Below are 230,686 nucleotides of genomic sequence, written 5' to 3' on the forward strand. Positions count from 1 at the left end.
TACATAAAGTGATAAGATTAAAGATATTTTAATATATAATTAATTTTAAATATGATAAAAGCCTACTTTAAATAGGCTTTATTATTTGGAATTATAAATAGATTAGCGTTCGATCAGGCGACCGCCCCCCTCACGTCTGTAATGCCCTTGTCTATTATTGTATCCGTGTCGGCGTTCCTCTCGGCCTTGCTCTCGGCGCATATTGTCTAGGAATTCTTGTTCCCCTACATTTAACTTTTCAGAGTGCGTGAGAAGCTTAACCCAATTCCTATTCCATGCCCATTTCGCTACTTTTGCGGCCTCGCGAATAGCGTCAAAGCGAGTTTCGCCATCACCACCATCACCTTTTCTTTCGCCACCAACAACCAGCATAATCTCTTTATTTGATAGTTCTTTCATTATTCCCTCTGTGTATTTATTGTTTACTATTTAGTGGGTTGGTGAATGTACATTGCACTTGGTTTAAGTGCAATTAGTTGCACTTGTTTTTTTGTCAGTAAATCTTTTTTTTTGATTTTTTTCTTTATACATCCTGACTTTTTAAGAAAAAACCTTGACTCCCGCTCGGTAGTGTAAATTTTAAGGAAGCGGTTAGGTGGCTAGCTGCAAATCAATTAGAAGGAGCGCAGTATAGGGCACTTAGATCTGTGATTTAGCTATCACGTCAGTACTCATAGTGAATTGTATGTTTCTATGCGATATAAGAGGGCCACAAGGAGTTGTCGAATTAAAATTAGGCTTAACCATATCTAATCGAATTGTCCTTACAACCTTGCGTCGTTATTAGGCCCAAGCAAGTCATTTATTTAGTCGGAATGAAGACTTGACTGGAAAAATCAAAAAAAACAGCAGTGGATGGTGAGTATGCAAACTTTAGAAAGTAATATGTTATATAAGTGCTCCTGAAATTATTATGCTTGCCAATTGAGGTGAGAGTAGTAACTGGCGTTGTTGATCTAATCAGCTTGAAGATCAACGACACCATATGTAGCTAGCCGTTAGCTTCTAACAGGCATACCTAGTCCTATGACTTTGTGAATCGCTTTGACATTCGCCATGATTTCGCCCACTTGAGCGTTGTAACATCTCAAGCTTAATTCACCGCTTGTTAGTCCTTTATATCGGGACATAGCAGTCCCAGATATTGAACGATAGTGATAACCAGACTCTGTTTTCCACTCCGATATTGTTCCATCTCTCAGAGCCATTACCGCTTTGTTTCTGGGATGACCGTCTTCCCAAAGAGCTGCATTCTTTCGAGGCGGTATTAACGGAGTACAGCCTTTATTTTTCAGAGTCTCGTAGCAATTTTTTGTGTCATATGCTCCATCGGCGGATATGGCAGCGACCTTTCTACGTAGTGGGTTGAGTAACGTCGGTAACACTTTACTATCGCCTACATTTACAAGACTGACTTCCGCCCTCATCGTTTCGTGAGTATCCATATCTACAGCTAAGTGCAGTTTACGCCATGTCCTACGTTTTTCTGCACCATGCTTTTTCACTTTCCACTCACCCTCACCAAAGACTTTGAGGCCATTAGAATCAGTGGCTATATGGCGAATAGCCCCTCTCGATTTATTGCGATATTTGACCTGAACTGTAACTGTCTTCGAGCGTTTACTGATACAGGTGTAGTCAGGGGACGTTAGTGGAACATTTAATAGCTCAAAGATAGAGTCGATTAAGCCTTGAAGAGCGCGTAAAGGAAGAGAGAAGATGCACTTAATCATCAAGGCGGTTTCAATCGATGTATCAGAGTACTGAAAGCCTCTCCCACGCTTACCATGATGGGTTTCGCATCGCCATGCATCTACGGCTGAATCATCTATCCAGAATGTAACCGAACCACGTTTACAAAGAGCCTTATTGTACTCCGCGCAGTTAGTTATCTTCTTGTTTGATTTACCCATATCACCACCATTCCAATCGTTTCAAATGATCAGATCGCAGGACTTGGAAAAGGTTCAACTAATTTAGGCAACAACGCCGATTAGAGGGAGCGTAAAGTTAACCTAACTTTTTAGATGCTGAGCTCTATGAAGCGCAGTTGAACAAACAACTGGGCAGATTCATGCCGTGGGTAGCTCTCGCTAAGAGTTATTAGATATCCGTCATCTTATTATTTGCTCTAGTGTCTGCTGTTCTCAATACAACTCCACCATTGCTATTGGTTGTCTACGTTTTCAAATATTCGCCCCCTCAACTCTTTAGAGGCATTGCTCATGAGTTCTGTGGACAAAAGAGTTGATACCCTGAGAGATGCCCTTGATAGAAGTTTATGGATTTGATTAAGGTCTTGTCCGATAAATATAAAATCTGAGTGTTAAAGGAGCGTTCGTATTTTGACATCTTTAGAGGGGTGTTCAATCAACCACTCCATTTAATTACTCGGTATTAGGTTTGCAGGCTCTGCTATTTTCTACCTGAAATTTAAGGCTAAGCCGGTTTAATCACTGGTTGGTTTTAGGTAGTGAATAGCGGTCGCTTGCACCTTATCGAGCTCGTCTTGAAGTTCAAAAAGCTCTGGCTCGATATCTTCAATCGAAGTACCTGAGCGCAGCTCTTTCTCTATTGTGGCACAGACCGATTTAAGCCTTGGTACGCCACTGTATGAGCTGCTGCCATGCATTTTGTGGATGATGTGTATCAGCTGATCCACAGGGTAAGCCGTGTCTTCGATCGCTTTCTCCGCCGCGTCATACACCTCAGGTATAAAGTCGACCAGCATCTGCAGCATATCGCGTGCGAGGTCTTCTTTGTTGGCGGCTTGCTTCATCGCAGCTTGCCAATCAATGATGATGTTCTTGTGCACGCTCACGTTACTCTCAGACACTTGGCTGTTGTCGACCTCGGCTGAGACTGCAGGGTGATCTGGATTTATCTTTTCGATGTGCTCAACCTCAGAGGTTGGGCTCCAATGAATCAATACTTGCTGTAACACATGCTCTTCAATTGGTTTGGTCAGGTAGTCATCCATGCCAGCTTCTAGCAGCCTATCGCGCTCGCCTGTCATGGCGTGTGCGGTAACAGCAATCACAGGTGTGTTGGCGTTGTTGGCGAGCTTTTTGATGTTCTGACAAGCGGTGACGCCATCCATCTTTGGCATCTGAATATCCATGAAGATGATGTCGAACTGAGTCTCAGTGGCTTTGTCGATAGCCTGTTGACCACTGGTACAGCTAATAACGGTTTCAACGCGTTCTTTAAGTAGTGCGGTGATAAGCTTCAGGTTGGCTGGGTTGTCGTCTACAGCCATTACAGTTAGTGGCAGCTTCTCTTCCGAGTGGGTTTCAATTGCTGGAGCAATCAAGGTTGGCGCTTGGCTCGACACCAGAGTTTGCAGCAGCTTCTTACGTGAAAGAGGTTTGGTGATGCATTGAACATCAACTTCTTTCATCAATTGTTCGCCAAGTGCGAGCTCGGTACTCGGTGTACCAATGATCACGTTCTGAGCAATTTTCTTCGCGCCAATAGCCCAACCGCTGACTGTATCAAACTGATAGTCTTGGTTGGCTGCGAGGTTCAGCAGTACGTAGTCGTACGAAGTCGACTCGTCAGGCATCACCGAACGATAGGTAACGACTAAGCCTTCTTGGGTCAGGATTTGTTGAGTAATCGAAGCCGCTTGCATGTTTGGCTCGATAAGCAGTAGTTGCTTGTCTTGCAGACATTGAGTCTCAATTAGCTCTGTCATCGGCATATCAGTGGTTGATAGCCTTAGCGTAAACCAGAAAGTGGAACCTTGGTGTAGGCGACTGGTTAGGCTGATCTCACCGCCCATTTGGCTCACAAGTTTTTGGGTGATAACCAGGCCTAGGCCTGTACCACCATAGCGACGAGAGATACTTGCATCAGCTTGGCTGAAGGCTTGGAATAGTTGGGCTTGCTGACGTTCAGAGATACCAATACCCGTATCACGAACCATGAACTGCAGTTCGATGTTGTCTTCGCTTTGTGAACGTAACTCAACGCTAATATCGATGTTACCACGCTCGGTAAACTTGATTGAGTTACCCACTAGGTTAGTCAGGATTTGTTGGATACGCAGTGGGTCACCTACAACGCCTGCAGGCACTTTAGGGTCGATCTTAAGGGTAAGCTCTAGGCCTTTCTCATGAGCGTTGGTTGCTTGAAGGTTCACTACCTCTTCTAGGCTTGCTTGGAACTCAAATGGAATGTTTTCTAGGGCTAGTTTGCCGGCTTCAAGTTTCGAGAAGTCCAAGATATCGTTGATGATACTGAGTAGGTTATTCGCTGAACGTTCAATGGTCTGTAGGTAATCCGTCTGACTGTTCGACAGGTGAGTTTTAAGCATCTGGCGAGTAAAGCCAATCACACCGTTGAGTGGTGTTCTTAGCTCGTGAGACATGTTGGCCAAGAACTCAGACTTAACACGTGCTGCTTCTTGTGCACGTTTTTTCGCGATGTCTAACTCAACGTTTTGAATCTCTAGCTGTTCAAGAGTTTCACGTAGATCCGAAGTAGCTTGGTCGATACTGTGCTGCATTTCGACGTGATATTCTGATAGCGATACTGCCATCGCATTGATACCGTTTTTCAGCGAGTCCAACTCACCGTGCATTTTGCCTTCGATACGAACGTCTAAGTGACCACGACGAATTCGGTCCACCATATTCTTCATGTGCGTGATCGGTTGAGTTACATCGTGCATCAAGCGGAAAGCGAAAACACCAGAAAGACCCAGTCCAAGAATCAACACTAAGAAAGCAGAGAAGACTTCTTGGTATTGCTGCAAACGAAGTGAAGAAAGGTCCAACTCAATCGCAATATAACCAATAGCTTGGTTGGCTTGAGACTGACCGTTAGTCGAGTTGATGTACTGGCCTTCTGCAATAATCGGGGTTCGGAGAATCAGTGTGTTATCGAGTAGGTCAGAAGAGCTTAAATGAGGAATCGGTTTATCTTTTGGATAAGTCAGGCTTTCGAAATCAGGGTGAAAGTTTGAGGTTACAAACAATTCATGACGATCATCGAACACCGCGATACTGCGGACCAGCTTAGAGTTCTTTCGATGTGCATAGCTGATTAGCTGACGAACAGACTCTCGACTTTCGAGTTGCATGCCAGATTCACTCGCAATTGCCAGTGGTTCAATGATGCTAGTACCTGTGTTAACCACCTGACCTTCAAGGTCTTGATAGCGGTTAAATGAGAAAAATGCACTCAATAGCAGCCCAATAATCAGGGTTGGAGCTAGAGTTAAGGTAATTACACGGGCTCTTAAGCCATATCTGGTCATGTTCTTTAATTACATCGAGGTCTGGATATGGGAAAATAACGCACACAATGGCGGTTAAGTGAACGGTAAGCTTAATCAAAGCCGTGACGTTCGACAATGATTCCAAGACAGAATAGTGAGTCCTGGATACCAATTACTTATTAAAAGATACATTAGGCACAAGCAATGGCACGTTTTTTCCAACCAAAAAAGAAAACTCAACTCGAGACCAAGCATCAATCGGTTTTGGTTGAACGAATGGATCACAATGGCGCTGGCATCGCTTATCAGAAAAACAAACCGGTTTTCATTGATGGCGCATTGCCCGGTGAACAGGTGGTTATTCAGCTTACTGAGAGTAAAAGTAAGTTTGCACGCGCGAAACTCATCAAATTGCTGAAGCCAAGCCAACAACGTCTAAAGCCTTTTTGTAAACACTTTAATCAGTGTGGCGGTTGTCATCTCCAACACCTTGGTTATCAGTCTCAGGTAGACCACAAGACACAATCTCTTACGCACTTGATGAATCAATATAAGACGGATGAGACAGAGATGGCTCAACCGATTGTAGGTGATGAAACGGGTTATCGTCGTCGTGCGCGTATCAGCTTGTTTGTTGATAAGAAAACGCACAAGCTTCAGTTCGGTTTTCGTAAGAAGCAGAGCAAGCAGATAGAAAACATCACCGATTGTGCCGTGCTTGATCCTCGCCTAAATGTATTGCTGCCAAAGGTGAAAAATTTACTCAACACTTTCAGCAACCTTACGTCTTTAGGACATGTTGAATTAGTATTGGGTGATATTTGTCCGGTAATGGTGCTACGCCACCTCAAGCCTTTGATTGAAAAAGATGAGCAAGCATTGATTGCGTTGGCGAAAGAAGAAGGTGTGATACTGTACTCAATGCCAGAGACAGACAAGTTGGTCCGCCTGATTGGTGATGCGCCTAGCTACAGCGAAACGGGCGTTACCTTACCTTTTGAGCCAAACCACTTCATTCAAGTGAACCAGAAGGTCAACCAGCAGATGGTGGCTCAAGCGATTGAATGGTTAGAACCTAAAGCGGATGAGCGAGTACTGGACCTGTTTTGTGGCTTAGGTAACTTCAGTCTACCTATCGCTCAACAGTCGGCGTTTGTGGTTGGGGTTGAAGGTGTCGATGAGATGGTTCAGCAAGCCACATCTAATGCCAAATTGAACCAGTTGAGTAACACCGAATTTTACCAAGCGAACCTTGAAGAAGACCTATCTGTACAAGCTTGGGCGAAAGAGAAATTTGATAAAATCTTACTGGACCCAGCTCGTGCTGGAGCGAGTGGTGTTGTTGATCAAATTTCAGCATTAGGAGCGAAGCGTGTGGTTTATGTTTCGTGTAATCCTGCTACTCTAGCTAGAGATTCAGAGAGCTTAGAAAGGCAAGGCTACCAATTAGCCAAACTTGGTATGTTGGATATGTTCCCACACACCAGCCATCTAGAATCGATGGCTCTCTTTATCAAGGCTTAAAGGCCCTTAAATAAGGCTTAAAAATGAATGACAAAGGCGCAGGGATATTTGCGCTGATATCAATATGGTCGAACTAACTTGGAACCAGTTAGTCATATTGAATTGGGTATAAAACAGAATAACTAGGAAGGCACGATGGTTGCGGTACGAAGCGCACATTTAAACCCAAGCGAACAGTTTGAGCTAGAAAGTTGGATTGCGTCATTAAAACAAGACGCAAAAACCTCGAATAAACTGAACAAAGTTTACCGTCACTGTGAAGAGCTATTAAAAGATCACGAGCAAGCATCACTCTTGCTATGGCGTGGACGTGAGATGATTGAAATCTTGGTTACGCTGTCGATGGATCGTGCAACATTAGTCGCCGCACAACTCTTCCCAGTGGTATCAAGTGGCGTGTTTGAGCGCGAAGCCTTCGAAGAAAGCTACGGCAAAGAAATTGTTAAGCTGATTGACGGCGTTGAAGAAATGGCGGCCTTGGGCCAGCTAAACGTAACCCTTGAAGGAAGTGCTGCCTCGGGTCAGGTTGATAACGTTCGACGCATGCTATTGGCCATGGTTGATGATTTCCGCTGCGTAGTTATCAAACTTGCAGAGCGAATCTGTAACCTCATCGAGGTGAAAAAGGCCCCTGATGCTGTGCGCCGAGCGGCAGCAAAAGAGTGTACTAACATCTACGCACCACTGGCCAACCGTTTAGGTATTGGTCAACTTAAGTGGGAAATCGAAGATTACGCCTTCCGCTATCAGCAGCCAGACACTTATAAGCAAATTGCCAAACAGCTTTCTGAGCGCCGTATCGTTCGTGAACAATACATCACAGACTTCGTTGATGACTTAACTGCAGAAATGCAGCGTTCAAACATCAACGCTGAAGTGAGCGGTCGACCAAAACATATCTACAGTATCTGGCGCAAAATGCAGAAGAAAGGCTTGGCCTTTGATGAGCTTTTTGACGTGCGAGCGGTACGTATCATCGCTGACCAGCTACAAGACTGCTACGCTGGTCTTGGGGTTGTGCACACCAAATACAAACACCTACCGAGCGAATTTGATGACTATGTGGCGAACCCTAAGCCAAATGGTTACCAGTCGATTCATACCGTAGTCCTTGGTCCTGAAGGCAAGACTATTGAGATTCAGATCCGTACTAAGCAGATGCACGAAGACTCTGAGCTTGGTGTGGCGGCGCACTGGAAGTACAAAGAGGGCTCTTCTGGTGGTCGTAGTGGCTACGATGAAAAAATCACTTGGTTGCGTAAACTTATCGACTGGCAAGAAGAGATGTCGGACTCCGGTGAGATGCTGGATGAAGTACGTAGTCAAGTCTTCGATGACCGTGTATACGCATTTACCCCACGTGGTGACGTGGTCGACTTACCGATGGGCGCAACCCCGTTGGACTTCGCTTACCACATCCACTCAATGGTCGGACACCGCTGTATCGGTGCTAAAGTAGCGGGACGTATCGTACCGTTCACTCATAAACTATCGATGGGCGATCAAGTTGAGATCATTACGCAGAAAGAGCCGAACCCGTCTCGTGATTGGCTAAACCCAACTACAGGTTTTGTTCACTCTGGTCGTGCTCGAGCTAAGATTAACGCTTGGTTCCGCGCACAAAGCCGTGAGAAAAACCTAGAAGCGGGTCGTGACATCCTGGAAGTAGAGCTAGCGAAAGTAGGCGCAACGCTAAAAGATGCTGATCAATATGCACTAAGACGCTTTAACGTGAATACGCCAGACGAACTCTACGCAGGTATTGGTAGTGGCGACTTGCGTATTAACCAAGTGGTTAATCACATCAATGCGTTAGTGAATAAGCCAACGGCGGAAGAAGAAGACAAGAAAGCGCTAGAGAAACTGCTTGAGTCGGAAAGTAAGCCAGCACAGCAGAGTCGTCCTAAGAAAGACGCGGTGGTAGTAGAAGGCGTTGATAACCTTATGACGCATCTTGCACGCTGTTGTCAGCCGATTCCTGGTGATTTGATTAAAGGCTATATCACTCAAGGACGCGGTATCTCGGTTCACCGTGCCGACTGTGAGCAGTTGAGTGAACTAAGCCTGCACGCACCAGAGCGTATCATTGATACCGTTTGGGGTAATGGCTTTGTCGGTTCTTACATCCTTACGCTGCGTGTTGAAGCTCTAGAGCGTAATGGCTTGTTAAAAGACATCACCTCACTGTTCTCTAACGAGAAGATCAGCGTGACGACAATGAAGAGCCGTATCGATTACAAGCGTCAGCTATCGGTAATGGATTTTGATTTAGAAGTGACTAATATTGAGATTCTGAGTCGAGTGACGAGCCGAGTCGAGCAGATCAAAGATGTAATGAGCGTCAAGAGACTGGGATGATACTTGGTATCATTCTCGTCATTCCCTTCAGTGAGTGACGAAGGTGATATGGGATCTCGCCAAGCGGTTTGATACCCCAACTCGCTCACTCTTCACTCTTGAGGATGACGAATAAAGATAAAGGTGAGTGGTTTTGGCTGCTCACCTTTTTTAGTTTTAGAAGACGTTATAAATTTAAAAATCAAAGACAGTAATAGGAAGACAATGATGAATCACCCGATTGAACAACTTGAACAGATCATGACTAAGCTGCGCGATCCTAAAGATGGCTGTCCTTGGGATTTAAAACAAAATTTTGAAACAATTGTTCCGCATACTATCGAAGAAACCTATGAGGTCGTGGATGCGATCCACAACAAAGACTGGTCGAATCTGCAAGAAGAGCTTGGCGATTTACTGTTTCAGGTGATTTTTTACAGCCAGTTGGCGAAAGAGCTGGGGCTGTTTGAGTTTTCAGATGTGGTTGATGGCATCAATGAGAAGCTAACCCGCCGTCACCCTCATGTGTTCTCGGATGCCGAGTTTGCTAGCGACGAAGAAATCAATGCGAACTGGGAAGCGGAAAAAGCCAAAGAAAAGGCACAAGTAGGCAAAACTCAAGAAAGTATTCTAGACTCAATACCAAACTCTCTACCTGCGCTTTCACGTGCTACAAAGATTCAAAAGCAGGTAGCGAAATATGGCTTCGATTGGGACTCAATTGGCCCAGTTGCAAACAAGGTAATAGAGGAAGTGGATGAGGTGCTGGAAGAGGCGCTTCAAGTGACACCAAACGAGGATTTGGTTGAAGAAGAGTTGGGTGATTTGCTGTTTGCAACGGTGAATTTGGTGCGACATTTAGGTAAAAACCCTGAGTCGGCGCTCCATAAGGCCAACTTGAAGTTTTCACGTCGCTTTAAAGGGGTGGAAGAAAAAGTGCGTCAACAAGATAAAAGTTTGACCGATTTTTCACTACAACAGCTTGATTCCATGTGGGATGAGGTAAAAGTAGCGGAGAAAAGATAACCAAAGCTTTTATCATGAATTGATTTGAAGCAAAAAATAAAAAATAGCGGTGTGATAGATTTCACGTTGTGGCGATAAGGGGCTTCTGGTATATTTTCATCCCGTCCAGAAGTAGTCCATTTCCCTCATTCAACCAATTTCAGGTTAAACATGACGACAAATTACATTTTTGTTACTGGCGGGGTTGTATCCTCTCTAGGTAAAGGTATTGCTGCAGCATCTCTTGCGGCTATTTTAGAAGCTCGTGGTCTTAAAGTGACTATGATGAAGCTTGACCCTTACATCAACGTTGATCCAGGCACTATGAGCCCGACTCAGCATGGTGAAGTGTTCGTTACGGAAGATGGCGCTGAAACAGACCTTGACCTTGGTCACTATGAGCGATTCATTCGCACCAAGATGACTAAGCGTAACAACTTCACTGCAGGTCGTGTTTACTCAGACGTACTAGCAAAAGAGCGTCGCGGTGATTACCTAGGTGCAACTATTCAGGTTATCCCACACATCACCAATTCTATCAAAGAGCGTGTTATTTCTGGTGCTGAAGGCCACGATATCGCGATCGTTGAAGTTGGTGGTACGGTTGGTGATATCGAATCTCTACCATTCATGGAAGCGATTCGTCAGCTAGCAGTAGAATTAGGCCGTGAACGCGCAATGTTCATGCACCTAACGCTAGTACCTTACCTAGCAGCTGCGGGCGAAGTGAAAACTAAGCCGACTCAGCACTCTGTAAAAGAGCTACTGTCTATTGGTATTCAGCCTGACATCCTAGTTTGTCGTTCTGACCGCAACATTCCTTCGAATGAGCGTAAGAAAATTGCTCTGTTCTGTAATGTGCAAGAAAATGCAGTTATTTCTATGCGCGATGTTGACTCTATCTACAAGATCCCTCAGCTTATTAAAGCTCAAGGTACTGATGATCTTGTATGTAAGCGTTTCGGCATTACAGCTCCAGAAGCAGATCTGTCTGAATGGGAACAAGTAATTTACGAAGAAGCTAACCCAACGGGTGAAGTGACGATTGGTATGGTTGGTAAGTACATTGAACTGCCAGACGCATACAAATCAGTAAATGAAGCGCTAAAACACGCAGGCTTGAAAAACCGCCTAAGCGTTAATATTAAATACGTAGATTCACAAGACGTTGAGTCTCGTGGCGTAGAAATTCTAGAAGGCCTAGATGCAATTCTAGTACCAGGTGGCTTCGGTGACCGTGGTGTTGAAGGTAAGATTCTTGCTGCTCAATACGCACGTGAAAACAAAGTACCATACTTAGGTATCTGTCTCGGCATGCAAGTAGCACTTATCGAGTACGCTCGTAATGTTGCGAAAATGGAAGGCGCACACTCTTCTGAGTTCTGTTCTGAAACTAAATACCCAGTTGTTGGCCTAATCACTGAGTGGGTAGACGGCGAAGGTAAAGTTGAAGAGCGTACAGAGACATCTGATCTAGGCGGCACAATGCGTCTAGGTTCACAGCTTTGTCACCTAGCGAAAGGTACGAAAGCTTACGAATTATACGGTAGCGCGACGATCCATGAACGTCATCGTCACCGTTACGAAGTGAACAACAATCTTCGTCCACAAATTGAGAAAGCGGGCCTAAAAGTATCGGGTCTATCTGCGGACAAGAAACTGGTTGAAGTTATTGAGAACCCGAACCACCCATGGTTCGTTGCAGCTCAATTCCACCCTGAGTTCACTTCAACACCTCGCGATGGTCACCCATTATTTGCAGGTTTCGTTAAAGCGGCTGGTGAGTTCCAGCGCGGCGAGTTAGAGAAGTAAAAGGAATACAGGTAGCCGCGTAAGTTGTGCTGCTACCTTTAAATTTGACATTTATATATTCAACGAGAAGGAAACATTCAATGTCTAAGATCGTTAAAGTTCTAGGTCGTGAAATCATCGATTCACGTGGTAACCCAACTGTAGAAGCTGAAGTACACCTAGAAGGCGGTTTCGTAGGTATGGCTGCTGCTCCATCTGGCGCATCTACTGGTTCTCGCGAAGCTCTTGAGCTACGTGACGGCGACAAATCACGTTTCCTAGGTAAAGGTGTTCTTAAAGCAATTGAAGCTGTAAACGGCCCAATCGCTGAAGCTCTAGTTGGTAAAGACGCTAAAGCTCAAGCTGACGTTGACCAAATCATGATCGACCTTGACGGTACTGAGAACAAATCTCAGTTCGGCGCAAACGCTATCCTAGCTGTTTCTCTAGCGAACGCTAAAGCTGCTGCTGCAGCTAAAGGCATGCCTCTATACGAGCACATCGCTGAGCTAAACGGTACTGCTGGTCAGTTCTCTATGCCTCTACCAATGATGAACATCATCAACGGTGGTGAGCACGCTGATAACAACGTTGACATCCAAGAGTTCATGATCCAACCAGTTGGTGCTAAGACTCTTAAAGAAGGTCTACGCATCGGTGCTGAAGTATTCCACAACTTAGCTAAAGTTCTTAAGTCTAAAGGCTACAGCACTGCAGTTGGTGACGAAGGTGGTTTCGCTCCTAACCTTAAGTCTAACGCTGAAGCGCTAGAAGTTATCGCAGAAGCTGTTGCAGCTGCTGGTTACGAACTAGGTAAAGACGTTACTCTAGCTATGGACTGTGCTGCATCTGAGTTCTTCGACAAAGAAGCTGGCATCTACAACATGAAAGGCGAAGGTAAGACTTTCTCTTCTGAAGAGTTCAACCACTACCTAGCTGAGCTAGCTAACCAATTCCCAATCGTTTCTATCGAAGACGGTCTAGACGAGTCTGATTGGGCTGGCTTCAAGCACCAAACTGAACTACTAGGTGACAAGCTTCAACTAGTAGGTGACGATCTATTCGTTACTAACACTAAGATTCTTGCTGAAGGTATCGAGAAAGGCGTAGCTAACTCTATCCTTATCAAGTTCAACCAAATCGGTTCTCTAACTGAGACTCTAGCTGCAATCAAGATGGCTAAAGACGCAGGTTACACAGCTGTAATCTCTCACCGTTCTGGCGAAACTGAAGACGCAACTATCGCTGACCTAGCGGTAGGTACTGCTGCAGGTCAAATCAAGACTGGTTCTATGAGCCGTTCTGACCGTGTTGCTAAGTACAACCAACTAATCCGTATCGAAGAAGCTCTAGGTTCTAAAGCTCCTTACAACGGTCTTAAAGAAGTTAAAGGTCAATAATCTCTCTGGTTTTTAAACCAAAGGAATTGTTAATCTAAGCTTTGAATGCCTCGCTAATGCGGGGCATTTTTTGTCTGTAGAAAGTGGTGGGGAGAAGGTCCAAGTTCTAAAGCTCCCCCTTTTTATAACGAACGCGGTCTTTAAAACGTTAAAGTTCAATAATTCCAAGCGAATTGTTAACTTAAAGCTTTTGAAACGCTCTACTTCGGTAGGGTGTTTTTTATGTTTGTAGAAAAATGGTAGAAATAAGCTCTAGGCTTTAAAGCCCCTCCTTTGATACCTAAAGTTAGTCATTCCCTAGACTGACGAATAAAGAAGTAGGCAATCTCTTATTTTGCATTTTCCTCAACAGATTCCCAACTCAGTCGTTCCTCCTTCTTCGGAATGACGGGGCATGTGACTTAGGAAAGATGTTTTGTCTTTGGCTCTTTCGTTGCCGTGGATTGCATCACTTAGCTCCCTTTCTTGAGTATGACGAGAGCATATAGCATTGGGAAGGTAAACATCTTTTGTCTTCTGTTTTTCGTACTATCCGTCATTCTCGAGACCGACGGAGGAGGGCGTCGGGAATCTCATCACTGGTTCCCAACGACAATAATTCCCCGACTTATTGATTCCCTGACACCACATATCTCGCACCAATAAGCTCATTATGGTATATATGTGCCTTATTCTAGTTCCTTCTTTTTCAACCGGCGAAAGGTGTTATGCGAATTTTTGCTTTAGTACTGCTCATAGTGTTTGGCTGGCTACAACACACATTGTGGCTCGGTAAAAATGGTATCTCTGATTACTACGGTGTGAACAATGAAATCCAAGTTCAGCAGCAAGTAAACGAAAAATTAAAAGTTCGAAACGCTGAGATGTTTGCGGAAATCGACGATCTACGCCAAGGTTTAGACGCGATAGAAGAACGTGCACGTCATGAGCTTGGCATGGTTAAAGAAGGCGAAACGTTTTATCGCATCATTGGTGAGGAATCCCATTAATGTTGACTCAACCTCAAAGCGTGATTGCCGTTGTCCCTGCGGCGGGCGTTGGTAGCCGAATGAAGGCCGACCGTCCGAAGCAATATCTTACGATCAATGGTAAAACGATTTTAGAGCATACCGTTGAGAAGCTCCTAGCTCACCCGCAAGTCTCTCAAATTGTAGTCGCAATCAGTGATGATGACCCATACTACCCAGAGCTACCCCTTACTCAGAATCTACAAGTGATTCGAGTCGTTGGTGGAAGTGAAAGAGCGGATTCCGTTCTTTCTGCTTTAGATTACATCGAAAAGCAACAGCTCGGTGGTTGGGTGATGGTGCATGACGCAGCAAGACCTTGTGTTCAGCTAAGTGATATCGACAAGTTAATCTCGACAGCAATGAGCCATGATGTTGGGGCTATATTGGCAGCCCCAGTTCGAGACACGATGAAGCGAGGCGCTCAAGGGCAAATTGATCATACTGTCGAGCGAGCTGATTTGTGGCACGCCCTCACACCACAAATGTTCAGAGCTGAACCTCTGTGGAATGTATTGAGCGAAGCGCTGCAACAAGGAGTTTCGATTACCGATGAAGCCTCTGCTTTTGAATGGAAAGGCTTCTCGCCCGCTTTAGTCGCCGGGCGTTCAGATAATTTTAAGATTACTCAGCCTGAAGATTTAGCGCTCGCTGAGTTCTATTTAAGTCAGAATAAGGAATAATGATGATTCGTATTGGCCATGGCTTTGATGTACATAAGTTTGGTGGTAAAGGCCCGGTAATTATCGGTGGTGTGAGCATCCCCTATGAACAAGGTCTTATCGCACACTCAGATGGCGATGTTGCTCTTCATGCCTTGTGTGACGCGCTGTTAGGAGCGATCGCCGCAGGTGATATAGGTCGTCATTTCCCTGATACTGACGATGAGTGGAAAGGCGCGGATAGCCGTGAGCTATTGAAAGACGTGTACCGTCGAGTCAAAGAGCAAGGCTATGTGATTGGCAATGCCGATATTACTATCATGGCGCAAGCGCCTAAAATGGCGCCTCATATAGACTCTATGTGCCAAGCCATTGCACAAGATTTAGAAACCAGCATCAGCAATGTGAACGTAAAAGCAACGACAACAGAGCGTTTAGGCTTTACGGGTCGCAAAGAGGGCATCGCATGTGAAGCGGTGGTCCTAATTACCAAAAGTGCATAAGCACCAACACGAAAAGAACAGCATGTCAGATATTTTATCTTCATTGGCTTATCTAAACGGTAAACCAACTGCGAAAGCAAAACTAAAAGCGAAAGCTGAACACTTTGTCGTTATCGAAGATTTGGGTTTTGAGTTTACGGGTGAAGGCGAACACTTAATGGTGCGCATTCGTAAAACAGGTGAAAACACGAGTTTCGTAGCCAATGAGTTGGCTAAAGCCTGTGGCGTTAAGTCGAAAGACGTAAGTTGGGCTGGCTTGAAAGACCGTCACGCAGTGACCGAGCAGTGGTTGAGCGTACACCTACCTAAAGGTGAGCCTGACTTTTCAGCGTTCTTAGCACAGTACCCAAGCATCGAAATTATTGCGACAGCGCGACACAACAAAAAGTTGCGTCCGGGTGATTTAATTGGCAACCAATTCGAGTTGACCTTGTCTGAAGTAACAGATTGCGATGATGTCGTAAAACGTTTAGAAAAAGTCGCTCAAGTGGGTGTACCAAACTACTTTGGTGCTCAGCGTTTTGGTAACGAAGGTAATAACTTGTCTGAAGCTCGTCGTTGGGGTCGTGATAATGTTCGTACTCGTAATCAGAACAAACGTAGCTTATACCTCTCGGCTGCTCGTTCATGGATTTACAACCTAATCCTTTCTGACCGTATTGAACAAGATGTGTTTGCATCGGTATTGGTTGGCGATATCGTCGTTAAAGATGGCGCTCAACTAACGGTGACTGCTGACAACCTTGAAGCTGTAAGCCAAGATGTTGCGAATGGTACTGCATTGGTGACGGTTGCTTTGGCCGGTGACAACACTTTGCCAACTACTGATGAGCCTCAAGTTTTAGAACAGAAACACCTTGATGCTGAACCGGATCTGATGGCTCTGATTCGTGGTAACCGTATGCGCCATGACCGCCGTGAAGCGTCTCTGAAACCTACTGATCTAACGTGGGAAGTGAGTGAAGATAATGTCACTCTGAAGTTCTCTCTTGATGCTGGCTGCTTTGCAACAGCTATCGTTCGTGAATTAGTCGAAGAAGTACACGTAGAGAGAAGCTACGAGCAGTAATGACTCTGCCTGGCACTAAGTGACTTAGTATCGTAATTTAAGCCACTTAGCACTTGAATATGAAGAAAGGATACAGAATGAAGATTTTACTCAGCAACGATGATGGTGTGCATGCTCAAGGTATTCATGAGCTAGCAGATGAACTACGTGATCTTGCTGAAGTTATCATTGTAGCCCCTGACCGTAATCGTTCAGGCGCTTCAAATTCATTAACTTTAGAACAGCCTTTACGTGTTCAAGATATTGCTGAAAATACCTATTCGGTACAGGGAACACCGACCGATTGTGTGCATTTCGCATTAAATGAACTGCTAAAGGATGATATGCCTGACCTAGTATTAACGGGCATTAACCATGGTGCAAACCTTGGTGATGACGTGTTGTACTCAGGTACAGTCGCAGCAGCAATGGAAGGACACTTTCTAGGTGTTCAATCGGTGGCATTTTCTCTGGTTGGTAAAAAACATTTTAAGACAGCGGCAGTGATTGCTCGTCGTATTGTCGAACAACATTTAGCAAAACCAATCCCAACCAACCGCCTGTTAAACGTCAATGTGCCGGATCTCCCTTTAGAAGATCTATCAGGGACTCAGGTTACTCGCCTTGGCGCACGTCATCATGCTGAAGATATGATCAAGCAAAAAGACCCTCGTGGTCATGATATTTATTGGCTTGGTCCTCCAGGCAAAGAGCAAGATGCGGGCGAAGGTACCGATTTCTATGCGATTGAGCATGGCTTTGTGTCGGTAACGCCTCTGCAGGTAGATCTGACAGCACATGAGTCTTTAGGCGCTATGACAACATGGTTAGGAGAGAAGTAAGTGAGTAATCCACAAGCAGAGCGCTTAATTACTTTTCTGATTGAAAGTGGCATCCGAGACCAAAAAGTATTGGATGCGATTTACCAACTGCCAAGAGAGAGTTTTTTGTCTCAGGCTATGTATCATCAGGCTTATGACAATAATGCACTGCCTATCGGGCAAGGGCAGACCATCTCGCAACCGTATATTGTTGCTAAAATGACAGAATTACTCGAGCTGCAACAAGATAGCCGAGTTTTGGAAATTGGAACTGGTTCTGGCTACCAAACTGCTGTTTTAGCTCAACTTGTTGATCATGTTTATTCGGTTGAAAGGATAAAGTCGCTACAATGGGACGCTAAGCGTCGGTTAAAGCAGCTCGATTTTTATAATATTTCAACCAAACATGGTGATGGCTGGCAAGGTTGGTCCTCTAAAGGGCCTTTTGATGCGATCATCGTAACCGCTGCTGCAGAGTATATTCCTCAAGCACTTTTGCAACAGCTGATAGATGGCGGTCGTCTATTAATTCCGGTTGGTGATGACGAACAACAGTTATTGAAGATCGTGCGTCATGGTGATGAGTTTTTATCGAGTGTCATCGAGATGGTGCGATTTGTACCTCTGGTTCCTGGTGAGCTAGCTTAATAAAAGACTTATGGTGTAGGTGGATAGAGAGTCGATGCGTTCGAAGTTGTTAAAAGGAAGCTCCTTACTGCTTAGCTGTGCACTTGTTGGGTGTACAGCGAGTATGCCTGCGCCAGTTTCAAGCCTAAGTAAAAACTACTCATCGATTGATCGCGGTAGCTATCGTGGCAGTTACTACGAAGTGAAAAAAGGGGATACGCTTTATTTCATCGCGTATGTCACCAATAAAGATGTACAAGACCTGATAAGCTATAACAAACTTGCGGCCCCTTATACCATCCACCCGGGGCAGAAGCTTAAGTTGTGGCGTCCTAGCTATAACGCGCCAGCCTATGGTAAATCAACGGTTGTAGCCGCAGCAGTCGCTGCTCCTGTTGCCGCATCCACAGCATCATTGACGGCAAGTAAACCTAAAGCCACTCCGAAAAAGAGCAAAAACTCTAAACCTGCGCCAGCTCAAACTACAGCCAAAGTGGCGAAAAAAGATCCACCAAAGAAGGTTGAACAATCTAAATCAAAGGAGTATGTTGGGTCTAAAGGTAAACAGAATGTTGCACCGTCCACTAAACCAACAAGTGATAAAGTATCCAAGTGGTTATGGCCAACAAAGGGGAGGGTAATTAAGAATTTCTCTGTAGGCGAACAAGGAAATAAAGGCATAGACATAGCAGGACAGCGAGGTCAGCCAATAGTATCTACTGCAGGAGGAACGGTTGTTTATTCGGGTAATGCATTACGAGGCTACGGCAATCTAGTGATTGTGAAGCATAATGATAATTACTTAAGTGCATACGCGCATAACGACCGACTATTAGTATCTGAAGGGCAAAGTGTGAAACCAGGGCAGAAGATTGCAACAATGGGAAGCTCTGGAGCCAGCAGTGTTAGGCTGCACTTTGAGATTCGTTACCAAGGTAAATCCGTCAATCCAAAACGATATTTACCTTAAATACAGTACCCACTAATCACGTATTGTATTGAGTGACATAGTCATTTAGCGACATATGAAGTTGTAATGTCATGCTAATTTCGCCAGGGGGAGGCGTTATGAGTATAAGCAATGCAGAAATCAAAGAAGAGTTCGATCTTGACCAAGTAACCACGGAACCGGAAACACTTGAACAAGAGAAGCGAACTGCTACCAAGAAAGCCGAAGTTAAAGAAGAAACAGAAGTTACTTCCAAGAGTTTAGATGCGACGCAACTGTATCTAGGCGAAATCGGTTTCTCACCACTACTAACCGCAGAAGAAGAGGTGCTCTACGCACGTCGAGCTCTACGCGGTGATGAAGCAGCACGCAAACGCATGATCGAAAGTAACCTGCGTTTGGTAGTTAAAATTTCTCGCCGTTATAGCAACCGTGGTCTAGCACTTCTTGATTTAATCGAAGAAGGTAACTTAGGTTTGATTCGCGCCGTAGAGAAGTTTGACCCAGAGCGTGGCTTCCGTTTTTCTACTTACGCAACATGGTGGATTCGTCAGACCATCGAGCGTGCTTTGATGAATCAGACTCGCACTATCCGTTTGCCAATTCATGTTGTTAAAGAGCTGAACATCTATCTGCGTACTGCAAGAGAACTATCACAGAAACTTGACCATGAACCAACAGCGGAAGAGATTGCTTCTAAGCTTGATAAACCTGTTGGTGACGTAAGTAAGATGCTTCGTCTAAACGAAAGAGTGAGCTCGGTAGATACGCCAATTGGTGGTGATGGTGAGAAAGCACTACTGGACATTATTCCAGATGTGAACAACTCAGATCCTGAGGTTTCGACTCAAGATAGTGATATCAAAAACTCACTGATCTTCTGGCTTGATGAGCTGAATCCTAAGCAGAAAGAGGTGCTTGCACGTCGGTTTGGCCTACTAGGCTATGAACCGTCAACGCTAGAAGAAGTTGGTCGTGAAATCAGCCTAACTCGTGAACGCGTTCGTCAAATCCAAGTTGAAGGTCTTCGTCGTCTACGTGAGATCCTTATCAAGCAAGGTTTGAACATGGAAAACCTGTTCAACGTTGAAAACGACTAAACGATACCCATTAACCTCGATAAAAAAACGCTGACTTAATGTCAGCGTTTTTTTATCGAGGTTAAAGATACTTGCCTTTGATTAGAGCAGTTTCTTCAAGCGGTACAACTCTTCCAGTGCTTGGCGTGGCGTCAGATCGTCAGGATCCACGTTCGCTAATGCTTGCTCTACTTCGCTTGGTTCCGGGATAAGGCTCAGTTGGTTCCCAATATCAACGCCGCTCGGCTTCGATGTAGGAGACTCAATGCTCAACGCTTCAAGTTGTGTCAGTTTCGCACGAGCGTTCTTGATCACTGCTTTTGGTACACCAGCCAATCCTGCAACCGCTAGGCCGTAAGACTTACTTGCTGCACCTTCTTGAACTGCGTGCATGAAGGCGATGCTGTCACCGTGCTCTACTGCGTCTAAGTGAACGTTGGCCAGTGTTGGAATCTGGTTTGGTAGTTCGGTTAGCTCAAAGTAGTGTGTCGCAAACAGTGTCATCGCATTGATTTGATTCGCTAGCCATTCTGCACTTGCCCAAGCTAGAGATAGACCATCGTAAGTACTGGTACCACGACCGATTTCATCCATCAGCACCAAGCTGTTTGGTGTTGCGTTGTGCAGGATGTTGGCAGTCTCAGTCATCTCAACCATGAAGGTTGAGCGACCAGACGCTAGATCGTCCGATGCGCCAATTCGAGTAAAGATGCGGTCGATAGAGCCAATAGTTGCACTTTCTGCTGGAACATAACAACCGATATGTGCCATTAGCGCGATAAGTGCTGTCTGGCGCATGTAAGTCGATTTACCACCCATGTTTGGACCTGTAATGATCAGCATTTTACGCTTGTCGTTAAGGTCAATTGGGTTAGCAATGAATGGTTCATCCATGACTTGCTCAACCACAGGGTGGCGGCCTGCTTGGATTTGGACGCCAGCAGATTCAGTCATGCTCGGACGACAATAATCGAGTGTGTCTGCACGCTCGGCTAAGTTCTGTAAGACATCAAGCTGGGATACAGAAGAGGCGATGTTTTGTAGTCGCTCTAAATGTGGCAGTAGCAAATCAAACAGCTCTTCCCATAACTGCTTCTCGATAGCCAGAGCTTTCGACTTAGAGTTTAGAACTTTGTCTTCGTGCTCTTTTAGCTCAGGAATAATGTAGCGCTCAGCGTTCTTTAGTGTTTGACGGCGTACATAGTGTGGCGGCACAAGGTGGCTTTGCCCGCGGCTTACCTGAATAAAGAAACCGTGTACGTTGTTGTAGCCAACCTTAAGTGTGTCGATACCATGGCGCTCACGCTCTTCTTTCTCCAATTGATCAAGGAATTCAGTTGCACCAGCAGCTAGGTTACGCCATTCGTCTAGTTCGGCATTGTAGCCTTCAGCGATCACACCACCGTCGCGGATAACCACGGGTGGGTTTTCTTTGATGGCTCGCTCTAATAGGTCTGATACTTCATCCAAAGGAGAAGCATATTGAGCAAGTTGAGTTAGGTATGGGTGCTTAAGTTGGGTTAGCGTTTCTGCAAGTTCTGGTAGATACTCCATCGCTTGACGAAGTCGCGCCATATCACGTGGGCGAGCCGAGCGAAGTGCCAGTCGAGCTAAGATACGCTCAATATCACCAATCTGTTTTAGTGTTGGCTGCAGCTCAGTGAATAGCGCCAAATCTTTCATCTCACCAATCGCGTCTAGGCGTTGGTTAAGAGCCGAGATATTGCGCATTGGTTGATGTAACCAACGCTTGAGCATACGGCTACCCATTGCGGTTGCTGTGTGATCCAGAACTTCAGCAAGAGTGTTGTCGGTGCCACCGCCAAGGTTTTGCGTGATCTCCAGGTTGCGGCGAGTCGCAGCATCAAGGATCACCGAGTGATCTTGCTTGTCCATTGTCAGTGAACGAATATGCGGTAGCGCAGTTCGTTGGGTATCTTTCACATATTGAATAAGGCAGCCGGCTGCACACAAGCCAAGTTTCGCGCCTTCAACGCCAAAACCAACAAGGTCACGAGTGCCAAACTGTTGGTTCAACTGCTGCTTAGCGGTATCTAATTCAAATTCCCATACTGGACGACGACGATTGCCTGTGCGGCTTGCCATTAATTCAACGGGTTCGAAATCTTCAGGGAACAACAACTCACGCGGAGAGGTTCTCTGCAGCTCTGCTGCCATTGCTTCTTCGGTTTCTGGTTCACACAGTTGGAATCGGCCAGAGGTAATGTCTAACGTCGCGTAACCAAACTTGCCGTTGTGATGGTAAATAGCGGCGATTAAGTTGTCGACGCGTTCAGAAAGCAGTGCTTCATCGGTTACGGTACCCGGTGTCACGATACGTACTACCGCTCGCTCGACAGGACCTTTTGAAAGTGCTGGATTACCAATCTGTTCACAAATTGCTACGGATTCACCGAGTTGCACTAACTTTGCTAGGTACCCCTCAACGGCATGGTATGGGACGCCGGCCATTGGGATTGGTTCGCCATTTGAAGAGCCGCGTTTAGTCAGTGAAATATCGAGGAGTTGAGACGCTTTTTTTGCGTCATCGTAGAAAAGCTCGTAGAAATCGCCCATGCGGTAGAACAGCAGAATTTCTGGGTTTTCTGACTTCAGTTTTAGGTACTGCTGCATCATGGGAGTATGTTTTTGATCGGCTTTCACAGTTAACTTCTTTCGTTTATTTCTATTGCGGCTTAGGATACGTGAAAGCGTTTCGTGCGAAAAGCGGCTGAAGCGAAAAGATGCGTATCCAAATGTTCTAATGGTAAATAAAGGGAAGCTGATAATGCAGATGACTCAAGATCTTAGTGAAAAACTCGGACTGTTGCTTGCAGAGCACAATCAGGTGTTGGTCACCGCCGAGTCTTGTACTGGTGGCGGTGTAGCAAGTGCGGTAACGGATATCGCGGGCAGCTCTGCTTGGTTTGATCGCGCTTTTGTCACGTATAGCAATGAAGCAAAGCAAGAGATGATTGGCGTACAGTTAGAAACCGTAGTGGAATTTGGTGCGGTCAGCGAACCTGTCGTCATAGAAATGGCTAAAGGTGCGCTAGAGCATTCGAACGGAACCATCGCGGTGTCAATTAGTGGTATTGCAGGCCCTGGTGGCGGTACTGACGAGAAGCCCGTTGGTACGGTATGCTTTGCTTGGAAAGCGCTAAGTGGTTGGAATAAAGTGGAAACGTATGTATTTGATGGTGACAGATCACAAGTACGCCAACAAGCCACCCACCATGCCCTGCAAGTTATTTATGATTACCTATCAATGGAAGACAAGTAACATTTGTACAAATTATTTTCATACAGGTATGGACACTGTATGAATCAACAGTATAATAAAGCCAATTAGTCACCCCTATGTGGGTTAGAAATAGATTCTAAATCGCTTGTTTCACGACAACCGATTACCTGGAGATAGTAATGGACGAGAATAAACAAAAAGCGTTAGCCGCAGCCCTTGGTCAGATTGAAAAACAATTTGGTAAAGGCTCTATCATGCGTCTTGGTGACAACCGTACAATGGATGTAGAAACAATTTCTACTGGTTCTCTATCTCTAGATATCGCACTAGGTGCTGGTGGTCTGCCGATGGGTCGTATCGTTGAAATTTATGGTCCAGAATCTTCAGGTAAAACAACGCTAACACTTGAGCTGATTGCTGCAGCACAAAAAGTAGGTAAAACCTGTGCTTTCGTTGATGCTGAGCACGCACTAGACCCTATCTACGCTCAAAAGCTTGGTGTTGATATCGATGCACTTCTTGTTTCTCAACCAGATACTGGTGAACAAGCTCTAGAAATCTGTGATGCTCTAGCGCGTTCTGGTGCTATCGACGTATTGGTTGTCGACTCAGTAGCGGCACTAACACCAAAAGCTGAAATCGAAGGCGAAATGGGCGACAGCCACATGGGTCTTCAAGCTCGTATGCTTTCTCAAGCGATGCGTAAGCTGACTGGTAACCTTAAGCAGTCTAACTGTATGTGTATCTTCATTAACCAAATCCGTATGAAGATTGGTGTAATGTTTGGTAACCCAGAAACCACAACGGGTGGTAATGCACTTAAGTTCTACGCGTCTGTTCGTCTTGATATTCGCCGTACTGGTTCTATCAAAGAAGGTGACGAGATCGTTGGTAACGAAACGCGTATTAAGGTTGTTAAGAACAAGATTGCAGCACCGTTTAAGCAAGCTGAAACTCAAATCCTATACGGCCAAGGCTTTAACCGTGAAGGTGAGCTGATTGATCTAGGTGTTAAGAACAAGCTAGTTGATAAAGCAGGAGCTTGGTACAGCTACAAAGGCGATAAGATCGGTCAAGGTAAATCGAACTCTTGTAAGTTCCTACGTGAAAACCCAGAGATCGCTCTAGAGCTAGATACTAAACTTCGTGAACTACTACTGACTCCTGCTGTTCTTGACGAGAAAGAAGCAGAAAAAGAAGAAGAGAACGAAGAGTTTTAATCCAAATCGTTACTCTTAGCTAAGAACTTGAAGCCTCGCATTGCATGCGGGGCTTTCTTATTGGCTGAAACATTCTCCGCACTTCCTCCGTTTCTCATTGCGACGTTCGCTATTTACAAGCTCCCTTAAAACTAAGCCACTGATGTCTTGAACGACAAAATCATTTATTGCTGTGGGTTACCTTTGCAGTAAAAGGACTCCAGTAACGGAGTAATAATGGATGGATAAATATTGAGGCTGTCTAGCTTCTGTTTGAAGATACTTTGACTCTTTCGATTGTTGGTAAAAACAAAAGCATACATTGAAATGATGTTGTCTCGGAAAGCTGAATTAGTGATGCGAATGTAGATACTTTTTACATTGCACTGCGATAGCTCGAGGTGATTGATGTATGAGGTCATTTTGGAGTCAGTGATTGTATTTGATTGGTCATGAACATAAAGTGTGCCACTACCAAAGGGATAGGACTGGTAGTTGTCTTTATCTAAAAATGGCGCTTGCTCTTTGTTGTAATGAATGGAGTAGTAGGCGACCAATATGATGCCAAGCCACAGGGCACATAAATTTAACGTAAATTGACGAGGAAACTTGGTTTTCGTTTTCTGAGTACTGACTGGTTGCTGTAAATCTGGGCTTATTTTTTCTTCATTAATGCCAGTGCCAGCATCCGCCAATTCAAGTTGCACTTCCGCCTCAACTAAAGGCTTAATTTCTTCAACCTTCAGAGCTTGTTGCCTTGGTGAAATCACCAATAAATAACCTTGCTTACTGATTGTTTTGAGTTCTAACTCATTAGTATCTAAATTTCTGAATACTTTACGAATATAACTAATGGTGTTGGTTAGGGACTGATCGGTAACCAACACACCTTGCCAACACTCTTCAAATAACTCTTCTCGCGAAACGCATCTATCTTGGTGCTTTAACAAGTACAACAGAACTTTGAACGGCAGAGGGCGCATGCTGACCGTGATATCCGCGGGATGGTGAGTCAGTGTCCTTATCTCAATATCAATAGTGATGGAATCGGTGATATTACGCATTTGATTCATGGGCTTAGTAATTTAAATGAAGTTCATTTTGGCGGGCGGTACTTTAAGCATAGGAGGGCTGTCTGTAACTGTAAAATCTCATTGGTTATATAAAGATTACATTTAGCTATGTTGTTATGTTTTTGTTTGGCAATGGTTTGTGGTGGGAACGAGGGCTGGTTGCTAACGTAATGCCGCCTCGAGCTTGGGTGATAGCTTGACTTCTAATCGTTGTTTTAAAGGTAATTTGGATGCCAGAAATTAAACAGAAAAACTCTCAATCGGTGAATCAGCTGTTACAAGAGTATAAGGACGTCACTTCCATAGAGTCCTTTCAACTGGATGTTGTTCAGTCTCTTACTAAGATTTTTATCGATAAAGAGAAGAGCCTTGAACGCTGCGACAAGGTGACCTTACTCAAGGTTGCTCAGGAGCATATTGATCAAGAAATTGATTTCTCTCTTTCTGTTGGTTTCGACGATGCGGTTCCTATCCTCAATCAAATACGAAAAGTAATCGAAGCTGCCTAAGCGTTGAATTTGCGCCGAGGGTTAATAAACGTTTTTACTGACTCCACCGGTGTAAATTACGGATGACATATAGAGAAGAGATGTTCGATTTGAATGTCTTTAGATAATAGCAACACAGTCAGCTAGAACAGCTATTTTAAGAATTACATTGAAAGGAATAAACATGAACACAGTGACATTTGTGGGCGATAAAATCGCACTAGCAGGTAACTTCCCACAAAAAGGTGAAGTACTTACTACACCAGCAATGACATCGGTATCGTTAGCACCACTGACGATTTCAGAAAAAAAAGCTGATTTTAAACTGATCTACTTGTTCCCAAGCGTTGATACACCAGTATGTTCAAGCAGCACTAAGGTAATCTCTGAACTAGCAGAGCTAAAATCAGAGTCAGTGGATGTATACACGGTTTCAACCGATCTACCATTTGCGCTTGCTCGTTACCAAGAGAGCGAGGGTGTGGAAGGCGTGGAGCAGCTATCAGTATTCAAAAGTCCAGAGCTGTTAAAAGCATTCGGTACACAGTTTGAAGAGCATGCACTATCTGGCTTGTCAGCTCGTGCAGTTATCCTACTAGATGCGAACAATGTAGTTTTACACAGCGAACTGGTTTCGGAAGTAACTGAAGAGCCAAACTACAACGCTATTGTTGAAGCTCTGAAAGCTTAATCATAGCGAGAGGCCTTGGTGAATTTTGGGCACCAAGGCTTCACCGTTAATTAGGCGAAACTGTATGGATTACAATATTTTGCTGAACCTAAGCAGGTTTCAGTCTACGCTTATAATTCCAATGCTTGCTGAGGATAATAGGCAAGTAAGTAGAGAATTAAATCAGATACAAGGTGTCACGCATTGATAAAACCTAAGCCTGCAATTTTTGTCATGATTTCAGCGTTAGGTGCATTGATTCTGGCAATTGTCTTACTCATTCAACCTATCTCTTTAAGAGGGAGCCAGTGGGCATGTAACCTCAAACACTTGGGCTTTGTTACGCCATCGTATGCGCGGTACTCTGAGTTGAATGAATTTATGCTGTACTCGTTTAGTTCTGACGAAGATTTTTTTGTTAGCGATAGGATTCAAACTCTGAATCAGCACGGGGTAGTTGAAACGGCAGAGGTTGTGTTTGTCGGGAAATATACATTGCAAGATAACCATTTAGAAATGGTGTTTAATGAAGTGAACTTCAGGCATAAACATCCGAATGACATGATCAATCGTAATCAGGCACTGTATAAGGGTTTTACGATTCAATACGATATTGAATTGGATGGTGATTTTCTTTACCTGTTCTCAGCTAATAACAGCGAAGAGTTCAATCATATCTGTACTAAGCGCTAGTCTTCCCAAATCATCCACTCCTAGCGCAAGTGCTTGCTTGTCAATGTTTACTAAAGCTTCTCCCATCAACATTCACCCTACCGTTTTTCTTCATATCTACTTGTCACAACCTAGTTGAATATTCTTCAGTTTCGCTAATTCCAACTAAAATCCTACCCAAGGGCGTCTTTTCTACAAGAAAACTAGTCGAAGCCTTAACCATGATCTACAATACGGCAAAATTTTAACTCGACTATTTTCAGGAAGAGCTGCATGTACATGAGCACTGATGAGGTTCGCAACGCGTTCCTTAAGTTCTTTGAGAGCAAAGGACACCAAATCGTAGACAGTTCATCGTTAGTTCCACATAACGATCCAACCCTGCTATTCACTAACGCAGGTATGAACCAATTCAAAGATTGTTTCTTAGGCGCCGAAAAGCGTGCCTACACTCGAGCGACTACGGCTCAACGTTGTGTACGTGCTGGCGGTAAACACAATGACCTTGAAAACGTAGGTTTCACGGCTCGTCACCACACATTCTTTGAAATGCTTGGTAACTTCAGCTTTGGTGATTACTTTAAAGAAGACGCGATTGCGTTTGCTTGGGAATTCCTAACAGAAACTCTACAACTGCCAAAAGATCGTCTATTGGTAACGGTATATGAGACAGATGACGAAGCATTCGATATCTGGAACAAGAAAGTAGGTGTACCTGCTGACCGTATCGTTCGCATCGGCGACAAAGAAGGCGGTAAACAGTTCGAGTCTGACAACTTCTGGACAATGGGTGACACAGGTCCTTGTGGTCCATGTACTGAGATTTTCTACGATCACGGTGAGCACATTTGGGGCGGCCGTCCAGGTACTCCTGAAGAAGATGGTGACCGTTTCATCGAGATCTGGAACAACGTATTCATGCAGTTCAACCGTCACGCAGACGGCACAATGGAACCGCTACCTAAGCCTGCTGTTGATACAGGTATGGGTATTGAGCGTATCTCTGCAATCATGCAAGGCGTTCACTCAAACTACGAAATCGATGTATTCCAAAAGCTAATCAAAGCAACGGCTGAAACGATCGGTTACGAAGACCTATCAAACCAGTCGCTACGCGTTATCGCTGACCACATCCGTTCTTGTTCATTCCTGATCGCTGATGGCGTTATGCCTTCAAATGAAGGTCGTGGTTACGTTCTACGTCGTATTATCCGTCGTGCAGTCCGTCACGGTAACAAGCTAGGTGCACAAGGCGTATTCTTCCACAAACTTGTGGGTGTACTAGCTGAAGTAATGGGTTCTGCAGCAGACGAGCTGAAGAAGCAACAAGAGCTTGTTGAAAAAGTACTTCGTATCGAAGAAGAGAACTTTGGTCGCACACTAGAGCGCGGCATGGTTATCCTGAACGAAGCACTAGACGCACTTGAAGGCAAAGAGCTAGACGGTGAAACAGTATTCAAACTTTACGATACCTACGGCTTCCCAGCTGATTTAACTAACGACGTAGCTCGTGAGCGTGACTTCACTATTGATGAAGAAGGCTTCGAGAAGGCGATGGAAGTTCAGCGTCAGCGTGCACGTGAAGCTGGCCAATTCGGCACTGACTATAACGCGACTATCAAAGTGGAAACTAACACTGAGTTCTGTGGCTACACAGGTACAGAAGGTGCTGGTGAGATCTCTGCACTGTTCGTTGAAGGTGAAGAGGTTGCTTCTCTGTCTGCGGGCGATAAAGCAATCATCATCCTTGAAGAGACGCCATTCTACGCTGAATCAGGCGGTCAATGTGGTGATACAGGTACGCTAAAAACTGCGTCTGGTCTTTTCAAAGTTGAAGACACTCAAAAACTAGGTAACGCATTTGCACACCACGGTGAGCTAGTGGAAGGTGTGTTCGCGAAAGGGGATAAAGTAGAAGCTACAGTAGACGCTGAGCGTCGTGCTGCTATCTCACTTAACCACTCTGCAACTCACTTACTTCACGCTGCACTGCGCGAAGTTCTTGGTGAGCACGTGGCTCAAAAAGGTTCTTTGGTTAAGCCTGACAACCTACGTTTTGACTTCTCTAACCTTGAAGCGGTAACACCTGAACAACTTAAAGAAGTAGAGCGTTTGGTTAACGCGCAAGTTCGTAAGAACCATACAATTGAAACAAACATCATGGACATCGAGTCAGCGAAAGAAAAAGGTGCGATGGCACTGTTTGGCGAGAAGTACGATGATGAAGTGCGCGTTCTGTCTATGGGCGATTTCTCTACCGAGCTTTGTGGTGGTATCCACGCAAGCAACACTGGTGACATTGGCCTGTTCAAGATCACTTCTGAAGGTGGTATCGCAGCGGGTATTCGCCGTATCGAAGCGGTAACGGGTGAAGCTGCACTAGATGCAGTAGAAGCTCAAGCTAACGCTTACGAAGAGAAACTAGCTGAGTCAGCTAAGAAAGCGAAATCTCTAGAGAAAGAAATCCAACTACTTAAAGAAAAGATGGCTGCAGCTGAAAGTGCAAATATCATGGGCAAAGTAGAAGAGATCTCTGGTACCAAGGTATTGGTTGCTGCTATTGAAGGTGCAGACAACAAGAACCTACGTACTATGGTTGATAACGCTAAAAACCAAGTGGGTAGCGGCATCATCCTGATCGCTAACGTGGCAGAAGGTAAAGTTGGCTTGATTGCTGGTGTAACTAAAGATCTTATCGGCAAAGTAAAAGCGGGCGACCTAGTTAAGATGGTTGCAGAGCAAGTTGGCGGTAAAGGTGGCGGTCGCCCAGATATGGCTCAAGCGGGCGGTACTGACGTTGAAGCACTACCTGAAGCGCTTAAATCTGTACGTACTTGGCTAGAAGAGCGTCTTTAAGTTTAAGTAATTGATACAAAGATGCCCAATCAGTTGATTGGGCATCTTTTATTTTGCCTATTGGAAGAGTATCTAAACCAGGTTTGATTGAGATTAGCCAAGAAGTCTAATGTCAACGTTAGACTTCTTGGTTAATTTTTTATTGCTTCGCCATGACGCGGAGCATGTGTTTTTTTGTCATATATAGACATTGGTCTTGGGAAGGTGAGGACGGGTGAAAATGCCTCTTATCGTGCAGAAGTTTGGCGGAACGTCAGTGGGTTCAATAGAACGAATCCAACATGTAGCAGAGAAAATCATTGAAGCGAGAAATGAAGGCAATCAAATCGTGGTTGTGGTTTCTGCTATGTCAGGTGAAACAAATCGGTTAGTTAACTTAGCCACCCAAATCGATAGTGTACCAAATGCTAGAGAATTGGATGTGTTGCTAACGGCCGGAGAGCAAGTTTCCATGGCACTGTTGGCGATGACGCTGCACAAGTTAGGTTATGAAGCGACATCGATGACAGGCTACCAAGCTAGAATTCACACCGATTCGAATCATAACAATGCGACGATTGAGCGTATTGATACTGCTCCTATTCAAGCTCTTTTGGACGATGGCCTAATAGTGATTGTGGCAGGCTTTCAAGGCATCAATGCCAAAGGTGATATCACAACACTAGGTCGTGGTGGCTCTGATACTACAGCGGTTGCCTTAGCAGGAGCTCTGCAAGCCAAAGAATGCCAGATCTATACTGATGTTGATGGTGTTTATTCGTGTGACCCTCGAGTTGTTAAACACTCAAAGAAACTCGATACCTTAGATTTTCCATCGATGGAAGAAATGGCCCGACGTGGTGCTAAGGTGTTGCACCTTCCTTGCGTTCAGTATGCTTGGCAACACAATGTACCATTGCGCGTGCTTTCAAGCTTTGAACAAGGCGAGGGTACACTGATTGCAGGTGACCAGTGTTTGAATGATATTTCAGGCCTGGCTATACAAAGAGATATGGTGCGTATTGAGTGTTTGAATGAGGACCTAGATTCTTTCTTATCGCATTGCCAACTGTTAGGAATTGAAGTCTGTAGTGTGATCGAGGAAACAGATCGGGCAGCACTCATTATCAAACAAGACATAAGTGCCAAATTAAAACTAGTTTTTGATGAGAAAATCCGTAATAGTGAACGGGTTAGTTTGTTAACTGTGGTAGGAAGCCGAACACAAGAAATTGTGGTCAGTTCACATGGATTGTTGTCTGAAGGCGAAATTGATGTACAGCATCACTTATTGCAGCAGCAGTCTTTAACCTTGGTGGTATCACCAACGCAAGTCGATATGGCTGCTAACATATTACACAATGCATACATTGTAGCGCGTGAAGCACAGGGTTATCAAAAAAAGAAGTGCATTTTGGTTAAATAAACTCAATCGATAGTTTACGAAAATATAACTTTTGTTGGATAATGCTCTCGTAGCTAGATAAATTCAGAGATTACTCAAGGAGCAAAGAATGCTAATTTTGACTCGCCGCGTTGGCGAAACACTGATGATTGGTGATGAAGTAACAGTTACTGTACTAGGCGTTAAAGGTAACCAAGTACGTATTGGTGTTAACGCACCTAAAGAAGTATCTGTTCACCGTGAAGAGATCTACATGCGCATTCAAGCTGAAAAAGGTAATGGTAACGTTGCATCTGGCAACTACTAATACTTTGCGTAGAGAAGAGGCTAGCATTACTGCTAGCCTTTTTTGCACTTGGAGTATGAGAAATCGATGTTGGGGTATTGATTCACCGGATAGTGCGTTTGTTTTGATTCCATTGAGTGAATACACCAGTAAGCAGAGTGTTGTCTTAGCTCTTATCTGAAGAAGCTCGTAGCGATATTTATCTGCCACACTTCAAGATTTATTGTGTTCCCCTATAGCGCAAATACGCATCCCGTAGTATTGTTCATCCAGCGGTAGCACTTGCTGCTGGAGAAATTAGATAATTGTTTTTAGCGGTTTATTATTGCCAATCTTTCGCCTTAATTTTTAAGGGAAAAAGCGCGCTTTTGATGTTGTAAGTTCAAATTGCAAGCGCTTTGATTAAATAGCAAACGGTTGAGTGTTTTTGTCCAATTTTTTTCAATAAAGTGTTTGACATATTTTCGGTAAAACGTAATATGTGCCTCCGCAAGACGGTGAGGTGGCCGAGAGGCCGAAGGCGCTCCCCTGCTAAGGGAGTATGTGGTTTGTAGCTGCATCGAGGGTTCGAATCCCTCCCTCACCGCCATTTCTTGCGAGTCTAAACTTAGCAACTTAGACAATGTAAATGTGCGTCCTTAGCTCAGCTGGATAGAGTACCTGGCTACGAACCAGGCGGTCGGAGGTTCGAATCCTCCAGGACGCGCCATTCTCTCTTCTCTTATTTGTAAGTGATGTGAGAATTATGAATTAGGTGAGGTGGCCGAGTGGCCGAAGGCGCTCCCCTGCTAAGGGAGTATGTGGTTTGTAGCTGCATCGAGGGTTCGAATCCCTCCCTCACCGCCATTCGTTACAGGCCGATGGCCTTTTTTTTTCTTCATAGCAAGAAGAATGTGATATATTTCACAACTTCATTCTGAATGAATGAACACCGTGCGTCCTTAGCTCAGCTGGATAGAGTACCTGGCTACGAACCAGGCGGTCGGAGGTTCGAATCCTCCAGGACGCGCCACTATTTAAGGGTCTGTTGATCCTCGTATTGACTCAGTTGATACTAAAACCCGTGCGCTCTTAGCTCAGCTGGATAGAGTACCTGGCTACGAACCAGGCGGTCGGAGGTTCGAATCCTCCAGAGCGCGCCACTATTTTGGGTTTAGTTCTGATAAGAATGTGAATCTCGATATTGATAAATCGTTCGCCGAGAATTAATATCAAAACCGTGCGTCCTTAGCTCAGCTGGATAGAGTACCTGGCTACGAACCAGGCGGTCGGAGGTTCGAATCCTCCAGGACGCGCCACTATTAAGGGTCTGCTGATCCTCGTATTGACTCAGTTGATACTAAAACCCGTGCGCTCTTAGCTCAGCTGGATAGAGTACCTGGCTACGAACCAGGCGGTCGGAGGTTCGAATCCTCCAGAGCGCGCCACTATTTAGGGTTTCCGTTGTGAACTCCTGATATTGCGAATACCAATATCGAAAACTGCGCGTCCTTAGCTCAGCTGGATAGAGTACCTGGCTACGAACCAGGCGGTCGGAGGTTCGAATCCTCCAGGACGCGCCACTCTCTAGGGTTTCCTTGTGAACTCCTGATATTGGAAATACTAATATCGAAAACCGTGCGTCCTTAGCTCAGCTGGATAGAGTACCTGGCTACGAACCAGGCGGTCGGAGGTTCGAATCCTCCAGGACGCGCCACTCTTTAGGGTTTCTTGTGAACTCCTGATATTGGGAATACTGATATCGAAAACTGTGCGCTCTTAGCTCAGCTGGATAGAGTACCTGGCTACGAACCAGGCGGTCGGAGGTTCGAATCCTCCAGAGCGCGCCACATTATTAAAAAAAGCCTCGTTTTTACGAGGCTTTTTTTATGTTCGCTGCATAAATGTTGATTAAATGTTAGAATTGATTAGCATCTAACTTGTTGTATTTTAAGTGGTTATCGAATACTTCCTTGTTATTCCACTTTTCTCATATCATTTCTTAAAAAAGCTCTATTTAAGTCACTGTTTAATTCTCTAAAAATTACATATTTGACAGATTTATGTGATCTGACAGGCGAATAATTAACCTAATGTGTGCGTTATCCGTAACAGAACCTTAAACAAAATTGACAAAGTTTTACCAATCGAGATAATCCAAGGGTCGGGATCACTATTCGCTGAAATCCTGTACATATGTCAGGATGACGAAGAAAGGAAGCAACATGACTAATATTGGAAGCCTGCTAGGAGATGCGGCGACTCTGATGATAACGGGGATGTCCGTTGTCTTTATTTTCCTAACTATTCTAGTTTACCTCGTTCGGTTGATGTCAAAACTGGTACCAGAAGAAGTACCAGAGCCGATCGCAGCACCTAAAAAAATTCAAAAATCACAATCAAACCCTTCAGCTGTTAGTCCACAGGTAGTGGCAGCAATTTCGGCCGCGGTTCATCAATATCGTACGTCGACTGCTAAGTAGCATTTAAAGGATTAAAAAGGAGTTTATGAGCATGTCTAAACCACTAGCTATCACAGACGTGGTACTTCGTGACGCCCATCAGTCACTATTTGCTACTCGTATGCGTATCGAAGATATGCTGCCAATAGCGGCAGAACTGGATAAAGTCGGTTACTGGTCACTTGAGACTTGGGGCGGCGCGACGTTTGATTCGTGTATTCGTTTTCTTGGAGAGGATCCATGGGAGCGTCTCCGTGAACTAAAGAAAGCGATGCCAAACACACCAATGCAGATGCTTCTGCGTGGTCAAAACCTGTTGGGTTACCGTCACTACGCGGATGACGTAGTCGAAAAATTTGTTGAACGTGCCCATAAGAACGGCATGGACGTATTCCGTATTTTTGATGCGATGAATGATGTTCGTAACTTTGAGAAAGCGGTGAAAGCAACGATTGATGTTGGTGGTCACGCTCAAGGTACTTTGTCTTACACAACCAGCCCAGTCCACAACTCAGATACTTGGGTTGATTTGGCTAAGCGTCTGGAAGACCTAGGTTGTCATTCACTATGTATCAAAGATATGTCAGGTTTATTAAAGCCTTACGAAGCTGAAGAGCTAATTACGCGTATTAAAGCGTCGTGTGATGTTCCTCTAGCACTGCATAGCCACGCGACAACGGGCCTTTCTACAGCAACAGCAGTTAAAGCTGTTGAAGCGGGGGTCGATATTCTAGATACCGCTATCTCTTCAATGAGTTGTACCTACGGTCACACACCAACAGAAACGGTTGTGGCGATGCTAGAAGGCACAGATCGTGATACTAACCTTAAGCTGGATCAGATTGAGCCAATCGCTTCTTACTTCCGTGATATTCGTAAAAAGTACGCGAAATGGGAAGGCCAACTAAAAGGTGTTGATTCTCGTATCTTGATTGCTCAAGTTCCTGGCGGCATGTTGACTAATATGGAAGGCCAGTTAAAAGAGCAAGGTGCTGCAGATCGTATGGATGAGGTGCTTGAAGAGATCCCACGCGTACGTAAAGAGCTTGGCTACATTCCTTTGGTAACGCCAACTTCTCAAATTGTTGGTACTCAAGCGGTTATTAACGTACTAACCGGTGAGCGCTACAAGAGCATCACTAAAGAAACAGCGGGTCTATTGAAAGGCGAATACGGTCAAGCACCTGCTGAAGTGGATGCAGAACTGCAAGCTAAAGTATTGGATGGTGCGGAAGCGATCACTTGTCGCCCTGCAGATCTGCTGAAGTCTGAAATGGATGAGCTAACGACTGATTTGCTAGAAAAAGCAAAAGCAGAGGGTATCTCTCTAGCGGAGGATGCGGAAGATGATGTACTGACTTACGCACTGTTCCCACAAGTGGGTTTTAAGTTCCTTAAGAACCGTCGTAATCCTGAAGCATTTGAACCAGCGCCAACGGCAGAAGCTGCGGCTCCTGTGGTAGCTGCGACCCCCGCTCCTGTATCTGGTGGCATTGAGAGCTACAGCGTGAAGGTGGATGGTCAAGTTTATGATGTAGAAGTTGGTCCACAAGGTGAACTTACGTCGGTAGCGCCATCAGCAAAACCAGCTCAAGCGGTAAAAGCTGCGCCGGTAGCGGCCTCTGACGCTGAAGCGGTTCCAGCTCCACTTGCGGGTAACATCTTTAAAGTGAACGTTAAGGCTGGCGCTGAAGTGGCTGAAGGCGATGTTCTGCTTATTCTAGAAGCGATGAAGATGGAAACGGAAGTTCGTGCTGCTCGTGGTGGTATCGTTCAAGAACTGAATGTTAAAGAAGGCGATGCAGTTACTGTAGGCGCTCCACTACTAAGCCTAGCATAAGGGAGTACCATGGAAGGATTGATGACCTTATGGTCTGAAACAGGGATTGCTAACTTCGAGTTCGGCCAGATCTGTATGATGCTGGTCGGTTGCTTACTGTTGTTTTTGGCAATCCGCAAAGGATTTGAACCTTTACTGCTGCTACCTATTGGTTTTGGTGCTGTATTGGCCAATATCCCAAATGCTGGATTTACTGATCCGGGCGGTTTGTTGTACTTCGTCTACTACATCGGTATCGAAACGGGGATTTTCCCACTGCTGATCTTTATGGGCGTGGGTGCGATGACGGATTTTGGTGCGTTGATCGCTAACCCTAAAACCTTGTGGTTAGGTGCAGCTGCTCAGTTCGGTATTTTCGCAACACTGTTTGGTGCGATCTTGCTGAACTACATTCCAGGCATGGAATTTACAATGGCAGATGCTTCTTCAATCGCAATCATCGGTGGTGCAGATGGCCCAACGGCTATCTTCTTAGCGAGTAAGCTCTCTCCTGACCTGTTAGGTGCGATTGCCGTAGCGGCATACAGCTACATGGCTTTAGTTCCTATTATTCAGCCGCCAATCATGAAGGCGTTAACGTCTCCAGAAGAGCGTAAAATTAAGATGGCTCAGCTTCGTCACGTAAGCAAAGGTGAGAAGATCCTTTTCCCACTTGCAGTGTTACTGATGACGATCTTGTTCCTACCTTCAGCGACACCACTGGTTGGTATGTTCTGTTTAGGTAACTTAATGCGTGAAGCGGGAGTGGTTGATCGTCTATCTAAGACGGCACAAAACGAACTGATCAACGTTGTGACTATCTTCCTTGGTTTGGGCGTAGGTTCTAAGCTTCAAGCAGATACCTTCTTAAACTTAGAAACGTTAGGTATTCTCGGCTTAGGTGCGGTGGCGTTCAGTATCGGTACTGCGGGTGGTGTGTTGATGGCGAAGCTATTAAACCGTTTCTCGAAAGAGGATATCAACCCACTGATTGGTGCTGCTGGTGTATCAGCGGTTCCAATGGCGGCTCGTGTTGTGAATAAGGTTGGTCTTGAGGCTAACCCTCAGAACTTCTTGCTGATGCACGCAATGGGGCCGAACGTAGCAGGTGTACTAGGTAGTGCGGTTGCGGCAGGTATTCTATTAGCGCTAGTCGGTTAATGGATAGCTAGGTCATGTATCGTTACGTTAATTGGTCGTCAATTTACGAATGAGCTGTTAACTTAGCCTTATTAAATGGTTTATAGTCGAAGGGATGCTTGTGCATCCCTTTCTTTTATTCGTTAGGTTTTAACTAATTAGGGACGTGTTTAAATGGAAAATAGACAGATAGCGATTACCGAGTTTGGTGGGGTGAAAAACCTTGTACTTCAAACCAGTGTAATACCAGGGCCTAAAGCGGGCGAAGTAGTGGTTAAGGTCTCTTTTTCCGGCGTCAATCCGATAGATGTTAAAACTCGTGCAGGGCTCGGTTGGGCGGCTGCACAAAACAAAGATAACCTACCTTGGGTACCAGGCTACGATATCGCGGGGCAAGTGGTTACGTTAGGTGAACAGGCTGAGCGTTTTACTGTTGGTGATAATGTGGCGGGCTTTATCGGTTTCCCATTGCAAGGCGGTGGCTATAGCCAATATGTGTGTGTACCTGAAACTGCGCTGAGCATCATTCCTAACTCTGTAACGTTAGAAGCGGCAGCTGCTCTCCCTCTAGCTAGCCAAACGGCGGCACAAGCGCTCAATAAAGCGGAAGTGAAAGAGGGTGATCGTGTACTTATCTTAGCGGGTGCGGGCGGCGTTGGACACATTGCCGTTCAAATTGCCGTGGCAGCGAAAGCTGAGGTTTACACCACTTGTAGCGAAGCAAATCTTGATTACCTAGCAACGCTAGGGGCCCATGCTATCAACTATAAATTTGCTCCAGCATCTGAGCGTGTATCGGATGTTGACGTGCTGATTGATTTGGTGGGTGGCGATACGGCGCTTGATGCGTTGAAGTGCCTGAAGGATGGCGCAAGAGTGGTTACCGTTCCGACCCTATCAGCAGAGTTAATCAGTGAGAAGGCAAAACTTTTAGGTTTCACAGCATCAGGTATGTTAGTGGAACCTAACCCAGAGCAAATGGATACCATGCTTTATATGGTGAGTGTTGGATTGCTAAAAATAGAAATTCAAGGTATTTATCCGCTGGAAGAAGCACAGTCGGCTCATCTGCAGGTAGAAACCGGACACACCAGAGGCAAGGTACTGCTTAAGATGCAAGAAGGTTAATATGCAGTGCTAGACTTCTTTAATTCTCTTTTCGAAAACATAGCGCTGTGGTTCTCTGATTCAGCGCTATGGGTCTTATTTATCAGTGGCTTCTTGAGTGCCACCTTGTTGCCCGGCGGCTCTGAAGCGAGCCTTGTCGCAGCATTGAGCTTAGATCAATTCTCAACATCTTCGATCATTCTGGTAGCGACACTTGGTAACACCTTAGGTGGCCTCACCAACTATTGGATTGGTTTGTGGTTGCCTAATCGAACTCAATCAGAAAAGCATGGTCATAAGGCTATGGCTTGGCTAAGCCGTTATGGTTACTGGACTTTACTATTTAGTTGGTTGCCCGTTATCGGCGACCCTTTGTGTCTAGCTGCTGGTTGGCTGAGAATGAAATTTATCCCTAGCGTTATCTTGATTGCGATTGGCAAAGCTGCTCGCTATAGCTTACTTGCTGCTATCTATTTCGGTTTTTTCTAAGGAGAACCAATGAAAAAGGTTTTACTTGGTACATTTTCTCTTATCGCCATTGCTGGCTGTTCTAACAATGTACCTAGCTCAACATCCTTCTTTTCCTCATTACCAGAAGGTGTCACTCTTTTAGAAGAGATTAAGCCTTCTAAAGATAAAGTGGTGATTCCTTATACTAAGTATCAATTGGATAATGGCTTAACTGTTATTCTTTCTCCCGATGATTCTGATCCATTGGTGCATGTGGATGTGACTTACCATGTCGGTTCTGCACGTGAAGAGATAGGTAAGTCAGGCTTTGCGCATTTCTTCGAGCATATGATGTTCCAAGGCTCTGAGAACGTTGGTGACCAGCAGCACTTCAAGATCATTACCGAGGCCGGTGGTTCTTTAAACGGCACCACTAACCGTGACCGTACTAATTACTTTGAGACGGTTCCCTCAAACCAGCTTGAGAAAATGTTGTGGTTAGAGTCAGACCGAATGGGTTTCTTGTTGGATGCGGTTTCTCAGGAGAAATTCGAAGTACAGAGAGGCACGGTTAAAAACGAACGTGCTCAAAGCTATGAAAACCGTCCTTATGGCTTGATGTGGGAACGTATGGGTGAAGCGCTTTACCCTGAAGGACACCCATATTCATGGCAACCAATTGGCTATGTCGAAGATCTTGACCGCGTCGATGTGAATGACCTCAAGGCATTCTTCCTGCGTTGGTACGGCCCAAATAATGCGGTTCTGACAATCGGTGGTGATATCGATGTTGACGATACGCTTGAGTGGGTTAATAAATACTTTGGTCCGATCCCGAAAGGTCCAGAGGTTGATCCTGCTGAGAAACAACCTGCGGTACTAACAGAAGATAAGTACATCACTCTAGAAGATAACATTCGTCAGCCAATGGTATTGGTTGGTTGGCCAACGACTTATCGCGGCGAAGAGACCCAAGCGTCACTGAATGCGCTGTCCAACGTTTTAGGTTCCGGTACTAACAGTTACCTTTACCAAAACTTAGTGAAGACACAAAAAGCAGTGAGTGCAGGCTCATTCCACGATTGTGCTGAGTTGGCATGTACTATGTACGTATATGCGATGGGTAACTCTGGTAAAAAAGGTGACTTAACGGCTCTCAACAAGGAGTTAATGGATACCTTAGATAAGTTCTCGAAAGAGGGGGTTCAACAAGAACGCCTAGACCAGATTACAGGAATGGCCGAAGCGGATGCGGTTTTTGCACTGCAAAGTGTTAAAGGTAAAGTGTCGCAATTGGCATCTAACCAAACTTTCTATGGTCAGCCAGAACGTATTGAGTCCCAGCTGGATCAAATCCGTGCCGTCACGCCTGAAAGCGTTAGCAAGGCCTACCAAGATTTCATCGAAGGTAAGCATAAGGTGACTTTGAGTGTGGTTCCGAAAAAACAGCTTGATTTAGCCGTTCGAGAAGCAACATTTACCGCGCCACCACGTACTTTGCCTGAATACAGTAAAGTAACGGAAGACCAACTGAACTTCAGAAGAGCAACGGACACCTTTGATCGAAGTGTGATGCCTGAGGTGACCTTTGGTGTCGAAGCGACAATGCCAGAGCTGTATCGCATGCACTTTGCAAACGGTACTGATTTGATTGGTACTGAAACCAGCGAAACGCCGACGGTACAAATGCAAATCCAACTATCTGCAGGTGAGCGTTATGTTCGTAAAGGACAAGAGGGCCTAGCAAACCTAACAGCCGCTATGATGGAAGAAGGCTCTACTAAACGAACGGTTGAAGAGCTACAGGCGACCCTAGATAAGTTGGGTAGCAGCGTAAGTATCAGCGCTGGTAGTTACACCACAGATATTTCAATTTCTACGCTAGAGAAAAACCTGACTCAAACCTTAGCGATCGTGCAAGAGGTTTTGCTTGAGCCTAAGTTCGATGAGCAAGACTTTGAACGTGTTAAGAAACAGATGCTAGAAGGAGTGGTGTATCAGCATCAACAACCAAGCTGGATGGCATCTCAAGCAACCCGTGAAGTGCTGTTTGGTGATAGTATTTTTGCTCGTGCGAGTGATGGAACTAAAGAGTCTCTAGAATCGTTAACTCTGGACGATGTAAAACAGTTTTACAGTCAACACTATACTCCGGAGGGAGCTAATATTGTTATTGTGGGGGACATCTCGAAGAAAGAGGTTGGAAAGCAGCTACAATTCTTTGAGGAGTGGCAAGGCGAGGCAGCACCGCTGACACGCCCACAAATTCTTAAAGACCTAACTGAGCAGCGTTTGTATTTAGTTGATAAGCCGGGCGCGCCACAAAGTATCGTTCGCTTAGTTCGTAAAGGTCTGCCTTTTGATGCTACGGGTGAGTTGTATAAGAGCCAATTGGCTAACTTTAACCTAGCGGGGAACTTTAACAGCCGCATCAACCAGAACCTACGCGAAGACAAAGCATATACTTATGGTGCGAGTGGTTACTTTGCCAGTACTCGTGAAACGGGAGCAGTAGTATTTAGCGCACAGGTAAGAGCCAACGCGACAGTGCCATCGATTCAAGAGTTTATTAATGAACTGAATGAGTTTAGCCAAAGTGGATTAACTGACGAAGAGATGAAATTTATGCGCCTTGCCGTCGGTCAACAAGATGCACTCAAATACGAAACGCCAAGTCAGAAAGCTGGGCTGTTAAGTAATATTGTTGCTTTGAGCCTTGATGAAGATTACCTACAACAGCGTAATCAAATAGTTGAGACGGTCTCAAAAGAGACATTGAATGAACTATCGAAGAAATGGTTCGACCCGAATGATTATCAAATAATTGTGGTTGGTGATGCGGCTTCGCTTCGCCCGCAATTAGAAAAGTTAGATATTCCAATAGAAGAGCTTGAAATCATTCGTTAGAGTACACATTAAAGGGAGGAGGGAAGAGGCTCTACTTTTCTCCTCCAACCTAATTTATGATAGTTCTAATCAGAACGATATAAGATAAGTGAACTGAATTTTGACTGATTTTGCTGCGCGACTAAAGCAAGTTGCAACCAACCCTAAGACCTTCTCTCAATTTGGTCGTGGTGTTGAAAGGGAAACATTGCGCTACACGGAAGATGGGCACCTTGCTACTGGGCCGCACCCTAAGGCTTTAGGATCTGCGTTGATGAACGAGTGGGTAACGACTGATTTCTCTGAGTCGCTACTGGAATTTATTACACCTGTTTCAAACGACGTTCCTACTCTTTTGAATCAGTTGTCTGATATTCATCATTTCACACAAACCAAGTTAGACGGTGAAAAACTGTGGCCGCTCTCTATGCCTTGTTATGTTGGTAGCGAAGACTACATTCAGCTTGCGCAATACGGCACGTCTAACAACGGTAAAATGAAAACGTTATATCGTGAGGGCCTAAAACGCCGTTACGGTAGCTTGATGCAGATTATCTCTGGCGTTCACTTTAACTTTTCTTTCCCTGAAAGCTTCTGGGATAGCTTGTTTGGTGAACAAACAGAACAAGAGCGTAGTGACGCAAAATCAGATGCTTACTTCGGTTTGATTCGTAACTACTACCGCTTTGGTTGGTTAATCCCATATTTATTCGGTGCTTCACCAGCATTGTGTTCATCTTTCATCAAAGGAAGAGAAACGAATTTACCTTTTGAAAAGGTTGGTGGGACACTGTATCTACCAAAAGCAACGGCTCTTCGTCTGAGTGATCTTGGTTACACTAACAGCGCGCAAAGCGTATTGAAGATTGGCTTTAATAGCTTAGAGCAGTACCTTGAGGGCTTGAATCAAGCGATTCGCACTCCATCAGAAGAGTTTGCTGAAATTGGCGTTAAGGTTGAGGGCGAATACCGTCAGCTTAATAGCAACGTATTGCAAATTGAGAATGAGCTTTACGCACCTATCCGCCCTAAGCGTGTGGCGAAGAGTGGTGAGAAACCATCTGAAGCGCTGGCTCGTGGCGGTGTTGAGTACATCGAGGTTCGCTCTCTAGACGTAAACCCATTCAGCTCAATCGGTATCACAGAGCAACAAGTTCGCTTCTTAGATCTATTCCTAACCTGGAGTGTGCTAACTGACTCTGCTGAGATGGATAACTGTGAGCTTGAATGCTGGCGCGACAACTGGAACAAGGTGATCCTAGAAGGTCGTCAAGTGGGTCTAGAACTGCAAATTGGCTGTCACGGTGAGCGCTTATCTCTGCAAGATTGGGCGAAGCGCGTGTTCAAAGATCTACGCTCAATTGCTAAGATGATGGATGCTGAACAAGGCGGTCGAGCTTACCAAGAAACCTGCGATACGCTTGAAGTTTGGATTGATAACCCAGAGCTAACCATTTCTGGCCAATTGCTAGAAGAGACTAAAAAGTTAGGTGGCTTAGGTAAAGTTGGCTGTGCACTAGGTAAAACATACGCACAACAACACAAAGCACACCAATACAAAGTGTATTCAGCTGAGCTGATGGAAGCAGAGGTTCAACGCTCTGTGATTGCTCAGCAGCAAAGTGAAGAAGCGAGCACACAAGATTTTGACAGCTTCTTAGCGGATTATTTTTCGTATTTAAAAGCATAGCGAGACGTTGGTGGAAAGGAAGCAAGCCTTATTAGGTAATACTACTCGTGTGAGTAGCAATTGGTTACCTGTAGTCACTGTCGGTGTTGTCTCTAGCCTTTTGGTTGGGTGTGCAACACCACCGCCGAAACAGCAAGACAACCTATGTAGCATCTTCAGAGAGCATCCATCGTGGTACGAAGACGCCCTAGATATGCAAGAAGAGTGGGGTACTCCCATCAACGTAGCGATGGCTTTTGTAAAACAAGAAAGTAGCTTCCGTCATGATGCGCGCCCACCGAAAGATTACATTCTTGGTTTCATTCCTTGGGGCCGCGTAAGTAGCGCTTATGGCTATGCTCAAGCTCAGGACCCAGCTTGGGAAGACTTCCAAAAAACGACCAACAATGGCGGTTCAAGGACCAACTTTGATGATGCGCTGATGTTTATAGGCTGGTACACCAGTGAAACGCGTCGTCAACTCGGTATCTCGCTTTGGGACCCATATAACCAGTACTTGGCTTACCATGAAGGCCGCGGTGGTTATAAGCGCAAATCCTATAACAGCAAACCATCTTTAATTAAGGTGGCTCGTAAAGTCGAACAGCAAGCAAAAGATTATGGCTGGCAACTGAAACAGTGCCGCAAAGAATTAGAAGACAATCGAAGTTGGTTTTTCTAAAGCCAACCGTCACGGAGAATAGCAATGCCTTTATTAGATAGTTTTACTGTAGATCACACTCGTATGAACGCACCAGCAGTTCGTGTTGCAAAAACAATGCAAACTCCAAAAGGGGATACCATTACGGTATTTGACCTGCGTTTTACTGCACCAAACAAAGATATCCTATCTGAGAAAGGTATCCACACTTTAGAGCACTTATACGCTGGTTTCATGCGTGCTCAACTGAACGGTTCAGATGTAGAGATCATCGATATTTCACCTATGGGTTGTCGTACAGGTTTCTACATGAGCCTGATTGGTACACCTTCAGAGCAGCAAGTGGCTGATGCTTGGTTAGCGGCAATGCAAGCCGTGCTGAAAGTTGAGAGCCAGAACAAGATCCCTGAGCTGAATGAGTACCAGTGTGGTACGGCAGCAATGCACTCTTTAGACGAAGCGAAAGAGATCGCGAATACCATCATCGCTGCTGGTATCTCAGTAAACAAGAATGACGAGCTAGCACTGCCAGAGTCGATGCTTAAAGAGCTTAAAGTCGATTAGTCATTTGAGTTAGCTCTCGATGGGTAAGATATCAAAAGGCCCGGTTCATTGAACCGGGCCTTTCTCTTTTCTCACTTAGCAGGCCAATAGCGATTACTATCTGAACCTATTATCCATTTACGATCTGTGGAAATACACGTACTAGCTTGATACGGTTCTCTTCAAGCTCCACGATCTCCATTGGATGACTGGCAACTTGAACACTTAGGTGGCTCTCTGGTATGTCTTCAAGATGTTCTAGTATCAGACCATTCAATGTTCTTGGTCCATCTGTTGGGAGTGCCCACTGCAACCCTTTGTTGATATCACGAATGTTTGCACTGCCCTCAATGAGGAAGCTGCCGTCGCTCTGCGGTGTGATTTCATCAGACAAACTTGGCGTAATTGAAGTGGTAAACTCACCGACAATTTCTTCTAGAATATCTTCTAATGTCACCAAGCCATTGATATCACCGTACTCATCAACGATTAGACCGATGCGCTGTTTGTTGCGTTGGAATTTTAGTAGCTGAATATTGAGTGGGGTTGCTTCAGGAATGAAGTAGATTTCGTCTGCGGCACGCAGCAGAGTCTCTTTGTTGAATTCGTTTTTTTCAAGCATCAAACGATACGCTTCGCGCAGCCTTAGCATGCCAACTACTTCATCAATTTGGTCACGATAAAGAACAACTCGGCCATGAGGGGAGTGGGTCAGCTGGCGAACGATGGATTTCCAATCATCATTAATGTCAATACCGGTAATCTCGTTACGAGGCACCATGATATCATTCACGGTAACGTGCTCTAAATCTAGAATAGACACCAACATATCTTGGTGACGTTGAGGTATTAGATTGCCCGCTTCATTTACAACGGTTCTTAGCTCTTCAGAGCTCAAATGATCGGTCGCGTCGTGACTGGCTTTGACACCCAGAATACGAATGAAGCCATTGGTAATGAAGTTCACTAATATTACCAGTGGTGACAGTACCTTCATCAGAATCATTAGCAAGATGCTGCTAGCGTAGGAGACACGTTCAGGAAACAGAGAGGCGATGGTTTTTGGTGTGACCTCGGCGAATACGAGGATCACGAGAGTTAGGGTACCGGTTGCAACAGCCACACCTATGTCCCCGTAAATACGCATACCAATAATGGTTGCGATCGCAGAAGCGAGAATGTTGACAAGGTTGTTACCGATGAGAATGAGGCCTATCAACCTGTCGGGGCGGTTCAGAAGTTTTTCTACGCGCTTTGCACCTTTATGACCCGTGTTGGCCAAGTGCTTTAAACGGTAGCGGTTCAAAGACATCATGCCCGTTTCTGAACCAGAGAAATAACCAGAAATTACAATGAGACACGCGAGTAGCGCAAATAAGATACCCGTTGATATGTCGTCCAAAACTATTCTTTTCCTATTTGTGTATCTTAATTAACTTATGACCGAACATGGTCTAGATGTCAATTGAATCTATCTGACTCAATATTTTAAAGGCAAGGTATACGTAACCTTGCCTCTAATTTAGGTGTTATCTCAGGATGATTTCCTGAACGAAGCGACTACCGAAGTAGGCTAATGTGAGCATGCTGGCACCGGCAAGGGCGAACCAAGTCACCTTCTGACCACGCCAACCTTTTTGATAATGACCCCACAGAAGAATGGAGTAGATAACCCAAGCAATAAAAGATAATACGGCTTTGTGTGCTTTGCCTTGAGCGAACATGTCTTGTACGAAGATAAAGCCAGTCAACAAGGTACCCGTCAATAAGCCATTACCGATTAGGATGATCTTGAAAAGTTGTCTTTCGACCATCATTAATGGAGGTAGGTTAGGGTTGATAACCAATGCTTTCTTCTTTTTAAGTTTGTGATCTAGCCACGCAAGCTGTAGTGCGTATAGGGCACCAATGGTGAGCGTCGCGTAAGAAAACAGCGCCAAAGAGATGTGCATCAGCAATTTTGGATCATTCTCTAAATGTTTGATGAAGGTACTTGGAAGAAAAGTTGCCGCCATCAAGTTCAGTGCTGCGAAGCTATAAACCACAGGAAGAATGAACCACAGTCGGGTTTTGAGCATAGCACCGCTCATCACTAGAGAAATGATTAAACTGATCAGTGAGGCAACGTTTAAGATACTGAGGTTTTGACCACTGGCATTAAAGATTAAATCGCCAAGCAACCAAGCATGGAAAGCTAGAGCAAGTAATGCGCTGATAAACACCGTTTTTACACGTATCCCTGTTTGGTGCACGAGACCTGGAATGATCGTGGAAATCGCCATTGTATAAAGAAAGGCTGCTGCGATCGCAATAAGACTGTCCATGGTATCCATTAAAATGATTACTAATTGGCGAATTATACCTTGCATCGCTCTTTGGGGCTATGGTGAACCTCACTCAATTCCAAGGGAACACCGTCTCACATCACAAGCATGGATGATTAACGCTCTTCAACGGGTATGACTCTAATCCACGCTAATGTATACTCAACTTAATAGTCGCAGGATTGAGCGAAGAGAAAACTATGTTTGATAATTTAACGGATCGTCTATCCAAAACGCTGAAGAATATCAGCGGTAAAGGTCGTCTGACCGAAGACAATATTAAAGATACGCTACGTGAAGTGCGCATGGCGCTTCTTGAAGCTGACGTGGCACTGCCAGTTGTTCGCGATTTTGTTAAGCGCGTAAAAGAAGGCGCTGTGGGTGTTGAGGTTTCTAAATCTCTAACACCTGGCCAAGAATTCATTAAGATCGTTCAAGCTGAACTTGAAGCGGTGATGGGTGAATCTAACGAAGCGCTTAACCTAGCAGCACAACCGCCAGCAGTTATCTTAATGGCAGGTCTACAAGGTGCGGGTAAAACCACATCGGTAGGTAAGCTATCTAAGTTGCTGACGGAGCGTGACAAGAAGAAAGTATTGGTTGTGTCTGCCGACGTTTACCGTCCTGCGGCGATCAAACAACTTGAAACGTTAGCTAGCGATGTTGGCGTTGACTTCTTCCCATCTTCGGCTGACCAGAAGCCTATTGATATTGCTAATGCTGCAATCGACCACGCGAAGAAGAAATTCTACGACGTGCTACTTGTCGATACCGCTGGTCGTTTAGCAATTGATGAAGAGATGATGGGTGAGATCCAAGAGCTTCACACTGCAATCAACCCAGTTGAAACTCTATTCGTTGTTGATGCTATGACAGGTCAAGATGCGGCGAATACGGCAAAAGCCTTTGGTGATGCGCTTCCACTAACCGGTGTTATCTTAACGAAAGTTGATGGTGATGCGCGTGGTGGTGCAGCGCTGTCTGTTCGTCATATCACAGGCAAGCCAATCAAATTCTTAGGTGTTGGTGAGAAAACTGACGCACTAGAACCATTCCACCCTGATCGTGTTGCTTCTCGTATCTTAGGTATGGGTGACGTTCTGTCACTTATTGAAGATCTACAGAAAAACGTTGATACCGAGAAAGCAGAGAAACTGGCTAAGAAGTTCAAAGAGAAGAAAGGTTTTGACCTTGAAGACTTCCGTGAACAGCTAGGTCAAATGAAAAACATGGGCGGTATGATGGGCATGATGGATAAGCTTCCAGGCATGTCTCAACTACCAGACAACGTGAAAGATAAAGTTGATGACAAGATGTTCAAGCAGATGGAAGCGATCATCAATTCTATGACCATGAAAGAGCGTCAACGTCCTGAGCTAATTAAAGGCTCACGTAAAAAACGTATTGCCGCTGGTTCTGGTACACAAGTACAAGATGTAAACCGCATGCTTAAGCAGTTCACCCAAATGCAGAAGATGATGAAGAAAATGCAGAAGGGTGGCATGAAAGGCATGATGCGTAACATGCAAGGTATGATGGGCGGCATGGGTGGTATGGGTGGCGGCTTCAACCCGTTCGGCCGATAATCGCCTAATGTAACCTGTAGCACCTTTACTTTTCATAGTGTTATCTGTGTCACAGAAAGAATACAGACACTATGTTGGTGAAAAAATAGCTAAACCCCTTGCATTGCCCCGGAATAAGAGTAAAATTCCGGGGCTTTAATTTGGCACGAGACCCCAAGCTGTTTAGTGATAAATGGTTATTGGGGTTAATTATTTTATTAAGAAAGCAAAGAGGACGACATGGTAACCATTCGTTTGGCACGTCACGGCGCTAAGAAGCGTCCATTCTATCAAATCGTAGTTGCGGATAGCCGTAACGCTGCAACTGGCCGTTTCATCGAGAAAGTAGGTTTCTTTAACCCTACTGCTCAAGGTCAAGAAGAAGGTCTACGTCTAGACCTAGATCGCGTTAACCACTGGGTTGGTCAAGGCGCATCTCTATCTGATCGTGTAGCTAAGCTAGTTAAAGACGCTCAAAAAGCGGCTTAATTCTTTTTTAAAGAGAAATAGCTTATGTCGATGAAGGGTAAAGAAACGATGAGCAAGCAAGACGAAAAAATTGTTATGGGCAAGTTTGGTGCTACCTATGGCATTCGTGGCTGGCTTAAAGTTTTTTCCTACACAGACAACGCTGAAAGCATATTTGATTACTCTCCATGGTACGTTAACCAAAAGGGGAAGTGGGTTGAATTCAAAGTAGAAAGCTGGAAGCGCCATAACAAAGGTATGGTGTGTAAGCTGGAAGGTTTTGAGGTCCGCGAGGACGCTCATCTACTGACTAACTTTGAAATTGCTATAGACCCGGCTTCATTACCTGAATTGTCAGAAGAGGAATTCTACTGGCGTGAATTGTTTGGTATGCAAGTAGTAACCACTAAAGGTTACGATCTAGGTGTCGTTACCGACATGCTAGAAACTGGCTCAAACGATGTTCTAGTAATCAAAGCAAATCTTAAGGATGCTTTCGGACAAAAGGAACGGTTAGTACCGTACCTTGAAGAGCAAGTGATCAAGAAAGTTGATCGCGAAGCTCAACGGATCGAAGTTGACTGGGATCCTGGATTCTAACTTTAAAATCATAGAGCGAGAGAACACATGTGGGTTGGCGTAATTAGCCTATTTCCTGAAATGTTCCGTTCAGTTACTGATTTTGGAGTAACGGGTCAAGCGGTAAAGAAAGGTCTTTTATCTATTGAGACATGGAATCCTCGTGATTTCACTCATGATAAACATCGCACTGTTGATGATAGACCTTACGGTGGTGGTCCTGGCATGTTAATGATGGTTCAGCCTTTGCGCGACGCTATCCAAACTGCCAAACAAGCATCACCGGGAAAGACGAAAGTTATCTACCTTTCACCTCAAGGTCGTAAACTCGACCAGAAAGGTGTTGAAGAGCTGGCAACAAACGAGAATTTACTTCTTATTTGTGGTCGCTACGAAGGAGTAGATGAGCGCATCATTCAATCTGAAGTCGACGAAGAATGGTCGATTGGGGATTTTGTGATGACGGGTGGTGAACTGCCAGCCATGACGCTGATTGATTCAGTCTCTCGGTTTGTACCGGGTGTACTTGGAGATTTTGCTTCAGCAGAAGAAGATTCTTTTGCAAATGGTTTGCTAGATTGCCCTCACTATACGCGCCCTGAGGTGCTAGACGACAAAGAAGTGCCTTCGGTGCTCAAGTCTGGAAACCATAAGGACATTCGTCGCTGGCGATTACAACAATCGTTGGGCCGAACTTGGCTAAGAAGACCAGAACTCCTGGAAAACCTAGCTCTGACTGACGAACAGGAACAATTACTGGCTGAATTCATTAAAGAGCAACGCTCTTAACGAAAAGCAAGCAGTAACCTATTAAATTTAGTATCAGTTTATTCTAGGAATTTATACAAATGAGCAACATCATTAAGGCTCTTGAAGAAGAGCAACTAAAATCAGACCTTCCTAAATTCGCACCAGGTGACACTGTTGTAGTTCAGGTTAAGGTAAAAGAAGGTGACCGTGAGCGTCTACAGGCTTTCGAAGGCGTAGTAATCGCTATTCGTAACCGTGGTCTTCACTCTGCATTCACAGTTCGTAAGATCTCGAACGGTGAAGGTGTAGAGCGTGCGTTCCAAACTCACTCTCCAATGGTTGATAGCATCGAAGTTAAACGCCGTGGTGCAGTACGTCGTGCCAAGTTGTACTACCTACGTGAACGTTCTGGTAAGTCTGCTCGTATTAAAGAGAAGCTTGCTAAGAAGTAATTCTTTTTGCATTCTATCGATAAAAGCGGAGCCACTTGGCTCCGCTTTTTTGTGTCTGCTGTTTAGAGCTTTGAAAGTAAGATATCCCTAACTCGTTCGTCTATTACTAATGAAGGTGACAGAGTGAACCGAATACTAAAGTTACCGTTATTCCCTAGACAGACGAAGGAAGGAGTAGGGAATCTCTTTTGGCAAACACCAAACAATCGGCAATAAAAAAGGATTGACGCAAACGCCAACCCTTTAATAATTCTTCTCGAATCTTAATACTGGTCTTCTGACCAACCATCGCTATCAGACATATCTGGTGCGCCAGCGATACTGTTCTCTTCGTCTGCCCATTCACCGAAATCAATCATCTGACATTGCTTACTGCAAAACGGACGGTGTGGGCTCTGTTCACCCCATTCAACGTCAGTATTACATTGAGGGCATTTAACGATGGTGATTTTGTTCGACATAGTGATTCTTAATTAGAGGGTGTAATAACAAAGAGTTTTGGCTCAAGTGTTCGTTCAAGCCAAACGCTAAAGGAAATTAATTAGGTGCAGATAGCCAGCTCAAATTCGATATCTTGAGTAAAGGCTTGCCCTGTTTCAAAACTCATGAATTTAACAGCAAAGCGGTTTTTGTGCCCTGAGATCATCGGATAGGCACCGTATTGCATTGGAATGGATAGGCGAAGGATATTCGCTTCTTCTGCATCGCTCTGGAAGAAGCCAGCGCGAGCAATTTGCTCTTTGAAGTGGCCAGTCTCTCGAGTTAGCTTTAACCATAGCGTTAGCGCTTCGTACAGAGGCTGTAGGCTATCCATCCACGCTTTGGCATCTCTCATTCTCTTATCAAGAGGGAGGTGCAACCAATAATGCAGTGCCGGTAAGTCAAAGCAGCACGAACCGCCAGGCAGATTAAAACGTTGGCGAATGGCACTGAGAAAGCGGTCTTCCTTAAGTGATTGACCAAAACGCTCTGCGTGCATTAAGTCACGATAGATGTTGCCAATGTCATTGAGCAGTGACGCAAGCATCTCTTGATCGACACCTTCAACGTCTAACCAGCTTTTGTAGGTTACACGTTGCTTCTCAAGATCTTTTGCAAGTTCGCTCTTGAGTTGGATCTGCTCGAAGATTTCAATCAGATCAAAGATAGAGCGGAAAAAGAGTTGATACTGTTGAGCATCGGAAAATGTAGAAGACAGGTGTAACTGCCTCAAGAGCGATTCCACTCTTAGGTAGATGCGTGTTTTCTCATTTAGAGGATGTTCAAATTTGTGGGTGATCATCGAGCAAGCCTTCATTCAACATAGTTCTATTCTGACCCATCTACTGTACTGATTGCCAGATACTTTTTATGTAAATCTGTGATTTGCGGCAAAAGTTCTTGGTTTTTAGTATGGTTTTTAATCACGTCATCTGCAACTGCCAAACGTTGTTCTCTTGAAGCTTGTGATTTCAAAATTGATGCAACTTGTTCCCTAGAAACATTGTCACGGCTTATCGTTCGTTCAATCTGCACTTCGGTAGGCACATCAACAATTAATACGCGATCCGTCATGCCTTGCATCTGGTTTTCAACCAGTAGAGGTGCGACTAATAAACCATAGGGAGAGGTGACTTTAGACAGGTCACTGTCAATTTTGTCACGGATCATGGGATGAAGAAGCTCATTGAGCCATTGCTTTTGCTCTGGGTCTGAGAAGATCAGCTCGCGTAGCTTAGCTCGATTGAGCGTACCATCTTCAAGCAGGATAGCCTCGCCAAAGTGTTTGGTAATCTGCTTTAGCCCTTCACTACCCAGAGCGACCACTTCGCGTGCCACGATATCGGCGTCGACAATATCAATGCCAAAGTGTTCGTTGAATAGGTTGGCGACAGTTGTTTTACCACTGGCGATACCGCCACTTAATCCGATAATGATTGCCATGGTTACATTCCTAGTACTGAAGTGAAATACCAACCCATGATGTCGTTGCCCCACATCAAACTCACCCAGCCAGCAATCGCAAGGTAAGGGCCGAATGGGAAGGCTTTATCGATGCCTTGTTGTTTCAAGCGTAGCTGAATCAACCCAAACACTAGGCCAACGAGCGAAGACAACAGGATGATCATTGGAAGGTGCTGCCAACCAAGCCATGCACCAAGTGCGGCTAGTAACTTGAAGTCACCGTAACCCATGCCTTCTTTGCCTGTCAGTAGCTTGAACAGCCAGTACACTGACCATAAAGCGAGGTAACCAGCCATGGCACCGATTACAGAGTCTTGAAGCGATACTGGGCTGATATCAAATAAGGCTAAAGCGATACCAGACCAAACTAACGGTAAGGTAATTTGGTCCGGCAATAGCATGGTGTCGAGATCGATGAAAGTGGCGGTAATTAACGCAAAGGTTAAAAATATCAGTGCAATAGTGTAAAAATTGAAACCAAAGTGACTCGCGACAACTGTGCAAAGTATTGCATTCAGAAGTTCAACCAGAGGGTAGCGAATGCTGATCGGAGTGTTACAACTGTGACACTTACCCTTCAAGAATAACCAGCTTAACACTGGGATATTGTCGATGATTCTTAATTGAGTGTTGCATTTAGGGCAGGTAGAGCGAGGAACACTGAGGTTGAATTTTCCTTCTGGCGCGGGAATCTTATATTGTGAGAAATACTCCGAGCACTCTTGTTGCCATTCACGTTCCATCATAATTGGTAAACGATGTATGACGACGTTAAGGAAGCTGCCAATCAGAAGACTAAAAATGAATGCTAATACGGGGAATAGCCAAGGATAGTAGTGAAATACTTCCATAGTGTCCTTTACCACTTAATCAAGGTGAGTAGAGGTTTCTACTCATGGGTGTTTAGTTGCTTTTGGCTATCCTAACACACTCATAAGATTAAAGATCGGTAAGTACATCGCAACCACAAGACCGCCTACGACGGATCCTAAAAATACAATGATCAGCGGCTCTAATATTTTGCCCAAATTATCGACGGTATTGTCTACTTCAAACTCATAAATCGAAGCGACTTTGTTGAGCATTTCATCAAGGTTTCCTGACTCTTCGCCAATCGTCACCATCTGCAACATCATCTCAGGAAACGCATTGGTATTGCGCATGGCAATATACATGGGGATGCCAGCAGCGGTTTCACGATGTACTTCAATGATTGCTGATTCAAAGTGCAGGTTTCCTGCGGTTTTGGCCGTGGTTTTTAGGCTCATGAGAATGGGAATACCAGAGCCGAAACTGGTTGATAGTGTTCGACTGAACTTGGCAATAGAGGCTTTGGCCATGACACCGCCTAGAACTGGAAACTTTAACCCTAAGCGGCTGGTAGATAATCGAATCGAGTAGGAACGCTGACAGAGTTGATAAATAACTACGCCTGCCAACCCTGCACCTATAAACATATAAAAGCTGTATGCCTGCATCCAATGAGAAAGCTCAAGTACTTGCTGAGTCAACCAAGGGAGGTCGGCACCAAAGCCCGAAAACATAGACTCAAACTCAGGAATCACCATGGTCAGCATTAAATAAGAGACTGTGAGTGCGACAGTAACCACCATTGCAGGATAGATGAGCGCTTTGATGACCTTAGACTTGAGCTGTTCACTCTTCTCTCGATATGTCGCTAGGCGTTCAAATACTTGCACGAGGTTACCCGAGAGCTCACCCGTTGCGACTAAATCGGTATAAAGATCATCAAAGTGGCGACTCGCGGTTCGCATCGCTTTGGAGATAGGTGTGCCAGCTTCGACACCTTTACAGATGTGTGACAGGATAGATTTCATTTCAGCTTTACGATGATTATCTGAGACCAATTTAATTGCCTGCACAATTGGGACTCCGGTTCCTAGCATGGTCGCAAGCTGGCGGGTCAATACGGTTATATCCCGAGATTTAACTCGATGGGTTAAACGAATTAGTGCTGAAATACTTTTCTTTTTGATTTTATTTATCTGGATATGCTGATCTTTGAGCTTTTCTCGCACCTCCAATTCAGTAAGCGCTAAGGTTTGCCCTGACACTTTTTTGCCAGAGCTGTTGATACCTTTCCAGTGATAGCTTTTTAATTGTGATTGCTTAGGTTTAGTGATCATTGAAGCTCCAATAGACTATAGGTACAGAACACGTTGCAGTTCTTGATAGCTGGTGGTGCCTTCAAGTAGCTTGTCTAATCCTGACTCTTGCAGTGTACGCATCCCTTCTCGGCGAGCGAGGTCTTCTACCTCCAATGCATTTGGTTTGCTGATAAGGCTGTTTTTGAGTTTGTCGGTGAATGGCATCACTTCATAAATACCGACCCGTCCTGAATAGCCTTGATTGCACCCATTACACCCTTGTGGGTTAGCCCTATAAATGGTTTTGCTGTTAGGGATGGAGTGACGCAGGAAGATATCTGGTGAGTCGTCAACGGTTTTGCATTGATTGCACAAGCGCCTTGCCAGTCGCTGGGCAATGATCAAGCTCAACGATGAGGCTAGATTAAAGGGTTCAATCCCCATATGAGCGAGTCGAGTCACCGTTTCTGCCGCAGAGTTTGTGTGGAGCGTTGAAAGCACTAAGTGACCGGTTTGTGACGCTTTGATGGCGATCTCTGCGGTTTCTAAATCACGGATCTCACCGACCATCACCACATCTGGATCTTGTCGTAAAAATGATCGCAGGGCTTCAGCGAATCCAAAGCCAATCTTTGGCATTAATTGCACTTGGTTGATACCACATAGGTTAATCTCTACCGGATCTTCTGCGGTGGAGATATTACGTTCCGTGGTGTTCAATACTCGAAGGCCAGTATAAAGCGAGACGGTTTTCCCGCTGCCTGTAGGGCCAGTCATTAAGATCATTCCTTGCGGGCGTTTTAGTGCATTCATGTAGAGGGCTTTTTGATCGTCGCTGTAACCGAGTTTGTCGATATCGAGATTAGCTGCGCTGCTATCGAGTAGCCGTAAAACGATCTTCTCGCCCCATAGGGTTGGCAATGTGGAGACGCGCAAATCAATCGCGAGTTCGTCATTCAGGCGCAGTTTTATTCGTCCATCTTGAGGTAAGCGACGCTCAGCAATATCAAGCTTAGCGAGAATTTTTAAACGGGCGGATAAACGTCGGCTCAGGTGAGAAGCGGGTTGCTGGATCTCAACCAATATACCGTCACAACGCAGACGAACACGGTAGTGCTTTTCGTAAGGCTCAAAATGGATATCGGAAGCACCTTTACGTACTGCATCGACCAGTATCTGATTGATAAATCGGCTAACTGGAGAGTCGTCTTGACTAAGGTCTTCAATCGACGCGAGCTCGTCGTCAGATACTTCAACTAGGTTAGCCAGTTCATCTTGGGTGATTTCTTTGCGTTTTGAGTCTTGCCCAGAAATCGAGCGGCCGTATAACTTGCGTATCGCACCTTCCAGTTCTGAATAATTGGCGACTGCCAGTTCTATCTGCAGCCCAGTTGCAAAGCGAAAATCATCTTCAGCTTGTAAGTCGGTCGGGTCGGCGGAAGCAAGTGTGAGCGTCGAGTTAGAGACTAAGATCGGGATAGCTCGATATTTGGTAATTAACTCGCGAAGCCCTAGTCGGTCACACAAAGCTTCATAATCTGTGGTGCCCAGTTGAACTAACGGTAAGCCGAAGATGGCTTGTATATTGTTCGCTAGGGAGTCGCCTGTGAAGAGATCAAGAGCGAGTAAAGCTTCAGGAGTGGAAATACCTGAAGCTTGTATATGTTCTGCCACGGCTTGTTCTTGGGTCAGGCTAAGTAAATCAGCTTGACGTAGAACGGTTGGGAGGTTGGTGAGCATTATGGGCAATAAGTATCTTGTGTTGTGGTAAGAGTTGCATCTGTATAACATTCCGTAGCCCATGTAATACCTGTTGCGCCATAAAATGCTGTCATAACATAGGTTTCCCCTGTTTTGATTGGCCCTTTAGCAGCTGATGCCTTTATTCGAACATCTACCGCTCCTGAAGCACTGCCTCCGATAGCTTTAATTTCCATATTGTTTAATGTCAGTACATCTGGGACACCGTTATTGTTTGATACACAGCTAGTTTTAAATGTTGTGGCGTCTGACGCTGTTTCATGAGCACATAACTCAACTGCCATCTTTACTGCAGCTGCAGCTACAGGAAACTCAGATATAGTCGCTTTCTTCGTGTAGTTTTGATAAGCAGGTACAGCAAAGGCAGACAAAATGCCGATAATCGCCACCACGATCATCAATTCAATCAGCGTAAAGCCTTTTTGGTTCGTTCTTTTGTTCTTGTCATTCATTATCTAATTCCATTCTTTAGTTTGTTTCAGTGCGAGCACAAGATGGTAGAGAGAATAGAAGTCGAGGTGGGGAAGTGGAATGGTGTTCAGGTGTGGTCGCGAGTGGTTTTGAATTTATTGAATAGCTGTTGCATATAGCGCGCAAATTTATGCGATCAACTTAAATAACGCTTTGAAATACTGGTACTTAAGGCAATAAAAAAGGCACTGTCATCAATAGTGCCTTTATAGAAACTATTTACTATTCAGTAGATTACGCTTTGAATCTCATTGATAGATCCATTGCTTTCAGGTGCTTAGTTAGTGCACCGACAGAGATGTAGTCGACACCCGTTTCTGCGAACTCAGCGATGGTGTCTAACGTCACGTTACCTGAGTTTTCTAGTGCAGCACGGCCTGCGTTGATCTTCACTGCTTCACGCATCATGTCAGTGGTGAAGTTGTCTAGCATGATGATGTCTGCGCCCGCGTTAATAGCTTGCTCTAGCTCTTCTAGGCTCTCAGTTTCCACTTCAACAGGCTTACCCGGGTTTAGCTGTTTTGCTGTTGAGATAGCTTTTTCAATACCGCCACATGCGATGATGTGGTTTTCTTTGATTAAGTAGGCATCGAAAACACCGATACGGTGGTTGAAACCGCCACCACAAGCCACAGCGTATTTTAGTGCACTACGTAGGCCAGGGATGGTTTTACGAGTATCTAGCAGACGGCACTCTGTGTGTTTGATTTTGTCAGCATAGATAGCGGTTGCGGTCGCACAACCAGATAGCGTTTGAATGAAGTTCATTGCGTTACGCTCACCAGTTAATAGTGCGCGCGCTGGACCGGTTAGGGTACAAAGCGTTTGGTTTGGTTCAACCTTATCACCATCTTCTACGTTCCACTCGATCGTCACTTCACCACCTAGCTGCTTAAACACCTCATCAGCCCATGCTTTACCGCAGAATACGCCGTGCTCACGAGTGATGATGGTTGCGCTGTTGATAGCGTCAGCTGAGATTAGACTTGCCGTAATATCAGCCGCAGGATCTAACGTACCGCCCAGATCTTCTTTGATTGTTTCTGCGACAGCACGAGTGATCTCGAGAGGCAGCTGCTCTTTTAAGTAGTCAAGGCGTTGGTAGCTGTTATGTGTGTTTTTCATCGCAAATCTAATCTTGAAAGGGAGTGGGAATGGAATGATACTCTTGCTTAACTTCAAATTAAAGAGGCTAGCGCGACTGCTCTATGGGTAAGGTCACAATCTACCGTGCTAGCAAAAAAGAAAGTGAGACCAAGATGACGATCTGCTCCAAAGGATGGTACGAAAACGCTCGGCATGTTCCTTCCCCGTATTTTGACGCTCGGCCGAGTGTTGATGATATCTCTCTGCTGGTGGTCCATAATATTAGCCTGCCACCAGGGCAATTTGGTGGGCCTTATATCGAGCAGTTCTTTACGGGTAACCTCGATCCAGCGGAACACCCGTTTTTCAAAGTGATTCATCAAATGGGTGTATCGGCCCATTGCTTGATTCGCCGCGATGGTGAAGTGGTGCAGTTTGTTTCTTTCCGCGATAGGGCTTGGCACGCCGGCCAATCGAGCTTTGCTGGTCGTGAAAGGTGTAATGATTATTCTATTGGTATTGAATTAGAGGGCAGCGACTTTGTTGCCTATACCGAGCAGCAGTATCAAGCCTTGACTGAGCTAACGGAAAAACTGGTATCGAGCTTTCCTCAGATCACTGATGAACGTATCACTGGGCACCAATACATAGCGCCTTTACGCAAAACAGACCCTGGTTTGGTCTTTGATTGGACAAAATTTAAAAGTAACTTGCGCTTCTAATTCCTCATATTCTTCATGGCTCTGCTAATTACAGAGTCTAGCTTAATCAACGCTTCGCATAACTACTTGTGAATTTTTGTTGTTGCAATGTAAAGAAAGTGGTTGGCGGGTGTACGTCGATAAATCGAGAGTGTGACGAGCTTATCAAACACCTAGATATTAAAGCTTGTGAACAGAATTTCCCTCCCAAATGTGCACTTGGTTCGATTTTTGACCGACTTAGGCTAATCTTTCTGAAACAATTCATTTTTATCCTGAAACTTTCTAGCACGAGTACTCCTAAAAAGTATTAGCGCTGTAAATGGTAAGACCAATTTGGTTGCTGTTTTAAAATTCATTTGTTAAATCGTGGTTAATTCACACTGCGTTCTATGATGCAGGTCAATTTTACGCTGGACAGTGGCGTTTTAATTATGTTAATTTCTGCCCAACTTAAAATTGGTATTACCAATTGTCAGCGAAGAAAAAGAAGAACAACAAACTATGGCTTATCAAAGGATTCGTCAGCCAAAACTCTCCGATGTAATCGAACAAGAGTTAGAAAGGTTGATTGTGGAAGGAACACTGGCTCCAGGGCAGCAGTTGCCGCCTGAGCGCGAACTGGCGAAACAGTTCGATGTGTCTCGTCCTTCAATCCGAGAAGCGATACAACGTTTAGAAGCAAAACGCTTGCTTACTCGCCGTCAAGGTGGAGGTACGTTTGTTAGCGAAAATATCTGGAAAAGCTTTTCAGATCCATTGCTTAATTTGTTGTCATCCCATTCTGAAACCCAACTAGACTTGTTGGAATCGCGTCATGCGATGGAAGGGATTTCGGCTTACTTCGCGGCATTGCGTGGCACTGATGAAGACTTTGCTCGTATTCAAGCATGCCAAGAAAAAATTCACGGCGCGCAGGATAAGGATGATATTGAAGCTGAATCTGCAGCGGTGATGGCTTTCCTTATTGCTTTAACAGAGGCAGCACACAATGTGGTGTTATTGCACATTGTTCGCAGCTTGGCTCCGTTACTCGAACAAAACGTCTTGGAAAATTTAAAGCTGTTGCATCGTCGTAAAGACGTTGTGGAGAAAGTGAGTATACATCGAGCTAATATCGTAGATGCGATCGTTTCTGGCCAGCCTGAGCAGGCGCGTGAAATGTCACACTCTCATTTAGCTTACATCGAAGAAACATTGCTGGATTTGACGAAGGAAGAGTCGCGCCGCGAACGCTCTCTACGTCGAATTCAACAGGGTAAATAGCCGTAATACTTCGGCTTTTTACGTGTTTAGTAGAATCCAACTAACAAAAAGGATAGATCGCCATGTCTGACATGAAGCATGACGTAGACGCACTGGAAACTCAAGATTGGTTAGAAGCTCTTGAGTCAGTAGTACGTGAAGAAGGTGTAGAACGTGCACAGTTCCTACTAGAAACAGTTCTAGAGAAAGCACGTCTAGATGGCGTTGATATGCCAACTGGTATCAACACTAACTACATCAACACGATTCCGGCAGCACAAGAGCCAGCATACCCAGGTGATGTAACTCTTGAACGTCGTATTCGTTCGATTATTCGCTGGAACGCAATCATGATCGTATTGCGTGCTTCTAAGAAAGACCTAGACCTAGGTGGTCACATGGCTTCTTACCAGTCAGCTGCTGCGTTCTACGAAGTTTGTTTTAACCACTTCTTCCGTGCTCCTAACGAGACGGACGGTGGCGATCTAGTTTACTACCAAGGTCACATCTCACCGGGTATCTACGCTCGTGCATTCGTTGAAGGTCGTCTAACTGAAGAACAGCTAGACAACTTCCGTCAAGAAGTAGATGGAAAAGGTATCCCGTCATACCCACACCCTAAATTGATGCCTGAGTTCTGGCAGTTCCCAACAGTATCTATGGGCCTTGGTCCAATTTCTGCGATCTACCAAGCACGTTTCCTTAAGTACCTGGACGGTCGTGGTCTAAAAGACACATCTGCACAGCGTGTATACGCATTCCTAGGTGACGGTGAGATGGATGAGCCGGAATCACGTGGTTCATTGTCTTTCGCTGCGCGTGAAAAACTAGACAACCTAACATTCCTAATCAACTGTAACTTACAGCGTCTAGACGGCCCTGTAATGGGTAACGGTAGCATCATCCAAGAGCTAGAAGGTCTATTCAAAGGCGCTGGTTGGAACGTTGTTAAAGTTATCTGGGGTAGCAACTGGGATGCACTACTTGCTAAAGATACAACAGGCAAGCTTCTACAGCTGATGAACGAAACTGTGGATGGTGACTACCAAACATTTAAATCTAAAGACGGTGCATACGTACGTGAGCACTTCTTCGGTAAGTATCCAGAAACTGCAGCACTAGTTGCAGACATGACTGACGATGAAATTTTCGCACTTAAGCGTGGTGGTCATGAGTCTTCTAAACTTTACGCAGCTTACAAGAACGCAGCAGAAACTAAAGGTCGTCCAACAGTAATCCTAGCGAAGACTGTTAAAGGTTACGGCATGGGTGAAGCGGCTGAAGGTAAGAACATCGCGCACCAAGTTAAGAAGATGGACATGACTCACGTACTACACCTACGTGATCGTCTAGGTCTTCAAGACATCCTAACTGACGAAGCAGTAAAAGAACTGCCATACCTGAAACTTGAAGAAGGTACAGCGGAGTACGAATACCTACACGCTCGTCGTAAAGAACTCAAAGGTTACACGCCACAGCGTCTACCTAAGTTCACTCAAGAATTCAAAACACCTGAGCTAGAAGAGTTCACTCCGCTACTAACTGAACAGAAGCGTGACATCTCAACAACAATGGCTTACGTACGTACGCTAAACATCCTGCTTAAGAACAAGAACATTGGTAAGAACATCGTTCCTATCATTTGTGACGAAGCTCGTACGTTCGGTATGGAAGGTCTATTCCGTCAGATCGGTATTTACAACCCGCAGGGTCAGAACTACACACCTCAAGATCGCGACATCGTTTCTTACTACAAAGAAGCTACGTCGGGTCAGGTTCTACAAGAAGGTATCAACGAGCTAGGCTCAATGGCTTCTTGGGTTGCAGCTGCAACATCATACAGCACGAACGATCTACCAATGATCCCGTTCTACATCTACTACTCAATGTTTGGTTTCCAACGTGTAGGCGATATGGCGTGGATGGCTGGTGACCAACAAGCTCGTGGTTTCCTACTAGGTGCTACTGCAGGTCGTACAACGCTAAACGGTGAAGGTCTACAGCACGAAGATGGTCACTCGCACATCATGGCGAACACGGTTCCTAACTGTATCTCTTACGACCCAACATTCGCTTACGAAGTTGCAGTAATCATGCAAGACGGTATTCGTCGCATGTACGGTGAGAACCAAGAGAACGTGTTCTACTACCTAACTGTGATGAACGAAAACTACGCAATGCCAGCAATGCCAGAAGGCGCTGAAGAAGGCATCCGTAAGGGTATCTACAAGCTTGAGTCTTACGCAGGTGAAAAGTCGAAAGTTCAGCTAATGGGCTCTGGTACTATCATGAACGAAGTACGCAAAGCTGCGACTATCCTAAGCGAAGAGTACGGCATCGCATCTGACGTGTTCTCTGTAACATCGTTCAACGAGCTAACTCGTGACGGTCAAGACGCAGAGCGTTACAACATGCTTCACCCAGAAGCAGAAGCGAAAGTACCTTACATTACACAAGTAATGGGTACTGAGCCAGCAATCGCAGCGACTGACTACATGAAGAACTACTCTGAGCAAGTTCGTGCGTTCATGCCTTCTGAGTCTTACAAAGTACTTGGTACTGATGGTTACGGCCGTTCTGACAGCCGTGAAAATCTACGTCGTCACTTCGAAGTTAACGCAGGCTACGTAGTAGTTGCAGCGCTAACTGAACTGGCTAAACGTGGTGATATCGAGAAATCTGTAGTTGTTGAAGCAATTGCTAAATTCGACATCGACACTGAAAAAACAAACCCACAATACGCTTAATACAGCGCTTAACTAGAAGGTAAATAAGCAATGGCAATCGAAATTAATGTACCTGACATCGGTGCGGATGAGGTTGAAGTTACTGAGATTCTTGTAAGCGTTGGCGACAAGGTTGAAGAAGAGCAGTCTCTAATCACTGTTGAAGGCGACAAAGCTTCTATGGAAGTTCCAGCTTCTCAAGCAGGTATCGTTAAAGAAATCAAAGTAGCTGAAGGCGATTCAGTTTCTACTGGTTCTCTAATCATGATTTTCGAAGCCGAGGTTGCAGCTGAAGCTGCACCAGCTCCAGCAGCAGAGGCAGCTCCTGTAGCTGCTCCTGTAGCGGCAGCAGCGGCAGAACTGAAAGAAGTTCACGTTCCAGATATCGGTGGCGACGAAGTTGAAGTTACTGAGATCATGGTTGCTATCGGTGATGCAGTAGAAGAAGAGCAATCTCTTCTAACTGTTGAAGGTGACAAGGCTTCAATGGAAGTTCCTGCACCATTCTCTGGTACAGTTAAAGAGATCAAGATCGCTTCTGGTGACTCAGTTTCTACTGGCTCTCTAGTAATGGTATTTGAAGTAGCTGGCTCTGCACCTGCAGCAGCTCCTGCTCCAGCGGCGGCAGCACCAGTTGCAGCGGCTCCAGCAGCATCAGCTGAAAAAGAAGTAAACGTTCCAGATATCGGCGGTGACGAAGTAGAAGTTACTGAAGTAATGGTAGCGGTTGGCGATACAGTAGAAGAAGAGCAATCTCTAATTACTGTTGAAGGCGACAAAGCTTCAATGGAAGTTCCTGCACCATTCACTGGTACAGTAAAAGAGATCAAGATTGCAGCTGGCGACAAAGTGTCAACTGGCTCTCTAATCATGACGTTCGTTGTTGAAGGCGCAGCTCCAGCTCCTGTTGCAGCACCTGCACAAGTAGCAGCTCCTGCGGCGGCACCTGCACCTAAAGCTGAAGCTCCAGCGGCAGCAGCTCCTGCAGCAACAGACGACTTCCAAGAAAACGGTGAGTACGCACATGCGTCTCCAGTTGTACGTCGTCTAGCTCGTGAGTTCGGTGTAAACCTAGCGAAAGTTAAAGGTACTGGTCGTAAGAGCCGTGTACTAAAAGAAGACGTTCAGTCTTACGTTAAAGATGCACTTAAACGTCTAGAGTCTGGTGCTGCGGCATCTGGCAAAGGCGGTGACGGTTCTGCTCTTGGTCTACTACCATGGCCAAAAGTTGACTTCAGCAAGTTCGGCGAAACTGAAGTTCAGAAGCTTTCTAAGATCAAGAAGATCTCTGGTGCAAACCTACATCGTAACTGGGTAATGATCCCTCACGTTACACAATGGGATAACGCAGACATCACTGAGCTAGAAGCATTCCGTAAAGAGCAGAATGCAATCGAAGCGAAGAAAGACACTGGCATGAAGATCACTCCACTTGTGTTCATCATGAAAGCTGTTGCTAAAGCACTAGAAGCGTTCCCAGCGTTTAACTCTTCTCTTTCTGAAGATGGCGAAAGCATCATTCTTAAGAAGTACGTAAACGTAGGTATCGCAGTAGATACTCCAAACGGTCTAGTTGTTCCTGTATTTAAAGACGTGAACAAGAAAGGCATCTACGAGCTATCTGAAGAACTAATGGCTGTGTCTAAGAAGGCACGTGCTGGTAAGCTAACTGCAGCTGACATGCAAGGCGGTTGTTTCACAATCTCTAGCCTTGGTGGTATCGGTGGTACTGCATTTACGCCAATCGTAAATGCTCCAGAAGTAGGTATCCTAGGTGTATCTAAGTCTGAAATGAAGCCTGTGTGGAACGGTAAAGAGTTTGAACCACGCCTACAACTTCCACTGTCTCTATCATACGACCACCGTGTGATCGATGGTGCTGAAGGTGCACGCTTCATTACTTTCCTAAACAGCGCACTATCTGACATTCGTCGTCTAGTACTGTAATTGAGAAAGTAAATATTAAGGTGGCTTTCGGGTCACCTTAATTCTTTATACAAAGTATTTTTTAGAGAACAGTTCCCTCTTTTCTCATAAAGCGAAAGGGAAGTGTTGTCTAGCTCACAGGCTAACTTAAAGCTACTTTCACACTGTTAACATCTCTGTAAAATGTTGGCTGTTTGAAAGCCCAATAATTTAAGAACATCTACTCAGCCTGTTAGGGATAATGACTACAAGAGGTCACAATGAGCAAAGAAATTAAAGCCCAAGTTGTTGTACTTGGTTCAGGTCCTGCTGGTTACTCAGCTGCATTCCGTTGTGCGGATTTAGGTCTAGAAACAGTACTAGTTGAACGTTACAGCACTCTTGGCGGTGTATGTCTAAACGTTGGTTGTATTCCATCAAAAGCACTTCTTCACGTTTCTAAAGTAATTGAAGAAGCGAAAGCGATGGCAGAGCACGGCGTTGTATTCGGCGAACCACAAACGGACATCAGCAAGATCCGTATCTGGAAAGAAAAAGTAGTAGACCAACTAACAGGCGGTCTTGGCGGTATGGCTAAGATGCGTAACGTAACGGTTGTTAACGGTTTCGGTAAGTTCACTGGTCCTAACAGCATCCTAGTTGAAGGCGAAGGCGAAGCAACAACAGTTAACTTCGACAACGCAATTATCGCTGCAGGTTCTCGTCCAATTAAACTGCCATTCATCCCACATGAAGACCCACGTATTTGGGATTCTACGGATGCACTTGAGCTGAAAGAAGTTCCTGAAAAACTACTTATCATGGGCGGTGGTATCATCGGTCTTGAAATGGGTACGGTTTACCACTCTCTAGGTTCTAAAGTAGACGTAGTTGAGATGTTCGACCAAGTTATCCCTGCTGCGGATAAAGACATCGTTAAAGTTTTCACCAAGCGTATCAAGAACAAGTTCAAGCTAATGCTTGAAACTAAAGTGACTGCTGTTGAAGCGAAAGAAGATGGTATCTACGTTTCAATGGAAGGCAAGAAAGCACCAGCTGAAGCTGAGCGTTACGATGCAGTTCTTGTTGCTATCGGTCGTGTTCCAAACGGCGCACTTATCGACGCTGAAAAAGCTGGTATCGAAGTTGACGAACGTGGTTTCATCAACGTTGATAAGCAAATGCGTACAAACGTTCCTCACATCCACGCGATCGGTGACGTTGTTGGTCAACCAATGCTTGCTCACAAAGGTGTACATGAAGGCCACGTAGCCGCTGAAGTTATCTCTGGTAAGAAGCACTACTTCGACCCTAAAGTAATCCCATCAATTGCCTACACTGAGCCAGAAGTTGCTTGGGTAGGTAAGACTGAGAAAGAAGCAAAAGCTGAAGGCATCAACTACGAAGTTGCGACTTTCCCTTGGGCTGCTTCTGGTCGTGCAATCGCTTCTGACTGTGCAGACGGTATGACTAAGATGATCTTCGATAAAGAAACTCATCGCGTAATCGGTGGTGCTGTTGTTGGTACTAACGGTGGTGAACTTCTTGGTGAAATCGGCCTAGCAATCGAAATGGGTTGTGACGCAGAAGATATCGCTCTTACAATCCACGCTCACCCAACTCTACATGAGTCTGTTGGTCTAGCTGCGGAAGTATTCGAAGGTTCAATTACTGACCTTCCAAACAAAAAAGCAGTAAAAAAGAAGAAGTAATTCTCCTTTAGTCACTCGCTAATGTTTTTAAAAGCCGCTGATTCGTCAGCGGCTTTTTTATGCGTCATTATAAGTGAGTTATTTTGCTGCAAGAGATCCCCAACTCGCTCGTCCCTCGCTCTTGAGGATGACGGAGCGTGAGATGCTGAAGTTTGTGTTTTAGTGATTCTTGAGTGTGAGAGAGCTCAAGTTCAGTATTCCCGTCATTTCCCACACTGATGAGGGAGGAAAGAGGTAATCTCTGGCTTGGATGGTGAAGTGAAGGCTCTCTTTGGAGCGATCATTCCTTAGACTGACGAAGGAGGCAGTTGTTAGTCTCAGGCTGGAATGGCTGATTCATTTCTTCGACGATGAAGTTCAGGAGTTCTTTATATCCGTCATTCCCTAGACTGACGAAGAAAGGAGTAGGGAGCCTCTTTCAACCTACAGCTATCTGCTCGTAACAAAAAAGGATTGACGCAAGCGCCAATCCTTTCAATAGTTTTAACTGAATCTCGAATCTACTTATAGATACACAACATGTTTAAGTAGTTATCAGTAAGTTTAGACAGTTCTTCATTGGTATCGACACGTTTCGCTTGGATGAACAGCGAGTAGCAGATGCCATGGAATAGATTTGCAAGATGCTTAGGATTGTGATCGTCACAAACTTCGCCGCGCTCAATCGCTTTACTAAACATGTTTTGTACCAACATTTGGTTAGTGCGGTTTGTCGTTACAAACAGTGGCCATACTTCATCACGCGTCGATGCGCTCCATTCGAACCATACGTTCAACCAATGGCTGTCTTGAGCGACTAGTGTCACCATTTCAGTCGCAATATTATGTAGGTTTTGTTTTGCGTGAATATCTAGATCGATATTGTCTGAAAGGAAGTTCGAGAATTGACGGACAACATGATTTAGAACTTCATCAACCAGATCTTCACGAGTAGGGAAGTAGTTAAATACAGTTGCTACAGATACCTGAGCGATATCCGCAATGTCAGCGTGACCACCACGGCCAATGCCGCGACGAGAGAATACTTCAAGCGCGATTTCCATCAGCTGAAGTTTTCTTTTTAAAGGTGAAAGCCTAGTTCTAGGTCTCTTAGATATTGAGTCCATTTTATTTTCCTTGCCAACGATTTTTTATATTAATGATTTTATTATTATTTAAGCCAGGATGAGTGTAATGGTGCATATGCGAATGGTCAATCCTTTGAGCTTATTTAATAGACAGTTACATCAAACTTGATCCATAAAGCGTGATCCACATTGATATGAGATAAGGCAACTATCAGACAAGGCACAAGTGCACATTTCGTTGATAATCTGACAGTAAATTCGAACCATAAGGTGGTGTGGGTATTTGAGCAGTGCTAGACTTACGCACAAAATTGAGCGGCGCTAATGGCAAAACTGTCTACACTTGTCGCAATCACCAAACAAAATGAGAGTAGTATGAAGCATACAGTTGAAGTCATGATCTCTGAGCAGGAAGTTCAGGATCGAGTGAACGAACTAGGCAAACAGATCACGGAACACTACAAAGGCAGTGAAGATCTAGTTTTAGTTGGCTTATTACGTGGATCGTTTGTCTTTATGGCGGATCTTGCTCGTGCTATCGATTTAACTCACCAAGTTGATTTCATGACCGCGTCTAGCTACGGCAACAGCATGGAAAGCTCGCGTGATGTTCGTATCTTGAAAGACCTAGATGACGATATCCAAGGTAAAGACGTTCTACTTGTAGAAGACATCATCGATACTGGCAACACACTGACTAAGGTAAAAGAGATCTTGAGTCTACGTGGTCCTAAATCTATTGAGATCTGTACACTACTAGATAAGCCTTCACGTCGTGAAGTTGAAGTTGATACGAAGTGGATTGGTTTCGAAATCCCAGACGAGTTCGTTGTTGGTGTTGGTATCGACTACGCTCAAAAATACCGTCACCTGCCATACATTGGTAAAGTGGTACCGCAAGAGTAATCACGACACTTCCTGAGACAAGACATAAAAAAGCCCGCTTGATGCGGGCTTTTTGTATTTGATAGAGATAATTAGCCTTGTTGACTAAGAAGAGGCGTCGTTAAGATTTTATTTAATGCTTCAATGTGGCTGCTCTCTAATGTGTCGATACTTGAGCAACGTACGCCAAGGTCTTGTAACTTGCCATCGCCAATACCATATACCACACCATGGATCTCGACCTCTTGGCCGCGTTCCCATGCACTTTGCATAATGGTTGAGTTACCTAGGTTGTAAACCTGCTCTGCGACGTTAATCTCACAAAGCTTATCACCCCAATGCTCGCGCGGAAGTGCTTCGATCTCTTTGCGGTATTTTAGGTAGTTATCGCGAATGTGAAGTAGCCAGTTGTTGATAAGGCCCAGTTTCGGATTATCAATTGCCGCATTAACACCGCCACAACCGTAGTGACCACAAACAATAATGTGTTTCACTTTAAGTACATCCACTGCGTACTGAACAACAGATAGACAGTTTAGATCGGTATGAACCACTTGGTTGGCCACGTTTCGGTGAACAAACAGTTCTCCAGAATATAAGCCAGTCAGGCGTTCGGCTGGAACTCGGCTATCTGAACAACCTATCCATAGAAAACCCGGGCTTTGACCCTCTTCAAGCGTTGTAAAATATTCTGGTCTTTCAGAGCGAATTTCTTCAGACCATTTGGAATTGTTCTCAAAAAGCTGTTTTATTTCTGGCATCTTGCTTCTTACATCCCATCAATTAAGATACTTAACTATACACAATGTTACAATTTCAATCTCGTAAAAACTGCGTCAAAATGTACTCATCTGACGTGTTCTAGTACGAAAAATCATAAACTTAGCCCGCTATCAATGTTCCGGTTATAAGACATGAATAATGTGATTGAATTAACACTTTCTGAACACTTAATACATTTGTTAAAGTGATGAGGTTTGTCATTTCATCATCAGGAAGGTGTGTTTTGTTTGGAAGTCGTTTTACGGATATCAATCTCAAAGGGGATATGTTTGGCGGTGTGACTACAGCCATCATCTCGTTACCTTTAGCATTGGCATTTGGTGTTGCTTCTGGTGCGGGAGCTGAAGCTGGCTTGTGGGGCGCCATCATGGTTGGCCTATTTGCAGCATTGTTTGGCGGTTCCAGTAGCTTAATTTCTGAACCTACCGGTCCAATGACGGTGATCATGACAGCTGTAATGACAAGTATGGTGGCTAAATATCCTGAAACGGGCATGGCCATGACCTTTACTGTCGTAATGATGGCTGGTGCGTTTCAGATATTATTGGGCACGTTGAAGCTAGGAAAATACGTCACTTTGATGCCATATAGCGTGATCTCCGGATTTATGTCGGGTATTGGCGTTATTCTGATCATCTTGCAGCTGTCCCCACTGTTAGGACACGCCGCTCCATCCGGTGGTGTAATGGGCACGCTTTCTGCTTTACCTGATACGATAGCAAACTTAAAAGTGAGTGAGCTATTTCTAGGTGCACTGACACTCGGTATTCTGTTTGGCTTCCCGGCTAAGTATCGTAAATATGTACCGGCGCAACTGGTCGCGTTGGTGGCCGTCACTCTGTTGTCCGTTATCTTCTTCGATACCGATTCTATTCGCCGTATTGGTGAAATCCCAGCAGGTCTGCCTTCTCTTGTTGTCCCTACTATCAGTGCTGAACAATTCACGACTATGGTTATCGATGCCTTGGTGCTTGGTACATTGGGTTGTATTGATACACTTTTGACCGCTGTTATTGGGGACTCATTGACTCGTAAAGAGCATGACTCTGATAAAGAGCTGCGTGGTCAAGGTATCGCAAATATGCTTGCGGGCTCGTTTGGTGCGTTACCAGGTGCGGGTGCTACCATGGGGACCGTGACCAATATTCAGGTAGGCGCACGCTCTCCTCTCTCTGGTGTGATTCGAGCTCTCGTATTAGCGCTTGTGGTATTGGTTGCTGGTGGATTAACCGAACCTATTCCTATGGCTGTTCTAGCTGGTATTGCTATGTACGTCGGCTTCAACATTCTTGATTGGAGCTTCATCCAGCGTGCACACAAAGTAAGTTATGCTGGTATGGGTGTGATGTACGGTGTAATGCTATTGACCGTGTTCGTTGACCTGATTATCGCGGTTGGACTAGGTGTATTTATCTCTAATATTCTGATCATTGAAAGGTTAAGTCGTGAGCAAGCAAGGCAAGTTAAAGCTATAAGTGACGGGGATGATGAAGACGATATTCCATTGACTGATAGTGAACGCCAACTGCTTGATAATGCCAATGGCAAAGTGTTGTTTTTCTATCTATCTGGGCCGATGATCTTCAGTGTCTCAAAGGCGATTTCACGTCAGCACTCGAGTATTTCTGATTACGAAGCGATGATTTTAGACTTGACCGATGTACCTATGATTGATGTTACGGTTGGCCTCGCGCTAGAGAATGCGATCAAGGATGCGCTAGACGCACAGTGTGAGGTGTACTTGCTGTGTCCTAACGAGAATACGCGTCAACAGCTGGAGAAGTTCCACGTAATTGATTTAGTACCGGAATCGAACACATATCGCTTCCGTTATGAAGCTCTGACAGCTGCGACTAGCTACGTTGAGAGAGACGAACACCAATTTGAATCGGTTTAATATTTTTATTGATTTACTGTAATTGAACAATAGTTATCAATTTTGGTCATGAGTTTCTAATAACGGGAAGTACCGCTAAGTGAATGTCTTAGCGGTATTTTTTATTTGTGATATTCGAAATAGAGCTTTATGCAGCCTTAGATCTTTTAAGTTTTATAACTAAACCAATAATCGATATTTGTATTCATCGTCATTCAACGATAGACTTGTTTGCAAAATGGCCGCGTACATCATCTTGAGCTAGTTCAGCTAGTTCAGCTAGTTCAGCTAGTTCAGCTAGTTCATTTCAGGTTTTGTTCTCTTCATCCTGTCCGGCTACCACACTATTTATAGCAAATGGCAATCATCTCTATGTATGCATTAGAAATTGAGCAATTAAGAAAAACTTATGCTGGTGGCTTCGAGGCACTTAAAGGCATCAGTTTACAGGTAGCAAAAGGTGACTTTTACGCGCTACTTGGTCCAAATGGTGCGGGTAAGTCCACCACCATTGGTGTTATCTCTTCGTTAGTAAACAAAACCTCTGGTAAGGTTAAGGTATTCGGCTACGACATTGATACCGATCTGGAGCTGGCAAAGCAAAACCTAGGCTTAGTTCCTCAAGAGTTTAACTTTAACCCGTTCGAAACGGTTGAGCAGATCGTTTTACAGCAAGCGGGTTATTACGGTGTGCCTAAATCTCTGGCAAAAGAGCGAGCGAAAAAATACCTATCTCAACTCGATTTGTGGGAAAAACGTGGCGAACGTGCGCGTAACTTGTCTGGTGGTATGAAACGCCGCTTGATGATCGCTCGTGCTTTGATGCATGAGCCCCAGCTGTTAATCCTTGATGAACCTACGGCAGGTGTCGATATTGAACTGCGCCGCTCGATGTGGGAATTCCTCAAAGAGATCAACGAGAAACAGGGGATTACCATTATCTTGACCACGCACTACCTAGAAGAAGCGGAAATGTTGTGTCGCAACATCGGCATCATTAATCGTGGTGAGTTGATCGAAAACACCACCATGAAGGCGCTCCTTGGTAAGCTAAGTGCGGAAACCTTTATCCTTGATCTGGAGGATGGAGCTACACAACCTAAGTTAGAAGGCGTGAATAACCAAGTCTTGGTTAATGGTTCTTTAGAGATAGAAATTGATAAGAACCTAGGTTTGAATACCATTTTTGCTCAGTTGAGTGAGCAGAATGTGAAAGTCCTCTCGATGCGTAACAAAGCTAACCGTCTAGAAGAACTATTTGTAAGCATCGTGCGTGAGGGGAGTAAATAATATGTATAGCCTATATTGGACTGCTTTTCGCAGCTTACTGACCAAAGAGATCAACCGTTTTACTCGTATTTGGGTGCAAACGCTGGTTCCACCTGCAATTACTATGACGCTTTACTTCATCATCTTCGGTAACCTGATTGGTGCACGAATCGGTGAAATGAAGGGCTTTAGCTACATGGAATACATAGTGCCGGGTCTGATCATGATGTCGGTAATCACTAACTCGTACTCGAATGTGGCTTCATCATTCTTTAGCGCTAAATTCCAAAAGAACATTGAAGAACTGTTGGTTGCACCTGTACCGAACTACGTGATTATTGCTGGTTTCGTGATGGGTGGTGTGGTGCGCGGCCTATTGGTCGGTACTATTGTGACTTTTGTTTCTTTGTTCTTCGTTGACCTTCAAGTTGATCACTGGGGCGTGATCATTGCGACCGTTTTCCTTACGTCGGTGGTATTTGCGTTAGGTGGTCTTATCAACGCGGTATTTGCACGTACGTTTGATGATATCTCAATTATCCCAACCTTCATTCTGACGCCGCTTACTTATCTCGGTGGTGTGTTCTACTCGATTAGCCTGTTGCCTGAGTTTTGGCAAGGTGTGTCGAAGTTGAACCCTATTGTCTACATGGTGAATGCGTTTAGATATGGCTTCTTGGGTGTATCTGATGTGGGTATTGTGACGTCGTTTGGCGTACTCGGTGTATTTATCATTGTGTTGTATGGCATTGCACATTACCTAGTGACTAAGGGCATTGGCTTACGCAGCTAACTCCGCGCCCCTAAATTGCAGGCAAAGAAAAAGGTCGATATTACATCGACCTTTTTTGTCTCTTTTATTTATACTTTTGCTTTGCGTTAGGAGCTTGTTTACGCAGAGAGAAGAACGCGATTACTCAGCGGTTTCTTCTTTCACTTCTTCTTTAGTTTCCGTTACCAAGTCGAGAACTTGGTTGTCGATAAGACGGGTCTTACCTAGGAAAGCCGACATAAGAATTACAGCTTGAGTGGATTCTGAAGTGATGGCTTGCAGAGTCTTAGCGTCGCAGATGAAGATTTCATCCGGTTGTAGATCTGCAGCACGAAGCTGGTCTGTCGCATCTTCAATCACTGATGCGTAGTCATCACGTCCACCGCGAATTGCGCTGCTGATCCAACGCATAGTACGCGCTAAAACTGGTGCACGTTGGCGCTCATCAATAGTGAGATTGCTATTGCGAGAGCTCATCGCTAAACCGTCCATTTCACGAACCGTCGCAACGCCTACAATTTCAATGTCTAACGCTAGGTCAGTTGTCATTTGGCGAATTACAGCAAGTTGCTGGAAGTCTTTCTCGCCGAAGCATGCAAAATCAGGCTGAACGATGTTAAACAGCTTAGTGACAATCGTCGCTACGCCACGGAAGTGACCCGGACGAGACGCACCTTCCAACATGTGAGATAACCCTGGCACTTCAACAAACGTCTGTTTGTCTAGGCCATCTGGATACATCACTTCTGGCGTTGGTGTAAATACCAGTTCAACGCCTTCGCCAGTCAATTTGCTTAAATCAGCCTCTAACGTGCGAGGGTAGTTGTTCAGGTCATCAGCACGATCAAACTGCATCGGGTTAACAAAGATGCTTACCACGACGATATCTGCCAGTTCACGAGCCTTCTTTACCAGAGTAAGGTGGCCTTCATGCAGGTTTCCCATAGTTGGTACAAAAGCAACCGTTCGTCCATCACGCTTAAACTGTTTAATCTGCTCACGAAGAGCCGCTATTTCAGCAAAAGTTTGCATACTTACTCCTAAGCGATTGTATGAGCATCATCAGGGAAGCGTGCGCTCTCTACTTCTTCTTTGTATAGAGCTACTGCTTTGCGCATGTCACCTGTTTCTGCTAGGAAGTTCTTAGAGAACTTTGGCATGTAGTTCGCAGAAATACCGAACATGTCATGCATAACCAAGATCTGACCATCGGTAACATTACCTGCACCAATACCAATAACTGGCACGTGACAAGCTTCTGTAATTCGTTTTGCCAATGAAGCCGGTACACATTCAAGTAGAACGATTTGAGCACCTGCGTTTTGTAGTGCTAGTGCGTCAGCAACCATTTTATCAGCTTGATCGTCATCGCGACCTTGAACCTTGTAACCACCAAAGATGTTCACAGATTGTGGCGTTAAGCCTAAGTGTGCACATACTGGTACTGCGCGTTCTGTTAGCATCTTCACAGTATCAACCAACCAGCTTCCACCTTCGATCTTTACCATGTTCGCGCCAGCACGCATCAAGGTAGCCGCGCTCTCACAAGCTTGCTCTGGAGTCGCGTAGCTCATGAAAGGCATGTCAGCCATAAGAAGACAATTAGGGCTACCAGCACGCACAGAGCGAGTGTGGTAAGCAATGTCTTCAACACTTACTGGTAATGTGTCGTTATGGCCTTGTAGAACCATACCTAGTGAATCACCGACAAGCAGAACAGGCATCTCTTGGCTTTCGAATAGTTGAGCAAAGCTCGCATCGTAAGCAGTTGACGTCGCGAATTTACGGCCTTCAAGTTTACACTTGATCAGGTCGTTAATGGTTACTTTTTTCATTGGTTTTCCTTAATGCGCCTGGCTATTGCTGCCAAACATTGAGCCCGTTTTTATCTACAATTTTCAGTAGTTCCGTCAGCTCAGTCCCATCAGGGAGTTGTAAACTTGGTGCGATTTCAGCAAGCGGGTAGAGTACAAACTCTCGTTCTTTCATTCCATAATGAGGAATGGTTAAGCGCTCTGAATCGATCACCTCATTGCCGTACAACACGATGTCGAGATCCAAGGTTCTTGGTCCCCAGCGTTCGTCTTTACGGACACGCCCTTGCTCTAACTCGATTTTTTGAGTGCAATCAAGCAGTTCAATAGGCGTTAATTCGGTCTTGATAGCGACTACCGCATTGATGTAGTCCGGTTGATTTTGCGGCCCCATTGGAGTGCTACTATATAGCTGAGAGGTCGCAATAAACGTTGATCGCGGTAGGCTTTTTAGCATTTCGATAGCCAAATTTGCTTGGCTAACTGGGTCGGCGAGGTTGCTGCCGACCGCAATATAAGCAGTTATCATTCGGCTTGCTTACTCTTTTTGTTTCGGTAAGTCTTACGGCGACGATGACCTGACTTTGATGGTGCCGCTACGTCGTTAGCCATTGCTTGACGCATGTTGCGACCGGCTGTCTGATAGCGCTCCCACCATTTTGCTAATTCTTTTGTCTCGCCACCTTCAATCTCGCCACGCATCTCTAAGAAGTCGTAGCCAGCGCGGAACTTGTTGAGCTCCATTAAGCGAACGGCACGTTTACCGTTGCGGCGAGGTAGTCGCAGCTGCAGTTGCCAAACTTCGCGAATGGTTGCTGTGTGGCGACGAGGGATAGCAATGGATTTTACTTGCTGATCAAGAATGATGTTACTTGCTTCCATGATCGCGTCGTAGTGCGCCAGGCCTTGCTCGGCAACAAGCTTGTCTGCCAGCTTGTTCATTGGATACCAAAGAATCGCAGCAAACATGAATGCAGGGTTTACTCGTTTACCATCTTCGATACGAAGGTCAGTAGAGTCGAGCACCAAATCAAGCATTTGCTCAGTCGGTGAGTCGTAATCTTCAGTGAAGTATTCAGCTACCGCAGGGAACATCTGCTGGAATAGGTTGTATTCACGCATCAGGTGGTAGGTTTCTAAACCATAGCCCGATTGAAGTAGTTTTAGAGATTCCTCGTAAAGACGAGCTGCTGGTATGTCTTTTAGAAGGTGAGCCAAACCTTCAATTGGGTCTGCGGTGTCTTCTTCAATATCGAAATCCAGCTTCGCAGAGAAACGCATTGCACGCAGCATGCGTACAGGGTCTTCACGGTAGCGTGTCTCTGGGTCGCCAATTAGACGGATTAGCTTGTCTTCTAAATCTTCTACACCACCTGCGTAATCGTGGATGCTGTAGTCTGCAATGTTGTAGTACATTGCATTGATCGTGAAATCGCGACGCTCTGCATCTTCATCAACACTGCCGTACACGTTGTCACGTAATAGCATGCCTTCTTTCGATTGTGCAGATACGTTTTTAGATGGCTCTTGATGGTGGCCTCGGAAAGTTGCCACCTCAATGATGTCACGACCAAACATGATGTGTGCCAAGCGGAAACGACGGCCGATTAGGCGGCAGTTTCGGAAAAGGTTCTTGATCTGCTCTGGCGTAGCGTTGGTCGCAATATCGAAATCTTTTGGTTGAGAGCCAAGTAAGATATCACGGACACCACCACCGACTAAAAATGCGTCAAAACCCGCACCATTCAGGCGATATAGTACTTTTAGTGCGTTATCGCTGATCTGCTTACGTGAAATATTGTGCTCTTGGCGAGTATAAATATTCAGTGCTAGTTCGTGGAATCCGCGTTGTTCGCTTGGGGTATTGTCGTTTGTATTCATTAGTTTAGAACAAAGTAGGTATCGCCAACTTTGCTTTTCTCTTAGTCCAAAGTGGTAGTGCAGAGTTTAATTGCGGCTAATAATAGCTTAGCGCGAGCCATTTGAGAACATCGTCTGCTTAACCACAGTGATTGGTTATGGCATTTCTGTGTATCGTTTGTACTATTTGCCGTTAGTTTTGAGCTAATTGCAGTGTTGTTTTTGTAAACTATCAGGTAATTGAGCAACGTTCCATTGCTGGCAGCCCCATGCCAAAATCTCATCAATTGAAGCTTCACAAACGTCCTTGGGAGTTTCAAAACCTAAGAACTGCATGGCATTGATCAGTGTTGGTTTTGGGTTATCTAAGTCAATAGCGGTAGCGTGATTCTGCTTTGATAGTTTATTACCAGACGCGTCGGTCGCCAAAGGCAAGTGCAAGTAGCTCACTGTATTTTGTTTCAGTGTCTTATAAAGACTGATTTGGCGGCCCGTAGGTTCGATGAGATCAGCGCCTCTCACCACTTCCGTTACGCCTTGCTCGATATCATCAAGTACCACGGCTAAGTTATAAGCAAACAGACCATCACGGCGTTTGATGATGAAATCTTCTTCAGCTAATGCTTTAGGAATTTGAATGGTCCCATGACGAACATCGTTGAATGACTCGATTGGGAAATCCATACATAAACGCACGGCTTGCTCGCCCGTATCAGTTAACCCTGCCTGTCGACAATGGCCATTATAGAAACCACCCAAGGCTTTTATCTGTTTGCGCGTGCATTGGCAGTAGTAGGCCTGGTTGTCATCCATCCATTGATCAATTTGAGTTTGGTACAGATCGTGACGTTGGCTTTGATAAACAACTTTGCGATCCCAAAATAGGTGGTAAGCCTCAAGTGTCTTCAGAATCAGGTCTGCAGCGCCAGCTATTTCTCTTGGGGGATCTAGGTCTTCCATACGTACCAACCATTGTCCCTGATGAGATCTTGCTTGGAAGTAGCTGCCAAGAGCAGCAACCAGTGAGCCAAAATGAAGAGGACCTGACGGTGATGGTGCAAAGCGCCCGATATAATTCATATGTGAACAACCTAATCCAGAGGATACCGCAGTAGCCGATTCTTAAGACGTTTAATGTGTTTCTTGTATGCAGTGAGTACTGTTGTTGCTTAGTACTCGTTTTTACACTGCTATTTGCTATCTAAGGTATATCGCTTAGGCAGCAAACAAAAAAGGGAGCCAAAGCTCCCCTTCTTTACATTCGCAAGAATTAACCCTGCATTTGTTTCTCTTTGATTTCTGCAAGTGTTTTACAGTCAATACAAAGGTCAGCAGTTGGACGAGCTTCAAGGCGACGAATGCCAATCTCGATACCGCAAGAATCACAGAAGCCGAAATCATCTTCTTCGATCTTGTCTAGTGTCTTCTCAATTTTCTTGATTAGACGACGCTCACGGTCACGGTTACGTAGCTCTAGGCTGAATTCTTCTTCTTGAGAAGCACGGTCAACTGGGTCTGGGAAATTCGCTGCTTCGTCCTGCATGTGGTGCACAGTACGATCAACTTCTTCCCTGAGCTGGTTGCGCCAAGCTGCTAAAATTTTTGTAAAATGTTCCGTTTGCTCAGGTGACATGTATTCTTCACCTGGCTTTTCTTGGTACGGTTCAACACCTGCGATGGCTAGGATGCCTAGCGCTTTTTTCTTAGATTCTGGCATACAGCATCTCCTATTTACACCTAGTCAACTGCAAAGCAGCTAATTTTAAGGCGGGTATCTATAGCAGAAAGAACGAATGGTGGCAAATACTCTTATTCAAACTTGCAATCCATGTGATTTGTTCAACATCTTTGTTCAGTTATTGATAAATTCAACAGATTGTTTTAGTTGTATTTGAGTACTGCTGAGCTCTGCTTTATAGCAAAGCACTTCAACTCCAGCGTCTTGTGCTTGTTTTAGTAATAACGAATATTTGGCGTCTATATGGTGTGCTGCAGACACTTTTTCAATACCTGAATGTAAAACAGTAAATAAAAGTACGGCTCTATTTCCAGATTTGACCATTTCTGTGAGTTCACGCAGATGTTTTTGGCCTCTGGTTGTCACCGCATCAGGGAAAAAACCTTGCCCTTCAGTTGAGGTCTCTTGTTCATCGAGTAAGGTGACACTTTTTACTTCGATATAGCAAGGCGGCTTTTCGTTATCTTCAAGCAGAATGTCAATTCGACTGTTCTCGCCGCCATACTTCACTTCGGTTCGTAACGCGTTATAACCTAAGAGTTCAACTATAGTCTTATTTTCAATTGCTTCCACTGCTAGCTGGTTTGCTCGCGCAGTATTTACACAAATCCGGTGACCTTTGTCCGTTTCTGAGATCTCCCAGCTGTTTGGGTACTTTCTTTTTGCGTTATCGGAGGTTGAATACCACACAGTATTACCTGGAGTCGCGCATCCTGTCATCGCTCCAGTATTGGCACAGTGAATAGTACGCTCGCTGCCGTCGGGAAGTTTGATGTCAGTGAGGAAACGTTTGTAGCGTTTGATAAGAGTCGCTGACTCTAATGGCGGATTGAACTGCATATTACTTATTTAGACGGGTAGGTTTTTATGTACAATGTTGCCAACATTACACCACAAGGTTCTCCCATTGCCACAACTGCCCATAGAAGCTGTGATGCCAGATCTGCTCGCTGGCATAGAAACACATACTCAACTTATTCTTAAAGCGGCTCCCGGTGCGGGTAAGTCAACGTTCTTCCCTTTACAGCTGGTTAAGACCAATGCCGTTCAAGGCAAAATCATCATGCTTGAACCTAGGCGATTGGCGGCAAGAAACATCGCGACATATTTAGCTAGCCAGTTAGGTGAAAAGGTTGGGGAGAGCATTGGTTACAGAGTTCGTGGTGAATCTAAAACCAGCAGTGCAACTCGCTTAGAGATCGTTACCGAGGGGGTCATGACCAGAATGATCCAAACCGACCCAGAACTCATTGGGGTCGATATGGTGATCTTCGATGAATTCCATGAGCGCAGTATTCATGCGGATACGGCATTGGCGTTTAGCTTGGAGATCCAAGAAGCGCTACGTGATGATCTGAAAGTGATAGTGATGTCGGCCACTTTAGATCAGCAAGCTCTGCAATCATTGTTGCCAGAGGCTAAGTATGTTGAGTCGCAAGGTCGCACCTTTCCGGTTGAATTCCGTTACCAGCCTATGGGTACTAATGATTACTTGGCACCTAAAATGGCGAACGTGATTCGTTCTCTGATGGAGAAGGAGTCGGGGTCACTATTGGCGTTTCTACCTGGAGTATCAGCAATAAAGCAGGTGGAAGCTCAGTTAGAGAACTTAGCCTGTGACATTGATGTGTGTCCTCTATACGGGCAGCTTAACTTTTCTCAGCAACAGAAAGCGATAGCACCATCAGAGAAAGAGCGCCGCAAAGTGGTATTGGCCACCAATATCGCGGAGACCTCTTTGACTATCGAAGGTATTCGATTAGTGGTGGATTCGGGGCTTGAAAGAGTCGCTAAGTTTGATTTGAAAACTGGTACCACCAAGCTCGAGCAAGTCAAAATCTCACAGTCTTCAGCTGAGCAGCGTGCGGGGCGTGCTGGGCGAATTGAAGAAGGTCTGTGTGTTCGTTTGTACAGCGAAACGCAGTTAATGCAGCAACCCGCTGTACCTGAACCGGAAATTCTACATTCCGATCTATCCTCGCTAGTGGCAGAATTGACACAATGGGGCACAGCAAATGCGGATGAACTGCAATGGCTCGATATTCCACCACGAGCCTCTATTGAGCAAGCCAAGCAATTGCTGAAAAGTCTTGAGCTATTAGACACTCATGCTCAATTTACTCTGCTAGGTAAGCAAGCTCAGCGATTAGGTCTTGAGCCGCGAATTGCAAGCATGCTGATCAAAGCTCAGCAGGGCAGTCAAGCCTTGTTGAATGTAGCTATTGTTACTGCCGCTTTATTGGAAGAACCAGAGCGCAATGTTACGGATATTCAGCATTCGTTACATAGGCTAAAACAAAGAAAGCACTCTAAAAATAGCGTTGTGACTCAGCGAGCGAAAAACCTCGCTAGCAAACTGAATCATCACTTAGATTTGTCACAACTTGACGAATCATTGCTACCATTGGTGCTTTGTTTTGCATTCCCAGATCGAATAGCTCAAGCGAGAAGTACTAACAGCAATGCTTTTTTGCTAGCAAATGGCCATGGCGCAGAGGTGCGTGATGACGATCCATTGGCAAATAATGATTACATCGTGGTGATTGATTTGATGCGTAGCTCTGGGCGTGGGCGTGCTAGTCAGGTTTTCTTAGCGACGCCCGTTGATATTGCACAGCTAGAAGAAGCATTTCCAAAGCTTTTTGTTTGTTCAGATTATGCTGACTGGGACGAAAAACGAGGCCGCTTAGTCGCGGAGCAAAGAGTTACTTTGGGTAAACTTGTTATCAGCACCAAGGCTTTACCTGAGCCTGATGCGAGTCAGATTAGCCAAGCGCTGTTGAATTATATCGCGCGATGTGGACTGGACCGTTTACATTGGACGCCATCTGCGAAACAACTTGTTGAACGCGTGCGCTGCGCTCAACTTTGGATGCCGGAGCATGATTGGCCAGAAATGGACGATGCGAGCCTAGTTGAGCATCTTGATGTTTGGTTGTTGCCGTATTTGAATGGCGTTAAATCTGCGAAAGGGCTGGCGAACGTTTCGATTGAGCAGGCATTGTCGGCGTATCTCGGTTGGCCTCTAAATCAAGAGATTGACCAGTGGTTGCCAATATATTATGTGATGCCTACAGGCAGTAAAAAGGCTATCCGATATCAGTATCAATCTGAACCCGTGATCTCGGTTCGAATGCAAGAGGTCTTTGGTGAACAAGACTCACCATTGATAGCCCAAGGGCGTAAAAAGGTTGTGCTTGAGTTACTTTCTCCTGCACAGCGCCCACTACAAATTACTCAGGATTTAGCTGGCTTTTGGGCTGGCGCGTACAAAGAAGTGCAAAAAGAGATGAAAGGCCGTTACCCAAAACATCCTTGGCCCGATGACCCTGCTAACCATGTTGCAACCACTAAAACTAAACGACAGTTGAACCGATGATGACCAAAATGTTAACGCCAAAAAAGGCACCACCTAAAAAAGCGCCAGCAAAGAAGTCACCAGCGAACAAAGCAAAACCTAGAAAGCCGAGGGCGGCCGCTAAGAAAGGCAAATCGAAAGCGAAAAAGGCGGGTAACAGAGGTTGGTTAAAGATCCTATGGGGTATAGCGTGGAAGGCTGGCTTAGCACTGGCTGCGTTGCTGTTGTTTTTCGGTATCTACCTAGACTCTGTAGTGAAGCAGCGCTTTGAGGGCCAGTTATTTGATTTACCAACGGTCGTTTATGCGCGAGTGTTGGATTTATCCCCTGGTACTCAGATTAGCCTCGTTCAGGTGAAGAATGAACTGGATGTACTGAATTACCGTAAGGTGAGCTCTCCTCGTCATCCTGGTGAGTATTCCTCTTCATCAACTAAAATTGAGATGATTCGTCGTCCGTTCGAGTTTGTCGATGGGCCGGAAGCCGATCGCCACGTGATGTTGCACTTCAATGGTAATGAGTTAACTCGTATTCAGTCGCTGGAGAAGAAAGGCGACATGGGGTATTTGCGTGTCGAACCTAAGATGTTGGGTATGCTTGAGAAAAGCAACGATGAGCAACGTCTGTTTCTAAAACGTAACCAATTTCCTGAAGTGATGGTTGATGCCTTGTTGGCGACGGAAGATAGAAACTTCTATCAGCACGATGGGGTTTCACCCTTGGCGATTGCTCGTGCGATGGTGGTTAACGTCAAGGCTGGGCGTACTGTACAAGGTGGTAGTACACTGACACAGCAGCTCGCGAAAAACCTGTTCCTATCTAGTGAACGTACGCTTTGGCGTAAGATTCGTGAGGCTTATATCGCGCTTATCTTGGATCATCGTTACAGCAAAGACCGAATTTTAGAAGCTTACTTAAACGAGGTTTACCTTGGCCAAAATGGCGGTGAAGCGATTCACGGTTTTGGTTTGGCTTCGCGTTTGTACTTCGGCCAACCGATTCAAGAATTGCGTATTGACCAGTTAGCCTTGCTGGTGGGCATGGTCAAAGGGCCATCGTATTACAACCCAGTTCGTTACCCAGATCGCGCCAAAACTCGAAGAGATCTGGTTCTGCGCTTGTTGATGCAACAAGATATTTTGACTCCAAGACAATATGAAGAAGCAGCAAGCCGTGATTTAGATATTCAAGACAATCCGCGGATTGCCAGCCGTCAGCCTGCTTATTTCCAACAGGTCAACATCGAACTGAAAAAGTATGCTGGTGATAGGTTCCAAGCGAAGAAAGGGATACGTGTCTTCACCTCTTTAGATCCGGTTTCACAAGACAAACTAGAGAAGTCGATTGCTCGCAAGGTACCTGAATTATCGAAAACGGCGGGTGATAAATTAGAGGCTGCAGCGATAGCAGTAGATCGCAACACTGGTGAAATCCGTGCGATGGTCGGTGGTAAGCGTACTGGCTACGACGGCTTTAACCGTGCGTTGAATGCAAGCCGTCCTATCGGTTCTTTGGTGAAACCGGCGGTTTATTTAACCGCACTTGAGCAGCCTGAAAAGTACACCTTGGCAACGACCTTGATGGATACGCCACTTAGCTTAAAAGGCAGCAAGGGCAGTGTATGGAGCCCGAGAAATTTCGACCGTAAGTTCCGCGGCGAAGTGCCTTTATACGTGGCACTGTCTAAGTCCTATAACGTGCCAACGGTTCGTCTAGGGATGCAGTTAGGGATTGATAAGGTCTCCGACACTATAGGTAAACTGGGTGTCGATAAAAACGAGATTCGTCCAGTACCATCGATGTTTTTGGGTGCATTCTCTCTGACACCATTCCAAGTGTCTCAGATGTTCCAGACCATCACCAACTCAGGTCGTATTGCTCCTTTGTCTGCGCTTCGCTCTGTCGTTGATAGTGACGGTGAGGTTTTATACCAATCTATCCCTCGAGTATCGCAGCGCGTTGACCAGCAAGCTGCTTGGCTAACCACTTACGCAATGAAGCGTGGTGTATCTGAAGGTACAGGTCGATTCCTACAGAACCAGTTTGCATGGGCAGGGTTAGCCGGTAAAACAGGTACTAGTAATGACAGCCGCGACAGTTGGTTTGTGGGCGTTGACGGACGCGAAGTAACAACTATCTGGCTGGGACGTGATGACAATAAACCGACTAAGCTCACTGGTTCTAGTGGTGCATTGCGTGTCTACGCTGATTACTTGAAGCAGAGAACGCCTGAACAACTACTACTGCCTTGGCCAACCGGAATCACAACCGCGAGCTTCACTCGTACGCCTGATGGTGCGTTGGAATTTGACTGTGATGGTGCAGTTAAATTACCGGTTTGGGATGAAAATGGAAACATTAAAAAGGGCTGTGAAAGTCAACCAAAACAGTGGCTAAAGAAGCTTTTTCAATGGTAAAGTCATAACAGAAACAATGGCAAGGATAGTGTAAATAATGATTTCTCGTTGGTTAGTGAGCGGCTTAGGTATGGTTGGTACGGTGATCAGTTTTCAACTGTTCGCAGCGACTGCAACACAGGTTGATTCATCCGAGCATGTGGAAGTTGAACCAGCTCATAAGAGGCCAACTGTCGCTCTTGTACTCGCAGGTGGCGGCGCAAAAGGTGCCGCTCATATTGGCGTACTTAAAGCGCTCGAAGAGATGCAAATCCCGGTTGATTACATTACCGGTACCAGCATGGGGTCATACGTTGGTGGTCTTTATGCGACAGGGATGAGCGCAGACGAGATTGAAAGCTTTATTTACACGGTTGATTGGAAGCATGGTTACCGTGACCGTGTAAACCGAAGTGACCGTCGTATACGAGACAAAGAGTATGAAGATCGTTACCAGTTGAATACCGACCTTGGACTGGGTTGGGAAGAAATTAAAGCTAAAAAAGGCGTGGTGCAAGGCCAGAATATGCTTCGCATTTTGCGTGAAACTACAGGTAACTTATCGCCTCTCGACTCTTTTGACGATCTTGCCATTCCTTTTCGCTCCGTTGCAACTGACATTATTGAACTTGAGGAAGTGGTGATTGACCACGGCCATCTTGTCGATGCCATGATGGCAAGTATGTCGGTACCTGGCGCTCTTCCACCTTATGAAGTTGATGGGCGAATGCTAGTTGACGGTGGTGTAACCAACAACATGCCAGTTGATGTCGCAAGGGCGATGGGCGCAGATATCATCATTGCGGTTGATATCAGTACCAACTACAAAGGCAAAGAGGATTTTACGACCTTTTTAGCCGCTGCCGACCAGCTCTCCAATTATCTTGTTCAGCGTAGTACCCAGGAACAAGCTGAAACACTCAAAGACAATGATGTATTCCTCCAACCTGATGTTGGAGAAATGGAAACCACTGAATTCGATAAAATGCCATCAGCTTACGAAGCTGGTTACGAGTCTGCTAAGCAGCATTCTGCTGAACTTTCTAAGTTGTCACTCTCTAATGCTGATTACCAACACTACATCGAAGACAAACAAAAGGCACGCAGACAGCTGAAGCACGGTGACAAAACTGTGGTTGATAAGGTGGTAATCAACAACAACACCCACTATTCAGATAAGCTGCTTGAGAATCGCTTGAACCTTCATTCAGGCAAGGTTCTCAAAACCAGTGAAATTGAAGCAAAAGTACAAGATCTTTATGCATTGGATCGATTTGAGTTGATCACTTATGAGTTCGATAATGTTGACGGGGAAGAGCAACTTACAGTTGATGTTAATGAAAAATCTTGGGGGCCGAATTACCTCAACTTTCGTTTCTTCCTTGAAGATGACTTTTCAACGGATAGCCAGTATTCACTGGGAGCTTCTGCTAACTTTACTGACCTAAATGCACATGGTGCAGAGTTAAGAACTAATTTAGAGATGGGGACTGACAAGCGTATCGAAGCTGAGCTGTTCTCCCCATTTTTTTCTAGTCAAAAGCTTTTTACTTCAGCATCTGTTACCTACAGTAAACAGAATCGAAATTTGTCTGTAGGGAGTCAAGAGATAGCAGAGCCGACGTTAGATGTAACTGAAAATTACCTTTCTTTGACCTACAGCGAGTATATTGGTGAATTCGCAATAGGTTATCAGCCAAATTTGTGGCAAGAGCTGAGGTTTGGCGTGCGTTATAAAAATGGTCAAGTAAGTATGGCTTCGTTACCTGGATTTGGGGGGGGCGACTATACTCGTTTAGGCGGTTTTATCAGGTATCGGTTAGATACATTGGATGACTTCAATTTACCAACTGAAGGTCATTTTGTCGATCTTGAGTATTTTGTCTCACATGATGATTTTGAAAATGATGACAACGGAACCTATGAACCCGATTTAGCTTCTCAAAGCGATACAGTCTATGAGTTCTCTGCGAACTTGATGGTGGCAAAAAGCTATGAGCGACATACGTTCGTTGGTAGGGCTGATTATGGCGTTGTGGAGAGTAAGAACTCCATTTTTCCAATTGATCCAAAAGAGCTCGGTGGCTTTTTAAATCTTTCAGGTATACCTCGAAATAGTTTGATTGGTCAAAACCTGGCTTATACCAGTCTTATTTACCGATATAGATGGTTTGACAATGATTTCGGGTTGTTTGAATCCCCTTTCTACGTAGGTGCATCGTTAGAATATGGCGGCGTTTGGTCGAATAATAACTTAACCTTTGATGAAGCACCTGTGTATGCTGCAGGGTCTGTTTTTGCGGGTATCGACTCCCCTATAGGGCCAATCATCTTGGCCTATGGACGCACGGAAGATAACTTCGATTCGGTTTACTTAATTGTTGGCACGTCTTACAAATAATCATGCGTAGAGTCGTCATTTTAGTGCGTAAATAGGCAAAATAGTGGGACTTTCGTCCTAACTTGCTATGTTGGTCAAAATGATAAGATTTTAATTTAACGTTAAATTTGCTATCCTACCGCCCACAGTTTGGTCTCTATGACGCCACTCATCAATACAAATTGAATGACAAAAATGGCAATGGAGAGCCAAGTTTCCAAGGATGTTCACTTCTTTATTTTACTAACAATTATGAAGGTGAGAAGTGAACCGCAATGAGAGGAAAAAAGTCGTGCTTGAAGCCTACCGTAAACACGTCGAAGAACGTGCTGCCGAAGGAGTTGTTCCAAAACCACTAGATGCTGAGCAGGTAGCTGGCCTAGTTGAACTTCTAAAGAACCCACCTCAAGGTGAAGAAGAGTTTATTCTTGACCTACTAGAAAACCGCATTCCACCAGGCGTAGATGAAGCTGCCTATGTAAAAGCGGGCTTCCTAACGGCTATCACTAAAGGTGAAGTAGCATCTCCACTAGTAAGCAAAGCAAAAGCTGCAGAATTGCTTGGTACTATGCAAGGTGGTTACAACATCGAATCTCTAGTATCTCTACTTGATGATGCTGAGCTTGCTCCAATCGCTGTGAAAGCACTATCTCACACTCTACTAATGTTTGATGCGTTCTACGATGTAGAAGAGAAAGCAAAAGCTGGTAACGAATCAGCTCAACAAGTCCTTCAATCTTGGGCTGATGCAGAATGGTTCACCGCGAAAGATAAAGTCGCTGAAAAAATCACTGTAAAAGTATTCAAAGTCACTGGTGAAACTAACACCGATGACCTATCTCCAGCACCTGATGCATGGTCACGTCCAGATATTCCAGTACACGCAAAAGCGATGCTCAAAATGGAACGTGATGGCATCAACCCAGATCAACCAGGTACGGTTGGCCCAATCGCTCAAATCGAAGAACTTCAAAAAGACGGTATTCAGCTTGCTTACGTAGGTGATGTTGTTGGTACAGGTTCTTCTCGTAAGTCGGCGACGAACTCAGTACTTTGGTTCATGGGGGAAGATATCCCTTACGTACCAAACAAGCGTACTGGCGGTGTTTGTCTGGGTGGTAAAATTGCTCCAATCTTCTACAACACAATGGAAGACTCTGGCGCACTACCTATCGAACTAGACGTACAAAACATGAACATGGGCGATGTTATTGACATTTTCCCATACGAAGGCGTTGTACGTAAAAACGGTGAAGAGATCTCTAGCTTTGAGCTAAGCAAAGTACTGCTTGATGAAGTTCGTGCGGGTGGTCGTATCCCACTTATCATCGGTCGTGGCCTGACAGGTCGTGCTCGTGCTTCTCTTGGTCTTGAAGAAACAGACCTATTTGCTAAGCCAGTTGATCCAACTGTATCTAATCAAGGCTACACACTAGCTCAGAAGATGGTTGGTAAAGCATGTGGTGTTGAAGGCGTTCGCGCGGGTCAATACTGTGAGCCTAAGATGACGACAGTAGGTTCTCAAGATACTACTGGCCCTATGACGCGTGATGAGCTTAAAGACCTTGCATGTCTTGGTTTCTCTGCTGACCTAGTGATGCAGTCTTTCTGTCACACATCGGCATACCCGAAACCAGTTGACGTTAACACCCACCACACGCTACCTGATTTCATCATGAACCGTGCTGGTGTTTCGCTGCGCCCTGGTGATGGTGTTATCCACTCATGGTTAAACCGTATGCTTCTACCTGATACTGTAGGTACAGGTGGTGACTCGCATACTCGTTTCCCTCTAGGTATCTCATTCCCTGCGGGCTCTGGTCTGGTAGCATTCGCGGCAGCAACAGGTGTTATGCCTCTTGATATGCCTGAATCTATCTTGGTTCGCTTTAAAGGTGAAATGCAGCCAGGTATCACGCTACGTGACCTAGTACATGCGATTCCTCTATACGGCATCAAGCAAGGTTTACTAACCGTAGAGAAAGCAGGCAAGATCAACGAATTCTCTGGTCGCGTACTAGAAATCGAAGGTGTTGAACACCTATCTGTTGAGCAAGCGTTTGAGCTTTCTGATGCATCTGCTGAGCGTTCAGCAGCAGGTTGTACCGTTAAATTGTCTCAAGAGTCTATCGAAGAGTACTTGAACTCAAACATCGTAATGCTTAAGTGGATGATCGCTGAAGGCTACGGTGATGTTCGTACTATAGAGCGTCGTATTACGGCAATGGAAGAGTGGCTAGCGAACCCTGAGTTGCTGTCTGCTGATTCAGACGCAGAATACGCTCACGTTATCGAAATCGATCTTGCGGATATCGATCAGCCAATCCTATGTGCACCAAATGATCCAGATGATGCTCGTCTTCTTTCTGACGTTCAAGGCACAGAGATCCAAGAAGTGTTTATAGGTTCTTGTATGACCAACATCGGGCACTTCCGTGCTGCAGGTAAGATGCTTGAAGAGTTCAACGGCTCGCTAAGCACTCGTCTATGGGTGGCTCCGCCAACTAAGATGGATAAAGACCAGCTAACAGAAGAAGGCTACTACGGTATCTTCGGTCGTGCTGGGGTTCGTATCGAAACACCGGGTTGTTCACTATGTATGGGTAACCAAGCGCGTGTTGCAGACAAGTCGACAGTAATGTCTACGTCTACTCGTAACTTCCCGAACCGTTTGGGTACGGGTGCTAACGTTTACCTAGCATCTGCAGAACTTTCTGCAGTTGGTGCGATTCTTGGTCGTATCCCAACGAAAGAAGAGTACCTAGAGTACGCGGATAAGATTAACGCAACTGCTGCCGATACATATCGTTACCTGAACTTCCATAAAATGGGTCAGTACACGGAGAAAGCGGACACGGTTATCTTCCAAGAGCCAGCATAACCGCTGATTGATTAAATCATTGATTAAACGCCTTCTATTCGTAAAAGGCGTTTTTTTATGTCTGAATATCGGGTGACGAGCGACTCGACCTATAAAACACTTCGCTATATACTCTCGCCTCATTTTTAACCCTGTCTGCACTTACTGCGTGGAGCCACTATGGAATTCGAATTTACAAGAAACACTCTAATGGGTGAGTACTACGTGAAATGCAGCATGGGGCACGAGATCGTTGGCCGCTGGTTACAAGAAGAGATCGGTAAAGATAAAAAGAAACTGGTTCATGTGATGGCGCTTATCGAGCAATCACGACAGGATCTGAGCAACGAAGTGACGTTACTTGGTAAAGAGATCAGCCTAGCGATTAATGAAGATGAAGTAACGATTCAAGAAAACGTACTTGGTCATGATCAAGAGATGGAAGAGGGCAGCGAGTTCGACTTCTACAATTGTGAGAGCCAAGCAAGTTGTGGAATTGACGACTTCGAGTTGCTAATCGAGCGTTGGATTGAGTTTCTAGGTTACTAGCCGTTGTCACAAAAGAACTTAGAACTCAGTTGCCCAAAACTGGAGCAATAATAGAGTCACGCATTAAGATAGTGAAAAGGTCGCACCAAATTGGTGCGACCTTTTTTGTTATCAGTATCTTATTATCTTAATGCTGTTAAAAATCAACAGGTTAAATTTTTGGCACACTACTTGGATTGTAATAAGAGAAGTAACGGAATTAGTGAAGAATTTAAGGAACGAATATGAAACTAATAAATGCCATTGTTAAGCCATTCAAATTAGATGACGTACGTGAAGCGCTATCTGATGTGGGTATTGAAGGTATGACGGTCTCTGAAGTGAAGGGCTTTGGTCGTCAAAAAGGACACACTGAATTATACCGTGGTGCAGAATACCAAGTCGACTTCCTGCCAAAGGTGAAGCTAGAGATTGCGACTCAAGCTGAAAACGTTGACCGAGTTGTTGAAGCGATCAGCCAAGCAGCACACACAGGCAAAATCGGTGACGGTAAGATTTTTGTGTATGACCTAAGCCAAGCCGTGCGAATCCGTACTGGTGAAATGGATGCAGAAGCACTTTAAAGAATTACAAGGACTGGAGACTTTAATATGGAACTTACAACAACAGTAACGGAATTACGTTACGCACTAGATACTTTTTTCTTCCTCATTTCAGGTGCGTTGGTAATGTGGATGGCAGCAGGCTTCGCAATGTTAGAAGCTGGCCTAGTTCGTTCAAAGAACACCACAGAGATTTTAACTAAGAACATCTGCTTGTACGCTATTGCATGTACTGCGTTCTTAGTCGTTGGTTACAACATTATGTATGTCGATAATGGCGAAGGCGGTTGGTTACCATCATTCGGTACTCTGATTGGTACTCAAGGTGAAGGCGCAGACCACTCTTTAGAGTCAGACTTCTTCTTCCAGGTAGTATTCGTTGCAACCGCAATGTCTGTGGTATCTGGTGCAGTAGCTGAGCGTATGAAACTTTGGTCATTCCTAATCTTCTCTGTAGTACTAACAGCATTTATCTACCCAATGGAAGGTTACTGGACTTGGGGCGGTGGTTTCCTATCAGAATCAGGCTTCAGTGATTTCGCAGGTTCAGGTATCGTACACATGGCGGGTGCAGCAGCAGCGCTAGCAGGTGTTCTACTACTTGGTGCTCGTAAAGGTAAATACGGTAAAAACGGTGAAATCTACCCAATTCCTGGTTCGAACATGCCACTTGCTACATTAGGTACATTCATCCTTTGGTTTGGTTGGTTCGGTTTCAACGGCGGCTCTCAACTGATGGTTTCAGATTTTGAGAACGCAACAGCTGTGGGTCAAATCTTCCTTAACACCAACGCAGCGGCAGCAGCAGGGGCAATCGCAGCACTACTAGTATGTAAGACAACTTGGGGTAAAGCGGACCTAACCATGATTCTTAACGGTGCGTTGGCTGGCCTAGTCGCAATCACGGCAGACCCTCTATCACCATCACCTCTGTTTGCAGTGGCAATTGGTTCAGTATCTGGTGCACTAGTGGTGTTCAGCATCATTGCCCTAGACAAAGCTAAGATTGATGATCCAGTAGGTGCTATCTCAGTTCACGGTGTGTGTGGTTTCTTCGGCCTAATGGCTGTGCCACTAAGCAATACAGACGCGACATTCGGTGCACAGCTATTCGGCGCAGCGGTCATATTTGCTTGGGTATTTGGTGCGAGTCTAGCGGTATGGGCTGTACTTAAAGCGACAATCGGTATTCGTGTAAGTGAAGACGAAGAGCTAGAAGGTATGGACATGCATGACTGTGGTGTAGGTGCTTATCCAGAATTTGTGTCGGTAAAATAATTTACAAACATTTACATTTAACCTACTTGAAACCTGCTCAGATGAGCAGGTTTTTTTGATGTTTAACGTTGTGTTTAATCTAATGATACATATAATAATGCAACTGATAAATATTATCATTTCTATGCAAAAAGGATTGAATCATGAAAAAACTGCTAACTCTTTCAGCTATTGCGTGCAGTACTATCGCACCAGCAGCAATGGCTGCAGAAGAAGTAAACGTATACTCTTACCGTCAACCTTTCCTTGTTGAGCCAATGTTCGATGAGTTCACTAAAGAGACAGGTATCGAGGTGAATGTTAAGTTTGCTAAGAAAGGTTTAGCAGAGAAGCTAGCTCAAGAGGGCGAATACAGCCCTGCAGACGTGGTATTAACTGTTGATATCAGCCGGCTATCTGAGTTAACTGAAAAAGGTTTAGTTCAAGCGGTAAACAGCGACGTTCTAGAAAAGAACATCCCTGCTCAATACCAAGATACAGACAACGAATGGTTTGCTCTGACTACTCGTACTCGTAGCGTTTACTCTTCACGTGACCGTGTTGGTCGTCTAGGTGAAGACTTCACATACGCAGACCTAGCTAAGCCTGAATTCAAAGGCAAAATCTGTACTCGTAGCGGTAAACACCCATACAACGTTTCTCTCGTATCTTCTATGATTGCTCATAAAGGCGAAGCAGAAACTAAAGAGTGGCTAGAAGGCGTTAAAGCAAACCTAGCTCGTAAACCTCAAGGTAACGACCGTGCACAAGTTAAAGCTATCAAAGAAGGTCTATGTGACGTTTCTCTTGGTAACAGCTACTACTTAGGTAAGATGATTAATGATAAAGAGCAAAAAGCTTGGGCTGATGCTGTTTACATCAACTTCCCTAACCAAGAGACGACTGGTACTCACGTAAACATCTCTGGTATGGCAATGGCTAAGTACTCTCCAAACAAAGAGAACGCAGTTAAGCTAATGGAATTCCTATCTGGTAACACAGCACAAGGCATGTACGCAGAAGTAAACTACGAATACCCAGTTAAAGCTGACGTTAAACCTTCTGAACTAGTTGCTTCTTGGGGTGAATTCAAAGCAGATGCAATTTCTCTAGACGAAATCGCAGATCACCACGAAGCTGCAATCAAGCTTCTAGACGAAGTTAAATTCGACCTGTAATTATTAATATAGGCTTCGGCCAATATTAGATTTAACGACCTCAAGTTGCCGTTTTTGGTGCTTGAGGTTGTTTTGTTTTTAGTTAAGTCACTTTTTGAAACAAAGCTCTTGATGGAACCAGAGAGTTATTAGCTCAGCTCCTTGAAGTCATTACAGTATATGGGTATAAATAACCCCCACCACTAAAAGGGCATGAGATGTATTTGCAACTGCATTTGTGTTTCATTAAGCCCCGTTGTAATTAGACGATGAAAGAAAAGAATTATTTATGGAATACCAGTAGTGGGGTGATTGCTGCACTACTGGTTTTTCCGATCTTAGCGATATTCACCACCGCTGTGGGTGAGACAGATGAGCTCTTCTCTCATTTGATGTCCACGGTGATGCCGACTTACGCATATAACACTGTCGTTTTGGTGATAGGAACCATGTTCTTATCGCTGCTATTTGGTATCCCTTCTGCTTGGATTATGGCGATGTGTCGTATCCCTGGTGAGAAGGTGTTGCAGTGGGCTTTGGTTCTGCCGCTGGCTATGCCGGGTTATATCGTTGGATACATTTTTACTGATTGGTTCGATTTCGCTGGTCCAGTACAAATTTTGCTTCGTGACCTGACTGGTTGGGGACCGGGAGAATATTGGTTCCCCGATATTCGAACCTTAACTGGCGCTACCATCGTCCTATCTTTAGTGCTGTACCCTTACGTTTATCTGCTGTGTCGTGCAGCGTTCATGGAGCAGAACGTTTCTCTATTGCAATCCGCGCGACTCCTGAAATGTTCTCCATGGGAGAGCTTTCGACGTATCTCTTTGCCTTTAGTCCGCCCTTCGATAGCGGTTGGCTTATCGCTCGTTGCTATGGAAACCATTGGTGATTTTGGTACGGTGAGCTACTTTGCGGTTAACACACTAACCACTGCGGTATATGACACTTGGCTGGGCTACTCTAGCTTGACTGCTGCAGCTAAGATTTCAGCTATTATGCTGATTATCGTGATACTGCTTTTAAGTTCTGAACGTTATAGTCGTCGTAAGCAAAAACTGTTTCAAAACCAGTTCAGCAGCCGAGAAGACTTTCGCTACAACTTAGAGGGCTGGAAAAAGTGGCTAGCGCTGTTTTGGTGTTGGGGTTTAGTCTGCGCAGCATTCATATTCCCTCTAGGGCAGTTACTGATTTATGCCTACAAGTATTTTGCACAAAGCTGGACCGCTGAATTCCGAGAATACGCACTCAACAGTTTGAATGTTTCAATACTTGCAGCCTTAATTGGCGTGGCGATTGCACTTATCGTTAACTTTAACCAACGTGTTAATCCAGCGAAACACAACCTTGCCTTTATGCGCTTATCCTCTATGGGCTATGCGGTGCCGGGAACGGTATTAGCGATTGGTGTTATGGTGCCAGTATTGTTTATGGATCATCTAGTTAACGACATCGCGAAAATGATGGAGTGGGGACGTCTGGGGCTGATCTTTTCTGGTTCGATGTTTGCGCTTATCTTCGCGATGGTAGTACGTTTTTCTGCGGTTGCTATCGGCAGTGTGGAAAGTAGCTTAAGCAAAGTGTCACCGTCTTTGGATATGGCTTCAAAGACCATGGGTTGCAACACTAATCAGATGTTACGCCGAGTGCATCTACCTCTGATTAAGCGTGGGGCTTTGATTGCGGGACTATTGGTGTTTATCGAATCGATGAAAGAGTTGAATGCTGCGCTGCTGTTGCGTCCGTTTAACTTTGAAACCCTAGCAACCTATGTTTACAACTATGCCTCAGATGAGCATCTAGAGCTGGCTGCGATGCCTGCTGTGTTACTTGTTCTAGTGGGTCTAATCCCGTTGATCATCGTCAACCGTTCTTTGGAGCAAAAAAACTAATGAGCTGTGCATTATCTATTAAAGATCTGACTTGTAAGTATGAATCTCAAACGGTTCTCGAGTCGCTTTCTCTTGAAGTTGAGCATGGCGAGATCGTATGTCTACTTGGCGCTAGTGGCTGTGGTAAAACCACCTTATTAAAAGCAATTGCTGGATTACTTCCATTGAGTCATGGGGTAATGAATCTGAACTGTCAGACTATTGATGATGGTAAGAATTGGTCACCACCAGAGCAACGTAACATCGGTATGATCTTCCAAGATTATGCGCTGTTTCCGCACCTTACCGTCAATCAGAACGTAGCATTTGGTTTGCGTGATATGTCTGAGCAAGACAAGAAGGCAAAAGTGAAAGAGATGCTAGAGCTAGTTCACCTTGATCAATATGGTGAGCGTTATCCTCATCAGTTGTCTGGTGGACAGCAGCAACGTGTCGCTATTGCTCGCTCTTTGGCTTATAAGCCTGATCTACTGCTACTTGATGAACCGTTCTCGAACATTGATACCCAAGTTCGTCACGAGTTGATTTCTCAGATCCGCAAGATCTTCAAAAATCAGGGTGTAACCGCTATTTTTGTTACTCACAGTCGTGAAGAAGCGTTTGCCTTCGCGGATAAAATGGCCGTAATGAACCATGGTGTGATTGAACAATATGGCTCAGCATCTGAGTTGTACTTCCACCCATCAAGCAAGTTTGTGGCTGATTTCTTAGGTGGTGGTAGTTATTTAAATGCTCAGCGTATTTCAGATAATGAATTCGAAACCAGCTTGGGCTTAGTGGAAGCAAAAGCGCAAACGGAAATTGATGTTGGCTCTGAGTGTGCACTGTTACTACGACCTCAACATATTGTCGCGAGCCACGATACAGAGAGTAACTTGTCGGTATTGGAGCAGCAATTTATGGGCGACCATTGTCGTTATGTGATTGAAGCTAATGGTCAAAAGCTACTGGTGACCTCGTCGGAAGCACTAGAAGTTGGCATGCCAGTAACCGTGAAGGTAGACACTAAAGGTGTGTTGGCATTTTAATTTAGCTAGTTGCTGAGCTAGCAACTCGGCATAAAAAAACCAGTACTTTCAGCAAAGTACTGGGCAAGAGTTCTTCACCTATAGGCTTAACAAGGCAGTGGTTTGTTAAGTCCCATACCAAACTGCTGTACTCTATAAGCCTATAGAGAGAGGAAGTCTTTCACTTTTTGAAGAACACGTTCTGCTGTCTCTTTATCTTCCATTTCAGCGAAGATTCGTAGTAAAGGCTCTGTTCCAGAGAAACGAGCAATAACCCAGCCGCCATTCTTAAAGTACACCTTGGCACCATCTTCATAGCTGACTTTTTCAATCTCATACTCAAACTCAGGCAGCTGCTTCTCTACGTAGATCTTGGTGTAGAGCGCTTCTTTTTCTGAAGGTTTGAACTTGCAATCGCCTTCTGCTGTGTAGGCATAGCCATATTTCGAGTAGATTTCATCAAGCAATTCAGACAATTTCTTACCCGTTACACTGAGCATCTCAACCAGTAGGCTAGATGCAAAGACACCATCTTTACCTTTGATGTGGCCGCGAATGGTTAAACCACCGGAACTTTCACCACCAATCAGAGAGTCGTCGGCTTCCATCTGCGAGCTGATATGCTTAAAGCCTACTGGAACCTCAAAGCTTTTTTCACCATGATCGGCCGCCACTTTATCGAGTAGATGAGTGGTTGCGATATTACGCACGACCGATCCTTTCCAGCCCTTGTATTCCAACAAGTAGTAGTAAAGCAACAGTAGTACTTCGTTAGGGTGAATGAAGCTACCTTTCTCATCGATAATACCTAAGCGGTCAGCATCGCCATCGGTACCAATACCGATGTCATACCCTTCAGCTGCAACCAGGTGCTTCAAGCGATAGAGCGTAGCTGCGCTTGGTGATGGCATTAATCCACCAAAATCTGGGTTTTTACCATCGTTGATCACGTCGACATCACAACGGCCATTGATAAGAACCGTTTGTAGGGCGTTTTTCGCTACACCAAACATAGGATCAATCAGTACGCGCAGGTTTGCTTTCTTGATTGACTCGATATCGATGAAGTTAATGATCGAATCAACAAAGTCGTTCATTGGGTTGATGATTTCGATCTCTTTGTCGTTCAACGCTTGTTCGAAGTCGACACGGATAACGTCTTCGTTGGTTAGAGTTGCGATTTGCTGTTCGATCTTCTCTGTGATGATCTCATCAGCATCACGACCACCTTCAATAAACACCTTGATGCCGTTGTAATCCGCTGGGTTGTGAGAAGCGGTAATACAGGCCGAGTAGGTGCAGCCCATCTCTTTAGCTTGGAACATTACGATAGGGGTTGGAACAAACTTGTCGATGAAGCTGACCCTGATGTTGTTAGCGGTTAATACTTCAGCAAACCAACATGCAGCTTTATCAGAAAGGAAGCGACGGTCATAACCGATCACAAATCCGTTTTTAGCAGCATCTTCATTGTTGATGATGTTTGCCAGTGCTTGTGCCACAAGGCGAACGTTCTCTCTGATGAACTCTTCACCAATGAAAGCACGCCAGCCACCTGTACCAAATTTAATCATTAGAAAATCCTTTTAGTCTCTTTGCCTCAAACCTAATAGGCTTGAGGCAAGAGTGGTTGGTTAAATAGCGTGACTAGCCTAGAACAACGACAACATCGTTCACGCTGCCTTCTGCTTGAACTGGGATTGCGCCTTCTACTGACTCACCGTTGATAGTGATAGAGGCAACCCCTTTGCTTACTGCATCCGGGTTCTGTACCGTGATGTTGTATGTCGCCCCACGCCATTGGCGAGTAACCTCAAACTCTGGCCAATCTGTTGGAATACAAGGATCTACGGTTAAGCTTTCAAAGCCTGTTCGAACACCAAGGATGAAGTTGGTTACCGCAAAGTAAGCCCAACCGGATGTACCGGTTAACCATGGGTGGTTTGCACGGCCGTGGTCTTGGTGGTCTTTACCCATGATGAATTGCACGTACGAGTATGGTTCTGCGTAACGTGTTTCAATCATGTCATTTTGGTTGTATGGGTTAAGTGCATCGTAGAATTTCATTGCACGGTCACCACGACCAAGCTTCGCTTCTGCTACCCAAGCCCATGGGTTCGGGTGAGAGAAGATGGCGCCATTCTCTTTTACACCTTGGTAAACGCGAGTGACGAAGCCGATGTCATCGTTTGGTGTCGCGAATGATGGAGAGTTTAGGTGTAGGCCGTATTCAGAGAATAGGTTCTCATCGACTGCATCCATCGCTTTCTCACCACGCTCTTGAGAAACCGCACCAGATAGAACGGCTAGTGTATTTGATTCTAGGTGTACACGACCTTCTGCTTGTTGAGCAGTACCGATCTTGTCGCCATTTTTGGTTAGACCACGAATGTACCAACCGCCTTCTTCATCCCAAAGGTGTGTTTCACACGCTTCACGTACATTCGCTGCCATTTCAGTGTATTTCGCAATGTCAGCATCATTATTGCGGAACTTAGCGAGATCTAAGAATTCTTGCAGGGCCCAGAAGTGAAGGAATGAAACCATTGACGACTCACCACCACCTAGGTTCAAGCAGTCGTTCCAGTCAGCACGCAGACCTTTACAGATACCTGTTTGACCAACGTATTCTGCAGAGAAGTTCAGTGCTGCTTTCATATGTTCGTAGACTGTCGCTTCACCGCCGTCTGCGTAAGGAATCACTTCATCAAAGAAGTCATGTTCACCGGTTTCCATCACGTATTTGATGATGGTCGGAACGATCCATAGATGATCATCAGAACAAGTATCTTCAATGCCGTGGATCTTGTCGTCGTCTGATGGAGTTGGAACTACCGTTGGTGATTTCGAAGGCTTAACATCCGCTTTCTCTGGATCGAACCAGTCTGGGTCGAATAGGTGTAGACCATAGCCCGCTCTAACTTGGCCGCGTAGTAGGTCGACGATACGTTTTCGAGTCATCGTTGGGTTAGCGTGAGGTACTGAGATAGCGTCCTGAGCTGTATCACGGTAGCCAAGACCTGTGCGGCCTCCCACTTCAATGAATGATGCAAAGCGCGACCACACCACACAGGTTTCTGCTTGATATAGTGTCCACGTGTTGATCATGGTGTCTAAGCCTTCGTTTGGAGACTTAACTTGGAACTTGTTACAACGCTCGTCCCAGTGATCTTTGATACCTTGGAACGCAGCATCTACGTTTGCAATGTCTTGGTATTTCTCACGTAGGCGTTCACCGTTACCTTTGCCGATACCTAGTACGTAAGCAAAACGAATTTCTTCACCCGGTTGGATGGTGAATTGCTTATGCAGAGAGCCACAGTGGTTGTAACAGGTTTGAGCGCTGTTCGAACATTTACCGTTTTCAACCGCAATTGGATTCGCTTCATTGCGGTACATACCAAGGAAGTTGTCACGCTGGCCGTCGTAGCTATCTGGTGAGAAGGTGGATGCTAAGTAGTAGAAGCCTTCAAAGTCGTTAGTGTTGTAGTAAAGATCGTATTCCAATACACCTTCTTGGTAAGACGTGCCAGCAGAGTACAGAGACATCTGGTGGTTTTGGTTGTCTGATTGAATATGGCTGAACGAGAACTCTACAAATGAGAATGTGCTGATAGTACGTGGCTTATCAGTGTTGTTCTTTAGTAAAACGTCCCAAACTTCTGCATCTTCGCCTTTAGGTACGAATAGCGTTTTGGTTGCGGTAATACCGCTGTATTCACATTTGAACTTTGAGTATGACAAGCCGTGACGAACTTCGTAGTTTGCTTCATCTAGGCTCTTTGCCACTGGCTGCCAAGAGATAGACCAGTAGTCACCAGTTTCATCATCACGCAGGTAAACATAGTGTCCTGGGCGGTCAAAGGTGCCGTTCGGACGGAATTTAGTAACACGGTTGTATTCCGGAGAGTTGTAGAAAGAGTAACCGCCCGCATTGTGCGAAATTACAGTACAAAACTTTTCAGTACCTAGGTAGTTAGTCCAAGGTGCTGGTACATCAGGGCGAGTGATGACGTATTCGCGATTGTCGTTATCGAAATAGCCGTATTTCATTGTCATTTCCTTTTTAACAAACTGCATCTATGCAGCTAATTTTTAAATAGTGATGCTGAGTTTTATTAGACAGAGCACTTTAATTTGAGTCAGCTATCACTCGGTATGAGTGTGCTGTGGTTTTGTTTTATTCAGCTTCCCAAGGGGGGCGATAATCAACATTAAGTCTGTCGAGTAGGGGCAAGTGGCCCTTTAGGCGAGACAGGTAATCTACCCAGTTTCGGTTGTTTTTATGTGTCCAACATCCTTCAGCTAAAGCACTAATTCTTGGGAATACCATGTAATCCATACGCTTTTGGTTGGTGACGTTCTCACACCATAGAGCACATTGAATTCCACGGACCCGCTTACGAATTGGGTCGGTGTCGGATATCTCAGCAAGTGCTTCGTAGGTATAAGCTTGTTCTAATGGGGTAACGGCAGCCCAATCTACGCCCGGCTCTTCCGGTGCATAATCTTGGGTCATGTCGAGATAAGTAAATTGTGCGGGTTGCAGTACCACATCAAAGCCTTGGCGAGCACAGTTCACAGCGGCTTCTTCGCTAAGCCACGAGTAGATGATAGTCTCTTTGCTCACCTTGTCGCCGTGTTGTGCCTCTTCCCAGCCCACCATGCGTTTGCCTAGCTGCTTAAGTTTGTTCTCGGCATAGCGGAACAGGTGGCCTTGTAGATCTTTGCTGTCTTGGTATTGATGCTCTTTCATCAGTGCTTGAGCTGCAGGGCTGTTGGTCCACACACCCGGCGGCACTTCGTCTGCGCCCATGTGAATTAATTCACTCGGGAAGAGTTCTGCGACTTCTTCAATTACGATATCTAAGAACTGATAAGTACCCGATAAGCCAGGGTTTAGTACATTATCGTTGTAGTGTTGAATGCTCTTATATTGAGTGGTGTCCGCTTTCTCTACTAACATATCAGGCAGTGATTTGATCGCGGCGCGGCAATGTCCCGGGATATCGATCTCAGGGAGCACCGTGATGCTGCGTTGCTCTGCGTATTCTATAACTTCGCGAATCTGCTGTTGTGTGTAGAAGCCGCCATAATTCTCTGTAATGTGGGTATATTGCGGTTCTAATATATGGTCAGGACCACGCCAAGCCCCTATTTCTGTTAGCTGAGGTAGTTGCTTAATCTCGATTCTCCAACCTTCATCATCGGTTAGGTGCCAATGAAAAACGTTGAATTTGTAGTGCGCCAGCTGGTTGATTAAACGCTTCACTCGTTCCACAGAGTGGAAGTGACGTGCGCAGTCCAACATCATGCCGCGGTATTTGAAACGAGGTTGATCGGCGATTTTGCAACATGGCACAGAGAAGCGCTCAGCATCTTGTTGTTGAACCAATTGGATTAAGCTAGCGACGGCATGCGTGAAGCCTGCTTGACTACCTGATTCTACGACCACTTGCTGAGCAGTGATCTTTAGCTTGTACTCGGCTTCATCTAAAGTCGGGTTGCTGCGAAATAGAATGTCTCCGCTAGCTTCTGGTGATAGTTCTGTTGAAACCGTTAGCTCAAACGTAGTCAGTAATTCTTGTTGTAGCCAAGCATTAGCTTTCTCGGCAAGGTGAGACTGAACTTCAACTTTGCACGCTTTGTTCAGTGTGAAACTGCCTTGTTTCAGCTTGAATTGATTCGGTTGGGGGATCAGTGCTACCGCTGCTGCATCTACTTCTGGGATTTGGCTGCGCTCACGATATGGTGAAGCCAGTACTATTGGTGATATTGCTACTGGCAGTACCGAGGTTTCGCCTTGGTTATGCGTTTGGATAAAGGCGTCATTGAGACCATCAGAATAGAAACGGAATGGGGCGCTTTGAATACTGAATTCTAGGTAGTAATGGTTGTTCGCCTTTAACACGGTGGCATTTGGCTGGTAAGAACAAAAGCTTCCTACCTGAGTTAATTCGCCTTGCGACAGACTCTCTGGAAGGATGAATCGGTCAAATGCAAAGTGGAGCGACCAATCTGTAACGTCAAGATCACTTAAGTTATGTACCGTAAGGCCAAATCTGCAGTTATTTTTTTGTTCAGAAAGAACAGCTAAGTCGATGCGATAATTCATATAACTTCCCTGCTAAGCCCGTTGATATAAGTTGTGTTGTGGTTTTCCGGCAAGCATCAATGCGCCCTCGATAGCGTCAAGCTGAGGTTCAACGATCCATTGTTGTACCGGTGGTGATAGCCAGTTGAGAATGCGTTCTGCGATACTTCCCATTAGGCACACCTTGTCTGCACCTTTGCGATGCAGTGCTAGTACAAACATTTCGATATCAGCGGCGGTTTGCTTGAGCATATCGATAGCGAGCTCATCGCCTTCGTTAGCCAGTTGAAAAATCACAGGCGAGAATTGACCGTAGTCTTTTGGAATGGCGCCTTTTGACCATTCGACGATGGCATCAACATCATTGCTAAAGTGATTCATTACGTGTTGAGTCAGTGGTGTCTTGTTGCGAATACCATCTTCTGCAAGCAGGACTTGTTGAATCAAACGAAGACCCATCACCGCGCCACCACCTTGATCGGAAATTGGAAACTCACGGCCACCAACGACATGTTGCTTACCATCTTGTAGGTAGATGCCGCATGAGCCTGTTCCACCTATCATGATGGCGCCGTTTTGGCCGTTGTGAGCACCAATGCAAGCACCATAAGCGTCAGTGTTGAGCGTCATGCCAGCGAAAGGGTGCGGTTGCGCCATGAAGTCAAACCATGCTGACTTTTGTTCTGCACCTGCCAGCGCTAGGCCAATATGCATATTTGAAAAATGAATTGAATCGAGTTGCCCTTGCTGTGCCGCTTGAGTAATGGCATCGACAATTGAGCTCATTGCAACATCAACACCCAAAAGGATGTTAGCGCTGCCGCTTTTCGCTTCACCAATGAGTGTACCTTGCTCATCGCGAATACGAGCACGACAAGAGGTGCCGCCGCCATCAATACCTACGTAATAAAGCGTCATTATTATTGCTCCTTACGTTGTGCTAGGTAATTAAATTGCGCAGTGGTTGCCAATAGGAACCATGCACCATGAGGGATCCATTGTTCGCCCCAGCGCCAGTTCTGAAGCATGTCATCTTTTTGTGCTGGTGGATTAAACGCTATGTCTTGATCATCTTCAAAGCCAGCGGTAATGCCGTTACAGATACCGCCTTTGGCATTGAAAAAACCAAGCTGAGGTAAGTAGTCAGGATTGTTATGACCGTGACCATCAAGCATGCACATGTGGTAAGGGTTGAGGCCCAAGATCCAGTCGAGGCTGTTCTGTGAAAGCTGGATCAAACGTTCTTGCAAGCTACGGTCTTTAATGTGTGGCTGAACGAGGTAAGCCATGGTTGCGATGGAACCAAGACGAGCGTTTTCGCCTTGCCACCAGTAACCTGTTTCGTTCTTCTGAGCGACGAAGAAAGCATCGCGCTTATCACCATCAACATTTTTAACGTACTGCCTTGGGTAGCCAAATGGGTTGGTGACTTTACCTGTGATGTTGATTTCGAACTGACACGCCTGCTCAACAATCTTACGAGCTTGTTCTTTCAGATCTGCGTCAGTTTCATTATTGATGTACTCGCACAGGGCTATCACTGGCAACCCAGCTTCTGCAGCATGGAAATATGGACGAGATCCATCAGCATTGGCTGACCAGAAGTGCTTAAATGAATCATCAGATTGCTGGCGAGCGCTCAATCTCGTAGCCCAAGTTCTGGCTTCTGAAAGGTACTGGTCGTCTTGTGTTGCTCGGTAAAGCTCGTTGGCTGCGAGTAGGGCGCAATACTCATCGATGATGTTCTCTTCACTATCGTTTAGGTACTGTAAGTTGTATTCTTTTAGGTGCCAGTAACCTTTAGTCGCGGTATCAAGATAGGTTTGGCTCGAGTAGCTACCAGATATGTCTAGTTCAGACGCTGCGGCAAGTGCTGCAATAGCCACACCTGCGCCTTGTCGGTAGCCGGCTTGCAAGTCTGTTGATTTATGGCCTTCTTGAGTGGAGTACGCGCAGATGTCGCGTTGGTTGATATCTTTACTCCACTTATCGAATACCGTCATGTAGAAGTAGCCGACCGCGTCTTGCATACGTACTAAGAAATCGGCACCGAATAGCGCTTCTTCCGTTAGTCGTGTCATCGAGAATTTAGGGAAGTCTGGGTTGTTGCTAGTTAAGCGCACGCTTTTGAGCATGTTCCAAACTACCATTGGAATCTGTTGTGGGTTCAGGTAATTGCTATAAGACAAGTGGCTAAAATACTTACTCACATCCCCTGATGCGTCGTACCACCCACCATGTACATCAACGTATCGGTCGGTGCCAAGAATTTGGGCTTGGCGATCTTTCTTATCAAAAATGCCACTACAACGTTGTGACTTAAAGTAGTGAAGCACATCAGAAAGTGTGTGGTTCATTAGTAGGTTATTACCAATATCAAACACTTCTGAACGAAGGTTGTCAAAGCGTAGGTAGTAACGTCCACTCTCAGTGAATGAGCTGAAATCGATCGTGAAGAATTGCCCTTGATGCCAGTTTGCTACGCGACCCTGTTTTACAACGTCGAAGTTACCCACGGTAATATGGTTGTCGGCACACACTAGCAGTGCAGTAGTGCTGGATAAACGCGCTTTCTTTGTCTGTAGAATAGCTTGCTTAGGAGCCGAAGATTCGTAGCCAATATGGTTGGTCAATAACAGCATCAATATTCTCCAAAGGTCCTAGTTTCTTTTGGCTAGGTACCTGAATTGTGTTGGATATAAGTAGTTAGGGCCCGTAGACCCCAACTCAGTCTTAATGTTTAGCTTTCGTGTAGGTAACAGCGAACGAAGTGGTTCTCTGCTAATTGAGTCACGCCAGGAAGTTGCTCTTTACACTTATCCATTGCGTGAGTGCAACGACCAGCAAATGGACAGCCCACAGATGCAGGCGTCCAAAGCGGGATTTCACCTTTGTTGCCGGCCAGTTGGTCATGGATTGATTTCTTTGGTTCTGGAACCGCTGAAACCAATAGTTGGGTGTAAGGGTGCTGAGGGTTAGCAATAACGTCATCGGTATCGCCCCATTCAACCATGTGACCTACGTACATTACTGACAGGTCTTCAGCGATGTAACGCGCGGTTGCGATATCGTGGGTGATGTAAAGCAGAGACATTTGTTTCTCAAATTTCATCTCTTCCATCAAGTTCAGAACGCCGGCACGAATCGAAACGTCGAGCATTGACGTTGGTTCATCGGCAAGAACGACTTCTGCACCTACTGCGATATTACGAGCAAGGTTTACACGCTGACGTTGGCCTCCAGACAGTTGGTGTGGGTACTTTTTTGCTGTCTCTTTTGGTGGGATTAGGCCAACTTGTTCTAAAAGATCGTATACAAGCTCTTCTAGTTCTCTCTTGTTGCCAGGAGTCACCTTCTTGTGGATCAACAGTGGTCGAGCGATGTGGTGGAAGATGTTATGTGTTGGGTTTAGAGAACCAAACGGGTCTTGCCATACCATTTGCACACCTTCACGGTACTGCATCAGATCTTTACGGCTTGAGATATCTTGAATATCACGACCTTTGTACTCAATGGTGCCGCCCGAAGGTGCGTACATTTTTGCGATCATTTTTGCTGTGGTTGATTTGCCTGAACCAGACTCACCAACAACGGCTAGGCCACGGCTTTTATACATCTTGAATGACACATCGTTAATCGCACGCATCATTGGGGTTTGAATAGTGGTACTGCTTATTGGGAAGTCTTTTACGATGTTCTTACCTTCTACCAATAATTGACCGAAATCTTTGCTCATAATTGTCTCCAGAATCCTTATTCGCTTTGCTTGCTTTTTGGCGGACGAGGCCGCCTTATTCGTTATTCACGCTGAATCAGCGTGCAAGCTATAGCTTCCTTTGTACTATTGGGTCACCATACAGGTGGCAGTTCGACAAGTGTCCCGGCTCGATAGAGCGAAGCTTGGTTGGTACCTTAGTACAGGTTTCATGTACACGGTCACAACGAGCTTGGAAGCGACATCCTTCAGGAATCTCTAATAAGTTCAGAGGGTTGCCTGGAATGCCAGTTAGTTTTGTCTTTGGCCCTGTTAGTGGAGGGAAAGAACTACCCAGCCCTTTGGTGTAAGGGTGGTAAGGGTTTTCTAGAATATCTTGTGAGTTAGCGACTTCGATCAGTTCACCTGAGTACATGATGCCGATGCGGTCAGAGAACTCGACCATTAACGACAAGTCGTGTGTGATAAACAGAATTGAGAAACCAAACTCTTCTTTTAGCGCATAGATTTTTTGTAGGATTTCGCGTTGTACAACCACATCGAGTGCTGTTGTTGGCTCATCCATGATGATCAGTTTTGGATTCAGTGCTAACGCGATAGCAATAACTAGGCGTTGACGCATGCCACCAGAGAATTGGTGAGGGTAGTCACTCAAACGGCTAGGGTGGATATCTACGATTTCCAGTAGGCCTTCTGCGCGCTGTTTAGCTTGCTCACGAGTCATGTTAGTGTGACGCATGATTACGTCACAAAACTGCTCTTCCATTGGTAATACTGGGTTGAGTGCGTTCATCGCACTCTGGAATACCATCGACATCTCACTCCAACGGAACGCTTGCATACGTTCATCACTGTATTTAAGAATGTTTTCACCATTGAAGATAACCTCACCACCACTGATGTAAGCTGGCGGCTTATGAAGGCGCATAAGTGAGAAAGCAACGGTTGATTTACCACAACCTGATTCACCGGCCAGACCAAACACTTCACCAGGCGCGATATCGAAGCTAACGTTGTTACACGCACGCACATCGCCTGACTCTGTGATGTAATCCACGCATAAGTTGCGGATAGAAATTAGTGGTTCAGACATGATTATTTATCTCCGCTCCAAAGTGCATTTTGTGGTATTAGTTCTGGTTCGCGTTCTTGTTTGTCTTGAGCTGCAAGCTTCTTCCAACGCTTCATACCTTTGTGAGAGCGTAGTTGCGGGTTAGCAATCTCATCGACAGCGAAGTTAAGCAGAGCAAGGCCTGTTACTAGCATTGTCAGTGCGATACAAGGAGCTAGCAGTTCCCACCAAGCGCCAATCAGCATTGATGAAGAGGTTTGAACGTTGTAAAGCATGATGCCCCAGCTGATTGTGTTCGGGTCACCAAGACCTAGGAACGAGATCGTTGCTTCCATCATGATTGCGTACATTACTGAGCCGATGAAACTTGCACCTACGATAGAGATAAGGTTTGGCAGAATCTCAACGAAGATGATGCGAATTGGAGACTCACCAAGCACTTCCGCTGCTTTAACAAACTCTTTTTCACGCAGTGCTAGAGTTTGGGAGCGAACAACACGAGCACCCCAGGCCCAGGACATAAAGCCGATAACCAAGGTTATTGTCAGTGGCCCTGCCTCACCGATAAAGGCTGCTACCACGAACAGTAATGGGTATTGAGGGATAACCAGCATGATGTTCATTGCAGCGGTTAGTACATCATCCACACGACCACCGAAGTAACCTGCCGAAACACCGATAACGGTTGCTAGTAGACATACTGTTAGACCAGCACCGAAGCCTACTGATAGTGATACGCGTGCGCCGTATACCACTTGTGACCAAACATCACGGCCCATACGAGTCGTACCCAATACGTGGTCAGCCTTTTTAGACATAATCAGTGTGCGACGGTCGTCTGCAAGGTTTTGTGCCACCCAACCGTTCGGGCTAGCTTGTGCAGACTTAACAACAAAGCCAGGGTACTCGTGTGGGTTACCTGTACGCTTGTCTGGTGCATGTTTGGTGATCAGTGGAGCCGCAAGAGCGCCAAGAACAAAGATACTTAGAATGATGACGCCTGTTAGGGCCATCGGGTTACGCCAAATGAGTTTCAGAAAGTCTTTCATGATTATTTACCACCCTTACGAAGACGAGGGTCAAGAACTACGTAAAGCATGTCTGCAACCAAGTTAAAGAACAGCATGAATAGCGTCATGATAAGTAGCTGACCTTGCAGTACTTGGTAATCACGAGCGTTAATTGCGTTGAAAAGTACGCTCCCAAGACCTGGGTAGTTGAAGATGATTTCGATAATTAGCTGCCCACCGATTGCCATACCTAGTGACATAGAAAGTGCGGTCACACTTGGTAGCATTGCGTTACGTGCTGCGTAGTTGAATACCACTCGGTTTTCGCTCAGGCCTTTGCCTTTCGCCATAGTGATGTAGTCTTCAGCAAGCAGGTTGATCATGTTGTTACGCATGTTCACTAGGAAGCCGCCAATTTGAACAACTGAAGCACAGAACAGTGGTAAGAAAGCGTGGTATGCAACATCTTTAATGAATGCCCAGCTTGTCCAATCAGGCACAGTACCAGCGGTATAAGCGTAACCCGTTGGGAACCACTTCAAACCGATTGCAAAGGTAAATAGTGCAATCATCGCGATAACGACTTGAGGAACGGCTTGTAGAATCAGCATTCCTGGTGTCACAAAGGCATCGTATTTACTGCCACGTTTCCATGCCGCGAAAATACCTAGGATTGAACCGATAGAGAAAGAGAGAATTACAGCGGTACCAGCTAAGAACAGCGACCAGCCGAATGCTCCACCCAACAATGAGTTTACAGAAAGAGGGTAGAATTGAATCGATGTACCAAGCTCCCAGCTTAGAATATTCTTCATGTATGCTACGTATTGAATAAAATAGCCGCCATCAACGAAACCTAATAGCTCTTTCATTGCAGCAATACGTTCTGGAGTAACTTGTACAGAAGCGTTCGCAAACATCATGGTAACTGGGTCACCAGGCATTGCTCTTGGAATAATAAAGTTTAACGTCGCTGCAACTAATAGCGCGACAAAATAAAATGACAAACGTCTTAAAAAATAACCCATAACTCACACCTTACTCACCCAGATTGTTTCCCTGTTTCTGGATTCAGGTCGCTCCTAGCGAAATTTGGAACGAAAAATCCCCTGACGACGAGCGCCATACTTTCAATTGAGAATGTGGGGATTTTTATAAGCGGCGTAAGAGATTACGCCGCAAGGATTGAACGATTACTTATTTAACTGGTTTTAAGTCCAGTACATGAAGTAGACGTTCTGGAATACCAGCCCAAATTTGTGGGCGGCCTTTTGGATTTTCTTCGTTCCACCAACCAGTGAAGCGAGTTGTGTTGTATTGGTACATGTAAGCACCAGACATCACAGGGATTGTCACTTGGTCTGCAGCGATGATTTGCTGGATACCGTGTGCAATATCTAGCTGTTTGTTCTTATCAGCTGTTTTGTAGAAGCTGTTTAGAAGACCATCTAGTTTATCGTTTTTGTAGAAGTGCATGGCGAAACGAGGCATACCGTCACCAGATTGTAGTGATGAGTTGTAAGCACTGTTCCAGTACGTGTATGGATCCGCACCGTGGAAGTAGTTTGTGTATGCTACGTCGTATGTACCTTCTAGCATTGCTTGGTTGTATACAGAGAAGTCTGGCGTACGAGCTTTTGCTTTGATGCCAACTTCGTTTAGCTGTTCTACCGCTAGTTGAACTGTGTTGTTAAAGTCAGTCCAGCCGTTTGGCGACTGGATCATTAGTTCGAAAGACTTACCAGATGGAGTGTCAACAAAACCATCGTTGTTTACATCTTTGAAGCCAGCGTTAGCAAGAAGCTTCTTCGCGCCTTCAGCGTTGTAAGTGTTAAAGCCTTTGTACTTGTTGTGAGTCTTTTCATCAGACCAAGCTTCGAATGCGTAGCCAAGGCCAGATGCGAAGTCGTTCACTGTACCGCCACCGTAGAATGCGATGTCGATGATAGTTTGACGGTCAAGCGCCATGGAGAAGGCACGACGGAATTCAACATTGCTTAATGCTTCATGCTTTGCAGCATCTGGATGCTTGAAGTTTACAACGAAAGCTTGTGTACCTGCTGGCGGGTACCAGTAGTGGTGTTTAGGGCTGGCTGCAGCGTATGTACGGTCGATATCTGGAACGAAAGAAGACGTCCAGTCCATTTCACCGTTTACGATTTTACCTAGGAATTGGTCGTTATTCGCAATTTGTGGAACGCGCAGACAGTCAACATCTAGGTTGTCTGCATCCCAGTAATTTGGGTTTGCACACTGAATATATAGTTGCGAAGTAAATGTATCGATTTCTGTAAATGGACCAGAACCTACCGGGTTTTCATTAGTAAACGTTGATGGATCTTTGACGTCTTTCCAGATGTGCTTTGGTACTACAGGTACTTTAGCAATTTCGTAAGGTGCATTCGAGTTGGCTTCTGTTAGGTTGAATTTAACTTGATAGTCGTTAAGCTTTTCTACGGAAGTTACCCAAGAGTTGATACCAGATTGGTCAAGTTCTGGTCTCTCTTTTACAAGGTTGAAAGAAAAAACAACATCATCAGCAGAGAAAGTTTCCCCATTAGACCACTTAACAGCCTTACGAATGTCGAAAACAACGCTCATCAGATCATCTGACATTTTGAAGTTTTCAGCGAGACGGAACACTGGAGTGTTACCGTGCATTTCGTTAAATACAACTAATGGTTCGTAGAGGAAATCCCAAGTTGTATGTAAATGAGTTGCGCCTAAATACGGGTTAAAGTTACGTACAAAGGTAGTGAACTCTTTGGGGTGAATAGTCAGTTCGCTGCGTTCTGCAGCTGTTGCTACTGATGCAAAACCTGTTGTAGCAGTTGCAATAATTGCTGTTGCTAGGGCTGTTTTTTTTATATTGGCAAGCATAGCTGTTCCTTACTATTTGCTTTCATTTCACTAATGGATTGAATGTTATCTATCGCTACTTGGTTAGTAGGTACACACTCTGGTTAAAGGCCTACCTCTTCTTCGTTGCTCCAGATTCATCGCTGTTTCTGAGAAGTGGTAAGAGTGGCCTGTAGGCCTTTCGCAGGAGTAAGAAAACACCTTATCGATGAATTAATCAAACTCGTTTCCCGTCAAAAACGTTAAAAACAGATAAACTCACGTCGTTAACGTCAAAATAGGGCGCTTTGGTGGTTTTTTGTTCGTGATTGTTAGGGTGATGTGACTCGCAACTAGTTGAGTGTTGAATATTGAATGTAAGTGATTACTTACACTTTGTGTTTTTAAAGATGGTGATTATTTCTAATTTAATCTAATTGTAGATCTTGGTCACTTACTCATTTTACGTTAAATTTTTCGAGAAAATTAAATCTACCGTTCTGTTGTGACTCGCTTCTCAAACTGCAACAAATAGTCAGGCTGCGGTTAGAATCGATGGAGAATAGAGCGAAAATTGGTAGCTGGTGCCGATACTAATTACGTCGAAATAGCGTGATATTTCTCTTGTTTAAAGCTGTAAAAGAAGTGGGTGTGAACGGCTCTAATTGTGCTTTTTTAACACTCTTATATGTACAAAAAAGCCCACGCAAGGTGGGCTAATAGAGTGATGTTAGTTCTGGGTTAACTGGTCAGCAATTTCTGCAGTTTGTCTCTGAGCATCTCAATGTGCGTTCTCTCTGGTGTCTGCTCTTTACAGTGTTCGAGAATGAACTCGATAGAGCTTAGAACTGTTCGCCAGCGAGGTGTTTTAGGCAGCGTTTCTACACGTAGATATTTGTCTAACGTTCGCGTTTGTAGTGTGCTTCTGTCTAGATAAACGCGCCATAGACCGCTCTTCTCTGCGAACGCAAACTTGGTTTCTCCGGTAACCGATTCCCAGTAAAGGATGGCGTTGGTCATCGCGTCGACTAAAACTTCACGCATTAACTCCTGTTTGTTTTTACCTTCTCCAGTGGCTTTATCTGCCAGACGAGTAAATTCACCACCGAGTTCTTTTAATTGTTGCAGTTTGTCCTTATCACCTTCAAAGGCATAGCTAGAAAGCGCTTCAACAGCCGTCTCAAGGTTATTAATACGGTTTGAGCTAACACCACCGCCAACATTGAAGATGTACATGGTGTCTAGCCCTGAGCCTTCAGGTAACTTGAGGATGTCACTCGGTATCCGCTGACGAGTGTCATCTATATAGATGTCGATATCGCCACAGTAGTGTGCTTGTTCCACCTTAAGGTATTTAGGCGCGATGATCTCGTCGGCCATTGAACGCTTGAGTTGCTCTTGCCCACGTCTAAATAGCTTTGCTGCGGCTTCGTTGGCAAAGCGAATGCGTTGGTCATCACGAATGCAGATGATGGCCTCTGGCGCTGATTCTAGTTGCTCAAGTAAACGTCCCTGAGTTTCTAGCAAATTAGCTTCAACCATCGCTCTGTGCTTGAGTTCGAGTTGTAGTTGGTCGTTCTCAAGGCGTCTCTGCTCAGCTTTACTTGCTGATAGATGTGCTGTGATTCGAGCGGCTAGTTCTTGTTTGTTGAATGGCTTAGACAAATAGTCATTAGCGCCAGCTTCGAAACCGCGTACACGGTCTTCTGCTTGGTTGAGAGTGGTCAGCATTATGATCGGTAGTTGCGCATGGTCATATTGCTTACGCAGTGTTTCACACACTTGATAGCCGCTCATGCCCGGCATCATGATATCAAGCAGCAGTAGCTCTGGCTTCTCTTTTTCAATTAGTTCAATGGTTTCAGGGCCATCGCAGGCTGTACGTACTCGATAACCTTCTAGTTTTAAGAAGCTGTCTAAGACACGAAGGTTAACGGGTTCATCATCGGCGATAACCAGTAGCGGACCATCAGGGTTCTCATTGATGACGCTGTTTTCCTGCTGCGTGTTATCAATCAAATCAGGCGCTTTGAAGTGTGAGTAGCTTCCTGATTCGTTGTAGTTTTTAAGTTCTTCTTCTGTGGCTAAAGGCAGAGTGAAGCTGAATGTGGTGCCAAGCATTGGCTGGCTACTTACGTATAGTGAACCACCCATTAACTCAATTAACTGACGGCTTATCGACAGACCAAGGCCTGCACCTTGGCGATAGTTACTGGCGTCTTGGCCTGCTTGAATCAGAGGTTCGAAGATATGCTCAAGGTACTCTGCTGGTATGCCTTGACCTGTATCGACCACTTGCACACGAATGTTGTCATCGATAACGCTTGCAGAGATAACGATTTTACCTTCTGATGTATACTTGATCGCATTGCCGACCAAGTTATACATCACCTGCTCAAGGCGCTGAGGATCGGACGACACTAGCCCTAAATCGCTTGGTACTTGGTTAATGATACGAATCGGTTTATTACCCAATAGGTGGTGAGATAGCTCGAGCACCAAGCTAGTGGCTGCAGATAGATCAACGGCAGATTTTTTAATGTCCAAACTGCCGTAACGCATCTTGTGATAATCAAGCAGATCATCAACCAAGGTTGCTAGTCGCTGACCACTATTGATAATGATATCCAGCTGGTATTTCTGGTTAGCCGGGATAGGGCCATTCGCACCTGATATTAGTGCTTCAGCAATACCAACCATACCGTGCAGAGGTGTTCTCAACTCGTGTGAAGTGGTTGCTAAGAATTCATCTTTGAGTTTATTGGCTAGCTGCAATTCATCATTTTGTTTCTGAATGGTCTTAAGGTTATCCTCAAGTTCATCATTTTGACTCTTGATCAGCTGCATCTTGTCACGAATTGAACGTTGCATTCGCTCAAAGCTGACTGCCAAGCGACCAATTTCGTCTTTGCGCTCGGTATTGATCATAGTTTCATCAAGATCGCCAGCGGAGACTTTTTCGGCTGCCCATGTCAGTTTAAGCAGCGGTGAGGTGATGAAGTTTGATAAATAGTGTGATGCAACTACCACCAGAATGATTGCCGTGAGCATCACGATAACGAAAATCTTTTCAAGCTGGTGAATACGTGCGAAGGCTTCTTTTTCCGGAAGCTCAACGATCAAAGCCCAAGTGGCGTACTTGAGTTCAATAGGTGTATAAGCTGCGATGATGGCTTGATTCTGGGTGTTATCGAATGTGCCAACTGCGGTTTCGCCTGCCAGTGCTTTGTCCACCACATCTAGGCTTAGGTTGATAGATTCTTGCGAATGAGCAAGGCTACGAGGTAAGTGGTCACTACCAACGAGCAGAGTCTGGATGTTAGAACTCTTGTTTAGATCGGCAATCAGCTTAGTGATACCGTTGATTGGCAGCCTAAACATCGCGTAACTGTGTAAATAACCTTGCTGCACTATAGGTGCACCTAGCCATGCTGTTTGTTTACCGTTCTCATCTTTAAAGTCTGAGACAATAACTGGCGTGTAATCTTCGTTGGATTTACGTCGGTCAGTGACGTCTTTAGCTAGTCGCTTGAATGTAATACCTAGGTTTGAGTCCTTGTATTTACCGGTTAGCAAGTTCGTGCCGTAATCGTCATTCTTAAAGACGGAGTAAGCGACGTTACCGTTGATATCAACCAATAAAATGTCGTCAAAATCAGAGCGTTTAAGCAACTCTAGATACGCGTTATGGTAGCGCTTATGCAGCAAGCGATAACGCTCACTGCCAATATAGCTGCTCGATTCTGGAAGAATGGATGTTTTGATCTGATCACCAGAACTTTGAATGTAACGTTGCTGAGCATTGCTGCGAGCTTCGTCAATATCCAAACCCAAACGCTGGAAAGCATTGATCAAGCCATAGAAGCGTCCACCACTGGCATTGGCGAGTTCTGAGCGAACAAAGCCCATCACTTGGGATTCTTGAGCCTGTAGGTAGTCGACAATCTGTTGTTGCTTAGTATCACGAACAGAAACAAGGTGCGAAGTGCTTTGTTCCTGAAGATCCTGACTGTGCGATTGAAGGAAAAATATCGCGATAAGTGTCACTGGAGTAATACTGAGGACAAGAAATGCCAGCATTAGGGTGTTTTGAAGGCGCTTAAACTTCTGCTTACGATAAAATCTAAACATAAATTGGGTACTACTTTCCTTTGATGTACTGCTAAAAGGGCCGAAAACAAGTACAGAGAATAGAATTAATGGTTTCCAATTTAACGAAATTAACGAGTTTTTTTACTTTGACAAGTAAGTGGTATTTAAAGCGTGTGCAAAAGCTCACTTTTACAGACTTTAGATAAAAACATGAACAGACAGCGCAGATAATGACCCTGCGCTGTGCTGGAGAGGCTACTTGTTTGCGTGGTAGATCGCGAATTTAGTAGTCTTATTTAGAGTCGCGCATTTTCCAAATGCTTGCTCAATAATCGGGATGTATTTTAAAAAGCTGTTGGCAACAATGATCAGCTCACCAGAACGGTTTAAATACTGTGGAGCCTGTGCCAGAAGGGTTTCTGTTGCACTGTAGCTCGTATCCAAGCCTGAGTGGAATGGTGGGTTGCTGATAATGAATTGATAGTCTTGCGCTGTATCAGAGTAGACATCAGAAGCGAAAACTTTGCCCGTTAATCCATTCGCTTCCAGGGTTGCTTGGCTAGACGCCACTGCAAATGCACTGATGTCACACATCTCAAGTTCAATACCAGGGTTGCGAGAGGCCATCACTGCACCGAGTACACCGGCACCGCAACCGAAGTCCAGCACTTTCCCCTTTAACGTTGACAAAGTATCGAGCAGAAGTTTGCTACCGACATCGAATTCACCATGGCTAAAGACACCTGGCAGACTTTTTACGGTAAGTGATTGCTCACCAATGTTCACCGAGTAAGTTTTAAACCAGTCTTGTAGGTCAAAAGCGGCTGGCTGCTCAAAGCATTGACCCCAGTAGAAAGAGCAACGACGCGCTGAATCGTATTTTGCGACCTTACCGTAAGCGGTAAACATTTTCTCGATGCTTTTCACACCAGAGCGGTTCTCACCAACCACAACAATCTCAGTATCTTTGCCTAGTTTGGCAAACAGCATCGCCAGCAAAAACTCAGCTTCAGCTTTTGCTTTTGGCCAGTACAGCATCACCAAGTTAGCTTTGGTCTCTTCGGTAAACTCAGCACCGTAAAAACGTTGAATAGTACTGTAGCCTTCAAGCTGACGGTAGTAGCTGTAGTTTGAAGTAAATACAGAAACAGACTCACAGTGTTTTGCTAACTCAACAGGGAATAAGTCTTCAGCCTCACCGGCAACTAAAACATGTTTGCCTTCAAAGTAGGCAAGTTGGCGCTCAGCAATCTGGCTTGGGGCAATATAAGCTGACATAGGACACTCTATTGAATTGTTAGCAAAAAATGAGGGCGGATTTTCGCATAATCCGCCCAAAGCTTGAAGTGTTTAATACTCGTTCGGCAAGTAAGTGATTGAAGAGCGGTTTAACTCTTGTCTTGCTGATTTAAAAAGTCCTTAAACTCTTCATCGTAGATGTTAAATAGAACAATGGTAATCGCAAAAATCAGCGGGCCGTAGATAAGACCAATCAGTCCGAATAGTTGGATACCACCCAGTAGCGAGAAGAAAATCATCAGGGTGTTCATACCCGCACTGCCTTGCATTAACAGCGGTCGTAGTAGGTTATCTATCGAACCAACAATTGCCACGCAGTAAACTGTCAAGAAGATAGCCCAAGTCGTGTCACCGGTTAAGAACAAGTAAGCCGCCGCTGGGATCCAGATGAGCGCAGTACCGACCACTGGAATGAAAGAGGCAAAACCCATCATGGTGCCCCAGAACAGTCCTGGGAAGCCAGCAATCCACATACCGAAACCACCAGCTATACCTTGTGCAATTGCAGTTAGGAATGATCCCATCACTGCTGATTTCGATACTTGCTCAATCTCAGCGAGAAGTTTGTCTTCTTGGCTGCGAGACAGAGGAAGAATGTGGCGAACTACGCTGATGATTTTGTCATGATCTCTCAGCAGGAAAAACAGAACGAACAGCATCAAGAAGAAGTCCATCAAGAAGTTGGTCGCATCACCAAGGATCTTCGCACTAATGCCGACAAGCTTAGAGCCAAAGCTTGTCGCGAACTCACCAACTTTCTGTGCGATTGCTTTCGGTTCAATGTTATCGAAAGGCAGGTAGTTATTAATGAGAGATAACGCTTTAACCACGATAGGGTGCTCAAACAGGGTTTGAATACCGCCATGTGTGACCCATTGATAGGTGTTTTGAGAAAATAGAGAGCCTTGCTGCACGATCGCTGCAAATACTGCCAGTAAAGGGATAACAATAATAAAGGTTAAGATCACACAAGATAGCAATGAGACTAGATTTGCTTTGTTCGGGATCTTCTTTTCAAGCCACTCATGGATCGGAAACATTAATAATGAAATGATGAAGGCCATTACGATTGAGTTAACGTATGGTTCTATAAGTAAGTAACAAGCATAAGCCGCGGCGAGCAGCGCAATGATGATTACCCAGTGACTGGAATTGATTTTAATTTTTTCTGACACGGTAATGGTCTCTATATTTGCGTTCTAAGTTTATAATGGCTGTAAAACAGAGAGTTAGCAATGAGGAGTTTTGATAATGGGATGCTGTAACAAAGACAAGAAATGCCAAGATAAAGAGCAGCAAACGAAAAAAGAGATCCCTTGGTTCAGAATGTTCCTTGGTACGCTCATGCTGTTGGTTTTCTTGTTCTGGGAACGTTAACCGCTTTGCCGACATAGGTCGACGTATGTGACAGAGTGAATTCCCTTCATAAGTTGAGTGCTATCCATTAAAAAGGGCTGCGTTAATGCAGCCCTAAATTCAATCAGTTAGCGACTTATTTGCGCTTTTGATTATTGGCTCTCTGCAGCAATAATAGCAAGAGAACGGTCAGCGGCTTCTAGTGTCGCTTCAATCTCTTTTGAACCGTGAGCAAGAGATGTAAAGCTTGCTTCGAATGCAGAAGGAGCAAGGTATACACCGTGCTCTAGCATGAGGTGGAAGAAGCGCTTGAAGCGTTCTACATCACACTTAGTTACATCTTCGTAGCATGTTACTGCTTCTTGCTCAGTGAAGAAGAAACCAAACATGCCGCCAACTTGGTGAACTAGCATTGGAATGCCGTGCTTGTCAGCTAGTTGCTTGAAGCCATACGCTAGCTGCTTAGTTTTTGATGCTAGACGCTTCTCGTTGCCTTCTTCACGTAGAAGGTTCAGACATGCATAGCCCGCAGCCATTGCTACTGGGTTACCTGAAAGAGTACCAGCTTGGTAAACTGGGCCCGTAGGTGCGATGTATTGCATCACGTCTTTACGACCACCAAAAGCACCCACTGGCATACCGCCACCGATAACTTTACCAAGACACGTTAGGTCTGGCTTGATGTTGTAGTAAGCCTGTGCACAGCCTTCAGCAACACGGAAACCTGTCATCACTTCATCAAAGATCAGTAGCGCACCTTCTTGGTCACAGATCTCACGTAGACCTTCGTGGAAGCCTTCTACTGGTGGAATACAGTTCATGTTACCCGCTACAGGCTCAACGATGATACAAGCGATCTCACCTTTGTTTGCTTCAAACAGCTCACGTACAGAGTCTAGGTTGTTGAATGTTGCCGTTAGTGTGTGTTTAGCGAAGTCTGCTGGTACGCCTGGAGAGCTTGGCTGACCTAGAGTCAGAGCCCCAGAACCTGCTTTTACAAGTAGGCTGTCTGCGTGGCCGTGGTAGCAGCCTTCAAACTTAAGAATTTTGTCACGGCCAGTAAAGCCACGAGCAAGGCGAATTGCACTCATCGTTGCTTCAGTACCTGAGCTAACCATACGTAGCTGTTCCATTGAAGGAACCATCTCAGACACAAGCTCAGCCATTTTGATTTCAGTTTCAGTTGGAGCACCGAAGCTAAGACCACGTTGAGCCGCTTCAATTACTGCATCACGGATAACAGCGTGGTTGTGACCAAGGATCATTGGACCCCAAGAGCCAACATAGTCGATATATGCTTTACCATCAGCATCAAAAATAAGTGGGCCATCAGCGCGTTCTACGAAGATTGGAGAACCACCTACGCCATTGAATGCACGAACTGGAGAGTTTACGCCACCAGGAATAGTTTGCTGTGCTTTTTCGTACAGCTCTGCTGATTTGGTCATTGATATATCCTCTTTTGAATGTCGGACCAATTGGCAGGCATTGTACCTATCCATAATCCAACTAGGAATGGTTTAGCTGATATAATCGCCCGAATCTGATTATTTTGTGTGGTTGCACATTCATTTTGTTTTTATTTGATGAGTTTTTAGCAGGAAAAACGGCGATCAGGTGGTGAATACTTGAACGTTTCAGTCAGGTATTGGATAATCAGCAGAATATAAGAAAATACTCAACAACTATGGTCTCGAATTAGATTTGTATCATGTTGTTTTTGACACAGGTAAGAGAGGTTGTCGTGAGCGAAGCAAATATCCCATTGTCTTTTTCTGATGCAGCAGCTACCCGCGTACAAACGCTGATTGCTGAAGAAGAAAACCCAGAGCTAAAACTGCGTGTATACATTACAGGTGGTGGTTGTAGTGGTTTCCAATACGGCTTCACATTCGATGAAAAAGTAAATGATGGCGACACTACTATTGTAAACAGTGGCGTAACGCTGGTTGTCGATCCAATGAGCCTACAATACCTAATGGGTGGCGTGGTTGATTACACTGAAGGCCTAGAAGGTGCACGTTTCTTTGTGAACAACCCAAATGCAACAACTACATGTGGTTGTGGTGCATCATTCAGCGTATAGGCCGAGATTAACGTCGCTTAATTGAAAGCCATATTCGAAGCATCGTAAACGCTGAACTTATGTTCGGCGTTTTTGTTTTTTATCCCCTTCATTTTTACCTCCCTTTAGTACACGGCATATTTTTAAACTGTCGATAACGTGCTCAACTTTATTTCTCCTGTCCTGTTAATATTATTTATTTGTATCAGTGAGTCTCTTGCGAGGCTGTTGCGCCAATTAATGCACCTAATGCGCCAGAAAAGGATTTGTTATGCCCACTCTACCTTCTAACTCAGCACTTTTTCAGAAGCTTAAGCAGCCATGGTTAGTTTCTTTGATTTTAGTGATGTTGCTTTCTACCTGGCTGTGTTTAGGTGTGGGACAAGCCGAAGAGTCGCCTGAACGCAAAGCGACAGAGATTCCATTAGCCAAGGTTTCCTACCAAACATTTATCTCATCACCCACCTTTAGAACCATTGATTTATACGGTCGAACAGCACCAGATCGACACGCACGCCTAGGCGCAGAAGTTGCAGGTAAGGTCGTTAGGTTGAACGTTGCCAAAGGTGATAGCGTTAAAGCAAGCCAAGCCATTGCTCAGATCGATAAAGGCGACTTGGAAATACAGTTAGAACGAGCATCGGCTCTGTATCGCCTAAAGCAGAAAGAATTTAAAGCGGCGCAGTCACTGAAGAAAAGAGGGCTGCAAGGGGAAATTGCTTACACCACTGCAGAGGCCTCTTTGACAGAAGCGAAGGCTATGATGCGCAATGCGGAGTTGGCTTTAAAGAATACTGTTATTACTTCGCCTTTTTCGGGTGTGGTTCAAGATTTAATGGTCGAGTTGGGTGATTTCGTTGGCGTAGGCGATCCCGTTGCCAGCGTGATTGACCTCGATCCTCTGGTGATTGAAGCGGATGTCAGTGAGCGTCATATTCAGCATCTGTTAGCTAATCAAGATGCATTGGTTCGTCTACTTGGCAGAGATGAAGTAGAAGGGCGATTGCGTTATGTGTCTCGAATCTCTTCAGCTTCTACTAATACCTTCCCAATCGAGATTGAAATCGATAACTCTAAAGGCCTACTGCCTGCTGGTGTGAGCGCTGAAGTGAAGCTCAACTTAGAAACACGAGACGCTATTAAGGTGACACCTGCTATGTTGGCATTGGATGAAGCCGGAAATCTCGGGGTTAAAACATTGGTGTCAGTCGGTGATACACCAAGTGTGGAATTTGTTGGTATACAGCTCGTTAAGGCAGAGCAAGATGGCGTGTGGCTCACTGGGTTGGGTCAACAGGTCGATATTATTACCGTCGGACAAGGCTTTGTTCGTGATGGTGATTCGGTGATTGCAGTTGAGCAAGGTGCTGATCTCTCAAGTTCAGTGGCTGAGTAGGAGGTAACCTATGTATTCAATTATTGATGCAGCCTTGTCTAGTGCTCGTACCATGCTTTCTCTGTTGGTACTCATCTTGGTCGCAGGTGTTATTACCTATATCACGATCCCCAAAGAATCGAGCCCAGATATCACTATCCCGATTATCTACGTTTCCGTTGGGCACCAAGGGATATCACCAACCGATGCTGAGCGCTTGTTGGTACGACCTATTGAGCAAGAACTTAGATCCATCGAAGGCGTAAAAGAGATGAATTCAACCGCCGCAGAAGGACATGCTTCTGTAGTGTTGGAATTTAATGTTGGGGTTGATCTCACCAAAGCGATGGCAGATGTGCGTGACGCCGTTGAGCTTGCCAAGCCAAAACTCCCAGAAGACAGTGATGAGCCGACCGTAAATGAAGTAACTCTTGCTTCTGAGGAACCAGTGCTATCTGTCGTGTTATTCGGTACCGTTCCTGAACGCACTATTGTACAAATTGCCCGAGAGCTAGGAGATAAATTAGAGAGCTATCGCCAAATACTAGAGGTCGATATTGCAGGTGATAGAGAAGACATCGTTGAAATCATCGTAGATCCTCTGCTTATGGAAAGTTATAGCCTAGACCAAGCGGATATCTATAACATGATTGCATTGAACAATCGAGTGGTTGCCGCCGGTTTTGTTGATACGGGCTACGGTCGTTTCTCGGTCAAAGTTCCTTCGGTATTTAACTCTTTAAAAGATGTGCTTGAGCTACCGATCAAAGTGGATGGCAAACAGGTCGTTACTTTTGGTGATGTGGCGACAGTACGCCGAGCATTTAGAGATCCGGAGAGCTTTGCTCGCTTAGATGGCAAGTCTGCGGTGGTCTTGGATATCAAGAAGCGTGCTGGTGAGAACATCATTGAAACGGTTGAGCTGGTGAAAGCGGTAATGGCTAGTGCTCAGCAGCAAGCCGAGTGGCCAAATAACCTGCTGGTCAAGTACACCAAAGATGAATCTAAAGATGTGAAGATTATGCTCAATGATCTGCAAAACAATATCCTATCCGCCATTATTCTGGTGGTGATCGTTATCATCGCTATTCTTGGTGTGCGTACTGCTTTGTTAGTGGGTATTTCTATTCCCGGCTCATTCCTAACAGGGTTACTCGTCCTCTCGGTATTCGGTTTGACCGTTAACATCGTAGTGCTGTTTTCGCTGATTATGGCAGTCGGAATGCTGGTGGACGGCGCGATTGTGGTGACTGAATTCGCAGATAGAAGGATGCAAGAGGGAGAAGGGCGTAAAGATGCCTACCGAGATGCAGCCAAGCGGATGGCATGGCCGATAACGGCATCAACCGCAACGACTTTAGCAGCGTTTGCTCCGCTATTGTTCTGGCCTGACGTGACGGGCGAATTTATGAAGTTCTTACCGCTAACCCTGATCGCGACTTTAACGGCTTCATTGATTATGGCGCTGTTGTTTGTGCCGGTGTTAGGTGGTTTGATTGGTAAACCTCAGTACGTTTCACCTCAGAATCAAGCTCGAATGGTCGCCTTGCATAACGACGACTTTTCTCAAGCGACAGGCTTAACTAAGGCGTATTACCACACACTTTCTTTAGCGATTAAGCATCCGTTTAAAATTATCTTTAGCGCTATATTGCTTGCGGTTGCAGTCGGATTTACTTACTCCAAAGCTGGCTTAGGTGCCGAGTTTTTCCCAGAGGTCGATCCGCCATTTTTTAACGTTAAAGTGCGCTCTCATGGTGATCTTTCTATTCAAGAAAAAGATGACATCATGCGTGATATTGAGCAAGTGATGTTGAATCATGAAGAGTTCGATACCGTTTATACGCGTACCGGTGGTGACGACCAGATTGGCTTGATCTCGATTACGCCTGTCGACTGGCAATATCGCCGCAGCGTGAAAGCGATCATTGAAGAGTTAAAGCAACAAACCGACCAGTACGCTGGCGTTGAGATCGAATATAAGTTCCCAGACGCAGGGCCTCCAGTTGAAAATGACTTGGTGATCGAGCTCTCAGCTAAAACACCAGAGCAGCTCAATCAGGCAGCAAAGATCGTGAGAAGTTGGGCGGATGGTAATCAAACACTAACCAATATCAGCGATACAGCAAGTAAAGATGGTATCGATTGGAAGGTGGATATCCGCCGTGACGATGCCGCGCGTTTTGCCGCTGATGCTACCTTGGTGGGTAATACCGTTCAATTCGTGACTAATGGATTAAAGATCGGTGATTATCTTCCTGATGACTCAGCAGAAGAAGTCGATATCTTGGTGCGTTATCCGAATGATAAAAGGGATATCGGACGTTTCGACCAGCTAAGAGTCAAAACGCCAGCTGGTTTGGTTCCAATAACTAATTTTGCTCAGATCATTCCAGACCACAAGCAAGACACCATCAAACGTCTTGATGGCAAGCGAGTCGTTAATATTATGGCAGATATGGAAGAAGGGTATAACCTTGCTCTCGAGCTACCAAAGATCGAGCAGGCGTTAAGTGAACTAGGGCTACCAGATAGCGTAGGCTTTCGCATTCGCGGTCAAAATGAAGAGCAAGAGAACTCTTCAGCCTTTTTACAAACTGCATTCTTAGTGGCTCTAGCGGTGATGGCTTTGATTCTTATCACTCAGTTCAACAGCTTCTATCAAGCCTTCTTAATTCTAAGTGCTGTCTTGTTCTCTACGGTTGGCGTATTCGTTGGGTTGCTTATCTTCCAGCGTCCGTTTGGTATTGTGATGTCTGGTATTGGGGTGATTGCGTTAGCTGGAATTGTGGTGAATAACAATATTGTGCTGATCGATACCTATAACCAGTTGGTTAAAAGAGGCTTAGATAAGCGAGATGCAATTCTAAGAACCGGTGTGCAACGTTTAAGGCCAGTAATGCTGACTACCGTCACAACCATTTTAGGATTGATGCCGATGGTGCTTGAGATGAACATCGATCTGATTAATCAAAAGATAGAATTCGGAGCGCCGAGTACGCAGTGGTGGTCACAGCTTGCGACCGCTATAGCTGGTGGTTTGGCGTTTGCCACGGTGCTGACCTTGGTGCTGACTCCTTGCTTGTTGATGCTAGGGCGCAACAACAAACCCGAAAAACACTAGATGGGGGTGTTACGCGAATATAAAAAAAGAGCGCCTTGACGGGCGCTCTTTTCATTTTTCTATTTTGCTCTGAAGCTACAAGTCTTGAACTTTCTAGTTCGTCGCTAGCAACTGACCGTATCGCTCAAGGTTTTTCAATCGAATCTCAGAGTTTGCAATAAAGGTTGCTTTTACCTTACCCGTTAGCGACTTAGATTGAGGCAACTTCACGGTACGCGCATTCTTGTGAACGCCATTAACTAAGAATTCGTAGTGTAGGTGTGGACCAGTTACACGGCCTGTGCCGCCCAGAGTACCAATAGTTTGACCTTGTTTGACTCGCTGCCCTGTTTTTACCATGCGCCTCTTCATATGCAGGTACTTAGTGATGTAAGTACTGCTGTGTCGGATGAACACGTAGTTACCGTTGAATTGGTTGTAGCCAGATTTCTGTACGATACCATCACCTGCTGCCCAGATAGGTGTGCCAACAGGTGCTGCATAGTCGGTACCGCGGTGCGGGCGTACTTTGCCGGTGACTGGGTGCTTACGACGAGGGTTGAAGTTCGAGGTTACACGACGAAAATCGATAGGAGCGCGCAGAAAGGCTTTCTTCATTGCTCGGCCGTTTTCGTCGTAGTAGTTACCGCTCTTATCGTCTAATACCGCAGTAAATGAATCGCCTTGGTTGGTAAAAATGGCAGCCATGATTTTGCCACGGCCAATCACTTCGCCTTCAACCACTTTCTCTTGATATAAGATTTTAAAGTTGTCGTTCTTACGAATATCCAATGCAAAGTCGATATCCCAACCAAAGATACCTGCAAGTTCCATGATTTGATTGGCAGTTAGGCCGGCACTGACACCTGCATTCCAGAAGTTGGAGGTTATATTGGCTTCGGCGTAGTTGTATTGGTAAGCGACTTCTTTTTTATCAAAATTTGAGGTGAATGAATCGCCGGATTTGGTGATTTTGAAGCTTTCAAACGCGCTAAGTTGTCGTTTGAGCTGAATAAGGTCGTTGTTTTCATCAAATCCGAATTGCAGCACATCACCAGGTCTTAGGTTTGAGAGCTGCTTTTTAATGTCTTTATTGGTATTGAGAAGATTGAGTAACAAACGGTATGAGAGACCAATACGTTCAAATAAAACAGAAGTGCTTTCGCCAGAGCGAACCGTGTATTTTTCCCATTTCAGGACAGCTGTTGGTGGTGCGTCATTCGAGCTTACTAGCGCGGAAGCATCGATGCTCAAAGGGTAATGTTTACCTACGACAAGTACGCCCGTATCGTCGCGCAAGCTGTTGACGTCGGGAAGTAAGAAAATCGCGATGAAAATTATGGCACTAAAAAATGCGATAAAGGCCCGGTGCAATATAGGAAGGCGTGCAAAAATAGACAACATGTTCCGGTTCGTTCTGTAAATATGATGAAAATCGGCGACGGAATAGTGTAACTGGTTTCAAAATACATCGCTATTCAAGTAAGATGTCTAACTATTATATTTTTGCCAAATCTGTGGGAGTGAACAAGAATGGCGAGTATTGAAGCTGCACTAGCCGAGATCAAACGTGGCGTAGAAGAACTTATTCCAGAAGACGAGCTGATTGCTAAATTAAAAGAAGGTCGTCCTTTACGTATTAAACTGGGTGCCGATCCAACGGCTCCAGATATCCACCTAGGCCATACGGTTATCTTTAACAAGCTTCGTGCTTTCCAAGAGCTTGGTCATGAAGTGACATTCCTGATTGGTGATTTCACTGCAATGGTTGGTGACCCATCAGGTAAAAACTCAACGCGTCCACCACTAAGCCGTGAAGACGTATTGAAGAATGCTGAAACTTACAAAGAGCAAGTATTCAAAATTCTAGATCCTGCGAAAACACAAATTCGCTTCAACTCTGAGTGGCTATCTGAGCTTGGCGCAGAAGGCATGATTCGTCTTGCTTCTAACCAAACTGTTGCTCGTATGCTTGAGCGTGATGACTTCAAAAAGCGTTACGCTGGTGGTCAACCGATCGCTATTCACGAATTTATGTACCCACTTCTACAAGGTCACGACTCAGTTGCACTAGAGAGCGACGTTGAGCTTGGCGGTACTGACCAGAAGTTCAACCTTCTAATGGGTCGTGAACTGCAAAAAGCGGCAGGTCAAAAACCACAAGCGGTACTGATGATGCCACTGCTTGTTGGTCTAGACGGCGTTAAGAAGATGTCTAAGTCAGCACACAACTACATCGGTATCAGCGAAGCACCAAGCGAGATGTTTGGTAAGATCATGTCTATCTCTGATGACCTAATGTGGAGCTACTACGAGCTTCTTTCTTTCCGTCCGCTTGAAGAAGTGGCTGAGTTGAAAGCTGGCGTTGAAGCGGGTAAAAACCCACGTGACGTTAAAGTACTTCTGGCTAAAGAGATCATTGCTCGTTTCCACAGTGAAGCGGATGCTGATGCAGCAGAGCAAGAGTTCGTTAACCGCTTTGCTAAAAACCAAGTGCCAGACGATATGCCTGAGTTCGAATTCGAAGCAGGCCTACCAATCGCTAACGTTCTAAAAGAAGCAGGCCTAGTAAACTCGACTTCTGATGCAATGCGTATGATCAAGCAGGGTGCTGCTAAGATCGAAGGCGAGAAAGTTGAAGACAACAAACTGGTACCTGAAGCGGGTACTGCAGTTTATCAAGTAGGTAAGCGTAAGTTTGCTCGTATTACTATCAAGTAATAACGCACATCAATGATTGAATAAAAGGCATCTACGGATGCCTTTTTTATTGACACAAAGTTGACGAAGAACTTTTTACAGGATTGCTACACTATGCGCGCTGTCGAGCTGACAGTAATTTTGGAGATTTTTATGAACAATACCGACCATCCTCCTAGTTTGAATGGAGAAGAATAACCTGTCTCGGTATTGATCTATTGTCCTGCCGTTCAGGTAGGGTATCTTTGTTTTCCCCTCATTCTTTTCCACACTCTAGATTCTAACAAGTAGACACATCAGTGCTTTAAGCTCTTGGTGCGCTCAGTTATATGCTTTATGTATCGAATTATACGCTCTTGGTGTATACCGCTTTATGTTTGTGAAGTACTCACTGTAGGCTACTTGTTTTGATGGTCGTTACCTTTGCCAATCGGGAGATTCGCCATGACGGTAATGAACAACACTTTTTTATCTATTGAAGCTCTGTACTCAGAGCAAGACATCCAAGCTGTATCAAATGCATTTCAGCAATATGGGCGTGAACAGCAGGTCAGGCTTTTGAACTGTATGCCGCTTGAGGATGCAGTACTTGTGTTAGGGCAATGCTCTTTAAGTACGATTCAAGCTCTACTTAGTGAGTTAGAGGAGCAAGGCTTTGAAAAGCGCTCGCGACATCTAGCTCACCAACTAGGGCTAATCTATTCAGAGGTTGAGCCTCAACAAGGTTACCTTTCTACAGGTGTATTAAGCCATGTTAGACAGCGTATTGGTTGGATTATTTCGCTGGCACTGCTAGGTATCGTCTCTGGGCTTATCATCGCTCAGTACGAAGACATCCTAAGCCAATTGGTGCTTCTGGCTATCTACATGCCAGTCATCGCCGCGGCAGGTGGTAACACGGGAACTCAAGCCGCCACTCTGGTAATTAGAGCCTTAGCCACTGGTGAGGTGAAGAAACGCCAGTGGGCCAATGTTCTGTGGAAAGAATTTAGAGTGGCTATTTGTTTAGCACTGGCGATTGCAGCGGTAATGATTGGACGTATCTTGCTGTTCAGTGAAAACCAATCCACTGGTGGTTATGGCATTAATATGATTGCCTTTGCTATCGCGGTTGCTCTGTTTATCCAGGTGACCATTTCAACGGTTCTCGGTGGTGGGTTGCCTATTGTAGCTCGTTTTTTCAAGTTGGACCCTGCGGTGTTGGTGAGCCCAGTATTAGCGTCAATAGTAGACATCTCAGGGATGTGGATCTATTTCAGCGTCGTAAATGCGTTTTTAGGCATTGCCTAGCGCCTATTAAATAGTAACAGCACTTCGAAAATAAAAGTGGCGCTGAAGATTTAAGATCTTCAGCGCCATTTTTTGTTGTGTAGTAAAAAGCTTACAACAAACTGCTCGTTATTTGGATTGGCTCTGTGTTTGACTATATTCAATCACATCTTTATAAAAAGCACGTTCAAACTGCGTAATCGGCGCTTCCACTGGTTTGTCTGGGTCCTGCTCTTCAGGGAAGTAATCACGAACAAACTGTACGAATAGAGAGCTTGGCTTCCCTGACTCATCTAAACCATACCCCGCCATATTGTAGGTTCCGTACAGAGAGCCACTTTTAGCTATGATATTACTCTGAATCGGTGTCTTCCTCATGCTTTGTCGATACTTAAGCGTCCCATTTATACCAGATATTGGCATGGCGTTGATTAGGTTGAGCTGTGAGTCGCTTTCCCAGATATAACGAAGCACTTTAGCCATGGTCTGCGGTCTCATTCGGTTGTTTCTCGATAAACCAGAACCATCAACGAGCTGCGCTTTGCTGAGGTTGATATTCGCTTTAGTCAGTAGTATCTGTTTTATTGCTTGAGTACCGTTATTGAAACTGCCCGGCTGCACATAAAACCTTGCTCCCAAGGTTTTGGTGAGGTTGTCTGCGATCAGGTTATCTGATTTTTTTAGCATGGTATCGAGCAGCTCTGGAAGTTTCGCTGAGTGGTGGCTAGCCACTAATGTCGTTTTGTTTGTGCCTTTTTTAGCTCCAATGATTACATCCCCCTTTACTTGTATTTTCAGCTCTTTAAGTAATGAGTTCACCACATGAGAGGTGTAAAGCTCAGGGTTTTGAATGGCGAACTTAAGGGGAAGAGGCTTCTTACGTTCCACTAAGCAACCGGAGAGTGTGTAAGAGTTGTTTGGCGTGGTGATGAGCTCTAAGTCGCACTGGGTGGCTTTTTGTCCAGAGCGCGTCACAGTAGCTGCATTGGTTGTCACTTCTATTGGATAATGAGCTGGAATATAGACGCGGGTGCTGCCGTTATTTTTTGTATAAATAGAGGCTTGTGCGCAATTGCTGTCTAAGGTCATTGCACTAGAAGGCGCACTGTAACAAACGCCTAGAATGTCCCAAGGCCACCCCACCGCTCGTTGATAGCCAGTATAAGCCGTGTTATCCAAGTATAAGTTGCCTTTGATGGTCCTGGATTGAGACTTAGCGTACCGAGCTAACAGGCTTTTTAGCTGTTCACGTTGCAGAGTTGGGTCGCCGCTAAATGAAATGATTGAATCACTACCAGATCGAGTAATGCTGGTGGTGTAATAAAAGTTGTCGCCTAGCTCTAATTTAGCCGCTAAAGCCGTCACCAGTTTTAACGTGCTGGCTGGCGGATAAAAGCCATCACTGTTGGTATTCATTTTATTTGGACGGCCACTTAATGATTCTAAGATTAGACTTGTGCTACTACCATCGGGCAGTGTATCAAGAGGGTCGTATGCGAAAGCGTTGATAGATAAAGTGCTAATGGAAAAACTACATAGCAGTATTGTGGATAGAAGGCGCATAGAAGATTGTCTTGGATGGCTGATATTTTCAGTATACAGATATAAAAAACGCCCGCTAGAGAGCGGGCGTTTTGATTCTTAATTAACTAATCAATCAGATAATCAGAATTAGAAGTCGTAACGTAGACCTAGAGCGATTTCGTCTTCAGCATCAGCTTTAGATGCTGTACCAGTAACTAGCTTAGTTGTATCACCAAACTTGTCGCCTTCAGAAATTAGGTTGAAGTTGTACGAGATGTACGTACGGAAGTTCGGTTTGAAGTAGTAAGTTGCATCGATAGCAACGTTATCAGCAGCTGTCTCGTTATCGAACTCAGCGTTGTTGTACGTTAGCGTGAATGCAGTCTTGTCTAGTGTGTATGCTGTTGCGAATTCGTAACCAGTGTAATCACCGTTCTTCTTCGCTAGTTCACCGTCTGTGAAAGTACCTGCAAAGTATAGAGACTCAATGCGGTAAGATGCAGCAAGCATGTACTCGTTTTGCTCGTTTTGGTCAGCGTAACCAGCACCTAGATCAAAGCCAGAATCGCCGATTGAGTAGATACCAGATAAAGAGTAGCCATCTTCGTTGTTATCAGTGAAGTCGCCTGCAGTTTCAGAACGGTCAGCGAAACGGTAGCTTGCTTTAACTGCTAGGTCTTGGAATTCACCTTTGTAAGAAAGCATGTTGTCAGTGCGGTCTGCTGCAGCAATTTTGTATGCTGCTGAGTTACCGTGGTAAGACATGATATCGGTGAAGTCAGTGATTACGCCTAGTGCACCATCGTTTTTACCGTAAGTTACTTCACCGAAGTTACCGCCGATACCAGCGTACGTGTAACGGTTGTCAATCGTATCATTACCACTCTTATCTACACCATTTGTATCACGGTCCGCAGTAGTGAATTCACCTTCGTAGAAACCAACACCGTATAGGCCGTCTTGGATTTCAACTTTACCTAGGAAGTTAAGACGTACACGTGTTTTGTCTTCAGCTTTGCCATCTTTTAGAGATAGACGTGCTTCAGCACGGCCACCGATCTCTAGAGAAGTGCCGTTAGAGCTGTATACAGAAGTGCCGTCGATACCACCAGCTTGTTTACCTTCCGCTGCTACTGCGTTAGTAGCAAGAGCTGCAGCAGATACAGCAAGCGCGATCATAGTCTTGTTCATGTTATAATTTCCTAATTACTGTCCATAGAAGTTTTTATTAAGGATTTGAACCCTTTTGTGTATTGCCCGTATTAATCAGGCTTCATAACCATGATTAGATCAGAAGTCTGAAAAATGCCAGTGCAATCCATGGGTTACTTTTTACCTCTAAAGTTCAATTGTCAGTTAGTAAAATGATATAAAACCAAAAAATGAACACTGTTTTATTATATTCTTTGTTGTTTAAGTTTCTGTTTTATATGGTTTTTTATTAAAGTGTGATCTGCGTTTATTTTGTTTGTTTTTTGTTTTTTTAGGTGTTTATTTTTCGGCTTATTGATTTGAGGGTTATTATTCAATTTTGTGATGTCTGTAATTTAGACCTAGATACAGCTTTTAAAACGCAAAGTGGAATAAAGATGATTTAGCCATAAAGTTTGTTTACACTAAGCCAAATCGTTTTGTTTCTACTACCCAATAAAATAAGTTGGGTGTATTTATGTTGGCCAAAGAAAGCTTTGGCATAGAGGTAAAAAATGGAAAAGGTTCCAATGACAGTACGTGGCGCTCAGCAGCTACGTGACGAATTAGATCGCCTACTCAAGCTACGCCCTGTTATCTCAGCAGCTATTGGTGAAGCACGTGAACTAGGTGATTTAAAAGAGAACGCTGAATACCACGCTGCGCGTGAAGAACAGGGTATCTGTGAAGCTCAAATCCGCGACATTGAATATAAACTTTCAATGGCTCAGATCATCGATGTAACTCAGATGGAAAATACGGGTAAGATTATCTTTGGTACAACAGTCACTCTAATTGATGTTGATACAGACGAAGAGTACCGTTACCAAATCGTTTCTGAAGACGAAGCCGATATCAAAACTGGCCGTATCTCAGTGAAGTCACCAATTGCTCGTGGTCTTATCGGTAAGATGGAAGGCGACGAAGTAATGATTTCGACTCCTGGCGGTGATAAAGATTACGAAATTGACAAAGTAGAATATATCTAATTGAATTTTCTTTGTTTCTGATAAGTAAAAAGGTCGCTAAATGCGACCTTTTCCGTTTCTCACGCTACACTAAAAGATAAGCGCACTGGCTATCCTTCTGTGAAGCTAGCTGATTAAATGGCTAACTTACTTACGTGGAATCTCGATTTTACGTGCTTCTGATTGACGGAATAGTACTAGAACTTTACCGATAGTCTGTACTTTCTCAGCTTTAGTTTCACGTACAATTGCATCGATAATTAGCTGCTTAGTTTCACGGTCTTCTGATGCAACTTTAATTTTGATCAGTTCGTGGTGATCTAGAGCTAATTCGATTTCCGCTAGAACAGCTTCAGTAAGTCCATTTGCGCCCATTAGCACTACAGGTTTTAAACTGTGAGCCAGGCCCTTTAGATGCTGCTTTTGTTTGGTGCTTAGGTTCATTACGCGGCCAATTTTCTTTACTATTAGGGTTGAAAAAACCTATTTTAACGCCATCTAATGCTGAAGACTATAATTTATTCGGCAATTAGTACTTTCCTCCACTTTAGGTATCCAATGAGCAAACAGAAACACTCGGCCAGTTCAGGCCGTTGGTTGAAGGAACACTTCGACGACAAGTACGCAAACGAAGCAAGAAAGAAAGGCTATCGCTCACGTGCTTATTTCAAAATGGAAGAGATTCAAACGAAAGATAAATTGCTGTCTCCAGGGATGACCGTTGTGGATTTAGGTGCAGCGCCTGGTGGTTGGTCTCAATATGCTGCTAAGATTGTTGGAGACAACGGACAAATCATTGCGTGTGACTTGTTACCAATGGATCCGATTGCTGGTGTTAGCTTCTTACAGGGAGATTTTCGCGAAGACGCTGTTCTTGAAGCCTTATTGGAACGTATACAACCAAATATGGTTGATGTCGTGATGTCAGATATGGCACCTAATATAGCGGGCAACAACTCTGTAGATCAGCCTAGAGCTATGTATTTAGTTGAATTAGCTTTGGATATGTGTCGACAAGTTCTATCTACCGATGGTAGTTTTGTTGTAAAAGTATTCCAAGGCGAAGGGTTTGATCAATACGTTAAAGACGTCCGTGAGATGTTTAAAACGGTGAAAGTCAGAAAACCCGACTCTTCTCGAGCTCGTTCTCGTGAAGTGTTTATCGTAGCCACTGGTTACAAAGGTTAACGATTCTCTTCCAAGAGTGAGAGTTAACAATATGGCTACAGGTTACAAACTGTAGTACCCTACCTTTAATTACAATTAGTTATCGAGAGGCTGACACCTTGAGTGACATGGCAAAAAATTTAATTCTGTGGCTTGTTATCGCAGTAGTGTTGATGTCGGTATTCCAGAGCTTCGGCCCTGGGGAAAGTAACGGCAGAGCAGTAGATTACACCACGTTTGTACAGGAAGTTGGCCAAGGCCAGATTCAAGACGCACAGTTCAATAACAGTGAAATCACCTTCACACGTCGTGGCGGTGGTGCTAAGTATGTAACTTACATGCCTGTTTATGATCAAAAGCTGCTTGATGACTTAATTAATCAAAACGTAAAAGTTCAGGGCACACCACCTGAAGAGCAGAGCCTATTAGGCACTATCTTCATCTCTTGGTTCCCTATGATCTTACTGATTGGTGTGTGGATTTTCTTCATGCGTCAAATGCAAGGCGGCGGCGGCGGTAAAGGCGCGATGTCTTTTGGTAAGAGCAAAGCTCGTATGATGAGCGAAGAACAGATCAAAACGTTGTTTGCAGATGTTGCTGGTTGTGACGAAGCAAAAGAAGACGTGAAAGAATTGGTTGATTACCTTCGTGACCCAAGCCGTTTCCAAAAGCTGGGTGGTAAGATCCCTACAGGTATCCTGTTGGTTGGTCCTCCTGGTACAGGTAAAACGTTGCTTGCAAAGGCGATAGCTGGCGAAGCGAAAGTACCATTCTTTACTATTTCAGGTTCTGATTTCGTTGAAATGTTTGTGGGTGTTGGTGCATCTCGTGTGCGTGACATGTTCGAACAAGCGAAGAAAGCAGCACCTTGTATCATCTTTATTGATGAGATCGATGCGGTAGGTCGTCAGCGTGGCGCTGGTGTTGGTGGCGGTCACGATGAGCGTGAGCAAACACTGAACCAAATGCTGGTTGAGATGGATGGTTTCGAAGGTAACGAAGGTATTATCGTTATCGCAGCGACTAACCGTCCAGACGTACTAGACCCAGCACTACTTCGTCCTGGTCGTTTTGACCGTCAGGTTGTGGTTGGTCTACCAGATGTACGTGGCCGTGAGCAGATTCTTAAAGTACACATGCGTAAGGTTCCACTAGCAGGTGATGTTGAACCATCTCTTATTGCTCGTGGTACACCAGGCTTCTCAGGTGCAGACCTTGCGAACCTTGTGAACGAAGCGGCGCTATTTGCAGCTCGTGGTAACAAGCGTAATGTTTCTATGGTTGAGTTTGAACTTGCTAAAGACAAAATCATGATGGGTGCAGAGCGCCGTTCAATGGTTATGTCAGAAGAAGTGAAAGAGTCAACGGCTTATCACGAAGCAGGTCACGCAATTGTTGGTCGCTTGGTACCAGAACACGATCCAGTGTACAAGGTATCAATCATTCCACGTGGTCGTGCACTTGGTGTGACTATGTACCTACCAGAGCAAGATCGTGTGAGCATGTCTCGCCAACACCTAGAGTCTATGATTTCTAGCTTGTACGGTGGTCGTCTTGCTGAAGAACTTATTTACGGTAAAGACAAAGTGTCAACTGGTGCATCTAACGATATCGAACGTGCAACTGATATTGCTCGTAAGATGGTTACGCAGTGGGGCTTCTCTGAGAAACTGGGTCCTCTTCTTTACGCAGAAGAAGAAGGTGAAGTTTTCCTAGGTCGCGGTATGAGCCAAGCTAAGCACGTTTCTGATGACACGACTAAGCTTATCGATGAAGAGATTCGTATTCTTATCGACCGTAACTACGACAGAGCTAAGAAGATCCTCGAAGATAACATGGATATCATGCATTCGATGAAAGACGCTCTGATGAAGTTCGAAACGATCGATGCAGGTCAAATTGATGACTTGATGGAACGTAAGCAAGAGATTCGCGATCCAGCTGGTTGGGGTGATCAGGTAAAAGCTGAGCCTGCAAAGGAAGAAGCAAAACCTGAAGCTAAGGCAGAAGAAGCAAAAGCGGAACCTAAATCTGAAGAGTCAAAAGTTGAAGAAGTTAAATCTGAATCAGATGATGCTCAAAACAAAGATTCTTAATCGCTAAATTATCAATTAAAACCCTGGGTACGCTCAGGGTTTTTCTGTTTATAGCCTTTGGTGTTTTACCCTTTAAGATCGGCCTTCCATGATATTAAAAGCAAATAATAAAACTCTCGTGTTAGATCGCCCACATGTGATGGGGATCCTCAATGTCACCCCTGACTCTTTCTCTGATGGTGGAAAATTTAATTCACTCGATAATGCCTTACAGCAAGCAGAACGCATGATTAAAGCAGGCGTCAGCATTATCGATATTGGTGGTGAGTCAACTCGACCTGGCGCTCCTGATGTTTCGTTAGAAGAAGAGCTTGCGCGTGTCATCCCTGCTATTAAAGCGATTCGTGCCAAGTTTGATGTGTGGATCTCGATAGACACCAGTAAAGCGGAAGTGATGCGCCAAGCTGTTGAAGCAGGCGCTGATTTGATCAATGATGTGCGCGCTTTGCAAGAGCCTGGAGCATTACAAGTCGCTGCTGATGCCAATGTTCCGATTTGCCTGATGCACATGAAAGGCCAGCCAAGAACAATGCAAGCTAACCCAAGTTATGATGATGTTCTTCAGGATGTAGAAGCATTCTTGCAAGAAAGGGTGGAAGCTTGTGAGGCGGTTGGTATTTCAAAAGAGCAGCTGATTCTTGATCCAGGCTTCGGTTTTGGTAAAACCATCGAACACAATTACCACCTACTAGCGCATCTTGAAAAGTTTCATTCGATAGGCTTACCTGTTTTAGCTGGGATGTCGAGGAAATCGATGATCTTTAAATTGCTAGACAAGGTTCCAGCCGACTGCATGGTCGCAAGCGTAACTTGCGCGACTATTGCTGCGATGAAAGGCGCACAAATTATTCGCGTTCATGATGTCGAGGAGACATTGGAAGCGATGAAAATAATCGAAGTGATGAATAACAATCACTAAATATAATTAAGGAAAATCATCATGTCAGATGAAAGACGTTATTTCGGCACAGATGGTGTGCGTGGCAAAGTAGGCCAGTACCCGATCACACCTGATTTTGTTCTGAAGCTTGGCTGGGCTGCTGGCCGTGTACTTGCGAAGCAAGGTACAAAGAAAGTTATTATCGGTAAAGATACGCGTATCTCTGGTTACATGCTGGAGTCTGCGTTAGAAGCTGGCCTTGCTGCTGCGGGTCTTCAAGCGACGTTTACTGGTCCTATGCCAACACCTGCTGTTGCTTACCTAACACAAACATTCCGTGCTGAAGCGGGCATTGTAATCTCGGCTTCACACAACCCTTACTACGATAACGGTATTAAGTTCTTCTCTTCTGAAGGTACTAAACTTCCAGATGATATCGAGTTGGCGATTGAAGCCGAACTTGATAAAGACATTGAGTGTGTTGACTCTCCTGAGCTTGGTAAAGCGGTTCGTCTAAACGATGCGGCAGGCCGTTACATTGAATTTTGTAAAAGTACTTTCCCACATGAAATGACGCTTGCTGGCATGAAGATTGTTGTTGACTGTGCTCATGGCGCGACTTACCACATTGCTCCTGCGGTATTCAAAGAGCTAGGTGCTGAGGTTGTTGCTATTGGTGTTGAACCAAACGGTACCAACATTAACCATGAAGTGGGTGCGACGGATGTTCGTGCTCTACAGACTAAAGTGCTAGAAGAAAAAGCTGCACTAGGCCTTGGCTTTGATGGCGATGGTGACCGTATCATCATGGTTGATGAGCTAGGTAACAAGGTTGATGGTGATCAAATTGCTTACATCATTGCTCGCGATGCACTACGTCGTGGTGAGTTGAAAGGTGGTGTTGTTGGCACACTGATGACAAACCTAGGTATGGAAAACGGCCTTAAGCAGCTTGGTATTCCATTTGTGCGCGCTGCAGTTGGTGACCGTTATGTAATGGAACAACTGCTAGCAAAAGGCTGGAAGATCGGTGCTGAAAACTCAGGTCACGTTATTCTACTCGATAAAGTGACAACTGGTGATGCTATCGTTGCAGCACTGCAAGTTCTTGCTTCAGTGGTTGGTAGTGAGATGACATTGAATGAGCTTTCTCAAGGCATGACGTTATACCCGCAAGTCTTAGAAAACGTTCGTTTCAGTGGCGACTCAAACCCACTGGAAGCTGAAGCGGTGAAAGCGGCAGTTGTGGAAGTAGAAGCTGAGCTTGGCGAGAAGGGCCGTGTATTATTACGTAAGTCTGGTACAGAGCCACTATTGCGCGTAATGGTTGAAGGTGAAGATGCTGATTTAGTTCAAGCTTCAGCACTTAAGATTGCAGATGCAGTAAAAGCAAACTGCTAATTTAGAGCTTTACTCAGCAGGTACCATCAGGAGTACCGTACGCAAAAACGGTTGAATTATAGAGTGGTAAAAAGGAGCATAAATGAGTTTTGTGTTGTTTTTGGCTTTTTTTTAACCGTTCACTTGGTAAAGGCTTATTTTTTAGCAAATTCTCCTTGTCAGTCATCGCTGCATTCGCTAGTATTGCTCGGCCTTCAGTTAGGAGGTCGCTAGCCTTGTTCTTAAAAATAACTTTTTTGAACGGCGCTGGCTCAACAATTAGGAACATAGGTGGAAAAATGTTTACAGTTCTACTTGTGATTTACCTGTTGGCAGCGCTTGGTGTAATTGGCCTAGTGTTGATTCAACAAGGTAAAGGCGCAGATATGGGAGCCTCTTTCGGTGCTGGCGCTTCAAACACTGTGTTTGGTGCTAGTGGCTCAGGAAATTTCCTAACCCGAATGACTGCAATTTTTGCAACTACATTTTTTGTCCTTAGCTTAGTGCTTGGTAATATGTCTACACATAAAACTGAGTCACAGTGGATGGACCCGACTCAAGGTCAGGTTATCCAGCAAGCTGAAGACGCAGTGAGTGAAGTTCCGGCGCAAGGCGACGAGATTCCACAATAATCTGTAAAGATTTGATGCCGAGATGGTGAAATTGGTAGACACGCTAGCATGAGGTGCTAGTGCCTTAGGGTGTGAGGGTTCGAGTCCCTCTCTCGGCACCATGTTTACAAACTTGTAAAACATCTTGTTGAGCGTATAATGCTCGCAAGCCGGACGCGGGATGGAGCAGCTTGGTAGCTCGTCGGGCTCATAACCCGAAGGTCGTCGGTTCAAATCCGGCTCCCGCAACCAATTTAAAGTGCTATATTTAGTCTTGATTGGTAGCAAGTTTGCACAGTGTGAACCTCACTGTGAGTTAAGTGTAATATCGAATGTGATGGCACTTAGCATATAAGGGTCCAGCAACAAAAACCCCGGCTTATACGGGGTTTTTTGTTATCTAAGCATTTGTAAATGCGTTTAGATAATGTTTGCTTGGAATTTAAATTGGGCTTTGAGCCCTTTTTTTGTTTCTGGAGTGGTTAAATGACTGGTTTAGAAAGACAACTTACTGAAATGCTTGACGCTCCAGTAGCAGCATCAGGTTATGAGTTAGTTGGATTAGAATTTATTCGTGCTGGTGAGCACTCAACGCTACGTATTTACATCGATTCTCCAAACGGCATCAATGTAGACGACTGCGCTGAAGTTAGTCACCAAGTAAGTGCCGTAATGGATGTTGAAGATCCAATTTCAGTGGCTTATAACCTTGAAGTGTCTTCACCAGGTTTAGAGAGACCACTGTTCAAAGCAGAGCATTACCAGCAATTTATTGGTCACGAGGTAAGCATCGTTTTGAAAATGGCTGTCGGCAACCGTCGTAAATGGAAAGGTGATATCCAATCTATTGAAGGCGAGACAGTAAAAGTATTAGTTGAAGGACAAGAAGAAGAATTCGTCCTGAGCAATATTGCGAAAGCGAACCTGATCCCTAAATTTTAGTTCTCCTAGAGAGAAGAGCTTAAGAGGCTAGATTAATGAACAAAGAAATTTTGGCGGTAGTAGAAGCTGTTTCTAACGAGAAAGCAGTTCCTCGTGAGCGTATTTTTGAAGCGCTTGAAATCGCGCTTGCAACGGCAACAAAAAAGAAAAGCGAACTAGAAATTGAAGTTCGTGTTGAAATCGACCGTAAAACAGGTGATTTCGAAACTTTCCGTCGCTGGGAAGCTGTTGAAGTTGTTGAAAACCCAACAAAAGAGATTTCTCTTGAAGCGGCTAAGATTGACGAGCCAGAGATCGAGCTTGGCGGTTTCATTGAAGACGACATCGAGTCAGTAACGTTTGACCGCATTACGACTCAAACTGCGAAGCAAGTTATCGTACAAAAAGTACGTGAAGCTGAGCGTGCTCAAATCGTTGAGCAGTTCATCGATAACGAAGGTGAGCTAGTAACAGGTGTTGTTAAGAAAGTTAACCGTGACACTATCATCCTAGACCTAGGTAACAACGCTGAAGCGGTAATCCTACGTGATGACCAACTTCCTCGTGAAAACTTCCGTCCAGGCGACCGTGTACGTGGTCTTCTATACGCAGTTAAACCTGAAGCTCGTGGCTTCCAGCTATTCATTACTCGCTCTAAGCCAGAAATGCTAGCTGAGCTATTCCGTGTTGAAGTACCTGAGATTGGTGAAGAGCTAATCGAACTTAAAGGTGCTGCACGTGACGCAGGTTCTCGTGCTAAAATCGCTGTTAAAACAAACGACAAGCGTATTGACCCAGTGGGTGCGTGTGTTGGTATGCGTGGTGCACGTGTACAAGCGGTTTCTGGCGAACTTGGTGGTGAGCGTATCGATATCGTTCTTTGGGATGATAACCCAGCTCAGTTCGTAATCAACGCAATGGCTCCAGCTGATGTTGCTTCTATCATCGTTGATGAAGATGCACACTCAATGGACATCGCTGTTGAAGCGGACAACCTAGCACAAGCTATTGGCCGTAGCGGTCAAAACGTACGTCTAGCATCTCAACTAACTGGTTGGGAACTGAACGTAATGACGGTTGAAGACCTTCAGAAGAAACACCAAGAAGAAGCCGTTGCTTCGATTGAAAACTTCATGAAGCACCTAGACATCGAAGAAGACTTCGCTCAGCTACTTGTTGAGGAAGGTTTCTCTACACTAGAAGAAGTCGCCTACGTACCAGTAAACGAACTTCTTGAAGTTGATGGCCTAGACGAAGGCATCGTAGAAGAACTACGTAACCGTGCAAAAGATGCACTAACGACTCTAGCACTCGCGAAAGAAGAGACGTTTGACGGTGTTGAACCAGCTGAAGACTTGCTAGCACTTGAAGGCCTAGAGCGTGAAATGGCTTACAAACTTGCAGCAAAAGGCGTGGCAACATTGGAAGACCTAGCTGACCAAGGCGTTGATGAACTAGAAGGCATTGAAGACCTAACTGCAGAACGTGCTGGTGAGCTAATCATGGCTGCACGTAACATCTGTTGGTTCGGCGACGAAGAATAATTCAGCAAGGAGAGAAAGCGGTATGACACAATTAACAGTTAAAGCACTGAGTGAAGAGATTGGTACGCCAGTTGACCGCTTAATTGAACAACTTGCTGATGCAGGCATGAAGAAATCAGGGTCGGATCAAGTAACTGATTCAGAGAAGCAAACATTGCTAACGCACCTTAAAAAGGAGCATGGCGATACTTCTGGTGAAGCAGAGCCGACTCGTTTAACTCTTCAACGCAAGACCCGCAGCACGCTAAGTGTTGCCGCTGGAGGCGGTAAGAGTAAGGATGTTCAAGTAGAGGTACGTAAAAAGCGTACTTACGTGAAGCGCAGCGCTATTGAAGATGAAGCGAAACGTGAAGCTGAGGAAGCAGCGAAGCGTGAAGCGGAAGAGAAAGCACGTAAAGAAGCTGAAGAGCTTGCGAAACGTGAAGCTGCAGAGAAAGCACAGCGCGAAGCTGATGAGAAAGCAAAACGTGAAGCGGATGCAAAACGTGAAGCTGAAGAAAAAGCTCAACGCGCCCAAGCTGAAAAGGCTAAAAAAGACATGAATTCAAAAAATGCAGACGCTAACGCACAAGCGAAAAAAGAAGCGGATGAACTAAAAGCTCGTCAAGAGCAAGAAGCACAGCGTAAAGCTGAAGCTGAAGCGGCGAAGCTAGTTGAAGAAGCTCGTAAACTAGCTGAAGAGAACGAAGCGCGCTGGTCTGAAGAAGAGCAGAAGAAGAAAGAACAAGAGAAGTCTGCGGACTACCACGTGACAACTTCTACTTACGCTCGTGAAGCTGAAGATGCAGCTGACCAGAAAGAAGAAAAAGCGCCTCGTCGTCGTAAAAAGAAAGCAGCTCCAGCTAACCAACCTGGCAACAACCGTGGTGGTCGTAACCAGCGTGGTCGTGGTGCTAAAGGTAAGCTTGCTAAACCAACTTCAATGCAGCAAGGCTTCGACAAGTCAGCAACTGTTGCTAAATCTGACGTTGCTATCGGCGAAACTATCGTTGTATCTGAACTGGCTAGCAAAATGTCAGTTAAAGCAACTGAAGTTATCAAAGTAATGATGAAGATGGGCGCTATGGCGACTATCAACCAAGTGATCGACCAAGAAACAGCACAACTTGTTGCTGAAGAAATGGGTCACAAGGTAATCCTACGTAAAGAAAACGAGCTTGAAGAAGCAGTACTAGCCGATCGTGATAACGATGCTATCGCTGAAGGTCGTGCTCCAGTTGTTACTATCATGGGTCACGTTGACCACGGTAAAACATCGACACTTGACTACATTCGTAAAGCACACGTTGCTTCTGGCGAAGCTGGCGGTATCACGCAGCACATCGGTGCTTACCACGTAGATACTGACAACGGCATGATCACTTTCCTTGATACTCCTGGACACGCTGCATTTACTGCAATGCGTGCTCGTGGTGCTCAAGCGACAGATATCGTTGTACTAGTTGTTGCAGCAGACGATGGCGTAATGCCACAAACAATCGAAGCGATCCAGCACGCGAAAGCGGCAGGCGTTCCTCTGATTGTTGCTGTGAACAAGATCGATAAAGAGGGTGCAAACCCAGACAACGTTAAGAATGAGCTAGCTCAATACGACGTAATCCCTGAAGAGTGGGGCGGTGAGAACATGTTTGTTCACATCTCTGCTAAACAGGGTACAAACATCGATGGCCTTCTAGAAGCAATCCTTCTTCAGTCTGAAGTTCTTGAACTGACTGCAGTTAAAGAAGGCATGGCATCTGGTGTTGTTGTTGAATCTCGTCTTGATAAAGGCCGCGGTCCAGTTGCAACAATCCTAGTTCAGTCTGGTACTCTAAATAAAGGCGACATCGTTCTTTGTGGTCAAGAGTACGGCCGTGTTCGTGCAATGCGCGATGAAAACGGTAAAGAAGTAGCGACAGCGGGTCCTTCTATCCCAGTAGAGATTCTAGGTCTTTCTGGTGTACCAGCTTCAGGTGATGAAGCAACAGTAGTACGTGATGAGCGTAAAGCTCGTGAAGTTGCGAACTACCGTCAAGGTAAATTCCGTGAAGTTAAACTAGCTCGTCAACAGAAAGCGAAACTAGAGAACATGTTCTCTAACATGGCTGCTGGTGAAGTTGCTGAACTGAACGTAGTACTAAAAGCTGACGTTCAAGGTTCTGTAGAAGCAATCGCTGACTCTCTACTGAAACTATCAACTGATGAAGTTAAAGTGAACATCGTAGGTTCTGGTGTTGGTGGTATTACTGAAACTGACGCAACACTTGCAGCAGCTTCTAACGCTATCATCCTTGGTTTCAACGTTCGTGCTGACGCAACTGCGCGTAACACGGTTCAGAACGAAAACCTAGATCTACGTTACTACTCAATCATTTACCAACTGATCGACGAAGTGAAACAGGCAATGGGCGGTATGCTTGCACCTGAATTCAAACAAGAGATCATTGGTCTTGCTGAAGTTCGTGACGTATTTAAGTCACCTAAACTTGGCGCGATCGCTGGTTCTATGGTTACTGAAGGCGTAATTAAGCGTAACAACCCAATCCGCGTACTGCGCGACAACGTTGTTATCTACGAAGGTGAACTAGAGTCACTTCGTCGCTTTAAAGATGACGTTCAAGAAGTTAAGAATGGTTACGAGTGTGGTATCGGCGTTAAGAACTACAACGACGTACGCGTTGGTGACCAGATCGAAGTATTCGAAATCGTTGAGGTTAAACGTACTCTAGACTAATCGTCTGTACGACTCGACATATTGACTAAGGTTACTAACATTACTAGTAAAGGTAAGAAGTAATCGGTTGTTGAATACACCATGGGGGGCTGGTAATTACCAAGCCCCCCATCTTTCTAAGTGAGAAAAGAAAATGTCAAAAGAATTTAGCCGCACACAACGTGTGTCTCAGCAGCTTCAAAAAGAGCTTGCTCTTATCCTACAACGTGAAGTTCGTGACTCACGTATCGGTATGGTAACGATCTCAGACGTAGAAGTGTCTCGTGACCTTGCGTACGCAAAAGTTTTCGTTACTTTCCTGTGTATTGGTGAGCAAACACCTGAATCATGCCTTGCTGCTCTTAAAGAGCATGAAGTGCCAATCCGTATGGCTCTAGGCAAGCGTATTCGTCACCGTCTAACACCTGAAGTACGTTTTACTTACGACAACACACTAGTAGAAGGCATGCGTATGTCCAACCTAGTAAGTGAAGTTCTGAATGACGACAAGCGTAAGCAAGAAGCTGCTGGCCGTACTGACGAAACTCAGTCTAAGGGCGAAGAGTAATGGCTCGCCGTCGTAAAGGTCGCCCTATTAACGGGGTAATTCTTTTAGATAAGTCAACTGGCATTTCATCTAATGATGCACTGCAAAAAGTAAAACGTATTTACTTTGCAGAGAAGGCGGGGCATACAGGTGCACTGGATCCTCTTGCGACTGGCATGCTGCCAATCTGTCTTGGTGAAGCAACGAAGTTCTCTCAGTTTCTTCTAGATTCTGATAAGCGCTACGTTGTGATTGCAAAGCTTGGTGAGCGTACCAATACTTCGGACTCTGATGGTGAAGTAGTTGAAACTCGTGAAGTGAATGTGACTCAAGAGCAACTTGAACGTTGCATTGAAAGCTTCAAAGGTGAAACTGACCAAGTTCCGTCAATGTTCTCTGCGTTGAAGTACCAAGGTAAGCCACTGTACGAGTACGCTCGTGCTGGTATCGAAGTGCCACGTGAATCACGTAAGATCACTGTCTACTCGATTGATCTGCTTCGCTTTGAAGGTGATGAAGTTGAGATGGAAGTGCACTGTTCGAAAGGCACTTATATCCGTACGATCACGGATGACCTTGGCGAAATGCTAGGTTGTGGTGCTCACGTCACCATGCTTCGTCGTACTGGTGTTGCAAAATACCCTTACGAGCGCATGGTAACATTAGAGCAGCTCAACGAGATCTTAGAGCAAGCACAGGAGCAAGATATTGCACCTAAAGAGTTGCTTGATCCGTTATTGATGCCAATGGATACTGCCGTTGAAGATCTACCAGAAGTTAATTTGAATGCGGAGCTGACTGACCTAGTTCAGCACGGTATGCCTGTTCAAGTTGCTGGTGCGCCAACAGAAGGTACGGTTCGTATGACAAGCGGTGAAGAGAAGCTGTTTGTTGGTGTTGCTCAGATTGCTGACGATGGTCGAGTTGCACCAAAGCGTTTGGTTGTTTTCAGAGATGAAGAGGCACAAGCATAACGCTTAAACCGAGTTAGGTATTGGTATTTTGCTTTGAAAAGCGAATCAATAAAATAGAAAGCGAGCGCTTAATTTAAGCGCTTCGCTTTTTTCGTTTCTAAGGCCATCGATTGTTATTGCACCAACTGACAAACTTCCCTATAATCCTCGGTTCGCGTAGCGGCTGAATCAGAGATTGGCTGCTACAAATATTAAACTACTCTTATCAGGAGAGAATTATGTCTCTGAATGCAGAAACTAAAGCAGCAATCGTTGCAGAATACGCGCGCTCTGAAGGCGACACAGGTTCACCAGAAGTACAAGTAGCACTACTTACTGCTTCTATCAACCACCTACAAGGTCACTTCAAAGCTCACAAAGGCGATCACCACAGCCGTCGTGGTCTTCTACGTATGGTTTCTAGCCGTCGTAAGCTTCTTGACTACCTGAAAGGTAAAGACCTTTCTCGTTACCAAGACCTAATCAAGCGCCTAGGCCTACGTCGTTAATAGCGATGTCTGCAAAGACTGTTTGAAGAAAAAGGAGCATTTATTGCTCCTTTTTTTGTATCTGAAAGACAGAGTTTTAACTATTTCACGGAGCTTTTTCAGTACGAAAATATCCCTGTATATAAAAATAGTTTATACTATGCCTCGCCTGTACAGCTAACTGTATAGGTATTATACGACCCAGAAGTTACAGTCACAGATGTCGGCCAATAGGTCGCGACTATTCAAAGTGGATGTACGCTGTATTTTTTCGATACAGCGAATCAATTCCGTCTGCTTCGACTAGTCGCGATTGGTGATTTTTGGGTTTCAACTTACTGACTCTAAAGAACAATCTTTAGGTAAAGGAAATACAATGTTTGAGAAACCAGTTGTAAAAACGTTTCAGTACGGTAACCACACAGTTACTCTAGAAACTGGCGTTATTGCTCGTCAAGCTACTGCAGCAGTTATGGTAACAATGGACGATACTTCAGTATTCGTATCTGTTGTTGGTAAAAAAGAAGCGGTACAAGGTCAAGACTTTTTCCCTCTAACGGTTAACTACCAAGAGCGTACATACGCTGCTGGTAAAATCCCAGGTGGCTTCTTCAAGCGTGAAGGTCGTCCATCAGAAGGCGAAACACTAACGGCTCGTCTAATCGACCGTCCAATTCGTCCTCTTTTCCCTGATGCATTCAAGAACGAAGTTCAAGTTATCGCTACAGTAATGTCTGTAAACCCAGACGTTCAGCCTGACATGGTAACAATGATCGGTACTTCTGCAGCACTTGCTATCTCTGGTATCCCGTTCAACGGTCCTATCGGTGCAGCACGTGTTGGTCACATCGACGGTCAACTAGTACTTAACCCAAGCAACACTGAGTTAGAAACGTCTAAGCTTGACCTTGTTGTTTCTGGTACTGCTGGCGCGGTTCTAATGGTTGAATCTGAAGCAGACAACCTAACAGAAGAAGAGATGCTATCAGCGGTAGTATTTGGTCACGATCAACAACAAGTTGTTATCAACGCGATCAACGAATTCGCAGCTGAAGTTGCTACTCCTGCATGGGATTGGGTTGCTCCAGAAGAGAACACTGCGCTTAACACTCGCATCGCTGAGCTTGCAGAAGCTAAGCTAGTTGAAGCGTACCAAATCACAGAGAAAATGACTCGTTACGACCGTATCCACGAGATCGCGGCTGAAGTTAACGAAGTGCTAGTATCTGAAGATGAAGAAGTGAACCTAAAAGAAGTTCACTCTATCTTCCACGACCTAGAGAAAACTGTTGTACGTCGCAGCATCATCGCTGGTAACCCACGTATCGATGGCCGTGAAAAAGACATGGTTCGTGCACTAGACGTTCGCACTGGCGTTCTTCCACGTACTCACGGTTCTTCTCTATTCACCCGTGGTGAAACTCAAGCTATCGTTACTGCTACGCTTGGCACACAACGTGACGCTCAAATCATCGATGAGCTGACAGGCGAGCGTAAAGACAACTTCCTACTACACTACAACTTCCCTCCATACTGTGTTGGCGAAACTGGTTTTGTAGGTTCTCCTAAGCGTCGTGAAATCGGCCACGGTAAACTAGCTAAGCGTGGTATCGCTGCAGTAATGCCTTCTGTTGATGAATTCCCATACACAGTTCGTGTTGTATCGGAAATCACTGAATCTAACGGTTCTTCTTCAATGGCTTCTGTATGTGGTACATCTCTAGCACTTATGGATGCTGGTGTTCCAATCAAGTCTTCTGTTGCGGGTATCGCAATGGGTCTTGTTAAAGAAGGCGACGACTTCGTAGTTCTTTCTGACATCCTTGGTGACGAAGACCACCTAGGTGACATGGACTTTAAAGTAGCAGGTACTAACGACGGTATCACTGCACTTCAAATGGACATCAAGATCGAAGGTATCACTAAAGAGATCATGCAAATTGCTCTTAACCAAGCGCAAGGTGCACGTAAGCACATCCTTTCTGTAATGGATGAAGCTATCTCTGGTGCTCGTGAAGAGATCTCTGAATTCGCTCCACGTATCCACACAATGAAAATCAGCTCTGATAAGATCAAAGATGTTATCGGCAAAGGCGGCGCAGTTATCCGTGCTCTTTGTGAAGAAACTGGTACTACAATCGAAATCGAAGATGACGGCACAATCAAGATTGCAGCTACTGAAGGCGCAGCTGCGAAAGAAGCTATCCGTCGTATCGAAGAGATCACAGCTGAAGTTGAAGTTGGCCGCATTTACCAAGGTAAAGTTGCTCGTCTTGCTGACTTCGGTGCATTCGTAACTATCCTTCCAGGTAAAGATGGTCTAGTACACATCTCTCAAATCGCTGACAAGCGCGTTGAGAAAGTGTCTGACTACCTAACTGAAGGTCAAGAAGTGCCTGTTAAGGTTCTTGAGATTGACCGTCAAGGCCGTGTACGTCTAAGCATGAAAGAAGCAGTTGAAACGCCAGCTGAAGGCGAAGCACCTGCTGCTGAGTAATTCTCAGTGTGTCGATAGTAATATCGCTTTTTAGTGATTTTTAACCTATCGTCAACAAAGCATGTTATAAAGGGGAGCATATCGCTCCCCTTTTTAATTGCGGTCATAACAGGAGTAATTATTTGTGAAATGGTTTCAAACCGCGAGTATGTGTTTTCTGCTTGTACTAACTGGTTGTGCAACAACATCAGATAACGCCTCAAGTTGGGTTTACCCGCCAATGGCTGTGCCACTGCAACCGAGCGTTCAGCAAGAAGTTCAGGTTGCACGTTTGAGTCAGCTACTGCAGCGCCCAGATCTGAATGATGAAGTTAGAGCTAAGATGCTGTTTGAACGTGGTAACTACTACGACAGTGTCGGCCTGAGGGATTTAGCGCGTTTAGACTTTAATCAATCTCTTTCATTGAACCCAGCTCAGCCTGATATCTTCAACCTTTTGGGTGTCTACTTCACGCAAGTAGGAGAGTTTGATGCGGCTTATGAATCTTTCGACTCTACGCTCGAGCTTGATCCTGCGAATTCATATGCAGAGAGAAACCGCGCTATCGCACTCTATTATGGTGAGCGTTACGACTTAGCGAATGAAGAAATGATGAAGCACTACGCCGATGATCCGAGTGATCCATTCCGCGCGCTTTGGTTATACATCATTCAGCATGAGCTAACGCCTGAACAAGCTAAGCTTGACCTGCAAAAACGTTATGAGAATCATGACGAGCAGTGGGGCTGGGTATTGGTCGCTATCATGCTCGATGACATCACTGAAGAACAGGCATTCAAAGCGATCTTAACGGGTACTCGTGACAATACGTTGCTTGCACAGCGCTTAACCGAGACATACTTCTATCTGGCTAAGCGTTACCACATGAACGGTGACTACGCGAATGCGATCTCTTTGTATAAGTTGTCGGTCTCTTTTAACGTATTTGAATACGTAGAGCATCGTTACTCTTTCTTAGAGTTGAGCCGTATTTTCACTACGCTAAAAGCAGAGCACCTCGCTCAAGCTAAGCTGGCTGAAGCAGAGCAAGCAGCTGATGCTCGCTAAATAGATTATTTTTACTACTAAAGCCGCTGCCAGTCAGCGGCTTTTTTGTGCCTACCTTTTATGATCTTTGTCTCGTTTGGGATTGCTTTTTATTTAAACAGGATTAAAATAGTTAGCCTTGCTAACTAAATGCCATTCTTTGATTGGGTGAGTATGCTAAACCAGAACTTAGAAAAGATAGAACGCTTCGCCTCGAAAGTATGGCGGACACAGGTAAATGAAGATCCTATCTGCCAGTTGAGCTTTAACGAATATGATTACTTGAAGGTGATTCAGGCGTCTCCTGAGCCGATTCGATTGACCGATCTTGCTGTTGAAATGCAGGTGACCAAGCCTTCAGCGACGACTATGGTACAAAGGCTTGAGAGAAAAGGCCTTGTGGAGCGTAAAGCGTCACTGGAAGACGCGAGATCTAAACTCGTGGTACTGACCCACAAAGCAGAACTAGGTTTAGAAGAAGAGAGCAAGGTCTATCAAGTGATGGCACAAATACTGGAAAGTCGTTTGTCTGAGCAAGAGTCTAAGCAACTGAACCAGTTATTAGACAAAGCGTTGAAGTAATTAATTTAGATATTTAGTTAGCCTTATTAACTAATTTATCGAGTCATGTCCCACTGATATGTGACGCACAATGAAAGTAGAGTAAGAAATGAGTAACTCAATTAGTCGCCAATTTTGGCGATACACAATCCCAACGGTAGCGGCGATGCTGGTTAATGGCCTCTACCAAGTCGTGGATGGCATCTTTATTGGTCGTTATGTTGGCGCTGGTGGACTGGCGGGGATCAACGTCGCGTGGCCGGTGATCGGTTCGATTCTTGGTCTAGGTATGCTGGTGGGGGTCGGTACTGGAGCGCTGGTATCGATTCGCCAAGGTGAAAAAGACACCCAAGGTGCTAAGCAGATCTTAGCTACGGGTTTGACCTTGTTGTTAGCCATAACACCAATTGTCTCTGTCTTGCTGTACCTGTTTGCCGATAACTTTTTGCTTTGGCAGGGCGCAGAAGGGCGAGTGTATGAACTTGGTTTGCAGTATTTGCACATATTGATTGGCGCTAGTGTATTTACCTTGGGTTCTATAGCGATGCCGTTTCTACTGCGTAACGATGACAGCCCGAATTTAGCGACTATCCTGATGATTATTGGTGCGGTCATTAATATCGTTCTGGATTACCTGCTTATTGCCCTATTTGGATGGGAGTTGATGGGCGCGGCATTAGCTACAGCGATTGCTCAGTTTGTGGTAACGGCTTTAGGTCTCGCTTACTTCTTCTCACGACGTGCAAACCTGCGTTTACGTTGGAGTGAGTTGAGATTGAAGCTTGCGGTAATTCCACAGATTTTCGCGATTGGTACATCAAGCTTCTTTATGTACGCTTATGGCTCAATGATGGTGGCATTGCACAACGCTTTGTTCTCTCAATATGGCGACCAGTTGATGATTGGTGCTTACGCTATTTTGGGCTACATCGTGACGGTTTATTACCTAACTGCGGAAGGTATCGCTAACGGTATGCAACCATTGGTGAGCTACAACCATGGTGCACGTAACCAAGCGAATATTCGCAAGTTGCTTAAGATTGCGATGTCGAGTTCTGTTTTGGTTGGTGTTGCATTTGTGTTGCTATTGAACGTATTCCCACGTGAGTTTGTGTCAGTGTTTAACTCGGACGAACCTCAGCTAGTTGAATACACCGTATTGGGCATTCGACTGCACATGTTCGCATTGGCACTTGATGGCTTCTTAGTGGTTGCGGGTGCTTACTACCAAGCGGTGAACAAAGGTAGTAAGGCTATGTTCGTGACGGTAGGTAACATGCTTATTCAACTACCGTTCCTGTACATTATGCCTAAACTATATGGCGTGCCGGGGATCTGGATTGCGTATCCACTGTCTAATATCGCGTTGAGCGCGGTGGTGATGGTGATGCTCTACAAAGACGTAAAGAAGCTCAATGCCTCGCCGATGGAAACCGCAACGGCATAGGTCGATTTTCTTGAGACAAATAAAAAGGTCTTAGCATGTGCTTGACCTTTTTCGTTTTGAAAATCGCTTCGTTTTGAAACTAGTATTTAGATGTTCTTAACGTCTAAACCTGCAAGCTGATGCCAGTAGCCATTACACTGGCGGCGCTCAATCTTCATTGGGTTTTGACCCTGTTCGTTGGCTCTGAAATTATTGATTTCATTGAAGGTATCAACACCAAGTGGGCTTAAACGAACCGCATCCACTAAGTCATGCATGTTTGGTAAGTCATTCACCAAGTTGTAGCAGTAGCCTGATTGAGTCTGGATGCCGTTAAGGTTGAAGACAGATTGACCCTCTTGGCTCTCAACTTGAAGGCCTGTTGGATACTTGATACAGCAGGTCTCACAATCGTCTTTGGCTTTGTTCTCTGCACGAGCCGTAAAGCAGCGAGCTGAATACGCTAGTGGTAAGTAGCCGTGGCTAAACACTTCGACTTCAAACTTGTTGCGGATGTTTAGCTCGTCACACTGTGCCATCACATTGCTCAGCCATTCACGAGAAAGCTCTACCGGCATACACCAACGCGTCATACCTTGCTTTAAGAATAAGTTCAACGTGCGTGCGTTGTAGGTGTTTACTGCTGGACCGACTACGAATGGTACTTTGCTTTCGCTTGCCAGTTGAATGGCAGACACATCGTTCGCTTCAATGGCAAAGTCACCGTTATCAATGTACTTCTTCATGATGTTGACTTCGCTAGGCGCTTCCAGTAGTGCCATGGTCGACAGTACCACTTGCTTACCTGATAATGACAGCTCTTTAGCAATGTCCATCCAGTGCTTTGCTTTCATCTCGCGGCGCTTTGAACATACGGCTTCACCTAGGTAGATGATGTCTGCTGAGCTTGACTTTGCTTGCTCATAGAAGCTTTCAACGTCTTGTTTTGGCCAAAAATAAAGTAGAGGGCCTAATGCGTATTTCATAGAGTGCTCCAGTTGGCTCTATTGCCATTTACGGTGATAAGCGCCAAGCGTGGTTTGTGTACCTTCAGATACATTCGCTAGTGTCGCATTCCAAGCTTGTTCTACTTGGTACTGTTCAGGGTTTGCTAAGTAGCGGTCGATGGCAGTACGCCAAGTACGAGTCACTTGTTCTACATAAGCAGGGCTACGTTGACGACCTTCAATCTTCACCGACGCGACATTAGCCGCGAACAATTCAGGCAGCATGGATAGCGTGTTAAGGCTCGTTGGCTCTTCGAGTGCATGATAACGCTTACGTTCACCATCGATATCTGCTTCAAAACGGCCTTTACATAACGTTGGGTAGCCTGCGTTTTCACCTTCCACGTACTTATCGATAAGGATCTCATTCAAACGAGATTCTAGGCCGGTTTCTGACTCTTGCCAGCGAACGTATTTCGCCGGAGAACAGGCGCCAACCGTATTCGGTGATTCACCTGTCATGTAGGAAGATAGGTAGCAACGACCTTCAGCCATGATACATAAACTACCGAAAGCGAATACTTCGAGGTCAACGTCAGAAGTGATGTTGCGAGAAAGCTGTTTGACCTGATGAATCGATAATACACGCGGCAGTACAACACGTTTTACGTTGAAGTTCTTGTGGTAGAAGTCGATCGCAGCAGCATTGGTTGCAGAAGCTTGAACTGATAGGTGAAGTTCTAGGTCTGGATATTTGTTTGCGGCGTATTCAAGAACAGCGATGTCAGCGATGATCAGTGCATCAACACCCAGAGCAGCTGCGCTGTCCACTGCGTCAGTCCAACGTTCGAAGCCATTTGGGTGAGCAAACGTATTTAAAGCAACATGAATTTTCTTGTTGTGGTCATGTACATACTGCACAGCACGATCGAGTTTTTTACCCGCAAAGTTAAGGCCTGCAAAGTGTCGGGCATTCGTATCGTCTTTGAATCCGATATAAACAGCATCCGCTCCGCAATCAATGGCGGTTTTCAAAGCAGGTAAGTTACCCGCTGGGCATAAGAGTTCCATTTGCTCACTACCAGTAGAATTAAGTTGAAGCGGGTATTTTATGAAGAATTATGAATGACAGAATTGATGTAAGGCAGGTTTAGATGGATAAATCTGCTTTTACGTCGTTTGAGGTACTGACGAGTGGTGATTTGTGTGTCGTTTTTCTGAAAAGAGGAGAGGGCTTGAATCGTGTAATTAGTTCTTATGACGACGGTTTTGTGCGAACAACTCTTCGACATCTTGTTTTGGCTGCGGACGATAGAAGTGGAAGCCTTGAATCGAGCTGCAGTTGAGGTTCGACAGGAGCGTCGCTTGCTCACTGGTCTCGACACCTTCTGCAACCACGGTTAAATCGAGGGATTTACCAAGGTTGATGATGTTTTCAATCACGGTGATCTGTTTTGGAAGGGTATCGATATCCGAGATGAAAGCACGGTCTATTTTAAGCTCATCGATTGGGAAGCGAGCTAGGTAAGACAGAGAAGAGTAACCAGTACCAAAATCATCGATGGAGAGAGCAAAGCCGAGCTTTTTAATCGCGTTAAGCATTTGTACGGTGTGTTCACTGTCACTCATCACAGCGCTTTCAGTGAGCTCAAAGGTAATTGCACTTGGGTCTAGCTCAGTCGAGCGTAGTAGTTTCTCCATGTAATCAATCAGTTTAGGGTTGCCAAACTGTTCTGGAGAAAGGTTGATTGCCACACGACCTGGCAGGATCCCTTGCATCTTCCAACGCTTCACTGTTGCAAATACTTCGCGCATGACCACACGGCCAAGTTGTTCGATAAGACCAGCACGCTCTGCGACAGGGATAAATGCAGCAGGACTAATATAGCCTTCAACAGGGTGCTTCCAACGGACCAGGGCTTCTGCACCGTTGATGGTAAAATCACGAGCATTAACCTTTGGTTGATACCAAACCTCAAGCCCATTCTGCTGAAGTGCTTTTTGCAGTTCGATTTCAAGCCACAGTCGCATACGCGCTTCTTTGTTCATCTGCTCGTTGAACTTAATTAAGCGGTTACGGCCACGATCTTTGGCTTCGTACATCGCGGTATCGGCATTTTGCAGCAAGATACGCGCATCGATGCCGTCTTGAGGAAAGCGTACGCTACCAATCGAACAAGCTAGGCGCTTACTAAAATGGTGAAGGTCAAAGGGCTGATTGATCAGCGAAATGATCTTTTCTGCCAGTGTTTCTGAGGTTCTTGGGTGCTCAGGCTCTGGCAGAATGATACCAAATTCGTCGCCTCCCAAATGCCCAATCACAGATTGGCGTGGCAGCAGGCGTTTAAGTCGCGAAGCTACTTCCTTAATCACTTTATCACCGATGTGATGCCCTAGTGAATCATTGATATTCTTAAAGTTATCAAGATCTAAGTACATCATGACAACTGGAGTGTCATTGTGAATGAACTGTTCCAGACGCTTAGTAAGACCCACTCTATTGTAGAGTTTAGTGAGTGAATCTATGTAGGCATCTTCACAGTTGCTGGGCGTATATTGTTTAGTGGTCTCTTGAGCGTCTTGAATGAGCACAAGCTGAGTGCTACTGCCAAGAATCGCAGTGGAGTCTATATTGAGTTGAACCTTACGTTCAAAGCCGCATCGAGCTCCTGTTAAGCAAACCAACCCAGACTCAGAAATAATAGAGCTGAGACTATTATTAAAGACCGTTTTGGTTTGTTCATCGATAAACAAGCGCCCCAACTCTTCACCGATGAGTTCAGTAGGAGAGTTAAAACCGAGCAAGCGCGCAGCCGATGGGTTAGACGACAAGATATAGTCGTTTTCAACCAGTAGTAGCCCGTCAGGTAGTAGCTGAGATAGCTTATGAAACTTGGCTTCGGATTCTTCTAAAGAACGGACGAGTACTTGATTTTCTGATGTATCAAAAGCGTGGAAGACGATGTAATCGGTATTCTTGCCATTGGTAAGCGGGGACAAACTGAAGTGGAGGCTAGTGTCGAGGTCAGTTTCGTTAAGGGTGACTTCGGCTTCAATGGTTTCGCCGTTGAATGCTCGTTCGTAGTAAGGTTTTAGATGTTGGTAGAATTGTTCGCCTAAGGTTTGGCGGTCGTTCATGCCTGCAAGCTCAGTTTGGCTTAAACCAGCAATATCGCAATAACGCTCATTCACCATAAAGTAGTTATGTTGAGCATCAAGCACTGCAAAAAAGAACGGGCTGTTTGCAGTTAGCTGAGTAAACCAATGTTGTAGTTGCTGGGGAGGCATCAAAGTACTACCAATTCTCCAAGAGCTTGATTATTCACAATCGATAAATATTTATTTTTGTATGGTTGTCTATATTCACCTGTGAGTGCAGCGATCTGCTGTAATTCTCATTACCTAAGTTACTATAACTGTGATTTTCAGGATATTAAAGGTCGAGCATCAAACAGAAGCTAATTTGATACATAACAGTAATTGAGATCTCAACATCATCTATGATGCATTCCATATTATTGACAAAGTTACGGATAAGTCACGTGATAAACAAGATTCGCACCCAACTAGTTCAAAATGCCGCATCAATTTTGCGATCTCCAGTCCAGTTATTGCCTAAAACAGTACAAAAAAGAGCCTTGTTCGAGGGGCTTAAGAGCATATTCAAAGAAGCGCTAGAAGACGGCGACTTTGAGTTTTTAGAAGATAAATGGCTTAAAGTCTCAATAAAGGATATGGGGTTAAGTTGGTGTATTAGCTACCAAAATGAGCAACTAGTCGTAGCTGATAAAGAGGTTGTTGAAGATGTTAGCTTTAGCGGCAATCTCAATGATCTTGTGTTAATTGCTGGTCGTAAAGAAGACCCTGATACGCTTTTTTTCCAACGTAGACTGTCTATAGAGGGCGATACAGAGCTCGGTTTAGAGGTTAAAAACTTGATGGACAGCGTAGATTTAGACTTATTGCCAGCTCCCTTGAAAACTTTCTTAAATCAATTAGCTGATTTTGTGCAGAAGGGAGTACAATCCCCGAATACACAAAGTGAGGTAATGAATGCTTATTCGAACTGAAGCACCGGCAGATATACTTGTCATTGATCGTTTATTGAAATCTGTTTTTGAAACGGATGCAGAAGCTAACCTGGTTATGAGCCTACGTGAGAATAGTCATTTAACACTATCGCTGGTGGCTTGTTCTGATGAGGGCGAAGTTGTTGGCCACGTAATGTTTAGCCCGATTACTCTGCACGGTGAAGATCATAATTGGCAAGGGCTTGCTCCGCTTGCAGTGAAAGAAGAGTTTCGCAATCAAGGCTTTGCTAGAACTCTGGTTGAAGATGCGTTCTCTACATTGGTTGATTTTGGTTACCCAGCGTGTGTTGTGCTTGGTGATCCTGCTTATTATGGCCGTTTTGGCTTCAAAGCCGCGAGCGAGTTTGGTTTAAGCTGCGCTTGGGATGTTCCTGAAGGTGCTTTCCAAGCCATTGAACTGGTTGAAGGGGCACTAGCTGGGCACTCTGGTGAAGTGGCTTATAGCTCTGAGTTCAATGAGTTATAAAGTAATGTCCAACACAATAAGATGCAAACGGGTTTAGTCTAAATAAAGGAGCTTGATGCTCCTTTATTTTTTGTTAGTATCAGCCCAATTCTAATGAGCTATTTTTAGTTTGTCCTAAGGAGCAGCTCAATATCAACCTAAGGTAATAACCGCTAGATATGTCACAAACACACGCACAGTACCTGCAAGAGATGGGCATCAGCCAATGGGAGCTTAGTCACCCAGAACGTTTGGCGGGTTATGAATCGAAACGAACTCCACTATCTAATGAGTGCAAACTATTGCTCGTTTCTCCTGAAAAACCTCAGGGCGATCTCGCCGTGATGTTTGAGCGTGTGCTGAAAAGTATCAAGCTTGATTTATCTCAGGCTCTACACATTCAGCCTCAACACCTAACGTCAATCGAACTCGGTGATGTTGAGTGGCTGTGGTTTGCTGGATGTGAATCGACTCAAGAGATCCAAGCAAAAACACTGCAATCCCCATTGCTGTCTGACATTAATGGCAATAATCAACATCGCCGCGACTTATGGCAACAAATTTGTGCATATGACTAATCAATTTTTACCGACTTCATCCCATCATCTAGACGCTATTTGGCAGATAGAACAGGCTGCGCACTCTCATCCATGGTCAGAGACTATGATCCGAGATCTCGATTGCCGAGGTGCTTGTCATCATGTTCTTGAGGTTGATAGACAAGTGGTCGGGTACTTTTTCGCGCAGAATATCGTTGGTGAAGTGACGTTACTTAACATTGCTGTGGATCCAAGCCAACAAGGCAAAGGCTATGGTAAGGCGCTGACTGAGCACTTCCTAGATATGTGTGAACAAGCTAACGCAGAAAGCGCGTGGTTAGAGGTTCGCGAAAGTAATGTGAACGCGTTTAACCTTTATGAAAAGGTCGGCTTTAATGAGGTGGACCGCCGTCGTAACTATTACCCAACCAAGCAAGGACAAGAAGACGCCATCATTATGAGCTATCTTTTTATGTCTTTTAGCTAGTCACCTTGTCGCTTTTCGCTAAGCAGAGAAGTAAGCGACAGAATAGGGTGCAAACTGACCCTTTAGAAAGTGACACGCTTTCTGTATAATCCGCACACAGAATTCAAGGGCAAGTATTATCTACTTGCCCTTTTTACGCTTTAGATCAGCAAAGGGCGACTATGTCTTTCCAACAAGAAGTGAGCAAACGTAGAACGTTTGCAATTATCTCTCACCCGGATGCGGGTAAGACCACGATTACTGAAAAAGTTCTTTTATTCGGAAACGCGATTCAGAAAGCAGGTACCGTAAAAGGCCGTGGCTCTAACCAGCACGCTAAATCTGACTGGATGGAGATGGAAAAAGAACGTGGTATCTCGGTAACTACGTCGGTAATGCAATTCCCATACAATGATTGCCTGGTAAACCTACTAGATACTCCAGGACATGAAGATTTCTCGGAAGATACGTACCGAACATTAACGGCGGTTGACTCTTGTTTGATGGTTATCGATGCTGCAAAAGGTGTCGAAGATCGTACTCGTAAACTGATGGAAGTAACGCGTCTACGTGATACACCAATCGTAACGTTTATGAACAAACTGGACCGTGACGTTCGTGATCCAATGGAAGTGCTTGATGAAGTAGAAAGCGAGCTAGGTATGGCTTGTGCTCCAATTTCATGGCCAATCGGTTGTGGTAAAGAGTTTAAAGGTGTTTACCATATTCACCGCGACGAAACGATCTTGTACGAATCTGGCCACGGCCACGAGATCCAAGAAGTTCGTATCATCAAAGGTTTAGATAACCCTGACCTAGATGAAGCGGTAGGTGCTGATCTAGCGGAAAGCGTACGTGAAGAGCTAGAGCTTGTTATTGGTGCTTGTCCTGAGTTTGATCACGACCTGTTTCTTGCTGGTGAGCTAACGCCTGTTTACTTCGGTACTGCACTTGGTAACTTTGGTGTTGACCACATGCTTGATGGCCTAACGAAGTGGGCTCCGGCACCGCAAACTCGTCAAGCTAATGAGCGTGATGTTGTTGCGACAGAAGAGAAGTTCTCTGGTTTCGTATTTAAGATCCAAGCAAATATGGACCCTAAACACCGTGACCGTATCGCTTTCATGCGTATCGTATCTGGTACTTACAGCCAAGGTATGAAGATGAACCATGTTCGTACCGGTAAGAACGTTAGCATTTCTGATGCGGTAACTTTCATGGCGGGTGACCGCGCACGTGCTGAAAAAGCGTATGCAGGTGACATTATCGGTTTGCATAACCACGGCACAATTCAGATTGGTGATACCTTTACTCAAGGTGAAAACTTGAAGTTCTCTGGTATTCCAAACTTTGCGCCTGAACTATTCCGTCGTATTCGCCTACGCGATCCTCTGAAGCAGAAGCAACTTCTAAAAGGTCTGGTTCAGCTTTCTGAAGAAGGTGCAGTGCAAGTATTCCGCCCTATGCAGAACAACGACCTGATCGTTGGTGCGGTTGGTGTACTTCAGTTCGACGTGGTTGTAGCGCGACTGAAAGCAGAATACAACGTAGAAGCTATCTACGAAGGCGTAAACGTTGCAACAGCTCGTTGGGTTGAGTGTGATGACGTTAAGAAACTGGAAGAGTTCAAACGTAAGAATCAATCTAACCTTGCGCTAGATGGCGGTGACAACCTGTCTTACATCGCACCTACGATGGTGAACTTGAACTTAGCTTCAGAACGTTTCCCAGACGTTAAGTTCCGAGCGACGCGCGAGCACTAATTTCTTCTAGCTCTATTCGAGCTAAACAAAAACGTCTATTGTTCTACAATAGGCGTTTTTTAATGCGTGTTATTTGAGACAGTAAGCTTGAGGTAAATATGTACGGTTGGATAAAAGCTTGGGTTAGGAAATACGATAAGTGGTGTGAAGAGCTTGGACTAACACCTGAAAACAAGCGTAGCTGTGTACCTTATCGTAGAGATCCTCAAGGGCAGCAAGCTGAGAGTGGGAAAGATGACACAGCAAACAAGTGATTTTCCGCTATTTGATACGCATTGCCACGCAGACTTTGAGGCGTTTGAGCAAGGTTTTACCCTCGAGCAGAGCAGCATTGAGGGGTATATTAAAGAGGCAAAACAGGCTCAAGTCGAGAAGTTACTTATCCCTTCTATCGGTCAAAACAACTGGCATAAGCTTGATAAGATCGCGCAATCTCACTCCAATGTTTACTACGCATTAGGCTTCCATCCTTACTTTTTAGAGCAAGCGGATGAGGTGCAATTTGAAGAACTTCATCAATTACTCGCATCAAAAACACGTCAGTGTGTGGCCATTGGAGAGTGTGGGTTGGACTTTTTTGTGGATGTGGAGCTGGAGAAACAAGAGCGCTTTTTCATCCAACAAATGGAGCTTGCCAAGGCGTTTAATTTACCTCTGATTATCCATGAAAGGAAGTCTTACAACCGTCTTATTCAGCTAATAAAGCAGCATAAGTTTACTTTAGGTGGGGTAATTCACGGTTTTTCTGGAAGTGAACAGCAAGCTTTGGCTTGGATTAAGCTCGGTTTCTATATTGGCGTCGGTGGAACGATAACTTACCCAAGAGCGCAAAAAACACGCACAACCATCGCTAAATTGCCGCTTGAGAGCTTGGTGTTAGAGACCGATGCTCCGGATATGCCAACCCATGGAAATCAAGGAAATGTTAATCATTCCAAATATTTAGTTACGATATCAAATGAACTTTTTTTGCTTAGGAAAGAGCCAAAGCAATCGATTGCAACGCAAATTTGGCAAAATAGCCATCGCGCACTCGGTATATGTGAATAAAATCTAATGTTTTTGTTTATCGTTTGCGTAAATTGCACTCCCATTGTGATTTGAGTCACATTTGTGTGTGAATGGTACATGAATCTTCTACGAAAGTGTGAGAGCGGCATTACTTTATTAGTGGTAGCATGAGTATAATTGCCCCCGCTTTATAGCCCCATTTTGTAACACGCCAATAAATAACTAATAAGGAAGTCATAAACTATGAGCCTGTTTATGAGCCTAGTCGGTATGGTTGTACTGATTGCAATCGCAGTACTACTATCTGACAACCGCAAAGCTATTAACTTTAGAACGGTGGGTGGCGCATTCGCTATCCAATTCGCACTTGGTGCATTCGTACTTTACATCCCTTGGGGTCGTGATTTGCTTGCAGGTTTCTCTGCTGGTGTAGCAAAAGTAATCGACTACGGTAAAGACGGTACTGGTTTCCTATTCGGCAGCCTAGTTAACTTCTCTGTTGACGGTATCGGTTTCATCTTTGCCTTCCAAGTTCTACCAACACTGATCTTCTTCTCTGCACTTATCTCTGTACTTTACTACATTGGTGTAATGCAGCTAGTAATCAGAGTTCTTGGTGGTGGCCTTCAGAAAGCTCTGGGTACTTCTCGCGCTGAATCAATGTCTGCAGCTGCAAACATCTTCGTTGGCCAAACAGAAGCTCCTCTAGTTGTTCGTCCATTTGTTCCTAAGATGACTAACTCTGAACTATTCGCAGTAATGTGTGGTGGTTTAGCATCTGTAGCTGGTGGTGTACTAGCGGGTTACGCATCTATGGGTGTTCCTCTAGAGTACCTAGTTGCAGCGTCATTCATGGCAGCACCTGGTGGTCTACTATTCGCTAAAATCATCAAGCCTGAAACAGATACGCCAGACGACAACATCGCTGACGATATCGACGGCGGCGACGACAAGCCAGCTAACGTTATCGACGCAGCAGCAGGCGGCGCATCAGTTGGTCTACAGCTAGCTCTAAACGTTGGTGCAATGCTACTAGCATTCATCGGTCTAATTGCTCTAATCAACGGTATCCTAGGTGGTATCGGTGGTTGGGTTGGTTTCGAAGGCCTAACTCTTGAGTGGATCCTTGGTAAAGTATTCTCTCCACTAGCATTCATTATTGGTGTGCCATGGGCTGAAGCAGATATCGCTGGTTCATTCATCGGTCAGAAGATCGTAGTTAACGAATTTGTTGCATACTTAAACTTCGTACCATACGTTGGTGAAAACGGTCAAGTTGTTGCAGCGACTGGTCAAGTGATGTCTGAGAAGACTCAAGCTATCATCGCATTCGCACTATGTGGTTTCGCAAACCTTTCTTCTATTGCGATTCTACTAGGTGGCCTAGGTGGTATTGCACCAAGCCGTCGCCAAGACATCGCACGTATGGGTATTAAAGCGGTTATTGCTGGTACGCTATCTAACCTGATGGCAGCAACAATTGCTGGCTTATTCCTATCTTTCTAATTAAGTAAATTAGATTATATAGACGCCACTTTAATCCCGCCCCGTAGCAAGAAATTGCTGCGGGGCTTTTTTGTTTTTAAGCCTGTTGAACCTGAATATGAGTTTGATTCGATGGTGGGCCTAGAATGTTTTTTTGAGATACAAACCGTTTGCGTTCTAAGGAACACTACAATTTATTGATGGATACCTATAACGTATAGGCTCAAGGGATAGGATGTCCCTTGTTGGCAAGAAAGTAACTGCTTGGATTCGTCTGCAGTTATTCTTCTGGGATTAAGCCAAACTTAGCGATACGCTATAGATGTTAGACACAACATGACTGATTTGTTGTGCCATAGACCAAACTGGTACTGTGCGGTGACAAGGATTGCAATTGGTGGCGAAAGTTATCAAGTCTTCAGGGAACCAAGTCCGTTCATTTGTGACTACTGAGCATTACTAAAATATCCATCTATACTGGATGGAGGGCGAAGTAGTTAACTATTTGAATATATTGATCGGAGATAGAAATGAGCGATTTAAAAGCAGCAGCTCTACGTGCACTTAAACTTATGGACCTAACTACGCTAAATGACGACGACACAACTGAAAAAGTTGTAGAGCTTTGTCACGACGCGAAGACTGCAGTAGGCAACACCGCTGCAATCTGTATTTACCCTCGCTTTATCCCAGCAGCTAAGAAAGCGTTGCGTGAGCAAGGTACTCCTGAAGTACGTATTGCGACTGTAACTAACTTCCCTCATGGTAATGATGACATCGAAATCGCCGTTACTGAAACAAAAGCAGCAGTAGCATACGGTGCAGACGAAGTAGATGTAGTATTCCCATACCGTGCTCTAATCGCTGGCAACGAAGAAGTAGGTTTCGAGCTAGTTAAACAGTGTAAAGAAGCATGTGGCGACATCACACTGAAAGTAATCATCGAAACAGGTGAACTTAAAGAAGAAGCATTGATCAAGAAAGCATCTGAGATTTGTATCAAAGCAGGCGCTGACTTCATCAAAACTTCAACAGGTAAAGTGCCAGTAAACGCGACTCCAGAGTACGCGCGCATGATGCTAGAAGTTATCCGTGACATGGGCGTAGCTAAAACTGTAGGTTTCAAACCAGCAGGTGGCGTACGTACCGCTGAAGATGCAGCACAATACCTAGCAATGGCTGATGAGCTACTAGGCGCTGAGTGGGCAGACAACATGCACTACCGCTTTGGTGCTTCAAGCCTACTAACTAACCTTCTTAATACATTAGAAGTGACAGACGAAACTGCTGATCCAGCAGCATACTAATCCTTTAAAAGTCTGTTTGATGGAGTGACGTTAAGTCACTCCATATTACCTCTTTTCCCTACAAACCATACTCACCAGAGTTTGGGAGGCACTAATGTATCTACCTCAAGAAATTATTCGCAGAAAACGTGACGGTGAAGTCCTAACAGCTGAAGAAATTAACTTCTTCATTCAAGGCGTCGCTAAGAACACGGTTTCTGAAGGCCAAATTGCAGCATTCGCAATGGCTATCTTCTTCAACGAAATGACAATGTCAGAGCGTATCGCACTAACATGTGCAATGCGTGACTCAGGCATGGTGATCGACTGGAGCCACATGAACTTTGATGGCCCAATCGTAGATAAACACTCTACTGGTGGTGTTGGTGACGTAACTTCTCTGATGCTAGGCCCTTTGGTGGCAGCATGTGGTGGTTTCGTTCCAATGATCTCTGGTCGTGGTCTTGGCCACACAGGCGGTACGCTAGACAAGCTCGAATCTATTCCTGGTTACAACATTACGCCAACCAACGATGTGTTCGGCGAAGTAACTAAAGGTGCGGGCGTTGCTATCATCGGTCAAACAGGCGACCTGGCGCCTGCTGATAAGCGTGTTTACGCGACTCGTGATATCACAGCGACAGTAGACAATATCTCGTTAATCACGGCTTCAATCCTATCTAAGAAACTGGCTGCTGGCCTAGATTCTCTAGTGATGGACGTAAAAGTAGGTTCAGGTGCATTCATGCCGACTTACGAAGCGTCTGAAGAACTCGCGAAATCTATCGTTGCAGTAGCAAACGGTGCTGGCACTAAAACTACTGCAATCCTAACGGACATGAACCAAGTTCTGGCTTCTTCTGCGGGTAACGCAGTAGAAGTTCGCGAAGCGGTTCAATTCCTAACGGGTGAATACCGCAATCCACGTTTGCTAGAAATTACGATGGCATCGTGTGCTGAAATGCTAGTACTTGGCAACCTTGCAAAAGATTCAGAAGAAGCGCGCGAAAAGCTGATGGCAGTACTGGATAACGGTAAAGCAGCAGGGTGCTTCGGTAAAATGGTAGCGGGCCTTGGTGGTCCAGCAGACTTCGTAGAAAACTACGATAACTACCTAGAAAAAGCAGAAATTATTAAACCAGTGTACGCGCTAGAAAGCGGTGTTGTATCAGCAATGGATACTCGTGCAATTGGTATGGCTGTAGTTGGTATGGGCGGTGGCCGTCGCGTAGCAACGGACAGCATTGATTACGCAGTCGGTTTCGATAGCTTCATTCGTCTTGGCGAAGTAGCAAGCGATGAGAAACCATTAGCAATGATTCATGCTCGCAACGAACAACAGTGGCAAGAAGCTGCAACGGCATTACAAAATGCAATCACTGTGGGCGGAGAATATACAGCAACACCAGACGTTTACCGTCAGATTCGTTCCGAGGACGTGTAAATAACCGCTATTGGTATACCTTGCGTATACCGATAATCAAAAGCGCTGGTGCAAAGAGCAATAAGTTGGTAAAGAAAATGAAAAGAGCATTTATTTTAGTTTTAGATTCATTCGGTATCGGTGAGACAGCGGATGCAGATAAATTCGGTGATGTAGGTTCAGACACTATGGGTCACATCGCGGACCATTGTGATAAAGGTCTTGCTGACAATGCCGACCGTCAAGGTCCTCTGACGCTACCAAACCTGTCTAAACTAGGTTTAGCGATGGCTCACAAAGAGTCTACAGGTCGTTTTGCTCCAGGTATGGATGCAGACGCAGAAATCATTGGTGCTTACGGTCACGCTGCTGAGCTGTCTTCAGGTAAAGATACGCCATCAGGCCACTGGGAAATCGCGGGTGTACCGGTACTGTTTGACTGGGGCTACTTCACCGACAAAGAGAACAGTTTCCCTAAAGAGCTAACTGATCGCATTCTTGAGCGTGCAGGTTTGTCTGGTTTCCTAGGTAACTGCCATTCATCTGGTACTGAGATCCTAGATAACCTAGGTGAAGAGCACATGAAGACTGGCCTGCCAATCTTCTACACTTCTGCGGATTCTGTTTTCCAGATCGCGTGTCATGAAGAGACATTTGGCCTACAAAACTTGCTAGATCTTTGTCAGATTGCTCGTGAAGAGTTGGAAGAGTACAACATCGGTCGTGTAATCGCGCGTCCGTTCATTGGTCCTGGTAAAGGTCAATTCGAACGTACTGGTAATCGTCGTGACCTTTCAGTTGAGCCACCGGCTGCAACGATTCTTCAGAAGCTTGTTGATGAGAAGGGCGGTAAAGTTCACTCAATCGGTAAGATCTCTGATATTTACGCTGGTTGTGGTATTACTCAGAAAACAAAAGCAACGGGTATCCCTGCGCTATTTGAAGCGACTAAAGAAGCGATCAATGAAGCGGGTGACAATACTATCGTATTCACTAACTTCGTTGATTTTGACTCAGCTTACGGTCATCGCCGTGATGTTGCGGGCTACGCTGCTGCGCTTGAGTACTTCGATGGTCGTATCAATGAAATCATCGATATGATGAAAGTGGATGATGTACTTATTCTTACTGCTGACCACGGTTGTGATCCAACATGGCCAGGTACAGACCATACTCGTGAACACATCCCAGTGATTGTTTACGGTAAAAACGTTCCTACTGGTTCTTTAGGCCGTCGCGATACGTTTGCTGACATCGGCCAAAGCTTAGCGTCTTACTTTGGTACATCGCCAATGGAATACGGTGCAAGCTTTCTATAATTGGTAATGAATAAAAGAGAGGGAAACCTCTCTTTTCTTTTTTGTTTTGAGATAAAGGATATTTTCAATGGCTACTCCACATATTAATGCTGAAATGGGTGCGTTCGCTGACGTTGTATTAATGCCTGGCGACCCGCTACGAGCTAAATACATTGCTGAAACCTTCTTAGAAGATGTGGTTCAGGTGTGTGATGTACGCAATATGTTTGGTTACACAGGTACTTATAAAGGTCGTAAGGTATCGGTAATGGGGCACGGTATGGGCATTCCATCTTGTTCTATTTACGCGACGGAGCTTATTAAAGACTTTGGTGTGAAAAAAATCATTCGTGTCGGCAGTTGTGGTGCAGTAAGCGAAGATATCAAAGTACGCGATGTCGTGATCGGTGTGGGGGCATGTACTGACTCTAAAGTGAACCGTATTCGCTTCAAGGGCCATGACTTTGCTGCAATTGCAGACTACAAAATGGTGCGCGCGGCAGAAGATGCAGCTAAAGCTCGCGGTGTTGACGTGAAAGTAGGTAACTTGTTCTCCGCTGAACTTTTTTATACGCCAGACCCGGAAATGTTTGAAGTGATGGATAAGTACGGCATTGTTGGTGTAGAGATGGAAGCGGCTGGTATCTACGGCGTTTGTGCTGAATACGGTGCGAAAGCGCTAACAATTTGTACTGTCTCAGACCATATCAAAACCGGTGAGCAAACTACATCAGATGAGCGTCAAACGACCTTCAATGATATGATGGTAATTGCATTAGATTCTGTACTTCTTGGTGACCAAGAGGCGTAAGACTTTATCTACTTAGGTCGACAGATAAATAAAAGCCCCGTTGCTGCCTGAGCTTCGGGACTTTTTATTGGATAACGTAAATACGCTATTTATGAATTTACGTTTTTCAGAAGTAAGTTCTCGCCTGATTTGGTCGGCCTTCTACGAATCAACATAATAAACAGTACGCCACTGACGAAGCCCATCAATACCATGCCGATCATGTAGCGATCACTTTTGCGGTAGTGGTGATCCGATATTGCTGTCATTTTACCTGTCTCAAAGGTGACGCGGATAAAACCAATGATGGTGTTTTCTTTCGAGTAAATTGGCTCTACTAGCTGCTGTCTACCGATACTCGCGGTTGAAAGTGGTGTATCTAGGCCAAGAACCTCACGAACTGAAAGTGCCTTTTCGCTAGAAGCTAGGCGAATGCCTTCAGCATCATAGATGGTGGTATCGAATACCAGTCGATCTTGAGATAGCTGATTGGTCAGATCAAGCAGTCGTTCTTGGTCTTGTTGTGCGATCATTTTGCTGGCTGAAAGGGAAGCCTGAGAGATAAGTAGCTTGGTAAGTGTCTCGAGCTGTTTCGCTTGGATCTTCTCGTTCCCCTTGCTGATCACGACCGTATTTTTAATCGTAACGACGAACATAGTAGCCAACAAAATGAGGGCTAACATTCGCAAAGCGTTACGTATTGAGAACAATGATTCATTCATGTTTAACAGGGCCTGAAATAAACAAATGTTATGATTAAGACATATTGAGACTTGCGTTTTCAAATTGCAATAGGTTAACGTTTAGCGTAGTTAATTAGGAATCATACACATGGACGCTCAGAAATACCTGCCGATGAAAAGGCATACCACATTATTAACTCGACTCCCCGAGACTCGTTTCGCTTCTCAACTCGCTAAAGCTAAAGCCAACTGGATTGTATTCGGCGAGTACCTATCACCGCAATCTTTCGATGACATCGACTTTTTCACTGGCACTTACAACACCATTTTAGATACGTGGAAAGTTGGTCATTACGAAGTGGCATTGATGTCTGGCAACCTAACGCCAGCACATGAAGAAATCTTACAGGCTCTTAAGCTTGATTATGCTTGCCTTAGCGAAGTACCAGACTTATCTAAGCCAGGTTTGATCGTGATGGATATGGACTCCACAGCGATTCAAATCGAGTGTATCGATGAAATAGCCAAGCTCGCTGGAGTAGGTGGGTTAGTCTCTGAGATTACAGAGCGTGCTATGCAAGGTGAGTTAGATTTCGAACAAAGCCTACGCCAACGAGTTGGAGCACTAAAAGGTGCTGACGAGTCAATTCTAGAGCAAGTGCGTCACTCACTGCCTTTAATGCCTGACTTAGTGGGGCTTGTGAATACGCTTAACAAATTGGGTTGGAAAACCGCTATCGCATCGGGTGGCTTTACTTATTTCTCTGATTACTTAAAAGACACACTAGACCTAGATCATGCTCAGTCGAATACTTTAGAAATTGTTAAGGGTAAATTGACGGGCGAAGTGTTAGGTGATGTCGTTTCGGCGCAAACCAAAGCCGATATCTTAGTCAAACTGGCGGAAGAGTATGAGCTGGAACTGCATAACACGGTGGCTGTCGGTGATGGCGCGAATGACTTGGTGATGATGGGGGCTGCTGGTTTAGGCATTGCCTTCCATGCAAAACCAAAGGTTGAGCAACAAGCTCAAACGGCTGTGCGTTATGCTGGCTTGGGTGGGGTATTGTGTATCCTGTCTGGCGCGTTGGCTAAGCAACAAAAAATCAGCTGGCAGGCGAAACCGTCAGGTTCGTAACAGTATGATTATTTAATCGTGTGATATTGAAAGGCAAAAAAGTAGGCACTGAGCCTGCTTTTCTATTTTGTGGTGTCTAGATATATCGGGTGATTGTGACTAACGCGTTAGTTCCAATCGGATCAACACTTCATCAGTAATGTCCTCTATTTCACCATAACCGATAAATGCGGTGATCTCGTTTTCTAGCTTCTTCGCTTGGTGCATGCTTATACGGGCAAGCTCTTCTAAATCCGATTGGAACAAGGTGGTCAATGGATTAAAGATTGGCGCGGTCGTAACACGAAGTACATACACATCACCTAAGTGCTGCGCTTTCTTAATGAATAAGATTCTTTCTTTTGCTGAGGCAAAGTCCTTCACCAGCTTAGTGTGTACTGATTGAATTTTGTCACCAAACTTCACCGCAGCGATATAAACGTCGTGGTGTTTGGGCTCTGCATCTTCAACTCTCTTGAGTGGCTCAGCCAGCAGCGAGTTGGTGTGGCCTTTAAAGATAGGCTCCAATGAGAACTTTTGATTGTGACCCAGTTTCGCCAGTAGAGTGAGGTGCTTATTCAGCGGGAAATTCACACCAATGATCTTACAGCGCAGTGTTGAGCTTGGTTTATCAATGAAGATAGGGGTGCTCACCATCTTGGTCAACAAAATATTGTGCAGCGACTCAAGCAAGGAGTTCGTTGGCAGTATCTCTCCCTTCTTAATCAGATTACTTTGGTTTTGAACGATAAGCCCATTCAAGAATGCGATGGTACGCATTGTCTTAGCGTTCTCAGCAATCACCAATTGGACATTTCGGCCATTCGGGCTCACACGAATCACGTGGTAAGGCACTGTACTTAATGGCAGGTTCTTATCGTAAAGTTGTAGCTCATTAAAATTCACGATCACAGGGTCATTGATCTTGAGTATCATCGGGTGCTCAAGAGTAATGCTCAACCCACGTTTCGAGATATCTAAGGTATGAGCGTTTACCGCTTCACCATCTTGTGAGGTGATCTGCAACGGAGACTTAAATTGATATCTAGGTTCTTTACGTCGAGTTTGTGAGTCAAAGTAGATGCTTTGTATGTTACCAACCACAGCGCGTGGATGACGAAAGCAATTCAATTCACTGCTTGGAATTCGAGGCTTTTCACTCAATAGGTAATCCGCGGCATTTTCGTGATCGCCAATCTCTTGCAAGATACCGCAATGGGTCAGTTGTGCTGAGCTTTGTGCTAGTGTGTCTGAATGCTTAGCTAAAGCTTGTCGTTCTGTTTCTGATAACTCAAAAACAGAGAACTTGAATGCCTTCCAGCTTTTACGCTTACCACCAATGTGCCAGAACAGTTGTCTTTGTTCACGAGTCGCTTCAGGTAACATCATCGAATAGAACAGCGTCTTATCTTGATGTTCGTGAGTAAACGAGTAGATAACATTACTGGTGCCTTTCACACCGGGCTTCGCCAGTAAGTTCATGCGCTGTTCGTTGAACAGAGTTCCGAGAGCTTGCTGGTTTCGCTCGTCATGCCAGTATTGCCATAGCGGATGGTTGTTATCCGTAAGCAAGGCGAGTTTGAGCTCACTGCCACTGAAAAATAGGGGAAGGTTGCAAGTATGCTTTAGATAGGTGTGCTCGATACCTCGCGTGCGAGTTCGAATGATTCTATCTTGGTTCTCGTGGCTGGTTTTCTTACTGGTGCTATTTAAAGATTCATCGAGCAAGCGAGCTACAATATTGTTGTCACTGACCTTTATGGTTCTTAGGAATTTAACCGCGTCGTTTTCGTAAGAATCATCAATACCCAAAACGCGAAATTCAACCACTTGGTTTACATCGGCTTCGAGTGATTTTTCTACCAGTTCAGTGAACTTGACGCTAATGATCTCGCCTAGGTTATAGCGAAAGGCACTCGGTACTTTGAATTTTGCACCTGAAGGTGAGATATCAACCGTAACACCGTGCAGGCTTTGCCCTTTAGATGTGGTGACTTCAACCTGTGAGCTTATCTTGAGTCGGTTTTCTTGACGTTTTAAGTCATAACCAAGGTTTATAGTTTCGGCTTCATAGGGGCTGTTGGCACTGGTGATGCCTTGATTACTTTGAGACGCACTCTTAACCACACTACGCAGAGGCTGAATTCGTGGCGCCATAACTAGCTCCCAAGCCCCTTCGGTGTAGCCTTTGAATTTTTTTGTACCACGTTGATAGGCATTTAAAGCGATGTCGTCGAGCCAGTGTTTTCGGCCATCGAGTGTGAATTGACGACATTCATTATCGATACGTCCGCGTAAATCAATGCTCTTTGTACACGGAGCCATGATACGATTCAGTTCCATTTTAACGAGTAGTTTCAGAGACGGCGATTCACCTTCTGTCATTTGAGAAAGAAGGAATTCGAAATCTTCGGCGTGATAAGCCGGGATAAGACGCTCTGCTACAGATAGAATTTCAGATTGCTGCATACTTTTCTTGTTAGAATGGACGGTACATTTATGTTATCGACTAGTTTAAATTGATCTTTAAATATAAGTGATGTGACTGCAACGTTTATTTGCACCCGTACGGTCAAATAAGTCACAAATTGACAACATCATTGTGTAACTGGGTAAATTATTGAGGTTTTATGGCTAAGGCAAAGCGAGCTTATGTGTGTAATGACTGTGGTGCTGACTTTCCACGTTGGCAAGGACAGTGCAATGCGTGTGGTGCTTGGAACACAATTACCGAAGTTAGGTTAGCTGCTTCTCCTCAGGTAGCACGCAATGAAAGGTTAACTGGCTATGCAGGTAGCGCGACCGAATCTAGCGTTCAAACCCTGTCGGAAATTGATCTACAGGAAGTGCCTCGTTTTAGTAGTGGCTTTAAAGAGCTCGACCGCGTACTTGGTGGCGGTGTGGTACCGGGTGCTGCGATTCTTATTGGTGGTAACCCAGGTGCGGGTAAATCGACACTACTGCTACAAACCATGTGTTTGCTTTCTTCTCAACTTCCTACTTTATATGTGACTGGTGAGGAATCGTTACAGCAGGTCGCGATGCGTGCTTCACGTCTTGGTTTGCCAAAAGAGCACTTAAAAATGCTCTCTGAAACCAATGTCGACAAGATCTGCCAGGTAGCTGAAAAAGAACAGCCTAAGATCATGGTCATTGACTCCATCCAAGTAATGCATGTTGCTGATGTTCAATCTTCACCAGGTAGTGTGGCTCAGGTTCGTGAGTCAGCGACGGCACTGACTCGTTTTGCTAAGCAGAACAACGTGGCCATTTTCCTAGTAGGACACGTAACTAAAGATGGTACGCTAGCGGGCCCTAAAGTACTTGAGCACATTATTGACTGTTCAGTATTGCTAGACGGCGGAACAGATAGCCGTTTCAGAACATTACGCAGCCATAAAAACCGTTTTGGTGCAGTGAATGAGCTGGGTGTGTTTGCGATGACAGGCCAAGGGCTAAAAGAAGTCAGCAACCCATCGGCTATATTCTTGTCTCGTGGCGAAGAAGAAACGTCAGGCAGTTCAGTTATGGTGGTGTGGGAAGGTACCCGCCCACTGCTTGTTGAAATCCAAGCGCTGGTGGATTACTCCCAGTTGGCGAATCCTCGTCGAGTCGCGGTTGGTCTTGAACAGAACCGTCTTTCTTTATTACTCGCCGTGCTGCATAAACACGGCGGCTTACAAATGGCTGACCAAGATGTGTTTGTGAATGTCGTCGGTGGTGTTAAAGTAACCGAAACTAGTGCTGACCTTGCATTAGTCATGGCATTACTCTCTAGTTTCAGAGACCGCGCATTACCTAAAGATGTGGTGGTTTTTGGTGAAGTAGGCCTAGCGGGAGAGATTCGTCCTGTACCAAGTGGGCAAGAACGCTTGAATGAAGCATTTAAACACGGCTTTAAGAAAGCAATTGTCCCTGCTGCTAATATGCCGAAAGGTGGTATCCCTGGAATGCAAATCCACGGAGTGAAAAAACTATCAGAGGCAATTAATGCTTTTGATGAGTTGTAATTGAACTCACTTCAGCTAATCTATACAGCAGAAATTCAGTCTAACTTTAACGCCGATTGGGCTTGAGGTTAGCACTATAATTAACAATCATTTAGGTTGTTTCTACAGCGTGCCTTTTTCTACATGTTAGGAAAAGGCAAAGTTTTTTAGTCCCAAATGCATGCAAAGCTATCAGTCTTCACAGATTGTGATATACTCTGCGCGCATTTTATATCCTATTAACAGAGTAAGACAATGGCAGATTTATCGAAATACAGAAACATTGGTATTTTCGCGCACGTTGATGCGGGTAAAACAACTACCACTGAGCGTATCCTTAAGCTAACTGGTCAAATCCACAAGACCGGTGAAGTTCATGATGGCGAATCAACGACTGACTTCATGGAACAGGAAGCTGAGCGCGGTATTACTATCCAATCAGCAGCTGTAAGCTGTTTCTGGAATGGTCACCGTCTAAACGTTATCGATACTCCTGGACACGTTGACTTCACAGTTGAAGTATACCGTTCTCTTAAAGTACTTGATGGCGGTATCGGTGTATTCTGTGGTTCTGGTGGTGTTGAACCTCAATCAGAAACTAACTGGCGCTACGCTAACGAATCTGAAGTATCTCGTCTGATCTTCGTTAACAAACTAGACCGTATGGGTGCTGACTTCTACCGCGTTGTTGACCAAGTTAAGAACGTTCTAGGCGCTACTCCACTAGTAATGGTTCTACCAATCGGTCGTGAAGATGAATTCGTTGGTGTTGTAGACCTACTAAGCCGTAAAGCATACGTTTGGGATGACACTGGTCTTCCTGAAAACTACGAAATCAAAGATGTTCCAGCGGACATGGTTGATGACGTTGAGCAATACCGTGAAGAACTAATCGAAACTGCTGTAGAGCAAGACGATGACCTAATGGAAGCTTACATGGAAGGTGAAGAGCCTTCTATTGAAGATATTAAGCGTTGTATCCGTAAAGGTACTCGCGATCTAGCGTTCTTCCCAACATTCTGTGGTTCTGCATTCAAGAACAAGGGTGTTCAAATCGTTCTTGACGCTGTAGTTGATTACCTACCTGCTCCAACAGAAGTTGATCCTCAGCCTCTAACTGATAAAGAGACTGGTGAACCTACCGGTGAAGTTGCGACAGTATCTGCTGATGAGCCACTACGTGCTCTTGCGTTCAAGATCATGGATGACCGTTTTGGTGCACTAACCTTCATCCGTATTTACTCTGGTGTTCTTAACAAGGGTGATACAATTCTTAACGCTGCTACAGGTAAAACTGAGCGTATCGGCCGTATGGTTGAGATGCAAGCTGATGAGCGTAACGAACTTACATCTGCACAAGCTGGTGACATCATCGCTGTTGTAGGTATGAAGAACGTTCAAACTGGTCACACTCTATGTGATCAGAAGCACGAATGTACTCTAGAGCCAATGATCTTCCCAACTCCAGTAATCTCTATCGCTGTATCTCCAAAAGATAAAGGCGGTTCTGAGAAAATGGGTATCGCGATCGGTAAAATGGTTGCAGAAGATCCATCTTTCCAAGTTGAGACTGACGAAGAAACTGGCGAAACTATCCTGAAAGGTATGGGTGAACTTCACCTAGACATCAAGGTAGATATCCTTAAGCGTACATACGGTGTTGACCTTGTAGTAGGTGCTCCTCAAGTAGCTTACCGTGAAACAATCACGAAAGCTGTTGAAGATAGCTACACTCACAAGAAACAATCTGGTGGTTCTGGTCAATTCGGTAAGATCGATTACCGTATCAAACCAGGCGAAGCTGGTTCTGGCTTCACTTTCTCTTCAACTGTTGTTGGTGGTAACGTTCCTAAGGAATTCTGGCCTGCAGTTGAGAAAGGTTTCGCATCTATGATGGAAAACGGTGTTCTTGCTGGCTTCCCAACTCTAGATGTGGAAGTTGAACTATTTGACGGTGGCTTCCACGCAGTTGACTCATCTGCAATCGCATTTGAAATCGCAGCGAAAGGCGCATTCCGTCAATCTATGCCTAAAGCGGGTGCACAACTTCTTGAGCCAATCATGAACGTTGACGTATTCACTCCAGAAGATCACGTTGGTGATGTAATCGGTGACCTTAACCGTCGTCGTGGCATGATCAAAGATCAACAAGCTGGCGCTACTGGCGTACGTATCAAAGCTGACGTACCACTATCAGAAATGTTTGGTTACATCGGTCACCTACGTACTATTACTTCAGGCCGTGGTCAATTCTCTATGGAATTCCTACAGTACTCTCCATGTCCAACAAACGTGGCAGACGAAGTAATCGCTAAAGTTAAAGCAGACAAAGAAGCTGGTAAGTAATTAGCTCTTTTCTAAATTAACTAGAAAGCCCCGCAAGTGAAAGCTTGCGGGGCTTTTTTATTAGAATCATAGTGCGAGATGCGAGATGCGAGATGCGAGATTGAAGTGGCCCCAAAGTAGGCACAGGGGCAATCCCGTATTCAACAATACGGGATTGATAAAGCGAGGGGAGGCTAACGTTTTAAATCAATGTAGATTTGCTCTACCTTAGTACGGGCCCATTCTGTTTTGCGCAGAAACTTTAAGCTCGATTTGATGCTGGGGTCCTTTTTGAAGCAGTTGATGTTTACCATGTAGCTCAACTCTTCCCAACCATAATGTTCAACCAATTCTGTTAGCAGTTTTTGCAATGTGATGCCGTGAAGTGGGTTATTTGCTTGTGTCATGAGATTTACTCGTCATTTATTTGCCCTCAGTATATCAGTTTCATCTCATCAATTATCAGACCATTTGAGCTCGTAACTTATCTCGATAGAAGAAAGTTCTTCCAACTTTTATTCCCAAACAACTGAACCTGACTTTGTACTCAAGTTTTAAAGCTTTTGATTTTCTCTCGATGGAACTATCCCGTGAGTGCACAAAACAAGCAATTGTATTTGGGTTTGAGTGCGATATGACCTACCCGTATCAGTTCTTTTCCTAATAAATACTAAAAAACAAACAGTGTTTAACTAGTTAGACACTTTGAACGGATAATGCGTTTTTCAAAACAAAATGCGAACAACCAAGTTGAAGTGATGAGAAGATGTCACTATTTATAAGTTGAACTTACAAAAAAGGAGCCTTACTGGCTCCTTCTTAATTTTTATTACTGTTCCCAAACCACTAATTTATCTTTTGGCCAGTTATGGCCTACTTCGTGATACTTCTGTTCTAAGACATGGCGTTTGATCTTTAGGGTCGGTGTTAATACGCCATTATCAATACTCCATGGTTCTTTAATCATAAGTACGCCCTTAATTTTCTCATGAGACGCAAGCTTCTCATTCATTCTCTCGATCACTCGCTGAGTTGTTCTTTCATAGCGAGCGCGATCAAAGTTAGGGAAGTCATGCGGAACAACGAGCAGAATTGGACCTGGTAAGCCAAGGCCTATTAGACACATCATTTCTACGCGGCTGTACTCAAAAAGCTTGTTTTCGATAGGGACTGGCGCTACAAACTTACCTTTCGCAGTTTTGAAAGTATCTTTTTTACGCCCACGAATAGTGAGGTAGCCTTCGCTATCGATATCACCAATATCACCAGTGTGCAACCAGCCTTCAGAATTGAATGATTCTTGCGTTGCAATATCATTTTTGTAGTAGCCAGAGAACAGCCCTTTACCACGAACTAAAATTTCTTCATCTTCGGCAATCTTAAGTTCAATACCTGGACCAGCATTTCCGACCGTGCCAATTTTATCCGCTCTGAACGGGTAGTTTAAGGTGCTATAAGCGAAAGACTCTGTCATTCCCCATGCTTCAGTGATGTTTAGACCAACGCTTTCGTACCATGCTAGTAGTGCTGGTGATACTGGCGCAGAACCACAACCTAGGACACGAGCTTGGTCTAGACCTAAGCCATCTGCAAGCTTCTTCTTAATGATGTTATTAATGAACGGGATCTTCAGTAGGATGTTCAGTTTTTTCTGTGGAAGTTTATCTTGGATACGCTGTTGGAACAGGGTCCATAAGCGAGGGACAGAAATAAACAGAGTCGGTCGTTGCATCTTAACATCATCAATGAAGGTGTCTAAAGATTCTGGGAATGCAGTAACGACACCGCCCATTACTGATGAACCAAAGATGTAGACACGCTCTGTAATATGAGCAAGTGGTAAGTACGAAAACAGACGATCATCCTTTTGGATACCTATGTGATCGATTAGGCTCTGAACTGACCATGTAAAAGCACCGTACGTGAGCATTGCGCCTTTCGGCAAACCAGAGGTACCAGATGTATAAACAAGAGACATCAGCTTATCATCATTATGCTGAGGGCGTTTTCTGGTTGGTTCATGTTCTTTGATCAGCTGTTCAAATGTGTGCTTACACTTCGGTGCTGTATCGTAGGGTAGCGAGATGCTAATTAAATTTGTGTTGTCATTGAACACTTGTTGTGTTGCTTTAGGATCATCGAGCTTACCTGCAATGACGATCTTACTTTCACTGTGTTCAATACAGTATTGGATGGTATCTGAACCTGCAGTAGGAAAGATTGGGACGCTGACAAAATCTCCCAACATTATGGCGAGGTCACAAATAAACCACTCTGCACAGTTTTTGGAAATGAGCGCGACTCGATCTCCGGGTTCTGCTCCAAGTGCTTCTAGTGCGGACGCCAGTTTTAGTGCTTTATCAGCCACTTCTTTGTAGGTGAACTCGACAAACTGGCGGTTAATAATTTGTTTTAAATAGACTTCATTTGGGCGTTCTTCTGCCCATTTTAGAATCATATCATTGGGTGTAGGGAGAGCGGTTGCTTGTTCTTGGCTAAACTTGTTAGGCTGAATCATTGTCTAACTCCATGTTTTTCGCTAAGTTATTTTTGTTAATATCGTGTTAAATGTACCATGGTTTTTTCTTTTAGGGAGTAAAATTAGCGTTTTCTGTTATCCGTGTAGGCTCTTGTTTAGCTTATAGAGTCAACCTCTGTTCTTTTCTTCTCTAATATTTGAAAAGTATGATATGTCTCGTGGGCATCATTAATCATAAATCACTGCTATTTTTGATCGGTTTTTTACTTCGTAGAGCTGTTGTATAACCAAATTAGATGGTTATACGTGGAATTATGAAAGCTCTTCTCAGAGTGTAGTTGAAAACCTAAATGGGAGTAGCTAACTGTAAAGCGTCCATCTCTTCAATCTTGGCTTTGTTCCTCAAGCTACGTTTATTCACTGACCATAGCTCGTCCTCTAATTTCCATGGAACCAAGCTTATAGGCTAAGTTTCGTTATTTTTAACTCAATAAACCTATAAATGAGCCAAATAACATGAATGCACCGACAAGCCCTACGATTGGCATCTTGACCGTTTTCAATAGCCACACACCTACGATGATCAGAGCGAAGTCTAAACCGTTACTCACCGCACTTGTGAAGATTGGCTGATACAGAGCCGCAAGTAGTAACCCGACTACCGCTGCATTCACACCGATAAGTGCACCAGCAACGAATGTTTTACTTGCGATTGCCTGCCAGTTTTTCAATACACCCAGTAGTAATAAGAAGCCCGGTAAGAACACGGCGATTGTCGCTAACAAAGCGCCAGTTATTGGTGCCGATGGCATTAATACATAGCCTAGGTATGTCGCTAAGGTAAACATTGGACCAGGTATGGCCTGTGCTGCAGCATAGCCCGTTAGGAACGCATCTTGGGATAGTTGGTCACCAATACCATTCTGCAACAATGGAAGTACCACGTGACCGCCACCGAATACTAAGCTGCCAGCTTGATAGAACAGCCCAAATACCTCAATACCTTGAGAATATGCACTGAACAGAGGAAGGCCAACCAACAGCGCGACGAAAATAACGAGCGGCGTTATGGAAATCTTGTCTGTTGATGGAACCGTTTTGATTTCTTTTGAGGTCAAAAACTTGCTGCCAATGATTGCGGCAAATAAAAGTACCAAGATTTGCGGCCAGATCCCTGGTAGCAACAGGAGAACCACGGCAGTGATGACACACAAAGCGGTCGCGACTTTCGATTGGCAAAAGTTTTTGTACATGCCAAATGTGGCATCAGCAACCACCACAACTGCAAGCAACTTCAAACCGTGAATGATTGAATTGAATAGAGGCGCTTCCAATAGCTGATTGCTCACCAAAGCTAATATCAACATTAAGATGACAGATGGGGAAGTAAAGCCGATAAACGCAGCAATCGCACCCGTTAAGCCACCTCTTTTGTAGCCAACTGCAAAGCCAACTTGGCTTGAACCTGGTCCAGGTAGAAATTGACTAAGCGCGACAATTTGCCCGTACTCTTCATCAGATAGCCAGTTAAGCTTCTCAACAAAGGTTTTACGGAAGTAGCCAATGTGTGCAGCTGGTCCACCAAAGCTAATCCAGCCAAGCCAAAAAAAGGTTTTAAAAATTGAAAGCATGATCGATTCCAGATAAACGCTTAGCGTAATTTATGGTGACTTAGACTATGATTCAAATTAATTGTTTTAATTGTAACTATTAATAAAATGGGTTCTTTGAATGCATGATTTTAACTGGAAAGGGATCGACCTTAACTTATTGATAGCGCTGCAAGCGTTGTACAAAACGAACAGTGTCAGTAAAGCTGCTGAGCGTTGTTATGTCAGTCAGTCTGCGATGAGCCATAGCCTTCAGCGACTTAGAAAGCTGTTTGATGACCCTCTGTTTGAGCGAGTTGGGAGCAAGATGGAGGCGACAGAGAGAGCGATAGAGTTATCGAGCACCGTCGATGCTTTGCTCAATACCATTCAATCTGACGTATTACTTTCTAAATCGTTTGATGCACCAACGTACAAAGGTAATTGGAAGATCGGTCTTACCGATTATGCCGAGCAGATGTTTGCTCCAGTGTTGTTTGATCTCATTAAACAGTCTTCCCCTGATTCTCAAATTGCTTTGTTCAACGTAAACCGTGGTAACTATCAGCGAGTATTTGAAGATTCTAAGCTTGATATGGCGATCGGTAGCTTTGGTGAAGTGTCTAAGTTATACAGAACCAAGCACTTGTACACCGAACAGCACGTCTGCTTGCTCGATAATTCAGTGTTGTCGATCGAAGAACCCATGTCTTTAGAGCAATTTGCATCTGTTGGGCATGCTTTGGTTTCTCCTGCTGGAGTAATAAAAACGGGAGTCGACAGTCGCCTAGCTGAACTAGGTTTAAGCCGAAAAGTAGTTATTGCTTCGGGTAACTTTTTAACGGTGAAGCGCTTAATTCGTGGCAGAGAATTACTCTGTATTGTTCCTAAGCTGGTGGCTCGCAATGACACTGAGGATGAAGAAGCATTGTTATCTGTCAAGCCACCGATAGATGTACCGGATTTCGATATACAGCTTGTCTATCGGAAAGCGAAGCATTTAGATGATAAAAATAATCTACTTAGAAGACTGATTATAGAAGCTGTGTCGTCTGTGATTGCTGAGTAATTTTTTGCATTGGGAAGTAACCCCATTTTTTCTGATTATTTAAGAAAAAGTCAGGTTAATAATAAGGACCCTACTATACTTAATTTACGGCTCAAAGCAGTCGTTAACAATAGGCTTTTGATTTACCTAAGTAATAAAAGTGGTTATATCGATATGATATAGCTTAAAAAGCTGCCAAGCTAAAAGGATTTAGTTGGTCTAAAAAGCGCTAGCTCCCCCTAGCGCTTTTTCTTTTTTATCAATCAAATTTACTAACGTATCTTCAATCACTTAAAGCGAGAAACGAGTCCATTTTTTTGCCCGCCAGCGATACGCCATAATGATGCCTCGGAACCATTCATCCATCGCGATCGCCATCCAAGCACCAAGAACACCATACCCCCAGTGCACGCCGAGCAAATAGCTCATGGCAACCCCAATGCCCCACATGCTGAGTATACCCATTTTCACTGGGAACTTAATATCGCCAGCGGCTTTCAAGCATGAGATGAAAATGAGGTTAAATACTCGGCCGGCTTCGAGAATGATTGACCCCGCAATCAGCCCTGCCGCTAATGCGATGATCTTATGATCTTGTGTGAAGAGGTCGAGAATCTCATAACGGAACAGGTAAACCACACAGGTGATCGTGGTAGAGGCGATGAAGCCCATCACAAAGTAGCGCTGTACGCGTGACGTGATTTCATCGATCCACCCTTTACCAATGTAATAACCGGTTTGAATTTGGCTACCTTGACCAATGGCTAAAGCAAACGCGAACGAAAGGCGTGCGATGTTCTGAGCGTAGGTAAAGGCCGCCAATGATGATGTGCCCATCTGAACGACAAAAAAGGTAATGCTAATTTGTGCCATGTTGTAAGAGAGCACTTCACCCGCGTTCATCGAGCCAATCTTCATTATCTTCTGATAGATAGATTTCGGTATCGATTTAAACCGTTTCACGGGTAGGTCTATGCCTTTACTTCTGACCACACCAATCAAGATAAACATGCCAATCACTTGGCTAGTCACGGTTGCAATGGCAACCCCTTGAACGCCGTATACCGGCAAGCCAAAAGGTTGGTAGAGCGCGCAGTAGTTCCCGAAGATATTGATCACACCTGCAATCATATTGATGACCATTGGAGATTTAGAGTAACCATGACTGCGGAGGATAGTGGTGAGTACCACTCCTATCGTGACGTTGAAAGTGAGGGCACCACTGATGAACAAGTACTCCTGTGCGTACTGTTCAACCTGAGCTTCAAGCTGGTAGAGCGGAATAAAGTACTCTGCCCCCAGAACCGCGAAAATACTCAGCAATACACCCGTAATAATCGCCAATATGATGCTGGCAACACCAACTTGAGCGCTTTCTGTATCGCGTGAGGCGCCATTGTATTGGGCAATGAGAATACCAGTACCACTGCTGACCATAGTCGATACGATGATTAGGAAAAAGGATATCTGAGAGATAACACCAACGGCAGACACGGCTTTGTCTGAGTATCCAGATAACATGAATACATCACTGGTGTTTAGTGCAGTTCGAAGCAGCACTTCGATAAAAATTGGCCAAGTGAGCGCAACGATTCCCATGCGTTTGTTTAGGGTGGAATCAGCATTAGGCATTTAGGTTTTCTCAAAAAAAGGAAGGCGAGACTATAGTTTAGTGGTTATTGGGTAAACGAATATCAAATTAATGTCCGGATTATGAATATGGGTAAAGATATTTTGAATAAACCCGTGTTGCCCACATTTTAGCTCTCTGTGATGAAACTTATTCGCATGTTTCATGGTGTGAGTCGATCGGATTTCTGCCACTGAAAAGTAGCAATAAGAGCTCAACGTGCAGGAATGAGAGTAAAAGGATCATGGTAGGCCAAGTGCTATGATAGCTTGCCGTTTGCTTACATTGTTTCTATGTTTCAAGGCCACCCATAGCTGGCAGCCTTTTTATTTAAATGAAAGATAAGCTACTTTGTCGTGTCTCGTAGCTTGAGCTCGCTCGGCACGTAAACTCTTAATGGTATGCTTCGGGCGTCACGAGATTTTTCAATCAATAAGTTAACACTTTGAGTTCCCATTAATTCAGAATGAATACGAACGGTTGATAAAGATGGGAAGGTAAACTTAGCTGTTGGGCAATCATTGATGCTGATCATCGCGATGTCATCTGGAATGCTTAATCCATGTTCATGAATGGCACGTAAAACACCAATTGCGATTGAGTCTGATGCGATAAGTATTGCTTTGGGGTAGTTACCACTTTTTAGCATTTGATTCGCCAGATTGTAGCCTGAAGAACTAGAGAACTCGCCTCGGTAGATATCTTGCTCACTGACGACGTTCTTCAAATGACCGTATTCTGCAAAGGCTATCTCACGAAGATCTGGGGTGCGACTGTCGTATTGCCCGCCAATGAAACCAATGCGCTCGTAACCTTGGTTAATGAAAAAGTTGGTGATTTCTTTGCTGATGCGGGCGAGGTCAATATCAACGGAGTCATAAAGTTCTGAGTGATCTGTATAGTTAACAAAGCAGATGTTACTCGTGAGTTTCTTTGCTTGTTCAATAACTTCTTTAGTCATCCTGCCAACGAGTAAAATACCGCTAACTTGGCGTGAGTTTGTCTGTATTTTACTTTCGTAACAGTTGATTAGGCCAATATTCATCTTTTCGCACTGGTTTTCGATGCCGTGGCGAATTGATAAGTAGTAAGGGTCCTTAACTTCAGCGTCCTGTTTGTAGTTATACAGTGCAAGAAAGTGGTGCTGCTTTTTGTTAGTCGCCGTTTTACGCGAGCTACTGATTTTATAATCTAGCTTATCTGCAATTTCAAAGATACGCTTTTTGGTCTCCGCTTTGACGCTTAATGTTGGATCTTCATTGAGAACTCGAGAAACGGTAGCTAATGAAACATTAGCTTCAAGCGCGATATTTTTTAACGTAGCCATACTCACTTCCTGTAATTGGAACATTGCGCTGCTTTCAAATTTTTCAGTTTAAAGGCAATGTATCCCTTGATTGCATAGTCCCATCGCAGTCAAACGAAAGGCCATACATTAGCGGTCAGTAAAATCAATGTTTAACCACTTTATGTTGTTTTGAATCTAATTATAATTAAATATTTTATTTAAATTCAATGGATTATAAACAGCTATTGGTTGTTTTTTCAATGGGGTAATAGATATGTTCGGTATGGTTTCCTGTCTATATTTACAGTTTGTAGCGCTTAAGCTAAAAGTACTACGAGATTGGCAGTGCGTATTTTGATAAATACGAGCTCGTATTGAGAGGAGGAGGCTGATTAAGTTATAAATGAAAGCAAAGAGAGGCTAATTGTAAAGGTACGATTTCACCCGTTTGATTTAATGACGTTCAAAAAACAGTCGATGGAAGAGCTCATGCCAAGCCGAATGTACCACTTTTTTTCTAGGACTTGGAGTCTGACTGGCGGTGGCAGAATTTTTGAATGACACAAGCGTAGAACCGACATGAGTCGATGATAGCAATCGCAGTAGCACAGGGGGCTCTCAAACCACAATGCCAGCTGAAATTCGAGTGGTTTCACAATTACCTTGAATGAAGCATTCACGTTATTTATGTTTTGTGTCTCAATTTATAAATCCTGATATTGGTTAATGTGCTTTTTTACTTATACTCGTGAGCTTTCAAGGTTTCATAAAACATTGGTAAATAAGGAATTATAATGAGAAAAGCCCTGTCATTAATGGCTTTAGGTGCAGTTGTTGCGTCTACGTCAGTTCAAGCGAATGAAAATTGGTATGTTGCAGCTGATGTATTCAAGACAGAGTTAGATGCAGAATCGTTTGCAGGATCGTCTAAGATGGGCTCTAGTACTGGTGTCGGTATTGCACTTGGTACGGAATATCAATATTCGAATGGCTTAAGTCTGGCTTGGGAGTTTGAGTACATTCACTTTGGGACTTTCACTAAATTCTGGATGGTACAGAACCCTGATTTCGACAAAGTAAAAGCTGATATTGAAGCTCAGTCACTCAACTTTAATGTTAAACCTAAGTATTATTTTTCTGGTTCAGGTTTTTATTTGGGTGCGATCGCAGGTGTAGGAGTCACGAAGGCAGATCTCAAATTGACAGCGGTAGATCTCAAATTAACAACGAAATCTAACAACCCTTCTACAGGAAACCAAACTACTTCAGATGACGACAGTGACTTTGGCTTTAACTACGGTGTTGAAGCCGGTTACGAATTTACATCGGGTGTGGTTGTTTCTGGTGGTTACCGTGCATCCTCATTGGAAATTGGTGTGGAAGGCGGTGGCGAGCTCGATTTGGACTTCGATAGCTTTTACGTTGGTGTAGAGTATCATTTCGGTCCTTAGTTAGAACTCAATCTGCATTATTCAAAGGAGCCTCTAGGCTCCTTTTTTAGTTAGTCGATCAATCACCCTATGGTGGTGCTCGGACACTCCCGCTAGGTTGCCATATTTAGGCTGGTGGCGATCATTTTCTAATGGGTGGTGCCAACCTTGTGTGTGTTTAACAAAGTGTGCCGCAAAGCTTTCAGACACCTCTAAGCATCCAGCTATGACTGTATCGACATAGGTTTGAACGATAGGGCTGTTTTCACAAGGCGCCTCGATTTCATCTTTCACATAAACCCAAATAGATTGGTCTTCTTTGAATTCGGTTTGGCTCTCTATCTGATTAGCTTTTAATTCGACGCGGTGATAGCCACGTTCACGACGATCAAACTCAGCAAGTGCCATCTCGTCGACTTCAAGTAAAACACCATTCACTTGCCCTTCGCCAAGATTGACGATCAAAGGGGATAACACGTAACTGTCGTCGATCTTACTCCAATGGCGCACCAAACCATGAACAATCGCTGGGATTGCTTGACCCGTTTGGCTGGTAAGTTGACGTGAGGAGGAGTTGATCAAGCTGCCATAACCAAAAATATACATCGCGTTCCTTGTCTGAGTTCTGCCATTTAAGTCTAGTCTTACTATATGTGGGGCAATCATAAAAGTCAGTAATTTTCTATTTATACTCTTATGTGTCTTTATGACTCTTTTAGTTGTGTGGTTTTGACTTTTTGATTGGACAATGAACCTTGTGAGTAGTTGTTTTTACTGGCTTTATCTTGTTGGCGCGTTTCATGCAATGTGAACTGCACATTGCATCAAGCTTGATGCACACCAAATTTAGGTTTAGGTAATACCTTGGCCGCTTATCTGAGAGTTAGGAGCGAGTTTGTTAAATATCACAGATAAAAGTGTGGAAGACGCGATTCCAGCCTATTTGCGTTTAGGCTTTCGACCTTTCTTCTTTCTAGGCAGTGTTTATGCCGTAATTGCGATTGTGGCTTGGGTCATCATGTTCCAAAACGGCCAACCTGAAATTCTAAAGGTGCCCGCGTTATGGTGGCACGTGCATGAGATGTTGTTTGGGTTTTCGATGGCGATTGTTGTTGGCTTTGTACTGACGGCCGTACAAACATGGACTGGCGTCAATGGCACCAAGCATTATCGATTAGCAGTATTAGTCGGCTTGTGGTTGGCACCTCGCATCCTATTTTGGACACCGGCACCGCTATGGCTAATTTCGTCGATTGAAGCGCTGTTTTTAGCTTTTTCTGCTTACGAGATTGGTTTTCGAGTCGTGCAATCGAAAGGGTGGAAAAACCTATTCTTCGTCCCGCTGTTTGTACTGGCGATTGTGGCGAACTTTGCGAGTTACGCGACCATCAAGGGGATGCCGCCGTTTCCTTCTTCAGCGGTATGGCAAGCCATGCTGTGGTGGTTTACTTTGCTGCTATCGGTGATGGGGGGACGAGTAATCCCATTTTTCACGGCGCGTCGCTTTAACTTTGAAAAAGCGCAGCCATTGGTGTGGTTGGAATGGTTAGCAAATCTACCTTTGGTGGGGCTGTTTATCTTGAGCTTCTTCCCTTTGGCCTTTGCTCAAGTGGGCAGCGGATTAATGGTTTTTGCTGGTGTTGCTCAACTGGTACGCTTTATCCGTTGGAAACCTTGGACAACCTTATCTGAACCCTTGGTTTGGTCGCTGCACGCTGCATATGTGTGTATTCCGCTAAGCTTGCTGTTACGTGGCTTGTTAGATAATCCATTTGCCAGTCACAACATGCTGCACCTGTTTGCGATTGGTGGTTTGAGCGGGCTTATCTTAGCGATGATTAGCCGCGTGACCATGGGACACACTGGCCGTGCTATCTATAAAGGGCCAAGCATGGCGCTCGCATTCTCTGCAATTTTTATGGCAGCGCTGGTACGTAGCTTAGGTGTCACCTTCTTCCCTGGTTATTTGCTTGAGATGGTAAACATCAGTGCAGGCTTGTGGATGCTGGCGTTTGGTCTGTTTATCTGGAAATTCGGAATGATGTTACTTACGCCAAGAGTGGATGGTCATCCAGGGTAAATTGATTTCAGTATCTTGATTATAAAGGGAAGCATTGAGCTTCCCTTTTTTGATTGAAATAAACGCTTATCAACTTATTGAGTGTTAGCTATCAAGTATTGACGTACCTGTGTAATCAGGTCCTCTTTGGCATGAGGGGAGATGAAACTTGCTTCAACGGCATTAATACTGAATTGGGCTAACTCTTGATGGGTGACTGGGTGGGCATTGGCAACCGCGAGGAAATTGTCATTCATGTAGCCGCCAAAGTAAGCTGGGTCATCGGAATTGATGGTGACACAAAGCCCTTTTCTCAGAAGCTCGACAATGTTGTGCTGCTCCATAGTATCGAAGACTTTAAGTTTGGTATTCGACAGCGGACAAACTGTCAGTGGAATACGTTTTGCTGCCAACTTTTCTACGAGTTCTGCATCATCGATACAGTGAACTCCATGGTCGATCCGGGTGATACCTAACATGCTCAATGCATCAATAATGTTTTGCGCTGGGCCTTCTTCTCCGGCATGTGCGACAGTCAAAAAGCCTTGGTTAAGCGCTTCTTGGAATACATGTTTAAACTTCTCGGGCGGGTTACCCTGTTCCGATGAATCTAAACCAACCGCAATGATTTTATCTTTGTAAGGCAGAGCCTGTTTGAGTGTCTCGAACGCGCTGTCTTCGTCAAGGTGGCGCAGAAAACACATGATAAGTTGGCTGCTTATCCCAAGTTCATGTGCAGCTTGGTCGAGTGCACGAGTGATGCCTGTGATAATAGTGTCGAAGATGATACCTCGCTCAGTGTGGGTTTGCGGGTCGAAAAAAATCTCAGTGTGAACCACATTGTCTTGTTGGCACTTTAGTAGGTATGCCCAAGTGAGGTCGTAAAAGTCTTGTTCATGTATCAGTACATTGGCGCCTTGATAATAGATGTCGAGAAAAGACTGCAGATTGTGGAATTGATAGGCGTCTCGCACTTGCTCTGGGTTCTCAAAGGGAATCGATACGTTATTGCGCTTGGCCAGTTCGAACATCAGTTCGGGCTCCAGTGTGCCCTCAATGTGTAAGTGCAGCTCAACCTTCGGTAAATTTTTGATGAAGCTATCCATAGCAACTCCTTAGCTATTTTAATTATGGGCGGAGTAGGGGGAGATAATTAACGTCTACCAAGCTAACGAGTTAGACGACTCATTGATCTCTGTTTGAGCATAGTTCATTTCATGGTTGTCGATGAAATGAGGCTGAAATTGTTAGGGATTAGAGGCTGTTGAATGCTTAAAAATGAGCCGCAAACGATTTGCAGCACTAGAGTGTGATCCGCTGCAAATATTTGCAGCAATATTCGTTGATTTATGCTCTAATATCGCGCTTACCAAGGGATGGTGTTAAAAGATGCTCACTTAGATGGAGTTATCAAAGTTGACCGATCCCTTAATGATCTCCCTTAGGAAAAAATAGAACATGTCTAAGAACAAAAAATTTGATATCCGCCTTACAGAAAAACGCAACGGCTGGTGTGCAGAGATTACTCGTCAGGTAACGTCTCGCAGCACAACAGTATCTAAGCGTGAGTCTGGTTTCGAAACAGAAGCGCTTGCACAAGAGTGGGCTGAGAAAGAGCTAGCATCTTTCATCGCAAACCAAGCTGAACGTAACGAGCGTAAAGCGGAACAACGTAAAGAGCGCGATGAACTACGTCACGCTAAAGAGCTTAAAGCTGAGCAAGCACGTGAAGCACGCGCTAAAGCTCGTGCAGAAGAGCAAGAAGACACTGAGTAATTCGGTGCACGATTAATTTATAGGTCTCTTAATTTTAAGATAAGGGACCTATAAAAAAGCCCCAATATAGTCACCTATATTGGGGCTTTTTCGTTTGTGGAGTTCGTTGCTGTTTTGCTTAAGAGCGACGGTTTTGGCTTTTCGCTTTTTACATCGCTCTCTCAAGCCTTAATCAGTTGTTTAGCGTAGTTAACCAATCGTCCTCTGCTACTTCTTCAATGTAGCTTTCTACGGTTTGTCCGACTTCTTCATCGTCTTGCTTGAAGTAAGCGATGTGGAACACAGCATCACCTTCATTCACCAAAGGTAGAGTTTGTTGGCCAATCACGATGCCGCCTTTAGTCGTGATAACTTGGCTCTCTTGGTGACCTAATGGAGAGCTGATGTAAGCAAGTGTTTGTCCTGCTTCAACTTGTTCACCCAGTCTTACCATGTTACGCAAGATGCCGTCTGATTCTGCTCGAATCCAGCTGGTGGATTTGCTCAATACTGGTTCTGGCAGCTTCTTACGGTTCGGGCGCAACATGCCGATTTCTTTCATTACTTGGTGAATGCCAAGGTAGCCTGCTCGAATCGCTAGGTGATCAAAGCGTAGCGCCTCACCACCTTCGTACGTCAGTACCGGAATACCCAACTTTTCCGCTTCGCTTCGCAGTGAACCATCACGTAGAGGTGAGTCGATGATCACCGGTGTCGCGAACGCTTTTGCGATACGCATGGTCTCTGGGTTCGAAAGGTTCGCACGAATTTGTGGCAAGTTGGTACGGTGAATCGCGCCCGTGTGTAGATCCAGAATGAAATCACAGTGCTTAGCCACGTTCTCGAAGAAAGTGTAAGCGATACGCGATGTTAGCGAGCCTTTCTCACTACCTGGGAAGCAACGGTTTAGATCGCGACGGTCTGGTAGGTAACGAGACTTATGGATGAAGCCGAACACGTTAACGATCGGCACGACAATCAATGTCCCTTTCAATTTCTTAGGATCAATCGCATTGGTGAGCTGGCGTGCAATCTCAACACCATTTAACTCATCACCGTGAATCGCAGCGTTTACCATCAGTGTTGGACCTGCTTGGTGACCGTGAATGATTTCAACCGGGATCGAAAGTGGAGAGTGCGTGTAAAGCTGAGCTGCTTGCAGTTCAATCTCCATTCGCTGTCCTGGCTGAACAGTAGAACCAAGTAATTCGAATGGTTGATTGGGTTTTAGTCTTGCCATTTAGGTTGTTCTCAATATGGTGATAATTCGTTAACACGGAATGTAGCAATCGTTGATTTTTAGTACGAATCAATCGGTTTACGGTAACGACAAAACTTTTTTGTGGAGGCGCATCGAGAACGGTATTCCATGGGGGGCGGCCAATTTCAAATATCGGGATGCAAATGAAAAAAACAATTTCAAAGTTGTAGCACTTGCAGTGGTGTCTGTTGCTTTATCTGGCTGTATTGGTAGCAACGCAGTAACGGGTTACCTAATGAAGTTCAACTTTAAAGCTGTTGATAACCGTTATGCACGTGGCGGTTTAAACTTGCTGTTGGCACCGGCATACGGTCTAACGGTTGCAGCAGACTACCTAGTATTTAACTCTCTAGAGTTCTGGACAGGTAGCAACCCACTAACGGGTGCGCCGCATATTTTTGATACTAAGGTTGATACTTACATTGATATTAACCATCAGTTAGATCCGTCTCTAACGGAAGCGCATGTAGGCCCAATCACTAATATAAATATGATAGAAAAAGGTCAGATGCAGCAGATTGATGAAAACACTATCCAAATGGACATCACTTACCAATCTGGTTAGCGAGCGACACTAATCGGTGTTCGTGATGGCGAGATGGTGACGTACTTCATCGATGGCGAAGTGGTTGCACAAACTTCAATTGATGAGCTAGAGAGCTACGCAGCTTCACGTGCTTAATGTTTTAGCTGATCGCAAAGCTTAGATACAAAAACAGGTACTCATGAGTACCTGTTTTATTTTGTGTCGATGAATAGTATTTACCGCGAAACCCTATCTATCGAAAACATAATAGCTCGAATTATGCTTTTTCTGGGATTGCTTCTAGCAGCGCAACCATTTGGTTCCAGAATAGCTCAACCGTATCAATCTTCACTTTCTCATCTGGAGAGTGAGGGAACTTGATTGTCGGGCCGAAAGAAACCATGTCCATGTTCGGGTAAGGTTCTTTGAATAGACCACACTCAAGGCCTGCGTGGATAACCATGATGTTTGGCTTGTGACCGTAGATACCTTCGTACATGTCGCGGAAGATGTGCATGATTTCTGAATCTGCGTCTGGCTTCCAACCTGGGTAAGCGCCAGAGAATTCGATGCTCGCACCAGCAAGCTCTGCTACAGAGTGAAGCATGCTTTCAACTTGGCTACGACCAGAGTCGATCAGAGAGCGAATTAGGCAAAGTACAGTGATTGAGTTCTCTTCTGTCGTGATAACACCCACGTTTAGAGATGTCTCAACAACACCTTCAATCTCATCACTCATACGAATCACGCCGTTTGGCGCCGCGTTAAGTGCTGCGATGAAGCGAGCTTGGTCAGCAGCTGCAAGAGCGCCCATTTCAACTGAAGCTTCTTCGTTGAAAGTCACGATGCTGTCTTCTATTTTACCTAGCTCTGTAGAAAGTAGCTCTGTGTAGTAGTTGTATAGCGAAGCCAGTTTCTCTTGGTTTGCCGCTGGAACAGCAACGGTAACGAAACCTTCACGAGGGATCGCGTTACGAAGGCTACCACCTTTGAATTCTACGATGCGTAGGTCTAGCTCTTTCGCGTGACCTGCTAGGAAGCGAGCAAGCAGTTTGTTCGCGTTTGCACGACCTGTGTGAATATCACAACCTGAGTGGCCGCCTTTAAGACCTTTAAGCGTTAGCTTACGAGTCACGAAATCTGCTGGGATTGCAGTACGAGCAACGTCAAATGTCATTGCGCCGTCGATGCCGCCAGCACAACCCATGTATACTTCGCCTTCTTGCTCTGAATCGGTGTTAAGAAGGATGTCACCCTCTAACCAACCCGCTTCAAGACCGAACGCACCTGTCATACCTGCTTCTTCGTCTACTGTTAGGAGAACTTCGATAGGGCCGTGCTTGATTTCGCTTGATGCAAGAACCGCTAAGCATGATGCCATACCCATGCCGTTATCTGCGCCAAGTGTTGTGCCTTTTGCAGTAACCCACTCACCGTCGATGTACGGTTGGATTGGGTCTTTAGTGAAGTCGTGAACCGTATCTTCGTTCTTTTGTGGAACCATATCGATGTGAGCTTGTAGTACCACACCTTTTTTGTTTTCCATACCCGGCGTTGCTGGCTTCTTGATGAATACGTTGCCCGTTGGATCACGGCGTACATCTAGGCCTTGCTCTGTTGCCCAAGCAATAATGTATTGAGCAAGCTCTTCTTCATGCTTTGAAGGGTGTGGGATTGAGCAAATCTTATCGAAGAACTGCCAAAGAGGGGCAGGGGATAATTTACTGATCTCAGAATGGAATTCAGACACGGATGACTCCTTTTTTATTTGATAACCATATATTTAGAGTTTTTGTGGGTATAGACATAGAACAAAAACCTAAAATATAGCTCTGTTTTGATGCCGACAGCATACCACTAGACCGTTTTCACGAGTAGCGCTTCTAAACCTTAAATCCTTCAAATTTTGAACACCATCCTGTTCATTTGATCTTACTTAAGCGCCTTGATGCTTATAGAAGAAACAAGCAAACGTTTATTTAAACTTAACCTTGTAATTTAATTACAGAATTGAGTTTGCTAAATAACCTTAAATGACTAAAATTGTGATATAGAGCAAAGAATACTTGTAATCTTTTTTCTTTGAGGTATATTTATAACCAACTTCTGAAGTGAAGAGTAAATGCTCAAAGGATGAGTCCGTTTATCGCCTCCAAGGAACCGAGAAATCAAATTCGTTTTTTATTGATTTATTAAGGTGATAGTTATGAAAGGTTTACCATCTGCAATGTTCTGGCTTAACAACTCTGTTTACACTAGCAACTTTGCATACCCTACAAGCTTCGGTTACTAATACCGTAAGCATGTAACTCGAACAGTTTTGTTCACCCCTATATATTGGAATTCTCATACAGCCCTCTTGGTTGACAGATTCTACCGCCACTCAGTTTTGAGTGGCGTTTTTTTTGCCTGCTACTTTATCCCCAGCTGTGATTCGTCATCTATTTACTAACTATGCTCGGTTGTTTTTCAAACAGCAAAATATCAATTTGAGGCTTATTACCGATCCTGTTGAAAATCGGACAACTCTTGTGGGTTTGAATTGGCAAATTTAGCGCCAGATTCTTAATGAAAATAACTGATGGTTGAAAAAGTAATCAAATAAATACGACTATTAAATTGTTTTTAGTCTATTGTTTTTAATGTGTATTTTTCTTTTTTGATGTGATTTTTAATCGCTTGGTTTCATACGTCATTCTGATAAATATTATTTAGAGCCTTAATTCTATCTGGAATTTGTTATTTGATAACTTTATAATCCATAGCCAATCGATTACGCAACCGTTTACTTTTTACCCTTATAGGATTCGATAATGTTCGAAAAGCTATTCAAACTCAGTGAAAACGGCACCAATGTGCGCACTGAAATCATCGCAGGTCTAACAACCTTCCTAACAATGGCTTACATCATTTTTGTAAACCCAATGATCCTAGCTGATGCTGGTATGGACCACGGCGCTGTATTTGTAGCAACCTGTTTAGCGGCGGCTATTGGTTGTTTCATCATGGGCTTTGTTGCTAACTACCCAATTGCTCAAGCTCCAGGTATGGGCCTGAATGCCTTCTTTACCTACGCGGTTGTGATGGGCATGGGTTACACGTGGCAAGTTGCTCTAGCGGCAGTATTTGTTTCGGGTGTTATCTTCATCTTCTTGAGCATTTTTAAGATCCGTGAGTGGATCATAAACTCGATTCCTATGTCTTTGCGTGTAGGTATCTCTGCGGGTATCGGTCTTTTCCTAGCATTTATCGCGCTTAGCAATGCTGGCATTGTGGTTTCTAACCCTGCAACTAAAGTATCACTTGGTGATATTACTGCTATTGCACCTATCCTTGGTGCTCTTGGTTTCTTCCTCACTATTGCTCTTGTACACCGTGGTGTGAAAGGCGCAGTAATGATTGCAATTCTAGCAATTACAGCTCTTGGCATTATCATTGGTGACGTTCAGTACGGCGGCATCATGTCTACACCACCAAGCCTTGCTCCGACTTTCATGCAGCTTGATTTCTCGGCAGTATTTGAAATCGGTATGATCTCTGTTGTATTTGCGTTCCTATTTGTCGACTTATTCGATACAGCGGGCACATTAGTAGGTGTTGCGACAAAAGCAAACCTAATCAAAGAAGATGGCAAACTACCTCGTCTGAACAAAGCACTGCTTGCTGACTCAACAGCAACGTCTATCGGTGCACTTCTGGGTACATCTAACACAACTTCTTATGTAGAGAGTGTTTCAGGTGTTGCTGAAGGTGGTCGTACTGGTCTAACGGCTGTTGTCGTGGGCGTACTTTTCCTTCTTGCTCTTTTCTTCTCGCCACTTGCAGGTATGATTCCGGCGTACGCAACATCAGGCGCACTTTTCTATGTAGCAATTCTGATGATGTCAGGCCTAGTTGGCATTGATTGGCGTGACCTTACGGAAGCAGCACCAGTCGTGGTAACATGTCTACTTATGCCGCTGACGTACTCTATTGCTGAGGGTATCTCACTAGGTTTCATCGCTTACGCTGCAATTAAGCTGCTAAGTGGTAAAGGTCGCGACGTTTCACCTGCTGTGTGGATCATGTCGGTAATCTTTATTCTTAAATACATTTTCGCTTAATCGTCTAGATTTCTGCTTAAACGCTGAAGAGGCTATGTTCGGCATAGCTTCTAATAACATGAAAAATTATTAGGTTTTATACTATGAGCAACAAATTCGTTATCACTTGGGACAACATGCAGACTTACTGCCGTCAACTAGCAGAAAAGCAAATGCCAGCAGAGCAGTGGAAAGGTATCTGGGCTGTAAGCCGTGGTGGTTTGGTTCCTGGCGCAATCTTGGCTCGTGAACTGGGTATTCGTCACGTAGATACGATTTGTATTTCTAGCTACGACCACGATCACCAACGTGATATGACTGTCGTTAAAGCACCTGAAGGTGACGGCGAAGGTTTCCTAATTGTTGAAGATCTTGTTGATAGTGGTGACACTGCACGTAAGCTTCGCGAAATGTACCCTAAAGCAAAACTGATCGCTGTATGTGCTAAGCCTTCAGGCGCTCACCTACTAGACGAGTACATTGTTGATATCGCTCAAGACACATGGATTGAGCAACCTTGGGATACTAGCCTAAGCTACGTTGAGCCAGTAAATCGCAAGTCAAAATAAGTGTAAACTTAGTTTTTTGAGAAATGACCCTTTATAGGGTCATTTTTTTTTATATTATTAGTGAAAATCATTTCTTATTAAGTATCCCAATGTCTGAATCAGAAGAAACGAGCTCGAACCTTTCGGAAACCTTGTTTGTAAAACACAAGCAGGCCAAAGAGACCTCAATGCTGACACAATACATGCCAAGCTCTGAAGCGTTATTGGATGAGAAGCGTGAACAGCAAAACTTGTCATGGTACCGAAACCTAAGACGTCTTCAGTGGGTATGGCAAGGCGTGAATCCTATTGAGCAAGAAGCTGTACTGGCTCGAATCGCGTCTTCAAACAACTCTCGTACTACTGATGAGTGGCTAGACACAGTGATGGGATACCGCAGTGGTAACTGGGCTTATGAATGGACCAAGTTGGGCATGTTGCATCAGAACCGCTCCAACGAAAAAAGCGGTGAAGAGGTGGCTGAAGAGCTGTTCTCAGCCTCTTTATGTTTCAGTATTGCAGGTTATCCGCACCTAAAGAATGATAACTTGGCGGCTCAGGCCCAAGTGTTAGCGAATGCAGCCTATTCTGAAGCGATTAAGCACACTAAGCTGATTGTTAAGCAGATTGAGGTGCCGTATAAAAACAAGAAAATCAAAGCCAACCTACACCTAGCGAAAACCGACAAACCGCAACCTGTTGTGATCGTGAGCGCAGGCTTAGATAGCTTGCAAACGGACATGTGGCGTTTGTTTAGGGATTACCTGGCGCCAAAAAACATTGCTATGCTTACTGTCGATATGCCATCGATAGGGCACAGCTCTCATTGGCCATTAACCGAAGACTCTTCGTGCTTGCATCAGGCAGTATTGAACGAGCTACCAAATATTCCATGGGTTGATCACCATAAAGTGGGTTTGTTTGGTTTCCGTTTTGGCGGCAATGCGATGGTGAGGTTATCGTTTATCGAGCAACAGAAGATCAAAGCTTGTATCTCTCTTGGCGCGCCAATCCACGATATCTTCGTACATGCAGACAAGTTGAAACAAATGCCGAAAATGCATTTAGACGTACTGGCTTCTCGTTTAGGTAAAGGCGCGGTTGATATCAATAGTCTTTCTGGTCAGTTGATGGCGTGGTCTTTGAAGGTGCAAGGCCTGTTGTCGAACAGCAAAACCAGTGTTCCTATCTTAGCGTTGGCCTTAGAGGGCGATCCTGTGTCCCCGCCAATGGATAATCAACTGGTTGCTATTTACAGTGATTACGGCAAGGCAAAGAAAATTAAATCGAAATCAATTACACAAGGTTATGAGCAATCCCTCGAATTAGCGATAAAGTGGCTTGAGGATGAATTATTTAGATGACATTTCTCCTAAATTAGTTAAGCATGAAAGTGTACAGATTAAGTACCTGATACTCAGAGGGAATTTATAAATCCAACTGCGTGGTTTCAACGTATTGCAGTCTGAGTAACGTCATTCTTAACATTGAAAATGGAGATTCAATATGTCAGAAGTGACACAAGAACCAACACATTATCGCTTGTTAAACGTATTAAAGGCCATTGGGCCATACTTGAGGGAGCCGCAATCAGATGAGGGTCACTATATTTTTGATTGCTTATCAGTGTGTGTGAACGATAAAAAATCACCAGAAGAGCGTGAGTTCTGGGGCTGGTGGATGGAGTTGGACAAGTCGGAAGAGGGGTATTCGGCGAAGTACAACATTGGTAAATACAACATTGAGGGCAAGTGGGATTCATTACCTCTGCCTAAAAAGGCGGTTACTGAGGTCACTAGAACTCAAGAGGCCTTCCACCAAAAACTGGTTGATGAACTTCAAAGTAAGTTTGAAATCAGCATTCAATTAGACAAAGAGTCTGTCGAATTCGTCTGATTTTAAAGGTTACTCTCCTATATAAAGTAAAAAGGTGCGATTTCGCACCTTTTCTGCTTGTGAATTCCCCTGTTGATTGCTAAAACATCACCTCTTATTTGTTTTATCCATAAAAGACTTCATGACAACGAATCATCAAAGCGGGACAACAGCGCAGCGTAAAACTGTCGTTGTTAAACTGGGTACCAGTGTCTTAACTGGTGGAACATTGGCATTAGACCGTGCTCATATGGTTGAGCTGGTTCGTCAATGTGCTGAATTAAAAAAACAAGGCCACTCTGTGGTAATGGTTTCGTCTGGCGCAATTGCAGCAGGACGTGAGCACCTTGGTTACCCCGCACTTCCCAACTCAATGGCGAGCAAACAGTTGCTTGCTGCAGTTGGGCAAAGTCAGTTGATTCAAGTGTGGGAGTCTTTATTCGCTATCTATGGCCTTAAAATCGGCCAGATGCTACTGACTCGTGCTGATCTCGATGACCGTGAGCGTTTTCTGAATGCTCGTGACACGATCAACGCACTCGTTGAACACGATATTATTCCTGTCGTGAATGAAAACGATGCAGTAGCGACCAACGAAATCAAAGTAGGCGACAACGATAACTTGTCGGCACTGGTTGGTATTCTATGTGGCGCTGATAAGCTTTTGCTACTGACAGACCAAAAAGGTCTATTTACTGCAGACCCTCGCAAAGATCCAAATGCAGAGCTCATCAAAGAAGTAAAAACCATTGATGACACGCTGCGTAAGATTGCAGGCGGTAGTGGCACGACTTTAGGTACCGGTGGTATGGCGACAAAACTGCAGGCGGCGGACATCGCTCGTCGTGCTGGTATTGAAGTTATCATTGCAGCAGGCAGTGCTGAAAATGTGGTTTTTGACGCTTTGAGTGAGAATCCTCAAGGCACTCGTTTCTTGCCGTTAGCTGAGGCGCTTGAAAACCGTAAGCGTTGGATTTTAGCTGGCCCAGCTTCTGCTGGTGACATCGTGGTTGACGATGGTGCGGTGAATGCCGTTAACACCAAAGGCAGTAGCTTGTTGGCAAAAGGGGTGGTTCGAGTTAAAGGCGAGTTCTCTCGTGGTGAAGTTACCCAAGTCACAGACAGCAAAGGCAAAGTAGTAGCGCGTGGTATCGCTAGCTACTCAAGCCAAGACCTTGCAAAAATAGCAGGCAAGCACAGTAAAGATATTGGCGACATCCTTGGTTACGATTACGGGTCAGAAGTCATTCATCGTGACGACCTTGTCATTATCTAAGAATAGTTCGAGATGACAAGGCGATGAACGGCGCATCTAGTTTTTGCACTAGTTCCAGGTAGTACGCATCGCCTTTTTCATCCAAAAGTAGACAGAATTTAGGGAGAGTTAAACGTGGATTTAACTAACATGGGTATCGCAGCAAAAGATGCTGCTTTTCACCTAGCGACCGCATCAACGGCGCAAAAGAACAAGGCATTGGCGCTCATTGCCGATGAGTTAGAAGCAAACGCAGCCGCTATCTTAGAAGCGAACACGAAAGACATCGAACTGGGTCGCGAAGCGGGTCTAACGGACGCACTGCTTGACCGCCTACTTTTGAATGAAGAACGCTTAACTGGCATCGCTAACGACGTTCGTAACGTTATTAGCCTGAACGATCCTGTGGGCAGCGAAATCGACAGTAAAGTACTGGAAAACGGTATGTCACTGTCTCGCCGTCGTGTACCGCTTGGTGTTGTTGGTGTTATCTATGAAGCACGCCCGAACGTAACGATTGATATCGCGGCACTGTGTTTGAAAACGGGGAACGCAAGCATCTTGCGTGGTGGTAAAGAGACCTTCTTCTCGAACATGGAACTGGTAAAAGTTATCCAATCTGCACTGGAGAGAGCGGAGCTGCCTGCTGCTTCTGTTCAATACATTGAAAAGCCAGATCGTGAGTTGGTTTCTCAGTTGCTTAAGCTAGATGACTACGTAGATATGATCATTCCTCGTGGTGGCGCTGGTCTACACAAGATGTGTAAAGAGAACAGCACTATTCCGGTTATCATTGGTGGTTTTGGTATCAGCCATATTTTCGTTGATGAGAGCGCGGATCTTGAGAAGTCTGTTGATGTGGTTGAAAACTCGAAAGTACAACGCCCATCAGCATGTAACTCACTAGATACTTTGCTTGTTCATGAAGCGGTAGCTGAGGAGTTCCTTAGCAAGCTTAAAACACGTCTAGCGGATAAAGTGACATTAGTAGCTGACTCAAGCGCGAAGGCACTTCTTGCTGACTTTACTGACGTGCGTGATGCAGGTGAAGATGACTTTGACACCGAATGGCTAAGCTACACACTTGGCGTAAAAGTGGTTGCAGATGTTGCAGAAGCGATTGACCACATGCACGTGCATAACGCGAGCCATTCAGATGCGATCATGACCAATAGTTTAGAAAGCTCTGAGCGTTTTATTAACTCGGTAGGCTCAGCAGCAGTGTACGTGAATGCATCAACTCGCTTTACTGATGGCGCACAGTTTGGTTTAGGCGCAGAAGTGGCAGTCTCTACTCAGAAACTGCACGCTCGTGGTCCTATGGGCTTAGAAGAGCTGACCAGCTACAAATGGGTGGGTAAAGCGAATTATCTCGTTCGCGGTTAACGTTTCTCGTTAGCTTTACTCTGCAGCTCATTTTAAAAATTGCTATCGCGTGGCAATAATCAACGAATCAGCACACAAAAGGGCCTTAATTGGCCCTTTTTCTTTCCTAACGTTTGGCAATTCCGTTACACTGACATTCAATTATTTGGAGGTGATATGCATTGTCCTTTTTGTTCAGAGAACGACACTAAAGTAATCGATTCAAGACTGGTTGCTGATGGCCATCAGGTTCGTCGTCGCCGTCAATGCCTTGCATGTAGCGAGCGTTTCACTACGTTCGAATCGGCAGAACTCGTGATGCCGAAAGTCATTAAGTCGAATGGAAACCGCGAACCGTTTAACGAAGATAAAATGGTTGGTGGTGTGCAACGTGCTCTGGAAAAACGCCCTGTGAGTGCTGATGCGATCGAACTTGCTATCAGTAATATTAAGTCACAACTCCGTGCAACAGGTGAGCGTGAAGTGCCAAGCGAAATGATTGGTAACCTAGTCATGAGCCAATTAAAAGAGTTAGACAAAGTCGCGTACATCCGTTTTGCTTCTGTTTACCGCAGCTTTGAAGACATTCGAGAGTTTGGCGAAGAAATCGCTAAATTAGAGGATTAATCCCTCAGTCATGTCTAACTTTTCTCCCCTAGATTTTCAAATGATGTCGCGTGCTATCCATTTAGCGAAACGCGGCATTTACACCACTGCGCCAAATCCAAATGTCGGTTGTGTGATTGTACAAACCGATCGACAAATTGTTGGTGAAGGCTTTCATGCCAAAGCGGGTGAACCTCACGCTGAAGTGCATGCTATGCGAATGGCGGGTGATAAGGCAAAAGGTGCGACGGTTTATGTCACACTAGAGCCTTGTTCTCATTATGGTCGTACACCACCGTGTGCCGAGAGCTTGATCAAAGCTCAAGTGGCTAAAGTCATTTGCGCGATGCAGGATCCAAACCCTAAAGTCGCTGGACGTGGCATCAAAATGCTGCGTGATGCTGGCATTGAGGTTGAAATCGGCTTACTGGAGCAAGATGCTTTAGACTTGAACCCAGCATTTATTAAGCGTATGCAAACAGGCATGCCTTTTGTTCAGCTTAAGATGGCAGCCAGTCTCGATGGGCAAACGGCACTAGCAAATGGTCAGAGCCAGTGGATCACATCGCCAGCAGCACGTCGTGATGTTCAAAATTATCGAGCAAAGGCGGGCGCTGTATTATCAACTAGCCAAACGGTGATTGATGATAACGCTTCACTTAATGTTCGCTGGGCTGAATTACCAAGTAGCGTACAGGCTCATTACGCTGAAGCTGACGTGCGTCAGCCTGTTCGCGTGATTCTTGATCGTCAAAATGAACTGCGCCCTGAGCTCAAGTTATATCAATTGGCAACACCCATATTAAGAGTCGCAGAGGCGTCCGCTGACATTGAGGTGGGCACGACGGAGACAGGTCAGTTAGATTTACATGATCTGATGCGCCAATTACCTGCCAATCATATCGACCATATTTGGGTCGAAGCGGGTGCAACATTGGCGAAAAGCTTGGTTGAAGCACAGTTGGTGGATGAGCTAATCCTTTATTTAGCTCCTAAACTTATGGGTAGTGACGGAAGAGGTTTGATGGGCGCGTTAGGGCTCACTTCGATGTCTGATGTTATTGATCTAGAAATTAAAGATGTTCGAAAAGTTGGTGTGGATATTCGCATCGTAGCGAAACCCGTATTACTAAACCGACAGTAACGAAATGATAGTGGAAATAAATCCGCGCCCTAGATACATGTTGTTGACAACAAAAAGAGTTTTAAAATGTTTACAGGAATTGTAGAAGCCGTAGGCACATTGAGTGCAATTACTCCCCGCGGAGAAGACATTACCGTAACGGTTAACGTAGGTAAGCTTGATATGGCCGACGTTCAGTTAGGTGATAGTATTGCTACCAATGGTGTGTGTTTGACGGTCGTCGAATTTAACGACCACAGCTACAGTGCAGACTTGTCACTTGAGACCCTGAAAAAAACGGGTTTTGTTGATTACCAAGCGGGTGACAAAGTGAATCTAGAGAAAGCGATGCTACCGACGACACGTTTCGGTGGTCATATCGTATCGGGTCACGTGGATGGCGTGGGTGAGATTGTTGAGCGCAACCAAGTAGGCCGTGCGATTGAGTTCTGGGTCGAAATGCCCGCTGAAATCTCAAAGTATGTTGCTCAAAAAGGCTCGATTACCGTCGACGGTATTAGTCTTACTGTGAATGATTTACGTAAGAATACATTTAAGCTGACGATTGTCCCTCATACTTCTTCAGAAACCACCATCGATCAATTCCATGTTGGTCGTAAAGTGAATCTAGAAGTCGACGTGTTAGCGCGCTACATGGAGCGCCTACTGCAAGGTCAGCAGAAAGAGTCTGAACCTGAATCTCGATTGACGATGGAATTCTTACAACAGAATGGTTTTGCCTAATCGTAGAGGCAAAGTGCATTTAGCGTCACTTTGTAGAGCGAAGCAATATCATCAGGTTTAAATAGTGTCGGTTCTAGGAAGCAGAACCATTTCAAAGGATATAGAACAATGCCAATTAGTACTCCTCAAGAAATTATTGAAGACATTCGCCTAGGAAAAATGGTTATCCTGATGGATGATGAAGATCGCGAAAATGAAGGTGATCTGATCATGGCAGCAGAACATGTGACGCCAGAAGCGATTAACTTCATGGCAATGTACGGCCGTGGCTTAATCTGCTTAACCTTGACTAAAGAGCGTTCAAGCCGCATGGGGCTAGCGCCTATGGTTCAAGATAACAACGCACAGTACACCACTAATTTTACCGTTTCGATTGAAGCGGCAGAGGGGGTAACCACGGGGATTTCTGCCTCTGATCGCGCAGTGACGGTTCAAGCAGCCGTTGCGAAAGATGCAAAAGCGGCTGACCTTGTTCAACCTGGTCACATCTTCCCACTAACAGCACAAGAAGGCGGTGTTCTAACTCGTGCTGGTCACACTGAAGCGGGTTGTGATTTAGCACGCCTAGCGGGTTGTGAGCCTGCATCGGTTATCGTTGAGATTCTAAATGACGACGGCACCATGGCTCGTCGCCCTGATCTTGAAGTGTTCGCTGAAAAGCACGACATCAAGCTAGGCACGATTGCTGACTTGATCGAATACCGTAACAACACAGAAACCACGATTGAGCGTGTTGCACAGTGTCATCTACCGACTGAGTTCGGTGACTTTGAGCTTGTGACTTACCGTGACACTATCGATAATCAAATCCATTACGCAATGCAAAAAGGTGACCTAACGTGCGAAGCGCCACTGGTTCGTGTTCACCTACATGATACCTTCACCGACCTGCTTCACTCTGATCGTGGTACCGAGCGTAGCTGGTCGCTTGATAAGGCGATGAAGCGCATTGGTGACGAAGGTGGCGTGTTGGTTATTCTGGGCAACGAAGAGTCGTCTGATTCTTTGATTCACAAAGTTAAGACATTCGAAGCTCAAGATAAGAACGAGCAACCAACCATGGCTAAGAAGCAAGGTACTTCTCGTCGCGTTGGTGTCGGCTCTCAAATTCTACAAGACCTAGGTGTTCATGATATGCGCCTATTGTCTTCAAGCACCAAGCGTTACCACGCTCTTGGTGGTTTTGGTCTTAACGTTGTTGAATACGTTTGTGAGTAACTACTTACATACTGGTTTATAGCAACATAAACTTATGATGATGTGAGTGGCTCTTTTGGTTCGAAATAGGACGAAAAGAGCCGAGCCGCTGCGTCTGACTTATGTCCTGTCAAACGTTGGCGCTTAGCGGCTTGTTGTTCCCAAATGGTTGGGAGCGAGGCTTGGTTATCATCTTTACATCTCCGGTGTCTGTTCTTCTAAATTAGCATTAGATATTGCTCACAGTTTTATGCTAGAATCCGGCGATTCTCACTTGATGAAAACAGTTAAAGGAAGGCTTATGAAAGTGATCGAGGGTGGCTTCCCAGCGCCAAATGCAAAAATTGCTATCGTTATTGCTCGTTTCAACAGTTTTATTAACGAAAGTTTACTTTCTGGTGCAATCGATACTTTAAAACGTCACGGACAAGTAAGCGAAGACAACATTACTGTTGTTCGTTGTCCTGGTGCAGTAGAACTTCCACTTGTAGCGCAGCGAGTTGCAAAAACGGGTAAGTTCGACGCGATTGTATCTCTTGGTACAGTAATTCGTGGCGGTACGCCTCATTTTGACTATGTTTGTAGTGAATGTAATAAAGGTTTGGCGCAAGTGTCTCTGGAATACTCTCTTCCAGTAGCATTCGGCGTACTAACTGTTGATACCATCGATCAAGCTATTGAACGCGCAGGAACCAAGGCTGGTAATAAAGGTGCAGAAGCTGCACTAAGCGCACTTGAGATGATCAACGTTCTTTCTGAAATCGATTCCTAATGGGGGCCAGTGTGAAACCAGCCGCACGTCGTAACGCACGTCAATTTGCTCTACAAGCAATTTATTCTTGGCAAATTACTAAAGAAAATATTGCTACCGTTGAAGAACAGTTTTTATCTGGTGGTAAGTATGATGAAGAAGAAAATCATGCTGCAGAACCTGCACTTGCTATGCCAGAAACAGACGTTGCATACTTCCGCGACCTACTAACTGGTGTTGCTCTTAGCCACATGGAACTTGATAGCAAGCTTCGTCCATTCGTATCTCGCCCTATGCAAGATCTGGACTTAATGGAACTTGCTCTTCTACGTTTAGCTATGTACGAGATGACTCGTCGCGAAGATGTACCATACAAAGTGGTTATCAACGAAGCTATCGAGCTTGCGAAAGTATTTGCAGCAGAAGACAGCCATAAGTTTGTGAATGGTGTGCTTGATAAAGCAGCGCCACACGTACGTAAGAAGTAATCTCTACGTATATTGAATATAAAGGTCAGCTTTCATGCTGGCCTTTTTTGTAAGTAAATTTCAAAGATAGGGCATGTGATGTCTGGTGAATTCAACCTAATCGATAAATATTTCGTCAACCGGCAGCCTCAACGTAAAGACGTACACCTCGCCGCCGGTGATGACTGCGCTTTGGTGAAAGCCCCAAGTAATGTTGAGATCGCGATCAGCACCGATACCTTAGTCGCGGGCACTCATTTTCTAGCAGAAGCAAATCCGGCTTGGGTCGCGCACAAAGCGTTGGCTTCAAACATCAGTGACCTGGCTGCTATGGGCGCCACGCCCGCGTGGGTCTCTTTTGCCTTAACCATGCCAGAAGCGGATGAAGCTTGGTTAGCGCCGTTCTGTGACTCTTTCTTCAAACTAGCGGATTACTTTGGTATTCAGTTAATTGGTGGCGATACCACGAAAGGGCCACTAAGCCTGACATTGACAGTGCAAGGCTTTGTACCAGAAGGGAAAGCCCTACGTAGAGACGGTGCCAAGGTTGGAGACTGGATTTATGTGACAGGCAATCTGGGCGACAGCAAGGCAGGTCTAGAGGTTCTATTAGATCCAACAGCAAACCAATCTAAGCCTTATGCGAAAGAGCTTGAAGAGAGACACTACATCAGTTCTCCTCGAGTGTTAGCTGGCCAAGCGCTTGTCAATCTTGCTTCATCGGCAATTGATATCTCAGATGGTGTCATCTCGGATTTGAAACACATTCTTAAGCGCTCAGAGGTTGGTGCAAGCATCGACGTGAGTACCTTACCTATTTCCCCTGAATTACGCCAGTTTGCCCTAGATATCGCTACGGCGCAGCAGTATGCGCTGACCAGTGGTGAAGAGTATGAGCTTTGCTTTACCGTGCCAGAAGAGAATAAAGGTTCATTGGAAAGTGCTTTGTCACACACTGGAACAAAAGTCACCTGTATTGGTCAAATAAGACCTGTAGAATACTTTGACCTACACAATAATGGTGAACCGTTAAGTTGGAGCTTAACAGGTTACGATCACTTTAAGGTTAATTGATGACAAACCCACTATCTGCAATCTCTCTTAAGAACCCTTGGCACTTACTAGCAACGGGCTTTGGCAGTGGCTTATCGCCTATTATTCCTGGAACCATGGGGACACTTGCATCGATTCCGTTGTACCTGTTATTGGTTCAATTTCCTTTCCCAGCTTATGTGGCGGTGGTCGTGGTAAGTTGCATTATTGGTATCAAAATCTGCCAAGTGACGTCTGATGATATGGGTGTTCACGATCATGGTTCTATCGTGTGGGATGAGTTTGCGGGCTTTTGGATCACCATGAGCCTAGTACCAATGTTGAGCATTCCTGCCGATGATTGGAAATGGCTACTGACTGGCTTTGTTCTATTCCGCTTCTTTGACATGGTAAAACCGTGGCCGATTGGCTGGTTAGATGCCCGAGTTCATGGCGGTTTAGGCATTATGATTGATGATATTGTGGCTGGTATTATGGCGGCGATTTCACTGTATGCTGTGGCCCATTTTGCAGGTTGGTTAGCGTAAGCAAAGATTAAATAACACAAGGAATTAAAATGTCTAAGAAAGTTTACTGTATTGCTCAATTTCAACCGAAGGAAGGCAAACTGAACGAGCTGTTTGAGGTTTTAAAAGCACTAGAGCCAAACACTCTGCGTGAAGATGGCTGTATTCAATACACAGTAACTCGTCATATCCAGAGCCCGTTTGCGGAAGGTCAGAGCTTCCCGATCGCTTTCAACGAAATCTGGGCGGATAACGAAGCGTTTGAAGCGCATTGCCAACGTCGTGAAATTCAACAGTTCTTCCAAGAGCAGTGCGTTGATGAAACAGGTTTAGTTGAGAACTTCAATGTTGCTATCTACTCTGACGAACCTGAGAACTATGACGCACCTGTTCTTAAGCCGTGCTGCTAATTTGCTGCAACAACTGACTTAAACAGTGGCTATCTAATGAGTTAGCTGATACTAAAAAGGTTGGCTCTTGGGCCAACCTTTTTTGTTTTTGTTGCTTGTGCAGCTCGCTACTGAAAGCTATTTAGCAAGGTAGTCAGAGATAGACTTCTCAATACCTTTCGCGTCTAAGCCTAGTTCTTCATGTAGCTCACCTTGAGTGCCCTGAGCAATGAACTTGTCTGGTAGGCCAAGGTTCAGTACAGGTATTAGCAGTTTCTCTTGCATCAAGAATTCGATCACACCTGCACCTGCACCACCGGTAATCGCATTCTCTTCGATAGTCACCAGTACATCGTGGTCAGCGACAAGTTGTTTGATTAGAGCTTCATCTAGCGGCTTAACGAAGCGCATGTCTGCAACGGTAGCATCGATAGCGTCAGCAGCTTGAAGTGCATTTTCTAGGAAAGTACCAAAGCTCAGGATAGCAACCTTAGCACCATCTTTTGCTTGTGAGCTTTCACGAACGATACGGCCTTTACCAACCTCAATTGCAGTAAACTCACTTTGGATTTCTGTGCCCATGCCATTACCACGAGGGTAACGAACTGCACTTGGTCCATTGTGCTGGTGGCCAGTGTAAAGCATTTGGCGACATTCGTTTTCGTCGCTTGGTGCCATGATCACCATGTTTGGAATGCAGCGCATGAAGCTTAAGTCGAACGCACCTTGGTGTGTCTGACCATCAGCACCCACAAGACCTGCACGGTCAATGGCGAACATAACCGGTAGATCCATGATAGCGACATCGTGGATAAGTTGATCGTAGCCGCGTTGTAGGAAGGTCGAGTAAATAGCCACAATCGGCTTATCACCCGCAATCGCCATACCCGTTGCTAGCGTCACGGCGTGCTGCTCAGCAATCGCTACATCGAAGTATTGATCTGGGTACTCCTTCGAGAAACGCACCATGCCAGAACCTTCACGCATGGCTGGCGTTATCGCCATTAGCTTAGGATCTTGCGCTGCCATATCACACAGGAAGTCACCAAAAACCTTTGAGAAAGTTGGCTTAGAGCTGGTGCTCTTAGGTAAGCTTGAGTGTGCAGGATCGAATTTAGGTACGCCGTGGTAACCAATTGGATCTTTCTCCGCTGGCTCGTAGCCTTTGCCTTTCTTGGTCATGATATGCAGGAACTGAGGACCTTTTAGATCTCTCATGTTCTTAAGCGTTTTAATCAGCTCGTTTACATCGTGGCCGTCTACTGGGCCAATGTAATTGAAGCCTAGCTCTTCGAACATGGTGCCAGGAACAACCATGCCTTTTAGGTGTTCTTCTGTACGACGAACTAGCTCTTTAATTGGCGGAACGCCAGATAGCACTTTCTTGCCGCCCTCACGAATAGACGTGTAAAGACTGCCAGAAAGAACTTGAGCAAGGTGGTTATTAAGCGCACCTACGTTTTCAGAAATCGACATCTCGTTATCGTTTAGGATAACCAACATGTCATTGTGGACATCGCCTGCGTGGTTCATGGCTTCAAATGCCATACCAGCAGTAATCGCACCGTCACCAATCACACTCACAACTTTGCGGTTCTTGCCTTCTTTTTTGGCGCTGATCGCCATGCCGAGTGCGGCACTGATCGATGTTGAAGAGTGACCAACAGAAAGTGTGTCGTACTCGCTCTCTTCACGCCATGGGAATGGGTGCAGTCCATCTTTTTGGCGGATAGTCGACAAGCGGTCACGGCGACCTGTCAGGATTTTGTGCGGGTATGCTTGATGGCCAACATCCCAAATCAATTGGTCAAAAGGCGTGTTGTACACATAGTGCAGAGCTACGGTGAGTTCTACCGTACCTAAGCCTGACGCTAAGTGACCACTTGATTGACTCACTGAGTTAAGAAGATAGGTGCGTAATTCATCACAAAGCTGTGTTAGCGTCTCTTTTGGGAGGAGACGCAAATCCTCTGGCTTATCAGCCAAAGCAAGAGTTGGGTATTTTGATATATCAAGAGTCATAGGTAATGCGCGCTTATTGTCTTAGTTCTTGCGCTCGATGACGTATCGGGCGAACTCTTCGAGTAACTGGGTATTGTATGGGATCGCGGCCAAAGCTTGAAGCGCTTCCTGCAGTAGAGATTGCGCTTTTTCTTGAGCGCCCTCTAAACCTAGCAAAGAAGGGTAGGTGCTTTTGTTCAAATCTTGGTCAGAGCCCTGTGGTTTACCCAACGTTTCGGTGTCGCCAATGACATCCAAGATATCATCTTGAACTTGGAAGGCTAACCCGATGGCATCTGCGTATTTATCTAACAGAGGCAGTACCTCGAACGCTTTTTCACCTGCAGCTAGCGCACCTAAACGGATTGCACTCTTCATAAGAGCTCCAGTTTTATTGCGGTGAACTTCTTCCAGCTCTTCAAGCGTCACTGCACGGTTTTCAGCTTCGATATCGAGTGCCTGACCGATACACATACCTTGAGCCCCAGAGGCTTCAGCTAGGCGTTGAATCATTCGAACGCGGTTGCTTTCCCCATCAGCACTTAATGTGCCTTCTGCAAGTATAGTAAATGCGAGAGTTTGTAGTGCGTCGCCTGTTAAAATAGCCGTCGCTTCATCGAATTTGATGTGACAAGTCTGGTGGCCGCGACGCAGTTCATCGTCGTCCATTGCTGGAAGGTCATCATGAATCAGAGAGTAGGCATGAATACATTCGACTGCAGAAGCTGGAGTATCAAGTTCTTCCGCGGTGCAGCCGAGCATTTCCCCTGTAATATAGACAAGAAATGGACGCGCGCGTTTGCCGCCTAAAAGCAACCCATAACGCATTGCGTTGATCAGACTCTGATTTTGGTGTGGCAGGCGGTCAAGCCAAAGGTTCAGTTGCTCGTTATTACGTGCTTGATAAGACAATAAAGTCTCGATCATAGGGGATCTCATACAATTCGTTATTCTGGTTGTGGGTTAAAGTCACTCAGTTCTGCATTTTCGTCATCTTGCAATAGGATGCTAACACGTTGTTCTGCATCGTTTAGTTTACTTTGACCTGCACGAGCGAGGGAGATGCCTCGTTCGAATTTTTTCAGCGCATCATCTAAAGCTAGATCACCGTTTTCTAGTTGATCAACCAAGCCATCGAGCTCTTCGATTGCCGCTTCAAAGCTCATATTTTCAGGTTTCTTAGTAGCCATAATAAATCTGCGTTTGGAAAGATGAACGAACGTTACCCTAGGGCGTTCAGATGGTCAAATGTAACCAATAAATTTTGTTAGAAAGTTCGTTTTTAAGAGGCTTGAAGCCGCTTTCTTTTAATAACCCTACCTTTCTCGAGTTTATGGTTGTTCGAGAAGGGGGAAGCGAGTAATAGTTGTGATACAAAAAGCAAAAGTGTGATACTTAGACCAAGAATTTACTAAAAGATCTTATAGTCTTGCCGATAAAAGGATTATCGTCGACGTAGAGCTACAAAAAAGCATGAGGAGTGCTCAGTGGATTTAGCAACCCTAATAGGTTTGATTGGTGGATTTGCCTTTGTAATCATGGCAATGATCCTTGGTGGAAGCCTTGGGATGTTCTATGACACGACATCCATTTTGATCGTGGTTGGTGGTTCAACGTTTGTTGTTCTAATGAAGTTCACCATGGGACAGTTCTTTGGCGCGGCTAAAATTGCCGGCAAAGCATTTATGTTTAAAGCTGATGAGCCTGAAGATCTTATCGCTAAGATTGTTGAAATGGCGGACGCAGCACGTAAAGGTGGTTTCTTAGCTCTGGAAGAGATGGAAATTAGCAACAGCTTTATGCAAAAGGGCATCGACCTGTTGGTTGATGGCCATGATGGTGATGTAGTGCGAGCAGCATTGCAAAAAGACATTGCGCTTACAACAGAACGTCACGAGCAAGGCGCGAAGGTGTTCTCTGCATTTGGTGATGTTTCACCTGCGATGGGGATGATCGGCACCTTGGTTGGTTTGGTTGCCATGCTTTCGAACATGGATGACCCTAAAGCGATCGGCCCTGCGATGGCAGTTGCACTCTTAACTACGCTGTATGGCGCAATTCTATCGAACATGGTGTTTTTCCCAATCGCAGACAAACTAGCGCTGCGTCGTGACCAAGAGACATTAAACCGCCGCCTGGTTATGGACGGTGTGTTGGCTATTCAAGATGGTCAAAACCCAAGAGTTATTGATGGTTACCTGAAGAGTTACCTGAATGAAGGTAAGCGTACGATTGATGGTGAACCTGCGTAAGAGGAGTTGAAGATGGATGAAGAGAATCCATGTAAATGTCCTCCTCCGGGTTTACCTCAATGGATGGGAACATTTGCTGACTTGATGTCACTGCTGATGTGTTTTTTCGTACTTCTGCTCTCATTCTCTGAGATGGATGTACTGAAATTTAAGCAGATCGCTGGCTCGATGAAGTTCGCATTTGGTGTACAGAATCGTTTGGAAGTAAAAGATATCCCGAAAGGGACCAGCATCATTGCACAAGAGTTTCGCCCTGGTCGTCCAGAACCAACACCGATTGATGTGATCATGCAGCAAACGATAGATATCACTCAGCAGACGTTGGAATTTCATGAAGATGAATCTGAGCGCGCTGGTGGTACCATGCGTGACCAAGGCAAGATGACCGGAGGCAAGTCGCCAGAGGTATCGACTCACGACAACCAAAACTCTGAGTCAGACCAACAGCAACAGCAAGCCGAAGATCAATCGCAAGAGATGGAAACCTTGATGGAAAGCATCAAGAAGGCGCTGGAACGAGAAATCGATCAAGGCGCGATTGAGGTAGAAAATCTTGGTCAGCAGATTGTGATTCGAATTCGTGAGAAGGGTGCATTCCCATCGGGTTCTGCTTTCTTACAGCCTAAGTTCCGACCTTTGGTGAGACAGGTGGCTGAATTAGTGAAAGATGTTCCGGGCATTGTTCGAATCTCTGGGCATACTGATAACCAACGTCTTGATTCTGAACTGTATCGTTCGAATTGGGATCTGTCCTCTCAGAGAGCAGTATCTGTTGCTCAAGAGATGGAGAAGGTGCGCGGATTCTCTCATCAACGATTGAGAGTACGTGGTATGGCGGATACTGAGCCTGTAGAGCCGAACGATACTGAATGGCAGCGTAGCCTGAACCGTCGCGTCGAGATCAGTATCATGCAAGGTGAGCCACTTTACAGCGATGAGGTCCCAGTGATTTCTGAATAGTACCTAGCTACGAGCTAAGCTGACTTATTAAACCAACCAGAAAGCCCAACCTTATGATGAGGTTGGGCTTTTTATTTACGTGATGAGTGTTGGTTTATCTACCCATCTATCTATAAGAATGCCGACTGTGAGTAAGCATGCTATTTTTAATAGGGTGTGTATTTATTACTGGTGCCAAAGCAAGCACTCTTTTCCTTGTTTCACTTTCTCATGTATAATTCGCGCCCTTAGATTTAGATATGATCTACTCTTGCTTCAAGTGCTGCGTAAATTCTCCAATTTACTTGGCGAAGAGCCTTTTAAAATTTTGAACATTAATGTTGTGAACGTACTATGAAATTTATTGTTAAGCCCCATCCGGAAATTTTTGTAAAAAGTGAATCGGTGCGTAAGCGCTTCACAAGGATTCTAGAGTGCAACATTCGTAACGTTATTCAGCGTCGCTGTGAAGGTGTTGCGGTATTTAACCGTCGTGACCATATCGAAGTGACGTCTGGGAGTGATAAGTACTATACAGAAGTGTTAGAGGCTCTGACTCACACTCCAGGTATTCACCACTCTTTAGAAGTACAACAGTCAGACTTCAAAGACTTGCACGATATTTATGAGCAAGTTTTAGAGCGCAGCCGTGCTGACATTGAAGGTAAAACGTTCTCTGTTCGTGCTAAGCGTCGTGGTAAGCATGAGTTCACGTCTATCGAGCTTGAGCGCTACGTAGGTGGCGGTCTGAATCAAGCGGTTGAGTCGGCAAGTGTTAAGCTGAAAGATCCAGAAGTAACGGTTAAAGTTGAAGTGGCTAATGACAAACTGAACCAAGTGCTAGCGCGTCACAAAGGCCTTGGTGGTTTCCCTCTAGGTACTCAAGAAGACCTACTGAGCTTGATCTCTGGTGGTTTTGACTCTGGCGTATCAAGCTATCTACACATCAAACGTGGTTCTAAAGTTCACTACTGTTTCTTCAACCTTGGCGGTCCTGCGCACGAGATTGGCGTTAAGCAGGTGGCTCACTACCTATGGAACAAGTACGGTTCTTCGGCAAAAGTGAAGTTCATCTCTGTTGATTTCGAACCGGTGGTTGCTGAGATCCTTGAGAACGTAGAAGACGGCCAAATGGGAGTAGTGCTTAAGCGTATGTTCATGCGTGCTGGTGGCATGGTTGCAGACAAGTTCAAGATCGAAGCATTGGTTACTGGTGAAGCACTAGGTCAAGTATCCAGCCAAACTCTAACTAACCTGCGTCATATCGATAACGTAACAGACACGCTGATCCTTCGTCCACTTATCAACTGGGACAAAGAAGACATCATCGATCTTGCGCGCGAGATAGGCACCGAAGACTTTGCGAAAGTAATGCCTGAATACTGTGGTGTTATCTCTAAGAAGCCAACAGTGAAAGCTAAGAAAGGTAAACTTGCAGCAGAAGAAGCTAAGTTTAACTTTGAAGTGCTAGAGCAAGTGATTGAGAACGCTCGTGTTATGGATATCCGTGATATTGAGAAAGAGAGCCAAGAGCAAGCTCCAGAAGTGGAACAGGTTCAAGCTGTTGCTGAGCACGCTATCGTTCTTGATATCCGTAGCCCAGATGAAGAAGAAGATAGTCCATTAGAAGTCGATGGCATTGATGTAAAACACCTACCTTTCTACAAGCTAGCGACGCAATTTGGTGACCTAGACCAAGGCAAAGAGTACCTATTGTACTGTGACCGTGGTGTTATGAGCCGTCTGCAAGCGCTTTACCTGCAAGAGCAGGGTTTCAAGAACGTTAAGGTGTACCGCCCATAGTCTGTTAGCTTAGAGCACGACTTAGGTTGTAACAGATACAGAAAGCCGCTTACTGAAAAGTAAGCGGTTTTTTATTTATCGGTTGATTGTTATTCTGTAATCGATACCGTTATTTCACTGTGTTGCTCGTATGGTCTTTTGTTTACAAACAAGCTGATGTTATACATCTATTTTTAGGTTGCAGCGTTAGCATTCGCATTTTTACTGAGATATACAGCTAGGTGCGTATCTTTGTATGCGTATGATTGTTTAAGTAAGCGAAGGTTAGATTTTGTGAGTAGAGTGAAAAATAGTAAGGACTAATTAGTATAGCTATTGATAAACTTGTTGTTACTTTTCTTTGGACATAAAAAAACACCGCCTAATAGGCGGTGTAAACAAATTTGACAGACAGGTCAAAATAAATACAGGAAGTAGATGCCTCGTTTCAGCGCGTAGCTACAACAAAACATTTGGTAGAACTCTACCCAACTCGAAAAGTACGAGTTTGCAAACACAACATCGCAGGAGCTAAGCCAATTGATTCTAGAGAGAATCAAGCCGTTCAGGCTAGCTGCTGCGGAATGAAATATAGAATTTCTCTAGCCGCTAGGCAACGGACAAATTATAATGTTTCAGATAAAAAAAACTAATGCTTATTTAGAGAGTAACTATGTCTCGTCGATTACCCCCATTAAACTCACTAAGAGTGTTTGAAGCTGCGGCTCGACACTTGAGTTTTACGCGTGCCGCTGAAGAGTTGTTTGTTACTCAAGCTGCGGTTAGTCACCAGATAAAAGCTTTAGAAGAGTTCCTGTCTTTGAAGCTTTTTCGCCGAAGAAACCGTTCTTTGCTGCTCACTGAAGAAGGGCAAAGCTACTTCTTAGATATCAAAGATATATTTACATCATTGGCTGAGGCCACTGATAAGGTGCTTGAGAGAAGTGAGAAAGGTGCGCTAACCATCAGTTTGCCACCAAGCTTTGCGATTCAATGGTTAGTACCAAGGCTTGCTGACTTTAATCAACAAGAACCTGATATCGATGTTCGAATTAAGGCCGTTGATATGGATGAAGGCTCGTTGACCGATGATGTGGACGTCGCAATCTACTATGGTCGAGGAAACTGGCCGGGCTTGAGAGCCGATAAATTGTATCAAGAGTACTTGGTTCCTCTCTGTTCCCCATCTGTGTTACTGGGAACAAAACCATTAGAATCTCTAAAAGATTTAGCATGCCATACGCTACTGCATGACACCTCTCGAAAAGATTGGAAACAGTTTGCGAAACAAAACGGCATTGATGGCGTTAATGTAAACCATGGACCGATATTCAGTCACTCAACTATGGTGCTTCAAGCTGCCGCACACGGGCAAGGTATTGCATTGGGCAACAACGTTCTCGCACAACCTGAAATAGAAGCGGGTCGCTTGATCGCGCCGTTTGATGAGTTTTTGGTAAGCAAGAATGCTTTCTATGTTGTCTGTCATGAGAAACAAGCCGACATGGGGCGCATCGCTACTTTCCGTGATTGGATGCTGGCAAAAGCGCAAAGTGAACAAGAGGATTTGCTTGATGAGTAACAGCATTATTGATGGTGAAGATAATCCCATCACCTTTATCTTTGCGCACGGCGCGGGCGCTGGTATGGACCATGAATTCATGCAGTCAGTAGCCAAAGGGTTAGCCTTTAAAGGGATACGAGTGGTTCGTTTCAACTTCCCTTATATGATTAATCGTGCTGAAGATGGTAAGCGTCGTCCACCAGACAGAGCACCTAAGCTGATCAAGGCCTATCAAGAGATCATTGAACAAACCGATGCTGATAAGCTTGTGATTGGTGGTAAGTCGATGGGAGGCCGTATGGCGAGTCACTTATCTGAGTTGGATAAAGTAGCAGCAATGGCTTGTTTAGGTTTTCCTTTTCATCCTCCGGGTAAGCCAGAGAAGTATAAAGGTGAACACCTCGCTTCTTTGCAAAAGCCATGTCTGATTCTTCAAGGTGAACGCGATACCTTTGGTAAGCGTGAAGAGTTTGCTGATTTCGACTTATCGGACTCTATTCGTGTTGAGTTTATTCCTGATGGTGATCACAGCTTCAAACCACGCAAGAGTTCTGGTTACACGGAGCAACAGAACATTGCGTTAACGGTTGAAAAGCTCTCTGAATTCATAAAAGAGGTGCTTAATGAAAAGTAAGTACCTACTTACCTTCGCTGGTCTATCTGGCGGTATTGCGGTGATGCTTGGCGCGTTTGCTGCGCACGGTTTAAAGGCGACTTTGCCTGAGTATCTCCTAGGCGTGTTCGAGACAGGGGTTCAGTATCAGTTTATTCATACGTTAGCGATATTAGCGTGTGGTGCTCTGCTACAGATGAAACTTGGCGCGAAATCACAAAAATATTTTTTCATTGCGGCAATTTGCTTTATCATCGGCATCCTTTGTTTTAGTGGCAGCCTGTATGCGCTGGCACTGACAGGAATAAAATGGTTTGGCCCAATAACTCCGTTTGGTGGTCTACTATTTATCATTGGTTGGGGAGTCTTCTCCTTCGCTGCTTTGAATATAAAAGAGGTAACTCAGTGAAACACGTACTACTTTATTGTCGCTCTGGTTTTGAAAAAGAATGTGCTGGCGAAATTCAAGACAAGGCAACACAACTGGAAGTGTTTGGTTTTCCTCGCTTAAAGAGCAATACCGGTTTTGTATTGTTTGAATGTTACCAAGCTGGTGAAGCGGATAAGTTGATCAAAGAGATCGATTTCCAATCATTGATTTTTGCTCGTCAAATGCTAGCTGTAGCGGTTGAAATCAAAGATCTACCAACCGATGACCGCATCTCTCCAATTCTTGAAGCACTTTCTGAGAAAGAAGGTTTCCCTCGTTGTGGTGATATCCGTATTGAAACTCCAGATACTAACGAAGCAAAAGAGCTACTGAAGTTCTGTCGTAAGTTTACCGTTCCAATGCGCCAAGCAATGCGTGGCAAAGGTTTGATGACAGCTAAGGATAATGCTAAGAGGCCTGTGCTTCATTTATGCTTCATCGCACCGGGTCACTGTTTTGTTGGTTATTCTTACCCAACCAATAACTCACAGTTCTTCATGGGCATCCCTCGTTTGAAGTTCCCTTCAGATGCGCCAAGCCGTTCTACATTGAAGCTAGAAGAAGCGTTCCACGTCTTTATTCCTCGTGATGAGTGGGATGAGCGTCTTGCTCCGGGTATGTGGGGTGTCGACTTAGGTGCTTGTCCAGGCGGTTGGACTTACCAACTAGTGAAACGTTCTATGTTCGTTCACTGTGTTGATAACGGCATGATGGCAGACAGCCTGATGGAAACTGGTCAAATCAAACACCACATGGTGGATGGCTTTAAGTTCGAACCAGATCGTAAGAACGTCACTTGGATCATCTGTGACATGGTTGAGAAACCTGCGCGCGTTGCACACCTTATGGGGGAGTGGATCATCAAAGGTTGGGCGAAAGAAGCACTATTCAACCTTAAACTGCCAATGAAGGGCCGTTACGATGAGGTTCTGCAAGATATTGAGAACCTAAAACTGTTCCTGATTGAGAACAAGGTGAAGTTCAAGATGCAGGCGAAGCACCTATATCATGACCGTGAGGAGATCACCGTTCATATTCAGTCGCTTTCAAACATCTCACCGCACTAATATTAGCGTTGATATACCAGCGATAAAAATGCCCCTTTAAGGGGTATTTTTTGTATCTAAAATTCGTCAAACACTCGGATTTGTGCATCTTGATGAGCATAAAATCGTCGAAATGCCGGCTATTTCAGTATTCGAATGTTAAAAAGGCCGTAAGTGATCGAGACTTACGGCCACCTATCTTCAGGGGTGATACGAAGCAGGATTTATTCAAAGATTCAGCAGCAAAACGAAGTAAGTTTTACAGCGAGGGCATCTTAGCAAAATTTGTTTTATGAAAAGTAAGTGAACGTAAGTAAAGAATGTAAATGATAAGAATTATCATTCAATTTATGTAATATTCACGTCCCCCTGACTTAAATCTATAAAATATAAAAACACAGTATGAAACTTAAAGCACTTTCAGTAGCCGTTACGGTTGCCTTAACTTCATTTACAGCCCTTGCTGCCGACGAACAAGAAACGGTAGTGGTAATTGGCTCAGCTCTTGATCAACTTGTTCAGACTGAAATCAACTCTGAAACACTTGAAAAGAAACAAGCATCAGACATTAAGGATGTACTAAATACTATGCCAAGCGTAACGGTAGACGGAAACGCACGTTACTCTCGCAAAGTGTATGTACGTGGTATGGAAGACAAGTTTGCCGTGGTGACTATCGATGGTGCTCGTCAAGAAGGTCAGCTGTTCCACCACTCAGGTGATCAGGCCATTGACCCAGCGATGCTTAAGCGTGCTGAAATTGAATTAGGCGGCAACTCTGCACTGTCGGGTTCAGGTGCGATTAACGGCTCATTTAGCTACGAGACAAAAGATCCAAGCGACCTTCTTAAGCCAGGCGAAAGCATTGGTGCTCGAGTTAAAACTAGCTACCAAACGGCTTACGAGCGTTTTGCAACCAACGTTGCTGTATATGCAAAAGTAAACGATAAGCTGCAATTTATGGGGATTGCAAACTACTCTGAAGATGGTGACCTGCACATCCCAGATCAGGAAGCGGTGACGTCTAAGCAAGGCGAATTGAAGTCTGGCATCGCGAAAGTGGTATTCATCCCGAATGACGCTAATGAATTTAAACTGACTTTTAACCGATACAATGATGGTGGTAAACGTCAGCTTTCTGGTGAGAAGGCCGGTGCTCTGTATGCGGATGAAGAGCACAATTACCACTCGCTTAACCGTGATACTGTGACTCTGCAACACGAATACGATGCAGGTAGTGACTTGGTACACCTAAAAACTAATATCTACTACAACCGCCAGTACATGGACCGTGATGCTCTAACTGAAGAGTACGGCGATTGGAATCAAGTAAATGGCTCTTGGGAATTTACTAAAGATGGTGACTTATCAATCCCACATCGTGAATACAACGTGACAACCATTGGTGGTGACATTCGCAATATCTCTTGGGTTGGTGAGCATGAGCTAACTTACGGCCTTGATGGTTATAAAGCAGAGCAGTGGATTGACGCGGGTGACGGCGTTTACCAAAGCGGTTCCAAGCAAGGCGAGGCTAAGAAGTACGGCATGGATGGCGGTACCGTGACAGCTTACGGTCTTTACCTGCAAGATATGTACGAGTTTAGCGACTTCCGTTTAACGACAGGTTTGCGTTATGACGTTCATAAGCTTGGTGGTGTTTACGATGGCGACTTCGACCAGTTGTCCCCTAAATTTAAAGGAGAATACCAAACCACGGATAATCTAAAACTTCGTGTAGGCTACGGTCGTCTATTCAAAGGCGCGTCATTGCCAGAGACTCTGACAATGAAAGCTGCTGCAGATGTTAAACAGTCTGATACTAAGGCGATGACGGGTAATAACTATGAGGCTGGTTTTGATTACGAGCTGACACGTCTACTGGCAGCAGACTACGCTATTCTAGGTTTTACAGCTTACACCTACAATCTAGATAATCAAATGCACCCAACTAAGAACAACACAACACTGGCTAACCAGTACGATGTTGAAGTGTGGGGTGTAGAAACGGTACTGAGCTACGCACTAGACTCTCTAAGTGTATACGCTAACCACTCTTACTCGGATGGTGACCAGAAAGATCTAGATAATGGTAAAACAAGCCACATGAGTAAAACTGGTATTCATAACTTCAAAGCGGGCTTTAACTACAGCCTAAACAGTGAGTTTGTGTTTGGTTGGGACTCTCGCTTCGTTCCTGGTAATGACTACACGGATGAAGATGGTGAGCAAGTGAAGCGTGCTGGTTTTGCTACGCATAATATCTGGGCGGCTTACACACCTACGTTTGCGAAAGACCTAGAGATGAATATAGGTGTTGATAACATTCTTGATAAGAAATACGCAGAGCATACTGGCTTTGGTATCTCTTGGGGGTCAGACAAGTACACCAGCTACGAAGCCGGTCGTAACTTCAAAGCTTCTATCGCTTATAACTTCTAATCATCCGATTAAGTTCAGTTAGGCGGCAGCCGAAAATAACAAAAAGCCTTAGTATCGACTAAGGCTTTTCCATATTTGGAACTTGGTATAAAAAAGGGTTTCTATGTAGAGCTAAGCGCTCGCTTCGTAACGAATATCTTGCAGGTTAAAACCTAAATCTATGTCAGTTTTGAGAGCTGAGACTTGCTTACACAATCTAGCTGACTCAATGTGTTCATCAAACTTCTTACGATATTTCTTCGGTAAGTCTTCCGCTTGGTATGCAGTTTCAATATCGGGGTACGAGGTTAATATTTCTTTTGCTGCTTTTGGCCCCACGCCTGGAATACCTGGCACTTGGCTAGAGCTTACACCGGTTAGTCCCCAGTAATCTGCAAGCTGCTCTGGCTTTACACCAAATTCCGCCTCGATAAAGGGCGTATCTAACCAGCGATGTTGGAAATAGTCTCGGATCTGCAGGGTTGGCGACAATAATTGGCAGTAGCCCTTGTCTGTAGAGATGATGGTGACGGTTTCGCCATGGTCTGCGACTTTCTTAGCCAGCGTTGCCACTAAATCATCAGCTTCATCACCATCGGACAGTAATGAGTCTATGCCTAATTCCCACCAAGCTTGTTGGATCGCATCGAGGCCTTGCATGAGCGGCTCTGGCATGGGTTTTCGGTTCTGCTTGTATGCCGGCAGTACTTCCGCGCGCCAGCCTCGGTCTTGCAGGTGGTGATCAAACACCGCGATGATATGAGTCGGCTTGGACTCGGCAATAATCTTATTCAGAGTGCGCGTTGTCGTGGTGATGGTTCTTGCTATATCGGTTGGATCCGGCTGAGCAGAGTGCACGCGTCGGATGAGGTTCAAAGCATCGATAATCACAAGATGGATAGACATAAGTTTCCACTAAATAGACAATAAAAAAAGGGGCTGCTAGCCCCTTATAGTAACGTATCAGTTAGTGAGTTGAAACGTTGGTAACGTAAACGTCTCAATCACTTGAAGCGATTTTGTAGCAAGGCACGTAATCGGTACCGCCCGGTAGCTTCATTCGATGTTGTTCAACAAAGTCGTTAAGTAACTGGTCCATCTTAGTCATCAGCTCTTTGTCACCATCGATAATGAATGGACCGTGTTTTTCTATCTCTAGAATACCCTCAGCTTTGACATTACCTGCAACAATACCCGAGAACGCTTTACGCAGATTTGCCGCAAGGCTTTCTGTTTTCTGGTCCATATGTAGGTCGAGTGCTGCCATCGATTCGTGAGTCGGTTCGAACGGCAGTTGGAACTCAGGTTCAATATGCAGTGACCAGTTATAGCTGTAGGCATCACCGGTCTCTTTACGGTGAGAACGTACGTCCGGCATAGCTTGCTTCATGATTTTCGCAGCGCGAGCTGGGTCATCAATCACGATCTCATAATGTTTTTGCGCTTCTGGACCTAATGTCTCGCCAATAAACTTATCAATCGAGCGGAAGTAAGCTTCGCTCTCTTTTGAGCCCGTTAACACAATCGGCATTGGCTGATCGGCGTTATTCGGGTGCATCATAATACCTAAGATGTACAACAGCTCTTCGGCAGTACCTGGACCACCAGGGAAAATGATGATGCCATGTGCCATACGAACAAACGCTTCAAGACGCTTCTCGATGTCTGGCATGATCACTAGCTCATTCACGATAGGGTTTGGTGGCTCTGCCGCAATGATGGATGGTTCAGTTAGACCTAGGTAACGGTGAGCAGTGTAACGCTGCTTCGCGTGACCAATTGCCGCCCCCTTCATTGGGCCTTCCATCGCGCCCGGTCCACAACCGGTACAGATGTTGAGTTCTCGTAGACCTAGTTCATTACCCACTTCACGAGTGTATTGGTATTCGTTGGCATTGATTGAGTGACCACCCCAACACACGATAAGGTTCGGTTCGATACCCGGAGTTAGTGCTCCAGCGTTTCTCAAAATACCAAACACTAGGTTAGTAATATGAGTGGCGTTGGTTAGGTTAAGCCTTTGGTTGTCGGCTAGGTGCATGTTGACGTACACAATGTCACGCAGCACTGAAAATAGGTGTTCTTGAATACCCTTGATGATTTCACCATCAACAAAGGCATGCTCTGGCGGATTGCTCAGCTCGAGCTTAATACCACGCTCACGGCGCACGACTTCTACATCGAACGATTTGTATTTATCGAGCAATTCCTTGGAGTTGTCGGTATGGCTACCCGAGTTAAGTACCGCTAACGTACAGTTACGATACAGTTGGTACAGATCACTAGACGCGGTTTTCTTAAGACGCTCAACCTCAAGTTGAGAGAGTAAATCCATGCTACCGGCAGGGCTGATATGAGTGATCATAGTGCCTCCTTGTTGATAAGAGCAGGGGGAGACAGTTAAGTAACCCTCTGACTCGAGAGTGAGAAGCAAACGTTGAAAGTGTTTGGTTAAAGGTGAGAGAGTTAACCAGACGAAACGGATACGACAGCGTTGCTTAATGGATTATATAAACTGCTCAAGAGCGAATATATGGCATTGCTTGCCAAGAATGCTTGTTAAGCGAATGTTAATCATTAGCTTAGCAAACATTGAGGAAATTGGTATGTGATAAGTATTTGAAAAAATGAAATAAATTAAATTTAAGGCCGCTTAGTGCCAAACAAGTTGGTTGCTACCGCGCTGTTTTGCCTTATTTAAAGTTTTATTGAGTCGCTCTAATACTTCTTCAGGTGTATCTGACTCTTTGAACTGAGTACTTGCAGCACATAAAGTTATCGTGATTTGTTGGTCACGGAACTTAAATGGTAAACGGCTCACTTGAGTCTGAATGTTGTGTATCACCTGATGGCAGTATTCATCGGCTTGCTCAGGGAGTAGTAAGACAAACTCTTCACCAGAAAAACGAGCCACAGTATCAGTGGTGCTGGTTTCTTTGGTGATGGTTCGTGCGATGATTTTCAGAGCTTTATCGCCGGCTGTGTAACCAAAGCTATCGTTGATCGATTTGAAGTTGTCGATATCAAGCAGTACTAAACGTAGCGAGTGTTGTGCACGAATCCAACGGCGGTACTCAAGTTCTAAACGATCAGTAAAAGCAGTACGGTTGTAAACCTTCGTTAGAGGATCAAGTAGCATGCGCTGAGCCTGATCTTCTAGACGTTTGCGGTAATCTTGCGTTACTTCGTACAGTGAATCGAGCTGAGTTTTTCCGTAGCTCATTCGTTCGATCAGTGCCTGCTCTTTTTGCTCTGCATGATTCAGTCTTTCTGATAGAGAGGCAATTTCATTGAGTAGGGGACTGATCGACTGCTTTAAGCTATCAATATCCATCGCTTTATCTAAAGAGTTCTGACTCTTACTCACTAGCTCCGTCAGCTCTGAGTTTAGACCTTGGCGATGCTCAAAATAACTTTGGCTTTGATCGGTATTTTGAGCTGCCGTTTTGATGCTCGATGCGAGTGACGCGTTGAGTTGATCGATGAACTGCTCAGATTTTTTTCGCTCTAGCGTGGTGCCTTCAATGACCAGTTTGAGGATCTGAAGTGTCAGCTCAAGCAGGTTTTGTGAAGAAACACCAAGCAATAGCTTTGCGCGAATATCGGTTAGCATGTCACCTGATTCTCCCTCAAAGTCGAGTTCAGTAATCAGATGTTGTAATTCGTTTGATAGGTCGGAAAGGAGCTCTTGTTCCGGAGATTGGGCAGCGTCAGCAAACTGCGAACGTGAGTTGTTCGCCATAATCTTTATGGCACGCTCATAAATCCCGAGTAGCTTTATTGCATGGTCGACTTTCTGACTGCTATTGCATTCGGAGAAGCTAAGTAAGTTTCGTAGGTCTCGTTTGATCTGCGCTGGAAGACCAGTTATGCGTTGCAGCGTTTCCCCACTGTGCTTAATGCTATCGTCCAGATATCCGTTCTGTTTATCCATAGCCAACGTTTTCTGCTTTAGCATCCTTTCAAGTACTGCCAGCTTTGGGATCATTGAGCTAATATCTTTTTGCTTTTCTAGCTCTTCCCTAAGGGCAATGAGGTTTTCATCTAAATGGCTATTGCTGCCAACGCACGCGTCGCTTAACGATGTGACGATACGCTTTAGAACTTTTTGCTCGCGAATAAATTTGAACGAAGTGTCTCTTTGCGTCAAACGAACTTGCTCTAACTGAAATTTCAGCTGGTGGAGTTGCGCCTGAATGTCTTTTTCAAGAATGCCCATAGATGTATTAAATAGCGCCGCGTAGATCGAACTCGATCATTTTGATGAAATTCCGTTACATCGATAATAACAAAACTAAAAATAAGGTCACGAGTTGCAAGTCTTAACCGCTCGCAAATCAGTCATCTTTTAGCATTTTTTTGATGTTGTCCTCATTCTGGTATGAGGATTGTACTTTTATTAGCCCTTGATTAATCGCATGTTTACAGGCTTCTCTTATGTTACCTGTTGCAAGGCTAGCGGCGGGTGCATTGTCGATGGCTTTGAGGTATACCCATTGGCTGCTGCGCTCTTTGAGACTTATCTCACGCGCTAGGTTTGTTGACATCAATAGTACATCTAATAGCTCTTGATCGTTTATCGCAGTGTACGCACGTGGCAAGAATGGATAATCAGCGATACCCATGCGAACGTTACGATTAATATTACGTTCGGTCTCGAACTCATTTACCCAATCTTGAACCTTTCTGAACATGGCTTCAGGCGATGAGTCTCGGTCTGAATTCGGTTCGATGTAGAGTAGGTTGGCATCCGAAAAATGGTAAACGCGAGAAAGGCCTTCCAGTTTCGATTTGAGGTACTCACCGAACGCATCTTCAAGCTCAAGGCCGGCTTTGTAACCATTCTGCGTGTACATATTGCGTAGGAAAGGTAGATCAATCATTACGAAGCGCAAACGGTCGTTCAGTGGTTCATGAATCAGTTCCCCCATCTGCCATTGCTCAAAGGTTTGACTCGTTTGCTCCAAAGAGTTCGACAGCTTGGCGTTTAGCATTCTTAGGTTAGGCAGCTTGGAACGTGAGTGCGTAAAGAGATCGGTGCGCAGTGAATCGACTTCTTTAGCCAAGGTTTGAATGATGTAGCCTCGGCGTAGAACGAAGAAGAACAGCACAATACTGAATAGGAATAGCGCGAAGGCGATCTTCTGGAACTTGCGATGTTCAAGTTTGTATTTTTCTAGTTCTTGCGCTTGACCTGCGTAGTGCAAGGTCTGCTCGGCAAACTCTTTCTGTTGGCGGAATGCATCTTCACCAACACGGTTGAGTTTTTGCTGCTCTAAAGAGACTAGGCTGTTGTACTGCTTGAGGTTAGCAAGAGCCTGCTGTGGGCGACCGGCTTGCTCGTAACCCAAAGAAAGCAAGTAGTATGAGCGTTGTGACAAGCGAGAGTTCTCGACTTGGCGTGATATCTCAAGTGCGCGTGTCGCATGCTTGATCACATCCTCGCTCTCTTGCAGGTGGTAAGCCAGCCCAGCCGATAGCAGTGCTGCACGGCCTTCTAGTTTTGGTATATCGGTATACTTGAGCAGTTCAAGAGCACGAGTGAGGTACTGTTCTGCAAGAGGGTAATTATAAAGGCGCAGGTAAGTCGCTGATAAACTTAAGCGAATATCGATGACTTGGTAGATATCTCGGTCAGTACTTTCGTGGTCTAATACATTGAAGAAATGCACTAAGGCAAGATTGTATTTGCCTTGGTAGAAGTACACATCACCCATTTTCTTAAGCACTTGAGCTAACACTGGCGAGTTTTCAAAGTTATCATAGAAATCAGCGGCTTGAGATAGATGCTCTAGTGCTTTGTCTAACACTTGGCGCTCGAAGAACAGCTGTGCAAGTAGACGGTTAACTTTTGCTAAGCGTGCACTTAGGTTGACTTCAACTGACTTCCAGTAGCCATATAACAATTCAGACAGCGCGTGATTGTACTCTTTGTGGTTCAGGTAAAACTCGCCGACTGCGATGTGGTAGTCGATGGATACTTTTTCTGGATAACGTTGGTCGAGGTAATTCTTGGCTTCTTGGTAGTACTTTTCCGCTTCATCGATCTTGTTGTCGTATGACGCAATGTCTGCTTTCAACATGATTAAGCGGTAGGTAATACCTTCCGTTAAACGTAAGGTTTTGCTGACTGATTCTAGGTTTGCTTCGATGGTTTCGAGTTCGGCTTTGGCTTTGGCTGACTTTCTGTCATTGAGCCAAACTAAGCGAACTTTTAAGATCTCAAGATCCACCTTTAGATAGTCGAGCTTGTAGGTTTTAGCGAGCTCAGAGGCTTTTTCGATGTGCTTGATCGCAATACGAATATTGCCAAGGTTGTACTCCGCTTTCGCTAAAATCTTGTAAGCATCAATACTGCTGTTTGGGGTGCGGATTGAAGAGTCTGTTTCTTCTCGAGAAATCGCTGAAGGGCTTTTCTCGCGCTGATCAGAAAGGACACGCAGCGTCAGGTAGCTGTTGGCCATTTTTTTTGCTTGGCTTGGTTCTATCTCAACTAAATTATTGGCTTCGTTGAGTAGCGCCGAAGAATAGACCGACGCGTTCACCGAGGTGCTCAAGCTTAAAATAAATAGGCTAACAACGTATAACCAACGCATTTCAGTGTCCTTTAAAGATTAGGTAGGTGCCAAATAAGTATGTGGTTTGAAGATTATTGGCGAGCCATGCGCTTATTGTGGCTTGGTCTATCTTGCTCTGTTGAACGGTATGGGTTGATATCCAGACCACCACGACGCGTGTAACGTGCAAACACTGTTAACTTCAAAGGCGCGCAGTATTTCATGATATCGGTGAAGATACGCTCAACACATTGTTCGTGGAATTCGTTGTGCTCACGGAAAGAAACTAAATAGCGCAGCAGGGCTTCACGGTCAATTTGCTTGCCTGAATATGCGATCTCAACGCTGCCCCAATCCGGTTGATTGGTGATCAAGCAGTTCGATTTCAATAGGTGGCTGTGCAGTGTTTCTTCGACTTCTTGTTCGCCAGCAGCACCTTCAAGCAGAGACGCTTCAAAGTCGTAGCTGGTGATTTGGATATCTTGAGTATCGATACATTCACCTTCCATCGTCACGATAGGTTGGTTGGTGTAGTCGGTTACCGAGTTAACATTCACGATTACAGCTTCGCCTGCACATGCCGACAGATCTTGAGTTAAGCGTTCAGTCACTTGTTCCCAGTTTTCGAATTGAGTCTGGTTGTAGCTGTTTAGATATAGCTTGAAAGATTTTGATTCAATTAAATTTGGGCTCGTTGCTGGGATGAAAACTTCACCTACCGCCACTTGTGGTAGGCCATTTGTGTTCAGCCATGAAAGCTCGTACATGGTCCAAATATCATGACCAACAAAAGGCAATTCGCCGTTTAGCGCGAGATCGTCACGATTCAGGCTGCGAGGTACTGGTTGCAACAAACTTGCATCGTATTGGTTAGAGTACTCAGTTTTTTGGCCTAGCGTTAAGCCCGCTAGTTCTTTTGCGTCAGAATATTTGCTCATACTTTCGTTTCAAATTCGATTAGAATAGGGTCGATTTTACTGAATCCCCTTTACCCTGTCATTACTTATTAGACAAGCTTATTTGGCAAGGAAAGGCTCAGATTCTACTTATTATTATGTGTTTAGGAGATTTTCATGACTCAACGTGCTCAAGACGCACTGGTTTCTTTTAGTCAGCGATACGTTGACGCGTGGCAACAGCAACACCAAAGCTTACCTCGCAATGAGGAGTTGGTGGACATCGTATCGCCATGCGTAGAAGAAAAGAGCGGTGACGCTGTGTTATGGAAACACTACCCACGTGAGCAATTTGCTGATTTTACCAATGTAGAAACAGGCATCGAGCTAACGCTGCATGAAGACATCAAAACCTTCTATGGCGCTCAATACAGCGCAGATATGAATGCGACATTTGATGGTAATGAGCTGACTCTTTTGCAAATTTGGAGTGATGAAGACTTCGAATGCCTGCAAGAAAACATTCTAGGTCACTTGGTAACGCAGCGTCGTCTAAAGCTGAAACCGACGGTTTTCATCGCAGCAACTGATGCAGAGCTGGATGTTATCTCTATCTGTAACTTGACTGGCAACGTTATTTTAGAGCGCTTAGGCACTAAAAATCGTGATGTACTCGCTGAAACATTGGCTGAGTTTTTAGAAAAGTTACAACCAGCGGTATAGATAGATGTACGTACTAGAACTTCAATTTGAGTGTTTTGATAACACAACGGTAAGCGCTGTCGACAAGGCGGTGAATGGCTTAATGGATGCACTACGTTATAACGGACAAGTACTAGGCCGTGAGTTTCCTATCGTGATGGGTGACGGCGAGTTTTACGTTCGTGTTGTCTGCCCGGAGCAAGATAGCTTACACCCTCGTAATCACTCAGATTTTGTGAAAGTGTGCTTGGATCGTTTGTCTAATGCGAGTCTGCTGACTCCTAAAATGCGCTTGCTGGGTCGAGATTTGAACTCAGAAGAAGTGGCTGAAGATGAAGCGCCTAGTTGGCAAGTACTGTACACCACCTTTGTCCATACCTGCTCACCGCTACGCAGTGGTGATAGCTTGTTGCCGATCCCACTATACCGTAATCCACCTACCTTTAATGGCGACCATAAAGCTGTGCTGAAATGGCAGACGGAATGGCAAGCCTGTGATGAAGTACAAATGGGTGGTGGTTGTCGAGCTGAACACGCGACTTTGGCGGAAATCAGCGATACCAAAAGCGTACTGTTCAAACGCGGTTGGGGCTTAAGAGGGCGTATCGAATACCTGACTAAGATTCCTACTTACTACTACTTGTACCGTGTGGGTGGCATTAGTTTGAAAGGCGAAAAAGAACGTAAATGTCCGCAATGTGGTGGCGAATGGCTGCTAGATGCGCCGATTCACGATATTTTCTATTTCAAGTGTGATGATTGCCGTCTGGTATCAAACATCTCTTGGGATCAGCTAAAGTAATGACGGTGTTCTTAGCATGATAGGCTTATGAGTGAGCTTCGAGTAATCGAAAAAGGGGCTGACATAATACCAGCCCCTTTTGGTATCTATAGGGTAGTGAAGTGAGGCAGATTACCAGCCTTTAACTACGCCACCTTGGAAGATGTCAGAAGCTGCTTTGTACACTTCTTCAGTTTGGTAAGCTTTAACGAAGTTTTGTACGTTCTCAGCGTTTAGATTCTCTTCACGAGACACAATTAGGTTCACGTATGGAGACTCTTTGTCCTCAACGAATACGCCATCTTTTTGTGGAGTCAGGTTGATAGAGCTCGCGTAAGTTGTGTTGATGATAGACAGAGCTACGTCATCAAGAGAACGTGGTAGTTGTGCTGCGTCTAGCTCAACAATCGTTAGGTTCTTAGGGTTCTTAACGATGTCACGTACTGTTGCAAGAAGACCTGCACCTTCACGAAGTTCAAGTAGACCTTGTTGTTCAAGAAGCAGTAGAGAACGACCTAGGTTTGTCGGATCGTTTGGTACAGCGATGCGCGCGCCTTCTTGGATTTCGTCTACCGATTTCACTTCTTTCGAGTAACCAGCAATTGGGTAAACAAACGTGTTACCAACGATTGTCAGTTTGTAACCACGGTCAGCCACTTGCTGATCTAGGTAAGGTGCATGTTGGAATGCGTTGATGTCGATAGAACCGTCATCTAGTGCTGCGTTTGGTGTTACGTAATCAGTGAACGTTACTAGTTCAACATCTAGGCCGTACTTCTCTTTCGCTACTTTAGCTGCAACTTCTGCAACCTGAGCTTCAGCACCTGCCATTACGCCCACTTTTACTTTAGAAGTGTCGACTTCTTTATCACCACAACCTGCTAGAACTAGCGCTGAAGCTGCCGCTGCGATAGTTAGTAAACCTTTAAGGCTAAATTTCATAATAATCTCCTTTTTATGAATCTATTTAATTTGGTTCAGACGACTCTGCTCTTAAATTGTTTGCGTGAAAACGCTGAGTCTTATCTGTGGTCAACACGGCGAACTAATGTATCACCGATTGATTGAATAATTTGTACGAGCACAATCAACATCACTACAGTTACAGCCATGATGGTCACATCATAACGGTGGAATCCGTAACGAATAGCCACATCACCTAAGCCGCCACCGCCAACCGTACCTGCCATTGCTGAGTAGCTCACTAGGGTAACTAGTGTGATGGTTACTGAGTTGATAATAGTCGGTAGTGCTTCAGGAAGCAGAACTTTGCTAATGATTTGTGTTGGTGTCGCGCCCATTGATTGCGCTGCTTCTACTAAACCTGTTGGTACTTCAAGCAGTGCACTTTCGATGAGGCGAGCGACAAATGGGATTGCGCCAATAGTGAGTGGAACAATCGCCGCCGTAGTACCGATAAAGGTACCAATCAGCATCTTAGTCAGTGGAATAATCGCAACCATTAATACCAAGAAAGGCACTGAACGGCCTACGTTGACTATCGCACCAAGAATTTGGTTGAGCTTAGTGTTTTCTAGCAAGCCGCCTTTTTTGGTGGTGTGTAGAATCACGCCTAAGGGAATACCGACAGCAAAGCCAACAATGCCTGCTACTGCAACCATGTAAAGTGTTTCGCCAGTTGCTTCTAATAGAAGGTTACCGTTAAGGCTGATCCAGTCAGCAATCTCGTTGAAACTAAAGGACATAACCAAGTACCTCTACTTTTACATTGTTATCGCGTAGAAATTGGATAGCAGCATTATCATCTGCTTCGTTGCCGAACAGTTCAGCTACCATCATGCCGAACTTCACGCCGCCAGCGTAATCAAGGTCAGAACTTAGAATGCTGACATCTATATTAAATTTACGAGCGATTTGCGTCATTAGTGGAGCATCAACGGTAGCACCTGTGAACTCAAGGCGCACCAGAGGGTAACTGCCATCTACTCGAGTTTCTTGCAAGCGTGCTTGGTAATCTTCAGGGATCGTTAGATCTAAGGTTGAACGAATAAATTGATGCGCTAACTCAGTCTTAGGATGCGCAAAGATGTCGCCAACCGTGCCTTTCTCTACCAATTCACCACCACCGATGATCGCCACTTCGTGACAGATGCTCTTAACCACATCCATTTCATGCGTAATAAGCAGGATAGTAATGCATAGTTTACGGTTGATTTCACGCAGTAGTTCAAGAATCGATTGAGTGGTTGCAGGATCCAGAGCGCTGGTCGCTTCATCACACAGTAGTACTTTCGGGTCTGATGCCAGTGCACGAGCAATCGCGACACGCTGCTTTTGACCGCCACTTAGGTTTGCAGGATAAGTATCACGCTTGTCTGCAAGGCCAACCAGTTCAAGTAGTTCACTGACTTTCGCTTCAATAACCGCTTTATCTTTACCTGCTAGCTCTAGAGGCAGTGCTACATTGTTAAATACAGTACGAGAAGACAGCAGGTTGAAGTGCTGGAAAATCATGCCGATGTTACGGCGTGCTTCGCTAAGTTCTGATTTGCTGAGCTTTGTTAGGTCGATACCGTCAACAATCACTTCACCTGAAGTTGGGGCTTCCAACATATTTACACAGCGGATTAGAGTACTTTTGCCTGCACCTGAAGAGCCGATGACTCCAAAGATTTGACCTTGAGGAATGTGGAGGTTGATATCAATTAAAGCATTGATTTCTTGAGTGCCTTGATAAAAAACCTTATTGACTTGATTCACTTTAATCATAGAGAAACCCGTGCAGGTAGAACAGAATAATATGTCGATAGCTCGCTCGATTTACGGATGATGCTATGGTGTTCCGTGATCTAAGTCAATAGATATTTTTACGTCTAGACGGCTAAACGTCGATTGTATTGCTGAGATGGAAACAGATCGTTAACGAACGCAAAACTAAATAGATAGTGATGAAGCAAATAAAGCGTGTAATAATTAATGATTAATAGAGAGTTGATAGAGAACAAAATTTTGTCTAAACCTGCTGTTTTTTTAGATCGTGATGGTGTGATTAATGTTGATCACGGCTACGTACATGATGAGCATGATTTTGAATACATCGATGGTGTGTTTGAAGCGGCGAAAGCGTTTAAAGATATGGGTTATTTGTTGGTGCTTGTGACGAACCAGTCTGGTATTGCTCGCGGTATGTTTAGTGAAGATCGTTTTCTCTCTTTAACTCAGTGGATGGATTGGAACTTTGTCGATAATGGCGTTGAGTTAGATGGCATTTACTACTGCCCTCACCACGCTGAACATGGTATTGGTGACTACAAGCAAGATTGTGATTGTCGTAAGCCAAAGCCTGGTATGTTCATTTCTGCGCGCGACTTTCTGAAGATCGATATGGCTAACTCTGTAATGATCGGCGATAAAGCTGAAGACATGATGGCTGCAGAAGCGGCAGGTGTTGGCACTAAGGTATTGGTAAGAACTGGTAAACCAATCACTGAAAAGGGTGAAGCCTTGGCAAGTGTTGTCCTTGATAGCATTGCGGATGTGCCTGCTTTCCTAAAAGGCTAAGACATTTCACTACCTTTAACGGTATAAAGATGAGGAACGAATTATGAAAGCTATGTTAGTAGCATCTATGTGTACGGTAACATTAATGGGTTGTTCTAAGTCAGCAGCACCTGAAAGTGCTACATCGGACAATCAATTCGTGACTTATCAATGTGAGTCTAACGTTTCATTTGAAGTGGCTTACCTTGATAATGAAAAAGCGGTATTA

The 230,686-nt window shown here is 44.8% G+C and carries 189 protein-coding genes, 12 tRNA genes and 1 pseudogene (1 of these 202 cut by a window edge); 135 read left to right on the forward strand and 67 right to left on the reverse strand.

Annotated features, from left to right (window positions below; genetic code table 11):
* Window positions 1–102 precede the first annotated feature (102 nt).
* From A3712_RS17005 to barA, 3 genes are all read right to left on the reverse strand, one after another.
* The gene (locus A3712_RS17005) at window positions 103–399 is read right to left on the reverse strand and encodes a hypothetical protein (RefSeq protein ID WP_063524385.1); all 297 of its coding nucleotides are present in this window, start codon (window positions 397–399) and stop codon (window positions 103–105) included.
* Between the two features lie 599 nt (window positions 400–998).
* Window positions 999–1,913 (reverse strand): IS5 family transposase, encoded by a 915-nt coding sequence (locus A3712_RS17010; RefSeq protein WP_063524386.1) that lies wholly within the window; start codon window positions 1,911–1,913, stop codon window positions 999–1,001.
* 536 nt (window positions 1,914–2,449) lie between these two features.
* A complete protein-coding gene (barA, locus tag A3712_RS17015; RefSeq protein WP_063524387.1) occupies window positions 2,450–5,263 on the reverse strand; it encodes a two-component sensor histidine kinase BarA in 2,814 nt (937 codons plus the stop codon).
* A gap of 165 nt (window positions 5,264–5,428) precedes the next feature.
* On the opposite strand from barA, the gene rlmD reads away from it, so the two are divergent.
* From rlmD to rpoS, 13 genes are all read left to right on the forward strand, one after another.
* Window positions 5,429–6,748 (forward strand): 23S rRNA (uracil(1939)-C(5))-methyltransferase RlmD, encoded by a 1,320-nt coding sequence (rlmD, locus tag A3712_RS17020; RefSeq protein WP_063524388.1) that lies wholly within the window; start codon window positions 5,429–5,431, stop codon window positions 6,746–6,748.
* Between the two features lie 135 nt (window positions 6,749–6,883).
* Window positions 6,884–9,106: a GTP diphosphokinase gene (relA, locus tag A3712_RS17025; protein ID WP_063524389.1), complete on the forward strand. Its 2,223-nt coding sequence runs from the start codon at window positions 6,884–6,886 to the stop codon at window positions 9,104–9,106.
* 207 nt (window positions 9,107–9,313) lie between these two features.
* A complete protein-coding gene (mazG, locus tag A3712_RS17030) occupies window positions 9,314–10,111 on the forward strand; it encodes a nucleoside triphosphate pyrophosphohydrolase (RefSeq protein WP_063524390.1) in 798 nt (265 codons plus the stop codon).
* A gap of 150 nt (window positions 10,112–10,261) precedes the next feature.
* Complete coding sequence (locus tag A3712_RS17035; protein ID WP_063524391.1) at window positions 10,262–11,902, forward strand: CTP synthase; 1,641 nt, start codon at window positions 10,262–10,264, stop codon at window positions 11,900–11,902.
* An 80-nt stretch (window positions 11,903–11,982) separates the two neighbouring features.
* The gene (gene eno / locus A3712_RS17040; RefSeq protein ID WP_063524392.1) at window positions 11,983–13,281 is read left to right on the forward strand and encodes a phosphopyruvate hydratase; all 1,299 of its coding nucleotides are present in this window, start codon (window positions 11,983–11,985) and stop codon (window positions 13,279–13,281) included.
* Between the two features lie 707 nt (window positions 13,282–13,988).
* On the forward strand, window positions 13,989–14,270 hold the full coding sequence (ftsB, locus tag A3712_RS17045) for a cell division protein FtsB (RefSeq protein WP_004739050.1): 282 nt from the start codon (window positions 13,989–13,991) through the stop codon (window positions 14,268–14,270).
* On the forward strand, window positions 14,270–14,971 hold the full coding sequence (gene ispD / locus A3712_RS17050) for a 2-C-methyl-D-erythritol 4-phosphate cytidylyltransferase (protein WP_063524393.1): 702 nt from the start codon (window positions 14,270–14,272) through the stop codon (window positions 14,969–14,971). The genes ftsB and ispD overlap by 1 nt, the downstream gene beginning before the upstream one ends.
* A gap of 2 nt (window positions 14,972–14,973) precedes the next feature.
* Entirely contained in the window at window positions 14,974–15,453 is a 480-nt protein-coding gene (gene ispF / locus A3712_RS17055) for a 2-C-methyl-D-erythritol 2,4-cyclodiphosphate synthase (RefSeq protein ID WP_063524394.1), read from the forward strand.
* A gap of 22 nt (window positions 15,454–15,475) precedes the next feature.
* Window positions 15,476–16,522: a tRNA pseudouridine(13) synthase TruD gene (gene truD / locus A3712_RS17060; protein ID WP_063524395.1), complete on the forward strand. Its 1,047-nt coding sequence runs from the start codon at window positions 15,476–15,478 to the stop codon at window positions 16,520–16,522.
* A 77-nt stretch (window positions 16,523–16,599) separates the two neighbouring features.
* Complete coding sequence (surE, locus tag A3712_RS17065) at window positions 16,600–17,343, forward strand: 5'/3'-nucleotidase SurE (protein ID WP_063524396.1); 744 nt, start codon at window positions 16,600–16,602, stop codon at window positions 17,341–17,343.
* Window positions 17,344–17,970: a protein-L-isoaspartate(D-aspartate) O-methyltransferase gene (locus A3712_RS17070; RefSeq protein ID WP_063524397.1), complete on the forward strand. Its 627-nt coding sequence runs from the start codon at window positions 17,344–17,346 to the stop codon at window positions 17,968–17,970. It begins immediately after the preceding gene.
* A gap of 34 nt (window positions 17,971–18,004) precedes the next feature.
* Window positions 18,005–18,919: a murein hydrolase activator NlpD gene (nlpD, locus tag A3712_RS17075; protein WP_063524398.1), complete on the forward strand. Its 915-nt coding sequence runs from the start codon at window positions 18,005–18,007 to the stop codon at window positions 18,917–18,919.
* 98 nt (window positions 18,920–19,017) lie between these two features.
* Window positions 19,018–19,998 (forward strand): RNA polymerase sigma factor RpoS, encoded by a 981-nt coding sequence (gene rpoS / locus A3712_RS17080; protein ID WP_063524399.1) that lies wholly within the window; start codon window positions 19,018–19,020, stop codon window positions 19,996–19,998.
* A gap of 81 nt (window positions 19,999–20,079) precedes the next feature.
* On the opposite strand, the gene mutS is transcribed toward rpoS, so the two are convergent.
* Window positions 20,080–22,641 carry a DNA mismatch repair protein MutS gene (mutS, locus tag A3712_RS17085; RefSeq protein WP_063524400.1) on the reverse strand — a complete coding sequence of 854 codons (2,562 nt, stop codon included), beginning with the start codon at window positions 22,639–22,641 and terminating at the stop codon, window positions 20,080–20,082.
* 124 nt (window positions 22,642–22,765) lie between these two features.
* Between mutS and pncC the strand changes: the two genes are divergently transcribed.
* On the forward strand, window positions 22,766–23,260 hold the full coding sequence (gene pncC, locus A3712_RS17090; RefSeq protein ID WP_063524401.1) for a nicotinamide-nucleotide amidase: 495 nt from the start codon (window positions 22,766–22,768) through the stop codon (window positions 23,258–23,260).
* Between the two features lie 140 nt (window positions 23,261–23,400).
* Window positions 23,401–24,441, forward strand: coding sequence for a recombinase RecA (gene recA / locus A3712_RS17095; protein ID WP_063524402.1), 1,041 nt, complete (start codon window positions 23,401–23,403; stop codon window positions 24,439–24,441).
* A gap of 164 nt (window positions 24,442–24,605) precedes the next feature.
* Here recA and A3712_RS17100 read toward each other — a convergent pair whose 3' ends face one another.
* Window positions 24,606–25,484 (reverse strand): winged helix-turn-helix domain-containing protein, encoded by an 879-nt coding sequence (locus tag A3712_RS17100; RefSeq protein WP_231891837.1) that lies wholly within the window; start codon window positions 25,482–25,484, stop codon window positions 24,606–24,608.
* A 239-nt stretch (window positions 25,485–25,723) separates the two neighbouring features.
* On the opposite strand from A3712_RS17100, the gene A3712_RS17105 reads away from it, so the two are divergent.
* The 25 genes from A3712_RS17105 to luxS all read left to right on the forward strand — a co-directional run bounded on the left by A3712_RS17105 (window position 25,724) and on the right by luxS (window position 44,586).
* The gene (locus tag A3712_RS17105) at window positions 25,724–26,002 is read left to right on the forward strand and encodes a hypothetical protein (RefSeq protein WP_063524404.1); all 279 of its coding nucleotides are present in this window, start codon (window positions 25,724–25,726) and stop codon (window positions 26,000–26,002) included.
* Window positions 26,003–26,165: 163 nt separating this feature from the next.
* Entirely contained in the window at window positions 26,166–26,672 is a 507-nt protein-coding gene (gene tpx / locus A3712_RS17110; RefSeq protein ID WP_063524405.1) for a thiol peroxidase, read from the forward strand.
* Between the two features lie 183 nt (window positions 26,673–26,855).
* Complete coding sequence (locus A3712_RS17115) at window positions 26,856–27,344, forward strand: hypothetical protein (protein ID WP_063524406.1); 489 nt, start codon at window positions 26,856–26,858, stop codon at window positions 27,342–27,344.
* Window positions 27,345–27,596: 252 nt separating this feature from the next.
* Window positions 27,597–30,179, forward strand: a complete 2,583-nt coding sequence (gene alaS / locus A3712_RS17120) for an alanine--tRNA ligase (protein WP_063524407.1) — start codon at window positions 27,597–27,599, stop codon at window positions 30,177–30,179.
* A 214-nt stretch (window positions 30,180–30,393) separates the two neighbouring features.
* A complete protein-coding gene (locus tag A3712_RS17125) occupies window positions 30,394–31,584 on the forward strand; it encodes an aspartate kinase (RefSeq protein WP_063524408.1) in 1,191 nt (396 codons plus the stop codon).
* Between the two features lie 88 nt (window positions 31,585–31,672).
* On the forward strand, window positions 31,673–31,870 hold the full coding sequence (csrA, locus tag A3712_RS17130) for a carbon storage regulator CsrA (protein ID WP_004415691.1): 198 nt from the start codon (window positions 31,673–31,675) through the stop codon (window positions 31,868–31,870).
* 475 nt (window positions 31,871–32,345) lie between these two features.
* Window positions 32,346–32,438: transfer RNA gene (locus A3712_RS17135), tRNA-Ser, on the forward strand.
* Window positions 32,439–32,481: 43 nt separating this feature from the next.
* Window positions 32,482–32,558 (forward strand) — tRNA-Arg (locus A3712_RS17140).
* 44 nt (window positions 32,559–32,602) lie between these two features.
* Window positions 32,603–32,695, forward strand: a tRNA-Ser gene (locus A3712_RS17145).
* Between the two features lie 89 nt (window positions 32,696–32,784).
* Window positions 32,785–32,861: transfer RNA gene (locus A3712_RS17150), tRNA-Arg, on the forward strand.
* A 53-nt stretch (window positions 32,862–32,914) separates the two neighbouring features.
* A tRNA-Arg gene (locus tag A3712_RS17155) sits at window positions 32,915–32,991 on the forward strand.
* A 79-nt stretch (window positions 32,992–33,070) separates the two neighbouring features.
* A tRNA-Arg gene (locus tag A3712_RS17160) sits at window positions 33,071–33,147 on the forward strand.
* A 52-nt stretch (window positions 33,148–33,199) separates the two neighbouring features.
* Window positions 33,200–33,276: transfer RNA gene (locus A3712_RS17165), tRNA-Arg, on the forward strand.
* 58 nt (window positions 33,277–33,334) lie between these two features.
* Window positions 33,335–33,411: transfer RNA gene (locus A3712_RS17170), tRNA-Arg, on the forward strand.
* 57 nt (window positions 33,412–33,468) lie between these two features.
* Window positions 33,469–33,545 (forward strand) — tRNA-Arg (locus A3712_RS17175).
* A 56-nt stretch (window positions 33,546–33,601) separates the two neighbouring features.
* Window positions 33,602–33,678, forward strand: a tRNA-Arg gene (locus A3712_RS17180).
* Between the two features lie 375 nt (window positions 33,679–34,053).
* Window positions 34,054–34,311 carry an oxaloacetate decarboxylase subunit gamma gene (locus tag A3712_RS17185; RefSeq protein WP_063524409.1) on the forward strand — a complete coding sequence of 86 codons (258 nt, stop codon included), beginning with the start codon at window positions 34,054–34,056 and terminating at the stop codon, window positions 34,309–34,311.
* Window positions 34,312–34,342: 31 nt separating this feature from the next.
* Window positions 34,343–36,130 carry a sodium-extruding oxaloacetate decarboxylase subunit alpha gene (gene oadA, locus A3712_RS17190; protein WP_063524410.1) on the forward strand — a complete coding sequence of 596 codons (1,788 nt, stop codon included), beginning with the start codon at window positions 34,343–34,345 and terminating at the stop codon, window positions 36,128–36,130.
* A gap of 9 nt (window positions 36,131–36,139) precedes the next feature.
* Window positions 36,140–37,270, forward strand: a complete 1,131-nt coding sequence (locus A3712_RS17195) for a sodium ion-translocating decarboxylase subunit beta (protein ID WP_063524411.1) — start codon at window positions 36,140–36,142, stop codon at window positions 37,268–37,270.
* A gap of 153 nt (window positions 37,271–37,423) precedes the next feature.
* Window positions 37,424–38,377 (forward strand): NADP-dependent oxidoreductase, encoded by a 954-nt coding sequence (locus A3712_RS17200; RefSeq protein ID WP_063524412.1) that lies wholly within the window; start codon window positions 37,424–37,426, stop codon window positions 38,375–38,377.
* 6 nt (window positions 38,378–38,383) lie between these two features.
* A complete protein-coding gene (locus tag A3712_RS17205) occupies window positions 38,384–38,845 on the forward strand; it encodes a YqaA family protein (RefSeq protein ID WP_063524413.1) in 462 nt (153 codons plus the stop codon).
* A gap of 9 nt (window positions 38,846–38,854) precedes the next feature.
* Entirely contained in the window at window positions 38,855–41,713 is a 2,859-nt protein-coding gene (locus A3712_RS17210) for a M16 family metallopeptidase (protein ID WP_063524414.1), read from the forward strand.
* Window positions 41,714–41,813: 100 nt separating this feature from the next.
* The gene (gene gshA / locus A3712_RS17215) at window positions 41,814–43,382 is read left to right on the forward strand and encodes a glutamate--cysteine ligase (RefSeq protein ID WP_063524415.1); all 1,569 of its coding nucleotides are present in this window, start codon (window positions 41,814–41,816) and stop codon (window positions 43,380–43,382) included.
* A 10-nt stretch (window positions 43,383–43,392) separates the two neighbouring features.
* Window positions 43,393–44,043, forward strand: a complete 651-nt coding sequence (locus A3712_RS17220; protein WP_082856256.1) for a transglycosylase SLT domain-containing protein — start codon at window positions 43,393–43,395, stop codon at window positions 44,041–44,043.
* A gap of 24 nt (window positions 44,044–44,067) precedes the next feature.
* Window positions 44,068–44,586 carry an S-ribosylhomocysteine lyase gene (gene luxS, locus A3712_RS17225; RefSeq protein WP_063524416.1) on the forward strand — a complete coding sequence of 173 codons (519 nt, stop codon included), beginning with the start codon at window positions 44,068–44,070 and terminating at the stop codon, window positions 44,584–44,586.
* A gap of 109 nt (window positions 44,587–44,695) precedes the next feature.
* On the opposite strand, the gene A3712_RS17230 is transcribed toward luxS, so the two are convergent.
* Both A3712_RS17230 and A3712_RS17235 read right to left on the reverse strand, forming a co-directional pair.
* Window positions 44,696–45,967 (reverse strand): HlyC/CorC family transporter, encoded by a 1,272-nt coding sequence (locus tag A3712_RS17230; RefSeq protein ID WP_063524417.1) that lies wholly within the window; start codon window positions 45,965–45,967, stop codon window positions 44,696–44,698.
* 127 nt (window positions 45,968–46,094) lie between these two features.
* The gene (locus A3712_RS17235) at window positions 46,095–46,889 is read right to left on the reverse strand and encodes a cytochrome C assembly family protein (protein ID WP_004738143.1); all 795 of its coding nucleotides are present in this window, start codon (window positions 46,887–46,889) and stop codon (window positions 46,095–46,097) included.
* Window positions 46,890–47,089: 200 nt separating this feature from the next.
* Between A3712_RS17235 and ffh the strand changes: the two genes are divergently transcribed.
* From ffh to rplS, 5 genes are all read left to right on the forward strand, one after another.
* A complete protein-coding gene (ffh, locus tag A3712_RS17240) occupies window positions 47,090–48,475 on the forward strand; it encodes a signal recognition particle protein (protein WP_063524418.1) in 1,386 nt (461 codons plus the stop codon).
* A gap of 219 nt (window positions 48,476–48,694) precedes the next feature.
* The gene (gene rpsP / locus A3712_RS17245) at window positions 48,695–48,943 is read left to right on the forward strand and encodes a 30S ribosomal protein S16 (protein WP_004410028.1); all 249 of its coding nucleotides are present in this window, start codon (window positions 48,695–48,697) and stop codon (window positions 48,941–48,943) included.
* A 24-nt stretch (window positions 48,944–48,967) separates the two neighbouring features.
* Complete coding sequence (gene rimM / locus A3712_RS17250; RefSeq protein WP_032554095.1) at window positions 48,968–49,522, forward strand: ribosome maturation factor RimM; 555 nt, start codon at window positions 48,968–48,970, stop codon at window positions 49,520–49,522.
* A gap of 27 nt (window positions 49,523–49,549) precedes the next feature.
* Window positions 49,550–50,290: a tRNA (guanosine(37)-N1)-methyltransferase TrmD gene (gene trmD / locus A3712_RS17255; RefSeq protein WP_063524419.1), complete on the forward strand. Its 741-nt coding sequence runs from the start codon at window positions 49,550–49,552 to the stop codon at window positions 50,288–50,290.
* Between the two features lie 59 nt (window positions 50,291–50,349).
* The gene (gene rplS, locus A3712_RS17260; RefSeq protein ID WP_004738151.1) at window positions 50,350–50,703 is read left to right on the forward strand and encodes a 50S ribosomal protein L19; all 354 of its coding nucleotides are present in this window, start codon (window positions 50,350–50,352) and stop codon (window positions 50,701–50,703) included.
* A gap of 263 nt (window positions 50,704–50,966) precedes the next feature.
* Here rplS and yacG read toward each other — a convergent pair whose 3' ends face one another.
* The 8 genes from yacG to nadC all read right to left on the reverse strand — a co-directional run bounded on the left by yacG (window position 50,967) and on the right by nadC (window position 58,112).
* Window positions 50,967–51,164 (reverse strand): DNA gyrase inhibitor YacG, encoded by a 198-nt coding sequence (yacG, locus tag A3712_RS17265; RefSeq protein WP_008222354.1) that lies wholly within the window; start codon window positions 51,162–51,164, stop codon window positions 50,967–50,969.
* A gap of 80 nt (window positions 51,165–51,244) precedes the next feature.
* Complete coding sequence (gene zapD, locus A3712_RS17270; RefSeq protein ID WP_063524420.1) at window positions 51,245–51,985, reverse strand: cell division protein ZapD; 741 nt, start codon at window positions 51,983–51,985, stop codon at window positions 51,245–51,247.
* Between the two features lie 26 nt (window positions 51,986–52,011).
* On the reverse strand, window positions 52,012–52,626 hold the full coding sequence (gene coaE, locus A3712_RS17275; RefSeq protein WP_063524421.1) for a dephospho-CoA kinase: 615 nt from the start codon (window positions 52,624–52,626) through the stop codon (window positions 52,012–52,014).
* A gap of 2 nt (window positions 52,627–52,628) precedes the next feature.
* Window positions 52,629–53,498, reverse strand: a complete 870-nt coding sequence (locus tag A3712_RS17280; protein ID WP_063524422.1) for a prepilin peptidase — start codon at window positions 53,496–53,498, stop codon at window positions 52,629–52,631.
* Window positions 53,499–53,564: 66 nt separating this feature from the next.
* Entirely contained in the window at window positions 53,565–54,794 is a 1,230-nt protein-coding gene (locus A3712_RS17285; protein ID WP_063524423.1) for a type II secretion system F family protein, read from the reverse strand.
* Window positions 54,795–54,809: 15 nt separating this feature from the next.
* Complete coding sequence (gene pilB, locus A3712_RS17290; RefSeq protein WP_063524424.1) at window positions 54,810–56,495, reverse strand: type IV-A pilus assembly ATPase PilB; 1,686 nt, start codon at window positions 56,493–56,495, stop codon at window positions 54,810–54,812.
* Window positions 56,495–56,968: a pilin gene (locus A3712_RS17295; protein ID WP_063524425.1), complete on the reverse strand. Its 474-nt coding sequence runs from the start codon at window positions 56,966–56,968 to the stop codon at window positions 56,495–56,497. Before A3712_RS17295 ends, pilB begins: the two co-directional genes overlap by 1 nt.
* 253 nt (window positions 56,969–57,221) lie before the next feature.
* A complete protein-coding gene (gene nadC / locus A3712_RS17300) occupies window positions 57,222–58,112 on the reverse strand; it encodes a carboxylating nicotinate-nucleotide diphosphorylase (RefSeq protein ID WP_063524426.1) in 891 nt (296 codons plus the stop codon).
* Window positions 58,113–58,195: 83 nt separating this feature from the next.
* Between nadC and ampD the strand changes: the two genes are divergently transcribed.
* The 5 genes from ampD to lpdA all read left to right on the forward strand — a co-directional run bounded on the left by ampD (window position 58,196) and on the right by lpdA (window position 66,362).
* Window positions 58,196–58,795: a 1,6-anhydro-N-acetylmuramyl-L-alanine amidase AmpD gene (gene ampD, locus A3712_RS17305; RefSeq protein WP_063524427.1), complete on the forward strand. Its 600-nt coding sequence runs from the start codon at window positions 58,196–58,198 to the stop codon at window positions 58,793–58,795.
* Between the two features lie 483 nt (window positions 58,796–59,278).
* Window positions 59,279–60,040, forward strand: coding sequence for a pyruvate dehydrogenase complex transcriptional repressor PdhR (gene pdhR / locus A3712_RS17310; protein WP_063524428.1), 762 nt, complete (start codon window positions 59,279–59,281; stop codon window positions 60,038–60,040).
* Between the two features lie 62 nt (window positions 60,041–60,102).
* On the forward strand, window positions 60,103–62,766 hold the full coding sequence (gene aceE, locus A3712_RS17315; protein ID WP_063524429.1) for a pyruvate dehydrogenase (acetyl-transferring), homodimeric type: 2,664 nt from the start codon (window positions 60,103–60,105) through the stop codon (window positions 62,764–62,766).
* 30 nt (window positions 62,767–62,796) lie between these two features.
* A complete protein-coding gene (gene aceF, locus A3712_RS17320) occupies window positions 62,797–64,692 on the forward strand; it encodes a pyruvate dehydrogenase complex dihydrolipoyllysine-residue acetyltransferase (protein ID WP_063524430.1) in 1,896 nt (631 codons plus the stop codon).
* A 239-nt stretch (window positions 64,693–64,931) separates the two neighbouring features.
* Window positions 64,932–66,362, forward strand: coding sequence for a dihydrolipoyl dehydrogenase (gene lpdA / locus A3712_RS17325; protein WP_063524431.1), 1,431 nt, complete (start codon window positions 64,932–64,934; stop codon window positions 66,360–66,362).
* Window positions 66,363–66,862: 500 nt separating this feature from the next.
* Here the strand turns inward: lpdA and A3712_RS17330 are convergent, their stop codons facing one another.
* Window positions 66,863–67,468 (reverse strand): LuxR/HapR/OpaR family quorum-sensing transcriptional regulator, encoded by a 606-nt coding sequence (locus A3712_RS17330; RefSeq protein ID WP_063524432.1) that lies wholly within the window; start codon window positions 67,466–67,468, stop codon window positions 66,863–66,865.
* 336 nt (window positions 67,469–67,804) lie between these two features.
* On the opposite strand from A3712_RS17330, the gene hpt reads away from it, so the two are divergent.
* The gene (gene hpt / locus A3712_RS17335) at window positions 67,805–68,335 is read left to right on the forward strand and encodes a hypoxanthine phosphoribosyltransferase (protein ID WP_008222716.1); all 531 of its coding nucleotides are present in this window, start codon (window positions 67,805–67,807) and stop codon (window positions 68,333–68,335) included.
* A 71-nt stretch (window positions 68,336–68,406) separates the two neighbouring features.
* Here hpt and can read toward each other — a convergent pair whose 3' ends face one another.
* Window positions 68,407–69,075: a carbonate dehydratase gene (gene can / locus A3712_RS17340; protein WP_063524433.1), complete on the reverse strand. Its 669-nt coding sequence runs from the start codon at window positions 69,073–69,075 to the stop codon at window positions 68,407–68,409.
* 287 nt (window positions 69,076–69,362) lie between these two features.
* On the opposite strand from can, the gene A3712_RS17345 reads away from it, so the two are divergent.
* From A3712_RS17345 to A3712_RS17355, 3 genes are all read left to right on the forward strand, one after another.
* Window positions 69,363–70,994: a SulP family inorganic anion transporter gene (locus A3712_RS17345; protein ID WP_082856257.1), complete on the forward strand. Its 1,632-nt coding sequence runs from the start codon at window positions 69,363–69,365 to the stop codon at window positions 70,992–70,994.
* Between the two features lie 351 nt (window positions 70,995–71,345).
* A complete protein-coding gene (locus tag A3712_RS17350; RefSeq protein ID WP_063524435.1) occupies window positions 71,346–72,263 on the forward strand; it encodes an ABC transporter ATP-binding protein in 918 nt (305 codons plus the stop codon).
* 1 nt (window position 72,264) lies between these two features.
* Window positions 72,265–73,035 (forward strand): ABC transporter permease, encoded by a 771-nt coding sequence (locus tag A3712_RS17355; RefSeq protein ID WP_063524436.1) that lies wholly within the window; start codon window positions 72,265–72,267, stop codon window positions 73,033–73,035.
* Window positions 73,036–73,155: 120 nt separating this feature from the next.
* On the opposite strand, the gene panC is transcribed toward A3712_RS17355, so the two are convergent.
* From panC to sfsA, 7 genes are all read right to left on the reverse strand, one after another.
* Window positions 73,156–74,046, reverse strand: a complete 891-nt coding sequence (gene panC, locus A3712_RS17360) for a pantoate--beta-alanine ligase (RefSeq protein WP_004738183.1) — start codon at window positions 74,044–74,046, stop codon at window positions 73,156–73,158.
* 8 nt (window positions 74,047–74,054) lie between these two features.
* Entirely contained in the window at window positions 74,055–74,849 is a 795-nt protein-coding gene (gene panB, locus A3712_RS17365) for a 3-methyl-2-oxobutanoate hydroxymethyltransferase (protein ID WP_063524437.1), read from the reverse strand.
* A 22-nt stretch (window positions 74,850–74,871) separates the two neighbouring features.
* Entirely contained in the window at window positions 74,872–75,357 is a 486-nt protein-coding gene (gene folK / locus A3712_RS17370; protein WP_063524438.1) for a 2-amino-4-hydroxy-6-hydroxymethyldihydropteridine diphosphokinase, read from the reverse strand.
* Window positions 75,354–76,709 carry a polynucleotide adenylyltransferase PcnB gene (gene pcnB / locus A3712_RS17375; protein ID WP_063524439.1) on the reverse strand — a complete coding sequence of 452 codons (1,356 nt, stop codon included), beginning with the start codon at window positions 76,707–76,709 and terminating at the stop codon, window positions 75,354–75,356. Before pcnB ends, folK begins: the two co-directional genes overlap by 4 nt.
* A gap of 183 nt (window positions 76,710–76,892) precedes the next feature.
* Window positions 76,893–77,768 carry a tRNA glutamyl-Q(34) synthetase GluQRS gene (gene gluQRS, locus A3712_RS17380; protein WP_063524440.1) on the reverse strand — a complete coding sequence of 292 codons (876 nt, stop codon included), beginning with the start codon at window positions 77,766–77,768 and terminating at the stop codon, window positions 76,893–76,895.
* A 190-nt stretch (window positions 77,769–77,958) separates the two neighbouring features.
* Window positions 77,959–78,405: an RNA polymerase-binding protein DksA gene (gene dksA / locus A3712_RS17385; RefSeq protein WP_004738189.1), complete on the reverse strand. Its 447-nt coding sequence runs from the start codon at window positions 78,403–78,405 to the stop codon at window positions 77,959–77,961.
* A 135-nt stretch (window positions 78,406–78,540) separates the two neighbouring features.
* Window positions 78,541–79,266 carry a DNA/RNA nuclease SfsA gene (gene sfsA / locus A3712_RS17390; protein WP_063524441.1) on the reverse strand — a complete coding sequence of 242 codons (726 nt, stop codon included), beginning with the start codon at window positions 79,264–79,266 and terminating at the stop codon, window positions 78,541–78,543.
* Window positions 79,267–79,300: 34 nt separating this feature from the next.
* Here sfsA and hrpB point away from each other — a divergent pair, with 34 nt between their 5' ends.
* The 10 genes from hrpB to A3712_RS17440 all read left to right on the forward strand — a co-directional run bounded on the left by hrpB (window position 79,301) and on the right by A3712_RS17440 (window position 95,848).
* On the forward strand, window positions 79,301–81,805 hold the full coding sequence (hrpB, locus tag A3712_RS17395; protein ID WP_082856258.1) for an ATP-dependent helicase HrpB: 2,505 nt from the start codon (window positions 79,301–79,303) through the stop codon (window positions 81,803–81,805).
* Complete coding sequence (gene mrcB, locus A3712_RS17400) at window positions 81,802–84,201, forward strand: penicillin-binding protein 1B (RefSeq protein ID WP_063524443.1); 2,400 nt, start codon at window positions 81,802–81,804, stop codon at window positions 84,199–84,201. The genes hrpB and mrcB overlap by 4 nt, the downstream gene beginning before the upstream one ends.
* A 37-nt stretch (window positions 84,202–84,238) precedes the next feature.
* Window positions 84,239–86,581 carry a patatin-like phospholipase family protein gene (locus tag A3712_RS17405; protein ID WP_063524444.1) on the forward strand — a complete coding sequence of 781 codons (2,343 nt, stop codon included), beginning with the start codon at window positions 84,239–84,241 and terminating at the stop codon, window positions 86,579–86,581.
* A gap of 271 nt (window positions 86,582–86,852) precedes the next feature.
* Window positions 86,853–89,441 (forward strand): bifunctional aconitate hydratase 2/2-methylisocitrate dehydratase, encoded by a 2,589-nt coding sequence (gene acnB / locus A3712_RS17410; protein ID WP_063524595.1) that lies wholly within the window; start codon window positions 86,853–86,855, stop codon window positions 89,439–89,441.
* 159 nt (window positions 89,442–89,600) lie between these two features.
* Complete coding sequence (locus tag A3712_RS17415; protein WP_063524445.1) at window positions 89,601–89,969, forward strand: YacL family protein; 369 nt, start codon at window positions 89,601–89,603, stop codon at window positions 89,967–89,969.
* 224 nt (window positions 89,970–90,193) lie between these two features.
* Window positions 90,194–90,532 carry a P-II family nitrogen regulator gene (glnK, locus tag A3712_RS17420; RefSeq protein ID WP_004738200.1) on the forward strand — a complete coding sequence of 113 codons (339 nt, stop codon included), beginning with the start codon at window positions 90,194–90,196 and terminating at the stop codon, window positions 90,530–90,532.
* A 27-nt stretch (window positions 90,533–90,559) separates the two neighbouring features.
* The gene (locus A3712_RS17425) at window positions 90,560–91,789 is read left to right on the forward strand and encodes an ammonium transporter (protein ID WP_063524446.1); all 1,230 of its coding nucleotides are present in this window, start codon (window positions 90,560–90,562) and stop codon (window positions 91,787–91,789) included.
* A 143-nt stretch (window positions 91,790–91,932) separates the two neighbouring features.
* A complete protein-coding gene (locus A3712_RS17430; protein WP_063524447.1) occupies window positions 91,933–92,946 on the forward strand; it encodes a Fe(3+) ABC transporter substrate-binding protein in 1,014 nt (337 codons plus the stop codon).
* A gap of 248 nt (window positions 92,947–93,194) precedes the next feature.
* Window positions 93,195–94,820: an ABC transporter permease gene (locus tag A3712_RS17435; RefSeq protein WP_063524448.1), complete on the forward strand. Its 1,626-nt coding sequence runs from the start codon at window positions 93,195–93,197 to the stop codon at window positions 94,818–94,820.
* On the forward strand, window positions 94,820–95,848 hold the full coding sequence (locus A3712_RS17440; RefSeq protein ID WP_063524449.1) for an ABC transporter ATP-binding protein: 1,029 nt from the start codon (window positions 94,820–94,822) through the stop codon (window positions 95,846–95,848). Before A3712_RS17435 ends, A3712_RS17440 begins: the two co-directional genes overlap by 1 nt.
* 140 nt (window positions 95,849–95,988) lie before the next feature.
* On the opposite strand, the gene A3712_RS17445 is transcribed toward A3712_RS17440, so the two are convergent.
* The 13 genes from A3712_RS17445 to A3712_RS17505 all read right to left on the reverse strand — a co-directional run bounded on the left by A3712_RS17445 (window position 95,989) and on the right by A3712_RS17505 (window position 117,122).
* Window positions 95,989–97,401: a phosphoglucomutase/phosphomannomutase family protein gene (locus A3712_RS17445; RefSeq protein WP_063524450.1), complete on the reverse strand. Its 1,413-nt coding sequence runs from the start codon at window positions 97,399–97,401 to the stop codon at window positions 95,989–95,991.
* 73 nt (window positions 97,402–97,474) lie between these two features.
* Window positions 97,475–99,880, reverse strand: coding sequence for a GH36-type glycosyl hydrolase domain-containing protein (locus tag A3712_RS17450; protein ID WP_063524451.1), 2,406 nt, complete (start codon window positions 99,878–99,880; stop codon window positions 97,475–97,477).
* 127 nt (window positions 99,881–100,007) lie between these two features.
* Complete coding sequence (locus tag A3712_RS17455; RefSeq protein ID WP_063524452.1) at window positions 100,008–101,942, reverse strand: beta-N-acetylhexosaminidase; 1,935 nt, start codon at window positions 101,940–101,942, stop codon at window positions 100,008–100,010.
* A gap of 12 nt (window positions 101,943–101,954) precedes the next feature.
* The gene (locus tag A3712_RS17460; RefSeq protein ID WP_063524453.1) at window positions 101,955–102,839 is read right to left on the reverse strand and encodes an N-acetylglucosamine kinase; all 885 of its coding nucleotides are present in this window, start codon (window positions 102,837–102,839) and stop codon (window positions 101,955–101,957) included.
* 2 nt (window positions 102,840–102,841) lie between these two features.
* The gene (locus A3712_RS17465) at window positions 102,842–104,563 is read right to left on the reverse strand and encodes a glycoside hydrolase family 9 protein (protein ID WP_063524454.1); all 1,722 of its coding nucleotides are present in this window, start codon (window positions 104,561–104,563) and stop codon (window positions 102,842–102,844) included.
* A 98-nt stretch (window positions 104,564–104,661) separates the two neighbouring features.
* Window positions 104,662–105,657, reverse strand: coding sequence for an ABC transporter ATP-binding protein (locus A3712_RS17470; RefSeq protein WP_063524455.1), 996 nt, complete (start codon window positions 105,655–105,657; stop codon window positions 104,662–104,664).
* An 88-nt stretch (window positions 105,658–105,745) separates the two neighbouring features.
* Window positions 105,746–106,729, reverse strand: a complete 984-nt coding sequence (locus A3712_RS17475) for an ABC transporter ATP-binding protein (RefSeq protein WP_063524456.1) — start codon at window positions 106,727–106,729, stop codon at window positions 105,746–105,748.
* Window positions 106,730–106,731: 2 nt separating this feature from the next.
* Window positions 106,732–107,757, reverse strand: a complete 1,026-nt coding sequence (locus A3712_RS17480; protein ID WP_063524457.1) for an ABC transporter permease — start codon at window positions 107,755–107,757, stop codon at window positions 106,732–106,734.
* A gap of 2 nt (window positions 107,758–107,759) precedes the next feature.
* Window positions 107,760–108,746, reverse strand: coding sequence for an ABC transporter permease (locus tag A3712_RS17485; RefSeq protein WP_063524458.1), 987 nt, complete (start codon window positions 108,744–108,746; stop codon window positions 107,760–107,762).
* A 169-nt stretch (window positions 108,747–108,915) separates the two neighbouring features.
* Complete coding sequence (locus A3712_RS17490; protein ID WP_063524459.1) at window positions 108,916–110,598, reverse strand: ABC transporter substrate-binding protein; 1,683 nt, start codon at window positions 110,596–110,598, stop codon at window positions 108,916–108,918.
* A gap of 699 nt (window positions 110,599–111,297) precedes the next feature.
* The gene (locus A3712_RS17495) at window positions 111,298–114,687 is read right to left on the reverse strand and encodes a response regulator (protein ID WP_063524460.1); all 3,390 of its coding nucleotides are present in this window, start codon (window positions 114,685–114,687) and stop codon (window positions 111,298–111,300) included.
* A gap of 216 nt (window positions 114,688–114,903) precedes the next feature.
* Window positions 114,904–115,926 carry a 16S rRNA (guanine(1207)-N(2))-methyltransferase RsmC gene (rsmC, locus tag A3712_RS17500; RefSeq protein ID WP_063524461.1) on the reverse strand — a complete coding sequence of 341 codons (1,023 nt, stop codon included), beginning with the start codon at window positions 115,924–115,926 and terminating at the stop codon, window positions 114,904–114,906.
* Window positions 115,927–116,036: 110 nt separating this feature from the next.
* The gene (locus tag A3712_RS17505) at window positions 116,037–117,122 is read right to left on the reverse strand and encodes an AI-2E family transporter (RefSeq protein ID WP_063524462.1); all 1,086 of its coding nucleotides are present in this window, start codon (window positions 117,120–117,122) and stop codon (window positions 116,037–116,039) included.
* A gap of 76 nt (window positions 117,123–117,198) precedes the next feature.
* Here A3712_RS17505 and A3712_RS28635 point away from each other — a divergent pair, with 76 nt between their 5' ends.
* A complete protein-coding gene (locus tag A3712_RS28635) occupies window positions 117,199–117,324 on the forward strand; it encodes a hypothetical protein (protein ID WP_269451431.1) in 126 nt (41 codons plus the stop codon).
* A 131-nt stretch (window positions 117,325–117,455) separates the two neighbouring features.
* On the opposite strand, the gene hemL is transcribed toward A3712_RS28635, so the two are convergent.
* Window positions 117,456–118,751: a glutamate-1-semialdehyde 2,1-aminomutase gene (gene hemL / locus A3712_RS17510; RefSeq protein ID WP_063524463.1), complete on the reverse strand. Its 1,296-nt coding sequence runs from the start codon at window positions 118,749–118,751 to the stop codon at window positions 117,456–117,458.
* Between the two features lie 296 nt (window positions 118,752–119,047).
* On the opposite strand from hemL, the gene erpA reads away from it, so the two are divergent.
* The 3 genes from erpA to A3712_RS17525 all read left to right on the forward strand — a co-directional run bounded on the left by erpA (window position 119,048) and on the right by A3712_RS17525 (window position 123,867).
* On the forward strand, window positions 119,048–119,389 hold the full coding sequence (erpA, locus tag A3712_RS17515) for an iron-sulfur cluster insertion protein ErpA (RefSeq protein ID WP_004738231.1): 342 nt from the start codon (window positions 119,048–119,050) through the stop codon (window positions 119,387–119,389).
* Between the two features lie 250 nt (window positions 119,390–119,639).
* A complete protein-coding gene (locus A3712_RS17520; RefSeq protein ID WP_063524464.1) occupies window positions 119,640–120,764 on the forward strand; it encodes an efflux RND transporter periplasmic adaptor subunit in 1,125 nt (374 codons plus the stop codon).
* Between the two features lie 10 nt (window positions 120,765–120,774).
* On the forward strand, window positions 120,775–123,867 hold the full coding sequence (locus tag A3712_RS17525) for an efflux RND transporter permease subunit (protein ID WP_063524465.1): 3,093 nt from the start codon (window positions 120,775–120,777) through the stop codon (window positions 123,865–123,867).
* Between the two features lie 93 nt (window positions 123,868–123,960).
* Here the strand turns inward: A3712_RS17525 and A3712_RS17530 are convergent, their stop codons facing one another.
* Window positions 123,961–125,250 (reverse strand): peptidoglycan DD-metalloendopeptidase family protein, encoded by a 1,290-nt coding sequence (locus tag A3712_RS17530; RefSeq protein WP_063524466.1) that lies wholly within the window; start codon window positions 125,248–125,250, stop codon window positions 123,961–123,963.
* Between the two features lie 129 nt (window positions 125,251–125,379).
* On the opposite strand from A3712_RS17530, the gene tyrS reads away from it, so the two are divergent.
* Both tyrS and A3712_RS17540 read left to right on the forward strand, forming a co-directional pair.
* Window positions 125,380–126,567: a tyrosine--tRNA ligase gene (gene tyrS, locus A3712_RS17535; protein ID WP_063524467.1), complete on the forward strand. Its 1,188-nt coding sequence runs from the start codon at window positions 125,380–125,382 to the stop codon at window positions 126,565–126,567.
* Between the two features lie 423 nt (window positions 126,568–126,990).
* Entirely contained in the window at window positions 126,991–127,836 is an 846-nt protein-coding gene (locus A3712_RS17540) for a magnesium transporter (RefSeq protein WP_063524468.1), read from the forward strand.
* A 108-nt stretch (window positions 127,837–127,944) separates the two neighbouring features.
* Here A3712_RS17540 and dacB read toward each other — a convergent pair whose 3' ends face one another.
* Both dacB and A3712_RS17550 read right to left on the reverse strand, forming a co-directional pair.
* Window positions 127,945–129,378 carry a serine-type D-Ala-D-Ala carboxypeptidase gene (dacB, locus tag A3712_RS17545; protein ID WP_063524469.1) on the reverse strand — a complete coding sequence of 478 codons (1,434 nt, stop codon included), beginning with the start codon at window positions 129,376–129,378 and terminating at the stop codon, window positions 127,945–127,947.
* 108 nt (window positions 129,379–129,486) lie between these two features.
* The gene (locus A3712_RS17550) at window positions 129,487–130,530 is read right to left on the reverse strand and encodes a porin (protein WP_063524470.1); all 1,044 of its coding nucleotides are present in this window, start codon (window positions 130,528–130,530) and stop codon (window positions 129,487–129,489) included.
* A gap of 515 nt (window positions 130,531–131,045) precedes the next feature.
* On the opposite strand from A3712_RS17550, the gene greA reads away from it, so the two are divergent.
* Window positions 131,046–131,519 (forward strand): transcription elongation factor GreA, encoded by a 474-nt coding sequence (greA, locus tag A3712_RS17555; RefSeq protein WP_063524471.1) that lies wholly within the window; start codon window positions 131,046–131,048, stop codon window positions 131,517–131,519.
* A gap of 126 nt (window positions 131,520–131,645) precedes the next feature.
* Here the strand turns inward: greA and yhbY are convergent, their stop codons facing one another.
* Entirely contained in the window at window positions 131,646–131,942 is a 297-nt protein-coding gene (yhbY, locus tag A3712_RS17560; RefSeq protein WP_004738252.1) for a ribosome assembly RNA-binding protein YhbY, read from the reverse strand.
* A 114-nt stretch (window positions 131,943–132,056) separates the two neighbouring features.
* On the opposite strand from yhbY, the gene rlmE reads away from it, so the two are divergent.
* The 17 genes from rlmE to A3712_RS17650 all read left to right on the forward strand — a co-directional run bounded on the left by rlmE (window position 132,057) and on the right by A3712_RS17650 (window position 150,309).
* Window positions 132,057–132,686 (forward strand): 23S rRNA (uridine(2552)-2'-O)-methyltransferase RlmE, encoded by a 630-nt coding sequence (gene rlmE, locus A3712_RS17565; RefSeq protein WP_063524472.1) that lies wholly within the window; start codon window positions 132,057–132,059, stop codon window positions 132,684–132,686.
* Between the two features lie 107 nt (window positions 132,687–132,793).
* Window positions 132,794–134,761 carry an ATP-dependent zinc metalloprotease FtsH gene (ftsH, locus tag A3712_RS17570; protein WP_063524473.1) on the forward strand — a complete coding sequence of 656 codons (1,968 nt, stop codon included), beginning with the start codon at window positions 132,794–132,796 and terminating at the stop codon, window positions 134,759–134,761.
* 88 nt (window positions 134,762–134,849) lie between these two features.
* The gene (gene folP, locus A3712_RS17575; protein ID WP_063524474.1) at window positions 134,850–135,680 is read left to right on the forward strand and encodes a dihydropteroate synthase; all 831 of its coding nucleotides are present in this window, start codon (window positions 134,850–134,852) and stop codon (window positions 135,678–135,680) included.
* Window positions 135,681–135,701: 21 nt separating this feature from the next.
* Window positions 135,702–137,042 (forward strand): phosphoglucosamine mutase, encoded by a 1,341-nt coding sequence (glmM, locus tag A3712_RS17580; protein ID WP_063524475.1) that lies wholly within the window; start codon window positions 135,702–135,704, stop codon window positions 137,040–137,042.
* A gap of 278 nt (window positions 137,043–137,320) precedes the next feature.
* Entirely contained in the window at window positions 137,321–137,653 is a 333-nt protein-coding gene (gene secG / locus A3712_RS17590) for a preprotein translocase subunit SecG (protein ID WP_061032508.1), read from the forward strand.
* Between the two features lie 16 nt (window positions 137,654–137,669).
* Window positions 137,670–137,754 (forward strand) — tRNA-Leu (locus A3712_RS17595).
* 53 nt (window positions 137,755–137,807) lie between these two features.
* A tRNA-Met gene (locus A3712_RS28920) sits at window positions 137,808–137,884 on the forward strand.
* A 234-nt stretch (window positions 137,885–138,118) separates the two neighbouring features.
* Window positions 138,119–138,574 carry a ribosome maturation factor RimP gene (gene rimP / locus A3712_RS17605; RefSeq protein WP_004738265.1) on the forward strand — a complete coding sequence of 152 codons (456 nt, stop codon included), beginning with the start codon at window positions 138,119–138,121 and terminating at the stop codon, window positions 138,572–138,574.
* A 35-nt stretch (window positions 138,575–138,609) separates the two neighbouring features.
* Window positions 138,610–140,097 (forward strand): transcription termination factor NusA, encoded by a 1,488-nt coding sequence (gene nusA / locus A3712_RS17610; RefSeq protein WP_063524477.1) that lies wholly within the window; start codon window positions 138,610–138,612, stop codon window positions 140,095–140,097.
* Window positions 140,098–140,119: 22 nt separating this feature from the next.
* On the forward strand, window positions 140,120–142,810 hold the full coding sequence (gene infB, locus A3712_RS17615) for a translation initiation factor IF-2 (RefSeq protein WP_063524478.1): 2,691 nt from the start codon (window positions 140,120–140,122) through the stop codon (window positions 142,808–142,810).
* 133 nt (window positions 142,811–142,943) lie between these two features.
* Complete coding sequence (rbfA, locus tag A3712_RS17620; RefSeq protein WP_004738271.1) at window positions 142,944–143,357, forward strand: 30S ribosome-binding factor RbfA; 414 nt, start codon at window positions 142,944–142,946, stop codon at window positions 143,355–143,357.
* Window positions 143,357–144,310 carry a tRNA pseudouridine(55) synthase TruB gene (gene truB, locus A3712_RS17625; protein WP_063524479.1) on the forward strand — a complete coding sequence of 318 codons (954 nt, stop codon included), beginning with the start codon at window positions 143,357–143,359 and terminating at the stop codon, window positions 144,308–144,310. The genes rbfA and truB overlap by 1 nt, the downstream gene beginning before the upstream one ends.
* A gap of 218 nt (window positions 144,311–144,528) precedes the next feature.
* Window positions 144,529–144,798, forward strand: a complete 270-nt coding sequence (rpsO, locus tag A3712_RS17630) for a 30S ribosomal protein S15 (RefSeq protein WP_004740633.1) — start codon at window positions 144,529–144,531, stop codon at window positions 144,796–144,798.
* Window positions 144,799–145,153: 355 nt separating this feature from the next.
* Window positions 145,154–147,274, forward strand: a complete 2,121-nt coding sequence (pnp, locus tag A3712_RS17635) for a polyribonucleotide nucleotidyltransferase (RefSeq protein ID WP_004740632.1) — start codon at window positions 145,154–145,156, stop codon at window positions 147,272–147,274.
* A gap of 124 nt (window positions 147,275–147,398) precedes the next feature.
* A complete protein-coding gene (gene nlpI, locus A3712_RS17640) occupies window positions 147,399–148,322 on the forward strand; it encodes a lipoprotein NlpI (protein ID WP_063524480.1) in 924 nt (307 codons plus the stop codon).
* A gap of 153 nt (window positions 148,323–148,475) precedes the next feature.
* Complete coding sequence (locus tag A3712_RS17645; RefSeq protein WP_063524596.1) at window positions 148,476–148,883, forward strand: MarR family winged helix-turn-helix transcriptional regulator; 408 nt, start codon at window positions 148,476–148,478, stop codon at window positions 148,881–148,883.
* A gap of 88 nt (window positions 148,884–148,971) precedes the next feature.
* Window positions 148,972–150,309 carry an MATE family efflux transporter gene (locus tag A3712_RS17650; protein ID WP_063524481.1) on the forward strand — a complete coding sequence of 446 codons (1,338 nt, stop codon included), beginning with the start codon at window positions 148,972–148,974 and terminating at the stop codon, window positions 150,307–150,309.
* Between the two features lie 86 nt (window positions 150,310–150,395).
* Here A3712_RS17650 and A3712_RS17655 read toward each other — a convergent pair whose 3' ends face one another.
* The 3 genes from A3712_RS17655 to A3712_RS17665 form a co-directional block, all read right to left on the reverse strand.
* Entirely contained in the window at window positions 150,396–151,274 is an 879-nt protein-coding gene (locus A3712_RS17655) for a U32 family peptidase (protein WP_063524482.1), read from the reverse strand.
* Window positions 151,275–151,292: 18 nt separating this feature from the next.
* Window positions 151,293–152,306, reverse strand: a complete 1,014-nt coding sequence (gene ubiU, locus A3712_RS17660) for a ubiquinone anaerobic biosynthesis protein UbiU (RefSeq protein ID WP_063524483.1) — start codon at window positions 152,304–152,306, stop codon at window positions 151,293–151,295.
* Window positions 152,307–152,483: 177 nt separating this feature from the next.
* The gene (locus A3712_RS17665) at window positions 152,484–154,523 is read right to left on the reverse strand and encodes a bifunctional diguanylate cyclase/phosphodiesterase (RefSeq protein ID WP_063524484.1); all 2,040 of its coding nucleotides are present in this window, start codon (window positions 154,521–154,523) and stop codon (window positions 152,484–152,486) included.
* A gap of 254 nt (window positions 154,524–154,777) precedes the next feature.
* Here A3712_RS17665 and ubiT point away from each other — a divergent pair, with 254 nt between their 5' ends.
* From ubiT to deoD, 12 genes are all read left to right on the forward strand, one after another.
* A complete protein-coding gene (gene ubiT / locus A3712_RS17670; protein ID WP_063524597.1) occupies window positions 154,778–155,305 on the forward strand; it encodes a ubiquinone anaerobic biosynthesis accessory factor UbiT in 528 nt (175 codons plus the stop codon).
* On the forward strand, window positions 155,289–155,792 hold the full coding sequence (locus A3712_RS17675; RefSeq protein WP_063524485.1) for a GNAT family N-acetyltransferase: 504 nt from the start codon (window positions 155,289–155,291) through the stop codon (window positions 155,790–155,792). The genes ubiT and A3712_RS17675 overlap by 17 nt, the downstream gene beginning before the upstream one ends.
* 158 nt (window positions 155,793–155,950) lie before the next feature.
* Window positions 155,951–156,349, forward strand: a complete 399-nt coding sequence (locus tag A3712_RS17680; protein WP_063524486.1) for a DNA polymerase III subunit psi — start codon at window positions 155,951–155,953, stop codon at window positions 156,347–156,349.
* Complete coding sequence (rimI, locus tag A3712_RS17685) at window positions 156,342–156,797, forward strand: ribosomal protein S18-alanine N-acetyltransferase (protein WP_063524487.1); 456 nt, start codon at window positions 156,342–156,344, stop codon at window positions 156,795–156,797. The genes A3712_RS17680 and rimI overlap by 8 nt, the downstream gene beginning before the upstream one ends.
* 161 nt (window positions 156,798–156,958) lie before the next feature.
* Window positions 156,959–158,539, forward strand: coding sequence for a peptide chain release factor 3 (gene prfC, locus A3712_RS17690; RefSeq protein ID WP_063524488.1), 1,581 nt, complete (start codon window positions 156,959–156,961; stop codon window positions 158,537–158,539).
* Window positions 158,540–158,637: 98 nt separating this feature from the next.
* Entirely contained in the window at window positions 158,638–158,793 is a 156-nt protein-coding gene (locus A3712_RS27895) for a DUF5363 family protein (protein WP_197465858.1), read from the forward strand.
* On the forward strand, window positions 158,774–159,589 hold the full coding sequence (locus A3712_RS17695) for a TatD family hydrolase (protein WP_063524489.1): 816 nt from the start codon (window positions 158,774–158,776) through the stop codon (window positions 159,587–159,589). The genes A3712_RS27895 and A3712_RS17695 overlap by 20 nt, the downstream gene beginning before the upstream one ends.
* A 204-nt stretch (window positions 159,590–159,793) precedes the next feature.
* Window positions 159,794–161,056: a NupC/NupG family nucleoside CNT transporter gene (locus A3712_RS17700; protein WP_063524490.1), complete on the forward strand. Its 1,263-nt coding sequence runs from the start codon at window positions 159,794–159,796 to the stop codon at window positions 161,054–161,056.
* A gap of 509 nt (window positions 161,057–161,565) precedes the next feature.
* Complete coding sequence (gene deoC, locus A3712_RS17705; RefSeq protein ID WP_063524491.1) at window positions 161,566–162,342, forward strand: deoxyribose-phosphate aldolase; 777 nt, start codon at window positions 161,566–161,568, stop codon at window positions 162,340–162,342.
* 94 nt (window positions 162,343–162,436) lie between these two features.
* On the forward strand, window positions 162,437–163,765 hold the full coding sequence (gene deoA / locus A3712_RS17710) for a thymidine phosphorylase (protein WP_063524492.1): 1,329 nt from the start codon (window positions 162,437–162,439) through the stop codon (window positions 163,763–163,765).
* A 77-nt stretch (window positions 163,766–163,842) separates the two neighbouring features.
* Window positions 163,843–165,063, forward strand: coding sequence for a phosphopentomutase (locus A3712_RS17715; RefSeq protein WP_063524493.1), 1,221 nt, complete (start codon window positions 163,843–163,845; stop codon window positions 165,061–165,063).
* Window positions 165,064–165,130: 67 nt separating this feature from the next.
* The gene (gene deoD, locus A3712_RS17720) at window positions 165,131–165,853 is read left to right on the forward strand and encodes a purine-nucleoside phosphorylase (protein WP_063524494.1); all 723 of its coding nucleotides are present in this window, start codon (window positions 165,131–165,133) and stop codon (window positions 165,851–165,853) included.
* A gap of 89 nt (window positions 165,854–165,942) precedes the next feature.
* Here the strand turns inward: deoD and A3712_RS17725 are convergent, their stop codons facing one another.
* Window positions 165,943–166,554: a YtjB family periplasmic protein gene (locus A3712_RS17725; RefSeq protein ID WP_080566560.1), complete on the reverse strand. Its 612-nt coding sequence runs from the start codon at window positions 166,552–166,554 to the stop codon at window positions 165,943–165,945.
* A 109-nt stretch (window positions 166,555–166,663) separates the two neighbouring features.
* Here A3712_RS17725 and serB point away from each other — a divergent pair, with 109 nt between their 5' ends.
* Window positions 166,664–167,653 (forward strand): phosphoserine phosphatase, encoded by a 990-nt coding sequence (serB, locus tag A3712_RS17730; protein WP_063524495.1) that lies wholly within the window; start codon window positions 166,664–166,666, stop codon window positions 167,651–167,653.
* 99 nt (window positions 167,654–167,752) lie between these two features.
* Here serB and A3712_RS17735 read toward each other — a convergent pair whose 3' ends face one another.
* The gene (locus A3712_RS17735) at window positions 167,753–170,101 is read right to left on the reverse strand and encodes a PilZ domain-containing protein (RefSeq protein ID WP_063524496.1); all 2,349 of its coding nucleotides are present in this window, start codon (window positions 170,099–170,101) and stop codon (window positions 167,753–167,755) included.
* 161 nt (window positions 170,102–170,262) lie between these two features.
* On the opposite strand from A3712_RS17735, the gene radA reads away from it, so the two are divergent.
* Together radA and fusA are read left to right on the forward strand one after the other, a co-directional pair.
* Window positions 170,263–171,642, forward strand: a complete 1,380-nt coding sequence (gene radA, locus A3712_RS17740; RefSeq protein ID WP_063524497.1) for a DNA repair protein RadA — start codon at window positions 170,263–170,265, stop codon at window positions 171,640–171,642.
* 234 nt (window positions 171,643–171,876) lie between these two features.
* Window positions 171,877–173,967 (forward strand): elongation factor G, encoded by a 2,091-nt coding sequence (gene fusA, locus A3712_RS17745; protein ID WP_063524498.1) that lies wholly within the window; start codon window positions 171,877–171,879, stop codon window positions 173,965–173,967.
* 173 nt (window positions 173,968–174,140) lie between these two features.
* Here fusA and A3712_RS17750 read toward each other — a convergent pair whose 3' ends face one another.
* The 3 genes from A3712_RS17750 to chrA all read right to left on the reverse strand — a co-directional run bounded on the left by A3712_RS17750 (window position 174,141) and on the right by chrA (window position 178,056).
* Window positions 174,141–174,353: a VF530 family DNA-binding protein gene (locus tag A3712_RS17750; RefSeq protein ID WP_004740608.1), complete on the reverse strand. Its 213-nt coding sequence runs from the start codon at window positions 174,351–174,353 to the stop codon at window positions 174,141–174,143.
* A gap of 422 nt (window positions 174,354–174,775) precedes the next feature.
* Window positions 174,776–176,464 carry an AMP-binding protein gene (locus tag A3712_RS17755; RefSeq protein ID WP_063524499.1) on the reverse strand — a complete coding sequence of 563 codons (1,689 nt, stop codon included), beginning with the start codon at window positions 176,462–176,464 and terminating at the stop codon, window positions 174,776–174,778.
* A 443-nt stretch (window positions 176,465–176,907) separates the two neighbouring features.
* Window positions 176,908–178,056, reverse strand: a complete 1,149-nt coding sequence (gene chrA / locus A3712_RS17760; protein ID WP_063524500.1) for a chromate efflux transporter — start codon at window positions 178,054–178,056, stop codon at window positions 176,908–176,910.
* Window positions 178,057–178,156: 100 nt separating this feature from the next.
* Between chrA and A3712_RS17765 the strand changes: the two genes are divergently transcribed.
* Window positions 178,157–179,083 (forward strand): LysR family transcriptional regulator, encoded by a 927-nt coding sequence (locus A3712_RS17765; protein ID WP_063524501.1) that lies wholly within the window; start codon window positions 178,157–178,159, stop codon window positions 179,081–179,083.
* Between the two features lie 270 nt (window positions 179,084–179,353).
* Here A3712_RS17765 and A3712_RS17770 read toward each other — a convergent pair whose 3' ends face one another.
* Window positions 179,354–180,694: an MATE family efflux transporter gene (locus A3712_RS17770; protein ID WP_063524502.1), complete on the reverse strand. Its 1,341-nt coding sequence runs from the start codon at window positions 180,692–180,694 to the stop codon at window positions 179,354–179,356.
* Window positions 180,695–181,038: 344 nt separating this feature from the next.
* A complete protein-coding gene (gene ebgR, locus A3712_RS17775; RefSeq protein ID WP_063524503.1) occupies window positions 181,039–182,019 on the reverse strand; it encodes a transcriptional regulator EbgR in 981 nt (326 codons plus the stop codon).
* 755 nt (window positions 182,020–182,774) lie between these two features.
* On the opposite strand from ebgR, the gene A3712_RS17780 reads away from it, so the two are divergent.
* Window positions 182,775–183,431 (forward strand): outer membrane beta-barrel protein, encoded by a 657-nt coding sequence (locus tag A3712_RS17780; protein ID WP_063524504.1) that lies wholly within the window; start codon window positions 182,775–182,777, stop codon window positions 183,429–183,431.
* A 33-nt stretch (window positions 183,432–183,464) separates the two neighbouring features.
* Here A3712_RS17780 and A3712_RS17785 read toward each other — a convergent pair whose 3' ends face one another.
* Entirely contained in the window at window positions 183,465–184,016 is a 552-nt protein-coding gene (locus A3712_RS17785) for a gamma-glutamylcyclotransferase family protein (protein ID WP_063524505.1), read from the reverse strand.
* Between the two features lie 289 nt (window positions 184,017–184,305).
* On the opposite strand from A3712_RS17785, the gene A3712_RS17790 reads away from it, so the two are divergent.
* On the forward strand, window positions 184,306–185,490 hold the full coding sequence (locus A3712_RS17790) for an NnrS family protein (protein ID WP_063524506.1): 1,185 nt from the start codon (window positions 184,306–184,308) through the stop codon (window positions 185,488–185,490).
* A 74-nt stretch (window positions 185,491–185,564) separates the two neighbouring features.
* Here the strand turns inward: A3712_RS17790 and A3712_RS17795 are convergent, their stop codons facing one another.
* Window positions 185,565–186,575 carry an adenosine deaminase gene (locus tag A3712_RS17795; RefSeq protein ID WP_063524507.1) on the reverse strand — a complete coding sequence of 337 codons (1,011 nt, stop codon included), beginning with the start codon at window positions 186,573–186,575 and terminating at the stop codon, window positions 185,565–185,567.
* A 352-nt stretch (window positions 186,576–186,927) separates the two neighbouring features.
* Between A3712_RS17795 and A3712_RS17800 the strand changes: the two genes are divergently transcribed.
* Window positions 186,928–187,245 (forward strand): DUF3622 domain-containing protein, encoded by a 318-nt coding sequence (locus A3712_RS17800; RefSeq protein WP_063524508.1) that lies wholly within the window; start codon window positions 186,928–186,930, stop codon window positions 187,243–187,245.
* Between the two features lie 172 nt (window positions 187,246–187,417).
* On the opposite strand, the gene A3712_RS17805 is transcribed toward A3712_RS17800, so the two are convergent.
* A complete protein-coding gene (locus A3712_RS17805; protein ID WP_063524509.1) occupies window positions 187,418–188,464 on the reverse strand; it encodes a succinylglutamate desuccinylase/aspartoacylase family protein in 1,047 nt (348 codons plus the stop codon).
* A gap of 164 nt (window positions 188,465–188,628) precedes the next feature.
* Here A3712_RS17805 and A3712_RS17810 point away from each other — a divergent pair.
* A pseudogene (locus A3712_RS17810) lies at window positions 188,629–189,167 on the forward strand (DUF3332 family protein).
* Between the two features lie 121 nt (window positions 189,168–189,288).
* Here A3712_RS17810 and A3712_RS17815 read toward each other — a convergent pair.
* A complete protein-coding gene (locus A3712_RS17815; RefSeq protein ID WP_063524510.1) occupies window positions 189,289–190,761 on the reverse strand; it encodes an aminoacyl-histidine dipeptidase in 1,473 nt (490 codons plus the stop codon).
* A gap of 1,063 nt (window positions 190,762–191,824) precedes the next feature.
* Between A3712_RS17815 and A3712_RS17820 the strand changes: the two genes are divergently transcribed.
* From A3712_RS17820 to A3712_RS17890, 15 genes are all read left to right on the forward strand, one after another.
* The gene (locus A3712_RS17820) at window positions 191,825–193,114 is read left to right on the forward strand and encodes an NCS2 family permease (RefSeq protein WP_008218658.1); all 1,290 of its coding nucleotides are present in this window, start codon (window positions 191,825–191,827) and stop codon (window positions 193,112–193,114) included.
* A gap of 83 nt (window positions 193,115–193,197) precedes the next feature.
* Entirely contained in the window at window positions 193,198–193,662 is a 465-nt protein-coding gene (gene tet(34) / locus A3712_RS17825) for an oxytetracycline resistance phosphoribosyltransferase domain-containing protein Tet(34) (protein ID WP_004741499.1), read from the forward strand.
* Between the two features lie 89 nt (window positions 193,663–193,751).
* A complete protein-coding gene (gene frsA / locus A3712_RS17830) occupies window positions 193,752–195,005 on the forward strand; it encodes an esterase FrsA (RefSeq protein ID WP_063524511.1) in 1,254 nt (417 codons plus the stop codon).
* A gap of 142 nt (window positions 195,006–195,147) precedes the next feature.
* Entirely contained in the window at window positions 195,148–195,537 is a 390-nt protein-coding gene (gene crl / locus A3712_RS17835) for a sigma factor-binding protein Crl (protein ID WP_063524512.1), read from the forward strand.
* A 76-nt stretch (window positions 195,538–195,613) separates the two neighbouring features.
* Window positions 195,614–196,792: a glutamate 5-kinase gene (gene proB, locus A3712_RS17840; protein WP_197465859.1), complete on the forward strand. Its 1,179-nt coding sequence runs from the start codon at window positions 195,614–195,616 to the stop codon at window positions 196,790–196,792.
* Window positions 196,793–196,906: 114 nt separating this feature from the next.
* The gene (locus tag A3712_RS17845) at window positions 196,907–198,157 is read left to right on the forward strand and encodes a glutamate-5-semialdehyde dehydrogenase (RefSeq protein WP_063524514.1); all 1,251 of its coding nucleotides are present in this window, start codon (window positions 196,907–196,909) and stop codon (window positions 198,155–198,157) included.
* 156 nt (window positions 198,158–198,313) lie between these two features.
* On the forward strand, window positions 198,314–198,763 hold the full coding sequence (nrdR, locus tag A3712_RS17850; protein WP_008218648.1) for a transcriptional regulator NrdR: 450 nt from the start codon (window positions 198,314–198,316) through the stop codon (window positions 198,761–198,763).
* 40 nt (window positions 198,764–198,803) lie between these two features.
* On the forward strand, window positions 198,804–199,886 hold the full coding sequence (gene ribD / locus A3712_RS17855; RefSeq protein WP_063524515.1) for a bifunctional diaminohydroxyphosphoribosylaminopyrimidine deaminase/5-amino-6-(5-phosphoribosylamino)uracil reductase RibD: 1,083 nt from the start codon (window positions 198,804–198,806) through the stop codon (window positions 199,884–199,886).
* Between the two features lie 66 nt (window positions 199,887–199,952).
* On the forward strand, window positions 199,953–200,609 hold the full coding sequence (locus A3712_RS17860) for a riboflavin synthase (protein ID WP_063524516.1): 657 nt from the start codon (window positions 199,953–199,955) through the stop codon (window positions 200,607–200,609).
* Window positions 200,610–200,717: 108 nt separating this feature from the next.
* Window positions 200,718–201,827 (forward strand): bifunctional 3,4-dihydroxy-2-butanone-4-phosphate synthase/GTP cyclohydrolase II, encoded by a 1,110-nt coding sequence (gene ribBA, locus A3712_RS17865; protein ID WP_063524517.1) that lies wholly within the window; start codon window positions 200,718–200,720, stop codon window positions 201,825–201,827.
* Window positions 201,828–202,107: 280 nt separating this feature from the next.
* Window positions 202,108–202,578 (forward strand): 6,7-dimethyl-8-ribityllumazine synthase, encoded by a 471-nt coding sequence (gene ribH / locus A3712_RS17870; RefSeq protein ID WP_004741508.1) that lies wholly within the window; start codon window positions 202,108–202,110, stop codon window positions 202,576–202,578.
* Window positions 202,578–203,045 carry a transcription antitermination factor NusB gene (gene nusB, locus A3712_RS17875; RefSeq protein WP_004741509.1) on the forward strand — a complete coding sequence of 156 codons (468 nt, stop codon included), beginning with the start codon at window positions 202,578–202,580 and terminating at the stop codon, window positions 203,043–203,045. Before ribH ends, nusB begins: the two co-directional genes overlap by 1 nt.
* 78 nt (window positions 203,046–203,123) lie before the next feature.
* On the forward strand, window positions 203,124–204,098 hold the full coding sequence (gene thiL, locus A3712_RS17880) for a thiamine-phosphate kinase (protein WP_063524518.1): 975 nt from the start codon (window positions 203,124–203,126) through the stop codon (window positions 204,096–204,098).
* The gene (gene pgpA / locus A3712_RS17885) at window positions 204,098–204,604 is read left to right on the forward strand and encodes a phosphatidylglycerophosphatase A (RefSeq protein ID WP_063524519.1); all 507 of its coding nucleotides are present in this window, start codon (window positions 204,098–204,100) and stop codon (window positions 204,602–204,604) included. The genes thiL and pgpA overlap by 1 nt, the downstream gene beginning before the upstream one ends.
* A 29-nt stretch (window positions 204,605–204,633) precedes the next feature.
* Complete coding sequence (locus A3712_RS17890; RefSeq protein ID WP_008218634.1) at window positions 204,634–204,993, forward strand: putative quinol monooxygenase; 360 nt, start codon at window positions 204,634–204,636, stop codon at window positions 204,991–204,993.
* A gap of 117 nt (window positions 204,994–205,110) precedes the next feature.
* Here A3712_RS17890 and dxs read toward each other — a convergent pair whose 3' ends face one another.
* The 3 genes from dxs to xseB are packed head-to-tail and all read right to left on the reverse strand — an operon-like array spanning window position 205,111 to window position 208,163.
* Window positions 205,111–206,994, reverse strand: coding sequence for a 1-deoxy-D-xylulose-5-phosphate synthase (dxs, locus tag A3712_RS17895; protein WP_063524520.1), 1,884 nt, complete (start codon window positions 206,992–206,994; stop codon window positions 205,111–205,113).
* A gap of 21 nt (window positions 206,995–207,015) precedes the next feature.
* Window positions 207,016–207,900 carry a (2E,6E)-farnesyl diphosphate synthase gene (gene ispA, locus A3712_RS17900; RefSeq protein ID WP_063524521.1) on the reverse strand — a complete coding sequence of 295 codons (885 nt, stop codon included), beginning with the start codon at window positions 207,898–207,900 and terminating at the stop codon, window positions 207,016–207,018.
* A 20-nt stretch (window positions 207,901–207,920) separates the two neighbouring features.
* Window positions 207,921–208,163, reverse strand: a complete 243-nt coding sequence (gene xseB, locus A3712_RS17905) for an exodeoxyribonuclease VII small subunit (RefSeq protein ID WP_063524522.1) — start codon at window positions 208,161–208,163, stop codon at window positions 207,921–207,923.
* 297 nt (window positions 208,164–208,460) lie between these two features.
* Between xseB and pomA the strand changes: the two genes are divergently transcribed.
* The 8 genes from pomA to A3712_RS17945 all read left to right on the forward strand — a co-directional run bounded on the left by pomA (window position 208,461) and on the right by A3712_RS17945 (window position 218,041).
* A complete protein-coding gene (gene pomA / locus A3712_RS17910; protein WP_063524523.1) occupies window positions 208,461–209,225 on the forward strand; it encodes a flagellar motor protein PomA in 765 nt (254 codons plus the stop codon).
* A gap of 12 nt (window positions 209,226–209,237) precedes the next feature.
* Window positions 209,238–210,185, forward strand: a complete 948-nt coding sequence (locus tag A3712_RS17915; RefSeq protein WP_063524524.1) for a flagellar motor protein MotB — start codon at window positions 209,238–209,240, stop codon at window positions 210,183–210,185.
* A gap of 333 nt (window positions 210,186–210,518) precedes the next feature.
* On the forward strand, window positions 210,519–211,967 hold the full coding sequence (gene thiI, locus A3712_RS17920) for a tRNA uracil 4-sulfurtransferase ThiI (RefSeq protein ID WP_063524525.1): 1,449 nt from the start codon (window positions 210,519–210,521) through the stop codon (window positions 211,965–211,967).
* Window positions 211,968–212,619: 652 nt separating this feature from the next.
* Entirely contained in the window at window positions 212,620–213,528 is a 909-nt protein-coding gene (locus A3712_RS17925) for a transcriptional regulator GcvA (protein WP_063524526.1), read from the forward strand.
* Entirely contained in the window at window positions 213,521–214,144 is a 624-nt protein-coding gene (locus A3712_RS17930; RefSeq protein ID WP_063524527.1) for an alpha/beta fold hydrolase, read from the forward strand. Before A3712_RS17925 ends, A3712_RS17930 begins: the two co-directional genes overlap by 8 nt.
* Window positions 214,134–214,532 (forward strand): DUF423 domain-containing protein, encoded by a 399-nt coding sequence (locus A3712_RS17935; protein WP_063524528.1) that lies wholly within the window; start codon window positions 214,134–214,136, stop codon window positions 214,530–214,532. Before A3712_RS17930 ends, A3712_RS17935 begins: the two co-directional genes overlap by 11 nt.
* Window positions 214,529–215,620: a 23S rRNA (cytidine(2498)-2'-O)-methyltransferase RlmM gene (gene rlmM / locus A3712_RS17940; RefSeq protein ID WP_063524529.1), complete on the forward strand. Its 1,092-nt coding sequence runs from the start codon at window positions 214,529–214,531 to the stop codon at window positions 215,618–215,620. The genes A3712_RS17935 and rlmM overlap by 4 nt, the downstream gene beginning before the upstream one ends.
* A gap of 381 nt (window positions 215,621–216,001) precedes the next feature.
* Window positions 216,002–218,041, forward strand: coding sequence for a TonB-dependent receptor plug domain-containing protein (locus tag A3712_RS17945; RefSeq protein ID WP_063524530.1), 2,040 nt, complete (start codon window positions 216,002–216,004; stop codon window positions 218,039–218,041).
* A gap of 111 nt (window positions 218,042–218,152) precedes the next feature.
* Here the strand turns inward: A3712_RS17945 and xni are convergent, their stop codons facing one another.
* From xni to queF, 5 genes are all read right to left on the reverse strand, one after another.
* A complete protein-coding gene (xni, locus tag A3712_RS17950; protein ID WP_063524531.1) occupies window positions 218,153–218,926 on the reverse strand; it encodes a flap endonuclease Xni in 774 nt (257 codons plus the stop codon).
* Between the two features lie 94 nt (window positions 218,927–219,020).
* Complete coding sequence (gene ppnN / locus A3712_RS17955; protein ID WP_063524532.1) at window positions 219,021–220,385, reverse strand: nucleotide 5'-monophosphate nucleosidase PpnN; 1,365 nt, start codon at window positions 220,383–220,385, stop codon at window positions 219,021–219,023.
* Between the two features lie 288 nt (window positions 220,386–220,673).
* Window positions 220,674–222,239, reverse strand: coding sequence for a GGDEF domain-containing protein (locus tag A3712_RS17960; protein WP_063524533.1), 1,566 nt, complete (start codon window positions 222,237–222,239; stop codon window positions 220,674–220,676).
* Window positions 222,240–222,357: 118 nt separating this feature from the next.
* Window positions 222,358–224,616: a tetratricopeptide repeat protein gene (locus A3712_RS17965; protein ID WP_063524534.1), complete on the reverse strand. Its 2,259-nt coding sequence runs from the start codon at window positions 224,614–224,616 to the stop codon at window positions 222,358–222,360.
* Window positions 224,617–224,669: 53 nt separating this feature from the next.
* On the reverse strand, window positions 224,670–225,515 hold the full coding sequence (gene queF / locus A3712_RS17970; protein ID WP_063524535.1) for an NADPH-dependent 7-cyano-7-deazaguanine reductase QueF: 846 nt from the start codon (window positions 225,513–225,515) through the stop codon (window positions 224,670–224,672).
* Between the two features lie 135 nt (window positions 225,516–225,650).
* Between queF and syd the strand changes: the two genes are divergently transcribed.
* Together syd and A3712_RS17980 are read left to right on the forward strand one after the other, a co-directional pair.
* Entirely contained in the window at window positions 225,651–226,196 is a 546-nt protein-coding gene (gene syd, locus A3712_RS17975) for a SecY-interacting protein (protein ID WP_004738534.1), read from the forward strand.
* Window positions 226,197–226,200: 4 nt separating this feature from the next.
* On the forward strand, window positions 226,201–226,977 hold the full coding sequence (locus A3712_RS17980; protein ID WP_063524536.1) for a Zn-ribbon-containing protein: 777 nt from the start codon (window positions 226,201–226,203) through the stop codon (window positions 226,975–226,977).
* Window positions 226,978–227,088: 111 nt separating this feature from the next.
* Here A3712_RS17980 and A3712_RS17985 read toward each other — a convergent pair whose 3' ends face one another.
* From A3712_RS17985 to metN, 3 genes are all read right to left on the reverse strand, one after another.
* Window positions 227,089–227,898, reverse strand: coding sequence for a MetQ/NlpA family lipoprotein (locus A3712_RS17985; RefSeq protein ID WP_063524537.1), 810 nt, complete (start codon window positions 227,896–227,898; stop codon window positions 227,089–227,091).
* A gap of 80 nt (window positions 227,899–227,978) precedes the next feature.
* Complete coding sequence (locus A3712_RS17990) at window positions 227,979–228,662, reverse strand: methionine ABC transporter permease (protein ID WP_063524538.1); 684 nt, start codon at window positions 228,660–228,662, stop codon at window positions 227,979–227,981.
* On the reverse strand, window positions 228,652–229,686 hold the full coding sequence (metN, locus tag A3712_RS17995; RefSeq protein WP_063524539.1) for a methionine ABC transporter ATP-binding protein MetN: 1,035 nt from the start codon (window positions 229,684–229,686) through the stop codon (window positions 228,652–228,654). Before metN ends, A3712_RS17990 begins: the two co-directional genes overlap by 11 nt.
* Before the next feature lie 240 nt (window positions 229,687–229,926).
* Here metN and gmhB point away from each other — a divergent pair, with 240 nt between their 5' ends.
* Together gmhB and A3712_RS18005 are read left to right on the forward strand one after the other, a co-directional pair.
* Window positions 229,927–230,478, forward strand: a complete 552-nt coding sequence (gene gmhB, locus A3712_RS18000) for a D-glycero-beta-D-manno-heptose 1,7-bisphosphate 7-phosphatase (protein ID WP_004738542.1) — start codon at window positions 229,927–229,929, stop codon at window positions 230,476–230,478.
* Window positions 230,479–230,521: 43 nt separating this feature from the next.
* On the forward strand, window positions 230,522–230,686 hold the 5' portion of the coding sequence (locus tag A3712_RS18005; protein ID WP_063524540.1) for an MliC family protein. It continues 171 nt past the right edge of the window; only the first 165 of its 336 coding nucleotides appear in the window; it begins with the start codon at window positions 230,522–230,524; the stop codon falls past the right edge of the window.

It is taken from the genome of Vibrio sp. HI00D65 (genome assembly GCF_001635455.1).
In the GTDB taxonomy this organism is placed as follows: domain Bacteria; phylum Pseudomonadota; class Gammaproteobacteria; order Enterobacterales; family Vibrionaceae; genus Vibrio.

Excerpts from the sequence above, each read along its gene's own strand:
- A3712_RS17005 (WP_063524385.1), bottom strand. The coding sequence starts at position 399 with ATGAAAGAACTATCAAATAAAGAGATTATGCTGGTTGTTGGTGGCGAA.
- A3712_RS17010 (WP_063524386.1), bottom strand. The coding sequence starts at position 1,913 with ATGGGTAAATCAAACAAGAAGATAACTAACTGCGCGGAGTACAATAAG.
- barA (WP_063524387.1), bottom strand. The coding sequence starts at position 5,263 with ATGACCAGATATGGCTTAAGAGCCCGTGTAATTACCTTAACTCTAGCT.
- rlmD (WP_063524388.1), top strand. The coding sequence starts at position 5,429 with ATGGCACGTTTTTTCCAACCAAAAAAGAAAACTCAACTCGAGACCAAG.
- relA (WP_063524389.1), top strand. The coding sequence starts at position 6,884 with ATGGTTGCGGTACGAAGCGCACATTTAAACCCAAGCGAACAGTTTGAG.
- mazG (WP_063524390.1), top strand. The coding sequence starts at position 9,314 with ATGAATCACCCGATTGAACAACTTGAACAGATCATGACTAAGCTGCGC.
- A3712_RS17035 (WP_063524391.1), top strand. The coding sequence starts at position 10,262 with ATGACGACAAATTACATTTTTGTTACTGGCGGGGTTGTATCCTCTCTA.
- eno (WP_063524392.1), top strand. The coding sequence starts at position 11,983 with ATGTCTAAGATCGTTAAAGTTCTAGGTCGTGAAATCATCGATTCACGT.
- ftsB (WP_004739050.1), top strand. The coding sequence starts at position 13,989 with ATGCGAATTTTTGCTTTAGTACTGCTCATAGTGTTTGGCTGGCTACAA.
- ispD (WP_063524393.1), top strand. The coding sequence starts at position 14,270 with ATGTTGACTCAACCTCAAAGCGTGATTGCCGTTGTCCCTGCGGCGGGC.
- ispF (WP_063524394.1), top strand. The coding sequence starts at position 14,974 with ATGATTCGTATTGGCCATGGCTTTGATGTACATAAGTTTGGTGGTAAA.
- truD (WP_063524395.1), top strand. The coding sequence starts at position 15,476 with ATGTCAGATATTTTATCTTCATTGGCTTATCTAAACGGTAAACCAACT.
- surE (WP_063524396.1), top strand. The coding sequence starts at position 16,600 with ATGAAGATTTTACTCAGCAACGATGATGGTGTGCATGCTCAAGGTATT.
- nlpD (WP_063524398.1), top strand. The coding sequence starts at position 18,005 with ATGCGTTCGAAGTTGTTAAAAGGAAGCTCCTTACTGCTTAGCTGTGCA.
- rpoS (WP_063524399.1), top strand. The coding sequence starts at position 19,018 with ATGAGTATAAGCAATGCAGAAATCAAAGAAGAGTTCGATCTTGACCAA.
- pncC (WP_063524401.1), top strand. The coding sequence starts at position 22,766 with ATGCAGATGACTCAAGATCTTAGTGAAAAACTCGGACTGTTGCTTGCA.
- recA (WP_063524402.1), top strand. The coding sequence starts at position 23,401 with ATGGACGAGAATAAACAAAAAGCGTTAGCCGCAGCCCTTGGTCAGATT.
- A3712_RS17100 (WP_231891837.1), bottom strand. The coding sequence starts at position 25,484 with ATGCGTAATATCACCGATTCCATCACTATTGATATTGAGATAAGGACA.
- A3712_RS17105 (WP_063524404.1), top strand. The coding sequence starts at position 25,724 with ATGCCAGAAATTAAACAGAAAAACTCTCAATCGGTGAATCAGCTGTTA.
- tpx (WP_063524405.1), top strand. The coding sequence starts at position 26,166 with ATGAACACAGTGACATTTGTGGGCGATAAAATCGCACTAGCAGGTAAC.
- alaS (WP_063524407.1), top strand. The coding sequence starts at position 27,597 with ATGTACATGAGCACTGATGAGGTTCGCAACGCGTTCCTTAAGTTCTTT.
- csrA (WP_004415691.1), top strand. The coding sequence starts at position 31,673 with ATGCTAATTTTGACTCGCCGCGTTGGCGAAACACTGATGATTGGTGAT.
- A3712_RS17185 (WP_063524409.1), top strand. The coding sequence starts at position 34,054 with ATGACTAATATTGGAAGCCTGCTAGGAGATGCGGCGACTCTGATGATA.
- oadA (WP_063524410.1), top strand. The coding sequence starts at position 34,343 with ATGTCTAAACCACTAGCTATCACAGACGTGGTACTTCGTGACGCCCAT.
- A3712_RS17195 (WP_063524411.1), top strand. The coding sequence starts at position 36,140 with ATGGAAGGATTGATGACCTTATGGTCTGAAACAGGGATTGCTAACTTC.
- A3712_RS17200 (WP_063524412.1), top strand. The coding sequence starts at position 37,424 with ATGGAAAATAGACAGATAGCGATTACCGAGTTTGGTGGGGTGAAAAAC.
- A3712_RS17210 (WP_063524414.1), top strand. The coding sequence starts at position 38,855 with ATGAAAAAGGTTTTACTTGGTACATTTTCTCTTATCGCCATTGCTGGC.
- luxS (WP_063524416.1), top strand. The coding sequence starts at position 44,068 with ATGCCTTTATTAGATAGTTTTACTGTAGATCACACTCGTATGAACGCA.
- A3712_RS17235 (WP_004738143.1), bottom strand. The coding sequence starts at position 46,889 with ATGGACAGTCTTATTGCGATCGCAGCAGCCTTTCTTTATACAATGGCG.
- ffh (WP_063524418.1), top strand. The coding sequence starts at position 47,090 with ATGTTTGATAATTTAACGGATCGTCTATCCAAAACGCTGAAGAATATC.
- rpsP (WP_004410028.1), top strand. The coding sequence starts at position 48,695 with ATGGTAACCATTCGTTTGGCACGTCACGGCGCTAAGAAGCGTCCATTC.
- rimM (WP_032554095.1), top strand. The coding sequence starts at position 48,968 with ATGTCGATGAAGGGTAAAGAAACGATGAGCAAGCAAGACGAAAAAATT.
- trmD (WP_063524419.1), top strand. The coding sequence starts at position 49,550 with ATGTGGGTTGGCGTAATTAGCCTATTTCCTGAAATGTTCCGTTCAGTT.
- rplS (WP_004738151.1), top strand. The coding sequence starts at position 50,350 with ATGAGCAACATCATTAAGGCTCTTGAAGAAGAGCAACTAAAATCAGAC.
- yacG (WP_008222354.1), bottom strand. The coding sequence starts at position 51,164 with ATGTCGAACAAAATCACCATCGTTAAATGCCCTCAATGTAATACTGAC.
- zapD (WP_063524420.1), bottom strand. The coding sequence starts at position 51,985 with ATGATCACCCACAAATTTGAACATCCTCTAAATGAGAAAACACGCATC.
- coaE (WP_063524421.1), bottom strand. The coding sequence starts at position 52,626 with ATGGCAATCATTATCGGATTAAGTGGCGGTATCGCCAGTGGTAAAACA.
- A3712_RS17280 (WP_063524422.1), bottom strand. The coding sequence starts at position 53,498 with ATGGAAGTATTTCACTACTATCCTTGGCTATTCCCCGTATTAGCATTC.
- A3712_RS17285 (WP_063524423.1), bottom strand. The coding sequence starts at position 54,794 with ATGATCACTAAACCTAAGCAATCACAATTAAAAAGCTATCACTGGAAA.
- pilB (WP_063524424.1), bottom strand. The coding sequence starts at position 56,495 with ATGCTCACCAACCTCCCAACCGTTCTACGTCAAGCTGATTTACTTAGC.
- A3712_RS17295 (WP_063524425.1), bottom strand. The coding sequence starts at position 56,968 with ATGAATGACAAGAACAAAAGAACGAACCAAAAAGGCTTTACGCTGATT.
- nadC (WP_063524426.1), bottom strand. The coding sequence starts at position 58,112 with ATGAAAAACACACATAACAGCTACCAACGCCTTGACTACTTAAAAGAG.
- ampD (WP_063524427.1), top strand. The coding sequence starts at position 58,196 with ATGGGTAAGGTCACAATCTACCGTGCTAGCAAAAAAGAAAGTGAGACC.
- pdhR (WP_063524428.1), top strand. The coding sequence starts at position 59,279 with ATGGCTTATCAAAGGATTCGTCAGCCAAAACTCTCCGATGTAATCGAA.
- aceE (WP_063524429.1), top strand. The coding sequence starts at position 60,103 with ATGTCTGACATGAAGCATGACGTAGACGCACTGGAAACTCAAGATTGG.
- aceF (WP_063524430.1), top strand. The coding sequence starts at position 62,797 with ATGGCAATCGAAATTAATGTACCTGACATCGGTGCGGATGAGGTTGAA.
- lpdA (WP_063524431.1), top strand. The coding sequence starts at position 64,932 with ATGAGCAAAGAAATTAAAGCCCAAGTTGTTGTACTTGGTTCAGGTCCT.
- A3712_RS17330 (WP_063524432.1), bottom strand. The coding sequence starts at position 67,468 with ATGGACTCAATATCTAAGAGACCTAGAACTAGGCTTTCACCTTTAAAA.
- hpt (WP_008222716.1), top strand. The coding sequence starts at position 67,805 with ATGAAGCATACAGTTGAAGTCATGATCTCTGAGCAGGAAGTTCAGGAT.
- can (WP_063524433.1), bottom strand. The coding sequence starts at position 69,075 with ATGCCAGAAATAAAACAGCTTTTTGAGAACAATTCCAAATGGTCTGAA.
- A3712_RS17345 (WP_082856257.1), top strand. The coding sequence starts at position 69,363 with ATGTTTGGCGGTGTGACTACAGCCATCATCTCGTTACCTTTAGCATTG.
- A3712_RS17350 (WP_063524435.1), top strand. The coding sequence starts at position 71,346 with ATGTATGCATTAGAAATTGAGCAATTAAGAAAAACTTATGCTGGTGGC.
- A3712_RS17355 (WP_063524436.1), top strand. The coding sequence starts at position 72,265 with ATGTATAGCCTATATTGGACTGCTTTTCGCAGCTTACTGACCAAAGAG.
- panC (WP_004738183.1), bottom strand. The coding sequence starts at position 74,046 with ATGCAAACTTTTGCTGAAATAGCGGCTCTTCGTGAGCAGATTAAACAG.
- panB (WP_063524437.1), bottom strand. The coding sequence starts at position 74,849 with ATGAAAAAAGTAACCATTAACGACCTGATCAAGTGTAAACTTGAAGGC.
- folK (WP_063524438.1), bottom strand. The coding sequence starts at position 75,357 with ATGATAACTGCTTATATTGCGGTCGGCAGCAACCTCGCCGACCCAGTT.
- pcnB (WP_063524439.1), bottom strand. The coding sequence starts at position 76,709 with ATGAATACAAACGACAATACCCCAAGCGAACAACGCGGATTCCACGAA.
- gluQRS (WP_063524440.1), bottom strand. The coding sequence starts at position 77,768 with ATGAATTATATCGGGCGCTTTGCACCATCACCGTCAGGTCCTCTTCAT.
- dksA (WP_004738189.1), bottom strand. The coding sequence starts at position 78,405 with ATGCCAGAATCTAAGAAAAAAGCGCTAGGCATCCTAGCCATCGCAGGT.
- sfsA (WP_063524441.1), bottom strand. The coding sequence starts at position 79,266 with ATGCAGTTCAATCCGCCATTAGAGTCAGCGACTCTTATCAAACGCTAC.
- hrpB (WP_082856258.1), top strand. The coding sequence starts at position 79,301 with ATGTTGCCAACATTACACCACAAGGTTCTCCCATTGCCACAACTGCCC.
- mrcB (WP_063524443.1), top strand. The coding sequence starts at position 81,802 with ATGATGACCAAAATGTTAACGCCAAAAAAGGCACCACCTAAAAAAGCG.
- A3712_RS17405 (WP_063524444.1), top strand. The coding sequence starts at position 84,239 with ATGATTTCTCGTTGGTTAGTGAGCGGCTTAGGTATGGTTGGTACGGTG.
- A3712_RS17415 (WP_063524445.1), top strand. The coding sequence starts at position 89,601 with ATGGAATTCGAATTTACAAGAAACACTCTAATGGGTGAGTACTACGTG.
- glnK (WP_004738200.1), top strand. The coding sequence starts at position 90,194 with ATGAAACTAATAAATGCCATTGTTAAGCCATTCAAATTAGATGACGTA.
- A3712_RS17425 (WP_063524446.1), top strand. The coding sequence starts at position 90,560 with ATGGAACTTACAACAACAGTAACGGAATTACGTTACGCACTAGATACT.
- A3712_RS17430 (WP_063524447.1), top strand. The coding sequence starts at position 91,933 with ATGAAAAAACTGCTAACTCTTTCAGCTATTGCGTGCAGTACTATCGCA.
- A3712_RS17435 (WP_063524448.1), top strand. The coding sequence starts at position 93,195 with ATGAAAGAAAAGAATTATTTATGGAATACCAGTAGTGGGGTGATTGCT.
- A3712_RS17440 (WP_063524449.1), top strand. The coding sequence starts at position 94,820 with ATGAGCTGTGCATTATCTATTAAAGATCTGACTTGTAAGTATGAATCT.
- A3712_RS17445 (WP_063524450.1), bottom strand. The coding sequence starts at position 97,401 with ATGATTAAATTTGGTACAGGTGGCTGGCGTGCTTTCATTGGTGAAGAG.
- A3712_RS17450 (WP_063524451.1), bottom strand. The coding sequence starts at position 99,880 with ATGAAATACGGCTATTTCGATAACGACAATCGCGAATACGTCATCACT.
- A3712_RS17455 (WP_063524452.1), bottom strand. The coding sequence starts at position 101,942 with ATGAATTATCGCATCGACTTAGCTGTTCTTTCTGAACAAAAAAATAAC.
- A3712_RS17460 (WP_063524453.1), bottom strand. The coding sequence starts at position 102,839 with ATGACGCTTTATTACGTAGGTATTGATGGCGGCGGCACCTCTTGTCGT.
- A3712_RS17465 (WP_063524454.1), bottom strand. The coding sequence starts at position 104,563 with ATGCTGTTATTGACCAACCATATTGGCTACGAATCTTCGGCTCCTAAG.
- A3712_RS17470 (WP_063524455.1), bottom strand. The coding sequence starts at position 105,657 with ATGAGCAAAGATTTCGGTCAATTATTGGTAGAAGGTAAGAACATCGTA.
- A3712_RS17475 (WP_063524456.1), bottom strand. The coding sequence starts at position 106,729 with ATGTCTGAACCACTAATTTCTATCCGCAACTTATGCGTGGATTACATC.
- A3712_RS17480 (WP_063524457.1), bottom strand. The coding sequence starts at position 107,757 with ATGAAAGACTTTCTGAAACTCATTTGGCGTAACCCGATGGCCCTAACA.
- A3712_RS17485 (WP_063524458.1), bottom strand. The coding sequence starts at position 108,746 with ATGGGTTATTTTTTAAGACGTTTGTCATTTTATTTTGTCGCGCTATTA.
- A3712_RS17490 (WP_063524459.1), bottom strand. The coding sequence starts at position 110,598 with ATGCTTGCCAATATAAAAAAAACAGCCCTAGCAACAGCAATTATTGCA.
- A3712_RS17495 (WP_063524460.1), bottom strand. The coding sequence starts at position 114,687 with ATGTTTAGATTTTATCGTAAGCAGAAGTTTAAGCGCCTTCAAAACACC.
- rsmC (WP_063524461.1), bottom strand. The coding sequence starts at position 115,926 with ATGTCAGCTTATATTGCCCCAAGCCAGATTGCTGAGCGCCAACTTGCC.
- A3712_RS28635 (WP_269451431.1), top strand. The coding sequence starts at position 117,199 with ATGGGATGCTGTAACAAAGACAAGAAATGCCAAGATAAAGAGCAGCAA.
- hemL (WP_063524463.1), bottom strand. The coding sequence starts at position 118,751 with ATGACCAAATCAGCAGAGCTGTACGAAAAAGCACAGCAAACTATTCCT.
- A3712_RS17520 (WP_063524464.1), top strand. The coding sequence starts at position 119,640 with ATGCCCACTCTACCTTCTAACTCAGCACTTTTTCAGAAGCTTAAGCAG.
- A3712_RS17525 (WP_063524465.1), top strand. The coding sequence starts at position 120,775 with ATGTATTCAATTATTGATGCAGCCTTGTCTAGTGCTCGTACCATGCTT.
- A3712_RS17530 (WP_063524466.1), bottom strand. The coding sequence starts at position 125,250 with ATGTTGTCTATTTTTGCACGCCTTCCTATATTGCACCGGGCCTTTATC.
- tyrS (WP_063524467.1), top strand. The coding sequence starts at position 125,380 with ATGGCGAGTATTGAAGCTGCACTAGCCGAGATCAAACGTGGCGTAGAA.
- A3712_RS17540 (WP_063524468.1), top strand. The coding sequence starts at position 126,991 with ATGACGGTAATGAACAACACTTTTTTATCTATTGAAGCTCTGTACTCA.
- dacB (WP_063524469.1), bottom strand. The coding sequence starts at position 129,378 with ATGCGCCTTCTATCCACAATACTGCTATGTAGTTTTTCCATTAGCACT.
- A3712_RS17550 (WP_063524470.1), bottom strand. The coding sequence starts at position 130,530 with ATGAACAAGACTATGATCGCGCTTGCTGTATCTGCTGCAGCTCTTGCT.
- greA (WP_063524471.1), top strand. The coding sequence starts at position 131,046 with ATGGAAAAGGTTCCAATGACAGTACGTGGCGCTCAGCAGCTACGTGAC.
- yhbY (WP_004738252.1), bottom strand. The coding sequence starts at position 131,942 with ATGAACCTAAGCACCAAACAAAAGCAGCATCTAAAGGGCCTGGCTCAC.
- rlmE (WP_063524472.1), top strand. The coding sequence starts at position 132,057 with ATGAGCAAACAGAAACACTCGGCCAGTTCAGGCCGTTGGTTGAAGGAA.
- ftsH (WP_063524473.1), top strand. The coding sequence starts at position 132,794 with ATGGCAAAAAATTTAATTCTGTGGCTTGTTATCGCAGTAGTGTTGATG.
- folP (WP_063524474.1), top strand. The coding sequence starts at position 134,850 with ATGATATTAAAAGCAAATAATAAAACTCTCGTGTTAGATCGCCCACAT.
- glmM (WP_063524475.1), top strand. The coding sequence starts at position 135,702 with ATGTCAGATGAAAGACGTTATTTCGGCACAGATGGTGTGCGTGGCAAA.
- secG (WP_061032508.1), top strand. The coding sequence starts at position 137,321 with ATGTTTACAGTTCTACTTGTGATTTACCTGTTGGCAGCGCTTGGTGTA.
- rimP (WP_004738265.1), top strand. The coding sequence starts at position 138,119 with ATGACTGGTTTAGAAAGACAACTTACTGAAATGCTTGACGCTCCAGTA.
- nusA (WP_063524477.1), top strand. The coding sequence starts at position 138,610 with ATGAACAAAGAAATTTTGGCGGTAGTAGAAGCTGTTTCTAACGAGAAA.
- infB (WP_063524478.1), top strand. The coding sequence starts at position 140,120 with ATGACACAATTAACAGTTAAAGCACTGAGTGAAGAGATTGGTACGCCA.
- rbfA (WP_004738271.1), top strand. The coding sequence starts at position 142,944 with ATGTCAAAAGAATTTAGCCGCACACAACGTGTGTCTCAGCAGCTTCAA.
- truB (WP_063524479.1), top strand. The coding sequence starts at position 143,357 with ATGGCTCGCCGTCGTAAAGGTCGCCCTATTAACGGGGTAATTCTTTTA.
- rpsO (WP_004740633.1), top strand. The coding sequence starts at position 144,529 with ATGTCTCTGAATGCAGAAACTAAAGCAGCAATCGTTGCAGAATACGCG.
- pnp (WP_004740632.1), top strand. The coding sequence starts at position 145,154 with ATGTTTGAGAAACCAGTTGTAAAAACGTTTCAGTACGGTAACCACACA.
- A3712_RS17645 (WP_063524596.1), top strand. The coding sequence starts at position 148,476 with ATGCTAAACCAGAACTTAGAAAAGATAGAACGCTTCGCCTCGAAAGTA.
- A3712_RS17650 (WP_063524481.1), top strand. The coding sequence starts at position 148,972 with ATGAGTAACTCAATTAGTCGCCAATTTTGGCGATACACAATCCCAACG.
- A3712_RS17655 (WP_063524482.1), bottom strand. The coding sequence starts at position 151,274 with ATGAAATACGCATTAGGCCCTCTACTTTATTTTTGGCCAAAACAAGAC.
- ubiU (WP_063524483.1), bottom strand. The coding sequence starts at position 152,306 with ATGGAACTCTTATGCCCAGCGGGTAACTTACCTGCTTTGAAAACCGCC.
- A3712_RS17665 (WP_063524484.1), bottom strand. The coding sequence starts at position 154,523 with ATGCCTCCCCAGCAACTACAACATTGGTTTACTCAGCTAACTGCAAAC.
- A3712_RS17675 (WP_063524485.1), top strand. The coding sequence starts at position 155,289 with ATGCTTATTCGAACTGAAGCACCGGCAGATATACTTGTCATTGATCGT.
- A3712_RS17680 (WP_063524486.1), top strand. The coding sequence starts at position 155,951 with ATGTCACAAACACACGCACAGTACCTGCAAGAGATGGGCATCAGCCAA.
- rimI (WP_063524487.1), top strand. The coding sequence starts at position 156,342 with ATGACTAATCAATTTTTACCGACTTCATCCCATCATCTAGACGCTATT.
- prfC (WP_063524488.1), top strand. The coding sequence starts at position 156,959 with ATGTCTTTCCAACAAGAAGTGAGCAAACGTAGAACGTTTGCAATTATC.
- A3712_RS27895 (WP_197465858.1), top strand. The coding sequence starts at position 158,638 with ATGTACGGTTGGATAAAAGCTTGGGTTAGGAAATACGATAAGTGGTGT.
- A3712_RS17695 (WP_063524489.1), top strand. The coding sequence starts at position 158,774 with ATGACACAGCAAACAAGTGATTTTCCGCTATTTGATACGCATTGCCAC.
- A3712_RS17700 (WP_063524490.1), top strand. The coding sequence starts at position 159,794 with ATGAGCCTGTTTATGAGCCTAGTCGGTATGGTTGTACTGATTGCAATC.
- deoC (WP_063524491.1), top strand. The coding sequence starts at position 161,566 with ATGAGCGATTTAAAAGCAGCAGCTCTACGTGCACTTAAACTTATGGAC.
- deoA (WP_063524492.1), top strand. The coding sequence starts at position 162,437 with ATGTATCTACCTCAAGAAATTATTCGCAGAAAACGTGACGGTGAAGTC.
- A3712_RS17715 (WP_063524493.1), top strand. The coding sequence starts at position 163,843 with ATGAAAAGAGCATTTATTTTAGTTTTAGATTCATTCGGTATCGGTGAG.
- deoD (WP_063524494.1), top strand. The coding sequence starts at position 165,131 with ATGGCTACTCCACATATTAATGCTGAAATGGGTGCGTTCGCTGACGTT.
- A3712_RS17725 (WP_080566560.1), bottom strand. The coding sequence starts at position 166,554 with ATGAATGAATCATTGTTCTCAATACGTAACGCTTTGCGAATGTTAGCC.
- serB (WP_063524495.1), top strand. The coding sequence starts at position 166,664 with ATGGACGCTCAGAAATACCTGCCGATGAAAAGGCATACCACATTATTA.
- A3712_RS17735 (WP_063524496.1), bottom strand. The coding sequence starts at position 170,101 with ATGCAGCAATCTGAAATTCTATCTGTAGCAGAGCGTCTTATCCCGGCT.
- radA (WP_063524497.1), top strand. The coding sequence starts at position 170,263 with ATGGCTAAGGCAAAGCGAGCTTATGTGTGTAATGACTGTGGTGCTGAC.
- fusA (WP_063524498.1), top strand. The coding sequence starts at position 171,877 with ATGGCAGATTTATCGAAATACAGAAACATTGGTATTTTCGCGCACGTT.
- A3712_RS17750 (WP_004740608.1), bottom strand. The coding sequence starts at position 174,353 with ATGACACAAGCAAATAACCCACTTCACGGCATCACATTGCAAAAACTG.
- A3712_RS17755 (WP_063524499.1), bottom strand. The coding sequence starts at position 176,464 with ATGATTCAGCCTAACAAGTTTAGCCAAGAACAAGCAACCGCTCTCCCT.
- chrA (WP_063524500.1), bottom strand. The coding sequence starts at position 178,056 with ATGCTTTCAATTTTTAAAACCTTTTTTTGGCTTGGCTGGATTAGCTTT.
- A3712_RS17765 (WP_063524501.1), top strand. The coding sequence starts at position 178,157 with ATGCATGATTTTAACTGGAAAGGGATCGACCTTAACTTATTGATAGCG.
- A3712_RS17770 (WP_063524502.1), bottom strand. The coding sequence starts at position 180,694 with ATGCCTAATGCTGATTCCACCCTAAACAAACGCATGGGAATCGTTGCG.
- ebgR (WP_063524503.1), bottom strand. The coding sequence starts at position 182,019 with ATGGCTACGTTAAAAAATATCGCGCTTGAAGCTAATGTTTCATTAGCT.
- A3712_RS17780 (WP_063524504.1), top strand. The coding sequence starts at position 182,775 with ATGAGAAAAGCCCTGTCATTAATGGCTTTAGGTGCAGTTGTTGCGTCT.
- A3712_RS17785 (WP_063524505.1), bottom strand. The coding sequence starts at position 184,016 with ATGTATATTTTTGGTTATGGCAGCTTGATCAACTCCTCCTCACGTCAA.
- A3712_RS17795 (WP_063524507.1), bottom strand. The coding sequence starts at position 186,575 with ATGGATAGCTTCATCAAAAATTTACCGAAGGTTGAGCTGCACTTACAC.
- A3712_RS17800 (WP_063524508.1), top strand. The coding sequence starts at position 186,928 with ATGTCTAAGAACAAAAAATTTGATATCCGCCTTACAGAAAAACGCAAC.
- A3712_RS17805 (WP_063524509.1), bottom strand. The coding sequence starts at position 188,464 with ATGGCAAGACTAAAACCCAATCAACCATTCGAATTACTTGGTTCTACT.
- A3712_RS17820 (WP_008218658.1), top strand. The coding sequence starts at position 191,825 with ATGTTCGAAAAGCTATTCAAACTCAGTGAAAACGGCACCAATGTGCGC.
- frsA (WP_063524511.1), top strand. The coding sequence starts at position 193,752 with ATGTCTGAATCAGAAGAAACGAGCTCGAACCTTTCGGAAACCTTGTTT.
- crl (WP_063524512.1), top strand. The coding sequence starts at position 195,148 with ATGTCAGAAGTGACACAAGAACCAACACATTATCGCTTGTTAAACGTA.
- nrdR (WP_008218648.1), top strand. The coding sequence starts at position 198,314 with ATGCATTGTCCTTTTTGTTCAGAGAACGACACTAAAGTAATCGATTCA.
- ribD (WP_063524515.1), top strand. The coding sequence starts at position 198,804 with ATGATGTCGCGTGCTATCCATTTAGCGAAACGCGGCATTTACACCACT.
- A3712_RS17860 (WP_063524516.1), top strand. The coding sequence starts at position 199,953 with ATGTTTACAGGAATTGTAGAAGCCGTAGGCACATTGAGTGCAATTACT.
- ribBA (WP_063524517.1), top strand. The coding sequence starts at position 200,718 with ATGCCAATTAGTACTCCTCAAGAAATTATTGAAGACATTCGCCTAGGA.
- ribH (WP_004741508.1), top strand. The coding sequence starts at position 202,108 with ATGAAAGTGATCGAGGGTGGCTTCCCAGCGCCAAATGCAAAAATTGCT.
- nusB (WP_004741509.1), top strand. The coding sequence starts at position 202,578 with ATGGGGGCCAGTGTGAAACCAGCCGCACGTCGTAACGCACGTCAATTT.
- thiL (WP_063524518.1), top strand. The coding sequence starts at position 203,124 with ATGTCTGGTGAATTCAACCTAATCGATAAATATTTCGTCAACCGGCAG.
- pgpA (WP_063524519.1), top strand. The coding sequence starts at position 204,098 with ATGACAAACCCACTATCTGCAATCTCTCTTAAGAACCCTTGGCACTTA.
- A3712_RS17890 (WP_008218634.1), top strand. The coding sequence starts at position 204,634 with ATGTCTAAGAAAGTTTACTGTATTGCTCAATTTCAACCGAAGGAAGGC.
- dxs (WP_063524520.1), bottom strand. The coding sequence starts at position 206,994 with ATGACTCTTGATATATCAAAATACCCAACTCTTGCTTTGGCTGATAAG.
- ispA (WP_063524521.1), bottom strand. The coding sequence starts at position 207,900 with ATGATCGAGACTTTATTGTCTTATCAAGCACGTAATAACGAGCAACTG.
- xseB (WP_063524522.1), bottom strand. The coding sequence starts at position 208,163 with ATGGCTACTAAGAAACCTGAAAATATGAGCTTTGAAGCGGCAATCGAA.
- A3712_RS17915 (WP_063524524.1), top strand. The coding sequence starts at position 209,238 with ATGGATGAAGAGAATCCATGTAAATGTCCTCCTCCGGGTTTACCTCAA.
- thiI (WP_063524525.1), top strand. The coding sequence starts at position 210,519 with ATGAAATTTATTGTTAAGCCCCATCCGGAAATTTTTGTAAAAAGTGAA.
- A3712_RS17925 (WP_063524526.1), top strand. The coding sequence starts at position 212,620 with ATGTCTCGTCGATTACCCCCATTAAACTCACTAAGAGTGTTTGAAGCT.
- A3712_RS17930 (WP_063524527.1), top strand. The coding sequence starts at position 213,521 with ATGAGTAACAGCATTATTGATGGTGAAGATAATCCCATCACCTTTATC.
- A3712_RS17935 (WP_063524528.1), top strand. The coding sequence starts at position 214,134 with ATGAAAAGTAAGTACCTACTTACCTTCGCTGGTCTATCTGGCGGTATT.
- A3712_RS17945 (WP_063524530.1), top strand. The coding sequence starts at position 216,002 with ATGAAACTTAAAGCACTTTCAGTAGCCGTTACGGTTGCCTTAACTTCA.
- xni (WP_063524531.1), bottom strand. The coding sequence starts at position 218,926 with ATGTCTATCCATCTTGTGATTATCGATGCTTTGAACCTCATCCGACGC.
- ppnN (WP_063524532.1), bottom strand. The coding sequence starts at position 220,385 with ATGATCACTCATATCAGCCCTGCCGGTAGCATGGATTTACTCTCTCAA.
- A3712_RS17960 (WP_063524533.1), bottom strand. The coding sequence starts at position 222,239 with ATGGGCATTCTTGAAAAAGACATTCAGGCGCAACTCCACCAGCTGAAA.
- A3712_RS17965 (WP_063524534.1), bottom strand. The coding sequence starts at position 224,616 with ATGCGTTGGTTATACGTTGTTAGCCTATTTATTTTAAGCTTGAGCACC.
- queF (WP_063524535.1), bottom strand. The coding sequence starts at position 225,515 with ATGAGCAAATATTCTGACGCAAAAGAACTAGCGGGCTTAACGCTAGGC.
- syd (WP_004738534.1), top strand. The coding sequence starts at position 225,651 with ATGACTCAACGTGCTCAAGACGCACTGGTTTCTTTTAGTCAGCGATAC.
- A3712_RS17980 (WP_063524536.1), top strand. The coding sequence starts at position 226,201 with ATGTACGTACTAGAACTTCAATTTGAGTGTTTTGATAACACAACGGTA.
- A3712_RS17985 (WP_063524537.1), bottom strand. The coding sequence starts at position 227,898 with ATGAAATTTAGCCTTAAAGGTTTACTAACTATCGCAGCGGCAGCTTCA.
- A3712_RS17990 (WP_063524538.1), bottom strand. The coding sequence starts at position 228,662 with ATGTCCTTTAGTTTCAACGAGATTGCTGACTGGATCAGCCTTAACGGT.
- metN (WP_063524539.1), bottom strand. The coding sequence starts at position 229,686 with ATGATTAAAGTGAATCAAGTCAATAAGGTTTTTTATCAAGGCACTCAA.